Below are 225,541 nucleotides of genomic sequence, written 5' to 3'. Positions count from 1 at the left end.
GGGCGGGACCCGCGTCGCGTGTAGCCATATGTCGGACGTACGGCCAGGTTGGGGGACCTGACAGCTGTGGTGCTCTTCGCCCGGGTTGTACGAGTTACTGCTGGTTGAGCGGTACTTCTGGCGTACGTCAGGCCTCGCTGCGCTGCTGCGGAATGCCCGCGAGCAGTGCGCGGACCTCAGCCTCGCGGTAACGGCGGTGTCCGCCGAGCGTGCGAATCGACGTGAGCTTGCCAGCCTTGGCCCAGCGCGTCACCGTCTTCGGGTCGACGCGGAACATCGTGGCGACCTCAGCCGGGGTCAGCAGCGGCTCGGCATCAGGGGTGCGAGCGGTCATGAGCGGCCTCCTCGGGAGAACCGAACCTTCTCGGTTCATTCCTCTAAATTCTGCACCTTGACCCGCGTTGCCCGAAATGGCGGACGCGAGTCGAGTCGGTTATAGGACGAACGGCTTGTCCTCGGCACTACAACTACACCATCCGTCCAGCCGCGTCGGCCAAACCGATGGAATTGCCCTCCCAGGTGTTCATCACCGACGGAAGCCGATGGACCATGCCATAGCGGACAGTCACGCCACAGTGACGATCAGTCACAGAGCGATCAGGAGTCAACAGACCCCCCATAGAGTGCAATGCTGAGCATTCCGCCCTTACTTGGGCGGAAGGAGCCCTCCCCGGACTCCTTGTCCTATTTTGGCATGAGGGGGGGTGATGGGCGCAAGAGCCCCGAAAGTGCGGTCCATCACGCTTGAGGCAAAGGCCCGTATCGGGACCTACGTCCCGGCCCCGGGGAAGAGCGGCGGGAAATCGCCGCCCTCAGTGCCCTCAGTTCGCGAACTGGAGGTCCCGGACCGCCCGCCACCGCTCCACGAGCCTCGCATACGCCTCGCCGGCCGCCTCGCCGTCACCGTCCCGCAGCGCCTCGATCCCCTCGGCCACGTCCGCCGCCGAGTGGTCCTCGCCGAGCTCGTCGGCCGGCACCGCGTGCACGAGGCCTCCGTAGTCGAGCTCGACCAGGGAGCGCGGATGGAACTCCTCCAGCCAGCGCCCGACGTCCACGAGCCCGTCGACGAGCGGACCCTCGCCGAGCGCCTCCCGCAGCGTCCGCAGGCCGCGGGCGACCCGGCGCCGCGCCTGCACCATCGGGGTGCGGTAGCGCAGCACGGGCGGGTCGGCCTTCGCGTGGCTCCGCTCGTCGTCGGAGACGAGCACGAACCAGTGCAGCGGCACCTGCCACGTCGACGTACGGATCCAGGGGCGCGCGTCAGGGTTGCGGGCCAGCCACCGCTCGTAGTCCGCGGCCGTCTGGCGGCGCAGCACCGGAGGCAGCACCGCGTCGAGGACCGGCGCGGGCAGCTGCCCGGCCAGCTCCCCCATGGCCTGCCAGCCGCGCAGCCGGGTCCGCCACGGGCAGACGCAGAGCACCCCGTCGGCCTCCACCACGAACGCGTCGCCGCTCTCGTGCACCGGCACGGGCACCGGCGGCGTGGGCACCAGGTCGGCGAGCGAGCGGCGGAGCTCGTCCTGGTAGGAGGGAAGGTCCTCGCGGCGGGCGTAGCGCGCCCAGTGGCCGCGCTCCGGTTCCGGGAAGGCGGCCAGCGGCTCGTACACACGCAGATAGGACGCGTACGGGACCGTCACCGATGACACCTTGGGCACGGCTGCTCTCTCCCCCACGGGTGAACTCGAAAACGTGATCCTCGACTCCGGGCGGTCAAGGTGGGTGGACAGCCTTTAGTCTCATGCCCATCGGGCCCCGCCACCCGTACGGAGCCCGCCCAACCGCGCCACTTGACCGGGAGTCACCACAGTGACCGAAGCAGACAACGGCGTCCTGCACACCCTGTTCCACTCGGATCAGGGAGGCCACGAGCAAGTAGTGCTCTGCCAGGACCGTGCCAGCGGCCTCAAGGCCGTGATCGCCATCCACAGCACCGCCCTGGGCCCCGCCCTCGGCGGCACCCGCTTCTATCCGTACGCGACCGAGGAAGAGGCCGTCGCCGACGTCCTGAACCTGTCGCGCGGGATGTCGTACAAGAACGCCATGGCCGGGCTCGACCACGGCGGCGGCAAGGCCGTGATCATTGGTGACCCCGAGCAGATCAAGAGCGAGGAGCTGCTCCTCGCCTTCGGCCGTTTCGTCGCCTCCCTCGGCGGCCGCTACGTGACGGCCTGCGACGTCGGTACGTACGTCTCGGACATGGACGTCGTCGCGCGCGAGTGCCGCTGGACCACCGGGCGCTCCCCGGAGAACGGCGGCGCGGGCGACTCCTCCGTGCTCACCGCCTTCGGTGTCTTCCAGGGCATGCGTGCCAGCGCCGAGCACCTGTGGGGCGACCCGTCGCTGCGCGGCCGCAAGGTGGGCGTCGCGGGCGTCGGCAAGGTGGGCCACCACCTCGTCGAGCACCTCCTTGAGGACGGCGCCGACGTCGTGATCACGGATGTGCGCGAGGAGTCGGTGAACCGGATCCTCCACAAGCACCCGTCGGTGACGGCGGTGGCGGACACCGAGGCGCTCATCCGGACCGAGGGCCTCGACATCTACGCGCCCTGCGCGCTCGGCGGTGCGCTGAACGACGACTCCGTGCCGGTCCTGACCGCGAAGGTGGTGTGTGGTGCCGCCAACAACCAGCTGGCGCACCCGGGGGTCGAGAAGGACCTCGCCGACCGCTCGATCCTCTACGCGCCGGACTACGTGGTGAACGCCGGCGGCGTCATCCAGGTCGCCGACGAGCTCCGCGGCTTCGACTTCGACCGGTGCAAGGCGAAGGCGTCGAAGATCTTCGACACCACGCTCGCCATATTCGCTCGCGCAAAGGAGGACGGCATTCCGCCGGCCGCCGCGGCCGACAGGATCGCCGAACAGCGGATGTCCGACGCGCGCTGAAGGGCATATCGAGGCGCATGACAGGGCCCCCGCCGGCGTACCGGGAGAGACAAGACTCACCCCCGTCGGCGGGTCGCCCGGCAAGAAGAGGTTAAAATCGCAGTTGACCAGCGAGGACGGGGCTCCTCGAGGGTTGTGCGCCGAGGCGCGTCCTGCGGGCGACGTACCGTATGGCCGCAGGAGCAGGTACCGTGGAAGCCCTACGGACCGGTCTCTCCACGGAGAGTCCGTTCCAGATCATGAACGCGTGTCAAGACTCTGGGGCCGTCGAGCCCCGTATCCGAGGGGGTCGAGCCATGGGGCGCGGCCGGGCAAAGGCCAAGCAGACGAAGGTCGCCCGCCAGCTGAAGTACAGCAGCGGCGGGACTGACCTGTCGCGTCTGGCCAATGAGCTGGGCGCTTCGACTTCGCAACAGCCGCCGAATGGCGAGCCGTTCGAAGACGACGACGAGGAAGACGACCCGTACGCCCAGTACGCGGATCTGTATAACGACGACGAGGACGACGACTCTGCCGAAGAGTCCGGCCCCTCGTCTCAGCGCCGCGGCGCTTGACCTCGTTGCTTAAGCACCATTTATTGCCTGTGCAGTATTCGCAGTTCTCATAGCAACTGCACTTCACCCGGTCCGGGGGCACCACCCCGGGCCGGGTTTTGTGCTGCTTCCGTTTCCTACTTCGCGTAGTCGCCGATGAGCTCGGCGCCCGTCGCGTGGTCGCCGCGGTCGGTGATCTCTCCGGCGACCCAGGCCTCCACGCCGCGGTCGGCGAGGGTGGTGAGTGCCGCGTCCGCCGACTCCTCGGGGACGATCGCGATCATGCCGACGCCCATGTTCAGCGTCTTCTCCAGCTCCAGGCGCTCGACCTGACCGGCTGTGCCGACCACGTCGAAGACCGCGCCCGGCGTCCACGTCCCGCGGTCGACGACCGCGTGCAGAGCGTCGGGGATCACCCGGGCGAGGTTCGCCGCGAGGCCGCCGCCGGTGATGTGGCTGAAGGCGTGGACGTCGGTGGTGCGGGTGAGCGCCAGGCAGTCCAGGGAGTAGATCTTGGTGGGCTCCAGGAGCTCCTCGCCGAGCGTCCGGCCGAACTCCTCGACCTGACGGTCCAGGGTCCAGCCCGCGCGGTCGAAGACCACATGCCGGACGAGCGAGTACCCGTTCGAGTGAAGACCCGAGGACGCCATGGCGATGACCGCGTCACCCTTACGGATGCGATCCGGGCCGAGCAGGCGGTCGGCCTCGACCGCGCCCGTGCCGGCGCCCGCGACGTCGAAGTCGTCCGGGCCGAGCAGGCCCGGGTGCTCCGCCGTCTCGCCGCCGACGAGCGAGCAGCCCGCGAGGACGCAGCCCTCGGCGATGCCCTTCACGATGGCGGCGACCCGCTCGGGGTGGACCTTGCCGACGCAGATGTAGTCGGTCATGAAGAGCGGCTCGGCGCCGCAGACGACGATGTCGTCCATGACCATGGCGACGAGGTCGTGGCCGATGGTGTCGTACACGCCCAGCTGGCGGGCGATGTCGACCTTCGTACCGACGCCGTCGGTCGCGGAGGCGAGCAGGGGGCGCTCGAAGCGCTTGAGCGCGGAGGCGTCGAAGAGTCCGGCGAAGCCGCCGAGGCCGCCGAGGCCCGCGACCTCGGGGCGCTGGGTCTTCTTGACCCACTCCTTCATCAGCTCGACGGCGCGGTCGCCCGCCTCGATGTCGACGCCCGCGCTTGCGTAGCTGGCACCAGTGGTCTCAGACATGACGGTGAGAACTTTCGTGTCGTACTGCGTGGGGTCTTACGGGCGACGGATCGCGTCGGCGGCGGCGGTGGACGCCGGGCCCGCGGCCAGCTCCGTCTCCAGGAGCTGCTTGCCGAGCAGTTCGGGATCGGGCAGCTCCATCGGGTACTCGCCGTCGAAGCAGGCGCGGCAGAGGTTCGGCTTGTCGATGGTCGTGGCCTCGATCATGCCGTCGATGGAGATGTACGAGAGGGAGTCGGCGCCGAGCGACGTGCCGATCTCCTCGATGGTCATGCCGTTGGCGATGAGCTCGGCGCGCGTCGCGAAGTCGATGCCGAAGAAGCACGGCCACTTCACGGGCGGGGACGAGATCCGGATGTGGACCTCGGCGGCGCCGGCCTCGCGGAGCATCTTGACCAGGGCGCGCTGGGTGTTGCCGCGGACGATCGAGTCGTCGACGACCACCAGGCGCTTGCCCTTGATGACTTCCTTGAGGGGGTTCAGCTTGAGCCGGATGCCGAGCTGGCGGATCGTCTGCGAGGGCTGGATGAAGGTGCGGCCGACGTAGGCGTTCTTGACGAGGCCCGCGCCGAAGGGGATGCCGGAGGCTTCCGCGTACCCGATCGCGGCGGGGGTGCCGGATTCGGGGGTCGCTATGACGAGGTCGGCCTCGACGGGAGCTTCCGCGGCGAGTTTCCGGCCCATCTCGACGCGCGAGAGGTAGACGTTCCGGCCCGCGATGTCCGTGTCGGGGCGCGCGAGGTAGACGTACTCGAAGACACAGCCCTTGGGCTTTGCTTCCGCGAAGCGAGTGGTTCGCAGTCCGTTCTCGTCGATCGCGACGAACTCGCCGGGCTCGATCTCGCGGACGTAACTGGCGCCGCAGATGTCGAGCGCCGCGGACTCCGACGCGACGACCCAGCCGCGCTCCAGGCGGCCGAGGACCAGCGGGCGGATGCCCTGCGGGTCACGGGCCGCGTACAGCGTGCCCTCGTCCATGAAGATGAGGGAGAAGGCGCCCTGGACCTGCGGGAGGATCTTCATGGCGGCGTCTTCGATGGTCAGCGGCTTGCCGTCGTCGTCCACCTGGCCCGCGAGGAGAGCCGTCACCAGGTCGGTGTCGTTGGTCGCGGCGACCTGGGTCGCGCGGCCGTTCTCCTTCGGCAGTTCGGCGACCAGCTCGGCGAGCCGGGCCGTGTTGACGAGGTTGCCGTTGTGCCCGAGCGCGATGGAGCCGTGCGCGGTGGCACGGAACGTCGGCTGGGCGTTCTCCCAGACGGAGGCACCGGTGGTCGAGTAGCGGGCGTGACCGACCGCGATGTGACCCTGGAGCGAGCCGAGAGAGGTTTCGTCGAAGACCTGGGAGACGAGGCCCATGTCCTTGAAGACGAGGATCTGGGAGCCGTTGCTGACCGCGATTCCCGCGGATTCCTGGCCCCGATGCTGGAGGGCGTAGAGCCCGAAGTACGTGAGCTTTGCGACCTCTTCGCCCGGAGCCCAGACACCGAAGACGCCGCAAGCGTCCTGGGGGCCCTTCTCGCCGGGAAGCAGATCGTGATTGAGTCGACCGTCACCACGTGGCACGCCATCGAGTGTAGGCGAGATCGACCACTGGTCCGAATTGGGGATACGGGCCCTGCACGGAGGGTGAGCGCGCCCCGTCGCGAGGGCCGTCGCGGCCCGTTCGCCACGCGAGTGCTTCAGGCGTACGACAACGCTGTGAACTGCGACGACAGCTCTGTGAACAGCGGCGGTCACGCGTTGACGCCCGTTCCGGAACGCGGCGAGGCTCCTGATCCATGCAGCCTCATGGATCACGGTCTTCCCGGTTGTCCCGGCGCTCCTTCACCGGCGGTGTGGCGGGCGCCGCCGTCGGCGTGGGCGCCGCGGGCGCCGCCACGCGGGCCGACGCCGCGCCCGGCGCCCCCGCCACATCCACAACTCCCGGCGAACGCCCCTTCGCCGCCGCGCACGGGCGGTACTCCCGGCGGCCCAACATCCTCTTCATCCTCGGCGACGACCTCGGCTGGGCCGATCTCTCCTCGTACGGATCGCCGCACATAAGAACCCCCCACCTGGACCGCCTCGCCCGCCAGGGCGTGCGGTTCACGGACGCCTACGCCGGCTCCGCGACCTGCTCGCCGACCCGCTTCAGCCTGTACACGGGGCGCTACCCCGGGCGTACGAAGGGCGGGCTCGCGGAGCCGATCGCCGACAGGTCGGTGGGACTCGACCCGACCCACCCCACGCTCGCCTCACTGCTGCGCGACGCCGGGTACGCGACCGCGCTGATCGGCAAGTGGCACTGCGGCTACCTGCCGGACCACTCCCCCACCAAGTCCGGCTGGGACGAGTTCTTCGGGAACTTCGGCGGGGCCCTGGAGTACTACTCGAAGCTCGGGCTCGGCGGGGAGTACGACCTCTATGAGGGCGCTGTCCGGGAAGGCGACGCCGAGTACAAGGACCTGCGGTACTACACGCGCGTCCTGACCGAGCGTGCCGGGGAATACGTCCGGCGGGACCACGGCGAGAAGCCCTGGCTGCTCAACCTCAACTTCACCACCCCGCACTGGCCGTGGATCGCGGACGGGGACGAGGCGGCGAGCGCGGAGATCGTGCGGAGGATCAAGGCGGGCGAGAAGGGCGCGCTGTGGCACCAGGACGGCGGCTCCCTGGAGAAGTACGCGGAGATGGTCGAGGACTTGGACCGCTCGGTGGGCGAAGTCCTGCGCGCGCTGCGGAAGTCCGGGCAGGAGCGGGACACGCTGGTGTTCTTCGCCTCGGACAACGGCGGTGAGCGCTTCTCGTACAACTGGCCGCTGTCCGGCAACAAGGGCTCGCTGAAGGAGGGCGGCATCCGGGTGCCGACCATCGTGCGGTGGCCTGCGCGGATCGACGGCGGGCAGCTCAGCGGTGAGCCCGTGTACACGCCGGACTGGACGGCGACGCTCCTGGAGGTGGCGGGGGCCCGGCCGCACCCGGCGTACCCGCTGGACGGGACGAGCCTCGCGCCCTACCTCCTGAAGGGGCGGGCCGTCGGCGAGCGCGAGCTGTTCTGGCGGGTGCGCGGGGAGCGGGCGCTGCGCCGCGGGAAGTGGAAGTACTACCGCGGCAAGGGCGGCGCGGACCAGCTCTTCGACCTCGCTGCCGACCCGCGTGAGCAGGCCGACCGGGCCGCGGCCGAGCCGGAGCTCCTGGCCGAGTTGCGGGTGGCGTGGGAGCGGACGGACGGGGAGCTGCTGCCGTACGGCTGAGGCACCGGGGTCGTGCGGTTACTTCGCCGGCTTCCCGGTGTCGTCCGTCCGGTCCGCGTTCGCCCTGATGACGGTGCCGTCGGCGGCGGTGAGCTTCAGGGTGCCCCGCTCCACCTCGTAGCGCGCCGTGCCGTCGAAGAGCTTCAGGAGCTTGCGTTCCGTGGTCATCGCCGCGCCCGGACACAGCTTCCGGGTGGTGGTCGGGGCGCCGAAGGTGATGCGGCCGTCCTCCGCCTCGGCCTTGGCGGTGACGGAGTTGCAGCCGAGGTTGCCGCGGACCTTGCCGTCCTCGCCGAAGGTCAGGTGGACCTTGTCCGCCACGTCCTTCGGCAGGGACGCGGTGGCCCGGGCGTCGCCGACGGCGTCGATCCGCCACTTGGTGCCGGTGAGCGGGGCGTCGGGCCCGGCGGGCTGCGAGGTGAAGGCCACGCGGTCTCCCTTGGCGGTGGTGAGGGTCATGCGGTCGCCGGCGACCTTGGCGGTGAACTTCTCCTTGCCGAGGGCGCGCAGGGCGTTCTTCTCGAACGCCATGCGGCCGTCGTCCGCGCAGGCCCGCTTCGTCGTGAGCGGCTGCCCGAACTCCACGGTCCCGCCCTTGATCGTCACGTCGGCGCCGACCGTGTTGCAGCCGAAGCTGCCGCCGGCCCGCCCGTCCTCGCCGATCCTGAGGTAGGCGTCCCCCGGCGCGTCGTGCTTCTTGCCGCCCAGGGTGAGGCTCTCGACGTTCCAGCGGACGCCGGTGAGGGCCGCCTCGCTCGCCACGGAGCTCCCCGCGGAACGGCCGCCGGAGCCGCCTTCGGAGCCGGTCCCCGACTCGGTGCCGCATGCGGTGAGCAGCAGCCCGGCGGAGGCCAGCACGGTCAGGGTGAGAGTCAGTCGCTGCGTGTGCATGCCGATCTGACGGGACAAGTGGGGGAGTCGGTTCCCTTCTCGCCCCGGCCGGGTCAGCTCATGATCGGCAGCAGCCCCGACAGGTCCGCGCGCTCGCCGCTCGCGCTGACCTGTGCCGTGTCGAGGGCCGTCGCCCAGTCGGTGCGGCCGGTCGCGAGACGGATCCAGGTGAGCGGGTCGGTCTCGACGACGTTGGGCGGGGTGCCGCGGGTGTGCCGGGGGCCCTCCACGCACTGCACGACCGCGTACGGCGGAATCCGCACCTCGGTCGAGGCGCCCGGCGCCTTCACCGCGAGGGCGTCGGCGAGCACCCGGGCGCAGGTGGCCAGGGCCTGGCGGTCGTGCGGCACGTCGAGGCCGGGCACCGCGTCGTTCAAGTCGTCCGTGTGGACGGTGAGTTCGATGACGCGGGTGACCAGGAACTCGCCGAGGGGCATGGCACCCATGCGGGACGGCACCAGGCGCTCGTCGGACACGGTCGCCCAGGACTTCAATGCCTCCTCGACCTCGGTGAGCGTGCGGGTGAGCAGCTCGTCGAGGCCGGCGCCGACGCTCTTCGCGCCGGCGCGGGTGGCCTCATCGACCACGGCGGCGGCGCCGGACGTCACGAACGGCCAGTCGGCCAGCGACATTTCGGGCTTCTCCGGCTCCGGGAGACCGAGGTACTCGTGGACGGTGGAGAGGCCCATCGCCATGTGGACCGCGAGGTCGTGCACGGTCCAGACGCCGAGCCGGGTCGGCCCGGCGAGCTGCTCGGGCGTGAGCGTGCGGACCGCCTCGCGCACATGGCCGAACTGGGCGACGACGGCGGCGCTGGTCTTGGCGGAGTCGTATGAACGCATGCGCTTCTTGGCCGGTGGCATGGGGCCGAGCCTAAGTGTTTTCGGGGTACCCCTGAAGACCCTTTTCCACTTGGCCGAAAACACGCTCCGCGGCCTCGGCGCACTCCTTCGCGATCTCGTCGACGGGATCGCCGGCGAGGGTGCGCTCGTGGTTCTGCATGATGAGCGCGTTCCGCGCGCCGATCAGCTGGGCGGCGGCGACCCGCGCGAGGAGCATGTCGCCGGTCTCCGCGGCGAGCTCGTCGGCGAGGAGCTGGACGCTGCGCATGTGGAAGATGACCACGCGGTGCGCGAGCGTCGGTGTCTCCTTGATGAGCTGGCGCACCTTGTGGGCGCGCGGGTCGCCGCTGAGGCCGATCGACGGGTCGTGTCCGGGGATCTGTGCCAGGAACTGGCGGCGCACCGCGGCGACCGCGGATTCGCCCGGCCGGCGCTCGCGCACGGCGCGGGCCGGGTCCTGCGCGTGCTCCTCCATCGGGCCGACGATCACGTCTTCTTTGGTGCCGAAGTAGTTGAAGACGGTCATCTTCGACACCTCGGCGGCCTCGGCGATCTCCGCCACGGAGACGTGGTCGAAGCCGCGCTCGGAGCAGAGGTCCACGGCGACCTGCCAGATCCGCGCGGCGGTCTGCCGCTTCTTGCGCGCGCGCAGCCCCAGCTCCTCAGTCATGCAGGTCACGGTACCGGGGCGGTCTCTTCCCGCACGGTGAACGTCTCGCGGTTGCGGGGCACGCCGACCCCCCGCCACCTGAACGGCACGCCTCGCGCGGTCTCCGGGTCGGGCCCGTCCATGAGCTGGAAGTGGACGTGCGGCTCGGTGGAGTTGCCGGAGTTGCCGCAGCCGCCGATGCGCTGCCCGACGGACACCTTGTCGCCGGTCCGGACCGCGAGGGAGCCCTGCTGGACGTGCGCGTACAGGGCGTACGTCCCCTCGCCGAGGTCCAGGACGACGTGGTTGCCGATGATGCGGCGGCTCCCGCCGAGCGTCCTGCCGACGCCTTCGACCAGCCAGAAGTACAGCACCCCGAGGAGGGAGCTGCGGCTCAGGTGGTCGCGCTGGGCGTCCTCGGCGTGCACGACGGTCGCGTCGGCCACCGCGTACAGCGGCGCACCGAAGGCGGGGTAGGCGCGGCCGTGCCGGGCGAGGGGCCAGAACCAGACGGGGGCGGGGCGTGCGGGGCCGTCCTCCGGCTCGGCGGTGATGTCGATGGCGTACGTCTGTGCCAGCTGATGCGTGCCGTGGCTCGGCACCTTGTCGGCGGGGCTGTTGAGCGCGGACCAGCGGCCCGTGACCGGGGGCGCGACCTCGACGGGGGCCGGGGGATCCGCCTCGATCCGCCGGCGCGCGGAGCGGGAGAGCGTGGTGCTGACGGCGATCGCGGCGAGCGCGGGCAGCCAGCTCAGCCAGTAGTCGTACGGCAGCTCCGTGAACCGCTGGACGACGAATTGGGCGAAGAACACGATCCACAGCAGCCGGTGGACCACAGCGGCACTTTTGCGCAGGCCTACGGACATCACTTCCCCCTCGTACGGTCGTAAAGCCACAAGGTCGTACAGATTCGGTCAGGTCACCGGCTTGGCCGCCGTGAGCACCACGAGCAGCGGCACCACCCGCCCCGCCGGGACCTCGTACCGGCCGCGCTCCGTGGTGTGGAGCCAGCCCGCGCCGGTCAGCTGGCGCAGGTGGTGGTAGATCTGGCCGGTCGTGCCGACGTCGTCGAGCGCGGCCAGCTCGGCGGCGGTGCGCAGGCCGCCGAGGATCTCCCGCAGCAGCCGCAGCCGCACGGGGTTGCCGAGGGCGGCGAACGACTCGGCGGCCTCGGTCCAGTCGCCCTCGAACACCGTCTCCGTCAGCAGGCCGTACTGCCAGTCGTACCGATGCCCCGTCGGCACCCGCACCGACCCGGTGAACAGGACGGCGCCGTCCGCGTCCTCCGTCACCGGATGCCGCGCCTTCAGTGCGTCCAGGGCCCAGAAGTCGCCCTCTCCCACGGGGGGCGCGGCCGGGCCCGCGCTCTCCAGCTCCGCCATGCGCCGTTCGAGCTCGGCGACGCGCTCTTCGAGGCTCATGGGTACGAGATTACGTAGGTACGTAATTCCTGGCAACCCCCATGGGCCCCGTAAGGGGCGCGGTGAACTGCGCGGGCAAACACGGAAAAGCCGCAGACGCGTCTGCCGAATGCTGGGCAGATGCGTCTGCGGCTTTCCTTGGGCTGAGCGCGCAGTTCACCGCGCCCCTTACGGGGCGATCCGTCAGGCGAACAGCTCCGGCAGCGTCCGCTCGTGGGCCTCGCGCAGCTCGCTCAGCGGCAGCGTGAACTCGCCCTGCACGTCGACCGCGTCACCGTCGACCACACCGATGCGGCGGACGGGCAGACCCCGCGCCCCGCACATGTCGGTGAAGCGCAGCTCCTCGCTCCGCGGCACCGAGACGACCGCGCGTCCCGCCGACTCGGAGAAGAGGAACGTGAACGCGTCCAGGCCGTCGGGGACGACGAGCCGCGCGCCCTTGCCGCCGCGCAGGCACGACTCGGTGACGGCCTGCACGAGACCGCCGTCCGACAGGTCGTGCGCGGCGTCGATCATGCCGTCGCGCGAGGCCGAGATCAGGATCTCGGCGAGCAGCTTCTCGCGCGCCAGGTCGACCTTGGGCGGAAGCCCGCCGAGGTGTCCGTGGATCACCTGCGACCAGGCCGAACCGCCGAACTCCTCGTGCGTCTCGCCGAGCAGGTAGAGGAGCTGGCCCTCTTCCTTGAACGCCATCGGCGTGCGCCGCGCGACGTCGTCGATCACACCGAGGACGGCGACGACGGGCGTCGGGTGGATCGCCGCCTCACCGGTCTGGTTGTAGAGCGAGACGTTGCCGCCGGTGACCGGGGTGCCCAGCTCCAGGCAGCCGTCCGCGAGGCCGCGGATGGCCTCGGCGAACTGCCACATGACGTCCGGGTCCTCGGGCGAGCCGAAGTTCAGGCAGTCCGAGATCGCGAGGGGCTTGGCGCCGGACGCGGCGACGTTGCGGTACGACTCGGCGAGCGCGAGCTGCGCGCCCGTGTACGGGTCGAGCTTCGCGAACCGGCCGTTGCCGTCGGTGGCGATGGCGACGCCGAGACCCGTCTCCTCGTTGATCCGGATCATCCCGGAGTCCTCGGGCTGGGCGAGCACGGTGTTGCCCTGCACGAAGCGGTCGTACTGGTCGGTGACCCAGGACTTCGCGGCCTGGTTCGGCGCGGCGACCAGCTTCAGGACTTGCTCGCGCAGCTCCTCGCCGTTCGCCGGGCGGGCCAGCTTGTTCGCGTCGTCGGCCTGGAGGGCGTCCTGCCAGGACGGGCGGGCGTACGGACGCTCGTAGACCGGGCCGTCGTGCGCGACCGTGCGCGGGTCGACGTCGACGATCTTCTCGCCGTGCCAGAAGATCTCCAGGCGGTCGCCGTCGGTCACCTCACCGACGACGGTGGCGATGACGTCCCACTTCTCGCAGATCTCCAGGAAGCGCGCGACCTTGTCGGGCTCGACCACGGCACACATGCGCTCCTGCGACTCACTCATGAGGATTTCCTCTGGGGTGAGCGTGGAGTCGCGCAGCGGCACGTCGTCGAGCTCGACGCGCATGCCGCCCGAGCCGTTGGACGCCAATTCGCTGGTGGCGCAGGAGAGTCCGGCGGCACCGAGGTCCTGGATGCCGACGACGAGCTTCTCGGCGAAGGCCTCCAGGGTGCACTCGATGAGGAGCTTCTCCTGGAAGGGGTCGCCGACCTGGACCGCCGGGCGCTTGCTCGGCTTCGTGTCGTCGAAGGTCTCGCTCGCCAGGATCGAGGCGCCGCCGATGCCGTCGCCGCCCGTGCGGGCGCCGTACAGGATGACCTTGTTGCCGGGGCCCGACGCCTTCGCGAGGTGGATGTCCTCGTGCCGCATCACGCCGATGGCACCGGCGTTGACCAGCGGGTTGCCCTGGTAGCAGGCGTCGAAGACGAGTTCGCCGCCGATGTTGGGCAGGCCCAGGCAGTTGCCGTAGCCGCCGATGCCCGCGACGACGCCGGGGAGCACGCGCTTGGTGTCGGGGTGCTGGGCATCGCCCATGCGCAGCGGGTCCACGACGGCGACCGGGCGGGCGCCCATCGCGATGATGTCGCGGACGATGCCGCCGACGCCGGTGGCCGCGCCCTGGTAGGGCTCGACGTACGACGGGTGGTTGTGGGACTCGACCTTGAAGGTGACCGCGTAGCCCTGGCCGACGTCGACGACACCGGCGTTCTCACCGATGCCGACGAGCATGGCGTCGTTCTCCGGCACCTTCTCGCCGAACTGCTTCAGGTGGACCTTGCTGCTCTTGTACGAGCAGTGCTCGGACCACATGACGGAGTACATGGCGAGCTCGGCGCCGGTCGGGCGGCGGCCGAGGATCTCGCGGACGCGCTCGTACTCGTCCTCCTTCAGGCCCAGCTCGGCCCAGGGCAGCTTGACGTCGGGCGTCTCGGCCGCGTGCTTGACGGTGTCCAGAGTCATGCGTTGACCAGCTTCTTCAGGATCGAGGTGAAGAATCCGAGGCCGTCGGTGCGGCCGGTCCCGACCAGCGGCTCCACGGCGTGCTCGGGGTGCGGCATGAGGCCGACGACGTTGCCCGCCTCGTTGGTGATGCCGGCGATGTCGCGGAGCGAGCCGTTGGGGTTGCCGTCCAGGTACCGGAAGGCGACGCGGCCCTCGGCCTCCAGCATGTCCAGCGTCCGCTCGTCGGCGGTGTACTGCCCGTCGATGTTCTTCAGCGGGATGCGGATCTCCTGCCCCGCCGTGTAGTCGGCGGTCCAGGCGGTCTCCGCGTTCTCCACGCGCAGCTTCTGCTCGCGGCAGATGAAGTGCAGGTGGTTGTTGCGCAGCATCGCGCCGGGCAGGAGGTGCGTCTCGGTGAGCACCTGGAAGCCGTTGCAGATGCCGAGGACCGGCATGCCGGCCTTCGCCTGCGCGATGACGGACTCCATCACCGGCGAGAAACGGGAGATGGCGCCGGCCCGCAGATAGTCGCCGTAGGAGAAGCCGCCGGGCAGCACCACGGCGTCGACCTGCTTGAGGTCCTTGTCCTTGTGCCACAGCGGCACGGCTTCGGCGCCCGCCACGCGGACGGCACGCTGGGTGTCGCGGTCGTCGAGGGTTCCCGGGAAAGTGACGACTCCAATTCGAGCAGTCACTTCGCGGCCTCCTCGGCCTTCTGCGCCTCGGCCTCTTCGACCTTTACGACGAAGTCCTCGATCACGGTGTTGGCGAGGAAGGTTTCCGCCAACTCGTGGATACGGGCGAGGGCCGCGGCATCCACGGGCCCGTCCACCTCGAGTTCGAAGCGCTTTCCCTGACGTACGTCGGAGATGCCCTGGAAACCGAGGCGCGGCAGTGCACGCTGCACCGCCTGGCCCTGGGGGTCGAGGATCTCCGGCTTGAGCATGACGTCGACTACGACGCGTGCCACTGGCACTCCCGGTGTGTGGTGCTGGCGTGTGCTGCTTGCTGGGTGCTGAGCAGGTTCCTTCAGACTACCGGCACAAAATTTCTACTCGCGTAGATTCGTAGCAACCTACGAGATGACGGTCACGTTCCGGGGCGCAGACAGGTATCGAACCGAGAACCTTCACGATGAATCCATGAAAGATCTAGCCGCGCAATGCGGCAATACAATGCCGGGCACTGTACAAAGGAATTGGCAATAGCCGATACTTTGCCCAAAACATCCGTGCAGTCGGCATCACCGCATGTCAAGGCGGTAGAGCCGCGCGAAGGGACCGATATTCGTGGCGCAACGTGTCGTGGTCACTCTCTTTGACGACATCGACGGCGGGGAAGCGGCGGAAACGGTCGCGTTCGGTCTTGACGGCAAGTCGTACGAGATCGACCTCAATCAAACCAATGCCAAGAAACTGCGCACGGCTCTGGCGCCGTACCTGGAGGCAGCCCGCAAGCAGTCGAAGTCCGGAGCCGTCTTCCGGCACACGGCGGTCTCGCCCGATCCGTCGGCGGTCCGCGCCTGGGCGCGCTCGCACCAGATGGACGTCCCGCCCCGCGGCCGCATCCCCAAGAAGGTCTACGAGGCCTTCGAAGCGGCCAACTGAGCACGCGCCGCACGCCGTCCGGAGCCCCTCGCCGGCACCGACTTGCGCTGCACCCCTCCTGGTCGGCTAAAGTCTGGAGCACGCCGAGGGGCGAGGCCGAAAGGCCGGACCTCACGGAGTCTTGCGGGTGTAGTTCAGTAGTAGAACATCCCCCTTCCAGGGGGAAGGCGCAGTGTGCAATTCCTGTCACCCGCTCTGCATCGCTCACCGACCGGTCCACCGGTTGCGGTAAGCTGGTGCCCGCGCCGGTCGGTGAAAGCCGATCGGAGGCAATGCGAACGTAGCTCAGTTGGTAGAGCGCAACCTTGCCAAGGTTGAGGTCGCGAGTTCGAACCTCGTCGTTCGCTCCATGTGAGAAGGCCCTGGTCATCGACCGGGGCCTTCTTCGTATCCCCTGCCATCCGTCCCCCGGACGCTTCTGACATTTGTCATGCGGGCCGGTGACAGCGCGCACTGCCGACGGCTCCCCGGCGGGGAGACGCTCGACACATGACTGACCAAGTGATCGACGTGAGCGAGTTGCGGCGCGTGTACGGGGGAGATTTCGAGGCGGTACGGGGAGTCTCCTTCGCCGTGGGACGCGGCGAGCTGTTCGCGCTGCTCGGCACCAACGGCGCCGGCAAGACGTCCACCGTCGAACTCCTCGAAGGGCTCGCGGCACCGGCCTCCGGACGGGTGCGGGTGCTCGGGCACGACCCGTACACCGAGCGGAGCGCGGTGCGCCCGCGGATCGGCGTCATGCTCCAGGAGGGCGGCTTCCCGGCGGAGTTGACCGTCGCGGAGACCGCACGGATGTGGGCGGGCTGCACCAGCGGAGCCCGGCCCGTCGGCGAGGCCCTGGAGCTCGTCGGGCTCGCCAAGCGCACCCGGGTCCGCGTGAAACAGCTCTCCGGCGGCGAGAAGCGGCGCCTGGACCTCGCCATGGCACTCCTCGGCCGGCCCGAGGTGCTCTTCCTCGACGAGCCCACCACCGGACTCGACGCGGAAGGCCGGCGCGAGACCTGGCAGCTGGTCAGGGAGTTGCGCGACAACGGCACGACGGTGCTGCTCACCACGCACTACCTCGAAGAGGCCGAGAGCCTCGCCGACCGGCTCGCGATCCTGCACGAGGGCCGCATCGCCGCCGAGGGAAGCGTCGCCGACGTGGTGGCCGAGCAGCCCTCCCACATCTCCTTCGAACTGCCCGCCGGGTACTTCGTGGGCGACCTGCCGCCGCTCGCGGAACTCGGCGTGACCGGGCACGAGACGGACGGCCGCCGTGTCCGGCTGCGCACCGAAGAGCTGCAACGGGCCGCCACCGGACTGCTGTTGTGGGCCCGCGACGCACGCGTCGAGCTGACCGCGCTCGACGTGCGCGCGGCCACGCTGGAGGAGGCGTTCCTGCGGATCGCGCGGGACGCGCAGAGCGGGACGGGCGAGACCGCCGAGCGGCGCCCCGCCGGCAAGGAGATGGCGGCATGAGCACGGTGACCACGACGACCCCGGCACGCCGGATGCGGGCGCTGGCGCGCGCCGAGATGACGCTGTTCGGACGGAACAAGGCGATGCTGTTCGCGGCGCTGTTCGTGCCGCTGGTGATCCCGTTCAGCATGCGGCAGGCGGCCGAGGGCATGGACCTGAAGGGCACCGGGCTCGACGTCGGTACCGTCGTCCTGCCGAGCGCCCTCGGCTTCTCCCTGCTGTTCGCCGTGTACTCCGCGCTGACCGCCGTCTACGCCGCCCGCCGCGAGGAGCTCGTCCTCAAGCGGCTGCGCACCGGCGAGCTCCGGGACCCCGAGATCCTCGCGGGCGCCGCGCTGCCGTCGGTCCTCATCGGGGTCGTGCAGTGCCTCGTGCTCTCCGTGGGCTGCGCGGTGCTCCTCGACGCCGGGGCGCCGAGCGCGCCGCACCTCGTCGTGCTCGGCGTCGCCGCGGGGCTCGTGATGTTCACCGCGCTGGCCGCCGTCACCGGCAGCATCAGCAGGACCACCGAGTCCGCACAGGTCATGAGCATGCCGCTGATCTTCGTGTCGATGATCGGCTCCGGGCTCTTCATCCCGCTGGAGGTCATGCCCGACAAGCTCGCGTCGGTCTGCGAGCTGCTCCCGCTCTCGCCCGTCATCGAGCTGATCCGCGGCGGCTGGGCCGGGAACCTCTCCGCCTGGGACGCCCTGGGCGCCGCCACCACCGCGGTGGCCTGGACCGTACTCGCGGTGTTTGCTGTACGGCGATGGTTCCCCTGGGAACCCCGGCACTGAGGGAGGAGCCGCCGTGATCGACCGCATGCGGGCCTGGCAGCGCGACTGGCACGGGCGCAGCAAGATCGAGAGGGTCGAGCTCCAGAGCCTCGCCATGTGGCACGCCATGCCGTGGATCTTCTTCCTCAGCTGGCTCTCCGTACCGCTCGGCCTGAGCCTGCGCACGGAGCTCACCGCGCAGCTGTTGGGCTGGTCGCTGATCGTCCTTGCCGCCGCGCAGTGCGTGCACGTCAACCGCACCCTGCGCCGGTCGATCGACCACTACCTCCGGCGGGCGCCCCTGCCGCGCCGCGACCTCGCCGTAGCCGCCGTCCTCATGGGCGGCACCCTAGGACTCGCCGTCGGCCTCCGGGCCGTGGACGGCGTGGACGACGGAATGCTGGGCCTCACCACCCTGTACGTGACGATGCCGTTCGCCCAGGCGCTTGCCTTCTCCGTGCCCGTCCGGGGCTTCCTGGCCCGGATGGCGCTGGTCGACGCCGTGGCCGTGGCCGGCTTCGCGGCCGGCGGGGCCCGCGGCGGGCAGCTCGCCGTGGTCGGCGGCCTCATCGCCTTCGCGGGCGTCCTGGCGCTGGTCTCCACGCGCTGCGGCGCCTGGACGCTCTCCGTGATGTGGGAGGGCGACCGGGCCCGCGAGGTCGAGGCGCGGCTCGCGGTCGCCGAGGAGCGGCTGCGGTTCGGCAGGGACCTGCACGACGTGATGGGGCGCAATCTCGCGGTCATCGCGCTCAAGAGCGAGCTCGCGGTGCAGCTCGCACGCCGGGGGCGGCCCGAGGCGGTGGACCAGATGGTCGAGGTGCAGCGGATCGCGCAGGAGTCGCAGCGGGAGGTGCGCGAGGTCGTACGGGGGTACCGCGAGGTCGACCTCGCGGTGGAACTCGCGGGGGCCCAGGGCGTGTTGGAGGCGGCCGGGATCGTGTGCCGGGTGACGGGGTCCGCGGCGGCGCTGCCCGCGTCGGTGCAGTCGGCCCTCGGGTGGGTCGTGCGGGAGGCGGCGACGAACGTGCTGCGGCACGGCGACGCGGGGCGCTGCGACATCACGCTGGCGGTGGACGAGGGGCGGGCGACGCTGGTGGTGGAGAACGACGGGGCGCCGGAGGCCGCAGCGGAAGGGCGGGGCTCCGGTCTCGCGGGGCTGCGGGAGCGCTTGGCCGCGGTGGACGGGGTGCTGGACTTCGCATCCGGCGCGGGTCTGTTCCGGCTCGCCGTGGAGATCCCCCTGCCACCGCCCGCGGCACACGACCCGGCACCGGAGCGGGAGCGGGAGCGGGGCCGCGGCGAGGGGGTGGCCGCGTGAGCCTGCGCGTCCTGCTCGCCGACGACGAGCACCTCATCCGCGGCGCGCTCGCCGCGCTGCTCGCCCTGGAGGACGACCTCGTCGTGGTCGCCGAGGCCGCGTCCGGGCCCGAGGCGCTCGCCATGGCGCGGGCCCACCGGCCCGATGTCGCCGTGCTCGATCTCCAGATGCCGGGCGCCGACGGTGTGAGCGTGGCCACATCGCTGCGGGACGAACTCCCCCGGTGCCGCACCATGATCGTGACGAGTCACGGCAGACCCGGGCATCTCAAGCGGGCCCTCGCGGTGGGGGTGCGCGGCTTCGTGCCGAAGACCGTGAGCGCCCAGCGGCTCGCCGAGATCATCCGTACCGTGCACTCCGGAAACCGTTACGTGGACCCGGAGTTGGCGGCCGACGCGATCTCCGCCGGGGACTCGCCGCTGACCGCCCGCGAGGCCGAGGTGCTCGAACTCGCCGCCGACGGGGCGCCCGTCGCGGAGATCGCCGAGCGCGCCGCGCTCTCCCAGGGAACCGTCCGCAACTACCTCTCGTCGGCGGTCACCAAGATCGGTGCGGAGAATCGGCATGCCGCGGTGCGTCTCGCACGCGAGCGAGGTTGGGTATAGTTGGTCTCGCGCTTCGGCGCAACGCGGACGTAGCTCAGTTGGTAGAGCGCAACCTTGCCAAGGTTGAGGTCGCCAGTTCGAACCTGGTCGTCCGCTCCAGCTGGAAGGCCCCGGTCATCTCGACCGGGGCCTTTCTCGTGCGCTACCAGGACGTGCCTGTCAGCCGCTCGTACGCCTCGATGTACTTGCCACGTGTGGCGTCCACCACATCCTGCGGGAGCGCCGGCGGCGGCTGCTCCCCGTGGCGGTCCCAGCCCGAGGCCGGCGAGGTCAGCCAGTCCCGCACGAACTGCTTGTCGTACGACGGCTGGGCGTGGCCCGGCTCCCACTGGTCCGCGGGCCAGAAACGCGAGGAGTCCGGCGTCAGGACCTCGTCGCCGAGGATGAGCGCCTCCCCGTCGAAGCCGAACTCGAACTTCGTGTCGGCGAGGATCAGGCCGCGCTCGCGCGCTACGTCCCGCGCCCGGCTGTAGACGGCGAGGGTCGACTGGCGCAGCCGTGCCGCGGTGTCCGCGCCGACCTGGCGGGCCACGTCCTCGTACGACACGTTCTCGTCGTGCTCGCCGACGGCGGCCTTCGCCGCGGGCGTGAAGATCGGCGCGGGCAGCTCCGAGCCGTCGACCAGGCCCTCGGGGAGGGCGAGGCCGCAGACGGTACGGGTGGCGTTGTACTCCAGGAGGCCCGAGCCCGTCAGATAGCCGCGGGCGACGCACTCGACCGGGACCATCTGGAGGGACTTGCAGACGAGGGTGCGGCCCTCCCAGTCGGCGGGCGCGCCGCGCGGCACGTCCGTGGAGATGACGTGGTTCGGGACGAGGTCCGCGAGCTGGTCGAACCACCACAGGGAGAGCTGGGTGAGGACGCGGCCCTTGTCGGGGATCTCCGAGGGCAGCACCCAGTCATAGGCGGAGAGGCGGTCGCTGGCGACCATGACGAGCTCGCCCGCCTCGTTCTGGTACAGCTCGCGCACCTTGCCGGTGTGGAGGTGGACCAGGCCCGGCACCTCAAGGGGCTCGGGCTTTTCTACGAATCCGGACACGGTTCCCTCCCGTGGTTCTGGCCAAGTGAGGTCGATTCTCCCGTATGGGAGGCGTGGTTTTGGCCATGGGTCGAGCGGGGCTGTGCGGTGGCGCGTACTCCGGTGTCCTGCCCGCCGCGCGGCGGACGGGGTCGGTCGCGCGGCGGACAGGGTCAGTCGCGCTTGCAGATGCGGTCCAGGAGGTTGGCGGTGGCGCGCTGGATGCGCGCGTCCACATGGCCGGGGCGGTCCAGCGCCGGGGACCAGGCGAAGGTGCCGGACGCGAAGACCAGGGCGCCGGACGGGGCGCGGTAGAGCGACGACTCCTGGTGGCGGGTGACGCCCTCGGTGTCCTCGTACGGCGAGTGGGCGAGCAGGATGCGGCCCTGGTGCTGGGGGAGCGTGGTGCGCGGGAAGTAGCGGTCGGCCTCGCCGGCGACCAGGCCCGCGATCTCGTCGTTCTCGTGCGCCCCGGTGGCCTCCCACAGCCAGTGGTCGGCGTTGCGGACGACGAGGGGGCGCGGCTCGGGGACGCGCCCCGCGTACTGGATGCCGAGCAGCTGCTGCTCCGCCTTGTCCTGCTCGCGCCAGAGGGCGGGGCGTCCTGGGCCGCGGCGCTTGCGGCAGGTAAGGAGGCGGTCCTCGACGCCGGACGCGGACGGGCCCAGCTCCACCTGCCAGTACATGGTGTTGGCGGAGAGGAAGACCAGGGAGGTGCCGTGCTCGCGGGCCAGCTCCGCGGTGCGGCGCATGCTCGGCGACCAGTACTCGTCGTGGCCGGGGAAGACCAGGCCTCGGTACCGGGTGGGGTCGATGCGGCCCGCGTGCAGGTCGCGGGCGTCGGCGTACGCCAGGTCGTAGCCGTACCGCTCGGCCCAGCGGATGAAGTCGTAGGCGTGGCCGACGTGCAGGGGCAGGCCCGCACCCGCGTACGGCCGGTCGAAGGAGACCGTGACGGCGGCCTCGCTCTCGCCGAGGAGACCGCCCTGCTCGTCCCAGGCGTGGTAGAGGCTGGCGCCCGTGCGGCCGTCCTCCGGATAGAGGTTGTACGCCTGCCAGGTGATGTCCGGCAGGAGCAGCAGGAGGTCGGCGGGGTGGCTGTCGCGGACCGTGAAGGGGACGTGCGAGCGGTACCCGTCGGCGGTGGTGAGGACCGCCACGTACGCCCCGATGCTCCAGTAGCTCGGGATCTGTAGCCGCCAGGAGAGCCACCAGTGGTGGCAGGAGACCGTGCGGTCCGCGGTCAGCGGGGCGGGCTGGACGATGCCGGAGAGGCGCGGGCTGGTGGTGATCTTCGAGGCGCCGTCGCCCCCGTAGTGCCCGATGCGGTAGATGTCGACGCTGAACTGCTGGGGCGGGTCCACGGTGACGTGGAAGTCGATCGCCTCGCCCGGGGCGGCGGCGCCGGTGGAGGTGAAGCCCTTGATCTGGCGGTGCACGTCGTCGGCGGTGCGCGGGCCGCCGGTGCGCGGCTCCGGGATGTTCGCCGCGCCGGGGGCCGGGGCATGATCGACGTACCAGGGCACGACCCGGCCCGTGTCGTCGAAGTAGTGCTCGGATCCGCGCAGCCAGGGCAGCGGGCCCTGGCCGAAAGGATCCGACACGGCGTGCGCCAGCGCGCCCGATTCCCAGCGGCGGATCGGCTCCGACTTCATTTGTGCCCCTCCCTCGCTCCCCCGAGCCTGCGGCGCCTCCTGGTGCGTACGGTCCGGCGGCCGCTCCCAGCACATCACATTACGCACGCGCCCCGTTACCGTTCGTCGCGAATTGGTGTGAACGGAGCGTGATGCTCCGCGTGGGTCGACGGGCGGGGTGGCGCTCGGGGTGGCGTTGGGGTGGCGCGTCGCGGTGGCGGGTGCGGTGGTGGGTGGGTGAGCGGGGGTCGGCCGTGCCGGATCGCGGGTTCGGGGGTGGAGGGCCGTGGCGGGGAGCGTGGGGCGCACGGAGGGGCGTGCGGGGTGGCGGGCGCCGGGGGTGCAGGGTTGCGGGAATGCGGGGTTACGCGTGTGCGCGCCCGGGGTCAGACGAGGCGGACCGGTTTTTCGGGGCGGATGCCCAGGCGGGTGAGCCAGTCCCGCAGCGGGGACGGGTCGCCGTCCTCGACGAGGCTCAGGACGCGCGGCGTGAGGTCCGCCGCGCGCTCGCCGTCGACCAGCAGGGCGGGCCCGTCGAGCCAGTCGAGACCGGGGGCGGCACCGGCGGTGTCCACCGCCGCACAGCACACCATCGCCGTCACGTGGTCGGCGAGGAGCTCGCGGCCCGTGCGCGGCGGCTGGAGCGGGAAGAGCGGCAGCGCGCCGTCGTCCCAGAGGGCCTCGTCGGGGCCCTGGCCGGTGGGGGCCGGGCGGGGCGGGGCCGCGGCCTCCTCACGGGCGAGCTCGGCGGTGAGGCCGGCGGCGATCCTGCCTCCGAGGCTCTGCTCGTCGGCGTCGTCGGTTCCGTCGATGCCGTCGGTGTCATCGATGCGGTCGATGCGGTCGATGCGGTCGATACCGCCGGTGGCGCCGTTGCCGCCGGTGGCGCCGTTGCCGCCGGTGGCGCCGTTGCCGCCGGTGGCGCCGTCCGCCGGGAAGAGGGACGCGGCGTGCTCGGGGGCGCCCCGGGTGAGCCGGTGCCGCGGGGTCGTCGGCGCCGGGTCGTCACTCTGCGTACTGCCCGGGCCAGGCGTCGTGAGGTGTTCGAGGACGCGGCCGAGCGTCGGCCCGTCCGGGGCCGGGGCCGTCGGGTCGGCGGAGTGGCCGACCCCGAGGGAGTCCAGGACGCGGTGCAGCCGGGCGGCGTCCATGCGCCATTTCCGGTCGACGACCTCGTCCGGATACTCCTGCCACGCCACCGGCGCCCAGTCCGGCCCCGCCTCCGCCGGGCCGCCGTGGAAGAGCCTGGCGGCGAGCAGCGACGCCGCCTCGTCCACCGAGCCGGGCTCCTCCAGCAGGTCGCAGGCGGGACGCTCGCCCAGGCGCGAGGCGAAACCCTCCGCGAGGCGGTCCCTGCGGGACAGCTCGGTGAGCGCGGAGACCACGCCCGCGTCGAGCCGGGAGGGCCAGCGGCCCATGCGCCAGGCGGGCAGCGCGACCCGGGTGAGGAGGCGGTCCCAGCCCGCGTACGCCAGACCGACCTGTTCCTGGGCGACGATCCGCACCCCATAGTCCACGGCCTGGGCGCGCTCGGCGGCGGCCGCCGCGACGCCGCGTTCCATCTCGGCGGCGTGCACCCGGCAGTGGCGCAGCAGGAGCCGGGCGATCCGGCCGATCCCGGCGAGCACCAGACGCGAGACGGGGTCGCGGCCCGGGGCCGTGGCGACGGCGACCGCCGCGTCGAGCCCGCGCACGAAGCGGCGGGCGGCGGCTATGTCGGGGTGCGCCGAGGGTCCTGTCCCCGCCACGACGGGGGCGAGCACCGCGCGCAGCTCGCCGACCCGCATCCACCACAGGAACGGGGAGCCGATGACGAGCACGGGGGCGACGGACGACGGGCGCTGCGCGGCGTGCGGCCGCCGCTCCCCGCGGTCGCGCGCGGGCGCGCCGCCGTGCGCGGGGTGGGCGCGGTCCTCCAGCCAGCTGTCGCAGTCCGGGGTGAGCGCTATCGCCGAGGGCGCGGGGACGTCCAGGCGGTCGGCGAGGTCCCGCACCAGGCGGTACAGGTCGGGGGCGGCCTCCTCGGTGATCGGCACCGTCGGGCTCAGGGCCGGCCTGGCCCGGGCGACGACCAGGCCGACACCGGCCGCGACGAGCAGCACGAGCACGGCCACTCCGGTCACGATCCAGCGGACGGTGTCCCAACGCCCGCCGCCCGCATGGCCCATGGCCCCGGCCGCGAGCAGCACGACGGCGACGGCCGCGGGCAGCAGGGCGACGGCCAGTGCCCGGCTGCGCAGCCGCAGCACGGCGAGGGCCCGGGAGCGCGCGGCCTGCGCGCCCACCTCCACACCCGTACCTGACACGACCGATGGCACCCCCTGCTGCCTATTGCTCGGCCGTCGGCCGGGGCCGACGGCACACATCAACGGCGTTCGTGTAGCTCACTCCCCCACTGTGGCACCCGCCACCGACATCGCAATGCCGGTGGTCTGTTTGGCTCTGGGCGCCTTGAACGCTTTCGCCGCACCCTAGTTGGGGCGCCCGCCATCGTCAGCCGGATGGGCCACCGGTCACTCGATGGAATGGCTTTGGCTAAAGCTGGCTGCTGAGAAGGCCCCGGATCCAGTGTCAGATCCGGGGCCTTGGGTCGGCGGGAGTGGCCGAAAGCCACGCGTGGGAGTAGGGGGGCGTTTCGGCAGCACGCTCGGGAGCGGGGGCGCTCGGGAGCGGGTGTCACTGGGGGCGGGTCACGCCTCCGCGGCCGCCTTCGCCGCGATGTCCGTGCGGTGCTGGGAGCCGTCGAGGCGGATGCGGGACAGCGCCGCGTACGCGCGCTCCCGCGCCTCGGTGAGGTCGGTGCCCGTCGCCGTCACGGACAGCACGCGGCCGCCCGCGCTGACGACCGCGCCGCCGTCGTGCTTCGTCCCCGCGTGCAGGACGTACGCGTCCGGGGCGTCTTCTGCCGCGACCTCGTCCAGGCCCTCGATGGGGTCGCCCGTGCGCGGCGTGCCGGGGTAGTTGTGGGAGGCGACGACCACGGTGACCGCGGCGTCGTCGCTCCAGCGCAGCGGGGGCAGGTCGGCGAGGTTGCCGGTCGCGGCGGCCATCAGGAGACCGGCGAGCGGAGTCCTGAGGCGGGCGAGGACGACCTGCGTCTCGGGGTCGCCGAAACGGGCGTTGAACTCGATGACGCGCACGCCGCGGCTCGTGATCGCCAGGCCCGCGTACAGCAGCCCCGAGAACGGGGTGCCGCGGCGCCGCAGCTCGTCCACGGTCGGCTGGAGCACGCTGCTCATGACCTCGTCGACCAGCTTCGGGTCGGCCCACGGCAGGGGCGAGTACGCGCCCATGCCGCCGGTGTTCGGGCCCTCGTCGCCGTCGAGCGCCCGCTTGAAGTCCTGGGCGGGCTGGAGCGGGACGACGGTCTCGCCGTCGGTGACCGCGAAGAGGGAGACCTCGGGGCCGTCCAGGAACTCCTCGATGACGACGCGGTCGCAGGCGAGGGCGTGCGCGCGGGCCGCCTCGACGTCGTCCGTGACGACGACGCCCTTGCCGGCGGCGAGTCCGTCGTCCTTGACGACGTACGGGGCTCCGAAGGCCGCGAGGGCCTCGTCGACCTCCGCCGGGGTCGTGCAGACGTACGACCGGGCGGTCGGGACGCTTGCGCCCGCCATCACGTCCTTGGCGAACGCCTTGGAGCCCTCCAGGCGCGCGGCCTCCTTGGAGGGCCCGAAGCAGGGGATGCCCGCCGCGCGCACGGCGTCGGCGACGCCCGCGACGAGGGGGGCCTCCGGGCCGACGACGACGAGCGCCGCGTCCAGCTCCTGGGCGAGGGACGCCACGGCGGCGCCGTCGAGGGCGTCGACCCGGTGCAGCTCGGCCACGTCTGCGATGCCGGCGTTGCCGGGGGCGCAGTGCAGCTCGGAGACGGCGGGGTCGAGGGACAGAGAGCGGCACAGGGCGTGTTCGCGGGCACCACTGCCGATGACGAGGACCTTCACGGTGGTCAGCCTAGCTGGGTGGGTGGGGCGGCCTTGTACGGGCCGCCCATTGGGGGCCGCGGGGGCTTTTGTACGTTTCTCTAGCCCGGGGAGCGGTGAGGTGCCGTTGGCCGGGGTGCCGCCTGTTCGGGTGCGGGTTCGTTCCGGACTGGCCCGCCGCTTCGCGGCGGATGCCTCCCGCCCACCCACCCGTTTGCCCTACGCCGTCCGGCGGGGGTAGGGGCCCTCGCGTCTCCCGCGTCCCTCGCGCTACTCGTTCGGGTACTCGTCCACCACCGTCGCGCCCAGTTCCCGGACGATCAGGTCGTGGCCCGAGAGGGCCGACTCCACCAGGTCCGGGTCGTCGTCCTCGGGGATGTCGTCCTCGGGGGAGACGTGTTCCGGGGCGGGGGCGGATGCGCGGGGGGGCGGGGTCGGCTCCGGGGCGGGCGGGGGCGGTGCCTGGGGTGCCGCGGCCGGGGCCGCGGGGGGCGGGGACGGCTGCTGCGGGGGCGCGGCGGGGCGGGAGGCCATCGGGGCGCCGCCGAAGTTCCCCGCGGCGGGCGGGGGTGCGGAGCCGCCGGACGGGTCGACGATCGCCTCGACCTTCCACTCCACGCCGAACTGCTCGGACAGCGCCTGCCGCAGCACGTCCTCGCTGCCGCTGCTCGCGAAGTTGTCGCGCGCGCCCGCGTTGACGAAGCCGATCTGGAGGGTCGTCCCGTCGAACCCCGCAACCTGCGCGTTCTGGCTGAGCAGGATCCAGGTGAAGCGGCGGCGGTTCTTCACCGCCTCCAGGATGTTCGGCCACAGGGTGCGGGGGTCGGGTCCGCCGGCGGGGGGTGCGGCCGCCATGGGGGCCGGTGAGTGGGGGGCGGCGGGGGTGCTGGTTCCCGCAGGGGCCGCGGAGACCGCGGGGGTCGCGGGAGCCGCGGTCGGCCAGCCGCCCGGCCGGGATGCCGGTGCCTGGGCGGGAGCTGCGGCCGCCGGGCCGCTGCCGGGTGCCGATGCCGTCGGCCAGCCCCCGGGACGCCGCTCGGTGGCGGCGGGGGCGGGGGCGGCAGGGGTCGGCGGGGCCGGAGGAGCGGACGCCTGTGGCGGCGCGGGGGCGGCGTGGGAGGGCTGGGGGGCCTGGGGCGGCTGCGCGGGCTGGGCACCCGCGTCGGGAGCCGAAACGGAACCGCCGCCCTGACCCTGAGGTGCCGCTCCCGCTCCACGCACCGCCGCGCGCGCGGCTGCCGGGCCACCGCCCGGAGGAACGGGCGGCCCCGGCGGGACGGGCGCGGGTCCGCCCACGGGCATGGCCACCCCGGGCTGCTGCACGCCCGCGTGAGCCTCGGGCCCGGGGACGTAACCCATGGCGGGGCCGGGGCCCTGGCCGCCCGCGACGAAGTTCCCGCCGCGCTCCAGGCGCTCCAGGCGGGCCATCATCGAGCGCTCGTCGTCATAGGCAGCGGGGAGCAGCACGCGGGCGCAGATCAGTTCCAGCTGGAGCCGCGGCGAGGTGGCGCCGCGCATCTCCGTGAGGCCTTCGTTGACGATGTCGGCGGCGCGGCTGAGCTCGGCGCCGCCGAAGACGCCGGCCTGCGCCTGCATGCGCTCGACGACGTCGGCCGGTGCGTCGATCAGCCCCTTCTCGGCGGCGTCCGGCACGGCGGCGAGGATCACGAGGTCCCGCAGCCGCTCCAGGAGGTCGGCGACGAAGCGCCGCGGGTCGTTGCCGCCCTCGATGACGCGGTCGACGACCTCGAAGGCCGCCGCACCGTCCCCGGAGGCGAAGGCCTCGACGACGGAGTCGAGCAGCGAGCCGTCCGTGTAGCCGAGGAGGGAGGTCGCCATGGCGTATGTCACACCGTCGTCGGCGGCGCTGGCGAGGAGCTGGTCCATGACGGACATGGAGTCGCGCACGGAGCCGGCGCCGGCCCGCACGACCAGCGGGAAGACACCGTCCTCGACGGTCATCTCCTCGCGCCCGCAGACCTCGGCGAGATAGTCCCGGAGCGTGCCGGGGGGCACGAGACGGAACGGGTAGTGGTGGGTGCGCGACCGGATGGTGCCGATGACCTTCTCGGGCTCCGTCGTCGCGAAGATGAACTTGAGGTGCTCCGGGGGCTCCTCGACCACCTTCAGGAGGGCGTTGAAACCCGCCGAGGTGACCATGTGGGCCTCGTCGATGATGTAGATCTTGTACCGGCTGGACGCGGGGCCGAAGAAGGCCTTCTCGCGCAGGTCACGGGCGTCGTCCACGCCTCCGTGGGACGCGGCGTCGATCTCGATGACGTCGATCGATCCCGGGCCGTTCCTCGCCAGGTCGCGGCAGGACTGGCACTCGCCGCAGGGCGTGGGAGTGGGACCTTGCTCACAGTTCAGGCAGCGGGCCAGGATGCGCGCGCTCGTCGTCTTGCCGCAGCCGCGCGGGCCACTGAACAGGTACGCGTGATTGACCCGGTTGTTCCGCAGCGCCTGCTGCAGCGGGTCTGTCACATGCTCCTGCCCGATGACCTCGGCGAAAGACTCCGGGCGATAACGGCGGTACAACGCGAGAGACGACACGCATACGAGGTTATAGGCGACCACTGACAACCCGGACCGCCCCAACGCAAAGCGCCCCTCACGCACCCGCCAGAGCCGACCTACCCTTGCTGCCTTCCGGCCCTGGGGGAGTTCAGTCAGATAGCGCCACGTGAGGGGCTGACGCCCACCCTAGCGGATCCGGGGCCGCGGAGGCGACGCCGGGAGCCACCCTTCCGACCTCGGGAAGCCGCCGAGTGGATCGTGTTCGCGAGCACTGCCCAACGTCTTGTATTGTTTGCGGCGGAGGATTCGCCTAGTGGCCTAGGGCGCACGCTTGGAAAGCGTGTTGGGGGCAACCCCTCACGAGTTCGAATCTCGTATCCTCCGCCAGTGCCTCACCGGGCACGATGTCGAAGGGCCCCCTGGAAACAGGGGGCCCTTCGACGTTGTCCTCAGCCCTCGTTGTCCTGGTTTTTGTCCACAGCGGGTGTCTCCGGGGTTCCCCAGATGGCTTCAGCGATCTTCCGGGCGACGTCCTTCAGCATGGCGTCCGGCACATGCAGGTACCGCGCCCGCATGCTCGCGGAGGTGCCCGGCTTCCACCCCATGATCTGGTCGATGACGCGGGCCGGGACGCCGAGCAGCATAAGGACCGTGGCGGCCGTGTGCCGGGCATCGTGCAGCCGGGCGTTCCGGACCCCCGCGTCTTCCAGCAGCCGCTTCCAGTCGTGGTGGTCCGTGTTCGGGCTCAGGGGGCCACCGAGCGGCTTGGTGAACACGTAGTCCGACTCGGTCCACAGGTCGCCGACCGCCTTGCGTTCCCGCTTCTGCGTCTCGCGGTGTGCACGGAACATGGCGACCAGCGGGCCCGGCAGGGGCACGGCGCGGCGGCCCGCCCGCGACTTGGTGTTCTTGGTCTCACGTCGTACCTGCACCTTGGCCGGGCAGTACCCAGCCTTACGGCCGCACGGCGAGGCTTCCGGGCACCCGTGCTCGTACCGGGGGCGCAGACGGTTGCGGCGCAGCTTCAGGTACTCGTTGACCAGGTCGACATCAGACCAGCGCAGACCGAGGGTCTCACCCTGCCGCAGTCCGAGCGCGAGAGCGAGCATCCAGCGAGCGCTGTTCCGGCGCTTGTTGGCTTCAAGCAACAGGCACTGAACCTCTTCCACGGAGTAGGGCTCTACCTCGGATTCGTCCTCCTCCATCCGTGGCGGCTTCGCCAGTGCGGCAGCATTCTTCGCTGCGTAGCCACGCCGTACCGCCTCCCCCAGCGTGGTTCGGGCGGTGCGGTGGGCCTGGCGAGCGGTACCAGCCTTGCGCTCCCCGTTCGCCTGCATACGGCGGTACAGGCTTTCCAGGTGCTCGGGCTGCAAGCGGTCAAGGCGGTGCTTGCCGACACCGGGCACCAGGTGCACGCGAACGGCCACCTCGTAACCGTCGTACGTCCGGCCGGTGGATGGCGTAGAGCGCACGTCGAGCGAGTCGACGGCCGTCGAGTGGCTGACTCCCGAAGAAGTCGAGAAGTGGATGGGCGAGGTCTACGCCGTGGGCGTGCTGGACGCCCTGGACTCCACGATCAGGCCCCACGTACGCGCCCACGACGGTCACCGTCTGCTCGCATCCACCTGAGCAAGGGGCTGACGGCGGCGTGGTTGCAACGCCCTAGCTATCGAGCAGGACGTGTGAATGGCGTTAATGCACCTATGAACGGGCATGCACGCAGGGCATCACCAGCCGACCTGACAGACCACCCCAGGAAGCGAAGCTTCTCTGGATCAATCACGCAGGTACGACGTCGCTGCGCTTTGACTGCAATCGCTGCCACGCCACTGCAATGTGCCGATCCGTGAAGATCTCTGCTTTACGTCGACTCCACTGCTGCAGAGAGGCGATGACCTCACCCTGTGGCGCATCTACGCCGAGTTCCTGCATGACCCAATGTGTCGTGGAAAGCAGTTCAAGGCCATACGGAGAGGCAAAGCCGTCGATTAGTTCGAGAACCTTGTTGACCGCCTCTCGAAGATCGGCGTCGCTATTCTCTTGCAACCAAGATTCCGCAGCACCCTGCGCCTCAGCCGTAAGTTTGATCGGCTGGAAGTCAAGTACACGCTGAGTGCGGTCGCCGTACCCCCGAACTAGGTGACCCTCCATGCGCTGAAGTTGATGATTAAGATTCTCGGCGTAGGGGCCGTACCGCGCCTTCTCATAGTTGAGGCGCATCGGCATTCCCGCTGCATTCTGAAGTAGGTACATCAGTTTTTGCAGTTCGAGGAGCGAGGCTCCATCTGACGCTTCAATACGTTCAGACTTCGCCTGCTCGACATAGCCGTTCAGCAAGGAAACCACTGCCGCCCGGCCTCGCGTCATATTCGGTGCACTTGTATGTACCGGCATCGAAGCTGGCGCTGGAGCGCCCGCCGGAGGGAACAGCAACACCTTAACAGAAGGAAGGGGCTCAAAGGCTGCGTAGATCAGCGGGCGCACTTCGTCCCAGTCGAGTCCACCATTCCCACACCCCAACGCTGGCACAGCAACGGATTCGATATTGTGCTTTTTCACTACGTCAACCAAAGCAGTGAGGCCAGCCTGGATATCCTCGATGCGGGACTTTCCTCGCCAGTGACGCTTCGTAGGAAAATTGAGTACGTAGCGGCGGAGACCGAGATGATGTGCGTCATAAACGAAGATCTCGCCGACCTTCACTTCGCCTAGATCGCAGGCTCGCTTGTACTGCTTGAAGTTCTCAGGGAAGGCCTGCTTGATCTGCAGGGCAATCCCTTTCCCCATTACGCCAACAGTATTCACGGTGTTGACGATGGCTTCCACGTCTGCCTCAAGCAAATTGCCTTGCGATTCCTGGATCACCGTCTTCACCCCTCCACTTCCTAGTAGTACCACTGAGGATACACCATTATTGGAATAGACGCACCATTTTCGGCGAGAATAACTTGAACTTCAGATGCACGACGCTCGTTTTGTGTAACGATCAACGATATGAGGCCTACTGGAAAGAACCCATGCACCAAGTATTCAGCTTGCCGTCGACTCGCCCGGTTGGGGTCTTCTGGGATGTCGTTCCACCACTTCTGTGTCATCAGTGGCCAGTCGATCAGCTTTTCACAAAGCTCGGCATCGTCTGCGTGGAAGTCCACAAATGTGGCACCGGCGTTTCCCTCACTGAATACAGCGGGAAGCCCTGCATTCCTTACCGCCACCAAGCTAGACGTCAAATAGATAACCGGCTCTTACCCCTCGCGATAAGTCGGAACATTCCCGACGTGGATCGATCGAAGCATCGGGGAACGGCAACCGAAATAGAAAGGCACATAGTCCGCCGGCGTGCCGCCGGGCCCACAGTTGACGGCCGTGGTACGACGGCGCTGCTTGATTCCCGCCATCCCGATATCGGTGTCAGTGATTCCACCCACGACGGCTGCATTGTCACTAAACAATCCACCGCGTTGAATGATGCCGCGTAGATTTCGGATGTGCGTGATGTGATAGATCGGCCTATTTGGTACCGGGTTCTGCACTGCCGCGACTCCTTTGGCCCAACTGACCGCCATGGGGTGCATGCAGTCTACTACGCGCAGTGCGCCTTGAGTCACAATCTGCGACAAGGTCCCTGAGCGGGAGCACCGGATGCGCTCTGAACTGCAGCGGGGCCGATAACCGCAACCACGGTACCTGGCGTCTGTACCCTAAGCCCGGTTCATTCAAAGGAGGAGGGATGTGTGTCTGAGGCAACCCCGGAGGGGTTCACGTTCGATGGGGAAACGCATGAATGGAAGATGGGGAGGATGCCTGTAACGGAGGAAGATTGGGTCACAGAATACCGACTGCGAGTGAAGAGCGATGAAAGCTCCTTACGCTTGTGGGGTAGTCAGCGCAACGAAATAGATAGCTTGACGCAGCAAGTAGCAGATCTAACGGCAAAGAATCGGCAGCTCGAAGTCGATCAAAAGCAGCCTGTCTTTCATCTCGGTAAACGCCCCGAGACACCCGACGAGATCGATGCAGAGGTTCGACTTCGGGAGATCGAACGACACTGTGAAGTAGAGCTCGCAGACAGGAAGCACCGGGCAGATCTCGCCTTCGATCAATCCGGACTTATTCGGCGCGCAGAGAACGTTCGCGGATGGGCGCTAGTCGCCGTGGTCTTTGCGATCATCGCCTCCCCCTGGGTTGCCATGATCGCTGGAGTCGCAGCGAAGGACTTCAGTCTTTACGTCACTCCAGTCACGGGGATTGCTGGAGCCATCATCGGTTACTGGTTCGGTCAAGGACAGCAGAACGAACTGCGTCCTCCGACTATCGTCAATTCTCCGACTCTTCCACCCCGCTCAGGCACACAGTAGCAAGGCGGCCAGGGGCCCTTGACTCGCGTAGCGAGCTGGTGCGCGATCGTGCCAGCACCGCTCGTTGTCCTGGTATTTGTCCAGCGCGCCGACGGCCGCCACCGTTCACTGCCGTACGCGCACCCCGTCCTACCTGCGCCGTGAACCCCTACGGACGGCCCCGTACGGCCACGCGGACAGTTGGAAAGCGTTTGGGGGCAACCCCTCACGAGTTCGAATCTCGTATCCTCCGCACTCGCCCGCAAGGGCAGACGAAGGCCCCGACCGGTTCACCGGTCGGGGCCTTCGTCGTTGTGTCACCCCAGTTCTGGCCTCCGTCGCGCAAGGCACGCATCAGGACGGCTCGGGCCTCACGCAGCGGCGGATCCCGTCCACCCGTAGGCGAAAGAAGGCGCCATCAGCAGGTACGCCCGGTACGTCTCAGCCACAGCCCGACCCGCTCTCACCGTCACCAGTCGGTCACGGATAGCGTTGCTTCGCTCGAGTTGACCCTCACCTCACCGGAGACAACACTGAACCGCTCGACCCGGCGTGTGGCGGCCGCGCTCACAGCCTCCGCCGCCCTGCTGCTGACCGCCTGCGGCGGATCGGACGACAGCAAGGACAACGACAGGATCGCCGGCGCTGACGCGGGCAGCGAGAAGCCGGCATCCCCCTCCGCATCGGCGGATGCCATCGACCGGCCGGAGATCAAACTGCCTTCTGACGTGAAGCTCACCTTCACTCCAGAACGCACGGGGGATCCCGTCAAGGACGCCGTCCTGCGGGACAACGCGGACATGATTCGTGCGCTCAACATGGCCATCGTGGCTGGAGATCCCCAGCTGTCCGCTCTGGAGTTCTACACCGAGGGCGAGGGTGCCGTGGCCGCCCGGGACTGGGCGAAGTCGTTCAAGGACGCAGGCTGGACCGTCACCGGGACGGTGCGCTACTTCGACCGAAATGTGAAGGTCAAGTCCAAGGACAGCGCAGTGATCGGATACTGCGCCGATGAGAGCAAGGGCTTCACCAGAAACATCAAGACGGACGAGATCAAGCGGACGAAGGTGACGAAGAACAGCTACGTCGCCTACAGCGCTCAGCTCAGGAAGAACAAGCAGGGTGTCTGGGAACTCATGAAGGTGGCGTCCACTCGCGGCGCGACGGGCTGCCAGCCGTGAGTCGGTCCCTCCGCACCGCCGCGATCACGGTCGTAGCGGGAGCGACCTGGCTGTGCGCGGCGCCTGCCGCCGTCGCAGACCAGACACCTCCCGGAGGAGGCTCGTTCGGTGGCGGGCCGGGAGGCGACGCCAGCGTCTCCGGCGAAGCCAGCGGTCCCACCCTCTCGGCGTCGGCCAAGGGGATCGTCTACGACTTCTCGAAGAACGGAAAGGGAAGCTCCGCCGGTCCCGTCACATCGTCTTCCGCAACGTGGACTCCTCCGGCCTGCTACTACGCTCCCAAGTACACCCCGAAGTCCCTTGAGGCGTACATGCGGTACCAGTGGATGGGCACATCGACCACCGAAGAGTGGGACAAGAAGACGCAGGGCCGGTACGTCGACAAGAACGGCGACTCCGACAAGGACTTCAACAAGGACAAAGCCGACAAGGGGGCTTGGTGGGGTGCCTTCGTAACCGAAGGGCGAGAGGCCGACCCCGCGGCGCAGGACTGCGACAAGATTCCCTTCTGGGTCGACAAGGGGGACCCGCCTCCCGCTGACGCTCCGCAGGCCGTCACCCCGGAGATCCTCGCGCAGCTCGCCTACTCCCAGATTCGTGTTCCCGGTACGAAGGTTGATTTGAAGCCGCAGAACAAGTCGACGGTAAATCTGCCGACGTGGGCGTGGCTCGAGGGGACGGAGTTCAAGCCAGTGTCAGTCACCGCTTCCGTTCCCGGGTTCGGGATCGAAGCAACGAGCACGGCCGAGCCCGCCGCGCTCAAGATTGAACCGGGGACACCAGACGCTGAAGTGCACCCGGCCTCCGGACAGTGTCCGGTCGAGGATGGCCGCATCGGGGTGCTATCGCAAGGGCAATAGTGGCGACACCCCTCCGTGCGGCGTGACGTACTTGCGGGCGTCCGGCGACGACGCCTATCAGCTCAAGGCCACCGTCACCTGGAAGATACATTGGACGGGGACCGGGGTCGGGGGCGAACAGAGGTTGCCCGATGGCGTGTTCGGCGCTGAACGGGACGTCGTCGTGCAAGAGATCCAGTCCATCAATCGCTGACCGAGACCGTCGGCCGGCCGGCGCACCATGCTCAGAACTATTTCGACCCGCGGGGGCGGACACGTATGTCGGACCTGAAAAAGGACGCGGAATCGCTGCACAAGGCGGCCTCCGCGCTGGCCAAGGCGGAGGACCACACCCGCAAGCCACTGCATGACTTCAAGGCCGCCTCCCACGATCTGTCCGCGTTCGGGGTGCTGGGCGCACTGATGAGCGCCAAGGACGACATCCAGGACGGCATGGACACCATCGCCAAGCTCACCAAGGACCTGCACAAGGAGTGGGAGGCCGAGGCGAAGTTCATGGATGACGTCTCCGACGCCTTCGACCTGCTGGATGTCCTGTTGTCCGCCGCGGCTCGCGCCAAGAAGGGCTGAGCCGTACATGGGCTTCGACATCATCCCCGGCGACGCCGAGTTCGAAATTGACGCCGGGGACCTCAACCCGCTGCACTGGATCAACAAGGCCAACCACGCCTTCGGCAGCACCCTGGCCAGCGGGCTGGAGTTCCTGGGCATCACCGACCCGGCCGTCGACCCCGACGGCATCCGCGAGATAGCCAAGCAGTGGCGGGCCCTGGCAAAGGGCCTGGATGCCGCCGCCCGCGACGCCGAGACGGCGCTCACGGGCCTGGAGTGGGAAGGCAAGGCCGCCAAGGCTTTGCACAAGCGGGCCAAGACCGCCCGCACGCAGGCCACCGAGATGGCCGACTCGCTGCGCAAGGGTGCCAAGGCGCTGGACGACTTCGCCGACGAGGCGCACGACCTGCTGACCGAGATCGGTGTGATCCTCGCCGAGATCGCCGAGTTCGAGATCGCGGGCCTGGCCCTGTCGGTGCTGACCGGTGGCCTGTCCGCGATCGCGGGAAGCCTCGCGGCCGGGGCGCGGGCTGCGAAGGTCGTGGCGTTGATCGCCAGGATCGAGAAGTCCGGGAGCCGTATGGCCCGGGTCATCCGTACCGTGATGGAGGCCATCCGCGGCCTGGAGCGGGCACTGAAGGCCCTCGGGGAGATCAAGACGATCGCCAAGGCCGGCAAACTCGCCGGTGAGGGCATGAAGTTCGCCGCCTTCGACGCGTTGTTGCAGGATCCGGGGACGTTCAAGGATCCGGACAAACTCGCGGAGACCCTGGCCCTGGGAGCCGCTTTCGGAGTCGGTGCGGGCGGTCTGGGCAAGGTCATCGGCAAGGGCCTGGGTAAGCTCAAGCCCGGCGAACTCGCCAAACTCGGCAAGACGTTGGGGCTCGACGGCACGGGGCTGTCCCGGCTCAAGCTGCGACCCTCGGAGTGGGAGAAACTGCCCGCCTCCATCCGGGCCGCGCTCAAGAAGTGCGACCTGGACCCGATCGATGTCGCCACCGGTGACATGCTGCTGCCCCAGACCGACGTGCAGCTACCGGGCGCTCTCTCCCTCGTGCTGGAGCGCACGCACCTGTCGTCGTACCGGTGGGGCGGCTGGTTCGGTCCCACCTGGGCCTCGACCCTCGACCAGCGTCTCCAGGTCGATGAGGACGGGGTCACCTACGCCGCGCCCGACGGCGCCCGTCTGGCCTACCCTCTCCCCACCCTCGACTCCGAAGCCTCAGTCCACCCCGAGGCGGGTCCACGTCTTCCCCTGACCTGGGATACCGAGACAGCCGGGGCCTTGCGCATCACCGACCCGGACTCCGGATACGCGTACATCTTCCACAGCCCGCAGCCCACGGAGGACAGCGACGCGGTCGACCTGCCCCTACAGGCCATCGTGGACCGCAACGACCAGCGGATCACCATCCTTTACGGCGACGACGGCACCCCCACCGCGGTGACTCATTCCGGTGGCTACCGCATCGCCATCGAGCGCCACGCCGACCTGCCCCGAATCTCGGCCCTCCGGCTCGTCGACCCGGGGCAGCCGGGGACGGCCGGGACGCTACTCACCGCTTATGACTACAACGACGACGGGCACCTCTCCGAGGTCACCAATTCGTCAGGGCTGCCTCTGAGGTTTACCTACGACGAGGCGGGGCGCATCACCTCGTGGACCGACCGCAACGGGACTGTCTACCGGTACACCTACGACGACCTGGGCCGGGTCGTCCGCACCGAAGGCAGTGGCGGTTTCCTGTCCGGCACCCTCGCCTACGACGACGAAACGCGCACGACTCTCGTCACCAACGGCCTCGGCCGCACGACCCGCTACCAGCACAACGAGGCGTACCGCCTTGTCCGGCAAACCGACCCACTCGGACATGTCACCCGCCAGGAGTGGGATGCCGACCACCGCCTCATCGCGGTCACGGATCCACTCGGCCGCACGACGCGCTACATCCACGACGAACACGGCCGGGTGGCGACCGCGATACGGCCGGACGGCCGGGAAGCCCGGGCGGAATACAACGCACTCGGCCTGCCGATATCAATCACCGAGCCAGACGGCGGTGTGTGGCAGCAGGCGTACGACGAGCGGGGCAACCGGATCTCCGTCACTGATCCCGCCGGAGCCACGACGCGTTACCGCTACAACGGATCGGGCCACCTCGTCGCGGTCACCGACGCGTTGGACCACACCATCAAGGTTCGCTGCGACGCGGCGGGACTGCCCGTCAAGGTCACCGATCCGCTCGGCGCCGTCACCTCGTACGAGCGCGACAGCTTCGGCAACCCCGTCAGCATCACCGACCCGCTGAAGCACGTAACCCGCCTGGAATGGACGGTGGAGGGCAAGCTCGCCCGTCGGACATACGCGGACGGGTCAAGCGAGTCCTGGGCATACGACGGTGAGGGCAACTGCACTCGTCACACCGACCCGACGGGGTCGGTCAGCCGCTTCGAGTACACGCACTTCGACCAGCTCGCCGCGCGTACCGCACCTGACGGCGTCAGATACGAGTTCACGCACGACGCAGAGTTGCACCTCACCGGTATCACCAACTCCCAGGGTGCTACGTGGTCTTACGCCTTCGACCCGGCGGGCCGCCTGGTCTCCGAGACGGACTTCGACGGTCGAACCGTCACCTATACCCACGACGCTGCTGGTCAGCTCGTCGCCCGTACCACCGCCTCCGGGCAGCGGATCCGCTTCGAACGCGACATTCTCGGCCGCACCGTGACCAAGGACGTCGAGGGCTGCGTCACCACGTACGCCTATGACGACGCGGGTCGTCTGACCAGGGCCGTAAACGGCGACACCGTCCTGAGTCTGCGGCACGACGCCGCCGGACGCCTGCTCTCCGAGACGGTCGACGAGCGCACCACGTCCTACACCTACGACTTGCTGGGACGCCGCACCGGCCGCACCACACCCACCGGCGCGGCCACCACCTACACCTATGACGCAGCCGGGCACCGGACCCAGCTGACCGCCTCCGGCCGCACCCTGACCTTCGACCACGACCGAACGGGCCGTGAACTGTCCCGCCGCGTCGGTGAGACCCTTACCATCACCAGCTCCTTCGATCCCCTCGGCCGCCTTTCGGGCCAGACGGTGACGGGGCCGGTTCCGCGCGGGGTGATCCAGCAGCTGGACTACCGCTACCGCGCCGACGGCAATCTCGTCGCCGTCAACGACCGTCTCAACGGTCTCCGTCGCTTCGATCTGGACGCCGCGGGGAGGGTCACCGCAGTCCGCGCCGACCAGTGGTCCGAGACCTACGCCTACGACGCCGCCGGCAACCAGACCGAGGCTGCCTGGCCTTCTGCTCACTCCGGTCAGGATGCCACCGGCAGCCGCTCATACTCCGGTACCCGCATCACAAGGGCCGGCCAGGTCCGCTACGAACATGACAACGCCGGACGCGTCACCCTGCGCCAGAAGCCCCGTCTGTCCCGCAAGCCGGACAACTGGCACTACACCTGGGACGCCGAGGACCGTCTCACCCAGGTCGTCACACCTGACGGCGCGATCTGGCGCTACCGCTACGACCCGCTCGGCCGACGCATTTCCAAGTCACGGATGGCCCACGACGGCACGACCGTGGCCGAACACACGGACTTCACCTGGGACGGCACCAGCCTGTGTGAACAGACCACTGTCAGTGGGGAGTTGCCCAACCCGCTGACGCTGACCTGGGACCACGACGGGCTTCGTGCCCTCACCCAAACCGAACGCATCACAGCGGCTACCGCACCACAAAGCGAGATCGACTCCCGCTTCTACGCGATCGTCACGGACCTCACTGGCACCCCCACCGAACTCATCGACGAACAGGGCGACATCGCATGGCGTGCCCGCAGCACCCTTTGGGGCACTACAGCCTGGCCGACGGACAGCACCACCTACACACCCCTCCGCTTCCCGGGCCAATACCACGACCCGGAAACCGGTCTCCACTACAACTACTACCGCTACTACGACCCCGAAACCGCCCGATACACCACTTCCGACCCTCTCGGACTCACGCCAGCACCCAACCCCAACACCTACGTCCACAACCCGCACACCTGGACCGACCCGCTCGGTCTTTCACCGTGTCCGAACAACGTTGCACTGGGGATCCGAAAGGAAGGGTTGCGGGAATTCGCGGACAAGAATGGATTCACTCACTACCTCGATGACTGGACGGGCTTCGAAGCGCAAGTCAGGGCCGCAGCCCACAATCCTGCCGTCCGCCTGCACGTATCCATGGACGGTTTCGCCGGGGGAACGCCGGCCGAACGTTTCATGAACGCCTATAAGAGCGGAATGGGGAATAACTGGTTCGCGACCGAGCGCGAGATGTACCACGTGGGGAAGGCGGTACGGGTGGGCGACAGGGACTGGGGTAGCATTTCTTTCTACGAGGGTGGCCGGAAGATCACCGTCCCTGAACCGGCGTCATGGCCCATGCCTGGGAGCTAACTTGCACAATATTGCATCGTGGGACCGAGAGTTCCAAGTCTGGCAGTACTCTGTAAGCCATTCCGTACTGCTGCTCAGAAGCGTTCAGCCTCGCGTTTATGAGACGCGAATCGATGTCGTGTTCCCTGCAGTTGAACTCATGCATATCAGTCCCGACTTCTCGCGCCTGACGATTTCAAGACTCGATGAAGTTGAATGCGCCGACTTCTTGCGTGATCGCCACGCGAAACCTGGGCGTGGCACCCTGTTCCTGTTGAATGGCGGAGAGGGATATGTTCGCGCTGCCGACTGCCAGTGGCATGAGGACGACGGCGACCACCGCGCGCCGTCACGATTCGGGCCAATGCGAGGCACCGAATAGGGCAGGGCCCGGTATGAGCATCGTCAAGAGCTCCTGCAAATGACCGCGCAACGCCCGCCTGCTCCGCACTCGCCCGCAAGGGCAGACGAAGGCCCCGACCGCTGAGCGGTCGGGGCCTTCGTCGTTCTTCGGGCTCCCCGCGTCACCTGCCGCCCGACTGCCAGAGCGTCACCGCCAGGGCCGTGCAGGAGGTGATGGCTGCCAGGGAGGGCAGGGGCCAGCGGCTGCGTTCCAGGGTGTCCAGGCGGTCCTCGTGTTCCGAGAGGGTCTTGTCCGTCTGGTCGGCCCGTTGCAGGAGGAGGGCCAGGTCGCCGCGGGTGGTGGCGAAACCCACGTCTACGGAGCGGCGCAGTCTCTCCAGCTCCAGGGGGACGCTGCCGGTGTCAGTTCCCGTCATCGTTGGCTTCCTCCCTTCGTCCCTGCCTCCGCAGCCACGGAGGCAGCAGCGCCTCCACCGCCGGCACCGCCATCAGGCGGCTCAGGGCCGTGGCGAAGGCCACCAGGGCCGCGAGTGCAGGGACATCGGTGATGCCCGGGTCCGTCGCGAGGAGTGGCAGCGCGGCGAGGAGGGTGAAGAGGGCCTGTACGGCGGTGCGCAGGCCTCTGCGTGTGGTGTCGGTCATGGGCGTCCTCCCGGGACTCAGGGCTCAGGTCTCAGGGGTCAGGGGTCAGGACTCAGGGGTCAGGACTCAGGGGGCAGGGGTCAGGAGCGTGGGACGCGCAGGCGGTCCCAGCTGGCCCTGCCCGGGATGCCGTCCGCGTCCCCGCCCCGGTAGCCGAGCTTGTGCTGCCAGACGGCGTACGAGGCGCGGTCGGCCTCGGTCCAGACCGGGCCGGGACCGACGGCGTACCGTCCGCAGCCCTCCTTGACCAGGCGGCGCCCGACCGCCGTGCAGAGCGGGCTCTGCCGCCCGATCGTGAAGAACGCGGCACCGGGGAACGGTTCGTACGCGGTGTCGTCGTCGCCCGGTGCCTCGGAGCCGAGGCGCGTGGAGACCCGGCCGCGCATTACCGGCATCGAGAAGGTCGGGTCGATCTTCCTGCGGGTCCACTCCTTGTGGCCGATGACGCTCGCGCCCGACCAGCCGTGCGCCCGGCACAGGGCCGCGGACAGGCGCTCCACCGTGTCGAGCTGGGCGGCGGGGAAGGGGTCGCGGCCGTTGCCGAGGTTCTCGATCTCGAAGCCGTAGAAGCGGGCGTTGCCGTCCACGGCGTCGGGGCCCGGCCTGGACGGCAGCACCTTTGACCTGCGTACCGCGTCGAGCACCGCGGTCGAACCGTTGCCGGCGTGGTTGGTGCGGCCGTAGCCGACCAGGTGGAGCGTGCCGTCCTTGGTGATCAGGCCGATGCAGAGCGGGCCCGGCAGGGTGGACATGCCCCTGCGGCAGAGGGCGAGGCTGTCGGTGCCCGCGGTGTGGTGCAGCATGACGCCGTGCACCGGGCCCCAGGCGCCCTTGTGGTTGCGGTTGTGCGTCCTCCAGTTGCCGTGTTCTCTCATGCGGACGCCCTCGCCGCGCAGGGCGCGGACGAGGGCGTCGGGGGTCAGAGGTGTGGCCATGGGCCCTCCTCGGTGCGTCAGTTCATGGGGGTGATCGTGAGGAAGCGGTTGGTGAGGCCCGTCGAGGTCGTGGTGGTGCGGAAGGCGCCCGTGACGGTGTGGGCGGCGCCCGCGGTGAGGCCGGTGACCGGGTACTGGATGCTCGCCGAGACCTGGTTCGTGCCGCCGACGACGGCCGCGCGGGAGTCCGCGGCGGCGGACACGACCCGCGTGCCCTGCTTCACGGAGGCCGAGAAGTAGGACAGGCCGGCCGCGCTGTTGTTGAAGCGGGCGCCGACCGTGATGAGCGCCATGCCGGACGGCGGGGCGATGAACGAGACGGCCAGGGGGTCCGGGGCGCCGGTGAGCGTCTCGACGTACGCGGTGGAGTTCGTCGTACCGGTCAGCGTGCTGAACCAGTGCACCGGGCCGGGGACGAGCGGCGCCCACTGCTTGGCGGCGGTGAAGTGGAAGTAGCGGCCGGGGTTGTTGAGCCAGGCGACCATGCCGGGGATCGGGTCGGTGACCTTCGCGTCGCGGGCCGCGGCGTCGGCGAACCGCAGCACGGTGCGGCCGTCGACGGCCTCGGCGAGGGATTGCAGGTGGACGGGGATGTCGGCGTTGTCGGTGGGCTGCGGGTAGGGCAGGCTGCCGAGCGGGGTGAGAGCGACCATGGGTTCGGTTCCTCCTGGGAGCGGGGGCGGGCTGATCGGCGGGGGGGGTCCGTCGTTCGGGCGTGGATCAGCCGTCGAGGGGCGGCGGCAGCGTCTCGCTCGGGTCCATGCCCTCGTCGTCCGCCGCCACGAGGGGGTCGTCGATCTGGACGGGTCCTGGCGGGGGCACGTACGCGTCGGTGTCCGTCAGGGCCTCGGTGTCCGTCAGGGCCTCGGTGTCCGTCAGGGCCTCGGTGTCCGTCAGGGCCTCGGTGTCCGTCAGTGCCTCGGTGTCCGTCAGGGCCTCGGTGGGGGCCACGTCTCCCATGGGGGTCCCGGGCTCGTTCATTCCGTCGCTCCCTGGGTCGTGAGCAGCGTCCGGTAACTGATCGCCGCCGCGGTGAGCGGGGCGAGCGTCGCGTACTGAGCGGCGAGGCGTTGGTACGTCCGCTGCTTGCCGTGCGCCGGGTCGACCGGGCCGTCGGGGGTGAGGCCGTCGTCGGCGGGGACGCCGTTGTAGGCGGTGCCGCGCAGGGTGAGGGTCTGCTGCGGGGCGCTGCCGGCGGCGTGCGTGGTGCGGATGCCCACCACCCAGGCGAACGTGTCCAGTTCGGCGCCCGCGGAGTCGACGACGCGGACCACGTCGCCGAGCTGGATGCGCGGGTCGTGCAGGACCTCGACCTCGCCGAGGAGCGGCACGGGGTAGCGCCCCGCGTTGAGCATGGCGTTCGAGAGCGCGGAAGCGGCCGTGGAGGCCTGCACCCACTCGGAGGCGGGGGCGGTGTACTGCTGCTTGCCATAGTGCTGCTGGCTGGTGGTGTTCCACCGGGCGTACGAGCGCTGCTTGGGGTCGGCCGAGCGCTTGATCGGCACGATGCGCACGGAGGGCTTGCCGTCCTTGGTCACCGTCCACACGCTGGTCGTACCGCGGTTGGAGAAGCGTACGAAGTACGTCGGGCCCTCCCGCCAGCAGCTCACCGACACCTTGCCCTTGACCGCGGTGCCGCCGGTCTTCACGGTGCCGAAGCGCACCCGGTGGCCGTCGTTGACGACGCTGTCGTCGGTGATCACGAGGGGGCCGATGTCGTTCTCCTCCTCGGCCATGGCGTACTGCACGACGACGGCGGTGTTCGGTTTGATCTCGCGCACCAGGGTGTCGTCCACGTGCTCGCCGTTGGTGGCTCTGATGCCGTTCCAGTCCTGGTAGGGCTGCTCGCAGTGGTTGCGGCAGGCGTCGATCTCCTCGGTGACGGTGAGCGAGGCGATGTCCCTGCGCGTGGTGACCGTGAGGTCGGGATCGGCCGGCACCTTGGTGAACCGTGAGGGTCCGCGCCAGCGGAAGACGCCCTGTTCGTCGAATTCGGCGGTGGACATGCTGGCCCGCGCGATCTCGGTGATCACGTCCCACTGGGAGCCGGACACCTTGGGGATGTCGTAGAGCGGCAGTTCGGGGAGGTCGAGGGTGGCGCCCTTCGTCCACCAGCCGCGTGGCTCCCACGCCTCGCTCGTGAAGCTCTCGACGTCGGGCAGGAACCGGTCGGTGACCTGGAGGCACTCCACGGCCATGTCGGTGGTCAGGTCGATCCGGTTCAGCTCGGAGATCGGCTGGAACGCGGATTCGTTGGTGAAGGTGTACTTGCCGCCGACGCGGAACGAGCCGTCGGGAGCGGTGAGGCGCGGCTGCACGGTCGGGGCGACGGTCGTCCCGGTCGACCTGGTGTCCACCAGGAAACCGAGGTGCCAGATGCCGCGCAGGGAGCCCAGCTTGTCGATGCCCCAGGTGACCTTGGCCGAGCCGGCGTCCTTGGTGCCCGCCTCGATGCCGACGACGCCCGTGGCGATGTCGAAGGAGCCCTTGATGAACCCGCTCTTGGTGCCGCTCTGGTCGAAGACCGTCGAGATCTCCACCAGGTTGCCGCGTGTGTACGCCGTGTTGACCCAGCACTCCACCAGGAAGATCTTGCCGGGCATGACGAACCGCGAGCGCGGCATCCAGGAGGCGGTGAGCCCGGCGGCCTTCGGCATCAGGGCGATCTCGTGGGGCGCGCCGTCCTGGATCCAGTCGTACGTGGTGGGGCTCGGCAGGGTCTCCGGCTGGCCGTACGTCGAGTTGAAGCCGCCGTGCAGCGAGGCGTAGAGCACCGTGAAGGGGTTCTCGTCCGCTGTGTCGTCCTTGTCGACGAGCGGGGCGCGCGGCGGCGGGCAGGTGTGGATGCCGCCCTGGCGCAGGAGTTCGTCCACGCACCAGGTGGCGGTGGCGACCGGGCGTCCGTAGTAGTAGCCGTGGTACGGGCGGGGCAGCGAGGCGGGGCCGCGCAGCCGCTCGGCGCCGTCCAGGGCCTGCACGGTGACGGTGTCGCTGCCGGACGCGGCGGTGCGGGAGCGGACGGTGCCGCGGAAGGCGGGCAGGGTGCGGCCGCCCGCGCCCGCCGTGTGGACGACGGACTGTCCCGGCCGTACGACGTCGCCCGTCGCGCGGTCGGCCCAGGCGGAGTAGAGGCGCGGGGCGGGGATGTTCTCCGTGCCGCCGAGGAGGAGCTCCAGCTGGGCGGAGGCGCTGCCGGAGAAGGCGCGCATCGCTTCGGGCAGGTCGGTCGCGTAGGCCCGCTCGACCTTCCAGGACTGGACCTGGCGTCCCAGCTCCTTGCCGCCGAGGCGGGTGGAGTGGGCCGGGACCCGCTCGGGCGAGGCGAGCGCCTTGTCGAGGGCGTCGTCAGAGGGCTGCACGGCGCACCTCCACGAGATCGACGCTGATGTTGCGGTACGGCAGCGGCCGCGCCGGGACGTCGCTGTACGCGGTGACGGCCATGGCCGGGCAGCCGTCGCCGAGGGCGTGTGCGACGGGGGCGTCACCGAGGGTGAGGCAGGCGCCCGCGAGCCCGAACAGGCCGATGGCGCCGGGGCGTCCGACGGGGGTGGCGAAGGCGGCGTCGGCGGGGGCGGTCGCGGTGACGGCGGTGCCGGTGGCGTGGCTGGTGCTGAGGTACGTGCCGTCCACGGCCTTCCAGTCCAGCTGGGCGGTGGCGGTGGCCGGGTCCCAGCCGGCCGGCAGCAGCCACGAGACCTGCGTGCCCGGCACCACCGGCCACCCCGCCCACGTGCCGTGGACCCAGCCGACGGCGGCGGCCGGGTCCTGGCAGTCGGCGGTGGTGACGGCGTCGGCGTTGCGCGTGAGCGCGATGTCACCGTTCATGGTGAACCAGTGGTCCCAGCCGCCGGAGACGTCCGACTGCCCGGCCGCCTGGTAGGGGTCGAGGAGGTTGACGGAGACCGGGTCGAGCACGACGAGCGGGCCGCGGCCGGTGCCGACGCGGCGGGCGAGCCGGGCGAGGTGCTGGGCGTCGGCGGGCTCCAGCGCGTCGAAGGAGAGCTTGAGGCGGCGGACGGTGCGGGTGGGGGCGAAGGTGGTGACGCGCCCTTCGAGCGCCTTGAACTCGGTGACGTTGAGCTCGGCGGTGCGCTCCCAGCTCTTCGCCGCCTGGTGGATTTCGCGGAGCCGGCCGGGGGCTCCGATCCACAGGTTCCTGGCCATGGAGTCCTCCTGTTCTGTCGTGGGACGCTCTGTCGTGGATCGCTGTGTCGTGGTCGCTCTGTCGTGGTCGCTCTGCCGGTGGCTGGCGGGACGGGAGGCGGCGGCTAGCGGCGGGCGAGGGCGCGCTGTCCGGCGAAGACGGCGCGGGCGATGGTCTGCGAGTCGACGTCGACGTGTACGGGGCGCTCCGCGAGCCGCTCCATGGCCACGGCGAGGCGGCGCAGGGCGGCGCTGTTGCCCCCGCCGCGGCTGAGCATGCGCTCCAGCTTGGAGAGCGGGATAACGGCCTCGGACTCGCCGGCCTCGCCGATGAGGGCGAGGGTGCCGCCGTTGCGGGCCTGGACGACACCGCCCTGGGCGAGGTGCGGGACGGGCACGTGCAGCCGCGGGAAGCCGAAGGACTTCCCACCCCACTTCGGCACCCAGCTGGGGATGGACACCTTGATGTTGCCGAGGACGCCGAACACGCCGTTCAGGGCGGTGGCCAGGCCCTTGATGGGGGTGAGGATGAGGTTCCCGAGCCCCTTCACCAGCGGCTTGATGAAGTCGACGGCGGCGCGGGTGCCGGACTTGATGCCACGCCACGCGGCGTCCATGCCGCGCTTGAGGGCCGCGGTGACCTTGTCCATGTTCACGAACTGGGCGATCAGCGGGGCGGCGAGCGTCATGATCAGCCCGAAGGGGCTGGCCGCCATGGCGAGGTTGAGGCCCCGCTGGGCGGTGCTCGCGCCCTTGAGCCCCTTGCCGAGGCCGTTCATGGACTTCCCGCCCTTGTCGGCGTTCTTGCCGGCCTTGCCGACGGACTTCTCCACGGCGTCGGCCTGGCGCTTCACGTCGCGCAGGGCGTTCTTGGTCCGGTCGGCGGAGCCGCGCAGCTTGTCGAGCGAGCTCTTGAACTTGTCGGACCCTTTCCGGGCCGTGGAGAGGGCGCCGTCGGCGCTGCGGAGGCCGGTGTTCAGTTTCCGTACGGCGCCGTCGCCGTTGCCGGCGGACGTACGGAGCTTGCCGAGGGCGGTGGCGGCGGTACCGGTCGACTTGCCGAGTTTGCCGACGGCGGTGGAGGCGGTGCCGCTCACTTTCCCCAGTTTGCCGACGGGGTTGTCGGCGGAGCCGGTCGACTTGCCCAACTTGCCGACCTGGGCGGCGGCTTGGCCCGCTGCCGTACGCATGCGGCCGAGCTGTGTGGCCGCGTTTCCTATGGACTTGTTCAATGCCATGGGTGACTACTCCTCCGGATGTCTGCCCCTTTGGGTGTCCGCTTTGGGTTTCCGCTCCTTGCGCGCCGGGTCAGAAGCGGGCATTGAGCCGGGCGATCTCGTCTTCCAGCGCCTGAACGGTGACCGTGGCCTGGCGGGCCTCGCGGTTCAGCGCGTTGACCTGACTGCTCCGAAGCCCTTCGAGCTGACTGTCGTGCCGGTCGGCGGTCTGCCGGAGGGCAGAGATGTCGGCCTTGCGGGCGATCTTCCGGTTCAGTTCGGTGGAGAGCTCGGTGATGCGCCGGTCGGCGCGGTCCCTTCCTTCAGTGGCCAGCTGCTTTACGGCTTCGATGCGCTCATCGAGTTGATACGGAAGCTGCCTCGAATTCTTGAGGTCGCGCTTTTCCTTCTCGGCGCGCATGTCGTATTCGAAGTTCCACAGCTTCACGCCGCCCGAGAGGACGGTGGCCTCACCTGAAATACCGGTCAGTGTGGCGGCGGTGCCCGTCGCCGCCCCCGCCGCTCCGACGGTTTCACCTTTGGCCCAACCATGCTCGAACTTTGTCGTAAACTCCTGGACTTGGTTCTCAAGTGCTGTGAGCCTGTCCTTGATCGGCTTCACTTCGCCTTCACTCACGCGGCATTCCTCCTGAAAGGTTCTCGAATGTCCAATGATTCAGCGGCGCACTTCTCCGGACGCGGAAAGGACGAGTTCGACATACCGGCCCCCCTCTCCGGAAGAACCCTGCTCGCCGAGGCGTGGGGCAGGGTTTTTGGGCAGGGGTTCTCCATCCACGGCGACCGCACGGAGGGCGGGATCACCCGTCGGGAACTCGTCGGTGAATCAGGGTGGGGAAACGATAAAGCTCACCTTGTGATACCCGCCGGCTATGACCGGCTCTCCATATCCAAGGGAGTCAGCAAGCCCGGGCGTTGGAACGTGTCACTCGGGCAACTTTCGGACGCACCCAAGCTTGCCACTGAGAATGCGGGATCCACTTCCCGCGTCTACGCCTATCACGGGGAAAAGGTCGAGGCACAGGTCGATTTTGAGGGTCACGGCGCTGTGTATCTCTACGACTTCGCCTGGCAAGAGGAACGGAAGCTGATCGAGCACAGTGCCACATTCCGCGGCACGATCGTGATCCCGGGCCCCGGGCTCGTCGCAGTGAGCGGTGGCCACGGTGGGGCGTCGCGGTGGGGCTCTTTGCCCAAGTGGACGATGCGTCTGCGTCAGGGGTGATCGGCCGGTCCGGGGTCAGTCGGGGACATGGAACCCGTCGCCGGTGCGATGTCCGGGGGAGGTCAGGAGAAGAAAGCCGCCAGCTGTTCCGGGGAGGGCATGGGCTGGTCGGGGGTGGGGGCGGGGGGCTGCTCGGGGTTATGGGGCTCGGTGTCCGGTGGGCGGGGCGTGCCGGGGCGTGGGAGGGGTTTCGGCGGGTCCAGGGGGTCCGCTTCCTCGTCCCGGTTGACCGTCGCGAACATCCAGTTCCCGTCCGCCAGTTGGTCCACCACGTGCGCCAGCAGATAGTCGCCGACCGACCACTCCGCCGCCTCGCCCTCCGTCTCCCTGGCCACCGCCCCCTCCCGCGGAAGGTGGCGGATCAGGACCGCGAGGCGGCGGGAGGAGAGGCTTCCGCGGTGCCAGTCCAGGAGGTCCAGACCGTAGAAGCGGAGCAGATCGGCTTCCAGGGCCTCGGCGTGTTCCTCCACGAACACGCCGAGGCTCAGCCTTCCCCCAGGCCGAGCCCGGTCTCCTTGCCGTACGCCTCCAGGATCGCCGCGATGTCCTGCATCGTGACCTCGTGCCGCTCGAAGCGGGCGTACTGCTGCTCCCCCAGGAGGAGTTCGAGCAGGCCGTCGACGTCGTTGTCGTCGAGGTCACGGAGCTTGCGGGCGGTGGTGCGGGTCAGTTCGGTCGGCAGCTCGAAGCTGTCGGAGTCGAGCTCGAAGGTCCAGGACCGGCCGAGCGCTTCGAGGCGCTGGGCACGGGCGGCGTTGACGTTGAAGCCGGACACGGGTCTCTCCTTCGGCAGGGCGACGCCCGGCCGTGCTGGGGGCACGGGCCGGGCGTCGCTCGGATCCTAGACGGTCGCGCGCAAGCGCAACCGGCGATTTTGCGCAATCAATCAAAGGGCCGGCAAGGCGAGTTCGCCTTGGTGGCTTACGAGTACGACGTGGCCAGTTCCTTGATGCGGAAGCTCGCCAGCGGCGCGTTGTCGTCCTTGGCGAGGGCCGTGAAGGTCACGCCCAGCTTGACCGCGCCGGTGCGGGTCATCGCGATCTCCTCGGTCTCGGTGACCTGCCCGCGCGGGATCACGAAGCGGTACTTGGCCGAGCCGTCCGTGAACTCGATGCCGAGCGCGCGCTCGTCGGGCATCGGGCTGTTGGCCAGGTCGTACGTGAACTCCTTGAGGTCACCGACCGCCGTGCCGACCTTGACGTCGCCGCCGCCCATGAAGAAGGACAGGGTGTCCTTGTTCATCTGAAGGAGCTGGAACTTCACGGTCAGGTCGCGGTCGGAGTAGATGAACCGCGCCGGGCTCACCGACTGCCAGGTGTCGACCGGGTCGATCTTGTCCTTCTTGTTGAACTTGATGCCGTCGGTCGTGGTGTAACCGAGGTCGGTCCACTTGGTGGTGTCCCAGTCGACGGTGGCGCTGGCCGGGGCGTCGGTGCCGGCCGGCGCGATGAGGACGCGTCCGCTGCCGGCGACGCGGATCTGCTTGCCGTTGTTGCCTGCCATGAGTACTCCTCGGGTGGTTGTGGTGCGTGTGGTGGTGGCCGTCGGGGCGGTTCCGTCCCGGGGCCGGGTACGACGAAGGCCCCGCCGTGGTCGGCAGGGCCTGGCTGTGCGCGAGGGAAGCGCGGGGTGCGGCGGCTACGCGGGACGGACGGAGATCCGTACCGTCGACAGGTAGCGGCTGCCCGCCGGGCGGTTGTAGTCGGGCAGCCAGCGCGGCCCGTCCGCCTCGGTGACGTCGGTGACGACGGCCCCGCCGTACGAGGTGCCGGTCAGTTCGAGCACACAGGCACGGGCGGCGAGGGAGATGCCGTGCGCGGTGGACTTGTCCGGACCGTAGACCTCGATGTCGAGCAGCGGCTGGTCGAGATGCTTGTCGTCGATCCACGCACCGCCGACGCGGGAGACGAGGACGGCCTTCTGGGTGCCGTCGAACCCAGCGGGCGGCTTGTTGTCGACGACCGAACCGGCGAGCTCCGCACGGTTCTTGAGGAAGTCGACGACGAGCCGTTCCGCGTCGGGGAAGGTCAGGATGGACACATGGACACTCCCTGTCGTGAGGAGGGGCCGCAGGAGTGGAGCTGCTGCGGGCAACACAAAGCGGCAGGTCCGCCGCCCCCGGTGGGGGGCGCAGCTCTGCCGCTGCTTCAAGTGTGATCCAGGGGTCCGTATCCCGCAACCGGAGTAGTGGCGGGGCGGGTTGGGCCTGGTGGGAGTGGGTCGGACGTACGCGAAGAGGGCCCCGCACCACTCGGTGCGGGGCCCTCTTCTTCGTGCACGACTACCGCTACGGCCGTGTCCCTCGTACCCCTCGGACGAACCGTTCGGCGGCGAACACGTCCTCCAGGCGGTACATCGCCCGCCGCCCCTGCCGGCCCGCGGCCTTCAGGTGGCCGAGCTGGACCCACTTGCGGATGGTGGCGGGCGAGACGTCGGCCTCGGCGGCGGCGAGGTCACCCGAGATCAGCGGTGTGTTCATGCCGTCTCCTCCTCGGTCTCGTCGTCGGTCACGTCGCCGGTCTCGTCGCCGGTCACGTCCTCTTCCAGTTCGTGGCGGCAGGGCGGGTTCACGCACATCGCGACCCCGCGTTCGGGAAACGCGCGCAGCGACACGGAGCCGCAGGCGGGGCAGCGGCCGGGGAGCCGGACCAGCTGCTCGGGGTCCCCGAGGGCGCGGGCGCAGCGCCGGGACATGCGGCGCGTCTCCTCCTCGACGTGGGCCGCCAGGTCGGGCACGTCCCGTACCGCGTCGAGGAGTTCGGCGATCCTGCGCAGGCGGACCGGCACCGGGGCGGTGGCGATGCGGCGCAGGCCGAGCCGGTCCCGTACGGCCTCCTCCAGTTCGACCACGCCGTCGCCGATGTCGCGGAGGGCGTCGGAGACGTAGAGGCGGACCGGGGCGACGGCGGACGCGGCCGGGCCGCCGCCCCGCACCTCGCGGAACGTCCGTCCCGTGCCGGGCGCCAGCTCCTCCAGGAGCAGGGGGTACCGGCGCCGCAGGGAGTCGAGCCAGAGTGCCGCGCGTTCGACAGCGGTGCGCATCACGGCCTCCCTGCGGCGGACTTGCGCGGCTTGACCTCGCGGCCGTTGCGCCAGAGGCGCCCGCCGCTGACCCCGTCGAACCACGTGTGCGACGGATCGACGATGGCCTCGCACTCGCGCCGGATGGGGCACTGATTGCAGGCGCGCAATACCGGCGCCGCCTCGGCGGGGGTACGAGTGAAGACGTACTGCTGTGGGAGATCCACGCAGGCGGCGTTTCGGCGCCAGTCGAGAGCTTCGCCCGAACGTTCCCCGGTGTCCTGTGTGTCGGGAAACGCGCTGTTCAGAGCAGGTGCGAGGAGAACAGTCCGATGAGACATGCGCAGCCCCTCCAGCGGGTATGCGAACATTAGTTCGAAGTCGTGGATGCGTGATCAGAGTTCCACGCTGCGTGCGCATGCGCAACTAAAAACTGGAGGTGCGGGACTGAGAAGGGAGCTGGATGGGGCCCGAGGTGGCTGAAATGGCGCGCCTGCGCGGGATCTTCACAACAACGTGCGAGCGCGCACATATTTCGGTGCGCGCGCGATCGGTACGCTCCCCCTGCGACGAGGGGAGAGCGACGACATGGTGTCCAGCTCACGGGCCAGCGCCCGCAGCGACCAGGTGTACCGACCCGGGCCCGGCCCCGGACCCGGTGCCGGCCACGGCCCGGGACAAGGCCGGGAGAGCAACAGAGAGGGCAGCAGGGAGAGCAGCAGAGAGAGTGGCCGGAACCGAGCGGACGAACTGGAGGAGTTCGCCGAGTGGATCGAGGGCGTGATGCGCGAGCGCGGCTACGACATCGACAGCCCGCGCGGCGGCGGCAAGTCGAAGCTGGCGGACGACGCCGGCGTCCACCGGGCCGCGGTCAGCCGCCTCATCCAGCGGCAGAGCATGCCCGACCTGGAGACGATGCGACGCCTGGCGACGGTGCTCGGGGTGCCCTTGCGGGACATGCTGATCCGCTCCGGCCGGCTGTCCGAGAACGACCTGCCGGTCGCGGCCGCCCGGGGCGGTGACACCGACGCCCCCCGACTGCTCAGCCCCGAGGAAGCAGCCCGGAAAATGGGGGTGCCTCCGGAGCTTCAGGCGGTCTTCGTGCGAGTCACGAAGGCGTTCCTGCCGCAGGTCGAGTAGGCGAACAGCAGAGGACGACTTACGCAGCCCGGGGGCGCAGAGGGAGTGCGAACATGCCGACTGACGAAGCGGAGGGGCCATCCGGAGGCGCGGGTCGTCGCGGAGCGGGACACCACGGTGGGGGGCACCACGGTGCGGGAAGCCATGGTTCCGGACACCACGACATCGCGAGTGAGACGACCGCGGCGGAGGAGCTGGCCTTCCTCGTCGGCGGGCTGCTGATCGAACTCGGTTCGAAGATCCAGGAGGCCGGGATCGACGGCGTACGGATCCTCACCGAGGAGGAGGCGCAGCAGACCCAGTTGCGTTGGTTCCGCGAAGGCTGGGTGGAGCACGCCCGCGCGACGGAGCACGCACGGGCGGCCGATGCCGAGCCCGGCGACACGGCCGGGGCAGGGCCCGGGTGCGGGGCCGGGGAGGCGGCCGGCCACGCCGAGACGGATGCCTGTACCGGTGCGGTGACCGATACGCGTAGCGGTGCGGTGACCAATGCCCGTACCGGTACTGATGTACGTACCGCTACCCGCACCGACGCCGGGACCGACACCGCCACCGATACCCACACCCACGCGAATGCCGACGCCGATGCCAATGCCGGCGCGAGGCCGTCACCCTCCTCCTCCGCCCGGCTCCTCCACTTCCCCGCGGGCCCCCGAGGCCCCCACCCCCTCCCCATCGTGGGCACGGACGAGGCGCGCGGGACGCGGGACCTGATGGCGCACCGGCCGCGCAGGCGCCGCGAGGACGCCTCGAAGCGGCAGCGCCCGGCGCCCGGCCCCGACGACCAGGACTGATCCTTCTCTCACTCCCTCCCCCCTCGTACAACCTCCGCGCCCCCACGAAGGTCTCCTGTGCGCCGAAGCGCCACGCTCAAGGGCCCATCGGCACCCTTTTCGACACCAGGAGTACCGCATGCCCAAGATGTTCCGTACGGTCCTGGCCGGTGCCGCCACGGCCGCCCTGACCGGATCCCTGCTCGCCGTCGCGTCGGCGCCGGCCGGGGCCGCGCCCGCCGACAGGCCGGACGAGGTACGCGCCGACTTCAACGGCGACGGCTACGGAGACCTCGCGATCTCCGCGCCCCTCGGCACCGTCTCGGGCAAGTCCAACGCCGGTTACGTCGCCGTCGTGTACGGCACCGTGAGCGGCCTCGACACCACCAAGCGCACCCTGATCAGCCAGGCCACCACCGGCATACCCGGCACCCCGGAGAGCGGTGACCACTTCGGGGACCGGATGACCACCGGCGACCTCGACAACGACGGTTACACGGACCTGGTCGTCGGCGTGCACGCGGAACGCATCGGCAGCACCGACGAGTTCGGCGCGCTCACCGTGGTCTGGGGCGGTGCGGACGGCCTGAAGACGGGGACCGACATCTCCTCGCCCCTGCCCGACAACCGCAATGAGCTCGGCTGGTCCGTCGCCACCGGCGACTTCGACGGCGACGGCGTGACCGACCTCGCGGCCGCCAACAACTCCATGCCGGAGCTGAACATCTTCAAGGGACCCGTCTCCCGTACCGGCAAGGCGGCGGCGCTCACCGGCATCGACACGTCCGAGCAGACCGGTGTCGACACGGAGTCCATCGTCACCGGCGACGTCAACGGCGACGCCGCCACCGACCTGCTGATCATGGGGATGGAGGCGAGCGGCGACAGTTACCGCACCCGCAGCGCCCTCTACCTGGGCGGTACGACGCCGAAGCCGGCCGGCAAGGTCGCGGGCGGCTACGCCGCGACGATCGCCGACGTGAACAAGGACGGCTACGGCGACATCGTCACCGGCAACTTCATGGAGAAGTCGGCCGACGAGCCGAACGGCGGACCCGGCGGCGCGGTCACCGTGACGTACGGCAGCGCGACCGGTCCGAGCACCCGCACCCCGGTCCGCATCACCCAGGACACGGCGGGCGTCCCCGGCGCCGCGGAGAAGGGCGACGCCTTCGGCCGGAGCCTGGCCGCGGGCGACACCAACGGCGACGGTTACGCGGACATCGCGGTCGGCGTGCCCTCCGAGACGCTGGGCAGCGCGAAGCAGGCCGGTACGGTCGTCGTCCTGCGCGGCTCGGCGAGCGGCCTGACCGGCACGGGCGCGAAGGCGTTCTCGCAGAGCACCGAGGGCGTGCCCGGCACCGCCGAGTCCCAGGACTTCTTCGGCGCTTCGGTGGGCCTCGCGGACGCCGACGGCAACGGCCGCGCCGAGCTCGTGGCGGGCGCGTACGGCGAGAACGACGGCGCCGGTTCGGTCTGGCTCTTCAAGACCACCGCGTCCGGCACCACCGCGACCGGCGCCAAGTCGGTCAGCGGCCCGGGACTCGGCGGCCCGGCGGGCCTCTCGTACTTCGGCGACGTGCTCGAAGGCTGACGGCCCACCGCACCGCTCACTGCGCTGACCACCGCACTGTCCTTGGCTGTCACGTATCCTCCCCATTTTGTTCGGACAACTCTGTTCGGACAACTCTGTTCGGACAACGCAGGACGAAGGGGATGGGGAGCCGGTGTCGCTGGTCTCGCGCCTGGCCGGCCGGTGCGGGGACGCGCTGCTCCGGGAGTGGCGGAACGTCGTCGCGGCGCCGTTCCGCACGCTCCGGGAGCGCGGCCCCCTGGGCGTCTCACTGGCCGTCCTCGCCACCCTCGCCGTGATCGGCCTGCACGAGTTCCAGCAGACCGGCACGGGTGCCGGTGTGGTGCGTGTGGTCAGTGAGGTGCGGGCGGACCAGCCCCTGTGGCTCTCCCTGCTCCGTACGCCCGTCTCCGTGTTCGTGCCCGCGGTGGACCTGCCCGCGTGGGGCGGGCTGCCCCGGCTGTTCCTGGCGTTCGCGCTCGCCGAGCTGGTCTTCGGGCGCGTCCGCACGCTGGCGGTGGCGTACGCCGTCACGCTCGCCGGGACCCTCTCGGCGCGCCTGATGATCGCCCTGGGGCCCGACCGGCTCGGGCTGCCCGCCGACGCCGCGCACACGGTGGACACCGGTGCCTCCGCGGCGATCGTCGGCCTCTTCGCCTACACGGCCGTGGCGCTGCGGGCGCCGGTCCTCTTCCTCGCCGCCGTGGTCCCGACGGTGGCCGGTTCGCTGGCCGAGCCGAACCTCGCGGGCCGCGAACACCTGGTCGCCGTGGCCGCCGCGGTGCTCCTCGCCGCCGTCCTGCACCGCCGGGGAACCAGCCGTTGTCAGTGCCCGCTGACACAATCGACGGCAGTCGATCAGAGGGTCCGACATCACAGGGTCGGGCATCAGAAGGCCAGGCATCAGAAGGCCGGGCATCAGAAGGCCGGGCATCAGAGGGTCGGGCAGGAGGCCGGACATGGGAGTTCTCGACGCGGAGGACCCGCTGGCCGTCGCGGTGACCGGAGCGATCCGTTCCGGTGATGTGAGCGCCCTGCGGCGGCTCCTCGACGCGCATCCAGGTCTCGCCACCGCAGGAATCAGGCAGGAGGGCGAGGCCGCGGGCACCCGCAGCCTGCTGCACCTCGCCACGGACTGGCCGGGGCACTTTCCCGCCGGACCCGAGGTCATCGCTCTCCTGGTCGCGGCGGGCGCCGACCCCGACGCCCGGTTCGTCGGGGCGCACGGCGAGACTCCCCTGCACTGGGCCGCGAGCAACGACGACGTCGCGGCGCTCGACGCCCTCGTCGCGGCGGGCGCGGACATCGAGGCGGCCGGGGCCGTGACCGCGGGCGGCACACCGCTGGCCGACGCGCGCGCGTTCGGGCAGTGGCGCGCGGCCCGGCGGCTCCTGGAGCACGGGGCGCGGACGACCTTGCAGGACGCGGCGACGCTCGGCCTTCTCGACCGCGTGCGGGCCCTCGTCGAAGGCGTCCCCGACGCCGATGCCGATGCCGACGACATCACCAGCGCCTTCTGGGGCGCCTGCCACGGCGGCCGCTTGGCCACCGCACGCTATCTGGCGGAGCGGGGAGCCGACCTCGACTGGATCGGATACGACGGCATGACACCGCTGGACATCGCCACCGAGTCCGCGTCCGGCGCCGGGCCCGAGTCCGGGTCCGGGTCCGAGTCCGGGTCCGAGCCCGATGCCGACGATGTCGTGCGGTGGCTGCGTGCCCAAGGCGCGAGACACCGCAGCGAGTTGCCTACGGCGACGTAGGCCGCGGCTCCGCTTCCGTCGGCGCCGCGTAACAGCGCAGAGTGACCCGCTGCCCCGGACCCCACTCCTGCTCGACCACGGACAGCAGCTGCCACCCCATGCGTTCGTAGAGCACGGTGGCCGACGTGTCGGTGGAGACGACGTCCAGGACCGGATGCAGCCCGCGCGCCCGCGCCTCCCGCGCGGCCCGCCCCATCAGCAGGGCGCCGATGCCGTGCCCGCGCGCGTCCGGCGCGACGAAGAGGCGGCCGACGACCGCCGCCCCGCCGCTTCCCCTGCCCGTGCGCTCGCCCCACAGGCCGGGCGCCTCGTCGCCCTCCCCCGGGCGGGCGAGCCCGACATGCCCGACGACCCGCCCGTCCAACTCGGCCACCCAGGCTCCGAGCGAACCGGTCCCCTCCAGCCAGTCGGCGGGCCGCGCGGGCCAGTTGACCGGGTAGCCGTCCGTCTTGTGCACGCCCGCGAGCACACCGACGCACGCCTCCAGGTCGCGCTGGCCGGCCCGTTCCCGGACCCGGAGCACCGGATGGCCGTCGGCCGCGTCCGCGGCACGGTCTCGCTTCATCGCAGCATCGAACCACAGCGGCCGGTACGGCACGGGCGTCATTTCCAAGTCATGGCCCGCCCGGGGGTGTTGGTCCGCTCAGACCGGCGTGACCAGCTCCATGTAGTCGGGGCTCCACAGGTCCTCGTCGCCGTCCGGCAGCAGCAGCACCCGGTCCGGACGCAGCGCGTCGATCGCGCCCTCGTCGTGCGTGACCATCACGACGGCCCCCGGGTAGGTGCCGACGGCGGCGAGCACCTCGTCCCGCGACGCCGGGTCGAGGTTGTTCGTCGGCTCGTCGAGCAGCAGGACGTTCGCGCCCGAGTGGACGAGCCCGGCCAGCGCGAGCCGCGTCTTCTCACCGCCGGAGAGGACCGCGGCGGGCTTGTCCGCGTCGTCCCCGCCGAACAGGAACGACCCCAGCACGCGCCGCGCCTCCCCGTCCGTCAGCTGCGGCGCCGCGGCCGCGAGGTTCTCCCGTACGGTCCTCGCCCCGTCCAGCGTGTCGTGCTCCTGCGCGAAGTACCCGAGCCGCAGCCCAGGTCCTGCGACGACCCGCCCGGAGTCCGGGAGTTCACGCCCGGCCAGCAGCCGGAGCAGCGTCGTCTTCCCCGCGCCGTTGAGCCCGAGCACGACGAGCCTGCTGCCCCGGTCGACCGCCAGGTCGACCCCCGTGAGGACGCGGTGCGATCCGTACGACTTGGTCAGCGCGACCGCGCCGAGCGGCATCCGGCCGCACGGCGCGGGCTCGGGCAGCCGGATCCGCGCCACCTTCTCGCCCCGCCGTACCGGCTCCGTCCCCGCGAGCAGCCGCGTCGCCCGCCGGTCCATGTTCTTCGCGGCGGTGGCCGTGGCCACGTGGGAGCGCATCTTGTCGGCCTGGGCGCGCAGCGACGCCGCTTTCCGTTCGGCGTTGGCGCGCTCCCTCGTACGCCGCCGCTCGTCCGCCGCGCGCTGCGCGAGATAGGTGTGCCAGCCGGTGTTGTGCACGTCGACGGCCGCGCGCCGCGGGTCCAGGTGGAAGACGCGGTTGACCGTGTCGGCGAGCAGCCCGGTGTCGTGGCTGATGAGAACGAGGCCGCCCGGATACTCCGCGAGGTAGCCGCGCAGCCAGGCCACCGAGTCGGCGTCGAGGTGGTTGGTCGGCTCGTCGAGGAGCAGGGTGTCGTGCCGCGAGAACAGGATCCGCGCGAGTTCTACGCGGCGCCGCTGGCCGCCCGACAGGTCGCCCACGGGCTGGTGCAGGGCGCGCTCGGGCAGCCCGAGTCCGGCGGCGACGCGTGCGGCCTCCGCCTCCGCGGCGTAACCGCCGCGCGCCTGGAACCGGTCGTCGGCGCGGGCGTACGCGGCCATGGCCCGCTCCTGCGCGGCGGGACTGTCGGCCGCCGCCATCGCGGCCTCGGCGGTCCGCAGCGCGGTGACCGCCTCGTCCAGGCCGCGCGCGGACAGGATGCGGTCGGTGACGGTGGTGGCGGGGTCGGCGGCGCCCGGGTCCTGGGCGAGGTGGCCGACGGATCCCGCGCGGGTGACGGTGCCCTTAGCCGGGGCCGCCAGGCCCGCGAGGATCTTCATCAGGGTGGTCTTGCCGGCGCCGTTGCGGCCGACCAGGCCGACGCGGTCGCCGGGGGCGATGTGGAAGGAGACGCCCGACAGCAGCAGGCGGGCACCGGCGCGCACGTCGGCGCCTCGAACGGTGATCATGAGGTAACGCTCCGCAACAGCGAATGGACACACGGGTGACGTGGAGGCGTGTGTCCTGGCTAGGAGATGCGGGGCGTAGACATGCCTGCCACGCTAACGAACCCCCCGAGGCGCCCGCATCCGTATTTCCGCGCGCGCGACCGACCCCGCCCTTTCCGCCGCCCTGCGACGGCTGCGCCCGCGAGGGATCATCGAGCCATGGACGTGACCCTTCACCTCGCACAGGAGCCGGCCGCCGACGAGCTCCTCGGCCGCAGTCCGCTGGCAGCGCTGGTCGGCATGCTCCTGGACCAGCAGGTCCCCATGGAGTGGGCGTTCGCGGGGCCGCACACGATCGCCGTGCGCCTGGGGGCGGACGACCTGGACGCCCATGAGATCGCGGCGTACGACCCCGAGGCCTTCGCCGCGATCCTCTCCACGAAACCGGCCGTGCACCGCTATCCGGGCTCGATGGCCAAGCGGATCCAGCAGCTCTGCCAGTACCTGGTCGACCACTACGACGGCGACCCCACGGCCCTCTGGCAGGACGCCGCCACCGGGGACGAACTCCTGAAGCGCCTGAACGACCTCCCCGGCTTCGGAAAGCAGAAGGCCCAGATCTTCCTCGCCCTCCTCGGCAAGCAGCTGGGCGTACGCCCCGAGGGCTGGCGCGAGGCCGCCGGCGACTACGGCGCCCCCGAGGCGTACCGCTCGGTCGCGGACATCACGGGTCCGGAATCCCTGAAGAAGGTCCGCGCGCACAAACAGGAAATGAAGGCCGCGGCGAAGTCCGCGAAGACTAAGTAGCCCCACGGACGCCTTGAGGTCCGCGGCCGTCGTAGCCCAAGCGAGCGGATCTCGGCGTACGACGGTCCGTGCGCGGCGCGGACGGGGGACATGCCCTGCATGAGCGTTCCGGATCCGCCACGTCTGCGCCCCACGTGGCCCCGCGCACTGCTCGCCCTCCTCGCGCTCCTCCTCGCCGCGCTCGCCACCGCCCCCGCCGCCCAGGCGGCCCCGCCTCCCCCGGCCGCCCTCGCCGCGGAGACCGGCGGCGAGGCCCAGCCGGACGCCACCGAGGCGGCGCTGCGTCTCCCCACCCGGCACGCCACGCGCCTGCCCACCGCGCGCCCCCACGCCCCGGCCCCCGCCGGGCGCGGCACGCCACCCGCCCCGCGCCCCCGCGGCCTCCATCCCCACGTCCCGACCCCGCGCACCGCGGTCCTGCGCTGCTGACAGGAAGGCACACGCCTTCCCACCCCCAACCAGCACCAGCACCGGCGCAAATCGAAGGACGCTCCCATGCCCATGGACCCCTACGCGGCCCTGCAAGCCCTCCTCCGCGCGGAAGCCGCGCGCACCGCACCCCCCGAACCCGCCCACCGCCCCGCACCCGCCGAGCAGGACGAAGACCACCGCGTCCGGCAGGACCCGCAGCAGCACCGGCACTCCAGCGACGCCTGACCGGCCCGGCGACGGCCCGGCCACGGCCCGGCGCAGACGCTCACGGCACCCCGCCGGTCACCGTCTGCGCCGGGCCGTCCCGAACACCGAGCGCGAGATCTCCCGGCCGAGCTGCGCGCGGGGCCGGTGAAGGCGTATCCGGCGGCGATCTCCGAGGCCTCGTCCGGCGGTGCGGCCCCGGCGTCGGCGCTTCCGGCCGCCCCCTCGGAATCTTCGCTTCCGCTCGGCCTTCCCCCGGTCGGCCCAGACTCGTTCGGGCGGTTCGCACGGCCCGGCTTGGACGGAATCGGCTGGCTCTCGCTCACTTCGGCCCCTGTTCCGGCTGACGTGTTTCCGTTTTGAGCCGATTTAAGGCGGCATTTCCCAGGGTCGCACTCGGTCGCCATGGCTGCGCCCGGAGAGCCTTGCCCGGTAGGCTTTCCGTGTGATCTTCAAGCGCATCGGAAACGGCCGGCCGTACCCCGACCACGGCCGGGAAAGCACCCGGCAGTGGGCGGACGTCGCGCCGCGCCCGGTCCGCCTCGATCAGCTCGTCACCACCAAGGGCCAGCTGGATCTGGAGACCCTCCTCGCCGAGGACTCGACCTTCTACGGCGACCTCTTCGCGCACGTCGTGAAGTGGCAGGGCGACCTCTATCTGGAGGACGGGCTGCACCGCGCGGTCCGCGCCGCGCTCCAGCAGCGCCAGGTCCTCCACGCCCGCGTGCTCGAACTGGGCTGACACCCGCACCGGACCGGCACACCCGTACCTCCGTCCGAGCGGCCCCCGGCGCCGCATTGGCCCTTTCGGGTGCCCTGAGCACCGGGCAATGATCATTTAGTAGGCATCGCCGCCCCGCCGCACTACGCTGCGCCCATGAGCATGCTCACTCCCCCCGACATGGGCGGCCCGTACCGCATCACGGGGGACAAGTACCCACGGATGCGCCGCCCGAGCGGTCGCCGCAGGATCGCGGTCGCGGTCGCCGCGGCCACCGTCGTGGTGGGGCTGATCGGCTGGGGCACCTTGCAGCTCATCAATGTCTTCACCGGGGGCGACAAGGCGTCGGCCACCGCCCGCGCGAGCGGCGACTGCGACCGCGCGCCGGCCGGCCCCGCCCGCGCCGCGAAGCCGAAGCCGCTGCCCCGCCCCGGCCAGATCACGGTCAACGTCTTCAACGCCACGCCCCGCGCCGGCCTCGCCAAGAACACCGCCGACGAGCTCAAGAAGCGCGGCTTCACCATCGGCAAGGTCGGCAACGCGACGAAGGAGTACGACAAGAAGGTCAAGGGCACCGGGCTGCTGCTCGGCGCCGCGGCGGCCGCCGATACCGCGTTCCCGGTCCTCGGCACGCAGCTCGCCGACGCCGAGCGCAAGGCCGACGGCCGCAAGGGCGGCGAGGTCGACCTGGTCATCGGCGCCCGGTTCAAGAACCTGGCAAAAAAGGAGGACGCCGACAAGGCCCTGGCCGCACTGGCCAAGCCCGAGCCGACGTCCAAGCCGTCCGGCAGGAAGAACTGCTAGCCGGATACCGGCCGCGGGACCGCGGAGCTACTCCGCCGTCCCGTACATTCGGTCGCCCGCGTCGCCGAGGCCCGGCACGATGTAGCCCTGCTCGTTGAGCCGCTCGTCGACCGAGGCCGTCACGACCGTCACCGGCGTCCCCGCCAGCTCGCGCTCCATGATCTCGACACCCTCGGGGGCGGCGAGGAGCACCACGGCGGTCACGTCGTCGGCGCCGCGCTTGATGAGCTCCCGGATCGCCGCGACGAGCGTGCCGCCCGTGGCGAGCATCGGGTCCAGGACGTACACCTGACGCCCGGAGAGGTCCTCCGGCATGCGCGTCGCGTACGTGGAGGCCTCCAGGGTCTCCTCGTTGCGGATCATGCCGAGGAAGCCGACCTCGGCGGTCGGCAGGAGCCGGACCATGCCGTCGAGCATGCCGAGACCGGCACGGAGGATCGGCACCACCAGCGGGCGCGGGTGCGACAGCTTGACGCCCGTCGTCCGCGTCACGGGGGTGTCGATGTCGACCTGCTCGGTGCGCACGTCCCGGGTGGCCTCGTACGCGAGCAGGGTGACCAGCTCGTCGGCGAGGCGCCGGAAGGTCGGGGAGTCGGTGCGCTTGTCGCGCAGCGTGGTGAGTTTGTGCGCCACCAGCGGGTGGTCGACGACGTGGATCCGCATGGCATCAACAGTAACCGGGCGCGGAGCCGCTCCCTCCTCGCCCGCACCTCACCGGCACCTCACGGGCATCAATGCGGCCGACGGAGGGAAGGTGGGGACGTACGGACTGAGGTGGTGTGGCCCATGGTGGAGCGCAAGCCGGACGACGAGACCGACGCCGAGCGGCGCAGACGCCGCGCCCAGTTCCTGCGCGAACGCGCCGAGGCCATCGAGCTCCGCGACCGGGTGAAGCCGCGCCGCGCCCGGGCGGCACGCATGCGACAGCAGATGCGCATGCGTACGTTCCGCTGGTAGCCGCCCGCCCGGCGACGGGCCCGTGGGAGCCGGGGAAGAACGCGACGCGGAACACAGCGGCCGGAAGACCTCTCCTGACGGCGCCGTTTCTGCCACGATTCCGAATGGGCGGGGCTTGGCACCAGCACTCCCCGCTCCCCGACCTCGCCGGGGGGACCCCAAACCGCCAACCGGCACTGCCTATGACCAGTGGGAGAGTCACGGTGTACTTCGCCGCACTGCTCGCGCGCACCGAAGACGGGTGGGAAGCGAGCGACACGGAGCTCGACGATGTGGAGACCCTGTCGGATCTGGCCGACCTGGCCCGTGAAGCCACAGCCGATTACGACGACGACACAGTGCTCGTCTTCATCGAACAGGAAGACGCGTGGTTCGGCGTCGTCCGCGTGGACGGGGAGGAAGACCCCCGTATCTACGTCTCGGACGCGGCCGCGGCCGCCCGCAGCTCGTACGGGGAGATCCTGCTCACCGCCGAGATGCTCGGCCGCGACCCCGACGACGAGGGGGCCGTCGACCTGGACGCCCTCGACCTCGACGGCACGGAGGACGGCGAACCGGAGGCGTCCGACGCCGAGCCGGACGCCGACGACGACGCACCCGGCACCTCGGGAGTGCCGTCCGGGCCGCTCGGGGACACGGAGATCCTCGCCGACCTCGGTGTGCCGGAGAAGGATCTGCTCGGTCTGGAGGCCGGCGACGCGCTCAACGACATCGCCGACGTCCTCGGCGCGGCGGAGGTGCTCGAGACCGTCCGCTAGGTTCCCCGTGTGACCGACCCGACCGACCAGACCACCGACCACACCACCGAGACCGATCCCGTACGCGACCGCTGGCGGGCGCCCATGCGGCTCGCTCTGGCCGAGGCCGAGCTCGCCGCCGAGGGCGGTGACGTCCCCGTCGGCGCCGTCGTGCTGTCCCCGGACGGCACGACGGTGCTCGCCGTGGGGCACAACGAACGCGAGGCGGCCGGCGACCCCACCGCGCACGCGGAGGTGCTCGCCCTGCGCAGGGCCGCCGCCGCGACCGGCGAGTGGCGGCTGACCGGCTGCACGCTCGTCGTGACGCTGGAGCCGTGCACGATGTGCGCGGGCGCGCTCGTGCAGTCCCGCGTCGACCGGGTCGTCTACGGCGCGCGTGACGAGAAGGCCGGAGCGGCGGGCTCCCTCTGGGACGTGGTGCGCGACAGGAGGCTCAACCACCGCCCCGAGGTCATCCACGGTGTCCTCGCGGACGAGTGCGCCACTCAGCTGACGGACTTCTTCCGCAAGCGCTGATCCGGGGCCTCGCGGGATCCGACGGGGAACGGATTTCTGTCCGCGGCCCACTTTGGGCTAGAGTTCCTCTCGGTAGCGTGTCCGAGCGGCCGAAGGAGCTCGCCTCGAAAGCGAGTGAAGGGTAACCCCCTTCCGTGGGTTCAAATCCCACCGCTACCGCTCTTCAACACGAAGGGCCCGACCAGCCGAGCTGGTCGGGCCCTTCGTCGTTTCGCGGCTCCCCTCAGTTTTGGGCGGGGGAAGCGGCATCGGGGGGACAGCCGCTTCCCCCGACGAGAACCGGGCCCTCAAGTCGACGCCGCCGTCGGGGGGAAGCGGACGGCGCGGACCCCGCAGTGGGGCCGGTTCCTCGCCCCGCGGACTCCTGCCAGATCCGCCGGGCTCACCACCCATCCTGCGTCGCGCGCCACCCGGGGAGCGCGGGCAAAGGGCCTCTGCTGCCGGGCCGTTGGTCCCTAAAAGCCCCGTCAGGAGCGTCCGGGTTAGACTCGCCGCCGTCACAGGGGTCACACGGGGCGCGGCAAGGGGAGGCCAGATCGTGGCAGTGCAGTGGAAGAAGCTCGGCCTCTTCGCGGTGGTCGTCTTCGTGCTCTACGTGATCATCACCGACCCCGCCAAGGCCGCCGACTACGTGCAGATAGGGTTCGAAGGCATTTCGAGCGCCGCTCAGAGCATCGGTGACTTCATGACGTGGGTCGCCAACGGAGGCAAGGACTGAGCGGCCGCCCGGCCCCAGCCCTCTCCAAGGAGCGCCCGTGATCCGCCATCTGGTCCTCTTCAAGCTCAACGACGGCGTCCGGCGCGACGAGCCGCGCGTGATCGAGGGCGTCAAGGCCTTCCGTGCCCTCGGCGAGCAGATCCCGGAGCTCACGTTCTGGGAGTGCGACTGGAACATCACCGACCGTCCCATCGCGTACGACTTCGCCATCAACTCGGCGGTCGAGGACACCGATGCGCTGAAGCGGTACATCGAGCACCCGGCCCACCAGGCGGGCGTCGCGCTGTGGCGCGAGTTCGCCACGTGGGTGATCGCGGACTACGAGTTCTGAGCCACCCGCCCCGCCGCCCCGCCCGCCGAACGGCCCCGCACCGCCATGGTGCGGGGCCGTTCCGCGTCGTACGCCCCAACTTGCCGCCAACACGGAGTTATCAGGTGCTTGCACACAGTGCACATGTCTTGTGATGCTATGACCGCTTTTGACGGATGAGTTGACCGAGGTCGACCGCGCGTCGACCGAGCTTGACTGTGCCTGACCGACAGTGCCTGTCTGAGAAGGGGTGGCGTTGACCGTGCCGGCCAGTACTGCGCCCGAAGCGCCGCCCGCGAGGACCGCACAGAGCTCCACGAGCACCCGGGGCGCCGACACCCGCGCCCTGACCCAGGTGCTCTTCGGCCAGCTCAAGGAGCTGGAGCCGGGCAGCCCCGAGCACGGCCGGGTGCGCGGCGCCCTCATCGAGGCCAACCTGCCGCTCGTGCGGTACGCGGCCGCGCGCTTCCGCAGCCGCAACGAGCCGATGGAGGACGTCGTCCAGGTCGGCACCATCGGGCTCATCAACGCCATCGACCGGTTCGACCCGGAGCGCGGGGTGCAGTTCCCGACCTTCGCGATGCCGACCGTGGTCGGCGAGATCAAGCGGTACTTCCGCGACAACGTCCGCACGGTTCACGTGCCGCGGCGGCTGCACGAGCTGTGGGTGCAGGTGACGGGGGCCACCGAGGACCTCACCACCGCCTTCGGGCGCTCGCCGACGACCGCGGAGATCGCCGAGCGGCTGCGCATCACCGAGGAAGAGGTGCTCGCCTGCATCGAGGCGGGCCGCTCGTACCACGCGACGTCGCTGGAGGCGGCCCAGGAGGGCGACGGACTGCCCGGCCTGCTCGACCGGCTCGGCTACGAGGACCCCGCGCTCGACGGCGTCGAACACCGCGACCTCGTACGCCACCTCCTGGTGCAACTGCCCGAGCGCGAACAGCGGATCCTGCTCCTGCGCTACTACAGCAATCTGACGCAGTCACAGATCAGCGCCGAATTGGGCGTTTCCCAGATGCATGTGTCGAGACTGCTCGCCCGAAGCTTCGCGCGCCTTCGGTCCGCAAATCGGATCGAGGCGTAACCGTATCGGGTGGAGTCCTGTCGGAGCTCTTCCCGACGGCCCTCTTTGCCGAAATGGCGCAGACCCCCTCTTTCCTGCACGGATGTCACTCTTGTTTGTCGACAAGTAACTACAGCGCGTTGCCGACATGTGACATTCTGCTGGAACCGCGTTTGCCGTAGCCCCACCTCCGGTATTCAGGTGGAGGCTGCGTTCCTCCGACGGGAGCGCCCGCCGCGACCGTCCGCGACCTCAAGGGGGTGGCATGTCCGCAGACCAGGGCAGCTCGAAGGTGCTCACGCTCACGCTCACCAAGAGCCCGAGCGAGTCCGCGCCCGACGCGCTTCACAGCTCACCGGCTTCGGAAGCCATCGACACCCGGACCCTGTCCCGCTCCCTCTTCCTGCGGCTCGCCACGCTCGCCCAGGACAGCCCGGAGCGCGTCTATGTACGGGACACGCTCATCGAGCTGAACCTCCCACTCGTGCGGTACGCCGCAGCCCGCTTCCGCAGCCGCAACGAACCGATGGAGGACATCGTCCAGGTCGGCACCATCGGCCTGATCAAGGCGATCGACCGTTTCGACTGCGAACGCGGCGTGGAATTCCCGACGTTCGCGATGCCGACGGTCGTCGGTGAGATCAAGCGCTTCTTCCGGGACACCAGTTGGTCGGTGCGCGTGCCGCGCCGCCTCCAGGAGCTGCGGCTCGCGCTCACGAAGACCAGCGACGAGCTCGCCCAGCGGCTCGACCGCTCGCCGACCGTGCCCGAACTCGCCCTCGCGCTCGGCGTATCGGAGGAGGACGTCGTCGACGGCCTCGCCGTCGGCAACGCGTACACGGCCTCCTCCCTCGACTCACCCACCCCCGAGGACGACGGCGGCGAGGGCTCCCTCGCGGACCGCCTCGGGTACGAGGACACAGCCCTGGAGGGCGTGGAGTACCGCGAGTCCCTCAAGCCGCTGCTCGCCAAACTCCCCCCGCGCGAGCGCCGCATCATCATGCTGCGCTTCTTCGCCAACATGACGCAGTCGCAGATCGGCGAGGAGGTCGGCATCTCGCAGATGCATGTGTCCCGGCTCCTGACCCGGACGCTCGCGCAGCTCCGCGAGGGCCTCATCTCGGACTGAGGCGCCAATGCGGTGCGCAGTGGCTCGTGTTGCTGACGGGGTTCCGAATTGACGGGCCGTCAGCCACACTGGCGCGATGCGACGTGGCGTACGGAACGTGCTCGGAGCGGGTGCCGCCGTGCTCTGCCTCGGCGGGCTCCTTTCCGCCTGCGGCGACGGCGGCGGCGAGGGTTACGTGGCGACCGGGGCGGCGGGCTCCTCCCCGGGAGGCGACCGGGCCCCCGACGAGCCGGTGGGTCCGACGGCCGACGTCCGGCTGATCCCTCTTGAGGGAGCGGAGGGGGCCACGCGGGGCCCTCGGACTCCTCAGACCCCTCGGTCCCCTGGCTCGGGTGACGGAGTGAAGGGTGGCCGCGGCGATGACTCGGAGGGGAAGTCATCGGGCGGTGATTCGAGGTCGAGGGGTACGGGTGGGGAGTCGGCGGCGCCGCCGACAGGGTCCTCGGGGGTTCCTGGTGGGGAGTCCCGGGAGGGGACGGGTGCGCCCGGTACGCCGGGATCCGGCAGCCCGGGTACCCCGGGTACCCCGGATAACCCGGATAGCCCTGACAAGCCGCCGAGCGGGCCCGCGAAGCTCAGCTTTGGTGATCCCGAGCGCGAGCCCGGGGACAAACGCTGGTGCGACAAGGTGACCGTCGTCTTCCGCAACACCGGTGGCTCACCGGTCCGCGCCGGAACGGTCACCCTCGGTACGCACATCATCGGCGCGCTCGGCGTCGACTGGGCCACGATCGAGTCGACCGTGCAGCTGCCGGCGCCGATCGGTCCCGGGCAGAAGATGGAGAAAACCTGGCCGGTTTGCGTCGACGCGTGGCGGGTTCCGCTCGGTATGCATGTGGAGACGCGGGACGTGGCTGTGCGGTGGCGCTAGCGCGCCGGGGGCCGTATGCGTCCCGGGGGGCGTCTGCGGGTGCGTGGGGGCTGGTCGCGCAGTTCCCCGCGCCCCTAGGTGGTCCGCAGCGGCCCCAGCCGTCAGGTGACCCGAGCGAGGTTCTGGTCAGGGGCGCGGGGAACTGCGCGAGCAACCACGACATACCCGCACCCGAAGACGAGACCTGAACCCGCCCGGACGCCGTCAGGCCAGCGCCAGCCAGGCCACCCCCGCCACGACGGCAATCGCGAGGATCACGCCGACGATCAGACCCACACGCGGGCCGGAAGAGGAAGTCGCCGCCTCCCGGCGGCCACCACGCGGCGCCTCATCGACGAACGCGCGGAACATCTGCGTGCTGCCTGCGGGATCGGGGTTGCCCTGGTTGCCCTGGGGGTTGTGTGCCATGGAGCAGGACCCTAGCGAATCCACCGCCATCGGCCCAACCCTCTCTGGCCAGGGACTTTACGAGCGGGGCCCCAACGCTTTGCCGACTCTTTAGTCCGATGGGCCCTTTTTAGTTTGCCTTCAGCAACCAACTGCTCTTATCGTTGCCCTAAGCAACAAATATTCAGGAGGTGCCGTGGCCGCGCAGCGACAGTACGAGGAGCTGGCCCGACAGCTCAGCGCCATCGGTGCCGTGAAGCGCGGCCTCGGCCGGGGTCTCCCCCACGACTGCCCGGCCGGATCCGCCGCCGTACTCATCCTGCTCGACCGCCACGGCGCGATGCGGATGAGCAGGCTCGCGGAGCTGCTCGCCGTCGACATGTCGGTGACCAGCCGGCACGTCGCCCACGTCGCGGAGAAGGAGTGGATCGTCCGCGATCCCGACCCCGCCGACAAGCGGTCCCGGATCCTGCGGCTCACCACCGGAGGCAAGGCCAAGGTGGACGAGCTCTCCGAGCTCTCCATCCGGACGCTCACCCACTATCTGCACGACTGGACCGACGACGAGGTCGTCCAGCTCAGCACGCTGCTCGCGCGCCTGCGTGACAGCTTCGGGGACTGCCGCGCGGCTTCGGCCCGGCTCTCCCCTTCCCCCCACGACGTACAGACCACGTCGGAGACCACCCGTACACCCGCGTAAGAAAAGGAATTCCATGGCAACAACCACACCAGCCGGTGTGCGGGGCAGCCATGCCAAGCACGGAGCTCACCACGGTCACCCCGGTGAGAACGCTCCGATGACGCACCGGCAGATCATGGAAGCGCTGTCCGGGCTGCTGCTCGGCATGTTCGTGGCGATCCTCTCGTCGACGATCGTCTCCAACGCCCTGCCCGAAATCATCGGCGACCTCGGCGGCGGCCAGTCCGCCTACACCTGGGTCGTCACCGCGTCGCTGCTCGCGATGACCGCGACGACGCCCCTGTGGGGCAAGCTGTCCGACCTCTTCAGCAAGAAGGCGCTCGTACAGATAGCCCTGATCATCTACGTCGGCGGCTCGGTCGTCGCCGGTCTCTCGCAGAGCGCAGGGATGCTGATCGCCTGCCGCGTTGTGCAGGGCATCGGCGTGGGTGGCCTCTCCGCCCTCGCACAGATCGTGATGGCCGCGATGATCTCCCCGCGCGAGCGCGGCCGGTACTCCGGCTACCTCGGCGCGACCTTCGCCGTCGCCACCGTCGGCGGTCCGCTGCTCGGCGGTGTCATCACCGACACCTCGTGGCTCGGCTGGCGCTGGTGCTTCTACGTCGGCGTGCCCTTCGCGATCATCGCGCTGATCGTCCTCCAGAAGACCCTGAAGCTCCCCGTCGTCAAGCGCGACGTCAAGGTCGACTGGGCCGGCGCCTTCTTCATCAGCGCCGCCGTCTGCCTGCTCCTCGTCTGGGTCACCTTCGCCGGTGACAAGTACGACTGGATGTCGTGGCAGACCGCTGCCATGGTCGGCGGCTCGGTGCTGCTCGGGCTGATCTTCGTCTTCGTCGAGTCGAAGGCGAGCGAGCCGATCATTCCGCTGCGGCTCTTCCGCAACCGCACCATCACCCTCGCCTCGCTCGCCTCGCTCTTCGTGGGTGTCGCGATGTTCGCGGGCACGGTGTTCTTCAGCCAGTACTTCCAGCTGGCCCGGGGCGAGTCCCCGACGATGTCCGGCGTGATGACGATCCCGATGATCGGTGGTCTGTTCGTCTCCTCCACCGTCTCCGGCCAGGTCATCACCAAGACCGGCAAGTGGAAGGCGTGGCTGGTCAGCGGTGGCGTGCTGGTGACGGCGGGCCTCGGTCTGCTCGGCACCATCCGGTACGACACCGAGTACTGGCACATCGCGATCTTCATGGCCCTGATGGGTCTCGGCATCGGCATGATGATGCAGAACCTGGTCCTCTGCACGCAGAACCAGGTCGCCCCCGAGGACCTCGGCTCCGCCAGCTCCACGGTCACCTTCTTCCGCTCCCTGGGCGGTGCGATGGGTGTCTCGGCGCTCGGCGCCATCATGTCCACGCGCATCACCGACTACGTCAAGGACGGCATCGCCGACCTCGGCCCGAAGGCCGCGGCGCAGTTCGGCCACGGCGGCACGGGCGGCGGCGGCATCCCGGACCTGGACAAGATCCCGGAGCCGTTCCGCACGGTCATGGAGAGCGCGTACGGGCACGGCATTGCCGATGTCTTCCTGATCGCCGCGCCGATGGCGCTGATCGCCTTCCTGATCACGCTGTTCATCAAGGAGGTTCCGCTGCGCACCTCCGGCGGGCTCGCCCAGGCCGCCGGTGAGACGGCGGACGCCACGGCTCCGGCCGCCTCCCCGGCCACCGCTCCGGCGGCTACCGCCGAGCAGCCGGTGCTCGCCTCCGTCGCCTCCAGCACCTCGGACACCGAGGCCGGCCCCGACGGCACGCAGCGGCTCGCCGCCGTGGCATCGGCCGCGGAAGCGGGTTCCGGTTCCGGTCTGCCGCCGGTCACGAACGGCATCCCGGTGCACGGCTTCGTGCGCGGCGCCGAGAGCGCGCCCGTGCCGCGGGCCGCCGTCACGCTGATCTCCCTCGGGGGACGGCAGCTCGGCCGCTCGGTCGCCCAGGGCGACGGCGCCTACACCGTCGACGCCCCGGGCGCGGGATCGTACGTGCTGATCGCCTCCGCCGACGGCTTCCAACCGCAGGCCTCGACCGTGGTCGTGGGCGAGGACGCGCTGTCGTACGACATCCTCCTCAGCGGCACCAGCGGGCTCAGCGGCCTCGTGCGCGACGCCGACAGCAAGCTGCCCGTCAGCGGCGCCATGGTCATCGTGACCGACGTGCGCGGTGACGTCCTCGCCACCGGACTCTCCGGCGAACAGGGCGAGTTCACCTTCGCCGAGCTGGTCCCCGGCACCGTCACCATCGCGGTGAACGCCGCGGGACACCGCCCGCTGGCGCTGCCCGTCGAGGTCGGCGGCACCGGGGTCACCCGGGTCGAGGTCGAGCTCAACTCCGGCGCGCGGGTGCTCGGCACGGTGCGCGCGGGCGGCGGCCCGCTGAACGACGCGCGGGTCACGCTCGTCGACGCCGCGGGCAACGTCGTCGCCACCGCCACCACCGGTGCGGACGGGGCGTACGCCTTCACCGACCTGGACAGCGGGGAGTACACGGTCATCGCGACCGGGTACCCGCCGGTGGCCACGGGCCTGACGGTGGCCGGCAGCGGCGTCGAGGGCCACGACATCGAGCTCGCCCACCCGGGCGAGTGACCTGACCCCGGCCCGTGGCCGCGGACGTGCTTCGAGCGGAGGCGCGGCGGCGGCCCCGGGCCGGTCGTGGGGAGGGCCCCCGGGCCGGCGGTGGCATTCATGGCAGGGGACGGCCAGCCACCGCCGCCGGGGGCCGCCCGCGTTCCGCGGAGCCCGCGCGGCCTGCACCAAGCGTGAACGAACGTGAGCTGGGACTGACTGTGAGGCTTCCGACCGGATCGGAAGCCCGGCAAGGAGTAAAACGGGATGGGACTCAACGCTCGGATCCGTACGCGTGACGGGTGGGCCGTGCCCCACGCCGTCGTCACGGTGACCGACATGACCGGGGCACAGGTGCTGCGGGCGGACGCGGACGCGGAGGGCGTCGTGCGGGACGGGACGGCGCTCGCGGCCGGTCCGTACACCGTCATCGTCACCGCCGTCGGCTACGCGCCGGTCGCCTCCACCGCGCTCGTCACCGCCAGCGGGCGGGCCGAGGTCGGCAACGTCGTCCTCGCCCGGCAGGGCGGCACGGAGCTGCCCCCGCCCGGTGCGTGGACCGTCGACCCCGCGCACTCGACCGTGGGCGCCGTCGCCCAGCACCTCGGGATCACCAGCGTGCACGGGCGGTTCCTGGAGTTCGGCGGGCGCGTCGAGATCGCCGAGGACGTCGAGAAGTCGCGGGTCGAGGCGGTCATCCGGGCGGCCTCGATCGACACCGGCAACGGCATGCGGGACGGCCACCTGAAGTCGGCCGACTTCCTGGACGTCGAGCAGTACCCGGAGATCACGTACCGATCGAGCGGGCTGAGCCCCGTGGGCCACGACCGGTGGACGGTCCACGGCGAGCTGGGCATGCACGGGGTCGTGCGCCCCGTCGACCTGGACCTCAGCTACCTCGGCATCGGGGCGGACCCGTGGGGCGGCACACGCGCCGCCTTCCGCGCCACGGCGGAACTGCGCCGCGAGGACTTCGCCATGAACTACAACCAGGTGGTCCAGGCGGGCATCTCGGCGATCGGCACGACGCTGCGGGTGGAGCTGGACATCCAGGCGGTGCAGGGCGAGAGCCTGCCGCAGGCGGGCTGAGGACAGACGGGCTGAGGGCGGGCGGCGGGCGGTGGGCGGTGGGCGGTGAAGGCTCCTCTTCTTCGTCCCCGCCCGGGTCACACGTTCCTGGTCACGCGTTCCTGGCCAGGAGGGACTCGATGCCCGCGATCATCAGGTCGAGGGCGATCGTGAAGTCCCGGCCCCACATCTCCTCGACCGTGTCCCCCTCCCGCGCCGCCATGAGCTCGTCCGCGCTCTCCAGCAGCCCGTGCGAGGCCAGCTCGTCGCGGACCGTACCGACCGCCTCCCGGTAGTACTCCTCCTGCGTCATCCCCGCCTCCGCGCACCGCGCGATGTAGTGGCCCTCGATGGTGCCGAAGCCGTAGACGAACTGGAAGACCGCCGAGATCGCCCCGTTCTGCGTGTAGGCGGGCAGCCCCGTGTTGCGCACCGCGTTCTGGATGGCGAGGGCGAAAGCGAGCCAGTTGGGGCCGATGTTGAGGAAGCGGCCGACCAGCGGTGACACCCAGGGGTGCCGGATCAGCGTCGCCCGGTACTCGTCGGCCAGCGCGCGGAGCTGTTCGCGCCAGCTGTCGGGCGACGTCTCCGTGTCGGGGAGCCGCATCTCGCCGCACACCGAGTCGAGGGCGAGCTCCAGGAGGTCGTCCTTGGTGTCGACGTACCAATAGACGGACATCGCCGTGACGTTCAGCTCCCCGGCGAGTCTGCGCATGGAGAACTTGTCGAGCCCCTCCGCGTCCAGGAGGCGGACCGTGGCCCGGGTGATGCGTTCCCGGTCGAGGCCGTTCGGCTGGTCGCCCTTGCGGCCGCCGCCGCGAACCGTCCTGGCCTGGAGCCAGACACTCGCCCGCGCCGTGTTCTTCGTGCGGCCGGCTGCCTTCGCCATGGCGCACCTTCCTCGTTGGTCCTCGGGCCCGGAGCCGTTGTCTCCGGGTGGGGGCGGCGTGGAGAGGGCGGACCGTCCGGAACCGGCTGGTCCGCCCTTCCCCGATGCTATGCCGCTGTCTTACCCACGGAGTCTGCCCTCTCCGCCCTGCGCAGCAACGCCGCCGCCAGCATGCCGCCGACGAGCACCGCCGCCGCGCCCACCAGCTGGCTCGTCTCAAGGCCCGAGGAGAACGCGTCGGCGATCCGCTCGCGCTCGCCCGTCGACTTCGCCGCGGCCATGGCCGCCGGGAACGACGCGGCGGAGACCGCGACGAGCGATGCGAAACGGGAGTTGAGGACCGCGCCGAGCACGGCGACGCCCAGACCGTTGCCGAACTCCGCGAGCGTGCCGTTGATGCCCGCGCCCACGCCCGCCTTCTCCGGCGGGATGGCGCTCATGATGGCGTTGGCCATGGCCGGCATGGCGAGCGCGATGCCCGCGCCCATCACGATCAGGCCGAACAGCAGGCCGTTGTAGTTGTCGCCGCCGAGCACCGCTATGGCCGCGAGACCCGCGGAGAGGAGGGTCATGCCGGACATGATGGTGACGGGTGTGCCGAGCTTGGCGTGCAGCTTCGCGCCGAGGCCCGCCAGGTTCAGGGCCACGATGGTCACCGCGAGCGGCGCCGTGCGCAGCCCCGCCTCCAACGGCTCGTACCCGAGCACGAACTGAAGGTGCTGGGTGAGGAGGAAGAGCGAGCCGCTGAGGCCGAAGGCGACGAGGATGGCGCCCGCCACGGCCCCGATGAAGCGCTGGTTGCGGAAGAAGTGCATGTCCAGCATCGGGTACGGGGTGCGCAGCTCCCAGAGCGCGAACGCGCCGAGCACCAGCAGGCCGACCGTGGCGGAGAGCAGGACCTGCGCCGAGGTCCAGCCGTGCTCGGGGCCGGAGATGATCGCGTAGACCACCGCGGCCATGCCGATCGTCGAGAGCAGCGCGCCGAGCAGGTCGGGGCGGTCGCCCTGGGGGTTCTTGGACTCGGGGACCAGCTTCAGGACCGCGGCGAGGCCGAGCAGCGCCACGGGGATGTTGATCAGGAAGATGGAACCCCACCAGAAGTGGTCGAGCATGAAGCCGCCGAGCAGCGGTCCGGCCGCGAACCCGAGGGAGTTGATGGTGGCCCAGAGGCCGATCGCCTTGACGCGCTCCGTGTCGTCGAAGATCTGCACGACGACCGCGAGGGTGGTGGTCATCAGGAGCGCGCCGCCGATGCCCATGCCCGCGCGGGCGGCGATGAGCTGACCGGAGCTCTGGGCGAGGCCGGCCGCCAGCGAGCCGATGCCGAACAGGGCGAGGCCCGCGGCCAGCATCTTCTTGCGGCCGTAGCGGTCGGCGGCGCTGCCCGCGGTGAGCAGCAGGCCGGACTGGACCAGTGAGTACGCGTTGATCATCCACTGGATGTCGGACGTGGACGCGTCCAGCTCCCGGGTGAGGGAGGGGATCGCGACGCTGAGGACGGTGTTGTCGAGCAGCACGGTGAGCTGCGCCAGGCAGATGACGCCGAGGATCAGCCAGCGCTGCGGGTGCCTCTGCGAGGCGGTGGGGGTCGCGGCGGTCGTCGCCGTCATCTGCCCTCCCTTTCCGGGATTGCCGTTCTACGGTGTACGGGGTGGTGCGACTTACACCGTAGAACGACTCCCGTACGGCGTACAAGGCAATTACGTCGAGGGGGTCGTCAGGTCGTAGAAGGTGATGCTGCCGGCGCTGCCCACGGTGACCTTCTTGTACGTCGACTCGACCCAGGAGGTGATCGCGGTGGCAGTCCCTTGGGCGCCGCCCGGGCCGCCCGTGCCGCTCGCGATGAAGTAGTGGATGTCGCCGTCCGCCACGTACTTCTTGAACTGCGCGAGGGCCGGTGCCGGATCGCTGCCGTTGAAGCCGCCGATCGCCATCACGGGCTCGCCGGTGGCCAGTTGGTAGCTGGCCGCGTTCTGGGAGCCGATGGCCGCGGCGGCCCACGTGTGGTCCTCCGCGTCCGCCGCCAGCAGCTGCTTCGCCTTGGTGGAGACCTGCGCGCCGTTCAACAGCCCGCCCATGCCGCCACCACCGCCCGCGCGCCGCTCACCCGGCCCGCCCCGGGGCATACCGCCACCCGGCGCGGGCACGCCCTGCGGCACGCCGTTCCCGCGCTGGCCGGTGGCCGCGCCCGGTCCACCCGGCCCACCCGGTCGCCGCGGACCGCCGCCCATGCCACCCGCCGAAGCCGGTCCCGCCGTCACGATCGACCCCGTGTGCGCGCTGTCCACGGTCGACAGGGTGTACGCCACCGGACCCGCCAGGGACGCGAGCAGGCTGACGCCGAGCGCGGCGAGGGCCGGTCCGCGGCCGAGGCGGCCCGCCACCAGCAGGCCCACCGTCCCCGCGACCCCCGCCGCGAGCACCGCCCACCGCAGCCACGGCAGGTGGTCCGGGACCCGGCCGAGCAGGACGTACGCCCAGACCACCGTGGACACGACCGCCGCCCCGAGCACCGCCCGCGCCCACCGCGCGGCCCGCTCCTCCCACAGGACCGTGGCGCCCATGCCGACGAGCGCGGCGATGTAGGGAGCGAGGGCCACCGTGTAGTACTGGTGGAAGATCCCCGCCATGAAGCTGAAGACCGCGGCGGTCATCAGGAGCGCACCGCCCCACGCCACGAACGCCGCGCGGGCCGTGTCCGCGCGGTGCGCCTTGCGGGTGAGGACGAGGCCCGCCACGAGCAGGATCAGCGCGGCCGGCAGCAGCCAGGAGATCTGGGCGCCGACCTCGGAGCCGAACATCCGGCCGATGCCGGTCTCACCCCACTGACCACCTCCCCCGCCGGGGCCGCCGCCCCCGCCCACGCTGCCGGTCTCCTCGCCGTTGATGCGGCCGAGGCCGTTGTAGCCGAACGTCAGCTCAAGGAAGGAGTTGTGCTGCGAGCCGCCGATGTACGGCCGTGAGGACGCCGGCCACAGTTCGACGACCGCCACCCACCAGCCTCCCGATACCGCCATCACACATGCCGACAGGGCGAGTTGGGCGAACCGCCTGCGCGGGCGCCCCGGCGCGCACACCGCGTAGAGCACCGCGAGCGGCGGCAGGATCAGGAACGCCTGCAACGTCTTGGTGAGGAAGGCGAGGCCCACGGCGGCGCCCGCCCACACCAGCCACTTGGTGCGGCCGTCCTCCAGGGCGCGCAGGACGCAGTAAACCGTGACGGTCATCAGGAGGGTGAGCAGCGCGTCCGGGTTGTTGAAGCGGAACATCAGCGCGGCGACGGGCGTGAGCGCGAGGACCGTGCCCGCGAGCAGTCCGGCGGCGGCACTGAAACGGCGCCGCACCGCCGCGTACAGCACGCCGACCGTCGCGACCCCCATCAGGACCTGCGGGACAAGGACGGCCCAGGAGCCGAGGCCGAAGAGGCGCACGGAGAGCGCCATCGGCCACAGCGACGCCGGGGGCTTGTCGACGGTGATGGCGTTGCCCGCGTCGAGGGAGCCGAAGAAGAAGGCCTTCCAGCTCCGGCTGCCGGCCTGGGCGGCGGCGGAGTAGAAGGAGTTGGCGTAGCCGGACGCGCTGAGGTTCCAGAGGTAGAGGAGCGCGGTGGCGAGCAGCAGCCCGAAGAGGGCGGGGCGCGCCCAGCGGGGGTCGTCGGCCCTGCCGCGCCACAGCCGGCCGGGCAGCGCACCGCCCGGCAGCCGGTGCGCGGACCCCGCGGCGGCGGTTGTCGCGGTCATCGTGCGCTCCTCGGTCCGTCTGAGTCTGAGGGGGTGCTGTGGGAGGAGGCTTCGTGGGAGGGGGTGTCATGGAAGGCGGGGGTGTCCGGGAACACCCACGCCCGCAGCAGCAGGAAGCGCAGCACCGTCGCCGCGAGATTCGCCGCGATCAGGACCGCGAGCTCCGTGGAGTGCGCGGGCTCGCCGGATGCCGCGCCGAGGGCCGCGAGGGAGCCGCTGGTCAGGGCGAGGCCGATGGCGAAGACGAGGAGGCCCTGCGCCTGGTGGCGGACCGCGCGGTGCCTGCCACGTACCCCGAAGGTGAGCCTCCGGTTCGCCGCGGTGTTGGCCACCGCCGACACGAGGAGGGCGAGCGCGTTGGCCGCCTGCGACCCCGTGAACGTACGGAAGCCGCTGTAGAGGAGGAGGTAGCAGACGGTCGACAGCGCGCCGACCGCGCAGAAGCCGACGAGCTGGCGGGGGAGGCCACCGGGGACGCCGGTGAGCTGTCCGTCCCGCGGATCGTCGCCGAAGGGCCGGGCGAGACGGTCGAGCGGCAGCGCGCCGACCGCGAGCGCCCGCCCCACCCGCCACACGCCCTTGAGGTCGTCCGCGGCCGTCCGCACGATGTGGACCGTCGAGTCCGGGTCGTCGACCCAGTCGACCGGCACCTCGTGGATGCGCAGCCCGGCGCGCTCGGCGAGGACCAGCATCTCGGTGTCGAAGAACCACCCCGTGTCCTCCACCAGCGGCAGCAGCACCCGCGCCACATCGCCGCGGATCGCCTTGAACCCGCACTGGGCGTCGGAGAAGCGGGCGTGCAGCGAGCCGCGCAGGATGAGGTTGTACGCGCGGGAGATCAGCTCGCGCTTGGGCCCGCGCACCACCCGTGAGCCGCCCGCGAGGCGCGAGCCGATCGCCAGGTCCGAGTGGCCCGAGATCAGCGGGGCGACGAGCGGCAGCAGCGCGTTGAGGTCGGTGGACAGGTCGACGTCCATGTACGCGAGGACCGGCGCGTCGGACGCGGACCAGACGGCGCGCAGGGCCCGACCGCGGCCCTTCCGGTCGAGGCGCACGTGCCGCACCTCCCGTACGGAGGCGGCGAGTTCGGCGGCGATCCGCGGAGTGCGGTCCGTGGAGGCGTTGTCGGCGACCGTGATGCGGAAGGGGTAGGGGAAGGTGCGGGCGAGGTGGTCGCGCAGCCGCAGGACGCACGGCCCGAGGTCCTTCTCCTCGTTGTGGACCGGGATCACGACGTCCAGGACCGGCGCGTCGCGCCCTGTGGCGGGGAGGTGGTCCCGCGACGGCAGGGCCCCCGGCGGAGTGTCGGTTCGCATGCGGCCGACACTCGCCAAGCGGGCTGTCAGGGCTGTGTGGTGAGGCTGTGGTCCGGCTGTGAGGGGTCGGCGTCGGCGTTGGTGTCCCCTTCGGGGGATGTGCTGCGCACCGCCGGGAGCGTGACGGCGAACACCGTACGCCCCGGCACGCTCTCGACGGTCACCGTGCCGTCGTGCGCCGTCACGATGGCCCGTACGAGAGCGAGGCCGAGCCCTGTGGACCCCGCCCGGCGCGAACGGGACGCGTCGCCGCGGGCGAACCGCTCGAAGACCGAGGGCAGGAGCGCGGGCGGTATGCCGGGCCCGTCGTCCTGGACCTCCAGGCGCACGCGTGGCCCGGCCGCGTACACCCGGGCCGTGACCGTCGTGCCGGGCGGGGTGTGCGTGCGGGCGTTGGAGAGGAGGTTGACGACGACCTGGTGCAGGCGCGCGGTGTCGGCGCGCACCAGGGCCGACTCGGCGGGCTCGGCGGGCAGTTCGAGGCGCCAGACGTGGTCGCGCCCGGCGGCCCGCGCGTCGCTGACGGCATCGGCCACGAGCGGTGCGAGATCACTGCTCCGGTACGAGAGCGGCTGCTCCGCGTCGAGTCGCGCGAGCAGCAGCAGGTCCTCGACGAGCCCGGTCATCCGCTCGGCCTCGGACTCGATCCGGCCGAGCGCGTGCCGCGTGTCGGGCCCGGTCGTCTCCCGGCCGCGGCGCGTCAGCTCGGCGTACCCGCGGATCGAGGCGAGCGGCGTCCGCAGCTCGTGGCTGGCGTCCGCGACGAACTGACGTACCCGCGTCTCGCTGCGCTGGCGCGCGTCGAGCGCCGAGTGGACGTGGTCGAGCATGCGGTTGAGCGCGGCGCCCACCTGCCCGACCTCCGTGCGCGGGTCGGCGTCGGGCGCGCGCTCGTGCAGGGCGACTTCGCCGCTGTGCAGGGGCAGTTCCGCGACGCGGGTGGCGGTCGTCGCGATGCGGCGCAGCGGGCGCAGCGCGACGCCGACCATGGCGGCACCGGCCAGCGACGCGGCGACAAGGCCCGCCGCGGTGACGCAGACCTCGACGACGACCAGCGTGTTGAGGGTGTTCCGCACCTTGGCGGTCGGCAGCCCGACGAGGAAGTCGCCCTTGTGCCCGGTCGCGTACGTCACGCGGTACTCGCCGAGCCGGGGCACGTCCACGTTGTGCGGCTGGCCGTCCCTCGGCACGCCGGCGACCGCCGCGACCTGCGCGGCGTCCAGCCGCGTCGCGTCCGGCACCGTGCCGCCGCCCTCATCCTCAGTGCTGACGAGGGCACGTCCTACCGAGTCGGCGTGCACCTCGGCGCCGAGCGCCCCGATCTCCTGCGGGCCCCGGGTGACGAAGTCCAGCGGGTCGTCGTCCGTGCCCGGGCCTTCGCCGGGTGCGGGCGGCAGCTTGGCGCCGCCGGGCGCGGCGGTGGGCCCCGCCGCCCGCTGCGCGACCCCGCCGAGCGCGCCGTCCAACTGCTCGTACAGATGTGACTTGAGGGCGATGGTGGTGACGATCCCGATGACCGCGCACACCACGGCGATCAGTGCGACGGCGGAGAGGACGAGCCGCGTCCGCAGGGTTCCCCGGCCGGGACCTCTCACGCGGAGACGGGCACGGCGGCCTTGATCAGATAGCCCGCCCCGCGCCGCGTGTGGATCATCGGCTCACGGCCCGCGTCGATCTTCCTGCGCAGATACGAGATGTAGAGCTCGACGACGTTGGCCTGGCCCCCGAAGTCGTAGTTCCACACCCGGTCGAGGATCTGCGCCTTGCTGAGCACGCGCCGCGGATTGCGCATGAGGTAGCGCAGCAGCTCGAACTCGGTGGCGGTGAGGTGGATGCTGTCGCCGCCCCGCGTCACCTCGTGGCTGTCCTCGTCGAGGGTCAGGTCCCCCACGACCAGCGTCGACTCGCTGCGCCGGTCGGCGGCACCGGCCCGCCGGATGAGGCCGCGCAGCCGCGCCACGACCTCCTCCAGGCTGAAGGGCTTGGTCACGTAGTCGTCGCCGCCGGCCGTGAGCCCGGCGATGCGGTCCTCCACCGCGTCCTTCGCGGTGAGGAACAGCACGGGCACGCTCGGCATCTCGCGGCGCAGTCTGCCGAGCAGGGAGAGCCCGTCCATGTCGGGCAGCATCATGTCGAGCACCACGGCGTCGGGGCGGAACGCGCGCGCGGCCCGCACCGCGCCCGCGCCGTCGGCCGCGCTGCGGATCTGCCAGCCCTCGTAACGCAGGGCCATGGACAGCAGCTCGGTGAGCGACACCTCGTCGTCCACGACGAGCACGCGGACGGGGCTCCCGTCCGGCCTGAGCAGTTCGGTACGCGCCTGAGGCGTGGTCGTGGTCATGTCCCACACCCTGCGGCGCGCCCCTGAGAGCACTCTTGCGCGAACCTGTGAATTCCCTGAGAAACGGCGCGGGGGGCCCAGATCCGCCAGGCGCGCCGACGAGCCGGGCGACCGGCTCGGGCCCGGTGTGCTTGCCGGGCTCCGGGCCGGAGCCGCAGTGCATGACCACCGGCACCCCGGCCTCGGCGAGCAGGCCCCACACCGGGTCGAGCAGCGCGTCGTTCGGGTCGTACCCGCCCACCTGCACATGCGCCTTGAAGACCCGCGCACCCGCCTCGACGGCCTCCCTGACATACCGGTCCACGCCCGGCTCCGGGAAGAACGTCGCGGTGTGCAGACAACCGGGCGTACGCCGCGCGAAGTCGGCGGCCCAGCCGTTGAGCCACTCCGCCATGCCCGCCTTGTGCGGGTACACCATCGAGGTGAAGGCCCGCACCCCGAACTCCCCGAGCCGCTCCCACACCCCCCGCACGGCGAGCCCACCAACTTCCGCCCCGCCTACCGCCCCGCCTTCCGCACCCCCTCGCCCTCGCCTCTACTCCCGCACAAAGCCGTGACTCCTCTCGACCTTCGCGACGTGCAGGACGTACTTCTCGTACCAGTCCTCGCGCCCGCGGCGCTGCGCCGCGCGGTGCTCCATGTTGCTCCGCCAGGCCTTGATGGACTCCTCGTCGCGGAAGTACGAGACGGTGATGCCGAGCCCGCCGGGCGTACGGGCCGACTCTGTACCGAGGAAGCCCGGTACGTCCGCGACGAGTTCGTCCATCCGGTCGGCGGTCTCGCCGTAGCCGTTGTCGCCCTCGGTACGCACGGAGGAGAAGACGACGGAGTAGTAGGGAGGTTCGAAGGGCCCGACAGGACCGGTGCTGTGATCACTCATGCCGCCACACTCGGCCCCACACCACACCCACGTCCACCCTTTCGCCCCGCCCTTGCCCAACGGTCGACCGGACTTGACCATTCGGTCAGCAAGCCGGCCGGGCGACGGCGGCAAACCGGCCGTACGACCGGTCAGAGGGCCGGCCGGTCAGAAGAGCCCGTCCTGTCCGGCGCCACCACCCCCGGCACCGCCACCTCCCCCGCCCGCGGCCTCCACAGCCCGCACCGGCACAGAGACCTCCGCCCCCGCGTCCGCCGCCACCAGCTCCCACCCCACGAGCACCCGCGTGTCGACCACCAGCGCGCCGCCGCCCGCGGTCTCCAGGTGGAGGTCGGGCCCGGCCGCGGCGACGAGCCGCCCCGTGACCGCCCCACCGTCGACCATCTCCCGCACGACCCCACCCCCTGACGCGAGCGCGCCGAGCCCGAACACCTCAGCGTGGTCAACGGCCTCGAAGGCCACCCGTTCCAACGCCTCGGCCCACCCGTCGAGCGCCACGGCCGCGCGGTACAGCTCGGCCAGCTCACGCGTGCGCTCCGGCCGGGCGGGGAGCGCCGCCCGCACCGCGCGCTTGCGGGCGTACGGCACCCGGTCCGGCACCCCGAGCGCCGCCCGCAGCAGCTCCTCCGTACGCCGCGCCGCCATCAGCGGCCCACGCCCCAGCCAGCAGAACGCCACCGCACCCTGTTCCAGGAGCCGCACGGCACCCCGCTCCTCCGCGGTGATCCCGACCTTCACCAGCCCGGCCCCGAACCACGCGAGGTACACCCGGTACGTACGCGGATCGTCGGGCACACCGTCCGCCGCCACCGAGAACATCCGGTCGAGCCGCGCGCACTCCGCGCAGCGCGCCTGCGTGGCCGTGCCCGGCACGACGGCCCGCAGCGGACACGGATTCCCCCGCGCCCCCACGCACCGCCGCTCACCCACGGCCCGGAACCCGATCTCCGTCCCGTACGCGAGGGCGCTGCGCCGGCCGCCTTCCCACCGCAGCACAGGCTCCCCGCCCGGCCACTCCATCCCCGCGACTCCCTCTCCGAACCCCTTCGAGCCCGTCCGAACCCGTGCCGACCTGGAAGAAGACGATCTGGCCCTGTTAGTCGCGTCTACACGGGCTGCGGCAGTACCACCGCGGGCAGCTGTCCCTGTTCGACTGCGTCCCGGTCGATCCGGATGCCGCTCAGGCTGCCGACGGCCCGGTACACGGCCGGCGCCCAGTCCGACAGGCCCATCTCCGACCACGGACGGGCCGGAGGAGCGAGCCGGGCATGGACGGCACCGTGAGCAGCGAGCCTGTCGTCAAGAACGGACAGGCGAGCCGCGGTGTCTTCGGGAAGCGCGGAGTATCCGTCCCGGAACGCCGTGCCGAAATCGGCCGACCATGCCATCCGGTCATCGGCCGGAGAGGAGTAGAGGATCACGGCAGGCGCATCGTGGCGGTTGAGCGTCACGCACACCATCTCCTCTCCTTCACGGGACAGAACGTCATCGTTGTCGAACCGGGAGAGGAACACCGTGGCCGCGTCCCCGTCCTCCAGGACAAAGGACCAGTCACCACTGGTTCCGACCATGGCGACCGACCCTTCGACGTCGTCCGGGATGGTGTAGTCCCGGTACGCGACCGGCGTACCGGTCGTGACAGCGCCCAGGCGGTCGAGCCACGAGGACGTGCCGATGCCGCGTATCGCGGTCAACGAGATCCCGTCACGCATACCCGGTGTGTCGCGAGACGGCACGTCGGCGCAGGCGTGCTCACCGATCCAGGAGAGGTCGTGGTGGTCGTTGTGCACACCCCGACGGTATCCGTCAGTCACTGCCGTCAAGACAAAAGCCAGAGGCCCTGTGGATCACTCCACAGGGCCTCTGGTCTGCTGTGCACTCGGCAGGATTCGAACCTGCAACCTTCTGATCCGTAGTCAGATGCTCTATCCGTTAAGCTACGAGTGCTTGTTTTTTCTTTTGTTTTCGTCTCCGCTCCCCGGCCTTTCGGCCCGCTCGCGGCGACAGGAAGAACATTACATGACTGCCGCCGTCATGTGAAATCCGTTCGCCCGACCCCTTGTGAGCTGCGAAAACACCGCGGAAACACCCCTCAGCGCGGCGGGCGGCCACTACGCGCCGAAGCCCCGGTCCAGACGGACCGGGGCTTCGGATCATGCTGCGGAGGCGGAGGGATTTGAACCCTCGATGGGCTTTAAGGCCCAAACCGCATTAGCAGTGCGGCGCCATAGACCGGACTAGGCGACGCCTCCAGCTTGCACACCTGCGCGAGCGCGGGGGGTGCGTGCAGATGATGACACAGCCGAGCGGTCTGTCACCAATCGCGGACTCCACGGTACTAGCCGCGCGGCCCGCAGGGCAAAGCGTTTCGCCGCACCGCAACATCGCGCGGCGTACGGCGTTAGTCCCGTAGAGCCAACCGTCCCGCCGACTCGTGGAGCCAGCAATGCTGCGTCGTCTCGTCCTCACCGCCGCCGCCTCCGTCACCGCCCTGTCCGCCCTCTCGGCCCTGTCAGCCTCTCCCGCCACCGCGCACGCCACCGCCCCGGGCACCCCGGGCGCGCACCTGCCCGCCCCCGCCGACCGCCTCACCGTGACGGTCTCCGGCGCGGGCGGCGCCCACGACGGGACGTACAAGCTGAACTGCCACCCGACGGGCGGCACCCACCCGGACGCGGCGGGGGCGTGCGAGCGGCTCCGGGAAGTCACCGTCTGGGGGACCGACCCGTTCGCGCCCGTGCCCAAGGACGCGATGTGCACGATGCAGTACGGCGGGCCCGCCACCGCCCGCATCACGGGCACCTGGCAGGGCCGGCCCGTCAACGCCACGTACGACCGGAGCAACGGCTGCGAGATCGGCCGGTGGAACGCTCTCGTGCCGGTGCTGCCCGCGACCTCCGCGTGACCAGGCAGTACCGAAAACTCACATCTTCTGCGTGCGACCTCCCTCTCATCCGGCGTCGCGCGCACAACCACTCCCCGTAGACTCCCTCCCGTGACACGCCACGGGCCGAGGGGCAAAATGGCCCGAGCGAGTCGGCAAGCAGCGGTAACCAGGGAGGAAGCGTCGTCGTGAGCAGCAGGCCATCCCGAGGCGCTGCTCGCCTCGCAGCCATACTCGACGCGCTCCCTGACGCGCTCGTCCTCGTCAACGCCAACGGCACCGTCGTCAACGCCAACGCCATCGCGCTGGAGGCGTTCGAGACCCCCGGCACCGCGCTCGTCGGGCGCGGGCTGCTCGATCTGCTGCCGCAGTTCGACTCCCGGCTCATCCCCGGCTCCATGCGGCGTCCGGACACCATCGACGAGCGCGGGCGCACCAAGCCGACGCGGATGATCGCCCGGCGCACGGACGGCAGCGAGTTCCCCGTCGAGGTCACCAGCTCCCCGCTGGAGGACGGCAGGGACGCCTACGACCAGTACGGGTACACCGGCGACGAGCTGCTGATGCTCGTCGTGCGGGACCTGTCGGGCACCGTGGATACCGAGGCCGAGCTGGCGCGTTCGCAGCGGCAGACCGAGATGATCCTGCGGGCCGCGGCCGAGGGCGTCGTCGGCACGGACACCGACGGACGCGTCGTGCTCGTCAACCCGGCCGCCGCCCAGATACTGGGCTTCCGCGCGAGCGACCTCGGCGGGCGCGAACTGCACCCGCTGGTCCTGCACTCACGCGCCGACGGCGAGCCGTTCCCGTACGAGGAGTCCCCGCTCGCCGACACCCTGCGCTCCGGCCGCAAGCACCGGGTGCGCGGGCAGGTCCTGTGGTCCAAGAGCGGCGCCAAGGTGCCCGTCGACCTCACGACGTCACCGGTACGCGACGGCGACCAACTGGTCGGCGCGGTGATGACGTTCACCGACCGCAGGCCCTACGACGAGCTCAACGAGAAGTACGAGGCGGCTCTCGCCCGGCACGAGAAGGAGCTCGCCGCCGCGGCCGCGGAGCGCGCCGCCGAGATCAAGGCCGCCGAGGAGCAGCGGGCCGAGGAGCTCGCCGCCGAACAGGAGCGGTACGCGGCGCTCGCCGAGCGCGAGAAGGACCGCTTCGAAGAGCTGGCCGAACGCGAGAAGGCGCGGTACGACGCGCTGTCCGCGCGCCACGAACAGCTGCTCGCCGTGCTCGACTCGTCCCTGCGCGGGCCGCTGGACGAGCTGCGCCGCGAGCTGAACGCGCTCGCGTCGGACGACGCGGGACAGCTGTGGCCCGAGGCCAACCAGGTCCTGCACCATCTGTCCGCCGGGTACGCCCGGATGACCACCCTCGTCGACAACGTCCTCGGCTTCCAGCGGCTCGACGCGGGCACCGAACAGCTCTCCCCCGCGCCGGTCCTGCTCGACGCGGTCGTCGCCGCCGGTGTGGAGGGCGCGGTCGAACTGATCGGTCCCGGGCGCGCCCAGTTCGCCGTGCACGCGCCGCCGATCGAGCTCGTCGCCGACGCGGAACGGCTCGCCACGGCGGTCGCCCACCTCGTCGCGGACGTCGTGGGAATCGACGCGACCGGCAACTCGCGCGCGGGTGGCTACGCGGGCGGTTACGTGGACTCGACCGTCGTCGTCGCCGCGGCCCAGCGCGGCGAGGTCGTCCGCATCGAGGTGCGGGGCCCGTACAGCGGGGGAGACCCGGTGCACGAGCCGATCGTGCGCGGCATCGTGCGGGCCCACGGAGGCGTCCTCCAGACGCATGAGGTGCCGGGCATGGGCGGCAGTGCTTATGTCCTTGAGGTGCCGATCGGGGCGGGGGCCGGGTCTACGTCATCGTCTACGTCGGCTTCTGCCTCTGCTTCTGCTTCTGCTTCTACGTCTACGTCTACGTCTACGTCTACGTCTACGGAGGGTGCTGGTTCCGGGGCCGGGTCTTCGGAGAGCGCGGCCTCGGGGTCTGCGGGTTCGGCGTCTTCCGGGGGTGCTGCTCCTGCCCCGGGCAGTGCGGTCGTGGTGCCCGAGCAGGCGTCGGCCGCTTCCGGTGGCGGGCGCCGACGGGCACGGCGTCCCTCGGTGGACTCCTTCCTGGACAGTGCGAGTTCGCGTACGGAAGCCGACACGGACGGCTCCGGGGTCGCCGGTGCGCCGAGCGGCGGTACGGGGCGGCGCAGGGGACGGCGTGCGGCGGAGGCCGCTTCTCCGGAGACGCTCGGTGGGGCGGTCGCCGCGGAACCGGCGAGCGGCCCCGGCGTGGGAACGCAGGCTACGGAGACGGCGGCCGGTGGCGGTACGGGGCGGCGACGCGGTCGGCCGAGTGCCGCGGAGAGCACCGAAGGTGCCGAGGGTGCCGTGATGACGGCGGCCGAGCACGCGGCCGGGTCCGCCGCGCTGGGTGAGACGGTGCCGCCGCAGGGCGTACCCGTTCCCGACGGGCCGACGGGGCGCCGCGCCCGGCGCGCCGGCGAGCAGCACGCGCTGCCCGCGCTGGCCTCGGGGCCCGCTGAGACGTCCGGGGCCGTCCCGGGTACCGAGCTCGCGGCGGTGGAGGCCGGACACGGTGACGCCGCGCGGCCCACGGGTCGGCGGGCGCGGCGTGCGCTGGCCGCCGCCAGGGAGCGTGCCGCCGCCGAGGAGGCGAACAACGGCCGCGTCTTCGCGCTGCCGCCCGCCGCGGCCGACCGCGCGCCGGACCCGGACGAGGAGTCCGCGGCGGTCCAGGGTGTTCCGGGTGTCCAGGGCGACACCGGGCACCATGCCGCGGCCGTACCCGGCGGCGATGACCACACTCCGCCGCAGCCGCACCCGACGCAGGCCCCGACGGGGCGCCGCGCCCGGCAGGCGGCGCAGGGTGGGCCGGGGGTTCCGGCGACTCCTGCGGCTCCGGCGGCTCCGTCGGCTGCTGGGATTCCGGCGGCTCCAGGCGTTCCGGGCGTCGGGCCGGTTCCCGGTGCCGTTCCTGGCGGGACGGTGCCTGCTCAAGGGGTGCCTGCTACTCCGGGGACGCCTGCCCAGGGAACTCCTGCGCAGGGAACGCCCACTCACGGAACGCCCGCCCAGGGAACGCCTCCTCAAGGGGTGCCCTCTCAGGGTGGCGTTCAGGGGCCGAGGCGGCCGCAGCAGGGCGGTCGGGGCGTCGCCGCCGACCCGGGCCCGCTGCCCGCACCGCAGCCGTGGCCGGACGGCACCACTCCGGCGCAGGGCGTTCCGACGCCGCCCCACGGTGCCGCGCTGCCGCCCGAGCGTGGCGCGCAGACCCGGGCCGCCCAGCCGCTGCCCGCCGAGGCCGCGCCCGGCGACCCCAACTCGACGCAGGGACGTGCGATCAGCGTCCGTACGCTCGGACAGGGCGTGCCGTTCGGCCAGCAGATCGTGGAGCAGCAGCGCGGTCCGCAGGCCGCACCACAAGGCGGACCGCAAGGCGTCCCGCACGGTGCCGGCCCGTCTGTGCCCGGCCAGGGCCAGCAGCCCCCGCTGCCGCCCCAGGCGCCGCTGCCCGGTCAGCCCGCGGCTGCACCGGCGAAAGCACCCGGCGCGGGCCCGATGCCCGCACCCCAGGGCCAGGGGGCCCAGGGCCAGGCGAACTCGCCCGCCGCCCCGCAGCAGGCCAGGACGCCGGGCACACCGGGGCAGCCCCAGGCCGGGCAGGCGCCTGCTCAGCCCCAGGCTGCCGCCGCGCAGTCGCACACGCTCGGCGGCTCCGGACGCAGGCGCAGGCTGGCCACGCCACCCGAGCCGGCGGCCGACGGGCGCCCCGAGACCTCGGCGCGCCCGCACCCCCTGCCCCAGCCACAGCCACAGTCCCAGTCCCAGTCCCGTATCGGATCCACCACCGAAGGGGCCGGTCGTTCCTACGCGATCGGCGCCCCGGACGAGGACGCCGACGAGGGGCCGGAGCCGCTGGACGGGCCCGGCGGTGCCGTCGAGGTCGCGAACCGGCCCCAACCGCAGCCGATGGACGACGAGCTGCCGCCGGAGCCGCTGGACAACCCGCGCCGTCTCCTGGTGTGGCCCGCGCCCGACGCCACCACCCAGCAGGCGCTCAGCGACCGCGGCTACCGCCCGGTGATCGTGCATTCGCGCGAGGAGGTCGACGCGCAGATCGCGGCGTTCCCCGCGGCTCTCTTCGTGGATCCGCTGACCGGCCCGATCACGCGCACGGCGTTGCAGTCGCTGCGTCAGGCCGCCGTGGCCGCCGAGGTGCCCGTGCTCGTGACGGCGGGCCTCGGTCAGGCGACGCGCGAGGCGGCGTACGGCGCCGACCCCGCCGTACTCCTGAAGGCCCTCGCCCCGCGCGACAGCGAACAGCACCCGTCACGCGTCCTGCTCATCGAGGAGCACGAGGAGATCGCGCTCGCCCTGACGGCCACGCTGGAGCGGCGCGGCATGCAGGTCGCGCGGGCCGAGAGCGACGCGGACGCGGTGACGCTCGCGGCGCAGATGCGGCCGAACCTCGTGGTGATGGACCTGTTGCAGGTACGTCGCCGCAGGGCCGGAATCGTCGACTGGCTGCGCGCGAACGGCCAGTTGAACCGCACTCCGCTGGTCGTCTACACCGCCGCCGTCGACGAGACGGAGCTGCCGAAGCTCGCGGCGGGCGAGTCCGTGCTGTTCCTGGCGGAGCGCTCCACCAGCACCGAGGTGCAGAGCCGGATCGTGGACCTGCTGGCGAAGATCGGCACGAACTAGCGAAACGGCCGGGACCCGTACCGGGGCCCGGCCGAGACCGCGGTACGGGGCCGGGGCCGGGGCCGCCGTCCCGCCGCGTCCGCGTGACCCGCCTGCGTCACAGCCGCGTGACGTCCAGCTCCCCGTCCGCGTACTGCCTGCGCAGCACCTTCTTGTCGAACTTGCCGACGCTCGTCTTCGGGACCGCGGGGATGACCGCCCAGCGCTCCGGCAGCTGCCACTTGGCGACGTGCTCCGCGAGGAAGTCGCGGAGGGCGGCATAGTCGGCGGTCGCCTGTTCCTTCAAGACGACGGTGGCGAGCGGGCGTTCCCCCCACTTCTCGTCGGGGACGGCCACGACCGCGGCCTCGGCGACTTCCGGGTGGGACATGAGGGCGTTCTCCAGCTCGACCGACGAGATCCACTCGCCGCCCGACTTGATGACGTCCTTGGCGCGGTCGGTGAGGGTGAGGAAGCCGTCCGCGGTGATCACGCCGACATCGCCGGTCTTCAGCCAGCCGTCCGCGCTGAACTTGTCCTCGGGCCGGATCACCCCGCCGCCCGCGCCGCCGTAGTAGGCGCCCGCGATCCAGGGGCCGCGCACCTCCAGCTCACCGGCGGACTCGCCGTCCCACGGCAGGTGTTCGCCGTCGGGGCCGACCAGCCGGCCCTCGACGCCGGCGGGGAAGCGGCCCTGCGTGAGCCGGTAGCCGAACTCCTCGTCGGTGCCGATGGCGTGGGCCGGCGGGCGGGCGACCGTGCCGAGCGGGGATGTCTCCGTCATGCCCCAGGCGTGGCAGACCCGCATGCCGAACCGGTCGAAGGCCTCCATCAGGGCGGGCGGGCAGGCCGAGCCGCCGATGGTGACCTGGCCCAGCGAGCTGACGTCACGCGGCTTCGCGGTGAGCTCGGCGAGGAGGCCCTGCCAGATGGTGGGGACGGCGGCCGCGTGCGTGGGCCGCTCCGACTCGATCATCTCGGCGAGCGGGGCGGGTTGCAGGAAGCGGTCCGGCATCAGCATGTTCACGCCGGTCATGAGGGTGGCGTGCGGCAGCCCCCACGCGTTCACGTGAAATTGCGGGACGACGACCAGCGACGTGTCCGCGTCGGTCAGCCCCATCGACTGCGCCATGTTGACCTGCATCGAGTGCAGGTAGATGGAGCGGTGGGAGTAGACGACGCCCTTGGGGTCGCCGGTGGTGCCGGAGGTGTAGCACATGGCGGCGGCGGCACGCTCGTCGAGCTCGGGCCAGTCGTAGGCGGTGGGCTTGCCCGCGATCAGTTCCTCGTACTCGTGGACCTGCGCGTGCGAACCCGCGAGCACCGAGCGGTCACCCGGGCCCGACACCACCAGGTGCTCGACGCTCGTCAGCTGCGGCAGGAGCGGCGCGAGCAGGCCGAGGAGGGAGCCGTTGACGATGATGACGCGGTCGGCGGCGTGGTTGACGATCCACACCAGCTGGTCGGCGGGCAGCCGCAGGTTGAGGGTGTGCAGGACGGCGCCCATGCAGGGCGCCGCGAAGTAGGCCTCGACGTGCTCCGCGTTGTTCCACATGAACGTTCCCACAACACTTCCCTCGGTTACTCCGAGGTCATCGCGCAGGGCGTGGGCGAGCTGAGCCGTGCGCTCGCCGATCTCGCGGTAGCTGCGGCGCTGCGGGTCGCCCTCGCCGGTCCAGGTCGTGACCTGTGATGTCCCGTGCACGGTCATGCCGTGCCGGAGGATGCGGGTGACAGTCAGCGGTACGTCCTGCATCGTGCTCAGCACGGCGTCCTCCTGGGGCGACATCGCCTGCGCGGCGGCAAGGGCTCCGCGCGGCCGTAGGGGTTGGCGCTGATTCTGCGCGCATACCACTTGGTATGTCACTACTCCAGGGGATGATCGATCATCCGCCCCGGGCTGCTCCGCTCAGCGGACCGGTGTGAGCTCCGGGTCCTCGCGGAGCTTGCCGAGCGCGCGGGACACCGCGCTCTTGACGGTGCCGACGGACACCCCGAGCACCTCGGCGGTCTGCACCTCGCTCAGGTCCTCGTAGTACCTGAGTACGACCATCGCCCGCTGCCGCGCGGGCAGCTTCATGATCGCGCGCCACATCGCGTCGCGGAGCACCTGCTGCTCGGCCGGGTCCCCGCCCGGCGTCACGTCCGGCTCCGGCAGCTCGTCGCACGCGAACTCGTCGACCTTCCGCTTGCGCCACTGCGACGTGCGCGTGTTCAGCAGGGCCCGGCGCACATACCCGTCGAGCGCGCGGTGGTCCTCGATCCGGTCCCACGCCACATACGTCTTGGTCAGCGCGGTCTGGAGCAGGTCCTCGGCATCGCTCGGATTCGCGGTCAGCGAGCGGGCGGTGCGCAGCAGTACGGGCTGGCGGGCCCGTACGTAGGACGCGAACGACGGGTACGTGCCGGGCCCGGTGGCCCGCGTCGGACCCGTGCCCCGCGTCGCGGCCGTGGAAGCGCTGGTGCACACGGACACCATGGATGCGGTCATGGCTCCACGCTAGAAGCGCCCCCTACTTCAGCGGATCGGCCGGAGGTCCCGAAGCCGTGTCCGCCTCAGGTTGTACGAGGGGTGTTGTCTACACCTCCTACAGGTGGAGGAGGTGGAGCACGTCCCTGAGGGTTCGCCCCTGAGAGACGTGCTCCGGTGGGCTGTCCGCCCGGGCGGCCGGCCGGCTAGCCGATGCGCGCCACGGGAGCGTGCACGAGGTTGCGGTCGATCACCATCGTGCGCCCGCCGTGCCGCTCCTTCACGTTCCCCGCGTACTGGTGGATGCGCCGCGCCGGGCGCCACGCGTTGGTGCTCAGCGAGGGCTCCCGGTACAGGTTCGGCTTGGTGCGCCAGCGCGCGAACCACATCACCGACGGCAGGTCGCGCACGCCCGCCCGCCGTGCCAACTCCATGTGCCGCACGCCGGAGTCGGCACTGCTGTAGAAGCCGGGGACGTAGCCCTGTCTGCGTACTTCGCGGTCCCAGGAGCGGACGAAGGAGAGCGTGGTGTTCGCGCAGCTCTTCTGGCGGTAGGCATACGCTTCCATGTCCAGGTAGAGCGGGCTGTCCTGCCGGATGCCGACGGCCTGCGCCGCGCGTACCGCGTCACGCCCCTCCTGCTTCCCCTGGGCCCAGGGGTACCGCCCGATGCGTACGTTCTTCTTGTTCCTCGCGACGACACACGGCGACTGCGACCCGACGTACAGCGGGAGGACCCGCCAGCCCATCCGCTTCACCGAGCGCATCCAGGCGTGGTTGAGGTGCGGCTGCCGCTTGCAGGCCCGGCCGCGGCCTCCGAAGTAGACACCGACGGCGCCGTACTTGGACTGGCGCCAGCGCCGCATGGTGTCCGTGGACCGGGTGAGGCAGGTGTCGAAGGCCCAGCCCCGGAAGGTCGACACCTTCGCGGCCGCCCTCCGGACAGGCCGGTCGGATGCGGCGCCCGGTGGCGGGGCGGTCAGGTCCACGGCCAGGGCCGACAGGACGAGGACGAATCCAATGATCATCGTTCGAAGACGCATACGCCGAGTGAAAGGGTCCGGGACCGATCCACGGCCGGGACACGCGCCGCGTTCAGCCGTCCGACCGCAGAATCAACCCCGATGTGGGAACGCCCGTGCCCGCCGTGACCAGAGTGCGCGCGGCGCCCGCCACCTGGTTCACGGAGGTGCCGCGCACCTGCCGGACAGCCTCCGCGATGCCGTTCATGCCGTGGAGATACGCCTCTCCCAGCTGCCCACCGTGCGTGTTCAGGGGCAGCCGCTCCTCTGCGACGAAGCCCGCGGCCTCGCCGGGCGGGCAGAAGCCGAACTCCTCCAGCTGCATCAGCACGAACGGTGTGAAGTGGTCGTAGAGCACCCCGACGTCGATGTCCCCCGGCGCCAGTCCCGAGGTGCGCCACAGTTGCTGCGCCACCACGCCCATCTCGGGCAGCCCTGTCAGGTCGTCGCGGTAGAAGCTGGTCATCTGCTCCTGTGCCCGGCCCGCGCCCTGGGCCGCCGCCGCGATCACCGCCGGTGGACGCCGGAGGTCGCGGGCCCGCTCCGCACTCGTGACGACGAGCGCCTGGCCGCCGTCCGTCTCCTGGCAGCAGTCCAGCAGACGCAGGGGCTCGACGATCCAGCGCGACGCCGCGTGGTCCGCGAGCGTGATCGGCTTCCCGTGGAAGTACGCCGCGGGGTTGGTGGCCGCGTACTTCCGGTCCATGACGGCCACATGCCCGAAGGCCTCCGGCGTCAGACCGTACGCATGGAGATAGCGCCGGGCCGCCATCGCCACCCAGGAGGCGGGCGTCAGCAGTCCGAACGGCAGGGCCCAGCCGAGCGCCGCGCCCTCGGCGGACGGCTCGCGCCGCTGCACCCCGGAACCGAATCTGCGCCCCGACCGTTCATTGAACGCGCGGTAGCAGACGACGACCTCCGCCACCCCGGACGCCACCGCGAGGGCCGCCTGCTGGACGGTGGCGCAGGCCGCCCCGCCGCCGTAGTGGACGCGGGAGAAGAAGGACAGCTCCCCGATTCCGGCCGCCTGGGCGACCGTGATCTCCGGGCTGGTGTCCATGGTGAAGGTGACCATGCCGTCGACGTCGGCCGGGGTGAGCCCGGCGTCGTCGAGCGCGGCGCCCACCGCCTCCACGGCCAGCTTGAGCTCGCTGCGCCCGGAGTCCTTGGAGAACTCCGTCGCCCCGATGCCGACGATCGCGGCCTTTCCGCCGAGGCTGTCGCGCGTACGGAGACTCATGCGGTGCCTCCCGCGGGGACGGTGACCGAGGCCGGTACGGTGACCGTAGCCGGGACGGTGACCGTGACCGTGCCGGTCACGTGGTTGCCGATGCCATTGGCCCCGACGACCGAGACGACAGCCGTGTCGCCGTCGGGCGCGGTCCGGACCTCCTCGACGGTCCCGGTCAGCACCATGGTGTCACCCGGGTAGTTGGGCGCCCCGAGGCGTATCGCCACTTTGCGCAGTACGGCGGTGGGGCCGAAGTGGTCGGTGATGTACCGCCCGACCAGGCCGTTGGTCGTGAGGATGTTCATGAAGACGTCGGGGGAGCCCTTCGCCCGGGCGAGCTCCGCGTCGTGGTGCACGTCCTGGTAGTCGCGGGACGCGATGGCCCCGGCGACGATGAGCGTCCGGGTGATCGGAATCTCCAGCGGCGGCAGTTCCTCTCCCTTCGTCACACCGGTCTCCCTCTTCACGTCGGCTCCCCCTTCGCGATCAAGTCACCCAGTTCCTGGAGCACTTCGCTCCCGCACCCCAGATACGCGTCCAGCTGCCAGCCCCACAGGAAGTGCCGGTGCACGGGGTGGTCGAGGTCGGCGCCCGTGCCGCCGTGCAGATGCTGGCCCGCGTGCACGACGCGCTTGCCCGCCTCCGAGGCCCACCAGGCGGCGGTGAGGGCATGCGTGTCGTACGACAGGCCGGTGTCGCGGCGCCAGGCCGCCTCGTAGGCCGTGACCCTGATCGCCTCGGTGTCCATGTGGGCGTCGGCGGCGCGGAGTTGGACGCCCTGCTTCGCGGCGAGGGGGCGGCCGAACTGTTCCCGCTCGTTCGTATGGGCCACCGCACGGGCCAGCGATCCCGCGCACACTCCGGCCTGTAGCCCGGCGAAGGCCGTCCGCGCGCACGCCCGCACGTCGTCGTACGCGGCGGGGCCGCCCAGCCGCTCCCCCGGTGTCCGGTCGAGGACGAGCCGGCCCGCCGCCCAGGGCGCGGTCAGCTCGACCGGCTCCACGCGCGCGTCGGCGACCCGCGCCAGCCACAGGCTCCGGTCGGCCGCCGCCACCAGGACCCGCGTCGCGTCCCGCAGCCACGGCACCCACGTCACCGTGCCGCTCAGCGACCCGTCCGCGGACGCCGCCACACCGCCGCGGGCGGGGAACGCTCCCGTGACGACCGCGCTCCCCTGCCTGAGCTCCGGCAGCAGCCGGCCTCGCTGCTCGGCCGTGCCGTGTGCGGCCACCGCGAGCAGGCCGTAGACACAGCTCGCCGCGAAGGGCACCTGTGCCGTCACCCGCCCCTGCTCCTCCAGGAGCAGCACCAGGCCGAGCAGCCCGATGTCCTCCACGGCGCCCGGCAGCCCCGCCGCGCACAGGGCCTTCCAGAGCTCGGTGTCGGAGCCCGTCCCCGCCGCCGCCAGCCGCTCCGGCGTGGCCAGGTCGGCGAAGATCTCCCGGGCCAGGTCACGCGCGGCCGCCTGCTCCTCCGTGGGCGTGAAGTGCATGTCAGCCACCGCTTTCCGGCGCGCCCCCGGAGGCCGCCGCGCCCTCGACGGCCCGGAACACCGGCAGCTCAAGCTCCGCGTCCACCCGCTGGAACGCGAGCCGCACCGGCATGCCGATCCGCACCTCGTCGTACGGCACCCCGGTCACGTTGCTCACGATGCGCACGCCCTCCGCCAGCTCGACGAGCGCCACGGCGTAGGGCGGGTCGAAGGCGGGGAAGGGCGGGTGGTGCATGACGACGTACGAGTAGACGGTGCCGTCGCCGCTCGCCTCGACCGTGGACCACTCGGGCGAGCCGCAGGCGTTGCAGCCGGGGAGCCAGGGGAAGCGGAGCGTGCCGCAACCGTCGCAGCGCTGGATCAGCAGACGGTGGGCGGCGACGCCCTCCCAGAAGCCGGCGTTGTCCCGGTTCACGACCGGGCGGGGGCGCTTGTCCTTCGGCTTCCGCTGCGCCGGGGCGTACTTGAGGATGCGGAAGCGGTGGGTGCCCGCGAGCCGGCCGCCCGCGCGGACGTCCATCCGCGTCGTGACGAAGTGCCCCGTGCCCAGCTTGGTCGTCTTGCGCTCCGACACCGACTCGATCACCGCGTCGAAGGTGATCTCGTCGCCGGGCCGCAGCGCCCGCAGATACTCCTGCTCGCAGTCGGTGGCGACCACCGAGGTGTAACCGGCGCCGTCGAGCAGGGCGAACAACGCGTCGTACGCCTCCGAACGGCCGTCGTGGCCGGAGAGTCCGCCCATCGTCCAGACCTGGAGCATCGTCGGGGGCGCCACCGGGTCCGCGCCCCGGTACGCGGGGTGCGTGTCGCCCATCGCCTCGCACCAGTGCCTGATCATGGGTGCGTTGACCGGGTCCTTGCCGAGGCCCGCCTCCGCCGCCGGCCTGCCCTCGAACGCCTTCAACTCCTCGTACGCGATGTCCTTCACCGCCGCCCCCGCCCTCGCTTCCGCCGTCACCGCCGCCCCCTCCGCATGCCGAGCCGCATCGTCGCGACGATCTCCCGCTGCACCTCGCTCACCCCGCCCCCGAACGTATTGATCTGCGCGGCCCTGTTCATCCGCTCCAGCTCGCCGCCGTCCCCGAGGCCGCCCGGTGAACCGGCGCGCACGAGCCCCGCTTCGCCCGCGATCTCCTGACACATCCGGTACACCTCCACGGCCGACTCGGTGCCCGCGAACTTCACGCCGCTCGCGTCGCCCGGGGCGGGGCCGCCCGCCCCCACATCGCCCACCAACCGCCAGCTGAGCAGGCGTGTCGCCGCGAGCCGGGCATGCACTTCGGCCAGCCTCGACCGCACCCACGGGGCGTCAATGCGACGCTCGCCGGTCACCGGATCGGGTGTGCGTGCGCGGTCCAGCGCCGCCGCGTAGAACTCCTCGGCCTGCATGCCGAGCGCCGCGAGCGCCACCCGCTCGTGGTTGAGCTGGCCGGTGATGAGCGTCCAGCCGCCGTTCTCCTCGCCGACGAGGTTCGCGGCGGGCACCCGGACTCCGTCGTAGTACGTCGCCGTCGTCGTCAGCCCGCCCACTGTCTCGATCGGCGTCCAGGAGAAGCCGGGGTCGTCGGTCGGCACGAGGATGATCGAGATGCCCCGGTGCTTGGGGGCTTCGGGGTCGGTGCGGCAGGCCAGCCAGATCCAGTCGGCGTTCTGCGCGTTCGAGGTGAAGATCTTCTGCCCGTCGATCAGCCAGCCGTCGCCGTCGCGCACGGCCCGCGTCCGCAGCGCCGCCAGGTCCGTCCCGGCCGAGGGCTCGCTGTAGCCGATCGCGAAGACGATGTCGCCGCTGAGGATGCGCGGCAGGAAGGTGGCCTTCTGCTGCTCGGTGCCGTACTTCATGAGGGTCGGCCCCACGGTGTTCAGGGTGACCATCGAGACCGGGGCGCCCGCGCGGTGGGCCTCGTCGAAGAAGACGAACTGCTCGTCGGGACCACGCCCCTGACCGCCGTACTCGACGGGCCAGCCGAGGCCCAGCATGCCGTTGGCGCCGATGCGGCGCAGCAGGCGCCGCCGCCCGGCCGCGTCCGTGCCGTCGGGCGGCCCGTCGGGCATCACCTCGCGGAAATACGCGCGCAGTTCGGCACGGAGTCGGAGCTGGCGTTCGGTGGGGGCGAGGTGCACGGCGGCTCCCTCTTCCGTCTCGTACCGGCAAGGGTTTCTGACTGTCCGTCAGCTCCGGTCGAGTGTCAAGGGATCACCCCGGACACGCCTGTGCGGCGGCGCCGAAGCACCGCCGCACAAGAGCGTCACACCCCACAGCTCGCGCCCCCTGGAGCCGTCCCGAGCGGCTCCGGGGGCCGCCGGCTCACCAGAGCTGGGCGAAGTTGACCGCGACGTTCTCGTTCGACTGGTCGAGCGCCGTGAAGCCGGAGCCGTTCACCTGGGCGGTGTTGTTCTGGTTGGCGGCGCCGTTGCCGATGGCCTGCTGCTGCGTCGTGGTCGAGTTGCCGCCGTTGTCGTCACCCACGCCACTGCCGTTCACGGTCGCCACACCCGCGTTGGATCCGTTGTTCGCGAAGGACCCGTTGTCTGCCGTCGCGACGCCCGAGAAGAGCGCGGCGGCCAGCGGCAGGGCCGCGGCGGCGGCGATGATGCGGGCGCTACGGATACTTGCCATGTCTGTTCCTCCAGAGCAGGAGGTACGCGCCGGCCGAGGCCTGGCGTACCCGGAAGTACGGCGTTTCCCGGGGCAGTTGGCCGACCGCCCCGGAGTGTGCTGCACGACGTCGCGGGTCCAGAGTTGCCCACCGAATCCCCGGCGAACCACCCCGGAAGCCGCGATTCCCCCGCAAGCGTGAGGACATATCGATAAACACTCCTCGCGCCCCACCCGTCTGCTCCGAGGCCCGCGGAGCCCCTGCCGGACGGTGGCCCGGACCGGGCATCGCACGAGGTGAAGCGTTACGGCAGCCCTCCCGCCGAAGGCGGCGCAGGGGGGCGGCGCCCCCTCCCCGATGACCTCGTCCGGCCCAATCCCGGCCCGTTCCCTCTTCCCTTCTTCGAACATGCGTACGAACATAAGGGCATGGCCACCACCGACCGCCATGCCACCACCCTCGCGCTCGCCCACGCTCTGTCGGCCGCCGAACGCGGCCTCGCGGTGCTCCCGCTGTCCCGCACCAAGCTCCCCGCCCTGCGCTCCCCCCACCACGACGATCCCCGGCCCACCCCCTGCCACGGCGAGTGCGGCCGCCTCGGACACGGCGTGTACGACGCGACGACCGAACCCCGGCGCATCCGCGAACTCTTCGCCGCCGCCCCCTGGGCCACCGGCTACGGCATCGCCTGCGGGCTGCCGCCGCACCACCTGATCGGCATCGACCTGGACACCAAGTCCGGTACGGACGCCTCGGCGGCCCTGCGCGAACTGGCGCTGCGTCACCTCTTCACGATCCCCGACACCGTCGTCGTGATCACGCCGAGCGGCGGCCGCCACATCTGGCTGACCGGACCGCCCGACACCGTGGTCCCCAACTCGGCGGGGCGGCTCGCCCCCGGCATCGACGTCCGGGGCGCCGGCGGTTACCTCGTCGGCCCCGGCTCCCGCACCGAGCACGGCCTCTACAGCACCGCGCCCGGCACCGCCCACCTGCCCCCCGCGCACTGCCCTCCAGCACTGCTGCGCCTGCTCACGCCCCCGCCCCGCACCCACCAGCACACACCCCGGCCGACCGACAGCCCACCGGCCGGACACCCCGACGGCGACCCCCAACGCGGGCAGGGCCTGGTGCAGTTCGTCCTCGCGGCGCACGAGGGCCAGCGCAACACCCGCCTCTTCTGGGCCGCCTGCCGCGCCTACGAGAACGGCATCGGCGAGACCCTGGCCCCCCAGCTCGCCGACGCCGCACTCCACGTCGGCCTCACCGAACGCGAGGCCCTCTCGACGATCGCCTCGGCGGCCCGCCTCACGGGCCGCACGTGACCGTAAAGACGACCTGCGCCAGAGCATGAGTAAGGGGCGCCCTCAAGGGAGGACGCCCCTTACCTGCATCATGCGGTGGGTGTGGGATTTGAACCCACGGTGGCGTGAACCACGACGGTTTTCAAGACCGTTCCCTTAGGCCGCTCGGGCAACCCACCCCGCGCCGTCCGCCGGAATCCGGGAACCGGAGACGGGATCAGGACCGCGCGGGGACAAGACTAGCGGGTCAGCTGTCTCCCTTGCGCTGGCCCAGGGTCACGTCGACCGTGTGCTCCTTGCCGTCGCGCTCGTACGTGAGCTTGACGGTGTCGCCCGGCTTGTGGGTCCAGATCTGGCCGATCAGGGTCGGGCCGCTGTCGATCACCGTGTCGTCCAGCTTCGTGATGACGTCACCGGGCTTGAGGCCCGCCTTGTCCGCCGGGCCGTTCGGGGTGATGGGCTCCGCACCGCCCGTGGCCTCCTCGGAGATCGTCGCGCCGTTCGTACCCTCCTGCTGGAGGGAGACCGACGCCCCGATCACGGGGTAGACGGGCTGGCCGGTCTTGATCAGCTGCTGGGCGACCTGCTTCGCCTGGTTGACCGGGATCGCGAAGCCCAGACCGATGGAGCCGGACTGGCCCGACCCGCCGAGGCCGCCGCTGTCGGCCGGCTTGATCGCGGAGTTGATACCGATGACCGCGCCGCGCGAGTCGAGCAGCGGGCCGCCGGAGTTGCCCGGGTTGATGGAGGCGTCGGTCTGGAGGGCGCTCATGTACGAGCTCTTGCCGCTCTGTCCGCCGTCGCTGGACGTCACCGGGCGGTTCTTGGCGCTGATGATGCCGGTGGTGACGGTGTTCGACAGGCCGAAGGGGGCGCCGATCGCGATGGTCGAGTCGCCGACGGCCACGCGGTCCGAGTTGCCGAGCTTGAGCGGCCGCAGACCGTCAGGGGCGCTCTTCAGCTTGATAACCGCCACGTCGTAGCCCTCGGCGCGGCCGACGACCTCGGCGGCGTACTTCTTGCCGTCCGAGAACGTCACCTGGAGCTTGCCGCCCTCGGCCGCCGACGCCACCACGTGGTTGTTGGTGAGGATGTGGCCCTGCGTGTCGTAGACGAAGCCGGTGCCCGTGCCGCCCTCGCCGCCGCCGCTCTGCGCCTCGATGGTGACGACGCTCGGCAGTGCCTTGTTCGCGATGTCGGCGACCGAGCCGGGCTCGCGCTTGAGGTCGGCCGGGGTGTCGGGGGCGGAGACCGTGGTCGAGCTGGTGTCGCTGTCGCTCCGCTCGGCCGCCCAGTAGCCCACGCCGCCGCCGATGCCGCCCGCGATCAGGGCGGCCGCGAGCACCGCGGCGACCAGGCCGCCGCGCCGGCCGCCGGGCTTGGGCTCCTGCGGGTGGTACGAGGCGCCCCAGCCGGACCCGGAGCCACCGCCCGTGGCATACGCCGGCGTGGCGGGCGGCTGCGGGGGCGGCCAGTTCCCGGCGCCGGAAGCGCTCTGCGGGGCACCGTGACCGTGCGCAGCCGCCTGCGGGGCGCCGTGCGGGGTCTCCTGCGGCGCGCCGTGCGGGGTCTCCTGCGGCGCGCCGTGCGGGGTCTCCTGCGGCGCGCCGTGCGGGGTCTCCTGCGGCGCACCGGTCACCCCGCCACCGCCCGTGACAGCGCCACCGGAACCGCCGGGACCGCCGGGACCGCCGGAACCGGCCGCATTGGAGTCGGCGGGAACAGCGGGAGCGTCCACCGGCGCGGGGGGCGCGGACGGGGCCTGGGGTACCTCGTTGCCCTCGTTCTCGGTGCTCACAGCTCTTCTCCTCGGTCCACGCTGTCGTTATGTTCGTGCTCGGTCACGGCCAGGGAATGCCGACTGTGCAGTTGTCAGCTTTTCCCATGGGCCGTCAGGGCACCATAAGCCGATCCTGTGTGTTCGGCGTCCCGGCGGGGTGTCGTCCGGCGAGCCGACGGGTACCCCGTGATGGCACCATGACGCGGTGACCCTCGCACGACAGCACCAGATTCAGGTCATTGCCCACCGCGGAGCCTCCGAGGATGCCCCCGAGCACACGCTGGCGGCCTACAAGAAGGCGGTCGAGGACGGTGCCGACGCCCTCGAATGCGATGTCCGGCTGACCGCCGACGGCCATCTCGTGTGCGTCCACGACCGCCGAGTGAACCGCACGTCGAACGGGCGCGGGGCCGTCTCCGCCCTCGAACTCGCCGACCTCGCCGCCCTCGACTTCGGCTCCTGGAAGAGCTGGAAGAGACAGCACGGCGAGGCCGAGGAGGACCCGGACTGGGAGGGGCCCGCGGGCGAGGACACCTCCGTGCTGACCCTGGAGCGGCTCCTGGAGCTGGTGGCCGAAAGTAATGCCTCGGGACGACAGGTGCGGCTGGCCATCGAGACCAAACACCCCACCCGCTGGGCGGGCCAGGTGGAGGAGCGCCTGCTGCTCCTGCTCAAGCGCTTCGGCCTGGACGCGCCGCCCGCCGAGGGTCCTTCACCGGTACGGGTCATGAGCTTCTCGGCGCGTTCGCTGCACCGCGTCCGGGCCGCTTCGCCGACGCTCCCGACCGTCTACCTGATGCAGTTCGTCTCGCCGCGCCACCGCGACGGCCGCCTCCCCCAGGGCGTGCGCATCGCCGGTCCTGCCATGCGGATCGTGCGCAACCACCCGTCGTACGTGGCGAAGCTGAAACGCGCGGGACACGAGGTGCACGTGTGGACCGTGAACGAGCCGGCGGATGTCGAACTCTGTGCCGAACTGGGCGTCGACGCGATCATCACCAACCGCCCCAAACAAGTTCTGTCCCAACTGGATCGACTGGGACTCCGGTAACTCCGGTTACAGGGAGTGCACCGGCGCGTTCGGTGCGTATTCGATCGTCACGAGTGCGTCACCGGGCCGGGATTGGCCGGTTTCCGGTCCAGTCCAATGGGGCATTCACACCGTGGCGTGGGGCGAAGGAGGTCTCGGGGGTGGCGTTGGTGGTGGCACGGGAGGTGCCCACGTCGTCGAGCATGGCCGTACCCCATGGCCCTGCGGGCGTGGGGGAAGCAAGACACCGTATGCGCGATCAGCTGCGCATGAGCGGGGTCTCGGAGTCGGTCGTCGACGATGCCGTACTCATCTTGTCGGAGTTGCTCAGCAATGCCTGCCGGCACGGCAGGCCGCTGGGCCGCGGGATGGTCGGTGACGGGGATGTGCGGGCGGCCTGGCACGTCGACAAGGCGGGCCGGTTGACGGTCGAGGTGACGGACGGCGGCGGGCCGACCCGCCCGGCCCCGGCCACCCCGTCGGTCACGGCGCACGGCGGCCGCGGGCTCAACATCATCACGGCGCTCGCCGACGCCTGGGGAGTCCGTGACGACGTGCACGGCGAGGTCACCGTGTGGGCCGTCGTCCAATCCGCACACCACCGCGAGGATTTCGCTACGCGCGTCGCCGCCCCGTCGGCCACCGCGATATCCGAGCTCGCCTTCGCGGACCCTTTCGACGAGCTGGACTGAGCCCGGGTGCGACGCCCCGGACCGACTCCGCGAACGGCCTTCGACGGGCTGGACCCGATCCGCGAACGGCTAGGCTCGCGCCCGTACGCAAGAGAGCCGTAGCCGGGAGACACCCAAGATGGCCAAGAAGCGCCCCCAGCCCAAGGGCAAGCAGCAGCCGCAGCTCAAGGGCGGCCCCGGAGGCGGGGAGATCCCCGTCGTCGGCGCCCGTGAACCCTGCCCCTGCGGTTCGGGCCGCCGCTACAAGGCCTGTCACGGCCGGGCCGCCGCGCACGCGGTGACCGAGCTGGTGCAGCGCCCCTTCGAAGGCCTGCCCGGCGAGTGCGACTGGGTCGCCCTGCGTGAGCTGGTCCCCGCCGCCACGGTCGAGCTGACGCTCAAGGGCGGCCTTCCCGAAGGCGTCCCCTCGGTCTCCCTCGCCACCGTGCTGCCGATGGCCTGGCCCGCGCTGCGCCGCGACGACGGCTCGGTCCTGCTCGGCCTCCAGAACGACACCGCGTCCGGTGACATCAGCCGCGACCTCGCCGACACCCTCCAGCGCGCCCTGGAGGCCGAGCCGGGCACGCCGGTGAAGGGCCGCCGCGCTCCGGCCGACGGCCCCCGGCTACAGGATCTGCTCGACCCGGAGGGCGCGTTCGAGCCGGTCGTGCACCCCGGCTTCGAGTTCTGGGTGCCGGACGCGGACAACGCCACGCCGGAGGTGACCGCCTCCCTGGAGCGGGCGAACGACGCCGCCATCCCGACGGCGAAGCTGACCGGTGTCGACGCCGCGTACTGGTGCGAGACCCCGGAGAAGAACCACCTCCGCTGGGTCATGCCGCACCCCGAGGAGAAGCTGCTCGACGCGCTGGCCCGGCTGCACGCGGCCGGCACGTCGAGCCTCGGCGAGGGCACGCGCCTGGTCGGCTCCTTCCGGGCGCACGGCCTGACCGTGCCGGTGTGGGACCTGCCGACCGGGGTCTCGGCCGCGGACGTCGAGAAGCCCGCCGCCGAGTTCGCTGAGCGGCTGGCGGCGGCGCTCGCCTCGGACGCCCCGCTGACCGCGGACGAGCGCCGGGCGCGCGGCGGTCTCACCAACCGCCAGGTGACGCTCAGCTGACGCAGCTGCCCGCCTGACCGTGCCGTACCGACTGACCCACCAGTCAGTCGGTACGGCACGAAGTGGAATGCGTGGCTCCTGTCACGGCTTCCCGGAGTCACGGATAAACGCCTGTCCGGATAACTGGGATCGAATTTGCCATGCGCCGATCTCTTGTTACCGTTCAGGTAGCCCGGTTGCTGGTGCATCCCCCGTCGCCAGCAACCGGGCCCTTTTGTGCCCGGAGACCGGTTCAGCACTCAACTGTCCTGCGGCGATGCCGAGTTGCTTCCCGCCCGCAGCAGCAGCCGTTCCGCCTCGCCCGCCGCGTACTCCGCCACCGCCGAGTACGCCGTCGCGTCGCCCGCCGTCCGCTCGCGCGGGGTCTCGCACGCTGCCGGTTCGTCCCCCGCCGCCACCTCGCAGTACAGCTGCACGGTGTGCGCGTCCGGGCCCATCAGGGTCAGGACCGCGGTCAGCTCCTCGCCGGTGGCATTGCGGTAATAGGTACGTGCCCAGGTGTCGCGGTCCCGCGTGAGCACACAGGTCTGCGCTTCCAGGCCGTCGGGCGAGGAGAGTTCGGGGCCGCACCGGGCGGCGGTGGTCGCTCCGAGGCCCGCGAGCAGCGAGGGTTCCGGGCCCGTCTCCGGCGCGCGACGCTGCCCCGAAGAGGCGTTCGAGGGAGTGGGTGAGGGGGAGGGGAGGGGCGACTTCGCGTCACCGTCGCCGACCGGTCCCGCGGACGCGCCCGCGAGCGGCAGGAGGGCCGTGACGGCCATGGCGCCCAGGAGCACGATCAGGCGGGGCTGCATGAGCCGAAGATAACGACAGTGGGCGCACGGCCTGCTCGCCGCGCGCCCATTTCCCCTACAACTCGGGGGCGCTCACACCCGTACGAGTGAGCGCGTCCACCACGGCGTCCACCACCGCTTCGACGTCCGGCACCCAGGGGGCGGCGGATCCGGGCAGCGGGGCGCGCTCCCAGCGGACCGGACCCTGGCCGGTCACGGAGGGCGGCAGCGCGATGTAACCCCCCTCGCCGTGGAAGCGGAGGGAGCCCGGGACGCAGTCCTTGGCGTACAGCAGCTCGCCCAACTGCGCCATGGAGTACGGCGCGACGAGGATGTGGAGTCTGGCGTCGGTGGCGACCACCGGGCCGAGCCTGATGCCGGCCTCGTCGAGCGCGGCGAGGGCGCGCGCGCCGGCTTCCGCGGGGAGGCTCACGGCGCACGGGGCGCGGCCGCCGGTGGCGAGCACGACGGGGGCGCCGGGTCGATTGGTCCACCACCAGCGGACCATCCGCTCGTCGGTGGTGGCGGCGAGGAGGCCGGGGTCGAGGGGGTGCGCGCCCGGTACCGCGCAGTCGGGGTCGGGGCAGGCGCACCGGCTGCCGTCGCGCCGGTCGAGACCGACTCCCGGCAGTACGGGCCACCGCCATGCGGTCGCGAAGGTCAGAGCCGCGCCGAGCTGTCCGGCACTCCGGCCGGGCTTCCTTACGATTCGCCAGGACAGGAGCCTGCGTCGCCTTCCGAGGATCTCGCGCATGAGCGCTCGTTCCTTTCCGTTGCACGCCGGCGTTAGCCGGGGAGACTGCGGGCCACATCACACCATGTGTGGATCACTTCGCTGTACGTACGAGCTGGCACATCCGACCCCAGCCTGCGGCATGGGGAACCACTCTGAACCGAGCGTTGACGTGGCGTGGGGTGGCGGCGCCTGGCGTTTGCCGTCCCGCGATATTGCTTGCCGCCTCCGCCACGGGAGGATGGGGCACGGTCGTCGTGAATGAGGACGTCCGGGTCCTTGGTCAGGTTCCGGACGGACCCCAACTGCCCCTGGCCATCACTGAGTACGTACCCAGCGCGACCACTGCAACGCTCTACCGAACAACGTCAGTCGACCCTAATATGCCCTAACCCGGCGCTGTTTTCAGCCAACTTCACAAGATCTTTTTCCGCTCCCGTAAATACCTCGGACACCAGGAATCCCAGCAGGACAATGCTGGACATCCCCTCACCAGGGCGTGTACATCTGGAGACATTGCTAGCGGCGCATAATGACATGGGGGTTTGCGATGCTATCGAGCATTACGCACCGGCCGGAAAGCCGTCAGCCATGAACGCCCCGCACCTCCCGAAAGTGGCCGGAATCGATTCAACAGTTCCGCCACCGGCCCACACTGTCGCGCCCGGCGCGCACGCCACGCCCGCCGCGGCGGTCACGGCGGCCACTCCCCTGCCGAGCGCCCCCTGCGCCGTGCTCCAGGACCGGCTCGCCGGCTGGGTCTCCGATCTGACCACGCTCCACGAACTGACCGAGCGGCTCGTCCGCACGGGCACCCTCGACGAGGCGTTGCGCGAGCTCCTGCGCGCCGGCGCCGCCCTCGTGGGCGCGCGCCGCGGACTCGCCGTGGTCGAACCCGCCGACGGCCTCGGGCCCGACACCACCGTCGGCCTCGGCCTGGCCCGCGCCGACCTCGGGCACATCGAGACGGTGCCGCGCGCCGCCACCTCGTACGGCAGGATCCTGGACGCCCCCGAGGACCGGCCGGGAGCCGTGCCCGAGGAGATCGCGCAGCCCGACCTGTTCGCCGAGGAAGGCCTCGACCCGCTCCACCGCGAGGTCGCCCACCGCCTCGGCTACGCCGCCAGTTACGCACTCCCCCTCGCCACCGGGACGGCGGGCCGGATCGGCGCCGCCGCCTGGCTGTACGACGAGCCCGCCGAGCCGGACGAGCGCAGACGCCACCTCGTCGGGCTCTACGCCCGGCAGGCCGCCGAGCACGTGGCGCGGCTGCTCGAACTGGAGCGCGCCCGCACGACCGACGCCACCCTGCGCGAGGAGCTCATGCCCTCGCGGCTGCCCCGGGTCGCCGGGGTGCAGCTCGCCGCCCGGCACCGCACGGGACCGCGCGGCGGCGGCGACTGGCACGACGCGCTGCCGCTGCCCGACGCGGCGCTCGGCCTCGCGGTGGGCTCGGTGACCGGGTCGGGGCCGAGCGCGGTGGCCGCGATGGGGCGGCTGCGGGCCTCCCTGCGGGCGTACGCCGTGATGGAGGGCGAGGACCCCGTCGCCGTCCTCTCCGACCTGGAGCTGCTGCTGCGGCTGACCGAGCCCGCGCGATCGGCGACCGCCCTCTTCGCGTACTGCGAGCCCGCGCTGCGCAAGGTGGTGCTCGCCGGGGCCGGACACAGTCCGCCGCTGATCATCGGGGAGCGCCGCACGGAGTTCGTGGAGACTTCGCTCTCCGCGCCGCTCGGCATGCTCGCCTGCTGGGAGGCCCCGAGCGTGGAGATCGGCCCCGAGCCCGGTGAAACGGTGCTGCTGTACACCGACGGGCTCCTGCACCGCACGGGCGACCCGATGGACCGGGCCTTCGCGCGGCTGCACGCGGCCGCGGCGAGCGTGCCGAGGGGCATCAGGGACGACCCCGGCGCGATCGCCGACCACGTGCTGCACGCCGTCCTGCCCGACGGGCTCGACGCCGTGGACAGCGAGGAGGATGTGGTGCTGCTCGCGGCCCGTTTCGAGTGAAGCGGCGAGCGATTCCCCGAGGACCGAGCGTGAGCCGCGGGCACTCTGTGTAAGTGGCCTTCCGGCCCTGGGACCCCTTCCGTACGCCCGTACGATGGAGAACGGTCCAGTGTCGTACATAGGAGGCAGATCGTGTCGGAGGCGCTCAACCCGGCTGAGCCCATTGCTGCTACCGCAGCGGGCCCGGACGAGACCGAAGAAGAGCCGATCAAGCAGCGCAAGAACGGCCTGTACCCGGGCGTTTCCGATGAGCTCGCCGCGAACATGAAGTCCGGCTGGGCCGACACCGAGCTGCACGACCTGCGGCCGATCCCGCAGGCCGAGCAGACCGCCGCCCGCCGTGCCGCGCTCTCCGCGCGCTTCCCGGGCGAGCGCCTGGTGATCCCCGCGGGCAACTTGAAGACCCGTTCGAACGACACCGAGTACGCCTTCCGCGCCTCCGTCGAGTACGCGTACCTGTCGGGCAACCAGACCGAGGACGGCGTCCTCGTCCTGGAGCCGAAGGACGGCGGCCACGACGCGACCATCTACCTCCTGCCGCGCTCCGACCGCGAGAACGGCGAGTTCTGGCTGGACGGCCAGGGCGAGCTCTGGGTCGGCCGCAGGCACTCCCTCACCGAGGCCGAGAAGCTGTACGGCATCCCCGCCTCCGACGTGCGCGAGCTGGCCGGCAAGCTGCGCGAGGCGACCGGTCCCGTCCGCGTCGTGCGCGGTTACGACGCCGGCATCGAGGCGGCCCTGACCGACAAGGTCACCGCCGAGCGCGACGAGGAGCTGCGCGTCTTCCTCTCCGAGGCCCGGCTGGTCAAGGACGAGTTCGAGATCGGCGAGCTTCAGAAGGCCTGCGACTCGACCGCCCGCGGCTTCGAGGACGTCGTGAAGGTCCTCGACAAGGCCGAGGCCACCAGCGAGCGCTACATCGAGGGCACGTTCTTCCTGCGCGCCCGCGTCGAGGGCAACGACATCGGCTACGGCTCCATTTGCGCCGCGGGCCCGCACGCCACCACCCTGCACTGGGTCCGCAACGACGGCCCCGTGCGCTCGGGCGACCTGCTCCTGCTCGACGCGGGCGTGGAGACGCACACGTACTACACCGCCGACATCACGCGGACGCTGCCGATCAACGGCCGGTACAGCGAACTGCAGAAGAAGATCTACGACGCGGTGTACGAGGCCCAGGAGGCCGGCATCGCGGCGGTGAAGCCGGGCGCCAAGTACCGCGACTTCCACGACGCGGCGCAGCGCGTGCTCGCCGAGAAGCTCGTCGAGTGGGGCCTCGTCGAGGGCCCGGTCGAGCGCGTCCTGGAGCTGGGCCTCCAGCGCCGCTGGACGCTGCACGGCACCGGCCACATGCTCGGCATGGACGTCCACGACTGTGCCGCCGCGCGCACCGAGACGTACGTGGACGGCACGCTGGAGCCCGGCATGTGCCTGACGGTCGAGCCCGGTCTGTACTTCCAGGCGGACGACCTGACCGTGCCGGAGGAGTACCGCGGCATCGGTGTCCGGATCGAGGACGACATCCTCGTCACGGAGGACGGCAACAAGAACCTGTCGGCCGCTCTGCCGCGCACGTCCGACGAGGTCGAGGCGTGGATGGCGCGCCTCAAGGGCTGACTCGCGCTCGCGTGACGAAGGGCCGGTTCCCCCCGGGGGGCCGGCCCTTCGGCGTTCCTCAGTGGGCCGCCCGCTCGTCCTCACCCGCCACCTTGGCGGTGCTCAGGGCGATGCGGTTCCAGGTGTTGATGGTGAAGATCAGGGCGAGGACGCGGGCCAGTTCGGACTCGTCGAAGTGCCGAGTGGCCTCTACGTAGACATCGTCCGGGACCCCGCCCTGGGAGACGAGGGTGACCGACTCGGTCAGGGCGAGGGCCGCCTGCTCCTTCGCGGTGAAGAAGTTACGGGCCTCGCGCCACACGCCGATCATGTGCAGCCGTGCCTCGTCCTCGCCGGCCTTGCGGGCGTCGGAGGTGTGCATGTGGAGGCAGTAGGCGCAGCCGTTGAGGAGCGAGGCGCGGATCTGGATCAGTTCGACCAGGGCCGGGTCGAGGCCGTCGCGGGCGGCGGCGTCGAAGCCGATGAGGGCCTTGAAGGCCTTGGGGGCCGCCTGGGCGAAGTTGAGGCGGGGGGTGTGTTCGTGGCCCTGCGCAAGGGTGGGGGCGGTGGCCTGCGGGGTGTTCGCGGTGTTCGTCATGACCATGAATCTACGGGCGGGAAAGACCTCGCGTAGGGTGCATTCCCATGCCGGAATCATGGGTCAATTTGGCGGAGCGCATCGGCAGTGACCTGCACGTGGACCTCTCCGGTCCGGGCAGCCGCCGCGCCGTTCTCATCCGTGCGCTGCGCGACGCCGTGCGCGAGGGACGGCTCCCGCCGGGCACCCGGCTGCCGCCCTACCGCTCGCTCGCCGCCGACCTCGGCCTGGCCCGCAATACGGTCGCCGACGCCTATGCCGAACTGGTCGCCGAGGGCTGGCTCACGGCGCGACAGGGGTCGGGGACGCGGGTGGCCGAGCGGGCCGCGCCGCCCAAGCGCCCGCGCAAGCCGAAGCCCGCTCCGCCGCGCCCCGCGGCGCCCGCGTACAACCTGCGCCAGGGCACGCCGGACGCCGCCTCCTTCCCGCGCACGGCCTGGCTCGCGGCCGCCCGGCGCGCCCTCGGCGCCGCACCCAACGAAGCCTTCGGGCCCGGCGACCCGCGCGGCCGCGTCGAACTGCGCCGGGCGCTCGCCGACTATCTGACGCGGGCCCGGGGCGTGCGCGCCGACCCCGAACGGATCGTGGTCTGCTCCGGGTTCGCGCACGCCCTTCGGCTGCTGTTCGCGGGGGCGCGCGGGGCGGGCGGCGGGGTGCTGCGGGGGCCCTTCGCCATGGAGTCGTACGGGCTCGGGTTCCACCGGGACATCCTGGCGGGCGCGGGCGTGCGGACCGTGCCGCTGGGCCTGGACGAACAGGGCGCCGTGGTGGCGGAGTTGACCGGGGGCCCGCGGGTGCGCGGTGTACTCCTCACGCCCGCACACCAGTTCCCGACCGGCGGTCCGCTGCACCCCGCCCGGCGCGCCGCGGTCGTCGACTGGGCCCGTAGCAGCGGCGGTCTCATCCTGGAGGATGACTACGACGGCGAGTTCCGCTACGACCGTGAGCCGATCGGCGCCGTACAGGGTTTGGATTCCGAACGGGTCGTCTATCTCGGCTCGGTCAGCAAGAGCCTCTCCCCCGCGGTGCGCATCGGCTGGATGGTGCTGCCCGAGCACCTCGTCGATGGGGTGGTCGCCGCCAAGGGGGAGCGGGAGGCGTGGGTGAGCGTCCTCGATCAGCTCACGCTCGCCGAGTTCATCGCCTCCGGTCAGTACGACCGGCACATCCGCCGGATGCGGCAGCGCTACCGGCACCGGCGCGACCGGCTCGTCACCGCCCTCGCCGAGCGCGCCCCGCACATCACGGCCACGGGCATCGCGGCGGGCCTGCACGCGGTGCTGCGGCTGCCGCCGGGGACGGAGGCGTCCGCGGTCAAGGCGGCGGCCTGGCAGGGGATCGCGCTGGACGGCCTCGCGGCGTTCCGGCACCCGGGGGCGACGATGCCGGCCGGGGACGGTCTCGTCGTCGGGTACTCGACGCCTGCGGAGCACGCGTACGGGGCGGCGGTGGAGGCGCTGCTGCGGGCGCTGCCGCCGGCCGACGGCTGACGGCCGTCTGCGGTCGGGGGAATGGCGTCTTCCGGTGGGGGCCCTCACGCCGTCATCAACGGCGCGCCCTCCCGCCACTTGAGGATCTTGTCGAAGCTGATCACCGCACCGCTCCTGCCCGGCTTGTTGCCGAGGTGGACGTGGTCGGCGAGCTCTCTGATCAGGCACAGGCCCCGGCCGTGCTCGTCCGTCTCGGCGGCGGGCGGCCGGGGCGCCGGACAGCCGCGCGCCGTGCCGGGAAAGCCGGGCCCGGAGTCGTCCACCTCGATGCGGCACTTCTCGCCGTCCAGGTAGGCCGTGACGCGGTAGCCGCCCGGCGCGGCCCCCGGCGCGCACGCGCCGCCGTGCTCGACGGCGTTGGCGCACGCTTCGCTGAGGGCGACCGACAGGTCGTAGGAGACGTCGGGATCCACGCCCGCCGTCTCCATCGTGCCGATCAGCAGCCGGCGTGCGAGCGGGACGCTCGCGGCCTCGCGCCGCAAATGGAGAGACCACCAGATGCTCATGCTCCAGCCTCCTGGCCGCGGCTCGACATACCGATACGTATTGCCGCGCGCGCCCCCGAATAAGCGCCCGAAGGACGTGAGACCGCCCATACGGCGGACGCGCGCCCCCCGCCAGCCGGTGTAGGACGGCGGGACGGAACGCGGCGCTCGCACCGCCCCAGGCCCACCAGAGCCACACCCATCACCTGGAACAGGACCTTCCGGACCTGCCGTACGCATGGGGCGGGCCCAGTGCGATGATGGCCCGGCCATGACTGCCCCCCACCAGCGCAAGACGCGCGACGGAGCCGACCTCCGGCTGCTGAGGGCCGCGACGTTCGCCGCGGTCTGCGTCGTGCTGTCCGCCGGGGGCCATGTGCTCGCTTCCTGCGTCGCCGTCCCGCTGTGGACGCTGGGCGCGGGCTTCCTCGTCGTCCTCGCGGTCGCGCTGCCGCTCGCCGGGCGGGCCCGTTCGCTGCCCGGCATCGCCGCGCTGCTCGCGACGGGACAGCTCGCTCTGCACGCCCTGTTCGGCCTCGGCCAGCACGGCACGGCCGCGGCGGCCACCGTGCACGGTGACGCGACCCTGGTGGAGCGGGCCGCACGCCTGGTCTGCGGTGCGGGCGCCGCGACGATCACGCCCGCGCAGGCCCACCGGATCCTCACCACCGCCGGGCTCGGCCCCGGCGGCGCCGGCGCTTCCGGAGCGTCCGCCGGGCATGAGCACGGCCGGTCCGCCGCCGCGGCCGCCGACACGGCGCTGGACTCGGTCGCGACCGGCGGCTCGCACACCGGTGGCATGGGGTCCATGGGCGCGATGGCACTCGTGCCGTCCCTGCCCATGCTCGTCGCGCACCTCCTCGCGGCCCTCGCCGCCGGCTGGCTGCTCCGCAGCGGCGACCTCGCGCTGCTCCGCCTCGTCCGCCTCGCCAACGGCGCACACGGTGTCGCGGAAGGGGCGCTCGTCCGCTCCCTGCGCTCGGCCCTGACTCTCGTACGCGCCCTGCGGGCAGGTCTGCCCGGCGCGCCCGAGACGACCGGACCGCGGCCGCCGCGCACCGCGCTGCTCGTGCCGCCGAAGCCGCGCACGGTCGCGCTCAAGGACGCGGTGATCAGGCGTGGACCCCCGGCCGGGGCCCACGACGTCGAACTCGCCGCCTGACGCGACACACTCCACACCGCTGTACGGAGAGCACTCCACAGCGCAGTACGGAGGGGTCGCTCGGCGCGCACGCGCGCGTGCCCGACGCGGCCGCGCCCAACCCTCGTACTGATCACCGCTGATCATCACTGATCACCACTGACGAAAGTGGAGTGTTCCTGTCATGAAGCTGTCCCGTATCGCCGCTGCCGGCACCGTCGCCGCCTCCGCCGTCCTCGTCCTCTCGGCGCCCGCGTTCGCGCACGTCAGCGTCTCCCCCGAGGGCCAGGCCGCCAAGGGCGGGTACGCCACGGTCAACTTCAAGGTGCCGAACGAAATGGACGACGCCTCGACCAACAAGCTGGAGGTCTCCTTCCCGGCCGACCACCCGCTCGCCTCCGTCATGACGCAGCCCGTCCCCGGCTGGACCGCGAAGGTCACCAAGAGCAAGCTCGACAAGCCGCTGGAGATCCACGGCGAGAAGATCGACGAGGCCGTCACCAAGGTCACCTGGACCGCCGACGGCAAGGGCATCCAGCCCGGCACCTTCCAGAAGTTCCCGGTCTCCATGGGCCAGCTGCCCGAGGACGCCGACGAACTCGTCTTCAAGGCCGTCCAGACGTACGACAACAAGGAAGTCGTCCGCTGGATCGAGCCGCAGCAGAAGGGCCAGGACGAGCCGGAGCACCCCGCGCCCGCCCTCCCGCTGACCGCCGCCTCCGACGGCCACGGCGGTGGCGCCGACGCCGCGAAGTCGGACGACAAGTCGCACGACACCGAGAGCGCGTCGTCCGACTCCGACAGCAGCGACACCACCGCCCGCGTCCTCGGCATCGTCGGCATCGTCATCGGTGCCGCGGGCGTCGCGTTCGGTGTGCTCGCGGGCCGCCGTCGCGTCACCGGCTGAGCCGCAGGACGAGCCACCCGCGGGGCGCACCGGCGCGGCGTACAGCCGCCCCGGTGCGCCCCGGCCCCCTCACATCTGGGACATTTTCGTATGCGCACCAAGAGCTCGAAGAGCTACGCGAAGAGCACCGACAAGAAGCTCGCCGCCGCTGCCCTGCTGGCCGTGGCCGCCCTCACCCTGACTGCCTGCGGCAGTGGTGACGACAGCAAGAAGCCGGTCGCCGAGGTCTCCATGGAGACCGACTCGGGCAAGGCCGCCACGGTTCTGGACAAGCCGTACCAGAAGCCGGACCTCGTCCTCACCGACACGCACGGCAAGAAGTACGACCTGCGCGAGGAGACCAAGGGCAGGCCGACGCTCATCTACTTCGGCTACACGCACTGCCCCGACGTCTGCCCGCTGACGATGAACAACATCGCGGTCGCCAAGAAGGCCCTGCCCAAGGCCGACCAGGACAAGCTCAAGGTCGTCTTCGTGACCACCGACCCCGAGCGTGACACCCCCGCCGAGCTCGGCAAGTGGCTCAAGGGCGTGGACTCCGACTTCATCGGCCTGACGGGCGACTTCGACACCATCCAGGCCGGGGCCCGCCGGCTCGCCATCAACATCGAGCCGTCCAAGAAGGACAAGAAGGGCAAGATCGTCTCGATGCACGGCACGCAGGTCTTCGCCTTCTCCCCGAAGAACGACGCGGGATACGTCCTGTACAGCGACAAGGCCACCGCAGGCGACTACACCAAGGACCTGCCCAAGATCGTCAAGGGGCAGACCCCGTGAACCACCGCACCACCAAGCACCGCGCGCTCGCCACGGGGGCCATGGCACTGACCGCCGCGCTGGCCCTCGCGGGCTGCGGCGACGACTCGGGCTCCGCCTCCGGGGAGACCGCGAAGAAGCCCGAGCTGAAGGTCAGCGGGGCCTATGTCCCCGAGCCCACCATGGACGACATGGCGGCGGGCTTCTTCACGCTGACGAACAAGGGCAGCGCCGACCGGCTCACCTCCGCCACCAGCGACATCGCGGGCGCCGTCACCCTGCACAGCACCAAGGGCGGCGCGATGAAGGAGGAGAAGTCCTTCGCCGTGCCCGCCAACGGCGAGCTCGACTTCGCGAGCGGCGGCAACCACCTGATGCTCGAAAAGCTCAAGCGCAAGCCCAAGCAGGGCGAGAAGATCGCCATGACCCTGCACTTCCAGAAGTCGGACCCGATCACCGTCGAGGTTCCGGTCAAGGAAGCGACGTACAGCCCCAAGCAGCACAAGTCGCACTGAGGGACGGATCGTTGATGCAGACCATCGCTCCCCGCTCCAGGGTCGTTTCCCGGACCGGTAGGGATTCCGGCGCAGCTCCCCGCCTCTGGCGGCTCCTTCTGGTGCTCCTCGCCGCGACCGGCGTCTTCCTCGCCGGTGCCGGGCCCACGTCCGCGCACGCCGCGCTGACCAGCAGCGACCCGAAGCAGGGAGCGGTGGTCGACAAGGCCCCCGACCAGGTGAAGCTCACCTTCTCGGAGAAGGTCGCCATGTCGGACGGCTCGGTGCGGGTGCTCGACCCGTCCGGCAAGCGGGCCGACACCAAGAAGACGACGGACCTGGGCGCCAACACGTACGGCGTGAAGCTGCGTCCGGGCCTGCCCGACGGCACCTTCACCGTCGCCTACCAAGTGGTCTCCGCCGACAGCCACCCCGTCGCCGGTGCCTTCACCTTCTCCATCGGCGCGCCCTCCGACACCAAGGTCGCACTGCCCGACCAGGAGGTCGGCGGCGGCCTGGTCGGCCTGCTCTACGACATCGTGCGCTACTTCTCGTACGCCGGGTTCATCCTGCTCGTCGGCGGCGCCGCCTTCGTCCTCGGCTGCTGGCCGCGGGGCGCGGGGGTGCGGCCCGTGCAGCGCATCGTGACGTCCGGCTGGGTCGCGCTCACCGCCTCCACGCTCGTCCTGCTGCTCCTGCGCGCCCCCTACACCGGCTCAGGGAAGCTCGCCGACGCCTTCGACATGGGCAAGCTCGGCGACGTCCTCAACACCAAGACGGGCGCCGCCCTGGTCTCCCGGCTGCTGCTGCTCGCCGCCGCCGCGCTGTTCATCGCGGTGCTCTTCGGCGCGTACGAGAAGCGGGAAGACCCGAAGGAGAAGAAGGACCTCACCTTCGGGCTCGCCATCGGCGGCACCGTCGTCGCCATCGGCATCGCGGCGACGTGGGCGATGGCCGAGCACGCCTCGACCGGCATCCAGGCAGGCATCGCGATGCCCGTCGACGTGCTGCACCTGCTGGCCGTCTCCGCCTGGCTCGGCGGACTCGCGTCGCTGCTCGTCGCGCTCTTCCGCACGACCGCGGTGGACGCGTCGGCCGTGCAGCGGTTCTCGACGGTGGCGTTCACCAGCGTCGTGGTGCTGGCGGCGACCGGCACCTACCAGTCGTGGCGGCAGGTCGGCTCGTGGTCGGCGCTGACGGGCACGTCGTACGGACAGCTGCTCCTCGTCAAGATCGGCCTGGTCGTCGTCCTGGTGGGCGTCGCCTCCATCTCGCGGCGGTGGACGGGGCGGATCGCCGCCGAGGTGGGCGGCATGGCTCCGGAGAGCGCGGCCGCCGTCGTCGTCGAGCAGCGCGCCAGGCAGGCGGCGAAGCAGGCGGCGAAGACGGCTCAGAAGAAGCCGGTCACGGTGCCGGCCTCCTCCGGGGACGCGGGCGACGACCCCAAGCGCTCCGCCCAGCTGGCGCGCCAGCAGGCCGCCATGGACAGCGCCCGTGAGAAGCGCGTCCGCGACGCCGACCCGCACCGCTCGGGCCTGCGCCGCTCGGTGCTCACCGAGGCCGGCATAGCCGTCGTCCTGCTGGCCGTGACGACCATCCTCACCGCGACCGAGCCCGGCCGCACCGAGGAGGAGGCCGCCAACGCCACCGCCGCGGCGGCGGCGCAGCGCTCGGGACCGCTCAAGCTCAAGGTGCCCTTCGACACGGGCGGCACCGACGGCAAGGGCGCCGTGCAGCTGGACCTCGACCCCGGCCGTAGCGGCAGCAACACCCTGCACCTGTATGTGAAGCGTCCCAACGGCAGCGCCTTCGACGTCCCCGAGGTGAAGGTCTCCTTCACCCTCGAGTCGAAGGACGTCGGGCCGCTGCCCGTCGCCCCGGACCGCATCGCCACCGGACACTGGACCGCGAACGGCGTGCAGATCCCGATGGCAGGCAAGTGGAAGATCGCGGTGACGGTGCGGACCTCCGACATCGATCAGGTCACCGTGAAGAAGAACGCGCAGATCGGCTGAACGGAACAACCACCATGGCGGAGAACGGGATTTCCAGGCGGCGGCTGCTCGGCACCGCCGGCGCGACGGGCCTCGCGCTCGGCGCGGCGGGCGGCGCCGTCGGCTACGCGGCGGCCCCGGACACCTCGGCGGACTCCGCCGATGTGTCGCGGACGGAGCTGGCCTCCCTGGGCGCCGAACAGGTGATGTTTCACGGGAAACATCAGCCCGGCATCACCACGCCCCTCCAGGCCCGCGGGCATCTGATCGCCTTCGACCTCGCGGCGGGCGCGGGCCGCAAGGAGGCGGCGGCCCTGCTGCGCCGCTGGTCGGCAACGGCCGAGCGGCTGATGGCGGGCGAGCCGGCCGGCGGGGCGGACACGGCGGTCGCCCGGGACGCGGGCCCGTCCTCGCTCTCCGTCACGTTCGGCTTCGGTGCCTCCTTCTTCTCCCGTACGGGCCTGGAGAAGCGGCGCCCGGCCGCCCTGGCCCCGCTGCCCGACTTCTCCTCGGACCACCTCGACAAGGCGCGCAGCAACGGCGACCTGTGGGTGCAGATCGGCGCCAACGACTCGCTCGTCGCCTTCCACGCGCTGCGTGCGATCCAGCGCGAGGCGGCCGGGACCGCGCGCGTGCGCTGGCAGATGAACGGCTTCAACCGCTCGCCGGGCGCCACCGCGCGGCCGATGACGACCCGCAACCTGATGGGTCAGGTCGACGGCACGAACAACCCCAAGCCGTCGGAGAAGGACTTCGACGAGCGGATCTTCGTGCCGGGCGACGGCGACCCCTCCTGGATGGCGGGCGGCTCCTACGTGGTCGTACGCCGTATCCGGATGCTCCTCGACGACTGGGAGAAGCTGGACCTGAAGGCGCAGGAAGCGGTGATAGGGCGGCACAAGTCGGACGGCTCACCGCTCACGGGCGGTACGGAGACGACCGAGCCGAAGCTCGACAAGACCGGCCCGGACGGCAAGGTCGTCATCCCGCTCGACGCGCACGCCCGCATCACACGGCCCGACCAGAACGGCGGCGCCGCGATGCTGCGCCGCCCGTTCTCCTACCACGACGGCTTCGACGCCAAGGGCGAGCCCGACGCGGGGCTCCTCTTCGTCTGCTGGCAGGCGGACCCGATGCGGGGCTTCGTCCCGGTGCAGCGCAAGCTCGACCGGGGCGACGCCCTGTCGGAGTTCATCCGGCACGAGGCGAGCGGTCTCTTCGCGGTGCCGGGCGGGGCGGCGAAGGGCGAGTACGTGGGGCAGCGGTTGCTGGAGGGGTAGGGCGCCGCTCCGTGAGACGCGTGAGCCGCGCCACGCCGGGCCCACTAGGGTGACGGTATGTCGGCGACGCGCTATACGTACCTGGGCCCCGAAGGCACCTTCACCGAGGCGGCTCTCCGCACCCTGCCCGAGGCGGCCACCCGGGAGCTCGTCCCGATGGTCTCCGTCCCTGCCGCGCTGGACGCGGTCCGCGGCGGCGAGGCGGCGGCGGCTCTGGTGCCGATCGAGAACTCGGTCGAGGGCGGCGTCACCACCACCGTCGACGAACTCGCCAAGGGCGACCCGCTGATGATCTACCGCGAGGTCGTGCTGCCGATCGCCTTCGCGCTGCTCGTCCGCCCGGGCACGAAGCTCAAGGACATCAAGACGGTGACGGGCCACCCCGTCGCCCAGCCGCAGGTCCGCAACTGGCTGGCCGCGCACCTGCCCGACGCCCAGTGGGAGTCGGCGGCGTCGAACGCGGACGGCGCCCGGCTGGTCCAGGAGGGCCGCTTCGACGCGGCCTTCGCGGGGGAGTTCGCGGCGACGACGTACGGCCTCGAAGCGCTGGTCAGCGAGATCCACGACGCGGCGAACGCCGAGACCCGCTTCGTGCTGGTCGGCCGTCCGGCCCGCCCCGCCGCGCCGACGGGCGCCGACAAGACCTCCGTCGTCATCTGGCTGGGCGACGACCACCCCGGTGCCCTGCTCGAACTCCTCCAGGAGTTCGCCGTGCGGGGCGTCAACCTGATGCGCATCGAGTCCCGGCCGACGGGCCAGGGCATCGGCAACTACTGCTTCTCGGTGGACGCCGAGGGGCACATCACGGACCGCCGGGTCGGCGAGGCCCTGATGGGGCTCAAGCGGATCTGCCCGCAGGTGCGCTTCCTCGGCTCCTATCCGCGGGCGGGCGTGTCGACGGAGGACGTCAGGGCGCCGCGGCCCGGCACGACGGACAGCGAGTTCATCGCGGCGTCGGACTGGTTGGCGCACTGCCAGGACGGCCGTTTCTAGCCAGCACCGCGTCACCGCCCGGGGCTCCTCGGCGCCCATTCCTGCGGTCCTACCTGCAGATTTACGTTGTCCACAGAAGTTATCCACAGGCGCGCGTCTCGACCTGGGGACAAGTCGACAACGAAGCGCGACATGGTCGACAAATCGGCCTACAGCCCCCAACTCCGTCCACAGGGGCGCACGTCACCCCTCGTCCACTCTTTTCTATTGATCAACTCTTTAGAGCGAGGCATTTCCACTCGAAAGAGGGTGTGCGAGTGGTTTGGGAAGTGATTCCCCAGACGCGTGAGGCCCTTTGGAAACGGCCCCTTCCGGCATCCACAGATTTTTCGCACACCCTGTGGATAACCGTCCGGAGGCGCTGGTTCCTGTGGACAACCACAGTGGAGGGGCGGCCCAAATCCCGTCTCCCACAAGGGGATCCGGTCAAGGCGGCGGGCACGCTCTGCCCCCTTTCGGGGAATAGTGCCCTTTTTATTGACCGGGGGCCGGACGGCTCGGGACGGAGCTTTTCCGGCCGCCCCGAACCCGGAATTCATATTCCGGCAAACCGGGCATAACGTACACAATGGAATATGGAGTCGTTGGCCGGAAGCGCGCAACGGTAGCCTTGTGGGGTGATTGACCTTCGCCTGCTCCGTGAGGACCCCGACCGTGTTCGCGCCTCCCAGCGCGCCCGTGGAGAGGACGTCGCGCTCGTCGACGCCCTGCTCTCCGCCGACGAGCGGCGCAGGTCGTCCGGCGTCCGCTTCGACGAGCTCCGCTCCGAGCAGAAGGCGCTCGGCAAGCTGATCCCCAAGGCCGCGCCCGAGGAGAAGCAGGAGCTCCTGAAGAAGGCGGGCGAGCTCTCCGCCGCCGTCAAGGCCGCCGACGCCGCACAGGACGAGGCCGACGAGGAGACCAAGCGCCTCCTCCAGCAGCTGGGCAATCTCGTCCACCCGGACGTCCCGGTCGGCGGCGAGGAGGACTTCGTCGTCCTCGACACGATCGGCACCCCCCGCGACTTCGCGGCCGAGGGCTTCGAGCCGAAGGACCACCTGGAGCTCGGCGAGGCGCTCGGCGCCATCGACGTCGAGCGCGGCGCGAAGGTCTCCGGCTCGCGCTTCTACTACCTCACCGGTGTCGGCGCCCTCCTGGAGCTCGCCCTGGTGAACGCCGCGATCGCGCAGGCCACCGAGGCCGGGTTCATCCCGATGCTGACGCCCGCCCTGGTCCGCCCGCGCGCCATGGAGGGCACGGGCTTCCTCGGCCAGGCCGCGGAGAACGTGTACCACCTGGAGAAGGACGACTACTACCTGGTCGGCACCTCCGAGGTCGCGCTCGCCGGCTACCACATGGACGAGATCATCGACGCCGACAAGCTGCCCCTGCGGTACGCGGGCTTCTCGCCCTGCTTCCGCCGCGAGGCCGGCACGTACGGCAAGGACACCCGCGGCATCTTCCGCGTCCACCAGTTCGACAAGGTCGAGATGTTCTCGTACGTCGACCCGGACGACGCGGAGAACGAGCACAAGCGCCTCCTGGAGTGGGAGAAGCAGTGGCTGACCGGCCTCGGCCTGCCCTTCCAGGTGATCGACGTGGCGACGGGCGACCTCGGCGCCTCGGCCTCCCGCAAGTTCGACTGCGAGGCCTGGATCCCCACCCAGGGCAAGTACCGCGAGCTCACCTCGGCCTCCAACTGCGACGGCTTCCAGGCCCGCCGCCTCTCCGTGCGCATGCGTGACGGCAAGAAGATCCAGCCGCTCGCCACGCTGAACGGCACGCTGTGCGCCGTCCCGCGCACCATCGTGGCCCTCCTGGAGAACCACCAGCAGGCCGACGGCTCCGTGGTGGTGCCCGAGATGCTCCGCCCATACCTCGGGGGACGCGAGATCCTGGAGCCCGTCGCCAAGTGAGCCACCCTGCTCCGGTCACGCCCGCCTTCCCGTACAAGCTGGTCGCGACCGACCTCGACGGGACGCTGCTGCGCCCCGACGACACGGTTTCGGAACGTACGCGCCAGGCGCTCACCGCGGCCACCGCGGCGGGCGCGGCGCACATCATCGTCACCGGCCGTGCGGTGCCCTGGACCCGCCACATCCTCGACGACCTCGGCTACGACGGTCTCGCGGTGTGCGGCCAGGGCGCGCAGGTCTACCACGCGGGAGAGCACCGCCTGCTCACCTCGGTGACGCTCGACCGGCAGCTGGCGGGTCTTGCGCTCGCCAAGATCGAGGCGGAGATCGGGCCGCTCGCCCTCGCGGCGAGCCGCGACGGCCTCGAGGGCGAGGTCATCGTCGGCCCGGGATACGCGGTCCAGGACGGCCCGCTCCCGGCCATCCCCTTCACGGACGTCGCCGACCTGTGGGCGGCCCCGCTGAACAAGGTCTACATCCAGCACCCCGGCCTGAGCGACGACGCGCTCACCGAGGTGGCGCGCAAGGTCGCGGGCGACCTGGTCGGCGTGACCATGGCGGGCGAGGGCATAGTCGAGCTCCTGCCCCTCGGCCTCTCCAAGGCCACGGGCCTCTCCCTGGCGGCGCGCCGACTGGGCGCGAAGGCCGTGGACACGATCGCCTTCGGCGACATGCCGAACGACATTCCGATGTTCGCCTGGTCCGCCCACGGCGTCGCCATGGCCAACGCCCATGACGAGCTCAAGGCCGTGGCGGACGAGGTGACGACGTCGAACGAGGCGGACGGCATCGCGGTGGTGCTGGAGCGCCTCCTCGGCTGACGCCGAGGCGCGTGTGGCCCCCCGGGTGACCCGGGGGGTGCTGGCGGATGCTTACTCCTCCCCGGCCAGCGTCAGCGACCTGAGCTTCTGTCCCGCGTACCAGGTGGCGAGCGCGGTGACCGCGACCAGCAGGACCGTCGCGGCCGGCAGGCCGACGTCCGAGGTGATCAGGTCTCCCTCGCCGACCTTCTGGGCCACGGCGAGGGACCACTGCTGCACGCTGAGCGTGCGTGCCCCGGAGACCAGCGACCCGAAGAGGGCCTCCCACACCAGGGCGTAGACGAGCCCGAAGACCACCGCGTGCCGGGTGACCGTGCCGAGCAGCAGGAAGATCGCCGCGTACGTGATGGAGGCGACCAGCGCCGCGACGGTGTAGGCGATGGCGATCTGCTGGCCGTTGCCGTTCAGGATCATCCCCGAGACGAAGGTGGGGATCGCGGAGAACGCCATGGTCACGGCGATGGCGACGATCAGCTTGGTGAAGATGATCGTGGGGCGCCCGACCGGCTTGGAGAGCAGGTAGACGACCGACCCGTCGTCGATCTCCGGGCCGATGGCGCCCGTGCCCGCGATGACCCCGATGATCGGCACCATGGTGGCGAGCGCGAAGCCGCCGAGCACGTCGACGGCCACTTGGTCGTCGGCGCCGCTGAAGCCGCGTACGGCGGCGGAGATGGCGATCAGCAGGACGGGCAGGGCGAAGAGGATGAGTGCCCGGCGGCGGCCGAGCAGGGCCCGGTAGGTGAGCCGGGCGACTGTGGGGTTGTACACGATGGCTCCCTTTCAGGCCGCGACGAGGTAGGAGAAGACCGATTCGAGGGACTCGTCCGACGGCGAGACCGTCAGGAGCCTGATGCCGTGCTCGCGGGCGACCCGGGGCAGCAGCGTCGTGAACCGGCCGAAGTCGACCGCCTGGACGCGCAACACGTCCTCCTTGAGGTCGACTTCGATGCCGGCCGTCGAGGGGTCGGCGATCAGCGCGGCGGCCAGCGCACGGTCGTCGCTGGAGCGGATCAGATAGCGGTGGGGCCGGTCGGTCATCAGGCGGCGGATTTTGCGGAAGTCGCCGCTCGCCGCGTGCCGTCCGGCGACGATCACCTCGATGTGCGAGGCCAGCTGTTCGACCTCTTCGAGGATGTGCGAGGAGAACAGGACCGTGCGGCCCTGGTCCCCCATGGTCCGCAGGAGCTCCATCAGCTGCATGCGCTGGCGCGGGTCCATGCCGTTGAAGGGCTCGTCGAGCAGCAGTACGGCCGGGTCGTGGACGAGGGCGGAGGCCATCTTCACGCGCTGCCGCATGCCCTTGGAGTACGTGGAGATCTTCCGGTCCTGCGCGTACTCCATCTCGACCGTGGCCAGCGCCCTCTTCGCGGCCCGCTCGTCGAGGCCGTGCAGTTCGGCGTTGGCGACGACGAATTCGCGGCCCGTGAGGAAGTCGTACATGGCCTCCCGCTCGGGGACGATGCCGATGTGCTCGTAGATCTGCTCGTTCCGCCAGATCGGCCGGCCGTCGAGGGTGACGCTGCCCGTGGAGGGGGCCAGGAAGCCGCCCATCATGTTGATGAGGGTCGACTTGCCCGCGCCGTTCGGACCGAGGAGCCCCGTGACTCCCGGGCCGATGTTCATGGTGATGTCGTTGACCGCCACCACGTTCCCGAACCAGCGGGAGGTGTGGTCGATGTTGATCGTGCTCACAGCCCGACCTTTCGGTAGCGGCGCATCATCGCGCCGTAGCAGCCGGCGATGAGGCCGAGGACGACGACTACGTAGACAACGCCCACGCCCGACGAGGGGCCTTCCCCTCCGGGGAAGGCGGAGGTGGCGCCGAGGAAGGCGGTCTGCACGCCGTCGATGAGCGTGATCGGCGAGAAGAGTCCGAGCCAGGCGATGGCGTCGTGGCTGCCCTGTTCGTAGGCGATGGCCTGGACGGTGGACACCGCTCCGTAGGTGATGGTCAGGACGGCGATGACGGCGGCGATGCCAAAGCCGCGGCGGGGAGTGACCGCCGCGATGACGAGGGCGATGCCGGAGAAGAGCAGGGAGAGCAGCGCCACGGAGACGAGTCCCTGGGCGAACCCCGTGCTCTGGTCGGCGAAGTCGAGCTTGGCGAGGAGCGCCCCTACGTAGAGCACGAGGAGGGGGGCCGCGGTGAGGACGAAGAGGGCCGAGGTCATCGCGGCGAACTTGGCCACTACGTAGTCACCGCGCTCGATGGGCCGTGAGAAGTAGAGCGGCACGGTCTTGAAGCGCAGGTCCCGGGAGACGGTCTGCGGGGCCTGGGCGGCCAGGAAGAGGCTGATGAGGGCCTGCATCACGATCGCGTAGCGCGTGTAGTCCAGGGGGAGGTCCTTGGCCTTGGTGGCCACGGCGACCGCCACCATGATCGCCGCGGGCAGGCACATCACCGCGAAGAGGATCATCGGCAGGACCTTGGACTTGGCGGAGCGTCCGAGGCCGTACGCGCCGCGCAGGCTCTGGGAGAAGAGCGAGCGGCGGGCGTAGGAGCGGCCGAGGCGCGGGCCGTCGTAGTCCCGGTAGCCGATGTTGTGGATCCGGGTGGACTCGGGGGTCCGGGTGGACTCCGGGGTCCGGGTGGACTCGGGGCTCATCGCGCCGGCCTCCTGTCTGCTGTGCGGCTCTGCTGTGCGGCCGCGGTGACGGGCTCCGGCCGGGACGCGTCCTGGTCCTTGAAGACCTCCGCGATGTGGTGCCTGCGCTGTTCCATCCGGACCAGGCCGAGGCCGAGGTCGGCGACGAGGTCGCGCACGATGTCGTACGTCTCGTCGCCCTCCGCGGTGAGCAGGATCGTGTGTCCGGCGCCGGGCAGTTCGCCGCCGCTCTCCGTGGCTATGTCGCGCGCCCGCAGCGCCTCGCGCAACGCCCGGGTGCCGTCGGGGTGTTCGTCGCTGTCCGTGACCTCGACGGCGAGCGTCGTGGTGGTCCGGGTGAAGTCGGTGGTGGAGCTGGACCGCAGGAGCTTGCCGCCGTCGATGACGACGACGTGGTCGCAGGTGCGCTCCAACTCGCCGAGCAGGTGCGAGGTCACCAGGACCGAGATGCCGAAGTCGGTGTGGACGCGGCGGATCAGGCCGAGCATCTCGTCGCGGCCGACCGGGTCGAGGCCGTTCGTCGGCTCGTCCAGGAAGACGAGGCGGGGGTCGTGGACGAGGGCCTGGGCGAGCTTCACCCGCTGCTTCATGCCGGTCGAGTAGCCGCCCATGGGGCGGTACCGCTCTTCGTAGAGCCCGACGTGGCGCAGGGTGTCCGCGGTGCGCTCGCGGGCCGCGGCGGGCGGGAGGCCCGACATACGCGCCATGTGGACGACGAACTCGGTGGCCGAGACGTCGGGCGGCAGGCAGTCGTGCTCCGGCATGTACCCGACGCGCTCGCGGATCTCGCCGCCGCGGGTGGCGACGTCGAGGCCGAGCACGGCGGCCCGGCCCTCCGTGGCAGGGGAGAGACCCAGCAGGATCTTGATCAGTGTGGACTTGCCGGCTCCGTTGGCTCCGACGAGTCCGGTCACACCGGGCCCGATATCCATGGAGAGCCGGTCAAGCGCGGTCACCCTCGGGAACCGCTTGCTCAGGCTTTCGGTCGCGATCACAGTCACGTTTCGACGGTAGTGGCGCAGACCACACCACCGCGTCAGACCATGGGCCTGCCCTGCCCTCACTCTGGAGTATTACGGGCCCGTAGGGGTCGTCCGAAGGTCGCCCCCTGGGGGATCTCCCGGACCTGTCCCGCGGGGTGGGACGGAACTATTGACGTAGCCGCCAGGCATTGTCACATTCGTCAGTGTCAAGTTACGACCGCGTACGGCGATGGACCGGACACGGTGGACCGGACTCGGGACGGACGGTGGCATGACCTCAGCGGTGGCAGGTGAACTCTCCGCGGAGCTGCGGGGGTTCAGGGAAGTGCAGACCCTTGCGTACGCGTGCGCGGAAGCGGTCGCGGCACAGCTCAAGCCGGGTGTGACGGAGCGCGAGGCCGCGCGGATGCAGCGCGAGTGGCTGCGCGAGCGGGGCGTGCGGGACTGGTTCCACCTGCCGTTCGCCTGGTTCGGGGACCGCACGGCGTTCGTGAACTTCCGTATACCGCTGCACTTCTTCCCGACCAACCGCAGGCTGGAGCCGGGGATGCCCTTCATCCTCGACATGGCCCCGGTGTACAAGGGGTTCACGGCCGACATCGGGTACTCCGGCTGCCTCGGGCTCAACCCCGTGCACGACAAGCTCCTCGCCGATCTGGAGGCGCACCGCGAGCTGATCCTGCGCGAGGTGCGCGAGCGCCGCCCCCTGCGGGAGATCTACGAGGACGTGGACCGGCTCATGGTCCGCCAGGGCTATGCCAACCGCCACCGCGCCTATCCCTTCGGCGTCATCGCGCACAAGGTGGACCGGGTCAAGGAGCGCCGACTGACCCCGCACCTCTTCGGGTTCGGCACCCAGTCGCTGAAGGGGCTGGCGAGCGACGCCCTGCGCGGCCACCGGGACGGCTGGTCCCCGCTGTGGTCGCCGTACAAATTCTCCGACCACCCGCCCCGCGAGGGGCTCTGGGCGGTCGAACCGCACCTCGGTTTCAGGGGTACGGGCGCGAAGTTCGAGGAGATCCTGGTCGTCACCGACTCCAAGGACCCCGAGCAGAGCGCGTTCTGGCTGGACGACGACCTGCCGCATGTGCGGCGCTGGGCTGAGGAGAGGGCCGCCGCATGACGACCGGAGACATCGCCAAGGGCACCGGCAAGGGCCTGCGGGACGCGCGCGAGCGCTGGGTGCGCACGGGCGGGGTGGAGCTGTGCGTCGCCGAGCTCGGCGACCCCGACCGGCCCACGGTCCTGCTGGTGCACGGCTATCCGGACTCCAAAGAGGTGTGGTCGGAGGTGGCCGAGCGCCTCGCGGACCGCTTCCACGTCGTGCTGTACGACGTCCGCGGCCACGGCAGGTCGACCGCGCCGCGGCCGCTGCGCGGCGGCTTCACCCTGGAGAAGCTGACCGACGACTTCGTGGCGGTCATCGACGCGGTCAGCCCGGACAAGCCGGTGCACGTGGTCGGGCACGACTGGGGCTCGGTGCAGTCCTGGGAGTTCGTCACGGTCAAGCGGACGGAGGGCCGCATCGCGTCGTTCACGTCGATGTCGGGCCCGTCGCTCGACCACTTCGGCCACTGGATCAAGAACCGCATGACCAGGCCCACGCCCCGCAAGGTCGGCCAACTGCTCGGCCAGGGCGCCAAGTCCTGGTACGTGTACATGCTGCACACCCCCGCCCTCCCCGAGCTCGCCTGGCGCGGTCCGCTCGGCAAGCGGTGGCCGAAGATCCTCGAGCGCGTCGAGAAGGTCCCCGCGGGCGACTATCCGACACCGTCGCTGCCCCAGGACGCCGCGCACGGCGCCTGGCTCTACCGCGACAACATCCGCGCGAGGCTGCGCAGGCCCCGCTCCGACGCGTACGCGCACGCGCCCGTGCAACTCATCACGCCCACCGGGGACGCCTTCCTCTCCGAGCGGCTCTACGACGACTTGGAGCAGTGGGCCCCGCAGCTGGTCCGCCGCACCCTGTCGGCCAAGCACTGGGTGCCCCGCACCCGACCCGACCAACTGTCGGCGTGGATCGGCGACTTCGTCACGGCGAACGAGGACGGCCTGCCCACCAAGGACAGCCCGGCCACCGGGAAGTACGCCGACCGGTTCGCGGGCCGGCTCGTCCTGGTCACCGGGGCGGGCAGCGGCATCGGGCGGGCCACCGCCTTCGCGTTCGCCGAGGCGGGCGCGCGCGTGGTGGCCGTCGACCGGGACGCGGAGAGCGCTGCCCGCACGGCGGAGATGGCCCGCCTGATAGGTGCCCCGGACGCCTGGGGAGAGACGGTCGACGTCTCCGACGAGCAGGCCATGGAGAAGCTCGCCGAGCGCGTCGCCACGGAGTACGGCGTGGTGGACGTCCTGGTGAACAACGCCGGTATAGGTCTCGCAGGTCCCTTCCTCGACACCACCGCCGAGGACTGGAAGAAGGTCCTCGACGTCAATCTGTGGGGGGTGATCCACGGCTGCCGGCTCTTCGGCAAGCAGATGGCCGAGCGCGGCCAGGGCGGCCACATCGTCAACACCGCGTCGGCGGCGGCGTACCAGCCCTCCAAGAGCCTGCCCGCCTACAGCACGTCCAAGGCGGCGGTCCTGATGCTCAGCGAGTGCCTGCGCGCGGAGCTCGCGGACCAGGACATCGGTGTCTCCGCGATCTGCCCGGGCTTCGTGAACACGAACATCACGACGACATCCCGTTTCGTCGGCGTCGGGGCCGAGGAGGAGAAGCGCCGCCAGAAGAGGTCCGCCCGGCTGTACGGCCTGCGGAACTACCCGCCGGAGAAGGTCGCCGACGCGGTCCTGCACGCCGTCGTCAAGAACCAGGCGGTGGTGCCTGTCACCCCCGAGGCCCGTGGTGCCCGCTTCATGTCCCGCCTCAGCCCCAAGGCCCTGCGTGCGATCGCCCGGTTGGAGCCGCCGTTGTGAGCACGGAGAAGGAGCCCGGCACACGCACCGAGGACCACTACACGATCGTTCCGCGCCGGGTCTCGTTCGACTGGGACGGGACACCGCTGCACTGGATACCGGACGAGCCGACGGCCACCCACGTCATCAACGTCCTGCATCTGCTCCTCCCGGCGGGAGAGCGGTGGTTCGTGAAGGTCTTCAAGGAAGGCCTGCCACTGATCACCGACCCGGTGCTGCGGGGAGACGTCAAGGGGTTCATGGGTCAGGAGGCCACGCACAGCGTGCAGCACGCGCATGTGCTCGACCACCTGGCGGCGCAGCACCTCGACACCGCCGACTTCACCCGGTACGTCGACTTCCTCTTCGAGAAACTCCTGGGTGAGAAGCCGCCGTTGGGTGCCCCGATATCGACGCGCGAGTGGCTGCGCTTCCGGCTGTCGATCATCGCGGCGATCGAACAGTTCACGGCGGTCCTGGGGAACTGGGTGCTGCACGCGGAGGGCCTCGACCGCGCCGGGTCCGACGAGGTGATGCTCGACCTGCTGCGGTGGCACGGTGCGGAGGAGGTGGAGCACCGCGCGGTCGCCTTCGACATGTTCCAGCACTGCGGCGGGCAGGGCCTGCCCCGGTATGCCCGCCGGGTCGCGGGCATGACGGTCACGGCGCCCGTGATGCTGTACCTGTGGTTCTGGGGCACGGCCTATCTGCTCCGCCACGACCCCCGGCTCGCCGGGCGCCTGCGCTACTCGCTGGGCGAGCACAACAGGGCGGTCCGCAAGGGGCTGCTGCCCACCTGGCGCGAGCTCGGCACGGCCATACCCCGCTATCTGCGGCGGTCGTACCATCCCTCGCAGGAAGGCTCGTTGCGCAAGGCCGTCGAGTATCTGGCACAGTCGCCCGCGGCACGGGCGGCCGCGGGCGCGATCGGCCGGTCGGTCACTGCCTAGCGGCCCCGGCACGGGCGCCGGCGCGGGCTCCGGCACGAGTCGGTGCGGGCCCAGGCGAGAGTCATCACGGAGGACGGGCAGCGTGGAGTACCGCATCGAGGACCTGGCGCACCACAGTGGCGCGACGGTCCGCACGATCCGCGCCTATCAGGACCGGGGGCTGCTGCCCCGCCCGGAGCGGCGCGGCCGGTCCAATGTGTACGGGGACGCGCACCTGGCACGGCTGCGGCAGATCGCGGACCTGCTCGACCGCGGGTACACCCTGGCCTCCATCAAGGAGCTCCTGGAGGCCTGGGACGCGGGCAGGGGCCTCGGCGGGGTCCTCGGCCTCGCCGCGGAGGTCGACGGCCCGTGGACGGACGAGAAGGCTGACCGGATCACCCGTGCGGAGCTCGACGCGGCCTTCGGCGGCACTTCGGACGAGGCGGCGGTGGCCGACGCGGTCGCTCTCGGCGTGCTCGAACCGATGCCGGGACGCGAGGACGAATTCCTGGTACCGAGCCCCCAAGAGCTCGCCGTGGCCGTCGAGTTGCACGCCGCGGGCGTTCCGTTGTCGGCGATATCGGGCCATTTGCGGGAGTTGAGGGGGCAGGTCGAGCACATAGCGTCCCGTTTCCTGGAGTTCACGACGGAGCACGTCTTCGCCCGCTATCTCGGAGCTCACCCGCCGTCCGAGGCGGACGCGGCCGAGGCTGCCGAGCTCGTGCGCAGGCTCAGGCCGCTCGCCCAGCAGTCGGTCGACGCCGAACTCGCGCGTGCCATGCGCCTGTTCGCCACCCGGCACCTCCGGCAGCACCTTGCCCCCGGCGAGCCGGCCCCACAGGCGGATGAGCCCCAGATGGTGGCGGTGCCCGGCTCCACAATGCGAGCCGTACAGGCCCTGGTTGGCGAGGAGAACGCGGCGGCGTTCATCGCGGCGGCCGCCGAAAGGGAGGTCCAGACAAGGACGTTGGACGCCCTTGCCGCAACCACCGGGCGACCGGGGCAAGTTGGGCAAACGCCGCCTGTCGCCTAGGAGTTGTCCACAGATTTATCAACTGGCCTGTGGATAACTTGACTTGGCTGTGGATCAAACCTTCGGGCCCCAATTCGCCGATGAAAAGCTGATGGCCGGAGGTCGAGCACGCGGGAAACCGATCGCCGTGGCTGTCAGCCGAGCTGCCGGACAGCCTCCGTGGCGATCTGTTCGAACACGGACTGCTCCGCCGCGAAGTCGGAGCCGGGGATCGGCCAGTGGATCGCGAGCTCCGTGAAGCCGAGCTCCTGGTGGCGTCCGGCGAAGTCCACGAAGGCGTCGAGGGACTCCAGCGGGCGGTTGCGGTCGGGCGTGAAGCCGGTCAGCAGGATCTTGTCCAGCTCGACCACGTCCCGGCCGATGTCCGCACAGGCCTTGCCGAGCTTGTCGACCTGGTTCCGGAGCGCCTCTCGGGACTGCTCGGGAGTGCCGGCCTCGAAGAGCTTCGGGTCCCCCGTGGTCACCCACGCCTGCCCGTGCCGGGCCGCGAGCCTCAGACCGCGCGGGCCGGTGGCCGCGACGGCGAAGGGCAGCCTCGGCCGCTGCACGCAGCCCGGGATGTTGCGGGCCTCCAACGCCGAGTAGAAAGTGCCCTCGTACGTCACCGAGTCCTCGGTCAGCAGCCGGTCGAGCAGCGGCACGAACTCGCCGAACCTGTCGGCGCGCTCGCGCGGCGTCCAGGGCTCCTCGCCGCTCTTCAGCAGCGTCGTGGCGTCGAACCCGTTGCCACCGGCGCCGATGCCGAGAGTGATCCGGCCGCCGGAGATGTCGTCGAGCGAGATGAGTTCCTTGGCGAGCGTCACCGGATGCCGGAAGTTCGGCGACGTGACGAGCGTCCCCAGACGCAGCCGCTCGGTGGCCGCCGCGGCGGCGGTCAGCGTGGGCACCGCACCGAACCACGGGCCGTCGCGGAAGGTGCGCCAGGCCAGGTGGTCGTACGTGTACGCCGTATGGAAGCCGAGCTCCTCGGCCCGCAGCCACTGGTCGCGGCCGCCCTCCTGCCAGCGTCGTACGGGAAGGATCACGGTGCTCAGGCGCAAACTCATGGTTCAGAGCTTACGGCGGGGCCGACGGGCGGGTTCATGGCCTGAGCCGCACGCCGGGCAGCACCCCGAGCTGTATGCCGGGCAGGCCGGGCAGTACGCCGGGCAGGCCGGGCGGCACCCCATCCGCACGCCGGGCAGTACCCGAGCACTCAAATGTGCGCCCCACCGCACGGCCGTGCGCGCATATGCGGGACAATCGACGGCGTGACCTCAGCTACCCCAGGGCCCCAGAACCCGGCCACCACCGCACCGGCGGCCGGCGGCCCGGCCGCGCCGCGCCCACGGCCCCGGCTGATCGCGACGGACCTGGACGGCACCCTGCTGCGCGACGACAAGACGGTCTCGGACCGTACGGTCGCCGCGCTCGCGGCCGCCGAGGAGGCGGGCATCGAGGTCTTCTTCGTGACCGGCCGCCCGGCCCGCTGGATGGACGTCGTCAGCGCCCACGTCCACGGTCACGGCCTCGCCATCTGCGGCAACGGCGCCGCGGTGGTCGACCTGCACGGCGGCCCCGGCACCCACAGCTTCGTCAAGATCCGCGAGCTGGCACGGGAGTGCGCCCTCGACGTCGTCCGCAGGCTGCGCGCCGCGGCGCCGGGCACGTCCTTCGCGATCGAGCGGACCGGAGGGCTCCACCACGAGGAGACGTATCCGCCGCTGCACATGGAGCCGGGGGAAAGCGTCGCGCCCGCCGAGAAGCTGCTGGCCGAGACCCTGGCGGACTCCGCTGTAGCCGTGCAGCCCGTCCTGAAGGTCCTCGCCTTCCACCCCGGCCTCGCCCCCGACGAGTTCCTGGTGCTCGCCCGCGCGGCCATCGGCGACCGGGCCACGGTCACCCGCTCCAGCCCGAGCGCCCTCCTGGAGATCAGCGGCCCCGGCGTCTCCAAGGCCAGCACCCTGGAGCTGTGCTGTGCCGAGCGCGGCATCACACCGGCGGAAGTCGTCGCCTTCGGAGACATGCCCAACGACATCGAGATGCTCGCCTGGGCGGGTACGTCGTACGCGATGGGCAACGCCCACCCGGACGTCATCGCCGCGGCCTCCGGACGCACGGTCGCCAACAACGACGACGGCGTCGCGGTCGTGATCGAACAGATCCTGGTGGACCGCTGAAGCCGCCCCTGGGGCCCGACCGGCGGACCGCTAGAGCCTGACGCCCCGCCGCGCCAGCCACTTCCGCGGGTCGACCCCCGAGCCCAGGTGCGGCGTGAGCCGGGTCTCGAAGTGCAGGTGCGGCCCGGTCGAGTTGCCGGTCGTGCCGGCCTGGCCGACCCACTGGCCGGTGCGCACGCGGTCCCCCTGGTCGACGGTGACGGCCGCGAGGTGCGCGTACTGCGTGAAGTACCCGCCCTTGTGCCGCACCACGACCTCGATGCCGAAGGCGCCGCCGCACGACACGCGCTCCACGCGGCCCGCGCCCACCGACCGCACGGGCTCCCCGATGTCGACCGCGAAGTCCTGTCCGGTGTGCCGCCCGGACCAGCGGCCGCCGACGCTGTCGAATCCCGCGGAGAGTTCGTACGTCTCCACGGGCGCTACCCACGCGCGCGTGCCGGGCTTTCTCCGTTGGTGCGGACGTTGGTGCAGACGTACGGCGCCGCGGCACTTCCCCGCCGCGACCGACCGGTCGGCCTCGCCCTGGAGGTTCCACTGCGCCGTCTCCAGCTTCCGCTCGATGCCGCGCTTCAGCTTCGCCAGGCGGGCGGTGCGCCGGACCAGCGAGCGCCTGGCACGGTCCGCCCTGACCTTGGCGGCGGTGAGGTCGGCCACCGCCCGCCGGGTCTTGGTGACGGCGCTGTTGACGGCCAGATCGGCGTGCCACAGGGCGCGCCTGCCGCGCATCACGGCGTCGGGGCTGTCGGCGAGGAGCAGCTGCGCGGTGTAGGGGAGGCCGCCGCCGGTGCGGTACTGGGCGCTGGCCATCCTGCCGAGGTCGTCATGGAGCACCGCCACGTGGCGGCGCTCCACGGCGAGGCGTCGGTCCAGTTTCCGAACCTTCGCCTTCTCTCTGCGCGCTGCCCGATGGCCCTCTTCGTAGCGGGCGGTCGCGGCGGAGGCCTCTTCGTAGAGCCGTGCCACGTCGGCGCTCGCGCCCGGCCCTTCGGAGGCCGCGGCGGGCGGCTCGGGCCCGAGCAGCGCGATCAGCAGCACCGGCAGGCAGAGCACCGGGACGCGGAGGAGCGGGTGCGGACGGTGACGGTGACGGCGACGGCGGCTCGAACACATGTCACGGATCGTTGCCCGCCGCGATGGCGCGGATCCTGCGCGACTCGGGCACTCGGGGGGCGCGATGCCCCGTACGGATCAGCCGTGTACCGCCGAACAGGCCCCCTCCACCACCGGCTGTACCACCGAACAGACAGGCCTCCTCCACCCGATCAGTACGGTGCCTCCCACACCACCGTCGTACCGCCGCCGTCCTCACCGATCCCGGGCCCGTACCAGCTGTCGCCGCCGAGCGACTCCGCGCGCCGCTTGAGGTTCTTCAGGCCGCTGCGCCGGCCGCCCTCCGCGATGCCCACGCCGTCGTCGGCGACGGTCAGGCGTACGCCCTGCTGCCCGTCCGGGAGGAGCACCGTCGAGTCGACCACGACGTCGATGCGGGCCGCGTGGGCGTGCCGGAACGCGTTGGACAGCGCCTCCCGCAGCGCGGCGATGAGGTTCTTTCCCGTCAGTTCGCCGACCACCGTGTCGACCGGCCCCACGAAGTGGTGCGAGGGCTTGAAGCCGAGCGGTACGGCGGCCATGTTGATCTCGCGCAGGACGCGGGTGCGCAGCCCCGACGGAGCTTCTGCGGGCCCTTGCTGGAGCGCGAAGATCGCCGTGCGGATCTCCTGGATCGTCACGTCCAGTTCGTCGACCGCCCTGCCGACACCGATCTGCACCTCCGGGACGACCGACCTGCGCTGGGCGCTCTCCAGCATCATCCCGGTGGCGAACAGGCGCTGGATGACGAGGTCGTGCAGGTCCCTGGCGATCCGGTCGCGGTCCTCGTAGACCGCGAGCCGCTCCCGGTCCCGCTGGGCCTCGGCCATCATCAGCGCGAGCGCGGCCTGCGAGGCGAACTGGGTGGCGAGGGTCCGCTCGGCCTCGCTGAAAGGACGTGCCCCGCGCGCGCGGGGCGTCACGAGCGTCCCGAGGACCCGGCCGTCGCTCTGCAGCGGCAGCATCATCACGGGGCCGTAGGCGCGGGCGAGCTCGGTCATGACGCGCGGGTCGCTCGCCACGTCGTCGATGAACACGGACTTTCCTTCGAGGAGGTCGGCGACGATGCGGCTCTCCGGAGGGACGGTCATGCCGAGCGCCCCGGTCGGTTCGTCCGAGGAGACCGCGACGATCTCCATGCCGCCCTCCTCGTCGGGCAGCAGCACGATGCCCGCGGCGGAGTCCGCGAGATGCCTGGCCTGCTCCGCGACGACCGCGAGCGCCTCCTCCGCGTCGCTGCCCGCCAGCAGGGCGGTGGTGACCGCCACGGAGCCGTCGATCCAGCGTTCGCGCTGCTTGGCGGCTTCGTAGAGGCGTGCGTTCCCGATGGCGATGCCGGCCTCCGTCGCGAGTACGCGGACCATGTGCACGTCGTAGTCGTTGAACTCGGCCCCGTCCCGCTTCTCCGTCAGGTAGAGGTTGCCGAAGATCTCGCCCTGTACGCGGATGGGGACGCCGAGGAAGGTCCGCATCGGCGGGTGGTGGCGCGGGAAGCCGCAGGAGCGCGGGTCCGCGGAGAGGTCGGGCAGGCGCAGCGTCCTCGGCTGGTGGATGAGCGTGCCAAGCAACCCTTTGTGCCCGTCGGGCAGGTGCCCGATCCGCTCGGCGGTCTCCTCGTCGATGCCGTGGTAGACGAAGTCGGAGAGGCCTTTGCCGTCCTCGGCGACGACACCGATCGCGGCGTAGCGGGCGTCCGCGAGCTCGGCGGCGGTCTCGCAGATGCGGTCCAGCGTGGCGTGCAGTTCGAGTCCGGTGCCGACCGACCGCATGGCTTCCAGCAGTTGCGGCACCCGGGACGTCAGCTCGGGCGAGAGCCCTTGGAGGGTGCGGGTCGCCCGCGCCGCCGCCCGCACCGAGCCCGGTGTGCCGTCGGGGAGCGGGGAGTCGGCGGAGGCCGAGGGGGCTGACATGCCTTTGAGCCTAGTAAGTCCTATTTGCAGGGGAAAGTCGAGGTCACCGTCACCCCACGAACCGGCCACTCTCACCCCGCACCCGGCCACTCTCACCCCGCCACCAGCTCCCCCTCACCCCACCAACAGATCCGCCGCCCGCTCCACCTCCAGCATCCGCCGCAGCGGCCCCTCCGCCGCCGCGAGCTCCGCGTACGTGCTGCGCTGCGCCACCCGCCCGCCGTCGAGCACGAGCACCTCGTCCACGGCGTCGAGTCCGGCCAGCCGGTGCGTGATGAGCAGCGTCGTGCGCCCCTCGGTCGCGGCCAGCAGGTCGGCGGTCAGGGCGTCGGCGGTCGGCAGGTCGAGGTGTTCGGCGGGCTCGTCCAGGACGAGGACGGGGAAGTCGGCGAGCAGCGCGCGGGCCAGCGCGAGACGCTGCCGCTGTCCCCCGGAGAGGCGGGCCCCGTGCTCACCGACGAGCGTGTCGAGCCCGTCGGGCAGGGAGTCGGCCCAGCCGTCGAGCCGCGCACGCTCCAGGGCGTCCCGCAGTTCGGCGTCGGTGGCGTCCTTCTTGGCGAGCAGCAGGTTCTCGCGCACCGAGCTGTCGAAGATGTGGGCGTCCTGGGCGCACAGCCCGACCATGCCGCGCACCGTGTCGCCGTCCAGCGCGGCCGCGTCCGTGCCGCCGAGCGTGTACGTCCCTTCGTACGCCCCGAGGAACCGCAGCAGCACCTGTGCGAGCGTCGTCTTGCCGGACCCGGAGGGACCGACCACGGCGATTCGCCGCCCCCGCTCCAGCGTCAGGTCGACGCCCGCGAGCGCGGGCGCGTCGGTGGACTGTCCTTCGTAGCGGGCGCACAGCCCTTCGACGCGCAGCGGGAAAGGCGTACGAGGGGCCTCTGCGGGCACGGCGGGCTCGGGGACCGGCACGGGTGCGTCGAGGACTTCGTAGACCCGCTCGGCGCTCTTCCTGACCCGCTGGCGGTACTGCACGGCGAGCGGCAGCCCCATCACCGCCTCGAAGGCGGCGAGCGGCGTCAGGATGACGGCGGCGAGGGCCACGCCGCTGAGCCTCCCGTCGTGGACCGCCTGCACGCCGACGAGCGCGGCGGCTGCCACGGTGAGCCCGGTGACGAGGGCCCCGAGGCCGTCGCCGAGCGCGGTGGCCGTGGCGCCCCGCGAGGCGATCCGGGTCAGCTCCGCGTCGGCCTCCGCGGCCTTGGCCGTACGAGGCTTCAGCGCACCGGCGACGGTCAACTCGGCGGTCCCGGTGAGGAGGTCCGCCACGCGGGTGGCGAGCGCCCCGCGCGCGGGTGCCAGCTTCCGCTCCGCGCGCCGGGCCACGGCACCGCTCACGAGCGGCACACCGACCCCCGCCGAGAGGAGCCCCGCGGCGAGCACGGCGCCCGCCTCCGGCAGCAGCCACGCGGTGAAGCCGACGGCTCCGGCGCCGACGACGGCCGCGGCGGACGCGGGGAGCAGCCAGCGCAGCCAGTAGTCCTGCAAGGCGTCGACGTCGGCGACCAGACGGGAGAGGAGGTCACCGCGGCGGGCCCCGCGCAGCCCGGCGGGGGAGAGCCGCTCCAGGCGCCGGTAGACGGCGACCCGGGTGTCGGCGAGCATCCGCAGCACGGCGTCGTGCGAGACGAGGCGCTCGGCATACCGGAAGACGGCGCGGCCGATGCCGAAGGCACGGGTCGCCGTCACGGCGATCATCAGGTACATCACCGGGGGCTGCTCCGAGGCCCGGGATATCAGCCACCCGGACGTGGCCATCAGCCCTACGGCGCTCGCGAGGGCCAGGCTGCCGAGCAGCAGCGCCAACGCCAGCTGGCCGCGCCGCGCCCGCGCCGCGTGCCGCACCCGGGCCAGCACCCTGCCCTGCGGACGGACGGCCTCGGCACCGACATCGGCACCGGCCTCACCAACGGCGGACCGGGCCACCACCTGGTCGCCGTGCTGGTCTCCCGTACTGCCGCCGGACCCCGCGGACCGGCGCGCCCCCGGAATCACGGAAGCCGCGGAAGCGGCAGAAACAGGGGATGTTGCGACCGCGACACCCAACCGTACGACGCGATCAGCGACAGCCAGCAGCGCCGGCCGGTGCACGACGAGCAGCACGGTCCGCCCGACGGCCAGCCGCCGCACCGCCTCGACGACCTCCGCCTCGGTGCCGCCGTCCAGGGCCGCCGTCGGCTCGTCGAGCAGCACCACGGGCCGGTCGGCGAGGAACGCCCGCGCCAGGGCGAGGCGCTGCCGCTGCCCGGCCGAGAGCCCCGCACCGTCCTCCCCCAGCTCGGTCCGCGTTCCGGCGGGCAGCGCGTCCACGAACTCCAGGGCACCCGCCTCGCGCAGGGCCTCCCGCAGCTGTGCGTCGTCCGCCTCCGGCCGCGCGAGCCGTACGTTCTCCGCGATGGTCCCGGCGAAGAGGTGCGGCCGCTGCGGCACCCACGCGATCCGCTCGCGCCAGCGCTCGGGCGAGACCTCCGCCAGGTCGACGCCCCCGACCCGCACCCGTCCCTCGGTGGGCGGGACGAACCCGAGCACCACGTTCAGCAGCGTCGTCTTGCCGGCCCCGCTCGGCCCGACCAGCGCCACGGTCTCCCCGGGCGCCACCTCGAAGGACGCCCCGGAGACGGCGTCCGACGCCCGCCCCGGGTACCGGACCGTCACACCCTCCACGCTCAGCACGCCCGAAGGCGCCGCCCCCGTCCCGGCGGCCGGCGCCGGCGTCTCCAGTACCTCGAAGATCTCCTCGGCGGCCGAGAGCCCCTCCGCCGCCGCGTGGTACTGCGCGCCGACCTGCCGCAGCGGAAGGTAGGCCTCGGGGGCGAGGACGAGGACGACGAGACCGTCGTACAGCTCCATCTCGCCGTGGACGAGCCGCATGCCGATGGTCACCGCGACCAGCGCGACCGAGATCGTCGCGAGCAGTTCCAGGGCGAACGACGACAGGAAGGCGATGCGCAGCGTCCGCATCGTGGCCTGCCGGTACTCGTCGGTGATCTTGCGTATCGACTCGGCCTGCGCCTTGGCACGGCCGAAGACCTTCAGCGTCGGCAGGCCCGCCACCACGTCGAGGAAGTGGCCCGAGAGGCGCGAGAGGAGGCGCCATTGGCGGTCCATGCGGTTCTGGGTGGCCCAGCCGATCAGGATCATGAAGATGGGGATCAGGGGCAGCGTCACGACGATGATCGCCGCGGAGACCCAGTCCTCGGTGACGATGCGGGCCAGCACCGCCACCGGCACCACCACCGCGAGCCCCAACTGCGGCAGATACCGCGAGAAGTAGTCGTCGAGCGCGTCCACGCCACGGGTCGCGAGCGAGACGAGCGAGCCGGTCCGCTGGCCGGTCAGCCACCCCGGCCCGAGCTCGCCGGCGCGCTCCAGGAGCCGCCCCCGCAGCTCCGACTTGACCGCCGCACTGGCCCGGTGCGCGGCGAGCTCCGTCAGCCAGGAGACCAGCCCCCGCCCCACCGCGACCACCGCGAGCAGCACCAGGGGAGTGCTCAGGTCACCTACGGACCGCCCGTCCTGGAAGGCGCCCACCACGATCTCGGCGATGAGCATCGCCTGCCCGACGACCAGGCCCGCCCCGGCCAGCCCCAGGACCACGACCGCGACCAGGAAGAAGCGAGTGGCGCGGGCGTACCGGAGCAGGCGCGGGTCGATCGGTTTCACGTGAAACACACCCTCCAACAGAAACGGTGAACGGTCTCAGTGCGCGGCGTCCGCGATGTGCTGCGTCCCGATCCGCTTGCGGAATACCCAGTACGTCCAGGACTGGTAGAGCAGCACGACAGGCGTCGCGATGCCCGCGCACCACGTCATGATCTTCAGGGTGTACGGACTCGACGAGGCGTTGGTGACCGTGAGGCTCCACTCGTCGTTCAGCGACGACGGCATGACGTTCGGGAAGAGCGTCAGGAAGAGCATCGCGACGGCCGCCGCGATCGTGATCCCGGACAGCGCGAACGACCAGCCCTCTCGCCCGATCTTGATGGCGACGATGGCGCCGACCAGGGCGACCACGGCCACGACCATCGCGACCAGGCTCTTGCCGTCGCCCTTGTCGGCCTGCGTCCAGAGCAGGAACCCGAGCGCGAGCACCGCCGTGACGAGTCCCAGGCCCAGCGCCGCCCTCCGCGCCCGCACCCGGATGTCGCCCACCGTCTTGAGCGAGGCGAACACCGCGCCGTGGAAGGTGAACAGCGTCAGGGTGACCAGTCCGCCGAGGAGCGCGTACGGGTTGAGCAGGTCCAGGAAGCCGCCCACGTACTCCTTGTGGGCGTCGATCTTCACGCCGCGCACGATGTTGCCGAAGGCGACGCCCCACAGCAGTGCCGGGATCAGCGAGGTCCAGAAGATCGCGTGCTCCCAGTTGGTCTGCCAGCGCTCCTCGGGCCGCTTGGCGCGGTACTCGAAGGCGACACCGCGGACGATCAGGCAGATCAGGATGATCAGCAGCGGCAGGTAGAAGCCGGAGAAGAGTGTCGCGTACCACTCGGGGAAGGCGGCGAAGGTCGCGCCGCCCGCCGTGAGCAGCCACACCTCGTTGCCGTCCCAGACGGGACCGATGGTGTTGATGAGGACCCGCTTCTCGACCCGGTCGCGGGCGAGCAGCTTGGTCAGGATGCCTATCCCGAAGTCGAAGCCCTCCAGGAAGAAGTAGCCGATCCACAGGACCGCGATCAGTACGAACCAGACGTCGTGAAGTTCCATGTCCTCGTCGCTCCTTCCTTCCGCTTCAGTAAGAGAAGGCCATGGGCCGGTCGGCGTCGGAATCGGAATCGGAGTCCTTGCCCGATCCGGGTCCACTGATCCTGGTCGGCGGGTTGAGATCCGCCTCGGTCAGCTCGGGCGGACCCGACCTGACGTACTTGAGCAGCAGCTTCACCTCGATCACGGCGAGGATCGCGTAGATGAGCGTGAACCCGATCAGCGAGGTGAGCACCTCGCCCTGGGAGACCCCGGGCGAGACCGCGTCCTTCGTGCGGAGGACTCCGTAGACCACCCAGGGCTGCCGCCCCGTCTCGGTGAAGACCCAGCCCCAGGCGGTGCCGATCAGGGGGAAGATCAGGGTCCACTGCGAGAGCCGCCACCACCAGTTGCCGAGCTTCGGCGCGAGCTCCTTGTTCTTGGTGAGCATCAGCTTGGGTATCTCGTCCGCGCCGGTGCGGTGCTCCGGTGCGAGCCAGAACTTCTTCCGTGTCAGCCAGAGGCCCGCGGTGCACAGCGCCATCGAGACACCGCCGAAGCCGATCATCCAGCGGTACGACCAGTAGGCGGTGGGGATGTTGGGCCGGTAGTCACCGGGCCCGTACTTCTCCTGCGCCTCCTTGTTGAGGTCGTTGATGCCGGGGATCTCGGCGCTGAAGTTGTTCTTGGCGAGGAAGGACAGGACGCCTGGGACCTCGATGGCGACCTTGTTGTGGCCCTCGGCGACGTCGCCGTACGCGAAGAGCGAGAACGGTGCCGGCTTCTCGGTCTCCCACAGCGCCTCGGCCGCCGACATCTTCATCGGCTGCTGCTCGTACATGACCTTGCCGAGGGTGTCGGCGCTGACGACGGTGAGCAGCGTGCCGACGAACGCGGTGACCAGGCCGAGCCGCATCGACATCCGCATGGTGCGGATGTGCTGCTTCTTGCGCAGGTGGAAGATGGCGATGCCGGTCATGAAGGCGCCGCCGACCAGGATGGCCGCCGAGATGACGTGGAAGAAGTTGACGAGCGTCGTCTCCTGGAAGAGCACCTTCGAGAAGTCGGTGAGCTCCGCGCGCTTGGTGCCGTCGCGCTCCACGATCTTGTAGCCGACCGGGTGCTGCATAAAGGCGTTGGCGGCGATGATGAAGTACGCCGACAGGATGGTGCCGATCGAGACGATCCAGATCGTCGCGCAGTGCAGCTTCTTCGGCAGCTTGTCCCAGCCGAAGATCCACAGGCCGATGAAGGTCGACTCGAAGAAGAAGGCGATCAGCGCTTCGAAGGCGAGCGGCGCCCCGAAGACGTCACCGACGAAGCGGGAGTAGTCGGACCAGTTCATGCCGAACTGGAACTCCTGCACGATGCCGGTGACGACACCCATCGCGATGTTGATCAGGAACAGCTTTCCCCAGAACTTGGTCGCTCTGAGGTAGTGCTCCTTGCCCGTCCGGACCCATGCCGTCTCGAGGATCGCCGTGAGGGCGGCGAGGGAGATCGTCAGGGGGACGAACAGGAAGTGGTAGACGGTCGTGATGCCGAACTGCCATCGCGCCAGGGTTTCCGGCGCCAGAGCCAGGTCCACTGCGTCTCTCCTTACTCACCGTGCCCACAGCGACCGGTCGCCCCTTTTGCCCCACTGATCTCGGGACGAACCGGGGCACGCTTGTGAACGCGTTCACATTCACAAGCATTATGTCGTACTGGTGGTCGGAACCCCAAAGGGGGGTCCCTCTTACCGAGGGAAACGGCACGGAGGCACGGAAAAAGGCCCCGGGCGCCACCGACCGAGACCTCCCGAAGCCTCCCAAGGCCCTTCAGGGCCTTCCCAAGAACTTCAACATATTGTTGAATCCGCGCCATGCACATACGGATCTCGTGGCCCGCCGGCCACCTCACCGCGACCCTCGACGAGACACCGACCAGCCAGGCTCTCGGCAAGGTCCTGCCGCTCTCCACCACGGCCCACACCTGGGGCGAGGAGGTCTACTTCGACACGGGCGTCAGCGTTCCGCGCGAGGCCGACGCGCGGCAGGTCGTCGAACCCGGCACGGTCGCCTTCTGGACCGACGGCGACGCCCTGGCGCTCCCCTACGGGCCGACGCCGATCTCGCGAGGCGACGAGTGCCGCCTCGCGAGCCCGTGCAACCTCCTGGGCCGCCTCGACGGCGACCCGCGCCTGCTGGCCACCGTCCGCTCCGGAGACCCCATCCGCGTCGAACTCGCGACCGGCTGACCGACGGCGGCCGCGCACACCCGCGGACGCCCGCGACGGCCTCAGAGCTCCTTGCGGAAAGCCTCCGCCGCCTGAAGGAAGATGTCGTTGGCCTCGGTCTCGCCGATCGTGGCCCGCATCCCCTCGCCCGCGAACGGCCGCACGACGACGCCGGCCTTCTCGCACGCCGCCGCGAAGTCCGCCGTACGGTCACCGAGCCGCAGCCACACGAAGTTCGCCTGCGTCTCGGGCACCGTCCACCCCTGGCCCCGCAGCGCCTCGACCACGCGCGTGCGCTCCGCGACCAGCGACCCGACCCGGCCCATCAGCTCGTCCTCGGCGCGCAGCGACGCCACCGCCGCGTCCTGCGCGAGCTGGCTCACCCCGAAGGGCACCGCCGTCTTGCGCAGCGCGGCGGCCACCGGCTCGTGGGCGACCGCGAAACCGACACGCAGGCCCGCGAGGCCGTACGCCTTGGAGAACGTACGCAGCACGCAGACGTTCGGCCGGTCACGGTAGATCTCGATGCCGTCCGGCACCTCGGGGTCACGGATGAACTCGCGGTACGCCTCGTCGAGCACGACCAGGACGTCGCCCGGCACCCGGTCGAGGAACCGCTCCAGCTCGGCCCTGCGGACGACGGTGCCCGTGGGGTTGTTGGGGTTGCAGACAAAGATGAGGCGAGTGCGGTCGGTGATGGCGTCGGCCATCGCGTCGAGGTCGTGGACCTCGCCGTCCGTCAGCGGCACCCGCACCGACGTCGCACCGCTGACCTGCGTGATGATCGGGTACGCCTCGAAGGACCGCCACGCGTAGATGACCTCGTCGCCCGGTCCCGAGGTGGCCTGGAGCAGCTGCTGGGCGACGCCGACGGAACCGGTGCCGGTGGCGATGTGCGACGTCGGCACCCCGAAGCGCTCGGCCAGCTCGCTCATCAGGGCCGTGCACGCCATGTCGGGGTAGCGGTTGAAGGACCCGGCGGCGGCGAGCGCGCTCTCCATGACGCCGGGGAGCGGCGGGTAGGGGTTCTCGTTCGAGGACAGCTTGTAGGCCGCGGGACCGTCGGCCGCCGCCGCGGGCTTGCCCGGCTTGTAGGTGGGGATCCCCTCCAGCTCGGCGCGCAGCCTCGGGTTCGTCTCGCTCACCGCAGTCCTCCTCTTAGCCAGTCACACCAGTTCGAATGCTGCTTACCTTATGAGGATTCGGCGCCGCTGCGAATGGCCTTCCGGCATCGGTCCACGGACGGCCCCGCACCGCCCCGCGCAGGCGCGCGCAGCGGGGGGAGCGCCCCCCGCCCTGCCTCGCGCCGGTGGCTCGCTCCGTGGCGCGCATCCCCCGTGAAGGTGAGTTGAGACCTCTTCGAGACCTGACTCATTCAGCAGGCCCGCACGCGACGATCAGGTGCAGGCACCCGTGGATCTCGTCAACTACCTTTATTTCCAAGGTCATTGGCGGCGTGGCGCCATGCAGAAACGTGCCTGTCAACGCGTGCATATGCGCCCCTGCTACCCACCCCCATGAGCCCTACTATCGGCTCGCCATGACAGCAGCAGGGAAGCACCAGGTGAGCCGAGCGGAGACCGCACGCCGGGGCAACCGGCAGAGTCGAGCGGGGATCAGAGACGTCGCCGCCGCCGCCGGTGTCTCCATCACGACTGTCTCCGACGCCCTCAACGGCAAGGGTCGGCTCCCCGACGCCACCCGACGCCACGTCCGCGAGGTCGCAGAGCGGTTGGGCTACCGGCCCTCCGCGGCGGCCCGCACCCTCCGTACCGGCAAGTCGGGCCTCATCGGCCTGACCGTGACGACATACGGGGATGAACCTTTCACCTTCACCGAATTCGCCTACTTCGCCGAGATGGCCAGAGCCGCCACATCGGCCGCGCTCGCCCGGGGATACGCCCTGGTGATCCTGCCCGCCACCTCGCGCCGCAGCCCCGTCGACGTGTGGTCGAACGTCGCACTCGACGGCACCGTCGTCGTCGACCCCTCCGACCACGACCCGGTGGTCAGCGAGCTGGTCCGCCAGGGCCTGCCGGTCGTCTCCGACGGGCGCCCGGCAGGATCGCTCCCCGTCACGGCCTGGGTCGACAACGACCACGAGGCCGCGGTCCTGGAGATCCTCGACCACCTCGCGGCCGCCGGCGCCCGCCGGATCGGGCTCCTCACCGGCACCACCACGGACACCTACACCCACCTGTCCACCACCGCGTACCTCCGCTGGTGCGAGCGCGTCGGGCAGGACCCGGTCTACGAGTCCTATCCCGCCCACGACCCGTGCGCGGGCGCCGTCGCCGCCGACCGGCTGCTCGCCCGGCCCGACCGGCCCGACGCCGTGTACGGCCTCTTCGACCCCAACGGCACCGACCTGCTCGCCGCCGCCCGGCGGTACGGCCTGCGCGTCCCCGACGACCTGCTGCTCGTCTGTTGCAGCGAGTCCACGGTGTACGCCACCACGGAACCGCCCATCACCACGCTCTCCCTCAAACCGCGCCGCATCGGCACGGCCGTCGTACAGCTCCTCATCGACGCCATCGAGGGCCTCGACACGGGCCGGCCCGTCGAGCAGGTGATACCGACCGAACTGATCGTGCGCACCTCGTCCGAGCGACGTCCGCCCCGCACGACGGTCAGTCCACCACGCTCGTCCGGCTCCGGCTGATCGCTCCCGCTCTCGTACGCGGACCTGGGCAGAGGCCGGTTTCCTCCCCGCCACCAGCGGGGAAACCTCTGCCCAATTCGGGAGAAATCCGCAATGAACCAGGGTCCGGCACCGATTCACCACCCCTGGTGCACCACACAGCGGGAGCCGCATTCCTATGATGGGCGGACGACACCGCGGGCCGCAGCGACCAAGCAGTCCGATCTCGGTGCAGATGCGGCGCAATGGTGGTGGAGGGGTCGATGACTCAGGGGGCCGGTCAGGGACCCGATGTGCGGACGGCGACGCTGCGCGACTTCCGCGTACCCGCGTACATCCATGAGACGACCGGCCCCGCCGCGGGAGGTCCCGGCTCGCCCGGCGAGGCGCCGGACGAGGGGTACACCCCCACCCAGCGCGACCTGCCGGTCATCAACCGCGGTGACACCGTCCAGGTGCAGGTCATGCCGGAGCCCCCGCAGCCGCGGCCGAGCGACGAGCACGGCCCGCTGTTCGTCGTCGGCGATGTGCACGGCTATCTGGACGAGCTCGTCGCGGCCCTCCAGGAGCAGGGCCTCATCGACGCGGAGGGCAGCTGGGCCGCGGGCAACGCGCGCCTGTGGTTCCTCGGCGACTTCACCGACCGCGGGCCCGACGGCATCGGCGTCATCGACCTCGTGATGCGCCTGTCCGCCGAGGCCGCCGCCGCCGGCGGCTACTGCAAGGCGCTCATGGGCAACCACGAGCTGCTCCTGCTCGGCGCCAAGCGCTTCGGCGACACCCCCGTCAACTCCGGCGCGGGCACCGCCACCTTCCAGGCCGCCTGGTTGCTGAACGGCGGCCAGAAGACCGACATGGAGCGCCTGGAGGACCACCACCTCCAGTGGATGGCCCGCCTCGACGCGATGGAGGAAGCCGACGGCCACCTCCTCGTGCACTCCGACACGACCGCCTATCTGGATTACGGCGACTCGATCGAGGCAGTGAACGACACCATCCGGGAGACCCTCACGCGCAACGACGCGGACGAATGCTGGGACCTCTTCCGCAAGTTCACCAAGCGCTTCGCCTTCCGCGACGAGTCGGGCCCCTCGGCCGTACGGGAACTTCTCGACATGTACGGCGGCACACGCATCGTCCACGGCCACAGCCCCATCCCCTACCTCCTGGGTGACGTCGGCTCCGAGGACGAGTCGGACGGCGGCGGTCCGGTCATCGAGGGCCCGCATGTTTATGCCGACGGCCTCGCCATCGCCATGGACGGCGGCGTGACCATGGCCGGAAAGCTGCTGGTCCAGCAACTCCCCCTGGGTATCTGAGCGTTAACCGGGCAGGCGCTCCTCTACACGATCACGCTGGCCAGGGGGGCAATTTCCGGAAACCCCCTGTCACCGCGTGCCGTCACGGCTCTACCATCGGCTTATCCGTAGCAGGCTCCCCTCCGTTTCTGCCCAACGGCTCGTAGCCATGCGAGCCTCAGCCCTACGGAGCATCGGGGGATGCACATGAACAGCGCTCCACACCTGCTCAATGAGGACCGCCCGGCATACGAGCGGATCCTCGATGAGGCGCTGCGCACCGCACCTGACCGTCCCGAACTCGCCGCAGTGGGCCAGCGGCTCAACACCGAACAACTGCGCACCATGGCCCTGAACGCGACAGCACTGATCACGGCCGCAGCCGCGGCCGAGTACGCGCACTACGTGAAGGTTCGCGAGGAGTTGCGCGAACCTCGACCGTCGTCCACGTCGATCCGCGAAGGGAATGGACAGAGCGCCGCGGAGTCGGGCTCCGGCGGCGTCAGCCTCGCCACCACGATGGGCGAGGTCGCCGAACCAGCGGCAGCGGGAGCCGGGGCGATCGCCGTCGTCGCGGTCCTCGCACCCGTCCTCGCGGGGGCGGCCGCCGCGATATTCCTGCTCGTCGGCTACATCCTGAAGATGCTCACCCCCGAGCCCGCCTTCGCGGACACCCTGCTCACCGCGGGATGGCTGTTCGGCGCGCTCACGGCGGGGGGCATCCTGGTCGCAGCGGTCGGTCTCCTGCTGACCGCCCTGCGCAACGGCTCCACCTCGCTCCAGGCAGGACTGCACGGCGAGCGGAACGAGGAGTTGGTCCGAGCCAGGGAGAACTGGAGCCGGGCGCTCCTGGAGCGGGGCGTCGTGCCGTTCCTGCGGGAGGCCCTGACGGAACCGGGCGGGCCCTCCGCGGCCCGCACGCCGTCGGCGAACTCAGGGGTCTCCGGGGCGAACGGCCGCATGCCCCAACTCGGCTACCACCGACCGGGGTTCAGCAGCCCGGAAGGCGGCCCGACCGCAGGGCCGCGTCCGAGCTTCTCGAGCCCCGACTTCACCAGCCCCGACTTCGGCGGGCCCGACCACAAGCCGGAGTAACGGGGCCGGGGGACCGGGCCGGGCCGGGGCCAGGCCATGGGGCTCGACACCGCCTCGGCGCGCCGCTGTCGGCGAGCGGCGGCGCAAGCCGGAGGCGTACTGACAGGTGGGTGGGACCAACACGTCCGCGACTGCCCCGTCCGCACGGACGGGGCCGCCCACGACGTCACGCGACAACCGATAAACGGCACGAGTGCGCACGCGGGAGCAGGGCCGTGACCGGCGCGGCCGAAGTCGGCACACGGCCTTGCTCAAGCGGTTCAGTCGGCGATCGGCAGATAGACCCGGTTGCCCGCCGCCGCGAACTCCTTGGACTTCTGCTCCATGCCCGCCGCGATGTCGTCCGAGTCCAGATCACCGCCGTGCTGGCGACGGATGTCCTGGGAGATCTTCATCGAGCAGAACTTCGGCCCGCACATCGAGCAGAAGTGTGCCGTCTTCGCGGGCTCGGCCGGCAGCGTCTCGTCGTGGAACTCCCGTGCCGTGACCGGGTCGAGCGCCAGATTGAACTGGTCCTCCCAACGGAACTCGAAGCGCGCGTCCGAGAGCGCGTCGTCCCAGTCTTGGGCGCCGGGGTGCCCCTTGGCCAGGTCCGCCGCGTGCGCCGCGATCTTGTACGTGATGACACCGGTCTTCACGTCGTCGCGGTTGGGCAGGCCCAGGTGCTCCTTGGGTGTGACGTAGCAGAGCATGGCCGTGCCCCACCAGCCGATCATCGCGGCGCCGATGCCGGAGGTGATGTGGTCGTAGGCGGGCGCGATGTCGGTGGTCAGCGGGCCGAGCGTGTAGAACGGCGCCTCCTCGCAGATTTCCTGCTGGAGGTCGATGTTCTCCTTGATCTTGTGCATCGGGACGTGACCGGGGCCCTCGATCATCGTCTGTACGTTGTGACGCTTGGCGATCGTGTTGAGTTCCCCGAGGGTGCGCAACTCGGCGAACTGCGCCTCGTCGTTGGCGTCCGCGATCGAGCCGGGCCGCAGGCCGTCGCCGAGCGAATACGTCACGTCGTACGCCGCGAGGATCTCGCAGAGCTCCTCGAAGTGCTCGTAGAGGAAGCTCTCCTTGTGGTGAGCGAGACACCAGGCGGCCATGATCGAACCGCCGCGCGAGACGATGCCGGTCTTGCGGCGCGCGGTGAGCGGAACGTACGGAAGCCGTACGCCCGCGTGCACCGTCATGTAGTCCACGCCCTGCTCGGCCTGCTCGATGACCGTGTCCTTGTAGATCTCCCAGGTCAACTCCTCGGCCTTGCCGTCGACCTTCTCCAGGGCCTGGTAGAGCGGCACGGTGCCGATCGGCACGGGGGAGTTGCGCAGGACCCACTCGCGGGTGGTGTGGATGTTGCGGCCGGTGGAGAGGTCCATGACCGTGTCGGCGCCCCACTGGGTCGCCCAGGTCATCTTGTCCACCTCCTCCTCGATGGAGGAGGTGACCGCGGAGTTGCCGATGTTGGCGTTCACCTTCACCAGGAACTTCTTGCCGATGATCATCGGCTCGATCTCCGGGTGGTTGACGTTGGCGGGGATCACCGCGCGGCCGGCGGCGACCTCCTCCCGGACGATCTCCGGGTCCATGTTCTCGCGGATCCCGATGAACTCCATCTCGGGCGTGATCTCGCCGCGGCGCGCGTACGCCAGCTGCGTCACCGCCTGCCCCTGGCGGCCCCGGCGCGGCTGGCGGGGGCGGCCGGGGAAGACCGCGTCGAGGTTCTTCAGTCCGCCGCGGGGCGAGGTGTGCTTGATGCCGTCGTCCTCGGGGCGGGGCGGGCGGCCCACGTACTCCTCGGTGTCGCCGCGGGCGATGATCCAGTTCTCCCGCAGCGGCGGCAGGCCGCGGCGGACGTCGGTCTCGGCCGACGGGTCGGTGTACGGGCCCGAAGTGTCGTACAGGGTCACGGCCTTGCCGTTGGTGAGGTGCACCTGGCGGACCGGCACGCGCAGGTCGGGGCGCGAACCCTCGACATACGCCTTGTGCCAGCCGATGGACTTCCCGGCCTCGCCGCCCTCGACCTGGTTTTTCTGGTCGTTCTGGTCGTTCTGGGCGTAGTTGTTCTGATTGTTCTGCGTCGAGGCAGGCGTGCGTGCGTCCGATGTGGTCATGAGACCTACTCCCTACGCCGGCATTACCCGGTAACAGGTTCGGCGGTCGACGCAGCGAATCCCGTACGTTTCGTGCACTCTTCGTGCCGTTTCGTACGGAGGTCAGCGCCCTCTCAGCCCGGTGCTCCGAGCTCCCGCGATTGCAAAGGTGGCTCCACGCTAGCGTCATGTCGGCCGCGCTGAACAGAGGGCCCCCTCCGTTCTTGCGATGATCGGTCAGTGACCACCACACAGCCGCCGCCTCCGCCGCCCCCACAACCGCCCTCCTCCGGGATGCCTCCGGAGGGGCACGGACATGGGTCCGGGCACGGGCATGGGTCCGGGCACGGACACGGGCATTCCCACAGTCACGGCCCTGCCGCGCCCGTCTCGAAACACCTGCGCAAGGTCATCGCCGCGGTCCTGATCCCCTTCGCCACCGCGGTCCTCGTGGGGCTCGTGGTGCTCTGGCCCGGCGGCACGCCCTCGCATGAGCGGACCGGCGTCGGTTTCGACCGGCAGACGCAGTCGGCGAAGGTGACGAAGGTGCAGGAGCTGCCCTGCAAGGAGCTCAGCCCCTCACAGCCCCCGCCGACCGGCGACACCTCCACCCCGGAGGGCCAGTCCGCGCAGAGCCGGGCCAAGGGCACCTGCAAGAAGGCGACGATCGAGGTGAGCAGCGGCAAGGACAAGGGCCGCACCTTCACCGAGATCATCCAGCCGGACTCGCCCCGGCAACTGCGCCAGGGCCAGGAGGTGGTGGTCGCCTACGAGCCCAAGGCACCCGAAGGACTCCAGTACTCCGTCACCGACGTGAACCGCAAGATCCCGATGGCGCTGCTCGCCGGCATCTTCGCGCTCGCCGTCGTCGTGGTGGGACGGCTGCGCGGCGTGATGGCCCTGGTCGCGCTCGCCATCAGCTTCATGGTGCTCACGTTCTTCATCCTGCCGGCGATCCTCCAGGGCTCGAATCCGCTGGTGGTGGCGGTGATCGGGGCGAGCGCCATCATGCTGATCGCGCTCTATCTCTGCCACGGCCTCACGGCCCGCACATCCGTCGCGGTACTCGGCACGCTCATCTCCCTCCTGCTGATCGGGCTGCTCGGCTCGCTCTTCATCGGCTGGGCCGCTCTCACCGGCAACACGGACGACAACACCGGCCTCATTCACGGCCTGTACCCGTCCATCGACATGAGCGGTCTCCTGCTCGCGGGCGTCATCATCGGCTCGCTCGGCGTACTCGACGACGTCACGGTCACCCAGACCTCCGCGGTCTGGGAACTGCACCAGGCCAACCCGACGATGGGCTGGCGCGGCCTGTACCGCGCGGGCATCCGCATCGGCCGCGACCACATCGCCTCCGTCGTCAACACCCTCGTCCTCGCCTACGCGGGCGCCGCGCTGCCCCTGCTGCTGCTCTTCTCGATCGCCCAGTCCAGCGTGGGCACGGTGGCCAACAGCGAGTTGGTCGCCGAGGAGATCGTGCGCACCCTGATCGGCTCGATCGGCTTGGTCGCCTCGGTACCGGTGACGACCGCGCTGGCCGCCCTGGTCGTCTCGGCGGACCGCACGCCCGGGGGCGGGCGGGGTGCTGCTGGTGGTGGTACTGGTGGCGTTGTCGGTGGTGGTGTCGGTGGTGCTATTACTGCCGGCGTCGGGGGCGCGGGCCGTGGGAGCGGGGCTCGGCCTTCCCGCGGCGGGAAGGGGCGCCGCCGCAAGCGGTGACGGGGAGGCCGGTCGGTGGCCTCGGCTGCGGTCGAAGTCGAGGAGGTCGGGGAGGTCAGGGAGGTCGGGGAGGTCGGGAAGGTCGGGGAGGCCATGGAGGCTGTCGATGCCGTGAAATGCACCAAAGTGCCTGCGGGCCTTCGCTTCTTGACGAACCCGGATCAGCCCGCGTTCTGCTCCTCCGCGAGGATCCGGTCGAGTGCCTCGTCTAGATGCGTCTCGAAGTCGGCGAGCGCCCGCTCCTGCCCGACCGGCACCAACTTGGCCGTGCGGTCGAGGAAGGCGAGCAGCGGTGGAATGCCCACCCGGAACAGCGCCCGGTCCTCCCCGACCTGAAGCCTGATCAGGGCCTCGGCGAGGACATCGGAATCGGTCGGCTCCACCCGCACGTCCCCGTCCCCGCACGGCTTCCCCACCCCGACGATCAGCAGCTCCCGCCCGAAGGCCCAGGTCACCGGTGTGTCCCCCGGCAGGTGGAACGTCAGCCGCACGGCATAGGGATCGTCGATCTCGTAGCGCAGCTCCACCGGGATACGGAACGACAGCTCCTCGGAAACGAGGAAGCTCATCATGACCTCTGCCTGTACCGCTTCGCCCATCGCGCGCTACCCCGTCGCTTCTCCATCAACTCGCCAGGGACCAACTCCCTGACATCACCGGCATCTTGCTCAACGTGTGCATCACATCACAAGGAGTGAGTTTTCAGATGCTGATAGAGAAGGCGAGTGTCCCTAGTAGCTTTCCGACCTCCCGTTGCAACTTCTGGGCTGCGGGCAGCAGCCGGTCGGATTGGCTGGATGGAACAGAAATGGCCATGGTCGCCGCGGTGTCACCCGCTGTGATCGGGATCGCCGCGCAGACCGTTCCGAGGGCGTACTCCTGGCGCTCCACGACGGGCCGCATCCGCTCCCTCGACTCGAGCCGTCGCTTGAACGTGCGGTCGTCCCGGACCGAGTAGCGCGTGATCGACCGCACCGGATAGCGGTCGAGGTGGTCCTGCCGCGCCTCGTCGTCGAGCTGGCCGAGGAGGCACTGACCGATCGCGTGGGCATGTCCTGTCTCCCGGAAGTCCGCCCACTCCTCCACAGCGGGATTGCTCGGGGTGTCGGCGACGGCCACGACATCGATCTCGCCCTCCCGGTAGACGGCGAAGTACACGGGGACGCCGATGGTGTCGCGCCAGTGCGCCAGGGAGTCGTCGATCCTTCCGCGCCGGTTCTGCTGCGCTCCGCTGCCGCTCAGCCGCTCGGCTGCCTCGCCCAGTACGAACAGCCCCTTCTCCCGGCACAGATAGCCCTCGTGGGTCAGGGTGCGCAACAGGTGGTACGCGGTGGGAAGCGCGAGCCCGGCCTCACGTGCCAACTGTTTGGCGGGGGCACCGCTTTGGTGGGAGGCGGCGGCTTCCAGCAGTCGCATCGCCCGCTGCACGGAGCCGATGAGGGTCGGCCCGACGGCTCCGGGGGCCGTCTCTGCGGTGTCAGCGGTGTCAGCGGTGTCAGCGGACTCTTTGGCTTCTGTGGTGTCTGTGGAGTCGTCAACCGGTGAAGGGGTGGGGTCGACCGCGGCCAAGGTTCGCTCCCTAAGCGTGCGCCTGTTCAGCGTGCGCCCGTTCCGCGGAGGTCGAGCCCCGCGGCGGATTCCGGACTCTAATCCTCGGCCATCGCCCTATGCCGTCCGACCGGGAAACTTCCCCCGGTCGGGGGAACCGTTGCGTGAATTCACCAGTCGGTGCGCGATGACGAGGAGCCGGATATGAACTTCCGTACGACATAGATGAGCCCACCGACCAGCGCCACGAAGAGCAGCGCCTTGAAGAGCAGCCCGACCACGAATCCGACAACGGTCGCTATCACGCTGCCGAACACGACGAGTGCGATGACCGGCACGGCCACCCACTTCACCCACCACGGCATTCCCGCAAAGATCTCCTTCGCCGCCATCGTCCTTACCTCTCTCCGCTCTGTCCGCACTTCCGCGCTCTTCGCATCGGTGCGGTACCTGAAAAAACTCCGCAGGTTCCTGGCTTCTCGCATTCGATGCTAGGGCGCCGAAGGCCTCCGCGGAGGCCTCGGACCCCTTGTCCTCCCCTGATCCGACCCTGAGAGAACCCCGAGGTCGCAGCCCTGAAGAGGTCAGCCTGCGGTGGGAGTCAGCCGTCCCCGGTGGGAGTCAGGCCTCCGGAGGAGAGAAGACGACGAGCACACGCAGGTCCTCGCTGATGTGGTGGAACTTGTGGGCGACACCGGCCGGCACATAGACGACACTGCCCCGCGCCACCTGCGTGGTCTCCATGCCGACGGTGATCGAGGCCCGGCCGCTGACGACCATGTACACCTCGTCCTGCCCGTGCGGCTGCTGCGGGTCGGCCTCCCCGGCATTGAGCGCGTACAGCCCGACCGACATGTTCCGCTCACGCAGGAACTGCAGGTAAGCGCCGTCATTGGCGGCGCGCTCCGCCTCCAGCTCGTCCAGTCGGAATGCCTTCATCGCCCTCGTACACCCCTCGCTTGTGAGCCGACCTTTCCCGGCCCATGTCTGCCACGATCAGACACATGAAGAATTTCGTAGTCAAGACGATCGCCAACGCCGCGGCCTTGGCCGTCGCCGTGTGGGTGCTCGACAAGATCACCCTGACCGGCGACAGCACGGGCAAGAAGGTGGGCACGCTCATCGTCGTCGCCCTGCTCTTCGGTCTGGTGAACTTCCTGGTCAAGCCGGTGGTGAAGGTCCTCACCCTCCCGCTGTTCATCCTGACGCTCGGCCTGATCACCCTCGTGGTCAACGCCCTGATGCTGCTGCTCACCTCGTGGCTGGCCGACAAACTCGACGTCAGCTTCCACGTGGAGGGCTTCTGGACCGCCGTTCTGGGCGGCCTGATCATCTCGATCGTCTCCTGGGCCCTGAACGTCGTGCTCCCCGACGACAAGGACTGACCGACAGCTTCCGGGTGTGGCCGAGAATGGTGGAGGCGGCGGGCCCAGGCCTGCTCGGCCCTGTAGGTGCAGCAGTGGAAAGGCGGGCGGCATGACGGAACCAGGACCTATAGGCAGGCCTGTGGGCGACGGCTCGGAGGGCGTCCGGGGCGCCTCGTCGGGCATCGGCGACGGTACGCGCGCGGTCCGGGTCGGGCTCCCCGAGCCGGTGAAGCACGAGCCGACGCTGCCCGGCCCGGTCTTCGCCGCGCACTTCCACCTGCCGGGCGACCCGACGGGCGGTTACGCCTACGGCCGCGACGAGAACCCCACCTGGACGCACCTGGAGCGCGCGATCGGCGAGCTCGAAGCCCCGGACTCCGGCGCGGACGTCGAAACGCTGGTCTTCGCCTCCGGCATGGCCGCGATCTCGGCGGTGCTGTTCTCGCAGCTGCGTGCCGGTGACGCGGTCGTCCTGCCTGATGACGGCTACCAAGTCCTCCCCCTCGTCCGTGAACAGCTCACGGCGTACGGCATCGAGGTGCGCACCGCTCCGACCGGCGAGGACGCCCAGCTCGACGTCCTGGACGGCGCGAAGCTGCTGTGGATCGAGACGCCGTCCAACCCCGGGCTCGACGTGTGCGACGTCCGGCGGCTCGCCGACGCGGCCCACGCGCGTGGCGTGCTGGTGGCGGTCGACAACACCCTGGCGACGCCGCTCGGCCAGCGCCCCCTCGAACTGGGCGCCGACTTCACGGTGGCCAGCGGCACCAAGATGCTCACGGGCCACGGTGACATCCTCCTCGGGTACGTGGCCGGCCTCGACGCGGAGCTGATCGCTTCCGTACGGCGCTGGCGCAAGATCGTCGGTGCGATCCCGGGGCCGATGGAGGCCTGGCTCGCACACCGCTCGCTGGCCACACTGCAACTGCGCGCCGACCGGCAGAACACGAACGCCCTGGCCCTCGCCGAGGCGCTGCGAGGCCGCTCCGAGGTGTCGGGGCTGCGCTATCCCGGGCTGCCCGACGACCCGTCGTACATGGTCGCCTCGCGGCAGATGCGGCGCTTCGGGTGCGTGGTCTCCTTCACGCTGCCCACACGCGCGCGTGCCGAGCGTTTCCTCGAAGCCCTGCACCTGGTCGACGACGCGACGAGCTTCGGCGGCGTGCGGTCCACTGCCGAGCGCCGCGGGCGATGGGGCGGGGACGCCGTTGCGGAAGGTTTCATCCGCTTCTCCGCGGGCGCCGAGGACACCGACGACCTCGTGGCGGATGTGCTGCGTGCGCTGGACGAGTCGGCCGGCTCGACGGGCTGACCTCGCCCGACACGAGCCCCGCAGCACGCCTCCCGTGCGACAAGGCTGCACTCCGGCTACGTACAACGAACGGTCCGAGCCTCCCCCCTCTTGGCTCGGACCGTTCCGGTCCCGCGCGCTGGGAACCGCGCCAACAAGGCTAGTTGACTCTGTGTCAGTGTCCAATCACAGTAGCGACAGATTCCTATCGACATATTTATAGTTGGCCGGGCCCTGGGGGCACGAAGGGGAGGGACGTCGCCATGGACCTGGCCCTGCTGCGCACCTTCGTGACGGTGCACCGGGCCGGTTCCTTCACGCGTGCGGCGGCGTTGCTCGGGCTGTCGCAGCCCGCTGTCACCTCACAGATCCGATCGCTGGAACGGCAGTTGGGGCGGCCGCTCTTCCTGCGCCAGGCACGTGGCGTGACCCCCACGACCATGGGCGATGAGCTCGCCCACAAGGCCGCACCCCATCTGGACGCCCTCATGGAGATCGCTGAGGCCGGACTGGACGAGGACTCGTCGGTACGCACTCTGCACCTCGCCGGCCCACCCGAGTTCACCGCGGAACGCGCTCTGCCCGCACTCACCGCGCTGAGCGGCCAGGAGGGCCGCAGTCATGCACTGCGCGTCTCCTTCGGCACCGCCGAGGAGGTGCTGGAGGGGCTCGCCGCCGGGCACCACGACCTGGCCATCACCACGGCCCGGCCGCGCGGACCGCTGCTCACCTCGACGGCGCTCTGCGACGAGGAGCACGTCCTGGTGGCGGGGGAGCGCTGGGCGGCCCGTCTCGCCCCCGGCAGGCCGTGCCGCCGGGCGTCGCTGCCACTGGAAGACCTTCCGGTGGTCGAGGTTCATGAGTCGCTGCCGTTCGTCTCGCGCTACTGGGCCGCTGTCTTTGACGACCGCCCCGTGGCGTCGGGTGCCGTCATCGTGCCGGACCTGCGCGCCGTCCTCTCCTGCGTGGTCTCGGGCGCGGGCCTCGCCGTACTGCCCCGCTATTTGTGCGCTGAGGCCCTGGACCGCGGCGACGTCGTGGCGCTCCTCGACCCTGCGGTGCCTCCTCTGCGCACGTACTTCTTGGCGGTGCGCACCGGGACACTCGCCATGCCGCACATCGCGCGGGCACACGAGTGGCTGTTGCGCGCCGCCACCGGCTGGGCTTGATGGGGGGCGCGGCAGCTTCACGATGTTTCACGTGGAACAGTCCGGGCCACATTTCCCCCATGACCGTCCGACCCGTGGTCAAGCGCACCGCACGCGCCGTCCTGCTGGACGGCGACGACCTGATCCTGATCAAGCGCACCAAACCCGGTGTCGATCCGTACTGGGTCACCCCTGGCGGTGGCGTGGAGGCGGAGGACGCCTCCGTCGTCGACGCGCTGCACCGTGAGGTCCATGAGGAGCTTGGCGCCAAGATCACCGATGTCGTGCCCTGTTTCGTCGACACCCTGGAACACATCGCCGAGGACGGCTCGACCGGCGTGAAGGTGCAGCACTTCTTCGTCTGCCGACTGGAGTCCATGGACCCCGGTCTGCGGCACGGCCCCGAAATCGAGGAGCCGTGCGGCGAGTACGAGATCGTGCACGTGCCCTTCACCCGGGTCGGCATCGCCTCGGTCCATCTCGTACCGCTGTCGCTCCGGCATTATCTGGACGGCAACATCGAGGGTGTACGCGCGATGCACGCACCCGATCTGGGCTAGGGACCGCCTAGTCCGACCCCACCAGTTCCTCGACGGAGTCGTGGCGGATCCGGCCCTCCGGGATGCCGACGTCCCGCAGGGCGTCCACTCCGTTGCGGATCATGCCGGGCGGGCCCGAGAGATACGCGTCGTACTCGTTCCACGGACCGTACTCGCGCACGGCGTCCGGCAGTTGTGCCCGCTGGTCCACGATGGGGCGGACGGACAGCCAGGCGTGGGACTGCTGCAGCCGCAGCATCGTGTCGATGTCGTACAGGTCGTTATCGGTGCGTGCGCCGTAGAAGACCTCGACGGGGCGCCGCCTGCCGTGCTCGGCGACGTCCTCGACGAGCGCCTTGATGGGTGCGATGCCCGTGCCGCCGCCCAGACAGAGCAGACCGCTGTCGGTGGTGTGGTCGACGGTCATCGAGCCGGTGGGCGGGCCGAGCCGCAGGATGTCACCGGGGCGGGCGTGGTGCACGAGGGCGTTGGACACCCAGCCGGCCGGGACGGCCTTGACGTGGAAGGACAGCAGCCCGTCGGAGCGGGGGGCCGATGCGAAGGAGTAGTGCCGCCAGACCCGCGGCCACCAGGGCGTCTCCAGGCTGGTGTACTGCCCGGCGAGGAAGGGGTACGGCTGGTCGGGCCGGACGGTGACGACCGCGATGTCCGGGGTTCTCAGGTCGTGCGATACGACCTCACCGAACCACCAGGCGGGGGCGCGCAGTTCGTCCTCCGCGGCGGCGTCGATCATGACCTGGGAGATCGTCGTGTACGTCCGGACCCAGGCGGCCTCGGTCTCGTCGTCCCAGCCGGTGCCCGCGTACCGACTCAGCGCGCCGATCAGGCACTCGCCGACGGCCGGATAGTGCTCGGGCCGGGTGCCGTACTTGCGGTGTCCGCGTCCGAGATTCTTCAGATACGAGACGAGGACGTCGGTGTGGTCGATGTGCTCGGCCGCGGTCAGCAGTGCCTTGAGGATCCGGTCCCGCTGGACGTCCATCGCCGCGGGGAAGAGAGCGCGGAGGTCCGGGTGCCGGGTGAAGAGGAGCGCGTAGAAGTACGAGGTGACCTGGTCGGCGACGGGGCCTATTTCGGCCATCGTGCGCTGCACCAGGACGGCGTCGGGGGACGCGGCCTGCGGAGGCTTCGTCTTCTGGGCGGAGATCGGGGGCGCGGTGTTCTGGGCCTGAGGGGCTGAGGTCTCCGTAGTCGCGGCCTGGGGTGCCTGCTTCTCCGGGGTCGAGGCCTGGGTTGCCGGGATCTCCGGGGCGGGAACCTCCGGGATCACCGCTTGGGGAGCCGGGGCTTCGGATATTCGCTCGTCCGGCCGCTTCGACGGCCTGCGCGGGGTGAACCAGCCCCCCTCGCCGTCGGAAGTACCGTCATCCGCCGACGCGGTGGTCGGAGCGTCCATGCTGTGCCTCGCCTCGAACATCTCTCGGTCGGTCTGCGCACTTCCTGCCGGAAGCTGCCTGTGTTCCCCGCTCTGCCTCGATGGCCGATACGGCCACATTGAACCCCGTACACCCGGACCCTACGGACAAGTAGGTTGAGAATGTGACATTGCCCGCAGCCGCCTCACCGCAGCCGCAGCATCCCATTCGCCGTCACCGCGCCGACCGCATAACAAGAAGTACGGGCTCTCGATCTCTCTGCCCCGTTAGGCTTCATTTACCTGCGCGCGTACCCCCCGAGTGCGCAGAGACGCACCGGCACGGACCTTGATCGACCATACCGGCAGCGGCCGGACGCACAAGCCCCTCTCCCCTGGGCCCGGAATTCATCGGCTCTGCCTGCCAATTGCCTCAGTTACCGGCGTGCCGGACCAATTCGTACGCCTTACGCAGATCCCGCCCGACATAGGAGTGGGTGGCGAGGCTCACCAGCCGTTGATCCGCGTTGATCGCCACAGAAACAGGCACTGCGCCGAACAACTCCAGGTCGGAAAGCGAGTCGCCGTACGCTACGCAATCGCTCCGCCCTACCCCGAACTCTTCACAGAGCCGGTCCGCGATCTTCACCTTGGCCGCCGCGTTGAGAATGCCCGTCGGATCGACGGGCTGGGTGAACGGAACGGCGGGAAACCGCGAACCATGTGCGGCATGTGCGCCCCACCCGATGAGCCGCTCCACGAAGAACGACGGCGAGAGGGACACCACCGCGCAGTAGTCACCGCCCTCCCGGATCTCGGCCCAGGTCTCCTGGATACCGGAGAGCCAGGGCGCCCCGTCGAAGGCCGCCGACACCTGCGCCTCGGTGAGCTCCGCCCACAACGCGTGCACGCGCACCGCGTACTCCGGGGAGCCGATGTGCCCTGCCACGAACTCCCGCTCCAGCTCGGCGATCTCGGCGTCCAGGCCGAGCTGTCGCGATATCTCCACAGGGGCCGCCGTGCCGTGCAGCAGCGTCCCGTCCAGGTCGAAGAGGTGTAGGCGTGCCATGGGGGCCGAGGCTAGTACCCATGGCTGGTCCAGCCCTCGGGTACCCCTCGATGCTCTGCGCGGCACCGTGTTTCACGTGAAACGTGGTCGTCCTTCCTGCCGCTTTCTCCGGGGCCTACCCACCTCAGTCGGCGACGAGGTGTCCAAAAGGAACGTGCTTCTGCCCACAAACGGGTGGACGCCGAGGTTGTACGTCAGACAGCCTGACCCGCGTGTCGACACCTTCCCTCTCCGCACTGCCCATCCGCCGACTGACCCCCCGCGACCTCAAGGCCTGCGCCGATCTGTCCGAGGACCGGGGCTGGCCTCGTGAAGAACACAAGTGGGGTCTGCTGCTGTCGGCCGGAACGGGTTACGGCATCGACGACCCCGACGGCGACAGCCTCATCGCTGTCTATGTAGTGACCCAGTACGGCCCTCTCCAGCGCCCCGCCCTCGCGGCGATCGGCATGGTCCTCGTCGCCGAGCGGTACGCCCGCCGGGGCATCGGCCGCCGACTGATGCAGTACGCCATCGAGCAGGCGGCCACCACCCCGCTGACCCTCCACGCGACACCCACGGGTCGCCCGCTCTACGAGCAGCTCGGCTTCAAGGTGATCGGCCGGGCCGAGATGGTCAAGGGGCGCTTCACCGCGGGGGGACCCGTGCCCGACATCGCCACCAGGCCGGCCACCGCGGAGGACCTCAGCACCATCCTCCGGCTCGACACCGAGGTGTTCGGCCATGACCGCATGCATGTGATCACCCGGCTCCCCGCCTTCACCGACCAGCTGCGGGTCGCGGAGGCCGACGGCGAGATCATCGGCTACGCGGGAGCCTGGCCCAACATGGAGACCCACGTCGTGGGCCCGCTCGTCGCACGGGACACCGAGACCGCGAAGGCCCTCATCGCCTCGCTCGGCGCCGGTAGCGACCGCCCGCTGCGCACCGACATCGACGTACGGCACACCGGACTCCTGGCGTGGGTGAAGGAGAACGGCCTCGAGTCCATCGCCTTCAACGCCGTGATGGCGTACGGCACACCGGAACTGCCCGGCGACTGGACTCGCCGCTTCGCACCGCTGACGGTCGCGGCGGGCTGATACGGCCGACGAGCGAAGGCCCGCCCCGGGTCACCCGGGGCGGGCCTTTCCGTACGCATCTTGCATGTGCGTGCGTTACGCGCCTTACGCCTGGGTGAGGGCCTCGACGGCTGCCGTGGCGAAGCCGTGGTCCTGCTGCGGGGCGCCGCCGCCCACGCCGATGGCGCCGATCAGGCGGCCGTCGCGGTGGACCGGCACACCGCCCGCGATGAAGAGCAGCGGACGGTCGAGGGCGGTGGGCAGGGTGTGGAAGAGCCCACCGGGCTGGACCGCGTCGACGAGGTCGGCGGTCGGGGCGTTCAGCTGGAGGGCCGTGTACGCCTTGCGGGTGCTGGTCTCCCCGGAGATCAGCACGGCCCGGTCGTCGCGCCGGAAGGCGAGGAGGTGGCCTCCCGCGTCGAGGACGGTGACGCTGACGGTGACGCCGGCCTCCTCGGCCGCACGGCGGGCCGTGGTGACGAGGGCCTCGGCGTCCTCGATGGTGAGCGGGGCGACAGCGGTGGGGGTCTGGGTGGTGCTCATGAGGTTTTCTCCTTGCGGGTGGTGCTGGGGGTGAAGAGGAGTGGCTGGGTGTGAGGAGCGACCCGGGAGGGGAGCCGGGGGCCCTCAGTGGTGGACGGGCGTGCGCTGCTCCACCGGTGCCGCGCCTGTCACGACCAGGCTCGGGCCTCCGGAGCGGCGCTCCAGGGCGGCCGAGACGAGGGCCAGGACGAGGGCGGAAGCGGCGAGCACCGCACCGACCCAGTTCGGGGCGGTGTAGCCGAGGCCTGCGGAGATGACGAGGCCACCGAGCCAGGCCGACAGCGCGTTGCCCAGGTTGAAGGCGCCGATGTTGACCGCGGAGGCGAGCGTCGGGGCGCCGGATGCGTAGTCCAGGACCCGCTTCTGGAGGGGCGGCACGGTCGCGAAGCCCAGCGCGCCGATCAGCAGGACGGTCACGGCGGCCGCGATCTTGTTGTGCGCGGTGAGCGTGAACAGGCCGAGCACAAGGGCGAGGGCGCCCAGTGCCACGTACAGCATGGGCATCAGCGCACGGTCCGCGAACCGTCCCCCGACGAGGTTGCCGCCGACCATGCCGAGCCCGAAGAGGACGAGCAGCCAGGTGACGGAGGAGTCCGCGTAACCGGCGACGTCCGTCATCATCGGCGTGATGTAGGTGATGGCCGCGAAGACACCGCCGAAGCCCAGGACCGTCATCGCCATGGCGAGCAGCACCTGTACGTTGCGGAAGGCACCCACCTCGTCGCGCAGCCGCACGCCTTCGGGCTTGGGCAGGTCAGGCACGAGCTTGGCGATGCCGAAGAGGCCGAGGACGCCGAGGGCAGCGACGATCACGAAGGTGATGCGCCAGCCGATGGCCTGGCCGACGAGTGTGCCGAGCGGAACACCGACCACGTTGGCCACGGTGAGGCCCGAGAACATCATGGCGATCGCGCCCGCCTTCTTCTCGGGAGCGACCAGTTCGGCCGCGACGACCGAGCCGATGCCGAAGAAGGCGCCGTGGGCGAGTGAGGCGACGACGCGGCCGGCCAGCATCACGCCGAAGACCGGCGCCACGGCGGACAGCAGGTTGCCGACGACGAAGAGGCCCATCAGCAGCATCAGCATTCGCTTGCGCGGGATGCGGGTGCCGAGGGCGGTCATCAAGGGAGCGCCGAGCACGACGCCGAGGGCGTAGCCGGTCACGAGGAAGCCGGCGGTGGGAATGGAGACACCGAAGTCACCCGCGACCTCGGGAAGCAGCCCCATGATCACGAACTCGGTGGTCCCGATTCCGAAGGCCCCGATCGCGAGGGCCAGAAGCGCGAGAGGCATGGATCTACCTTCCAAACGGTTGCAGGTGCGCTTAACGTGCGTCCACAATAGTTGCAGACGCTGGATACTTGCAACCGCTGGATATTGCACCTGTGGATTACCCTGGGTGCAGCCGCTCCGGGACGGAGGAACAAGAGCCATGACCGCGACCGACCCCGCACTCACCGCGCTCGCCCAAAGCTGGTGCGCCCTCTCCTTGCTCCACGGGAAGATCGAGGCTCACGTCGAGCGCGCCCTCCAGACCAAGCACGACCTCAGCGTGCGGGAGTACAGCCTTCTCGACGTCCTCAACCGCCAGCACGACGGCGAAGGGGGCCATCTACAGATGAAGCAGGTCGCCGACGCCGTGGTGCTCAGCCAGAGCGCGACCACCCGCCTGGTGACCCGGCTCGAGGAGCGCGGCCTGCTGTCCCGCTACCTGTGCCCCACCGACCGCCGCGGCATCTACACAGACGTCAGCGAGGCCGGCGCCGCGCTGCTCGCCGAGGCACGTCCCACCAACGACGCCGCCCTCCGGGAGGCGCTCGACGAGGCCGCCCGGAATCCCGAGCTCGCTCCGCTGGTCAAGGCCGTCGAGACACTGCGCGTACCGGCCTGAGGCCGCGGGCCGTGGCCTACGCATGGTCTCTGCACGGCCTCCACAAGAGTTGATCCCATAGAAATCGGCGGCGGCGATGGGCATAGGGTGCGGCCATGGGAGATCTTGAGATACGCCCTGCTGTCGCCGCGGATTTGCCCGCCATCGTGGGCATGCTCGCCGATGACCCCCTGGGCGCCACGCGTGAGTCGCCGGACGACCTCGCCCCGTACGTGACGGCGTTCGAGCGGCTGGCCGACGATCCGAACCAGCACCTGGTCGTCGCCGAGCGCCAAGGACGCGTCGTCGGCACACTCCAGCTCACGATCATTCCGGGACTCTCCCGGAAGGGCGCCACCCGGTCGATCATCGAGGGAGTGCGTGTCCACGCCGACGAGCGCGGCAGCGGCCTCGGTACACGGTTCATCGAGTGGGCCGTCGACGAATCCCGGCGCCAGGGCTGCCAGTTGGTGCAGCTGACCTCCGACGCCACCCGCACCGACGCCCACCGCTTCTACGAGCGGCTCGGCTTCTCGGCCTCGCACGTGGGCTTCAAGCTGCAACTCTGAGTGGAATTCACGCTGCGGCTCTGAGGCCGTTCTTGCTGGGTGATGCAGAGGCCTGTTTCACGTGAAACGCTCGCTGTCTGGCGTGAAACCCTCGCTGTTTCACGTGAAACAGGCCCTCGTACCGCCAAGAACTAGAAGCCGCGCCACCCCTGCGGGTCCACCCCACCCGGCACCGGCGTTCCCTCGTCGTACGGCTTGCGTGTGAAGACGAATGAGCCCAGGTCGAGGTGGCTCACCGAGCCGTCCGGCCGCCGTACCGCCTGCAACAGCTCACCGGCGTAGTACCCGTTGAGCCCCGTCCACGTGCCGTCGCCGTTGGGCCGGAAGCGGGCCTGGCGCCCCCACCCGGACAGCGGTCCGATCTCCACCCCGCCGTCGGCCGTCAGGCGGAGCACCAGCACCTGAGTCCCCCAGTACCAGGGACCCGCCAACTCCAGTACCTTCTCATCGACTTCGGGGAGCGGCCGCCACGGCTCCGGGATGCGCGGCTCCGCGTCGGCCACGATCTTCAGCAGGTCCACGGCCAGCGCCGCCACCGGGGGCCCCGACGTGCAGTTGGCGAGCGCGACCGCGGCGATACCGTCCGCCTCGCTCACCCACAGGGCAGCGAGGAAGCCGGGCAGCGACCCTCCGTGCCCGGCCAGGCCGCCCCTCTCCCACCGCAGCAGATCCACACCCAGGCCGTACGCCCTGTCCCATTCCCCCGTGGGCAGCGGAGCTGACGGCGTCCGCATCTCGCGGACGGAATCCACGCCGAGAACCCGGTCGTCGCCCTTCACCAGGAAGGATCCGAAGCGCACCAGATCCGCCGTCGTGGACCACAGCTGACCGGCCGGAGCCATCAGCCCCAGGTCCTCGACGGGCTCCGGCATCATCACGTCCGCCCAGGGATGCACGGCCCAACCACCGGCGTGCGGGTCCTGCGGCTGAGTACTCGTGCGACTCAACCCCAGCGGCTCCAGCACTTCGCGGTGGAGCACTTCCTCCCACGGAGCGCCCCGCAGGGTCTCGACCAGCGAACCGAGCAGCGTATAGCCGGGGTTGGAGTAGTGGAAGCGTCGGCCGACGGGGTGCTTGAAGGGCTCGTCCCCGAGGACGTCGGTGAGCTCCGGGCGGGTCGATCCTGGTGTGCGCTCCCACCATTCGCCGGGGGTCTCGGCCGCCAGCCCGCCGGTGTGCGCGAGGAGTTCGGCGATCGTGGCCTCCCCCGCGCCGGTGCCCGGCAGGTGCTTCTCCAGCGGGTCGCCGAGGTCCAGCACACCCTCATCGCGCAACCGCATGACCAGGACGGCGGTGAAGGTCTTGGTGATCGATCCGATGCGGTACTGCACGTTCTCGTCCGGCTCGTGCCCGTCCACCATGCTGCGGCCGCCGCTCCACACCAACTCACCGTCCCGGGCCACCGCGGCGACCAGTGACGGGGTCCGGCCCTCCGCCTGCGCGGTGGCGACGCGGTGCAGCAGGGCTCGGCGGGTGGAAGGGAGCAGCTCTTCATGGGGTGTCGTCATGGGACCAGTTCACCTGGGAGAAGCGCGTGCGTCGAGCCAATTCGACGGTGCCTGCCCGTCAGGACTCCCAGGGCTCTGCCCCTGCGACCCGTCGCGTCATGATGTTGATCCGGTTGAACATGTTGGCCGCTCCGATGGCGAGGACGAGCGCCGCAAGTTCCCGCTCGGTGAAGTACTTCGCGGCCTCGTCCCAGACCGCCGCCGGCACCGGGTCGGGCCGGTCGGCGAGGCGGGTCGCGGCCTCCGCGAGGGCGAGGGCGGAGCGTTCGGCATCGGTGAAGCAGGGAGTGTGCCGCCAGGCGGCCACCGCTGAGCGCTGCTCCATGGTGGCACCCGCCGCTGCGGCACTGCGTGCGTTGCCCGCCACGCAGACGCTGCTTCCGTTGATCTGGCTCACGCGCAGCTGCACCAGCTCGACGGTCGCCTGGGGCAGACCTTGCTTCCTGACGACCTTCGACAGGACCAGCAAGGCCTTCATGGCCTCAGGGATGAGCATGGCGGGGTGCTGCATACGAGCCTGCATTGAGTTTTCTCCTCAAGCGTCTGCCCGGCGCCGCTGTCTGCCGCAGTGGCGTCGTGGTGGTCCGTCACTGCACCGACGAATCGCGACGCGGGAGTGTGAGCGGCGAGGGCGACCAGAGCCCGGCGGCCATCCCGTCACGCGGGTGCTGCTCGTAGGCAGGAGCCAGTCCACATCCACCCGTACCCGGCCCCTGTCCCATCGGACCCGCACTTCCGCAGCGCCACATCCCCCCGCGAGGAGTGGCAGTCCGGCTTTGGAACCTGTCTTGCGAACTCACCGGACTCAGCGCCTTCTGATCAGCCAGGACCTCACAGCAGAGCCCTCCATGATCCCCGCCCCAGGGTCGATGCCCACACTCTTCTGCTGACGGAAGATATCGGCCCGCCCGCACCTCGACGATCACTACAGTCCGGTCCCATGACAACGGCCTCAACGGTTATAACGCGCACGGTCGAATACCCGGCCGACGGCCTGACGATGGTCGGGCACCTCGCCCTCCCCGCCGGAGACGACCGCCGGCCCGCAGTCCTGATCGGTCCCGAAGGGACGGGTCTGAACGACTTCCAGCACCGCCGGGCCGACGCCCTCGCCGAGCTGGGGTACGTGGCACTGGCCTTCGACATCAACGGCGGCCGCTGGTTCACCGACCCGGAAGAGATGCTGGCGCACGCGCTGCCCCTGCTCGCCGACCCCGACCGGATGCGGGAGATCGGCCATGCGGCACTCGATGTGCTGTGTGCCGAGCCCCGGACCGACCCCACCCGGATCGCCGCCATCGGTTACGGCACCGGGGGCGCAATCGCCCTGGAACTTGGTCGGGACGGCGTCGACCTGCGCGTGATCGGGACGGTCAACGCACTGACCACGGGCCGCCCGGGCGAGGCTGCGCACATCCGTTGCCCGGTTTGGGCGGGGGTCGGTTCGGAGGATCCGATCATGCCCGCCGAGCAACGGGACGCCTTCGCCGCCGAAATGCAGGCCGCAGGCGTCGACTGGCGCCTCATGGTCTACGGCGGAGCCCTGCACGCCTTCCACCACCCACCGGTCGACCAGGCCGTACGCCCCGGCGTCGGTTACCACCCGCAACACGCGCAACGGGCCTGGCACGACATCGTCGGCCTGCTCGACGAGTGCCTTCCCCTGACGGAATGAGTCAGGGTCGGGCGAAGGTGTGGAGGGCCTTCCGCAGGCACTCGGCGAACTCGGCCGGGTGCGTGGTCAGACCGGTGTGCCCACCCGGGAAGAGCTGAAGTTCGGTGCCGAAACGCTCGGCCAGCAGTGCGGCCGGGCGGTACGGTAGCTCGCCGCGCGAGTCCTGACCGCAGGCGAGCACCACGCGGTCCGACAGCGCCTCGAGCCGGTGGAGGTCCGGGGCGTAGGACATGAAGCTCGGCACGATGCGTCCGACGAAGTACGGCAGGTTGGCCATCGTCTGCTCGGCCCGCGCCGCTGCTTGCGGCGGAAGTTCCACCTCGGCCTCCCTCTCGGCCTTCGGCTCACCGGCGTCGTCGTCCTTCTTCAGCCCCGCAGCGAACACGGCCATCGCCGGCATGAGCCCTTGCGTACGGAACGTCTCCCGCACACGTGCGATGAGCGCGCGGTGTTCGGCAGCGTCCGGCAGGACCTCCACCATCGGCGGCTCGTGCGCCACGACCCGTTCGACGCGTTCGGGGTGAGCCGTGACCAGGTGGAGGGCGACGATCGCGCCCGAGCTGACGCCGAGCACGCGAGCGGGTTCAGCGGGCGACAGCAGCTCCAGCATGCGGAACGCGTCATCGGCGTGGTCGGCCACGCGCTGTTCGGCCTCGGGGTCGTCCAGCGTGCTGCGGGACATGCCGCGCGGGTCGTAGGTCGCGACGGTGTACTCCGTGGCCAGGTCATCGACGATGCCGTCGAAGGAGGCCGCGCCGCCCGTCCCACCGGGAATCAGCAGCAGGAGTGGGCCTTGGCCGCGCACTTCGTAGTGGAGGGTCGCGCCCGTCACACGCAGGCTGCCGGTGGTCGGCGCGGTCATGAGGAGTCTCCTTCTCCGGAGGCAGGTTCTTGGGACGGAGGCCAGTGCTCCAGGAGGGTGTGCAGGGCGTCGAGCGCGCGGACCCAGGACTGCTGCGGCGCACGCGCGTGCGCGAATCCGCCCGCCGCCTCCAAGGCGACGAACCCGTGGAACGTGCTGCGCAGCAACCGGACCGCGTCGGTCAGGTCGGGTTCGGCCAGGCCGTAACCGCGCAGCATGCCGTACGTCAGCTCGACCGCGCGTCGCGGCCCGGGCGCTTTCGCGGCCAGCTCGGGGTCGATCTGGATCGAGGTCTGCGTCGCCGCGTAGCGGCCCGGATGTGCACGGGCGTACTCCCGCCAGGCGTCGGCGTACGCAATTAGCGCGTCCCTGCCCGCCAGCCCGGCGGTCGCCTCGGCGATGCGAATGGTCTTCTCGTCCGCCGCGAGCAGCGCGATCCGGCCGCGCAGATCCTCCAGGCTCCGGACGTGCGTGTAGAGGCTCGCGTCCTTCACGCCCAGCCGCCGCGCCACCTGCGACATGGTCACCCGGTCGAGCCCCACGTCGTCCGCCAGCTCCGCGCCCGCGATCGTCACCCGCTCCGCCGTCAGCCCGGCCCGCGCCATGGACGACCTCCCTCATTCCTTGAGCCTCTAGTTCTATCCTAGGAGCCCTAGGAAAACCAGACGGGCAGGAGGGAGTGCGGGATCAGGTCTGTGCCATGTCCACGAAGCGGGAGTAGTGACCCTGGAAGGCGACGGTGATCGTCGCCGTGGGGCCGTTACGGTGCTTTCCGACGATGATGTCCGCCTCGCCCGCGCGAGGCGACTCCTTCTCGTACGCGTCTTCACGGTGCAGCAGGATCACCATGTCCGCGTCCTGCTCGATCGAGCCAGATTCACGCAGGTCGGAGACCATGGGCTTCTTGTCGGTGCGCTGCTCGGGGCCACGGTTCAACTGCGAGAGCGCGATCACCGGCAGCTCCAGCTCCTTGGCCAGGAGCTTGAGGTTTCGCGACATGTCCGAGACTTCCTGCTGGCGGCTCTCGGCCCGCTTGGAACCGCCGGACTGCATCAGCTGGAGATAGTCGATGACGACGAGCTTCAGGTCATTGCGCTGCTTGAGGCGTCGGCACTTGGCACGGATCTCCATCATCGACAGGTTCGGGGAGTCGTCGATGTAGAGGGGGGCGGCCGAGACGTCCGGCATGCGCCGGGCGAGACGCGTCCAGTCCTCGTCCGTCATGGTGCCGGAGCGCATGTGATGCAGGGCCACACGGGCCTCGGCGGACAGCAGACGCATCGCGATCTCGTTGCGCCCCATTTCGAGCGAGAAGATCACGCTCGGCATGTTGTGCTTGATCGAACAGGCGCGCGCGAAGTCCAGGGCCAGGGTCGACTTACCCATGGCGGGCCGGGCCGCGATGATGATCATCTGGCCCGGGTGCAGGCCGTTGGTGAGCTGGTCGAGGTCGGTGAAACCGGTGGGCACGCCGGTCATCTCCCCCGAGCGCGAGCCGATCGCCTCGATCTCGTCGAGAGCGCCCTCCATGATGTCGCCGAGCGGCAGATAGTCCTCGGTGGTGCGCTGCTCGGTGACCGCGTAGATCTCGGCCTGGGCGCTGTTGACGATCTCGTCGACGTCGCCGTCGGCCGCGTATCCCATCTGGGTGATGCGTGTGCCGGCCTCGACGAGCCGGCGCAGGACGGCGCGCTCGTGGACGATCTCCGCGTAGTACTCGGCGTTCGCCGCCGTCGGGACCGTCTGGACCAGGGTGTGCAGATACGATGCGCCGCCGACCTTGGTGATCTCACCGCGCTTGGTGAGCTCGGCCGCCACGGTGATCGGGTCGGCCGGCTCGCCCTTCGCGTAGAGGTCGAGGATCGAGGCGTAGATCGTCTCGTGCGCGGGGCGGTAGAAGTCGTGGCCCTTGAGGACCTCGACGACGTCGGCGATGGCGTCCTTGGAGAGCAGCATGCCACCGAGCACCGACTGCTCCGCGTCGAGATCCTGCGGGGGCACGCGCTCGAACGACGAACCTCCGCCGTCCCAGCCGCCCTCACGGCCGCGCTCGTGCTGCTCGTCGCGGCCCCGGCCTCCGTCGCGGCGCTGGCGGGAGACGGGCAGACGGTCACTGGGACCGCTGTCGGCCCAGGGGTCGTCCAAAGGCTCGGAGATACTCACCGGGCCACCTCCTCCCGTCCGCCGCGCGGACCTCGCCGTGCCCCTCTTTCCTAAGGCACGACACTGACAAATAAGGGGGCCCAACTCCGGTTCTGACGCGTCGGTTTTACGGGCTTTCCGAGGTCGTACGACGAGGCGGGCGCCGGACCACGGTAGGCCTGTGGGCACCGTCAGCCAATCTGGTTATCCACAGGCGGTGTGGATGACGGGCCCGATGCTGTGGAGAACTCCGCCAAACCTGTGCACGGCCCGGTGGACAGCCCTGTGAACAAGCCCTCAGCCTCTCCGACAAAGCACCTCTGACCTGCGACTTTCCCATCCACCGGCTGTGCAGAAGAAAAACTTTCCCACTCGGACCAAGATCGTCGCAAAACGCGTCCGACGAGGCGTGGGACCACAGCTCAGGTAAGGGTTGCTAGAACGTTGCATCTCTTACCTGTGGAAGATTACATTGGTGCCCATGACACAGGCTCCCGCGGCGCCCAAGGCCGCTCGGCGACGGCATGACCGAGAGATCATCGCGCTCGCCGTACCCGCCTTCGGCGCGCTCGTCGCCGAGCCCCTCTTCGTCCTCGCCGACAGCGCCATCGTCGGGCATCTCGGCACCGCCCAGCTCGCCGGTCTCGGCGTCGCCTCGGCGCTCCTCACCACAGCGGTGAGCATCTTCGTCTTCCTCGCGTACGCCACTACGGGCGCCGTCGCCCGCAGGGTCGGCGCAGGCGACCTCCAGGCCGCCATCCGGCAGGGCATGGACGGCATCTGGCTCGCCCTGATCCTCGGAGCCGCGGTCATCGCCGTGGTCCTGCCCACCGCGCCCGCCCTGGTGGAGCTGTTCGGCGCGTCCGACACCGCGGCCCCCTACGCCATCACCTATCTGCGGATCTCCTCGCTCGGCATCCCGGCCATGCTCGTCGTGCTCGCCGCCACCGGTGTGCTCCGCGGCCTCCAGGACACCAGGACCCCGCTGTACGTCGCGATCGGCGGCTTCGTCGCCAACGCCGTCCTCAATGTCGGTCTGGTCTACGGCGCCGATCTCGGCATCGCCGGCTCCGCCTGGGGCACCGTCATCGCCCAGTGCGGCATGGCCGCCGTCTACCTCTACGTCGTCGTCCGCGGCGCCAAGCAGCACGGCGCCTCGCTGCGGCCCGACGCCGCCGGAATACGGGCCTGCGCCCAGGCCGGAGCGCCGCTCCTGGTCCGGACGCTCTCGCTGCGGGCCATCCTGATGATCGCGACCGCGGTGGCGGCCCGCCTCGGTGACGCCGACATCGCCGCCCACCAGATCGTTCTGTCCCTGTGGAGTTTGCTGGCCTTCGCGCTCGACGCCATCGCCATCGCCGGCCAGGCGATCATCGGCCGCTATCTGGGCGCCGACGATCCGGACGGCGCACGCGCCGTCTGCCGCCGCATGGTGCAGTGGGGCATCGCCTCGGGAGTCGTCCTCGGCGTGCTGGTCGTGCTCGCGCGGCCCGTGTTCATCCCGCTCTTCACCGGTGACGGCGACGTCCAGGACGCGGCCCTGCCCGCCCTCGTCGTCATCGCGCTCGCCCAGCCCATCTGCGGCATCGTCTTCGTTCTGGACGGCGTCCTGATGGGGGCGGGCGACGGCCCGTATCTCGCCTGGGCGATGATCGTCACGTTGGCCGTCTTTACGCCCGTCGCCCTGCTCGTACCGACCTTCGGCGGTGGCCTGACCGCGCTCTGGGGAGCGATGACGCTGATGATGGCGGTCCGGATGCTGACGCTGTGGCTGCGCTCCCGCTCCGGCCGCTGGCTCGTCACGGGCGCCACACGCTGAACCCTGCCGCTGTTTCACGTGAAACACGTTGGGCCGCACCCCAGGGGGTGCGGCCCAACGATTGCTTCAGCTCTGCCAAGCGCAGTGCTTAGGCGGAGACGACCTCGACGTTGACCTTCGCGGCAACCTCGGGGTGCAGACGCACGGACGTCGCGTGGGCGCCCAGGGTCTTGATCGGCGCGCCCAGCTCGACACGGCGCTTGTCGACCTTCGGGCCACCGGCAGCCTCGATCGCCGAAGCGATGTCAGCCGGGGTGACGGAACCGAAGAGACGACCGGCGTCGCCGGAGCGGACGGCCAGGCGGACCTTGACGCCCTCGAGCTGGGCCTTGATCTCGTTGGCCTGCTCGATGGTCGCGATCTCGTGGATCTTGCGAGCACGACGGATCTGCTCGACGTCCTTCTCGCCACCCTTGGTCCAGCGGATCGCGAAGTTCCGCGGGATCAGGTAGTTGCGGGCGTAGCCGTCCTTGACGTCTACGACCTCGCCGGCGGCGCCGAGGCCGGAGACCTCGTGGGTGAGGATGATCTTCATTAGTCGGTCACCCTTCCCTTATCGCGCGGTGGACGTGTAGGGCAGCAGCGCCATCTCACGGCTGTTCTTCACGGCCGTGGCGACGTCACGCTGGTGCTGCGTGCAGTTGCCGGTCACGCGGCGGGCACGGATCTTGCCGCGGTCGGAAATGAACTTCCGCAGCATGTTCGTGTCCTTGTAGTCCACGTACGTGACCTTGTCCTTGCAGAAAGCGCAGACCTTCTTCTTAGGCTTGCGCACAGGCGGCTTCGCCATGGTGTTTCTCCTGTGTGATCAAGAAGTGGGGTTACGGCCCACCCTCGGCCCGGAGACCTGAAAGCCCGAAGGCTCAGGCGCTGGGGCTTAGAAGGGGGGCTCGTCCGAGTAGCCGCCACCGGAGCCGCCGGAGCTTCCGCCCCAGCCGCCACCGCCGCCGCCCTGCTGCTGGCCGCCGCCGGCCGGCGCACCGGTCGCCCAGGGGTCGTCGGCGGGAGCACCGCCGCCACCCTGCTGCTGACCGCCGCCGGAGCCACCGCCCCAGCCGCCGCCCTGCTGGCCGCCGCCACCGCCGCCGTAACCGCCCTGGCCGCCTCGACCGGTGGTCTTGGTGACCTTGGCCGTGGCGTTCTTCAGGCTGGCGCCGACTTCCTCGACGTCCAGCTCGTAGACCGTGCGCTTGATGCCCTCACGGTCCTCGTAGGACCGCTGCTTCAGCCGGCCCTGCACGATGACGCGCATGCCTCGCTGGAGCGACTCCGCGACGTTCTCCGCCGCCTGACGCCAGACCGAGCAGGTGAGGAAGAGGCTCTCGCCGTCCTTCCACTCGTTCGTCTGGCGGTCGAAGGTGCGGGGGGTGGACGCGACACGGAACTTCGCGACCGCCGCACCGGAGGGGGTGAAGCGCAGCTCGGGGTCGTCGACAAGATTGCCGACGACCGTGATGACGGTCTCGCCTGCCATGGGGGAACCTCTCGGCGGGATTGCTGCTGGCTGCTTGTTGCTGCTACTCGATTCCCGGGTGCCGCTGAGCTAGAAAGCTCAGTGCATCTCGGGACGGAGGACCTTGGTCCGGAGGACCGACTCGTTCAGGTTCATCTGTCGGTCGAGCTCCTTGACGACCGCAGGCTCGGCCTGCAGGTCGATGACCGAGTAGATGCCCTCGGGCTTCTTCTTGATCTCGTAGGACAGACGACGACGGCCCCAGGTGTCGACCTTCTCGACCTTTCCGTTGCCCTCACGGACGACGGAGAGGAAGTTCTCGATCAGCGGGGAGACAGCGCGCTCCTCGAGATCGGGGTCGAGGATGACCATCACTTCGTAGTGACGCATGTGGAACCCACCTCCTTTGGACTCAGCGGCCACGGTCGTTCCGTGGCAGGAGGGTCGTGATGCGTACGCAACGGTATCGGCCGCCACTGACAATCGGCTCCCGCGAGCGGGGGCTCATGCCGTGGCCAGGGCAGACACCGGTGCAGACGGTACAGAGTACCCGCACCGAGGCTTCCGGTTGAAATCCGGCGGGGGACGGGCAGAATCTGTACACATCGGGTGTGTATGGCGCTACGATGCGCCGCTTCCGCAGGAGGTGCCTCACATGGCACAGGTAATGCGACCGAACACCGCCACTTCCCTCTTCGCCACGGACGGCAAATCCCATCCGCTCCAGGACGCGCTGCTCGGCGTGACCCTGGTGCTCGGGGCGATCGCCTTCGTGACGGCGATGTTCCACAACCTCCATCTGATCAGCTCGTGGGCCGGCCTCATCGGCATCGCCACGGGTGCGTACGGCCAGCTCATCTCGGCGACGACCCGTGAACGCTTCGGTCTGATCCTGGGCCTCGGCGCTTCGGCGATCGGCTTCTTCCTGGGCATGGCGCACGGCGGACTCTTCGGCGGAATCGTCGGCTGACGGCCTCGCGGGTCCCCGGCCGCACGCGCGGGCCGGGGGCCCGAGTTCCGTACGCCCAGACGGGGCGCTCGCGGGGCGCAGTAGGCTTCGGCGCGAGAGCCGGAGCCCCTGTACCCATGGGGACACACCAGCCCGAGGAGCGCCCCGAATGAGTCTGACCCTGAGGACCATCAGTCGCGAGCAGCATCTGGCGTATATCCAGACACTGCCGTCGGCGAGTCATTGCCAGGTCCCCGCATGGGCTGACGTGAAGAGCGAATGGCGCTCGGAGAACCTGGGCTGGTTCGACGACAGGACCGGCCAGCTCGTCGGTGCCGGCCTGGTGCTCTACCGACAGCTGCCCAAGCTGAAGCGTTACCTCGCGTACCTGCCCGAGGGCCCGGTGATCAACTGGTACGCCCCGAATCTCGACGAGTGGCTCCAGCCGATGCTGGCGCATCTGAAGCAGCAGGGCGCCTTCTCCGTGAAGATGGGTCCGCCGGTCGTGATCCGCCGCTGGGACGCTCCGGCGATCAAGGCCGGAATCCAGAACCCGGACGTGAAGCGGCTGCGGGACGTCGAGGCGACGTACATCGAGCCGCGGGCCTTCGAGGTCTCCGACCGGCTCCGCCGGATGGGGTGGCAGCAGGGTGAGGACGGCGGCGCCGGCTTCGGTGACGTGCAGCCCCGCTTCGTCTTCCAGGTGCCGCTGGCCAACCGCTCCCTGGACGAGGTCCAGAAGGGCTTCAACCAGCTGTGGCGGCGCAACATCAAGAAGGCCGAGAAGGCCGGTGTCGAGGTCGTCCAGGGTGGCTACTACGACCTCCCCGAGTGGCAGCGGCTCTATGAGATCACCGCGGTGCGCGACAAGTTCCGTCCGCGGCCCCTCGGCTACTTCCAGCAGATGTGGCAGGCCCTCAACTCCGAGGACCCCAACCGCATGCGGCTGTACTTCGCGCGCCACAACGGCGTGAACCTGTCGGCCGCGACGATGCTGGTCGTCGGCGGGCACGTCTGGTACTCCTACGGCGCCTCGGACAACATCGGGCGTGAGGTCAGGCCCTCGAACGCGATGCAGTGGCGGATGCTCCGCGACGCGTACGCCATGGGTGCCACCGTCTACGACCTGCGCGGCATCTCGGACTCGCTGGACGAGACCGACCACCTCTTCGGTCTGATCCAGTTCAAGGTCGGCACCGGCGGTGAGGCCGCCGAGTACATCGGCGAGTGGGACTTCCCGCTCAACAAGCTGCTGCACAAGGCGCTCGACATCTACATGTCGCGTCGCTGATCCCGCACAATTCCTTCCATCACTCCGATACACCGCAGGCACGAGAAAGGTTCCGGGATCCAGCCATGGCGCTCACGCTCTATGTCGACACCGCGCGCTGGCGGGCACACCAGAAGCACCTGCTGGAGCAGTTCCCGGGCATCGTCCCGGTCTGCAAGGGCAACGGCTATGGCTTCGGTCATGAGCGCCTCGCCGAGGAAGCGACGCGCTTCAGCTCCGACATCCTCGCCGTGGGCACCACCTACGAGGCCGCCCGGATCAAGGACTGGTTCAGCGGCGATCTCCTGGTCCTGACGCCCTTCAGGCGGGGCGAGGAGCCGGTGCCGCTGCCCGACCGCGTCATCCGGTCCGTGTCGTCGCTCGACGGCGTGCACGGCCTCGTGGGCGCCCGCGTCGTCATCGAGGTCATGTCCTCGATGAAGCGCCACGGCGTCAGCGAGCAGGAGCTTCCGCAGCTGCACGCCGCCATCGAGGACGTACGCCTCGAAGGTTTCGCGATCCACCTGCCGCTGGACCGCACCGACGGCTCGGACGCCGTCGAGGAGGTCATCGGCTGGATGGACCGCCTGCGCGCGGCCCGGCTACCGCTGCACACGATGTTCGTCAGCCACCTCAAGGCTCACGAACTCGCCCGGCTCCAGCAGCAGTTCCCGCAGACCCGCTTCCGCGCCCGTATCGGCACGAACCTCTGGCTGGGCGACCACGAGGCCACCGAGTACCGCGGCGCCGTCCTCGATGTCACCGCTGTCGCGAAGGGGGACCGCTTCGGGTACCGCCAGCAGAAGGTCGCGTCCGACGGCTGGCTGGTCGTGGTCGCCGGCGGCACCTCGCACGGTGTCGGCCTGGAGGCCCCGAAGGCGCTGCACGGCATGATGCCGCGCGCCAAGGGTGTGGCCCGCGCGGGACTCGCGACGGTCAACCGCAACCTGTCGCCGTTCGTCTGGGCGGGCAAGCAGCGCTGGTTCGCGGAGCCGCCGCACATGCAGGTCTCGATCCTCTTCGTCCCCTCCGACGCGCCGGAGCCGAAGGTCGGCGAGGAACTGGTGGCCCACCTGCGGCACACCACCACGCAGTTCGACCGGATGGTCGACCGCTGAGACGGACCGCAGACCGCTGAGACGGACTGATCCAGCACGCGGAAGGGCCGGTACGACGACGAGTCGTACCGGCCCTTTCACATGCCGAGTCCGCGTACAGTCCGCACACAGCCCGCTCCTGTTCGCTCAGAGCGAACGAGGCGCCCGGTCCTCGGCCCCCAGGACGAAGACGTCCCGCGCGCCGTCCAGAGCACCCCCCGAGGGGTCGTCGTCACCGGCCTGCCGCACCACGTCCCGCTCCGGCAGCAGGATGTCGCGTACGACCACGGCGCACAGGTACAGCGTCCCCAACAGGTGCACGGCGATGGCCAGTTGGTAGCCCTCGGCCGGCAGGCCCTTGTGGGCGTCTCCGCTCGTCGTGTACGCCAAGTACATCCAGATCCCCAGGAAGTACACGACCTCGCACGCCTGCCAGACCAGGAAGTCGCGCCAGCGCGGCCGGGCGAGGGCGGCGAGGGGGATGAGCCACAGGACGTACTGCGGCGAGTAGACCTTGTTGGTGAGGATGAAGGCCGCGACCACCAGGAAGGCGAGCTGCGCGAAGCGGGGACGCCGCGGTGCCATGAGGCCGAGCGCGCCGACGCCCAGGCAGGCGAGGAGCATCATCGCTGTCGCCAGGGTGTTGACCGTGTCGGTCGTCAGCGGAGAGTCCATGCGCTGGGAGAGGATCAGCCAGAAGGACCCGAAGTCGACGCCACGCTCCTGGCTGAACGTGTAGAACTTCGACCAGCCGTCGCTCGCGAGCAGCATCACCGGCAGGTTGACGAGCAGCCAGGCGCCCGCCGTGCCAAGGAGCGCGGTCCCGAACTCCCGCCATTTGCCCGCGCGCCAGCACAGGATCAACAGCGGCCCGAGGATGAGCACGGGATAGAGCTTGGCAGCCGTCGCGAGCCCGAGGAGCACACCGAAAGCCAGCGGACGCGCGCGTGACCACATCAGCATCGCGGCGGCCGTGAGAGCCACGGCGAGGAGGTCCCAGTTGATGGTGGCCGTCAGCGCGAAGGCGGGGGCGAGAGCGACGAGCAGAGCGTCCCAGGGACGGCGCCGGTGGGTCCGCGCGACGCAGACGGCGATGACCGCGGTGCAGGCCATCAGTATCCCGGCGTTGACCATCCAGTAGATCTTTTCCTGGTGCTGCATGGAGCCGCTGCCGGGAGTGACCCAGGAGGCCACCTCCATGAACACCCCGGTGAGGACCGGGTACTCGAGGTACTCCATGTCGCCGGGCAGCTTGTCGAAGTACGGCACGAGACCGTCGGCGAAGCCGCGTCCCTGGTAGAGGTGCGGGATGTCGGAGTAGCACGCGTGCGTGTACTGCGAGCTCGCTCCGAAGAACCACGCGCCGTTGTAGCACGGCATCTTCTGGATCATTCCGAGTGCGAACATCCCGAGCGCGACGAGTACGACGACGCGGACGGGAGTCCACCACGTCGCCGCGAACAGCACTCTCCGGCCGACCGGGCCCCCGATCAGCTCGCTGCCGGCCCGGGCGACCTCGTCCTCCTTCGTGGGCCGTACCGGCTCCGGCTCCTGGCTCACAGGCTCGTACACGCTCGTGTGCGGCGTCTCTGCGCTGGGGTCTGCACTGGGCATGCCCGCCATCCTGCCGTACGCGACTGAGAACACGGAGAGGGCCGTCGCACCCATCGGTGCGACGGCCCTCGTTTCACGTGAAACATCCGCGGGGATGCCTCGGCGGCCCGCCGGATCGCCCCGGCGGGACCGGCTCAGCCCCTGGGGCCGGAGATGAAGCCGCCGCCGCCCCCGTTCTCGTTGCCGTTGTTCCCCGCGCCACCGGCCGGATCCTGTGTCGGTGGCGGTGACTCCCCGCCGGGTCCGCCGTCGACGCCGCCGTCGGCGGCACCGCCGTTCTCCTGGCCACCGTCGTGGTTGCAGTCCCAGTCCAGCGGCTCGCAGGACTCGCCGGGGTCGGGCGTCTCCGTCGGAGGCTTCGAGGACTCGGTCTCCGTGGGCGTCGGTGACATGGTCTTCTCCGGCTCCTCCTCGGTCTCCGTCGGGGACGGCGGCGGGGGCGGAGTCTCACCGACCACCTTGCCGATCGGCCCGGGCACCGGGAAGTTCATCACGCGCGTCCCCTTGAGCGCCTGCTCCATGTAGTCCTGCCAGATCTGCGCGGGGAACGAGGCGCCGTGAATCTTCTTCTCGCCGCCCGTGCCGAACATCTCCAGGAACTTGCGCTGCTTGTTGCTCTCGTCGTCGTCGAGCCGGTACATGCTCACCGCCGTCGACAGCTGCGGGGTGTAGCCGACGAACCAGGCCGACTTGTTGCCGTCGGTCGTACCGGTCTTGCCCGCTACCGGACGGCCGGAGAGCTGGGCCGAGGTACCCGTGCCCTTGTCCACGACGGTCCGCAGTACGTCGGTGACGTTGTCGGCGACCTCCGCGTCGAAGGCCTGCTTGGTCTCCTTCTCGTGCCGGTAGACCGTGTCGCCCTCGTGCTCGACCTCCGTGACCGAGTACGGCTCGTTCTGCTTGCCGCTCGCCGCGAAGGTGGAGTAGGCCCCGGCCATCCGGATGGCGCTCGGCGACGAGGTGCCGAGCGAGAAGGACGGGTAGGTGGCACCGGCCATGGAGCTGTCGTCCTTGAGGCCTGCGTCCATGGCGGCCTCCTTCACCTTGTCCAGGCCGACGTCCATGCCGAGCTGCACATAGGCCGAGTTGACCGACTCCCTCATCGCCTCACGGAGATCGATCTGGTAGCTGGGAGGGTTGTACGACTGGTCTCCGTCGTTCTTCTGGTTCCACTGGTTGCCGTCGCGGTCCGTCCAGACCTGCCCGTTGTACTTCTGGATCTTGAGCTCGTTCTTGCCGCTGTACAGGCTCTTCGGGTTGACGATGGTGCGCTCGACCGCGGTCTGCTGTTCCGGGCCGTCCGGGTTACGCACGCCGTATTTGAACGCGGCGGCCAGCACGAACGGCTTGTACGTCGAACCGACCTGCGCACCGGTCTGGTCCGCGTTGTTGGTGAAGTGCTTGGTCGCGTCCTCACCGCCGTAGATGGCCTTGATCGCGCCGTCCTTCGGGTCCACGGAGGCGCCGCCGAACTGGACGTGCGTGTCCTTGTCCGGACGCAGCTTCGGCTTGATCTTCTCCTTGCGGACCTTGTTCACCGCCTGCTCGAGCTCCTTGACCTTCTTCCTGTCGAAGGTCGTGTGGATCTCGTAGCCACCCTGCTGGAGCTGCTCGGCGGTGATGTTGGTGTTCCTGATGACGTACGCCTTGGCCAGGTCCACGAGGTAACCGGTCTGGCCGGCCAGGTCCACGTTCGAGCGCGGGTTCTGCAGCTTGGGGAACTCCGTGTACTTGGCCCGCCGCTCCTCGGTCAGGTGGCCGTCCTTGACCTCCTCGTCGAGGATCCACTTCCAGCGCTTCTGGGCGCGGGCGGTGTTGTCGTCCTTGTTGGCGGCGGGGTCGATCTCGGGGTAGCCGGCGGGGTCGTAGTACGTGGCGCCCTTGAGCACCGTGGCGAGGAGAGCGCACTGGCTGGGGTCCAGCTCGCTGGCTTCCTTGCCGAAGTACGCCCGCGCGGCGGCCTGGATGCCGTAGGCACCGCGCCCGTAATAGGCGGTGTTGAGGTACCCCGCCATGATGTCTTCCTTGGAGACCTGGCGGCCGACCTTTATGGAGATGAAGAGCTCTTTGAACTTCCTGCTGAACGTCTGCGACTGATCGCCGAGGCGCGCGTTCTTCACGTACTGCTGGGTGATCGTGGAGCCACCCTGGGTCTGCCCGCCCTTGGCCATGTTGACCAGGGCACGCGCGATGCCCATCGGGTCGACGCCCTTGTCCTTCTCGAACGTCTTGTTCTCCGCCGACATCACGGCGTAACGCATCTCCGCGGGGATGTCGTCGTAGTCGATGATCTGGCGGTTGCGCTCACCACCGGTCGCGACCATCTGCTTGCCGTCGGCCCAGTAGTAGACGTTGTTCTGGGCCTTGGCCGCCTTGTCGACCTCCGGCACCTCCACCAGTGCGTACGCGATGCCGGCGACGGCCATCAAGCTGCCGAGGAAGCCGATGAACATGCCGGTGACCAGACGCCACGACGGGACCCAGCGGCGGGCGCCGCTCTTGCCCGCGCGCGGGTAGTCGATGAACCGCTTCTTACCCGGCGGCTCGGCGCCACGGCCCCTGCCGCGTCCTGCGCCGCCCGGGCCGCCTGCCCCGCCACCGCCGCCGCCACGACGGCCACCACCTGCACCGCGCCCACCCCCGTCGGGCGCCCTGCGGCGGCTGCCGCCCGTGCCGACGGAACCGCTGCGCTGCGCGGCGCGCCGGGCCTCGGCGCGGCCACCATAGGGGCGGCCCCCTTCGTCATGGGCTCCGGAACCGGACGTCCCATAAGAAGGACCGGGCGCCCCATAGGAAGAAGAGGGCGATCCTGTGTCGCTTCGCGGGGCCGCGCGGCGGCCCGATGGCGCTCCTGGGGCGCTGCGCCTGGCCGCGGCGCGTCCGCCGCCCTGCGGCTGCGGCGGTTTGCGACGGTGCTCGCTCATCGAACGATTACTCCTCGGGCAGGCGCAGCTGTCCACGCCTGGAAACGGCGGCTGGTTTCCGGTCCCCCCGAAATGCGGATGTGTCCGTTCCGGAACCCACCCGCACTACACCAGGGACGACGACGCTCTCATGCGTCACTTGGTTCCCGGCGGCATGCATGGCGCACAGACTACGCACCGTCAAAACCCTCGTAGAGCCGAAGTTCACCCCAAAACAGGCAAGTTACTTCCTACGAATCGGTGATGTGACGCCGTTCACCGTGCCCCCTCTTGTCTCAACCGGATCGCCGTTCTATCGTCTCGATGTATCGAGTCGATACATCAGCTCGGCATAAAGGCCGTACTGAGGGACCGTGGCAGACGGGAGGCGACGATGAGCAGGCGCTCCGGCATCCTGGAATTCGCCGTGCTCGGGCTGCTCAGAGAGTCCCCGATGCACGGCTATGAGCTGCGTAAACGCCTCAATACATCGCTGGGAGTGTTCCGCGCCTTCAGTTACGGGACGCTTTACCCCTGCCTCAAGACGCTGGTCGCCAACGGCTGGTTGATCGAGGAGTCGGGCGGCAGCCCCGACGACGCCCTCGCGGCTCCGCTCGCGGGGCGTCGCGCCAAGATCGTCTATCGGTTGACGGCGGAAGGTAAGGAGCACTTCGAGGACCTGCTCTCGCAGACCGGCCCCGACGCGTACGAGGACGAGCACTTCGCCGCCCGCTTCGCCTTCTTCGGGCAGACCTCGCGAGACGTGCGGATGCGGGTGCTCGAGGGCCGCCGCAGCCGCCTCGAAGAGCGCTTGGAGAAGATGCGCGCCTCCCTGGCCCGTACCCGGGAGCGCCTGGACGACTACACGCTCGAACTTCAGCGGCACGGCATGGAGTCCGTGGAGCGCGAAGTGCGCTGGCTGAACGAGCTCATCGAGAGCGAGCGGGCGGGGCGGGACCAGCAACGGTCCGCCCCCGGCAGCTCCGCTCAGCAGAACAGCACATCTGGGGAGTCGGCGGGCCTGCCCCGGCGGCGGGAGAACGACCCGCCGCCGGATCCGTCCGATGACCCCAATAAGTGAGACCCAGCGTTCCGCGGGGTTTCATCCCGAATACCGAGATCACACAGGGAGCAACCGGAATGGGTTCGGTTCGCGTAGCCATCGTCGGCGTGGGCAACTGCGCCGCCTCGCTGGTCCAGGGCGTCGAGTACTACAAGGACGCCGACCCGGACACGAAGGTCCCGGGCCTGATGCACGTCCAGTTCGGCGAGTACCACGTCGGTGACGTCGAGTTCGTCGCCGCCTTCGACGTCGACGCGAAGAAGGTCGGCCTCGACCTCTCGGACGCCATCGGTGCCAGCGAGAACAACACCATCAAGATCTGCGACGTGCCGAACAAGGGCGTCACGGTTCAGCGCGGCCACACCCTCGACGGCCTGGGCAAGTACTACCGCCAGACCATCGAGGAGTCCGACGAGGCCCCGGTCGACGTCGTCCAGGTCCTCAAGGACCGCGAGGTCGACGTCCTCGTCTGCTACCTGCCCGTCGGTTCCGAGGACGCCGCGAAGTTCTACGCGCAGTGCGCCATCGACGCCAAGGTCGCGTTCGTCAACGCCCTGCCGGTCTTCATCGCCGGCACCAAGGAGTGGGCGGACAAGTTCACCGAGGCCGGTGTCCCGATCGTCGGCGACGACATCAAGTCGCAGGTCGGCGCCACCATCACGCACCGTGTGATGGCGAAGCTGTTCGAGGACCGCGGTGTCCGTCTCGAGCGCACCATGCAGCTGAACGTCGGCGGCAACATGGACTTCAAGAACATGCTGGAGCGCGACCGCCTCGAGTCGAAGAAGATCTCGAAGACGCAGGCCGTCACCTCGCAGATCCCCGACCGCGAGCTGGGCGAGAAGAACGTCCACATCGGCCCGTCGGACTACGTCGCGTGGCTCGACGACCGCAAGTGGGCGTACGTCCGCCTCGAGGGCCGCGCCTTCGGTGACGTCCCGCTGAACCTGGAGTACAAGCTCGAGGTCTGGGACTCCCCGAACTCCGCGGGTGTCATCATCGACGCTCTCCGCGCCGCGAAGATCGCCAAGGACCGCGGTGTCGGCGGCCCGATCCTCTCCGCGTCGTCGTACTTCATGAAGTCCCCGCCGGTGCAGTACTTCGACGACGAGGCCTACGACAACGTCGAGAAGTTCATCAAGGGCGAGGTCGAGCGCTAAACAGCTCTCTCCTTTGTGCTTGTCGAGGGTCCTCGGGCATTCCGCCCGGGGGCCCTCCTCGTATGTGAGGCTTGGCCCCATGGCTGTCGTCGGTGACCTGCGGATACTGCTGCGACTGCGGGACTTCCGGAGGCTCCTCGCCCTACGGCTGATCTCCCAGGGAGCCGACGGCGTCTATCAGGTCGCGCTCGCCACCTACGTCGTCTTCTCCCCGGAGAAACAGGCCTCGCCCGGAGCGATCGCCTCCGCCATGGCGGTGCTGCTCCTTCCCTACTCGCTGATCGGCCCGTTCGCAGGCGTCCTCCTCGACCGCTGGCAGCGCCGCCAGGTCTTCCTGTACGGCAATCTCCTGCGGGCCGCCCTGGCCTCCGTGACCGCCGTGCTGATGCTGAGCGTCGTCGCCGACTGGCTCTTCTACGTCTCCGCCCTCTGCGTCACCGCCGTCAACCGCTTCGTCCTGGCCGGCCTCTCGGCCGCGCTGCCCCGGGTGGTCGACGCCGACCGCCTGGTCATCGCGAACTCCCTCTCGCCGACCGCGGGCACGCTCGCCGCGACCCTGGGCGGCGGACTCGCCTTCGTCGTACGCCTGGTGGGGCCGGACTCGGACGCGGCGGTGGTGCTTGTCGGGGCGGTCCTGTACCTCTGCGCGGCCCTCGCCTCGCTGCGCATGGCCCGTGCACTGCTCGGCCCCGACCCCGACCTGGTGCAGCCTCGGCTCGCGGCCGCCCTCGCGGGCACGGCGCGCGAGCTGCGGGCGGGGGTCCGGCACCTGCTACAGCGTCCCGCGGCCGCCCGCGCGCTGGCCGCGATGACGGTGATGCGGTTCTGCTACGGCGCGCTGACGGTCATGGTCCTGATGCTCTGCCGGTACGCCTGGTCGTCGACGGAGTCCGACGGGCTCGCGCTGCTCGGCCTGGCCGTGGGGTTCTCCGGCGCGGGATTCTTCGTGGCGGCCCTGGTGACGCCCTCGGCGGTGGGACGGCTGGGGGCGGGCGGCTGGATGGTGGCCTGCGCAGGAGCGGCGGCGGTCCTCGAACCTGCACTCGGGCTCACCTTCGCGCCCGTCCCCCTCCTCATCGCCGCCTTCGTCCTCGGTCTGACGACCCAGGGCGCGAAGATCGCCACGGACACGGTGGTGCAGTCGGCGGTGGCCGACGGCTTCCGAGGCCGGGTCTTCTCCCTCTACGACGTCCTCTTCAACGTCGCGTTCGTGGGTGCGGCGGGGGTCGCCGCGCTGGTGCTGCCGCCGGACGGACGGTCGGTTCCGCTGGTCATCGGGGTGGCCCTGCTCTACGCGGCGATTGCTGGGGCTATGGCACGTTTTGACGCGCAATAAGTGTCACATCAATGCCACAGAGTCCCTCTGGGCTACAGAGATTCCGTCCCACCCGGATAACTTACGGGCGTCGTATTCGCGCCATCGCGCTCTCGTTCGAGGGGGACCCCCAAAAGTGACCACTCCGCCGCCCCAGGGCCAGACTCCGTACCCGCCCCAGGGCCAGAACCCCTATGGCCAGCCCCAGGGCGGCGTTCAGCAGGCCCCGACGGCCCCGTACCCGGCTCCGCAGGGCCAGCCGGGCGCACCGCAGCCGTACCCGCCCTTCAACCAGGGTGGACCCGTTCCCCCGGCGCCGGCCGCTCCCCGTGGGCGTGGCAAGAAACTGCTCCTGCGTATCGGCGGCTTCATTCTGGTCGCGATCCTCATAGCCGTCGGCAAGTGGTACCTCGGCAAGAGCGACGCGGAATCCACCTCGGTCGGCAGCTGCATGCACAACGAGGGCACGCAGATCTCGCCGGACCTCAAGGAAGTCGACTGCTCTTCGAGCGAGGCCGAGTTCAAGGTCGTCGAGAAGTTCGACGGCACCAGCGACAGCAGCAAGTGCGAGGCCGTCAAGAGCTCCGAGGTCGCCTACTTCCAGCAGGGCAAGGGCCACGACGTCGTGCTCTGCTTGAAGAAGGCTTAGTACTTGAACAGGGCTTAGCAGTAGACCGCCGAGGGGCGTTGTTTCACGGTTTCACGTGAAACAACGCCCCTCGGCGTATTCGGGATGGCGGGGTAGCGGATGTTTCACGTGAAACCGTGAGGCACCCGCTGTCCCTACTCAGTCCTGCGCGGCCCACCACTCCTTGAGCGCCGCGGCCGCCGCGTCCCGCTCCATCGGCCCGTTCTCCAGGCGCAGCTCCAGCAGGAACTTGTAGGCCTTGCCGATCACCGGGCCCGGGCCCACGTCCAGGATCTCCATGATGGCGTTGCCGTCGAGGTCGGGGCGGATCGAGTCCAGCTCCTCCTGCTCCTGGAGGCGTGCGATGCGCTCCTCCAGGCCGTCGTACGCGCGCGACAGGGCGTTCGCCTTGCGCTTGTTGCGCGTCGTGCAGTCCGAGCGGGTCAGCTTGTGCAGACGCTCCAGGAGCGGGCCCGCGTCGCGTACGTAGCGGCGTACGGCCGAGTCCGTCCATTCCCCCGTGCCGTAGCCGTGGAAGCGCAGGTGGAGCTCGACCAGGCGTGAGACGTCCTTCACCAGCTCGTTGGAGTACTTGAGCGCCGTCATCCGCTTCTTGACCATCTTGGCGCCGACCACCTCGTGGTGGTGGAAGGAGACGCGGCCGTCGCTCTCGAAGCGCCGTGTCCGCGGCTTGCCGATGTCGTGGAGCAGCGCGGCGAGCCGCAGCGTCAGGTCGGGGCCGTCCGTCTCCAGCGCCATCGCCTGTTCCAGGACGATCAGCGAGTGGTCGTACACGTCCTTGTGGCGGTGGTGCTCGTCCCGCTCCAGACGGAGCGCGGGCAGCTCGGGCAGGATGCGCTCGGCGAGGCCCGTCTCCACGAGGAGGGCGAGGCCCTTGCGCGGGTGTGCGGAGAGGAGCAGCTTGTTCAATTCGTCCCGGACCCGCTCCGCGGAGACGATGTCGATGCGCTCGGCCATCGCCTTCATCGCCGCGACGACGTCCGGCGCCACCTCGAAGTCCAGCTGCGCGGCGAAGCGCGCGGCCCGCAGCATGCGCAGCGGGTCGTCGGAGAAGGAGCCCTCAGGGGTGCCGGGGGTGCGCAGGACACGCTCCGCCAGGTCCTCAAGACCACCGTGCGGGTCGATGAACTCCTTCTCGGGGAGCGCCACGGCCATCGCGTTCACCGTGAAGTCACGGCGCACGAGGTCTTCCTCGATGGAGTCGCCGTAGGACACCTCGGGCTTGCGCGAGGTCCTGTCATACGCCTCCGAGCGGTACGTCGTCACCTCGACCTGGAAGCTCAGGTCTTCGTCTCCGACGCGGGCGTCCTTCTGGCTGCCGACCGTGCCGAAAGCGATCCCGACCTCCCACACCGCGTCGGCCCACGGCCGGACGATCTTCAGTACGTCCTCGGGGCGGGCGTCGGTCGTGAAGTCCAGGTCGTTGCCGAGCCGGCCCAGAAGGGCGTCCCTGACCGAACCGCCGACCAGGGCGAGGGAGAACCCGGCCTCCTGGAAACGGCGGGCGAGGTCGTCCGCGACAGGGGACACACGGAGCAGTTCGCTGACCGCGCGGCGCTGCACCTGGCTCAGTGCGCTGGGGTTCTCTTCATTGGCGTTCGGCACAACAGAAAAGGGTACGTGCCCCGGCCGCCCGGGGCCGACCCGATTCCCGCCGGGCCCCACAGGGCTCGTGCCGCCGCTCGGGCCCGCCTTCTGATCCAGTGGAGCGTCGGCTCATGATCACGTGGCGCGTCAGCTCTTGAACCCGTGGAACGTCCGCTTCTGATCACGTGGAGCAGTCCGCGGCACTTCGCCACAGCGCGCATCGTTACCATGCGTGGACGCACAACCGACGACCACTGACGACGAGGGACGGGCGAACGCGTGGCCGAGGCGGCAGACTTCCCGGGGACGAGCCCCTCACCTGCCCGCCGGTGGCTGCGGCGCACCGCAGCACTGCTGGTGGGTACCCCCTTGCTGGCCGGCCTCCTGCAGGCCCCGGCAGGGCCCGTGGCGCAGGCCGCCGCGCCGAGCACCCAGGCCGGGACGGCCGTGTCGGGCGCGAAGGCCGACGCCACCGGCTCTCGCACCGTCGACGTGTCTCTGGACTCGCTCACCCCCACCGCTCCCGGTGAGGGCGACACACTCACCGTTTCGGGCACGGTCACCAACAACGGCAAGCAGACGGTGACCGACGCCCAAGTCGGACTGCGCGTCGGCGCGCCTCTCACCAGCCGCAGCGCCATCGACAGCGCGGCGAAGCGCACGGGCTTCCAGCCGGGGGCCGAGGGCAGGGAGATCGGCGGGAAGTACGTCGAGAAGATCTCCAGGCTCGCACCGGGCGTGCGGCAGGACTTCAGCATCTCCGTACCGGTGAAGGCGCTGTCCCTCGGCACCGACGGCGTCTACCAGCTGGGGGTCGCCCTCACCGGGCAGAGCGCCGCCCAGCCCTACCCCCAGGTGCTCGGCATCGAGCGGACCTTCCTGCCGTGGCAGCCCGACGCCGCCGGCACGAAGACGAAGACCACGTATCTGTGGCCGCTCACCACCTCCACCCACCTCACGGCGAAGACCGGCTCCGACGACCAGCAGACACCCGTCTTCAAGAACGACGACCTGGCCGACGAGCTCGCCCCGGGCGGACGCCTGGAGCAGCTCCTCTCCCTCGGCAGCCGCCATGACGTCACGTGGGTCATCGATCCGGATCTGCTCGCCTCGGTCGAGGCCATGACGAAGAGCTACCGGATCGAGAACCCGGACGGGAAGACGAGCAGGGCGGGCAGGCACCAGTCCGTCGCCAATCAGTGGCTCAACGACCTCCAGGCCGCCGTCAAGGGCAAGAAGGTCGTCGCGCTGCCCTTCGCCGACCCCGACCTCGCGTCGCTCGCGCACACCGGCAAGGCGGTCGGCGGCTCTCTCGGGCACCTCAAGGAAGCCACCGAAGTAGGCGCCAAAACGGTGTTGACGATCCTGCAGGCGAAGCCGACCACGGACTTCGCGTGGCCCGCCGACGGGGCGGTCGACCCGTCGATCGTCGACGTCGCCACCTCCGCGGGCGCCCATACGGTGATCGCCCGCAGCGACAGCCTCCGTGAGACCGGCGGCCTGTCGTACTCGCCGACCGCGGCCCGGCCCATCGGCGGCGGCACCACCGCCGTGGTGGCCGACGCCCGCCTCTCCACGGCTTTCCAGGGCGACATGACGGACGCCGGGAACTCCACGCTCGCCGTCCAGGAGTTCCTCGCCCAGAGCCTCATGATCAACCTGCAGGATCCGGACAACCAGCGGAGCATCGTCGTCGCGCCGCAGCGCATGCCCTCCGTCAGCCAGGCCCAGGCCATGGAGAAGGCGCTGAGCGCCCTCTCCGACGGAAAGTGGTCGCAGTCCGAGAGCCTGACCGCCGCCGCCAAGGCCAAGCCGGATCCGCGGGCGACCACCCAGGTCCCGTCGGCCGGGACGTACCCCGCCTCGCTGCGCAAGCAGGAGCTGCCGCGGAAGTCCTTCGTGACCATCCAGGCCACCCAGGACCAGCTGGAGAGCTTCCAGGTGATCCTCACGGAGCAGGACCGCGTGGTCACCCCCTTCGGGCGGGCCATAGACCGGGGGATGTCGACGTCCTGGCGCGGTCGCACGGTGGAAGCGACGGCCTACCAGGACAGCGTCAAGAACTATCTGCGGAATCTCACCAAGCAGGTGGCCCTGATCCAGAGGTCCGACGCGAAGCTGTCCGGTCGCAGCGCCACCATCCCCGTGTCGGTGCAGAACAACCTCGTGCAGGGCGTCGACCATCTCGTCCTGCGGCTGTACTCGCAGAACCCCACGCGCCTGAAGATCGGCGACGGGCAGTTCGAAGAGAAGCCGATCAAAATCGCGGGCGGCCACTCCCAGTCCGTGAAGTTCACGACCACCGCCAACGCCAACGGCCCCGTGCCGGTGTACGCGCGGCTCTACACGGAGGACGGCAAGCCCTACGGGGACGTCGTGCGCTTCGACGTCAACGTCACCGAGGTCACCCTCACCGTGATGCTCGTCATCGCGGGCGGTCTCCTGCTGCTCGTGCTCGCCGGGTTCCGGATGTACACCCAGCGCAAGCGGGCGGCCCGCAAACTGGCCGAGGAGGGCCCGGGCCAGGACCCGGAGGAGGGCTCGGGCGACGGCCCGGAGACGGGCCCCGACGGCGAGTCCGGCAGCGGATCCGGGACGGACGACCCCGAGCAGCCGAGTGACCCGACCCCGGACACCGCTCCCGAAAGCACCGACCCATCGGACACGGGTGAGAGAGTGGACCGTTGAGCGATGTCGTGGCCGGTGGGCCCGGGGACGATGAGGTGGGGTAACCATGAACGCGCCGTACGACGGTGACCGTGGCCAGGGCGCGGGCGGTTCGGCCTCGTCCGAAGGCCCGCCGCCCGGCTCCCCCGAGCACGGGCAGGTGCCGCCGCAACCGGCGCCGGACGTGTATCTCCAGGACGCCTATGACCAGGACCCCTACCGGGCGCAGGACCTCTCTGCCCAGGACCCGGTGACCGAGGCGCTCTACGACCGCGCGGCGCACCCCCCGCCGCCGCCCGGCACCTATCAGCAGCAGCCGCTCTACGCCCAGCCGCCCACCCCCGAGCACGCCCCCGACCCTCGCGTGTGGGCCCAGCCCCCGGCCCCCGAGCCGGAGGGGCCGACCCGGCATCTCCCCTACGGCGACGACGCCCGTACGACGCAGTTCGTGGGCGTCGACGACCTGGTCACCCAGGCCGGCGAGGAGTACCACGAGCGGGACGCCTTCGCCCATCTCTTCCGCGACCAGCATGCCAGTGGCTACCACGGTCAGCAGGGCGCCTACCAGCAGGACGAGTACCAGCAGGGCGGCTATCAACAGGGTGGCCACCAACAAGGCCAGTACCCGCAGGGCCAGTACCCGCAGGGTGAGTACCAGCAAGGCGGTTATCCCCAGGGGACCGGCTATCCCCAAGGCGCCGGCTACCCCCAGGGGGGCGCCTACCAGCAGGGCCACGGCTATCAGCAGGGGGACGACCACCAGCAGAGCCACGGTTATCAGCAGCCCACCGACGGCGGCTACCCGCCCGCCGTCGAGCAGCCGCTCGTGCCGGGCCCGGCGGCCGCCCCCGTGCCCGCTCCCGCTCAGGCACCCGCGGCCGCGCCCGCGCCCGCCGCCAAGTCCGGCGGCCGCGCGGCGAGCCTGCTGAAGTCCAGCGCCCTCATGGCCGCGGGCACACTGGTCTCGCGGCTCACCGGCTTCATCCGTTCCGCCCTGATCGTCTCGGCGCTCGGCGTCGGTCTGCTCGGCGACACCTTCCAGGTCGTCTACCAGATCCCCACGATGATCTACATCCTCACCGTGGGCGGCGGCCTCAACTCGGTGTTCGTACCGCAGCTGGTGCGCTCCATGAAGGAGGACGAGGACGGCGGCGAGGCGTACGCCAACCGCTTGCTGACGCTCGTCACGGTGGCGCTCGCCGCACTCACCGTCCTCGGCATCGTGCTGGCCCCGCAACTCGTGCGGGTGATGTCCGTCCCCGTCGCCAACGACGCGGCGGCGACCGACGTCGGCACCACCCTGCTGCGCTACTTCCTGCCCTCGATCTTCTTCATGGGCATCCACGTGGTGATGGGCCAGATCCTCAACGTCCGCGGCAAGTTCGGCGCGATGATGTGGACGCCGGTCCTCAACAACATCGTCATCATCGCCACGCTCGGCATGTTCATCTGGGTCTACGGGACGGCGGAGACGTCCGGCATGAACGTGCGGAGCATCCCGCCGGAGGCCGAGCGCCTCCTCGGCGTCGGTGTCCTGCTCGGTCTCGTCGTGCAGGCCCTGGCGATGATCCCGTACCTGCGCGAGACCGGTTTCAAGCTGCGTCCGCGCTTCGACTGGAAGGGCCAGGGCCTGGGCAAGGCCGCCAAGCTCGCCAAGTGGACGATCCTGTTCGTCCTGGCGAACCAGGCGGGTGCCCTCGTCGTCACCCAGCTCGCCACCGCCGCCACGGTCGACCAGCCGGAGACGGGCGGCATCGGTTTCGCCGCCTACGCCAACGCCCAGCTCATCTGGGGGCTCCCGCAGGCCATCATCACGGTCTCCCTGATGGCGGCGCTGCTGCCGAGGCTGTCCCGCTCCGCGAACGACGGGGACACCGGCTCCGTCCGGGACGACATCTCCCAGGGCCTGCGCACGACGGCTGTCGCGATCGTGCCGATCGCCTTCGGGTTCGTCGCACTCGGCATCCCGATGTGCACCCTGATCTTCGGTTCCTCGGGCAGCCCGCAGGCCACGAACATGGGCTTCATGCTGATGGCCTTCGGCCTCGGCCTGATCCCCTACTCCGTGCAGTACGTCGTGCTGCGTGCCTTCTACGCCTACGAGGACACGCGGACGCCGTTCTACAACACGGTCATCGTCGCCGCCGTGAACGCCGCCGCCTCCGCGGCCTGCTACTTCGTCCTGCCGACCCGCTGGGCCGTCACCGGCATGGCAGCCGTCTACGGCCTCGCGTACGCCATCGGCGTGGGTGTCGCCTGGCGACGGCTGCGGAAGCGGCTCGGCGGCGACCTGGACGGCTCTCGCGTCCTGCGTACGTATGCCAGGCTCGGTATCGCCTCGCTGCCCGCGGCGCTCCTCGGTGGCGGCGCCGCGTACGCGGTCACGCAAGCGCTCGGACAGGGCGTTGTCGGATCGCTGGCCGCACTTGTCGCGGGCGGTGCCGTGCTGCTCGGTGTCTACTTCATCGCCGCGAAGCGCATGCGCATCGAGGAGCTCAACTCCATGGTCGGAATGGTCCGCGGCCGTCTCGGTCGGTGAGATCAGCGAGTTCGCACAACCATCGTCGGCCACCGTGTGTCGTGCATAGCGCCGGACTGTGGGCACAATTGGCTTTGGCGTCTGACGAAGCGCAATGGATGGGGAGGCAGGAACGACGGTGGCGGAACGGAGCACGGCTGCCGTCGACGTGGCAGACAACAGCGGTGATGAGCCGCTGACCGCCAAGGCGGAGCAGCCCACGGCCGACGGGGAGGCCCAGACCCGGGAGCGGGACACGGCAGCAGACGAAGAGGCGGCGGAGACAGACAGGTCCACGAGGCCCGGGGCGTCCTCACCCCCAGAACTGCACAGCGGTCACAAGCTCGCCAGACGCTATCGGCTTGAAGAGTGCGTCACCCGTCTGGACGGTTTCAGCAGTTGGCGTGCGGTCGACGAGAAGCTGCGCCGGGCTGTCGGCGTGCACCTCCTGCCCGCCGACCATCCGCGGGCCCGCTCGGTCCTCGCGGCGGCCCGTTCGTCGGCGCTGCTCGGCGACCCGCGCTTCGTACAGGTACTGGACGCCGTCGAGGAGAACGAACTCGTCTACGTCGTCCACGAGTGGCTTCCGGACGCCACGGAGCTCACCGCTGTCCTCGCCGCGGGCCCGCTCGAGGCACACGACGCCTACCAGCTCGTCAGCCAGGTCTCCCAGGCCATGGCCGCCGCGCACCGTGAGGGCCTCGCACACCTGCGGCTCACCCCGAGCGCCGTACTGCGCACCTCCACGGGCCAGTACCGCATCCGCGGCCTCGCCGTGAACGCCGCGCTGCGCGGGATCAGCTCCGAGACCCCGCAGCGCACGGACACGGAGGCGATCGGCGCTCTCCTGTACGCCGCCCTGACCCAGCGCTGGCCGTACGAGGACGACGCGTACGGCCTCTCCGGGCTGCCCAAGGGCGTCGGGCTCATCGCCCCCGACCAGGTGCGCGCAGGCGTCCACCGGGGCCTTTCGGAGCTCGCCATGCGCGCGCTCGTCAACGACGGGGCGACCGCTTCACGCCAGGAACCTCCGTGCACGACGCCGGAGGAGCTGGTGAAGGCCATCGGCGAGATGCCCCGCATCCGTCCGCCGGAGCCCGCTTTCACCGCGCCGCCCGAGTACCAGCGCACCACGTACCAGCAGGGCACGTACGGCCGCCCCGCGGCCCACCCCGGGATCACTCAGCCCGTGCCCGCCCCGCCGCCCCCGCTGCAGAGCCGAACCGGCAGGGTCCTCAAGTGGGGCGTCTCCGCGCTGCTCATCGCCGCCCTCGGCCTCGGCAGCTGGCAGCTGGCGGACGCCCTGATGGACCGCGAGAACTCCAGTGACCCGGGCAAGACGCACACCACGACGGGTGGTGACAAGGGACAGCCCAAGCCGAAGAAGCGGGTCAGCATCAAGAACGGCCAGGAGCTCGTCCTGGAGGGCAAGGCCCAGGACCCGGAGAACGTCCCTCACACCTTCGACAAGGACCGCACATCCCTCTGGCGCACGAAGACCTTCGAGGAGGGGCCTCGGCTCGCCCCGTACAAGCCCGGCGTCGGTATCGTCTACGACCTCGGCTCGGAACAAGAGGTCTCCGAGGCGTCGGTGTCCCTTCTGTACGGGGGCGACCACACCACGGTCTCGCTGTACGCCACGGATGCGCTGTCCCCCTCGACGGGCATCGAGTCCATGAAGAAGATCGGCACGGCCACCACGACCAGCACCACCGTGAAGATCAAGGCCAAGAAGGCCGTGAAGTCGCAGTACGTGCTCCTCTGGGTGACCGACGTCCCGAACTCCGGCATCGACGGGTACTACGGAGCCGGGTACAAGCAAGCCATCAAGGACGTGCAGCTCAAGGGCTGAGGAATCGGCCCGCCACAGCTCACCGGGGGAGGGGGTTCGACGGTGGACAGCGCCGCGCACGGCGACCTGAGCGATCAGGACCTCCTCGCCGCTCATGTCGCCGGCGACAAGGACGCCTTCGGCGAGCTGGTGCGGCGCCACCGCGACCGGCTGTGGGCCGTCGCGCTGCGCACCCTGGGGGACCGCGAGGAGGCCGCTGACGCGGTGCAGGACGCCCTGGTCTCCGCCTACCGCGCGGCGCACACGTTCCGTGGGCAGTCCGCGGTGACGACGTGGCTGCACCGCATCACCGTCAACGCCTGCCTCGACCGAGCGCGCAAGGCGGCCTCCCGCAAGACCTCGCCGATCGATGACACCGAGCGCCTCGAGCAGCTCCTGGAGCCGGAGGAGTCGGCTGCGGCTCCGGTCGAGCGGGGCGACCTCCACCGGGAGCTCCTGGAGGCCCTCGGCACCCTTCCCCACGACCAGCGCGCCGCTCTCGTGCTGGTCGACATGCAGGGCTACCCGGTGGCCGAGGCGGCCCGCGTCCTCGACATCCCCACGGGCACGGTCAAGAGCCGCTGCGCGCGCGGCAGAGCCAGACTGCTGCCGCTGCTCACTCATCTGCGTACGGGGCCGCCTCCGCGCGACGAGGACCGCGGTGCCGAAGAGGGGAGCAAGAAGTCCGGCCCGGGAAGGAACCGGGCGCAGGGGGCATCCGTCCCACCGGCAGCAGGGCCACGGGACACAGGACCAAGCGATTCAGCTGCCGTGAAGGGCGGAGGTGGGCGAGCGTGACAACCGCGACCGACTCGGCGGGCGGGCACCCGGACGTCGCCGAGATCTCCGATCTGACCGAAGGCCTGCTCCCCCCTTCCCGCACGAGCGACGTGCGGCGGCACCTGGACAGCTGTGAGCTCTGTGCCGACGTCTACGCCTCTCTGGAGGAGATCCGGAGCATGCTCGGTACGCTGCCGGGTTCTCCACGCATGCCGGACGACGTCGCCGGACGCATCGACGCGGCGCTCGCCGCCGAAGCGCTGCTGGATTCCACCAGCCCCGAAGACCTTCCCTCCGAGGACCCTGTGTCCGAGGCCGTGGCGGTCGCGGCTTCGTCGTCCACTTCCCGCCCGGCGTCCGCCGCCGCGCGTGTTTCACGTGAAACAACGTCCACCTCCACTCCGTCAGGGACGACGGACCGCCCTGCGGGCCATTCCCGTGCGGCCACCGGCCCAGGGCGCGGCAGCCGCCTGCGTCGCACGCGCCGACGCACCGCGGCGCTCGGCGCCGTCTTCACCGCGGCCGCCATCGGCCTCGGCACTCTGCTGATCCAGACCATGGGCGGCGACTCCGGCGGGACGGCCGGCACGCCTCCGGACCGGCGGGACACCGCGAACTCCTTCTCCGAAGAGAAGCTCGGGGGCCGCGTCGCGGATCTCCTCAAGAAGAACTCCGGCAACGGGACCGGCGAGATCGACACCCGCTCCAGTCCGCTGTCGCCCAAGGACACGTCCCCGATGCGCACGGTCCAGGTGCCGGACTGCATCCAGCGCGGCGTCGGGACCAAGACACCACTCGCCGCCGAACAGGGCTCGTACGAGGGCAAGCGCGCCTACCTCGTCGTGGTGCCCCATGACTCGGACAGCACCAAGGTGTCCGCGTACATCGTCGACGCCGCCTGCGTGGGCAAGTCCTCACCCACTGCGGGCAAGGTCCTCGCGACGCACGCCTACCCGCAGAGCTGACGCCACGACCGACGGTCCTGTGGCCCATGGCACTCCTCGTCCTGACGCACTTCCGTGCGCGCGGACACGTCCGGGAATGCAAGCGCCGTAGGATCCGTTGGGTGGGGTGAGAGCCCTGAGACAGGCACCCGCCAGCAGTACGCAGCAGTCCCCAGAGACGAGGAATCAAGCCGTGACCGACGTCCGTAACGTGATCATCATCGGCTCCGGGCCCGCCGGCTACACGGCGGCGCTCTACACCGCGCGCGCGTCGCTGAAGCCGCTGGTGTTCGAGGGCGCCGTCACCGCCGGCGGTGCGCTGATGAACACCACCGAGGTGGAGAACTTCCCGGGCTTCCAGGACGGTGTCATGGGCCCCGAGCTCATGGACAACATGCGCGCCCAGGCCGAGCGCTTCGGCGCCGAGCTCGTGCCCGACGACGTCGTCGCCGTCGACCTCACCGGTGAGATCAAGACCGTGACGGACACCGCCGGCACCGTGCACCACGCGAAGACCGTCATCGTCACCACCGGCTCCCAGCACCGCAAGCTCGGCCTGCCGAATGAAGACGCCCTCTCCGGACGCGGCGTCTCCTGGTGCGCCACCTGCGACGGGTTCTTCTTCAAGGACCAGGACATCGCCGTGATCGGCGGCGGCGACACCGCGATGGAGGAGGCCACCTTCCTCTCGCGCTTCGCCAAGTCCGTGACGATCGTGCACCGCCGCGACACTCTGCGTGCCTCCAAGGCGATGCAGGAGCGCGCCTTCGCCGACCCGAAGATCAAGTTCGTCTGGGACAGCGAGGTCGCCGAGATCAAGGGCGAGCAGAAGCTTTCCGGTCTGACGCTGCGCAACCTGAAGACCGGCGAGACGTCCGAGCTGCCCGTGACGGGTCTGTTCATCGCGATCGGTCACGACCCGCGCACGGAGCTCTTCAAGGGCCAGCTGCAGCTGGACGACGAGGGCTACCTGAAGGTGGACGCGCCCTCCACCCGGACGAACCTGACCGGTGTCTTCGGCGCCGGTGACGTGGTCGACCACACCTACCGTCAGGCGATCACGGCGGCGGGCACCGGCTGCTCCGCCGCTCTCGACGCCGAGCGCTTCCTGGCAGCGCTGTCCGACGCCGAGGCCCCCGAGCCCGAGAAGACGCCGACCGCCAGCGTCTGAGCCTTACCCCGCCCCCACACCACCCCGAGAAATGAGGAGCCGCAGTGGCCGGCAACCTGCAGAACGTAACGGACGACACCTTTGAGGAGATCGTCCTCAAGAGCGACAAGCCCGTACTGGTGGACTTCTGGGCTGCCTGGTGCGGCCCGTGCCGCCAGATCGCGCCCTCCCTGGAGGCGATCGCGTCCGAGCACGGCGACAAGATCGAGGTCGTCAAGCTCAACATCGACGAGAACCCCGGCACGGCCGCCAAGTACGGCGTCATGTCGATCCCGACCCTGAACGTCTACCAGGGCGGCGAGGTCGCCAAGACCATCGTCGGCGCCAAGCCGAAGGCGGCCATCGAGAGGGACCTGGCGGACTTCATCGCCGAGTAGTCGGTGGCGATGTTTCACGTGAAACACGAATGGACCAGTCCCCATGGGGCTGGTCCATTCGCCTTTCAGCGGCCGCGTCCTCGGCGCTGACGCGTGAAGCGACGGCTGTCCCCTCAAGCTCGACCAACTGGCCCGGGATCGCCAGCCGCGTCACCCCGAGCATCGTGGTGGCCGGTGCCACCGCAGCCGCGCCCAGCCGCCCTGCCAGCACGCCGTAGTGCTGGAAAAGCAGGTCGACGTCGGTCGTGTAGACGTTGAGCCGGACGACGTTCGCGAGAGTCATGTCGGCCTCGCTGAGCACCGCCTCCAAGTTGTCGAGGCTCAGCGCCAACTGCGCCCCCATGTCGCCCTCGTGCTGAGGCTTGCCCTCGCCACTCATCGCGGTCTGCCCCGAGATGAACAGCGTCCGAGTGTGCCCGGAGACGACTTCTCCCTGGTTGAACCCCATCTCGACCGACCACGTCACCGGGTTGATCGCCGTGCGTTCCATTGCCACGTCAGCTCCATTCGCATCAAGGGAGTACGGACGCCATCGGCTCGTCAGCCGTCGGCTTCGACGTCGTGCTACAGAGCCTCGCAACAATTCACGACATCCTTGGTCACGTATTTCGATAACGTTCCCGCATGCGCGCCGACCGGTTGGTCTCGCTGGTACTGCTACTGCGTCAGCGAGGTCGGCTGACCGCGGACACCCTCGCCCGCGAGCTGGAGGTATCCACCCGCACCGTGCTGCGCGACATCGAGGCGCTGTCGACGGCCGGGGTCCCGGTCTACGCCGAACGCGGTCGGCACGGTGGCTTCGCGTTGGCGCCCGGCTTCCGGACCGAGCTCACCGGCCTCAACCATGACGAGGCCCTGGCCTTGCTGACCGCCGGTTCACAGCGCGGCGAGCAGGTGTTCGGCCTCAGCTCGGCACTCGCCTCGGCCATGCGGAAGGTGCTCGACGCACTGCCCGAAAGCCATCGGGCCACCGCGAGTGACGCGGCGCAACGATTCCTCGTGGACCCGGAGACCGATCTGCTCTCCCGTCGACTGGTCTCCGAAGAGGTGGCCGACAGCACGATGATCGAGGTCCGGCGTGCGGTGCTCGCCGGGCGCAAGTTGCGCATCCACTACGCGGCGACCACGGACCAGGCACCACAGTGGCGCACGGTCGACCCGATCGGCCTGGTCACCGTTCGCGACCGGGCCTACCTGCTGGCCACGAGATCCGGCGCGGACCGCACCTACCGCCTGTCACGGGTGCTGGCCGCCGAAGCCCTCCCCGAGACGGCACAGCGACCGAACCAGGTCGACCTGGACCGGATCTGGCGGGAACGCTCCACGCAGTTCCTCTCGGACAGCGACCACATCACCGTGCTGGTACGGGTGGACCCGGCGCGGCGCGAGGAGCTGCTGGCCACCGCGCTGGCCGTCCGCGCGGAGGAACCCGACGCGGATGGTCAGCTGCGGTTACAGGTGACCTACCAGGACTCACGACACGCTGAATGGGCGCTGTGGCAACTCGGCCCGGACGCGGAAGCGCTGGCCCCTGAGTCCTTGCGCACGTCCCTGCGTCATCGCGCAGCCGCGATGGCCGCCCACTACGGGAACTCGTCCTGAGGACTGGGGTCTCGGCTCACAGCGGCCGGAGCGCCGGCTCTTTCTGTACTGCTCCCAGCAGCCGGTCGAGCGCCAGCTCGACGTCTTCCTTCCAGGACAACGTCGTACGCAGTTCGAGCCGCAGCCGTGGATAGGCGGGGTGGGGGCGAACCGTCTTGAAGCCCACCGCAAGAAGGTGCTCCGCGGGCAGCACGCATGCCGGCTTCTCCCACCGAGCGTCCCCGAAGGCCTCGATCGCCTTGAACCCTCTGCGCAACAGATCCTTCGCGACGGTCTGCACGATCACCCGCCCGAGCCCCTGCCCTTGGTAGCCGGGCATGATCCACGCTGTCATCAGCTGAACGGCATCCGGCGAGACGGGGCTCGTGGGGAACGCCGTGGAGCGGGGAACGTATGCCGGGGGTGCGTAGAGCACGAATCCCACCGGTACGTCGTCCACGTAGACGACCCGGCCGCAGGAGCCCCACTCCAGGAGGACGGCGGAGATCCACGCCTCCTTCTCCAGGTCCGGAGTTCCTGCCTTTACCGCCGCTTCGCCACTGACCGGGTCCAGCTCCCAGAAGACGCAGGTGCGGCAACGCTTGGGAAGGTCCGGGAGGTTGTCCAGTGTGAGCGGTACGAGCCGACGCCCCATGAAGGCGGTTCCTCACTTCCATCGGCCGCCGCACTACGGGCGGCTGTCAGCGCGCTGCGTTCCTTGAGCAGGCTGCCGACGAAGCCGCCGACCGCTCCCAGCCCGAGGCCCGCTGTCATCAGTCCGGTGCGGCTCATCGATCGCATGGCCCCCGCCTCCCCAATGAGGTGCCGTCAGGTGGATGCGCCATACCTGAACGCATCGTATCCACGATGAGATTGCATCGAAACCGCCAGAAAGCAAAGAGCGGGCCGTGTTCCGGTACAGACCGGACACGACCCGCTCTCGCGGTGCTGTTGTCTCTGTAGGTCAGGCCTTGTCGCCCTCGGAGGCCTCGTCCGAATCGTCTTCGGCCAGCCCGTTCTTCAGGACCGGGCCCTCGCCCGGAGCCAGCGTGCTGAGGATGCGCTCCAGGTCCTCAAGAGAGGCGAAGTCAACGACGATCTTCCCCTTCTTCTGGCCCAGGTCCACCCGCACTCGGGTCTCGAACCGGTCGGAGAGCCGGGTGGCGAGGGTGCTCAGCGCCGGCGACAGCCGGGCACCGGCGCGCGGCCCCTTCGCCTTCGGAGCGCGCTGCGGCCGCGAACCCATGAGGGTCACGATCTCCTCGACGGCACGCACCGAGAGTCCTTCGGCCACGATCCGGTGGGCGAGCCGGTCCTGCTCCTCCGAGTCCTCCACGGAGAGCAGCGCCCTCGCGTGCCCCGCCGAGAGGATCCCGGCGGCGACCCGGTTCTGGACCGTCGGCGAGAGCTTCAGCAGGCGCAGGGTGTTGGAGACCTGCGGACGGGACCGGCCGATGCGGTCCGCCAACTGGTCGTGTGTGCAGTTGAAGTCCTTGAGCAGCTGGTCGTAGGCGGCGGCCTCTTCCAGCGGGTTCAGCTGGGCACGGTGCAGGTTCTCCAGCAGCGCGTCCAGCAGGAGCTTCTCGTCGTCCGTGGCCCGCACGATCGCGGGGATGCGCTCCAGGCCCGCCTCCCGGCAGGCCCGCCAGCGCCGCTCGCCCATGATGAGCTCATAGCGTGCGGGACCCAGCTGCCGTACGACGACCGGCTGGAGAAGGCCGACTTCCTTGATGGAGGTCACCAGCTCCGCGAGAGCGTCCTCGTCGAAGACCACTCGCGGCTGCTGCGGGTTGGGGGAGATGGCGTCGAGCGGCAACTCGGCGAAGTACGCGCCGGCCACCGACTGGCTCTCCGGCGTCTCCGCAGCCTGCTGCGGCGGCTCCGCTGTTTCACGTGAAACAGGACTTTGCGGGAGTGCCGTCACCTTCGCGGCCGCCACGCCTCGCTCAGCGGTCAGCACCGGCACCGCCGAAGGAGACGTGGAGGCTCCGCTCGCGCTCTGCGGGGGCTGCTTCTCCGTCGGGGCTGCAGGGATCAAGGCACCGAGGCCTCGCCCCAGTCCTCTGCGTCGCTCACTCACTGCATCCCCTCCGTCATGCTGTGCTGGTCGTTCTGAGCGCCCATGTGGGCGTGCTGGACGTCGTAGCGCACTCCGACTCCGCGCAGCGCGATCTCGCGTGCTGCTTCGAAGTACGAGAGGGCGCCGCTCGATCCTGGATCGTAGGTGAGCACCGTCTGGCCGTAACTCGGGGCCTCGGAGATACGGACCGACCGCGGGATGCTCGTCCGCAGGACCTCGTCGCCGAAGTGGTTGCGCACTTCGTCCGCCACCTGGGAGGCGAGCCGGGTCCTGCCGTCGTACATGGTGAGCAGGATCGTCGACACATGCAGGTTCGGGTTGAGGTGCCCCCGCACCAGGTCGACGTTGCGGAGGAGCTGGCCGAGTCCCTCCAGTGCGTAGTACTCGCACTGAATGGGGATCAGCACCTCCGCGCCGGCCACCATGGCGTTGACCGTCAGCAGGCCGAGCGACGGCGGGCAGTCGATGAGGATGTAGTCCAGCGGCTGCTCGTACGCCTGGATGGCTCGCTGGAGTCGGCTCTCCCGTGCCACCAGCGACACGAGCTCGATCTCCGCACCGGCGAGATCGATAGTGGCCGGGGCGCAGAAGAGACCCTCGACGTCGGGGACCGGCTGGACGACTCCGGCGAGCGGCTTGCTCTCGACCAGGACGTCGTAGATGGACGGCACCTCGGCGTGGTGGTCGATACCGAGAGCTGTAGAGGCGTTGCCCTGCGGGTCGAGGTCGATCACCAGGACGCGTGCGCCGTGCAGGGCGAGCGAGGCGGCGAGATTGACGGTCGTCGTCGTCTTGCCCACACCGCCCTTCTGGTTGGCGACCACCATGACGCGGGTCTGCTCGGGACGGGGCAGGCCCTCGCCTGCGCGGCCGAGGGCCTCCACCGCCAGTTGGGCAGCACGACCGATGGGTGTGTCGTCCATCGGGGTCGGTGTTTCACGTGAAACATCCTCCCCCTCCGATTCGGTACGGGGACCGGGGACCGGATCGGTCATCGGTCCCGCGATGTTGGCGTCGGACCGCAAGGATTCACTCTCCTCGACATCAGGCTCGCAATGAACAGAGCCTCCCATGCTTTCAGGGTCGTGAACCAGCGAGGCCCGGTCTTCTGTGGATGAATCCACCTCTGTGGACAACTCCGTGCCCTTATCGAGGGAACCGAGTGGTCGACGGTCGCGAGGTTCCGCAGCGCGGCCGCGGTTGATGATGCCATGCAGCAGTGAGCGACGTTTCACGTGAAACACGATGCACGGAAGCCGGGGTGCCGCTGGTGCGACACCCCGGTATGCGTACGTTTGGCAGCTTTTGTGGAGTACGACTCGTCGTCAGGACGGATCAACGGCGACGGCGCGTGCGTCCGGTGCGGGCGGCCTTGGCCCGCTTGGCCGCGAAGCGCACACCGCCGGGGCTCTCCCCGACCTCGACCCGTACGACGGTGGACAGCGGGTCCACCACTCCCTCGCCGACGTGCAGTACAGAGGTGTCGACGGCGCCGAGCTTGCTCAGGGCGGCACCTGCCGTCTTGACCTCTTCCTCGGCGGTGTCTCCCTTGAGGAGCAGCATCTCCCCGTACGGGCGCAGCAGCGGGACACCCCAGGCCGCCAGGCGGTCCAGCGGAGCAACGGCACGCGCGGTCACCACGTGGACGGGAGGGAGCTTGCCGAGCACTTCCTCGGCCCGGCCACGCACGACCGTCACATGGTCGAGACCGAGCAGCTCGACGACTTCGGTGAGGAAGTTCGTGCGCCGCAGCAGCGGCTCAAGGAGCGTGATCTTCAGGTCCGGCCGGACAAGGGCCAGCGGGATGCCCGGCAGTCCGGCACCGGAGCCGACATCGCACACCGTGACGCCCTCGGGCACGACCTCGGACAGCACGGCGCAGTTCAGCAGGTGCCGCTCCCACAGCCGCGGCACTTCGCGAGGACCGATCAGGCCGCGCTGGACTCCCGCGTCGGCCAGCAGTTCCGCGTAGCGGACCGCGTCCGAGAAGCGATCACCGAATACCGTCCGGGCTTCTTCCGGCGCCGGGGGGAGCTCCGCTGCCTCCGTCACGGGGACCGTCCTTCCGTACCGCACTGGGCTGGCTGTCTGTCGGTGGCTGTTTATCAGGCTGACAAAGACCGGCCCCGCCTGCGAACAGACGGGGCCGGAAAACGCTGGGGCGCGATCAGGCGGGGAGTACGACGACGAAGCGCTGCGGCTCCTCGCCCTCGGACTCGCTGCGCAGGCCGGCGGCCTTGACCGCGTCGTGCACGACCTTGCGCTCGAACGGCGTCATCGGCTCGAGCCTGGCCGGTTCACCGCTGCTCTTCACGTCGGCCGCGGCCTTGGCGCCCAGCTCCGAGAGCTCCTCGCGCTTCTTGGCGCGGTAACCACCGATGTCCAGCATCAGGCGGCTGCGGTCACCGGTTTCCCGGTGCACGGCGAGACGCGTGAGCTCCTGGAGGGCCTCCAGAACCTCACCGTCGCGGCCGACCAGCTTCTGCAGGTCACGGCTGCCGCTGTCGCTGATGATCGACACAGCGGCACGGTCGGCCTCGACATCCATGTCGATGTCACCGTCGAGGTCGGCGATGTCCAGCAGACCCTCGAGGTAGTCCGCCGCGATCTCCCCCTCCTGCTCAAGGCGGGTGAGGGTGTCGCCGGCCTCAGCTGCGGCGGAGGTGGTGGTGCCTTCCGTCACGGGATGGGCTCCTTCTACTTCTTGGAGGACGGGTGCTTGGGCCGCTGCTGGCCCTTGCGCTGCTGTCCCGACTTGGCACGGCTGCGCTGACCGGAGCCGGGCTTGTTGCCCTGCTTGTTGTTGCCACCGGCCTGCTTGGTCTGGGGGGAGGCGCCGGAGTCGCTCGCGGGCTCGGCCGCGGTCTTCTCCAGCGACGTCTTCGCGTCGGCGGGCTCCGCCTTGGTGGCACCGCCCGCGGCCTGCGTGGGGGCTGCCTGGCGCTTGGACTTGCTCTGGCGCTTGGGCTGCTGCCGCTTCGGGGCGCCGCCGGCGGGAGTGCCGTCCTCGGTCTCGGTGACGACGGAGGCGTCGCTCTGGACCACGGTGCCGTCGGCCTGAGCCGCGAGACCCGCCTTGGTGAGACCGTTGATGAACTTCCGCTCGAACTCGTTGCGGTCCCGGCCCTTGGCGACGATCGCCTTGATCACGTTCGTGTTGCCGCGTCCGCGCACCTTCTTGTTGTGCGTGACCTGCTTCTGCAGGCGCTCCAGGAAGGCGGCCTGGGCCTTGGAGCCCGGGGTGGGGTTCCTGCGGATCACGAACATCTGCTGGCCCATGGTCCACACGTTGGTGGTCAGCCAGTAGACGAGGACACCGACGGGGAAGTTGATGCCGAAGATGGCGAACATGATCGGGAAGACGTACATGAGCATCTTCTGCTGCTGCATGAACGGCGTCTTGACCGTGGTGTCGACGTTCTTCGTCATCAGCTGGCGCTGGGTGAAGAACTGCGAGGCCGACATCAGGACGATCATGAGGGCGGTGACCACGCGGACGTCGGTCAGCGTGGCGCCGAGCGAGGCGACCTTGTCGGCGCTGTCCATGAACTTCGCGGCCAGCGGGGCACCGAAGATGTGCGCCTTACGCGCGCTCTCCAGGAGATCGCCGTCGATGACGCCGATCTCCTTGCCCGTCGCGATGCCGTTGAGCACGTGGTACAGGGCGAAGAAGAACGGCGACTGCGCCAGGATGGGAAGGCACGAGGAGAGCGGGTTCGTACCCGACTCCTTGTACAGCTTCATCATCTCTTCGGACTGGCGCTGCTTGTCGCTCTTGTAGCGCTCCTGGATCTTCTTCATCTCGGGCTGCAGCGTCTGCATGGCCCGAGTGGCCTTGATCTGCTTCACGAAGAGCGGGATCAGGCAGATCCGGATCAGGATCACCAGGGACACGATGGACAGACCCCAGGCCCAGCCCGTGTCGGGACCGAAGATCTTCCCGTACACCGAGTGGAACTGGACGATGATCCACGAAACTGGTGTCGTGATAAAGCTGAAGAGACTGGCAATCGTGTCCACTAATCAGGCTCCTTGAGCATGGGACGGGGTCTCGGTCTCGGCGGCCGTGCCCAGGGGAAGGTCCCCGCTCGGCTCGCTTGCGGCGGAGGTCCCGCCCTTGCGTTCGCGCCAGGAAGCGCGCAGCATCTCGTGCCACCGCGGACGCTTGCGCGGCGGAACATGGTCGACACCACCGAGCGACCACGGATTGCACCGCAGGATGCGCCAGGCCGTGAGCGCTGTTCCCTTGATCGCACCGTGCCGGTCGATGGCCAGGTAGCCGTAGCGGGAACACGACGGGTAGTACTTGCACACCGGGCCCAGGAGCGGACTGATCGTCCACTGGTACAGCTTGATCAGGGCCAGCAGCGGGTACTTCATCGCGCGCCCCCTCCCAGCAGCCGCTGCAGGGCGGCATCCAGGTCTCGGGCCAGCTGTGCATGGTCGGCGTCGCCCGCTCCGGGCAGCGCTCGTACTACTACCAGGCTACCGGGGGGCACCAGGGCCAGCCGGTCGCGCATGAGGTGACGGAGTCTGCGCTTCACGGTGTTGCGTACGACTGCTCCACCCACGGCCTTGCTCACGACGAAACCCGCACGGGCCGGGGGAAGGTTCTCCCCTGGCACGTGCGGGTCCGTTGCACCGCTACGTAGATGGACGACGAGAAGCGGGCGTCCGGCCCGGCGTCCTCGGCGTACCGCGGTCGCGAAGTCTTCGCGCCGCCTCAGCCGATGCTCGGTAGGCAGCACGACGTCATGACCTGATCAGGATCAGGCGGACAGGCGGGCGCGACCCTTGCCACGGCGGGACGCGAGAATCGCGCGGCCGGCACGGGTGCGCATGCGCAGCCGGAAGCCGTGGGTCTTGGCGCGACGACGGTTGTTCGGCTGGAAGGTGCGCTTGCTCACTCGGGGGCTCCAGAAATGATTCGTTGGTGGCGGGACATCGCCTGGCTGTCACCGTGCGCCCACGAGAAGCTCGCGAATACGCACCGAGTGCACCGCTTCACAATCACAGATCGTGATCTTTGCCCATCGGAGGCAGGCGGCAGCAGCCATCGACAACTCGACCTGGTCACGGTACGCGGGGCTACGCCATCCGGTCAAACCGGCCATGGAGGGGAGACACTGTGCACAGCCTGTGGACAACAACTTGAACCGCAGCCGTCGCCCTGACTACCGTGACGGAACTCCGATTCGTTCCCTTCCCCCTCCCCATCCCGATTTCCGTCCCGCGAACCACACGTTCGTGGGACCCCGTGAGAGAGCGTGCCCTGTGGCTGACGTACCTGCCGATCTTGCCGCAGTGTGGCCACGAGTTCTGGAACATCTGCTGGGTGAAGGCCGCGGGCAGGGAGTCGAGGCGAAGGACGAGCGGTGGCTCCGGAGCTGCCAGCCCCTGGCGCTCGTCGCCGACACCGCCCTGCTCGCCGTTCCGAACGAATTCGCCAAGGGCGTACTGGAGGGCCGCCTGGCCCCGGTGGTCAGCGAGACGTTGAGCCGCGAATGCGGGCGCCCGATCCGCATCGCCATCACCGTCGACGACTCCGTGGGGGAACCCGCGGGCCCGCCGGCGCCGCCCATGCAGCACCAGCACACACAGCAGCAACAGCACAACCACCAGCAGCAGCGGTACGAAGAGCCCGAGCTGCCGCCCGCCTCCGGTCAGGGGCGTGAGGCGTACGAGAATTACGGACGGCGCCCCGCGGACGAGCACCAGGGCGACTCCCGGTCCGACCAGCTGCCCACCGCGCGCCCGGCCTACCCGGAGTACCAGCGCCCGGGCCCCGGCGCCTGGCCGCAGCCCCAGGACGACTACGGCTGGCAGCAGCCGCGGCTCGCCTACCCCGACCGTGATCCGTACGCGAACCCGGTCCAGCAGCCGCAGCACGACTACCGCTCGCAGCCTCCGCAGGACCGTTCGCCGTACGAGCAGCGGCGCCCCGAGCCGCAGGACCGGCGCGAGCGTCACGACATGTCCGAGCCGCCCGGAGGGCCGCGCGGCGGCGGCGTCCACCGGGGCGGCCCGGTCGGCCCCACCTCGTCGAGCGGCGCCCCCGGGCCGCTGGCCGCGCAGCCGGCGCCCGCGACGGGCCCCGGTGAGCCGACCGCCCGCCTCAATCCGAAGTACCTCTTCGACACCTTCGTCATCGGTGCGTCGAACCGTTTCGCGCACGCGGCCGCGGTCGCCGTCGCGGAGGCGCCCGCGAAGGCGTACAACCCCCTCTTCATCTACGGGGAGTCGGGTCTCGGCAAAACGCACCTGCTGCACGCGATCGGGCACTACGCCCGCAGCCTCTACCCCGGCACGCGCGTGCGGTATGTGAGCTCGGAGGAATTCACCAACGAGTTCATCAACTCCATCCGCGACGGCAAGGGCGACAGCTTCCGCAAGCGCTACCGCGAGATGGACATCCTGTTGGTCGACGACATCCAGTTCCTCGCGGACAAGGAGTCGACGCAGGAGGAGTTCTTCCACACCTTCAACACGCTCCACAACGCGAACAAGCAGATCGTGCTCTCCAGTGACCGGCCGCCCAAGCAGCTGGTGACCCTCGAGGACAGGCTGCGCAACCGCTTCGAGTGGGGCCTGATCACCGATGTCCAGCCGCCGGAGCTGGAGACGCGCATCGCGATCCTCCGTAAGAAGGCGGTGCAGGAGCAGCTCAACGCCCCTCCGGAGGTCCTGGAGTTCATCGCGTCGCGCATCTCGCGGAACATCCGTGAGCTGGAGGGCGCGCTGATCCGGGTCACCGCGTTCGCGTCGCTCAATCGGCAGCCCGTGGACCTGGGTCTCACCGAGATCGTCCTCAAGGACCTCATCCCGGGCGGTGAGGACGCGGCTCCGGAGATCACCGCGCCGGCCATCATGGCGGCGACGGCCGACTACTTCGGGCTGACGGTGGACGACCTGTGCGGATCCTCGCGCAGCCGCGTGCTGGTGACGGCGCGCCAGATCGCCATGTACCTGTGCCGTGAGCTGACCGACCTCTCCTTGCCGAAGATCGGCGCACAGTTCGGCGGCCGCGACCACACGACGGTCATGCACGCGGACCGCAAGATCCGCGCGCTGATGGCTGAGCGGCGCTCCATCTACAACCAGGTCACCGAGCTCACCAACCGCATCAAGAACGGCTGACAGCCTCCGTAGAACGTCGCTGAGGGCGCTCCAGGACTTCTCCTGGGGCGCCTTTTTGGCGTGCCGTGAGGCACGTCTGGGCGTCTAGGGGGCCCGCCGCGGGCGGAACGGCGCGGTCGCCACGCGTGCGTGCGGGTCGCCGCTGTTCGATTTCCCCTGCTCAGGTGGCTGTTCTCCACAGATCTGCGGACTTTTTCCCTTCCACACCCTGGGGAGGGGGAAGTTGTCCAGACACTGTCCACAGGGGACGCTGCTGAGAGATCATCAGGCCAGGTCAGGTGTCTGTGGATTCGTGGACGGAGACTGTCCACAGGCTGTGGAGGAATATCTCGTCCACAGGGTGTGCATGGAGTTGTCCACCGGCGGCCCACAGGCTCGCGCTCGTTGTCCCCAGCTTTCCCCAGCTTCTCCACACGCCTGTCCACTGTTCGGCAACGTGACGCGCCTCCTCACCGAGTCGAGTGAAAGGCGTCACACCAAGGTGGTGGGTTGGCCTGTGGGGAAGCTGGGTAAAGCTGGGGACAGCGCTGGGGAGAAGTGGCCCCTGCCTGTGCACCGGGTGTGCAGAACTTCCGCCCGTCCACAGAAACACCTGGTTGTCCACGGGTGCCGCCCACAGGGACAGTGGATAAAAAACCGGGCCTGACCAGCGCTTTCGCGGTTATCCACGGTTTCCACAGCCCCTACTACTACTCCCAACTAGAGAGACCGGGGAAATGGTTTCGAAGCTGGGGCTGTGCACAACTCTCGCTCCGGAGCTCCGACACCGCTCGGCACGACTTGACCCCGACAGGCACCGACTGTCAGTGCAGTGCGTCAGACTGGTCCCCGGTGTCCTTCCCACGGCATGGCTGAGAGACACCGAGTCAGACGACGAGGGCCACAGGCCCAGCGGGCGAGAGCAGCCAGCAACAGCAGGAGGGCGGCTTAGGTGAAGATCCGGGTTGAACGCGACGTACTCGCGGAGGCGGTGGCCTGGGCGGCGCGCAGCCTCCCGGCCCGGCCGCCTGCGCCCGTCCTCGCGGGCCTGCTGCTGAAGGCCGAGGAAGGCGCACTGAGCCTGTCGAGCTTCGACTACGAGGTCTCGGCGCGCGTCTCGGTGGACGCCGAGATCGACGAGGAAGGCACCGTCCTCGTGTCGGGCCGACTCCTCGCGGACATCTGCCGCGCCCTCCCCAACCGCCCGGTGGAGATCTCCACAGACGGTGTACGGGCGACGGTCGTCTGCGGCTCCTCGCGATTCACACTCCACACACTTCCTGTGGAGGAGTACCCGGCGCTGCCGCAGATGCCGACCGCCACGGGCACCGTCCCCGGTGAGGTCTTCGCCTCCGCCGCCTCCCAGGTGGCCATCGCCGCGGGCCGCGACGACACGCTGCCGGTGCTGACCGGTGTGCGCATCGAGATCGAGGGTGACACGGTCACCCTGGCCTCCACCGACCGCTACCGCTTCGCGGTCCGCGAGTTCCTGTGGAAGCCGGAGAACCCCGAGGCGTCCGCGGTGGCCCTGGTGCCCGCCAAGACGCTCCTGGACACCGCCAAGGCCCTCACGAGCGGCGACACGGTCACCCTGGCCCTGTCCGGCTCGGGTGCCGGCGAGGGCCTCATCGGCTTCGAGGGCGCCGGCCGGCGTACGACCACGCGTCTCCTCGAGGGCGACCTGCCGAAGTACCGCACGCTGTTCCCCACCGAGTTCAACTCGGTCGCGGTGATCGAAACGGCCCCCTTCGTAGAGGCCGTCAAGCGTGTGGCCCTGGTGGCCGAGCGCAACACTCCGGTGCGGCTCAGCTTCGAGCAGGGCGTGCTGATCCTGGAGGCGGGCTCCAGCGACGACGCACAGGCTGTGGAAAGGGTCGACGCCCAGCTGGACGGCGACGACATCTCCATCGCCTTCAACCCGACGTTCCTGCTCGACGGCCTCAGTGCCATCGACTCGCCGGTCGCCCAGCTCTCTTTCACCACGTCGACGAAGCCCGCGCTGCTGAGCGGCAAGCCGGCCGTGGACGCCGAGGCGGACGAGGCCTACAAGTACCTGATCATGCCTGTACGTCTGAGCGGCTGAGCCCACAGGTGTGTGCGTGCGTCCGGGCGTAGGCTCGGACGCAGGTACGAAAGTGCCGTAACGCCACCTCGCTAGTGAAGGAACCTCTGATGGAGCTCGGTCTCGTCGGCCTCGGCAAGATGGGCGGCAACATGCGCGAGCGCATCCGCCGCGCAGGTCACACCGTCATCGGATACGACCGCAACCCGGACCTCGCGGATGTCCCCAGCCTCGAAGAGCTTGTGGGCAAACTCAAGGGCCCGCGGGTGGTGTGGGTGATGGTCCCGGCAGGGGCCGCGACCCAGTCCACCATCGACGAACTCTCCGAGCTGCTGCAGCCCGGCGACGTCGTCGTGGACGGCGGGAACTCCCGCTGGACCGACGACGAGAAGCACGCCGAGGAGCTGAAGGCCAAGGGCATCGGCTTCGTCGACTGCGGCGTCTCCGGCGGCGTCTGGGGCCTCCAGAACGGCTACGCGCTGATGTACGGCGGCGACAAGGACGACGTCGCCAAGGTGCAGCCCATCTTCGACGCCCTGAAGCCGGAGGGTGACTTCGGCTCGGTGCACGCGGGCAAGGTCGGCGCGGGCCACTTCGCGAAGATGGTCCACAACGGCATCGAGTACGCCATGATGCAGGCCTACGCCGAGGGCTGGGAGCTCCTGGAGAAGGTCGACTCGGTCACGGACGTCCGTGAGGTCTTCCGCTCCTGGCAGGAGGGCACGGTCATCCGTTCCTGGCTGCTCGACCTCGCGGTCAACGCCCTGGACGACGACGAGCACCTGGAGAAGCTGCGCGGCTTCGCGCAGGACTCCGGAGAGGGCCGGTGGACGGTGGAGGCCGCCATCGACAACGCCGTGCCGCTGCCCGCGATCACGGCCTCGCTCTTCGCCCGGTTCGCCTCGCGCCAGGACGACTCGCCGCAGATGAAGATGATCGCCGCGCTGCGCAACCAGTTCGGCGGCCACGCGGTGGAGTCCAAGAGCGAAAACTGATCCACAGCCTGTGCGCAACCGCAGCCGTTGCGCACAGGCCTCTCAGCAAGTGAAGTAGGCCGGGGGAGGTCGGCGCACACCATGCACGTCACGCATCTCTCGCTGGCCGACTTCCGCTCGTACGCCCGGGTCGAGGTCCCTCTCGACCCGGGCGTCACCGCGTTCGTGGGCCCGAACGGGCAGGGCAAGACCAACCTCGTCGAGGCCGTCGGCTATCTCGCCACACTCGGCAGCCACCGGGTCTCCTCGGACGCCCCACTGGTGCGGATGGGCGCCGAGCGCGCCGTCATCAGGGCGCAGGTCCGCCAGGGCGAGCGCCAGCAGCTGGTCGAGCTCGAACTCAACCCCGGCAAGGCCAACCGCGCCCGCATCAACAGGTCCTCGCAGGTCAGACCACGCGACGTACTGGGCATCGTCCGCACGGTGCTGTTCGCGCCCGAAGACCTCGCGCTGATCAAGGGTGACCCCGGAGAGCGCCGGCGCTTCCTCGACGAGCTGATCACCGCGCGCTCCCCGCGCATGGCCGGGGTCCGCTCCGACTACGACCGGGTCCTGAAGCAGCGCAACACCCTCCTGAAGTCCGCCGCACTCGCCCGCCGACACGGCGGCCGCTCCATGGACCTGTCCACGCTCGACGTCTGGGACCAGCACCTCGCGCGCGCGGGAGCCGAGCTGCTCGCCCAGCGGCTCGACCTGATCTCGGCGCTGCAACCGCTGGCCGACAAGGCGTACGAACAGCTGGCACCCGGCGGCGGCCCCGTCTCTCTGGAGTACAAGCCGTCGGCACCCGGCGACGCACACACCCGCGAGGCGCTCTACGAGCAGCTGATCGCCGCCCTCGAAGAGGCACGCAAGCAGGAGATCGAGCGGGGCGTCACCCTGGTCGGCCCGCACCGCGACGACCTGCTGCTCAAGCTGGGCCAGCTCCCCGCGAAGGGGTACGCGAGCCACGGCGAGTCCTGGTCGTACGCCCTGGCGCTGCGCCTCGCCTCGTACGACCTGCTCAGGGCCGAGGGCAATGAGCCGGTGCTCGTCCTCGACGACGTCTTCGCGGAGCTGGACGCCCGCCGCAGGGAGCGGCTCGCGGAGCTGGTGGCCCCCGGCGAGCAGGTTCTCGTCACCGCCGCCGTGGACGACGACGTGCCGGGCGTGCTCACCGGTACGCGGTTCCAGGTGTCGGACGGCGCGGTGGAGCGCGTATGAGCTCCGGAGAGCCTGCCGAGGGTGCCCCCAAGGAGACCGCCGCGGGGACCCCGAAGACACCCGAGCCCTCCGGCGTCGACCTCGCCAGGGTGGCCCTGCGTGCCGCCAAGGAACAGGCACGCGCGCGTGGGGACGCCGCACAGCAGAAGAAGCAGGCCCGGCGCGGCGGGCTGCGGTCCGGCGCGCGCGCGGACGGGCGCGATCCGCTGCCGCTCGGCTCCGCGATCAACCGTCTGATCACCGAGCGCGGCTGGGAGACGCCCGCCGCGGTGGGCGGCGTGATGGGCCGCTGGCCGCAGATCGTCGGCGACGATCTGGCCAACCACTGCGTACCCCAGCGGTACGACGAGGACGAGCGGGTCCTGACCGTGCAGTGCGACTCCACGGCGTGGGCCACCCAGCTGCGTCTCATGGCTCCCCAGCTGGTCGCACGCCTCAACGAGGACCTGGGCCACGGCACCGTGCGCCTCATCAAGGTCCTCGGTCCCGGAGGCCCCCCGCGCCGCTTCGGACCCTTGCGCGCACCCGGTAGCACGGGCCCCGGCGACACCTACGGCTGAGACCGTCGGTGACCGTTGCTGGCGGTTGACGGCTCGAAGCGCTGAGTGCCGCTGTGAGCGTTCTGGAGCCCTGGGCCGCATATGGGGAGTCGGCCGAGGCCGGTTCAGGGCGGCACATGAGGACTCAGGTACCGGCAAACCCCCATCACTGTCAGCGCTACCGGTAGACTGGAAGCTAATCCCGCCCCACTTGTGGGACGCACCGAGCAACGCTGACTATCGCTGAACGACGCAGCCGCTCCGGCCACCGCCGGGAGCTTGGCTTGTGCTGTGCCAGAAAGGGCGCTTCGTGGCCGATTCCGGCAACCCCAACGAGAACATCCCGTCCACCGCCGTCGGCGAGAACGGCGAGGTCACCGCCTCGTACGACGCCAGCGCCATCACCGTCCTCGAGGGTCTGGACGCGGTCCGCAAGCGACCGGGCATGTACATCGGCTCGACCGGCGAGCGCGGCCTGCACCACATGGTGCAGGAGGTCGTGGACAACTCCGTCGACGAGGCGCTGGCCGGCCACGCGGACACGATCGACGTCACGATCCTCGCCGACGGCGGCGTGCGCGTGATCGACAACGGCCGTGGCATTCCGGTGGGCATCCACCCCGTCGAGAAGAAGCCGGCCGTCGAGGTCGTGCTCACCGTGCTGCACGCGGGCGGCAAGTTCGGCGGCGGCGGTTACGCCGTCTCCGGTGGTCTGCACGGCGTCGGTGTGTCCGTGGTGAACGCTCTCTCCACGAAGCTCTCCGTCGAGATCAAGACCGACGGCTACCGCTGGACGCAGGACTACAAGGGCGGCGCCCCGACCGCGCCCCTGGAGCGGCACGAGGCCACCCAGGAGACCGGCACCACCGTCACCTTCTGGGCCGACGGGGACATCTTCGAGACGACCGAGTACTCCTTCGAGACGCTGTCGCGGCGCTTCCAGGAGATGGCGTTCCTCAACAAGGGTTTGACGATCAAACTCACTGATGAGCGCGAGTCGGCGAAGGCCACGGCGGGTGCGGACTCGGCCGAGGCGACCGACGACGAGGCCGCCGAGGCCCGCACGGTGACGTACCACTACGAAGGCGGCATCGTCGACTTCGTGAAGTACCTCAACTCCCGCAAGGGCGAGGTCGTCCACCCGACCGTCATCGACGTCGAGGCCGAGGACAAGGACCGCCTCCTCTCGGCCGAGATCGCGATGCAGTGGAACTCGCAGTACACCGAGGGCGTGTACTCCTTCGCGAACACGATCCACACGCACGAGGGCGGTACGCACGAAGAGGGCTTCAGGGCCGCGCTGACGGGCCTGGTGAACCGCTACGCGCGCGAGAAGAAGCTGCTCCGCGAGAAGGACGACAACCTCACGGGTGAGGACATCCGCGAGGGTCTGACCGCGATCATCTCGGTCAAGCTCGGCGAGCCCCAGTTCGAGGGCCAGACGAAGACCAAGCTGGGCAACACGGAGGCGAAGACCTTCGTCCAGAAGGTCGTCCACGAGCACCTCACGGACTGGTTCGACCGCAACCCCAACGAGGCCGCGGACATCATCCGCAAGGGCATCCAGGCCGCCACCGCGCGCGTGGCCGCCCGCAAGGCGCGCGACCTGACCCGCCGCAAGGGCCTCCTGGAGACGGCGTCCCTGCCGGGCAAGCTCTCCGACTGCCAGTCGAACGACCCCACCAAGTGCGAGATCTTCATCGTCGAGGGTGACTCCGCCGGTGGTTCGGCGAAGTCCGGCCGCAACCCGATGTACCAGGCGATCCTGCCCATCCGAGGCAAGATCCTGAACGTCGAGAAGGCCCGCGTCGACAAGATCCTGCACAACCAGGAAGTCCAGGCGCTCATCTCCGCCTTCGGCACCGGTGTGCACGAGGACTTCGACATCGAGAAGCTCCGCTATCACAAGATCATCCTGATGGCGGACGCCGACGTCGACGGTCAGCACATCAACACGCTGCTCCTGACGTTCCTCTTCCGCTTCATGCGGCCGCTGGTCGAGGCCGGGCACATCTACCTGTCCCGCCCGCCGCTCTACAAGATCAAGTGGTCGCGGGACGACTTCCAGTACGCGTACTCGGACCGCGAGCGCGACGCCCTGGTGGAGCTCGGCCGCCAGGCCGGCAAGCGCATCAAGGACGACTCGGTCCAGCGCTTCAAGGGCCTCGGCGAGATGAACGCCGAGGAGCTGCGCATCACGACGATGGACCAGGAACACCGCGTGCTCGGACAGGTCACCCTGGACGACGCGGCGCAGGCCGACGACCTCTTCTCGGTGCTGATGGGAGAGGACGTCGAGGCACGGCGCTCGTTCATTCAGCGCAATGCCAAGGACGTTCGTTTCCTCGACATCTGAGTCGGCCCGTACAAGCCGCACCTCGAAAGGACTTTGACCAGCAATGGCCGACGAGAACACCCCTGTGACGCCCGAAGAGGAACCCGTCGTTCCCGGCGTGGGCATGCGTGTCGAGCCCGTCGGGCTCGAGACGGAGATGCAGCGCTCGTACCTGGACTACGCGATGTCCGTCATCGTGTCCCGCGCGCTGCCCGACGTACGCGACGGTCTGAAGCCCGTCCACCGCCGCGTCCTGTACGCGATGTACGACGGCGGCTACCGCCCCGAGAAGGGCTTCTACAAGTGCGCCCGCGTCGTCGGCGACGTCATGGGCACGTACCACCCGCACGGCGACTCCTCCATCTACGACGCCCTGGTGCGCCTCGCCCAGCCGTGGTCGATGCGGATGCCGCTGGTGGACTCCAACGGCAACTTCGGCTCCCCGGGCAACGACCCGGCGGCCGCCATGCGGTACACCGAGTGCAAGATGGCGCCGCTGGCCATGGAGATGGTCCGTGACATCGACGAGGAGACCGTCGACTTCACGGACAACTACGACGGCCGCAACCAGGAGCCGACGGTCCTGCCGGCGCGCTTCCCGAACCTGCTGATCAACGGCTCCGCGGGCATCGCGGTCGGCATGGCCACCAACATCCCGCCGCACAACCTCCGCGAGGTCGCGGCGGGCGCGCAGTGGGCCCTGGAGCACCCCGACGCCTCGCACGAGGAGCTGCTCGACGCCCTCATCGAGCGCATCAAGGGCCCCGACTTCCCGACCGGTGCCCTGGTGGTGGGCCGCAAGGGCATCGAGGAGGCGTACCGCACGGGCCGTGGCTCCATCACGATGCGCGCGGTCGTCGCGGTCGAGGAGATCCAGAACCGCCAGTGCCTGGTCGTCACCGAGCTGCCGTACCAGACCAATCCGGACAACCTCGCGCAGAAGATCGCCGACCTGGTCAAGGACGGCAAGGTCGGCGGCATCGCCGACGTCCGCGACGAGTCGTCCTCGCGCACCGGCCAGCGCCTCGTCATCGTCCTGAAGCGCGACGCGGTCGCCAAGGTCGTCCTGAACAACCTCTACAAGCACACCGACCTCCAGTCGAACTTCAGCGCCAACATGCTGGCGCTGGTCGACGGTGTGCCGCGCACCCTCTCGCTGGACGCGTTCATCCGCCACTGGGTGACGCACCAGATCGAGGTCATCGTCCGGCGCACGAAGTTCCGGCTGCGCAAGGCCGAGGAGCGCGCACACATCCTGCGTGGCCTCCTGAAGGCCCTGGACGCCATCGACGAGGTCATCGCGCTCATCCGCGGCAGCCAGACCGTCGACATCGCGCGGGAGGGCCTGATGGGCCTCCTGGCGATCGACGAGATCCAGGCGAACGCCATCCTCGAGATGCAGCTGCGCCGCCTCGCCGCCCTGGAGCGCCAGAAGATCGTCGCCGAGCACGACGAGCTCCAGGCGAAGATCAACGAGTACAACTCGATCCTGGCCTCCCCCGAGAAGCAGCGTCAGATCATCAGCGAGGAGCTCGCGGCGATCGTCGACAAGTTCGGCGAGGACCGTCGCTCCGCCCTGGTGCCCTTCGACGGCGACATGTCCATCGAGGACCTGATCGCCGAAGAGGACATCGTCGTCACCATCACGCGCGGCGGCTACATCAAGCGCACCAAGACCGAGGACTACCGCTCGCAGAAGCGCGGCGGCAAGGGCGTGCGTGGCACGAAGCTGAAGCAGGACGACATCGTCGACCACTTCTTCGTGTCGACGACACACCACTGGCTGCTGTTCTTCACGAACAAGGGCCGCGTCTACCGCGCGAAGGCGTACGAACTGCCCGACGCCGGCCGCGAGGCCCGCGGCCAGCACGTCGCCAACCTCCTCGCCTTCCAGCCGGACGAGCAGATCGCCGAGATCCTCGCGATCCGCGACTACGAAGCGGTGCCCTACCTGGTGCTCGCCACCAAGGGCGGCCTGGTCAAGAAGACCCCCCTCAAGGACTACGACTCGCCTCGCTCCGGTGGTGTCATCGCCATCAACCTCCGTGAGACGGACGACGGTTCGGACGACGAGCTGATCGGCGCCGAGCTCGTCTCGGCCGAGGACGATCTGCTGCTCATCAGCAAGAAGGCCCAGTCGATCCGGTTCACCGCAACGGACGACGCGCTGCGCCCGATGGGCCGCGCCACTTCGGGCGTCAAGGGAATGAGTTTCCGCGACGGCGACGAACTGCTCTCGATGAATGTCGTTCGTCCAGGTACGTTCGTGTTCACCGCCACCGACGGTGGGTACGCGAAGCGGACCAACGTCGACGAGTACCGCGTCCAGGGTCGCGGTGGCCTCGGCATCAAGGCCGCCAAGATCGTGGAGGACCGCGGGTCGCTCGTCGGCGCCCTGGTGGTCGAGGAGACCGACGAGATCCTCGCCATCACGCTGTCCGGCGGTGTGATTCGTACGCGAGTCAACGAGATCAGGGAGACGGGCCGTGACACCATGGGCGTCCAACTGATCAACCTGGGCAAGCGCGATGCCGTGGTCGGCATCGCTCGTAACGCCGAGGCCGGGCGCGAGGCCGAAGAAGTCGACGGGGACATCGTCGTCGACGAATCGAACGGTGCCGAGCCGGCCGCCGGTACGGACGAGGGCACGGACTCCTCGGCCGAGTAGCGCGAGGAGTGAGTCATCGTGAGTGGAGCCACGGGCGCCGGGGCGAACCGGACCGGCACTACCGGCACGGAAGGTGCCCGTGGCTCCGCCACTGATGCACACGACTCCGACGAGTCTCATGGATCCCAGGGGGGGACTGTGACGGACACCCGAGGGCCGGAGACCACTGGTCAGACCGCCGACCAGTACGACGCCTCGTACGCGGCAGGCGCGGGCAAGGCCAAGGGCAAGGGCAAGAACAAGAAGGCGGCCGGAACGGGCGGGGCCGCTGGAGCGGGTGGGGCCGCCGGAACGGGCGGGGTCAGTGCGGCGGGCGCGGCCAGTGGAGCGCTGCCGGGGGAGCGACAGCCTCAGCAGCAGTCGTCCCAGCCGTACCACCCGCCGCAGGCGTATCAGCAGGGCGCGCAGGCCGGCGGTGCGCGTTGGCCGCGCACCGGGGCGCGCACCACGCCGCGCACGCGCAAGGCGCGGCTCCGGGTGGCCAAGGCCGACCCCTGGTCGGTGATGAAGGTCAGCTTCCTGCTCTCCATCGCGCTCGGCATCTGCACGATCGTCGCGGCGGCCGTCCTGTGGATGGTCATGGACGCGATGGGCGTCTTCTCGACGGTCGGCGGCACGATCTCCGAAGCGACGGGCTCGAACGAGTCCAACGGCTTCGACCTGCAATCCTTCCTGTCGCTGCCGCGCGTCCTGCTGTTCACGTCGATCATCGCGGTCATCGACGTCGTCCTGGCGACGGCCCTGGCGACGCTGGGCGCCTTCATCTACAACCTCTCCGCGGGCTTCGTGGGCGGCGTCGAGCTGACCCTGGCCGAGGACGAGTAGTCCTCTCCGCAGCCGTGCCGCCCCGCGCGTGGGTATCGATTTTGGGACTGGCGCCCAGGTGCGCTAATCTTCAGAGGTCAGCGCGCGGGACACACACCGCAGCGCGGCGGGGCTATAGCTCAGTTGGTTAGAGCGCATCCCTGATAAGGATGAGGCCACAGGTTCAAATCCTGTTAGCCCCACCAGCACAAAGACCCCCAGCCGATCATGGTTGGGGGTCTTTGACATCTACGGGTGACATCAGCCGATCAATGGATCTTCCAGTAGCTCGGCCAGGAGGTCAGTAGCCTCACGCTGCTCGTCGCCCACCAGGTGGGTGTACACGTCCATGGTCATGCTGATCTGACTATGCCGAAGGATCACCTGCGCGACCTTCGGGTGCACCTTGAGGTAGGCGAGCAGGCTGCCACAGGTGTGTCGGGCGAGCCGGACCGTGATCCGCCTCACTCCGGAGCGCTTCACCAGGGCGCCGAAGGTACGGGAGAAGCCGCGGGGCTCGATCATCCCGCCGTGCCGCTCCGAGAAGATCAGGTCTGCATCCGGCGCCTGTTCCCAGTGGTCACCGGCAATCTGCCGTTCCAGGTCTTGCAGATAGCGGCGCTCCTCCAGGACCCGAGCGCAGAACCCAGGCAGCGGCAGAGCAGCATGGGAGGACTCTGTCTTGAGATCCTTGAGGACCAGCTCCCCACGCACCCGCTGAACCTGCTTGACCGGTGTGAACTGGCGGTACTCGAAATCGACGTCCTGCCAGCGCAGCCCCAGCACCTCACTTCGCCGCAGACCCAAGACCAGCACCAGGACGAACGCGGCGAACAGCCGATGGGCCCGAGAGGACCGCAGGAAGGTGACCGCTTCCTGGGGATTCCACGGCTTGGCCCTCTCCTTTCCGACCTTCGGCATGTCCACCAGCAGCGCCACATTGCGAGTCAGGATCTCTTCCTTGATCGCGCGGTTCAGCGCGTTCCGCAACGTGCGCAGCACCTCGAACCGTGTCGCGGCAGGGATCTCGTCGGCTGCGAGCGCCGCCATGAAGACCCTCACCTGCGCGGCCGAAAGGCGGGTGAGCGGTTTTTTCCCCAGGTGTGGACAGAGGTAGAGCCGGACCTTGGACTCGTACTTGGAGTAGGTGTTGAACTCCAGGTTCGGTTCAACGATGTGCTTGATCCAGTACGCGAGCCATTCGCCGACCGTCCACGCACGTGAGGGCACCGGAATGCCGTTGCGCTCCTGTTCCTGGAGCTTGCCGAGCTTTTCGTTGGTCTCGTCCCAGGTCCGGCCATAGACGTACTTGCGGACCCGGTGGCCGTCCGTGTTGGTCACGTAGGCGGCACCCTGATAGCGCCCGTCCGACCGCTTGGTGATCGTGCCGCCGCCGTTGGGCCGACGCTTCGCCATCAGGCAGCCTCCTCATACTCAAGCCGCGAAGCGAGGTACGACCGGACCCCGTCCACCGGGATACGACGACTGCGGCCGATCGTCAGGGAGGGCAGGCGATGAGTACGGATCAAGTCGTAGACCGTGGTGCGGCCGACTTTGAGCCAGGCCATGACCTCTGGAACAGTCAGCAGCTCGTCAGTCATCCCAAGCCCCCAGCTCATCGAGATCAGACAGATCAGCTAGCGCGTCACGTGCGGTTTCGCGGTTCAGGTGGAGATCCCGGGCGATGGAGGCGGCGAGCCAGGATTCGCCGGGGGTGTGGCCGTGTCCGGCGTAGGTCCAGTGGGCCATGACCAGCGTGGAGCCCTCCGCATCGTCGACTTCGGGCAGGCCCCGTTCGCGGCGTTCTTGCCGGGCGCGGTAGTCGGCGCGGACCTGTCGGCGTGCGCTGAGGGTGGTGGAGTAGGCGCGGGATTTGGTCATGAAGTGCCCGCGGAAGCCGAGCATGTGGGACCAGTGCGCCAGTAGCCGGTCCGGGTAGTCGGCGTCCAGGGCCCAGCAGGCTTCGATGAGGCGTCGTGCGTGGGCGGGCAGGCCGGGCAGCTTGTCGAGTTCGGACAGCTCGCCGATGCGGCGGTCTACGGTGCCGGTGGTTTCGGCGGCTTTGGTGGCGTACTTGGCGACGTAGGAGGCCACGGCCGAGTCGTCGAGTTCGACGCCGTCCAGGCCGCCGATGGACTGCACATCGACCTGGCTTCCCCAGCGCAGCATCCGGGCGGGGTGGGTGCCGGCCGAGGGCACGGAGACCGCGACGCGCGCGGCAGCAGCCCGGATCGCTTCCCCGAGCAGGGCGACGCTGGCCCAGGCAGGGGGCGGGGAGTCCGGTCCGTCGGGTCCGTCCAGGCGCACCACGGCATGGAAGTGGATGGCGCCGCGTTTTTGGAATTCGGCGACCTTGCCGAAGGAGATCCGGCAGTGCTCGGGAAGTGCGCGTTGGGACAGGCCCGCACGGGCGGCGACCTCACGGCGCAGATAGATGGTGAAGCGCTGCCAGAGCTGCCCGGCATGGTTGTTCCACAGCACCGCCCCTGCATAGTCGTACGTGGCCGGATCAAGGGCAGTACCCAACACATCGTCATCGGCTGCATGGTTGCGGCCACAGCGGCAACGGTGTCCCTTTTGCGCAAAAGACAGCTGACCGCGATTTTCAATACGGTTGTGGACCGGGCCGAAGGAGGGTGCGGTGAGGGTGGCGAAGACGCCGGGGTGCTGGCGGATTCGGCCGGGGATGTTCATGCGGGGATCCCCGGTGATCCCGGCACGGATCAGGTGGTAGACGTCCCCCGCGTAGGTCCAGGCGCAGGAGGGGCAGCGGGAGGCGCGGCGGTTGCCGCAGGCGATCCGCAGGCGTCCACCCGGCTCCTCAGCGGTGGAGTAGGAATACAGGACATCACCAGTCTGGCGGTCGCGGGTGGTGGTCTGACCCATCAGGTGGATGGGGTCGGAACAGCCGCCCGTGCGCTTGATCTGTTCTTGCCACCGGTCGAAGCCGGGCGCGTTGGCCACGCGCAGCAGGTCGGCCAGGGCCAGTGGGTCGGTGCCCAGCGAGGCCGCGACACCGGCCACGGCCTCGGGGGCAACGGGGTAGCCCGTCACGCGACCACCGCCCGCAGCGGCACCACGGGGGAGGGCAGGTACGGTTCGGCGCTCATCATCAGGTGATCCAGGCTGGCCAGGTAGCCACCGGCCAGCGGAGCCGGACCCAGACGCCGCAGATGCAGGACCGGCGCCAGAGAGGGGATCAGCCCGTCCACCGGGGTGGACACCAGCAGATCATTGTCGGCGCGCAGCACGTCGGAGACGAGCCCGGCATGAGCAGCGAGCTGAACGCCGGGCAACTCGGCCACCATCGCGAGTCCGTCGGCGATCTGCGCGGCACGGCCGGTCACCGTCTCGGGGATTACCACACGGACGCGGACACCGGCCGCCGCTTTCTGCTCGATCAATCCGGGCAGATCACCGACCGCATGGGCGACGAAGGCCAGGTTCGCCAGCACGAGATCCAGCGACGAGGTAGCGGAGGCCAGGACGGTACGCCACAGCTCCATCGGCACGGTGGCACGGGTCGCGTACGCGGCGACGACCTCATCCTGCGGGACCGGGCGGGAACGCTGGCGCTCGCCCAGGACCGGCCACAGGTGGCACGGATCAGCCTGCAGGAGCCGGGCGGCCGCGTGGGCGTGCCGAGCGTGCGGAGTGCGGTCGGTGGTCAGCCACCGTTCCACGCTCTTGGGGTCGATGCCGACACGAGCGGCCAGAACCTCGATGGTCACGTTCGCGGCGACCATCGCACCACGCAGCCGCTCATTCCCGGTGATCGTTGCGGTGCTCATGCCGCCACCGCCTCAGCGTCGAGGGCGAGCAGGTGACGACGGACCCCGGCGAGCTGGGCGCGGGTGAGCGTGCAATGGATGAGCCGGTAGTGATCGAAGCGCTGCCGGTAGTCGGCCCAGATCTCGCAGGTAGCGGTGTCCGTCTCGCAGTGCTGCCAGAAGCCCACCAAGTGGCACATCTGGTCGAGCAGTTCGGCCAGGCCCAGCCGGTGCACACCGTCGATGACAAACGCGGCGAGCTTTGCCGTGTCGGGGCGCGACTCGTGCACCCAGTCCGAGGCGTATAAGGCCAGCAGCAGGGACACGGGCGGCAGTTCCGCGATCACGGCCGGAGTGATGGCCACAGTTCGCGAAGCACTCAGCGTCGCAGGCATGATGGAACTTCCCTTCATGGGGAACTAGGGGCGACGCATCTGCTTGGCGGTAGGGCGTCGCCCCGCTTCATGTCTTCTATGAGGAGGTCTCCTTAAGGAGGTCTCCCTGTGACACGAGTCTCAGCCTCCTTAAGGAGGTCGTCAAGCGGTTCGACAAAACTTCCCTATGGTGACCTCCCTAAGGAGGCATAGAGTGGGCTGTAGACCCGAAGGAGGCCCACGAAATGACCACCGGTAAGCGACTCCCCCGCAGTCGCGAAGTCGCCGACGAACTCCGCAGGGCGATCGAGTCGGGTGACCTTGCCCCCGGCACTGTGCTGCCTTCCGAGCGCGAGTTGGTGGAGCGCTACGCGATCTCTAGCGGCACAGCCAGCAAGGTCGTCGGCTTGCTGAAATCCACGGGTCTGGTTGAAAGCCAGGTCGGGCGCGGAGTGTTCGTGAAGAGGCGCGCCCAACTCATCCGGCACGCTCACGATCGGTACGCGAGGCGTTGGCGCGAGGCCGGCAAAGCACCCTTCCGCACCGAAGTGGAGGCGCAGGGACGGACACCCTCCGTCGAAGTCACCGCGATCAACCGAATCGACCCGCCTCGCTGGGTAGCGGAACGACTTGCACTTCCAGCAGGCGCCAAAGTCGTACGGCGAGAAAACACATATCGGGTCGATGGGCGAGCCGTGCAGCTCGTGAACACGTACATCCCGCTGTCCATCGCGGGCGACACCTCACTTGAGGAAGCCGTCCCAGGTCCCGGAGGGATCTACGCAGCCTTCGAAGACCTTGGGCACAGGCTGTGCCGGATGCTCGAAGAGGTGCAGGCTCGAATGCCCCGGTACGAGGAAGCGCAACAGCTCGGTGCCGAGCCGGGCACACCCGTCCTTGATGTTGTCCACATCAGCTATGACCAAGACGAGACCGCCATGGATCTCAGTCACTTCGTGCTCCGAGCCGAAGAGAACGTCTTGACATACGAGCTGCCTACTGACTGAGGGGAGCCAAGCCCATGCCCACTGATGGGGCATCAGGACAAACCTGCACAGTACGCCTACGTCGTGAAGATGACGTAGGCGCAGCCGCAACAGTCCTACGAGCAGTCCACGCCACAGACGGTTACCCCGTCGAGGGAGTGGATCAGCCGGAAGCCTGGCTCAGGACTCCCGAACTGATACAGGCATGGGTCGGCGTGATGGATGGACACATCGTCGGACACATAGGAGTCAGCCAGCCCGACGACGACGCAGCAGCACTTTGGATGGAGAAAAGTGGCGAGACCCCGTCCAAGGTCATCGTCGCTACACGGCTCTTCGTAGCTCCGGAGGCTCGGGGGACGGGGATAGGGAAAGACCTCACCCGAGCTGTCATGAAGTATGCCCAGCAAGAAGGCGTTCGCCTCGTCTTTGAAGTGATGGTCAAGGACACGGCAGCGATACGACTGTACGAGAAGTTGGGGTGCCGAAAGTTCGGACACCTCATCCACCACTACAACCGCGATCAACAGGCCGACGCCGTTTGCTATGTCTGGCCCGCCGACTGATCACCCGCGGGGTCGTTACAGGTTTCTCTACCTCATCAAGACCACAGACCCGAGCCGTCCCAAAGGGATCAGTCCGAAGGACCGAGGGCCCCACAACGGGGCGGCGCCGGTCGGCCGCCGCCCCGCCGCCTCCATGTCTCCGCCACCGGCCGCGGGGCACCGACCGCCCGTCGCCCCCAAGGGGCCAAGAACCCAGCACCGGTCCACAGGGCACAGGGGAGAGCCGCACAGCAGGTCACAGAAGCTTTGGGTTACCGAAGAGGCCGGATCGCGGCGGCGGCACACAGCGGGCTAACCCACTACCCGTGGCCACGGCCCCAAGCCGGGATGGTCGACCCCCACCAAGGCAGTGGCCGGCACCCTGCCGCACGCCTCGAAGGCAGCAGGAAGACCCCCGGCCTGCACCCGAGCAGGGACCGCACCGCCAGCCGATACCGCGGGAGCTCCCAGCCCACCGATGCCGGACGGCCCTGCCGACCGTGAACCACCACTCGCCGCAGTGAGTAGGAGGCGGGGGGCGAGGAGAAGGTGGGGTGGGGTGGGGAAGGTGGGGGCTGGGGCGGTCGGCTCCACGGCTTTAGGCAGCCACTTTGGGGCGAGCCTCTAAGATCATGGCCCCGATTCGGACCT

Annotated in this window: 204 protein-coding genes, 9 tRNA genes, 1 other RNA gene and 5 pseudogenes; 104 read left to right on the top strand and 115 right to left on the bottom strand. The window is 70.2% G+C overall.

Annotated elements, in window-relative coordinates; translation table 11 throughout:
- Positions 1-127 precede the first annotated feature (127 nt).
- Together bldC and ACZ4Z4_RS32730 are read right to left on the bottom strand one after the other, a co-directional pair.
- On the bottom strand, positions 128-334 hold the full coding sequence (gene bldC / locus ACZ4Z4_RS32735) for a developmental transcriptional regulator BldC (RefSeq protein ID WP_003949541.1): 207 nt from the start codon (positions 332-334) through the stop codon (positions 128-130).
- A gap of 487 nt (positions 335-821) precedes the next feature.
- Positions 822-1,655 (bottom strand): DUF8083 family protein, encoded by an 834-nt coding sequence (locus tag ACZ4Z4_RS32730; protein ID WP_468335475.1) that lies wholly within the window; start codon positions 1,653-1,655, stop codon positions 822-824.
- A gap of 151 nt (positions 1,656-1,806) precedes the next feature.
- Here ACZ4Z4_RS32730 and ACZ4Z4_RS32725 point away from each other — a divergent pair, with 151 nt between their 5' ends.
- Both ACZ4Z4_RS32725 and ACZ4Z4_RS32720 read left to right on the top strand, forming a co-directional pair.
- Positions 1,807-2,883, top strand: a complete 1,077-nt coding sequence (locus ACZ4Z4_RS32725) for a Leu/Phe/Val dehydrogenase (RefSeq protein ID WP_468335472.1) — start codon at positions 1,807-1,809, stop codon at positions 2,881-2,883.
- 296 nt (positions 2,884-3,179) lie between these two features.
- The gene (locus ACZ4Z4_RS32720) at positions 3,180-3,437 is read left to right on the top strand and encodes a DUF3073 domain-containing protein (protein WP_344522176.1); all 258 of its coding nucleotides are present in this window, start codon (positions 3,180-3,182) and stop codon (positions 3,435-3,437) included.
- A gap of 116 nt (positions 3,438-3,553) precedes the next feature.
- Here ACZ4Z4_RS32720 and purM read toward each other — a convergent pair whose 3' ends face one another.
- Together purM and purF are read right to left on the bottom strand one after the other, a co-directional pair.
- Positions 3,554-4,627 carry a phosphoribosylformylglycinamidine cyclo-ligase gene (gene purM / locus ACZ4Z4_RS32715; RefSeq protein WP_468335470.1) on the bottom strand — a complete coding sequence of 358 codons (1,074 nt, stop codon included), beginning with the start codon at positions 4,625-4,627 and terminating at the stop codon, positions 3,554-3,556.
- 36 nt (positions 4,628-4,663) lie between these two features.
- The gene (gene purF / locus ACZ4Z4_RS32710; RefSeq protein ID WP_468335468.1) at positions 4,664-6,190 is read right to left on the bottom strand and encodes an amidophosphoribosyltransferase; all 1,527 of its coding nucleotides are present in this window, start codon (positions 6,188-6,190) and stop codon (positions 4,664-4,666) included.
- A 215-nt stretch (positions 6,191-6,405) separates the two neighbouring features.
- Here purF and ACZ4Z4_RS32705 point away from each other — a divergent pair, with 215 nt between their 5' ends.
- Positions 6,406-7,860, top strand: a complete 1,455-nt coding sequence (locus ACZ4Z4_RS32705) for a sulfatase family protein (protein ID WP_468335465.1) — start codon at positions 6,406-6,408, stop codon at positions 7,858-7,860.
- A gap of 18 nt (positions 7,861-7,878) precedes the next feature.
- On the opposite strand, the gene ACZ4Z4_RS32700 is transcribed toward ACZ4Z4_RS32705, so the two are convergent.
- The 8 genes from ACZ4Z4_RS32700 to purS form a co-directional block, all read right to left on the bottom strand.
- A complete protein-coding gene (locus ACZ4Z4_RS32700) occupies positions 7,879-8,769 on the bottom strand; it encodes an META domain-containing protein (protein ID WP_468335462.1) in 891 nt (296 codons plus the stop codon).
- 35 nt (positions 8,770-8,804) lie between these two features.
- Complete coding sequence (locus tag ACZ4Z4_RS32695) at positions 8,805-9,614, bottom strand: maleylpyruvate isomerase family mycothiol-dependent enzyme (protein ID WP_468335460.1); 810 nt, start codon at positions 9,612-9,614, stop codon at positions 8,805-8,807.
- Positions 9,615-9,624: 10 nt separating this feature from the next.
- On the bottom strand, positions 9,625-10,263 hold the full coding sequence (locus ACZ4Z4_RS32690; protein ID WP_468335456.1) for a TetR/AcrR family transcriptional regulator: 639 nt from the start codon (positions 10,261-10,263) through the stop codon (positions 9,625-9,627).
- Between the two features lie 5 nt (positions 10,264-10,268).
- Complete coding sequence (locus tag ACZ4Z4_RS32685) at positions 10,269-11,108, bottom strand: M23 family metallopeptidase (protein WP_468335453.1); 840 nt, start codon at positions 11,106-11,108, stop codon at positions 10,269-10,271.
- A gap of 48 nt (positions 11,109-11,156) precedes the next feature.
- A complete protein-coding gene (locus tag ACZ4Z4_RS32680; RefSeq protein WP_468335450.1) occupies positions 11,157-11,663 on the bottom strand; it encodes an ArsR/SmtB family transcription factor in 507 nt (168 codons plus the stop codon).
- A gap of 183 nt (positions 11,664-11,846) precedes the next feature.
- Positions 11,847-14,096: a phosphoribosylformylglycinamidine synthase subunit PurL gene (gene purL / locus ACZ4Z4_RS32675; protein ID WP_468335447.1), complete on the bottom strand. Its 2,250-nt coding sequence runs from the start codon at positions 14,094-14,096 to the stop codon at positions 11,847-11,849.
- Positions 14,093-14,773, bottom strand: a complete 681-nt coding sequence (gene purQ, locus ACZ4Z4_RS32670) for a phosphoribosylformylglycinamidine synthase subunit PurQ (protein ID WP_468335444.1) — start codon at positions 14,771-14,773, stop codon at positions 14,093-14,095. The genes purL and purQ overlap by 4 nt, the downstream gene beginning before the upstream one ends.
- Positions 14,770-15,048 carry a phosphoribosylformylglycinamidine synthase subunit PurS gene (gene purS, locus ACZ4Z4_RS32665; protein WP_468335441.1) on the bottom strand — a complete coding sequence of 93 codons (279 nt, stop codon included), beginning with the start codon at positions 15,046-15,048 and terminating at the stop codon, positions 14,770-14,772. Before purS ends, purQ begins: the two co-directional genes overlap by 4 nt.
- A 319-nt stretch (positions 15,049-15,367) precedes the next feature.
- On the opposite strand from purS, the gene ACZ4Z4_RS32660 reads away from it, so the two are divergent.
- The 8 genes from ACZ4Z4_RS32660 (at position 15,368) to ACZ4Z4_RS32625 (ending at position 19,923) form a co-directional block, all read left to right on the top strand.
- Entirely contained in the window at positions 15,368-15,685 is a 318-nt protein-coding gene (locus ACZ4Z4_RS32660) for an Lsr2 family protein (protein WP_398301551.1), read from the top strand.
- A 123-nt stretch (positions 15,686-15,808) separates the two neighbouring features.
- A tRNA-Gly gene (locus ACZ4Z4_RS32655) sits at positions 15,809-15,880 on the top strand.
- 79 nt (positions 15,881-15,959) lie between these two features.
- Positions 15,960-16,035 (top strand) — tRNA-Gly (locus ACZ4Z4_RS32650).
- 139 nt (positions 16,036-16,174) lie between these two features.
- Positions 16,175-17,146, top strand: coding sequence for an ABC transporter ATP-binding protein (locus tag ACZ4Z4_RS32645; protein WP_468335438.1), 972 nt, complete (start codon positions 16,175-16,177; stop codon positions 17,144-17,146).
- Positions 17,143-17,922, top strand: a complete 780-nt coding sequence (locus ACZ4Z4_RS32640; protein WP_468335435.1) for an ABC transporter permease — start codon at positions 17,143-17,145, stop codon at positions 17,920-17,922. Before ACZ4Z4_RS32645 ends, ACZ4Z4_RS32640 begins: the two co-directional genes overlap by 4 nt.
- Positions 17,923-17,935: 13 nt before the next feature.
- Positions 17,936-19,219 (top strand): sensor histidine kinase, encoded by a 1,284-nt coding sequence (locus ACZ4Z4_RS32635; protein WP_468335432.1) that lies wholly within the window; start codon positions 17,936-17,938, stop codon positions 19,217-19,219.
- Positions 19,216-19,824 (top strand): response regulator, encoded by a 609-nt coding sequence (locus ACZ4Z4_RS32630; RefSeq protein WP_468335430.1) that lies wholly within the window; start codon positions 19,216-19,218, stop codon positions 19,822-19,824. The genes ACZ4Z4_RS32635 and ACZ4Z4_RS32630 overlap by 4 nt, the downstream gene beginning before the upstream one ends.
- 23 nt (positions 19,825-19,847) lie before the next feature.
- A tRNA-Gly gene (locus ACZ4Z4_RS32625) sits at positions 19,848-19,923 on the top strand.
- A 43-nt stretch (positions 19,924-19,966) separates the two neighbouring features.
- Here ACZ4Z4_RS32625 and ACZ4Z4_RS32620 read toward each other — a convergent pair.
- The 6 genes from ACZ4Z4_RS32620 to ffs form a co-directional block, all read right to left on the bottom strand.
- Entirely contained in the window at positions 19,967-20,863 is an 897-nt protein-coding gene (locus tag ACZ4Z4_RS32620) for a phosphoribosylaminoimidazolesuccinocarboxamide synthase (RefSeq protein WP_468335426.1), read from the bottom strand.
- A 152-nt stretch (positions 20,864-21,015) separates the two neighbouring features.
- Positions 21,016-22,497 (bottom strand): N,N-dimethylformamidase beta subunit family domain-containing protein, encoded by a 1,482-nt coding sequence (locus ACZ4Z4_RS32615; RefSeq protein WP_468335423.1) that lies wholly within the window; start codon positions 22,495-22,497, stop codon positions 21,016-21,018.
- Between the two features lie 365 nt (positions 22,498-22,862).
- Entirely contained in the window at positions 22,863-24,782 is a 1,920-nt protein-coding gene (locus ACZ4Z4_RS32610) for a M48 family metalloprotease (RefSeq protein WP_468335419.1), read from the bottom strand.
- A 384-nt stretch (positions 24,783-25,166) separates the two neighbouring features.
- Positions 25,167-26,420 carry a phosphoribosylamine--glycine ligase gene (gene purD, locus ACZ4Z4_RS32605; RefSeq protein WP_468335417.1) on the bottom strand — a complete coding sequence of 418 codons (1,254 nt, stop codon included), beginning with the start codon at positions 26,418-26,420 and terminating at the stop codon, positions 25,167-25,169.
- A 249-nt stretch (positions 26,421-26,669) separates the two neighbouring features.
- Positions 26,670-28,952: a DNA polymerase III subunit gamma and tau gene (locus tag ACZ4Z4_RS32600; RefSeq protein ID WP_468335414.1), complete on the bottom strand. Its 2,283-nt coding sequence runs from the start codon at positions 28,950-28,952 to the stop codon at positions 26,670-26,672.
- Positions 28,953-28,996: 44 nt separating this feature from the next.
- An RNA gene (ffs, locus tag ACZ4Z4_RS32595) (signal recognition particle sRNA small type) lies at positions 28,997-29,095 on the bottom strand.
- A gap of 120 nt (positions 29,096-29,215) precedes the next feature.
- Here ffs and ACZ4Z4_RS32590 point away from each other — a divergent pair.
- Positions 29,216-29,303: transfer RNA gene (locus tag ACZ4Z4_RS32590), tRNA-Ser, on the top strand.
- 62 nt (positions 29,304-29,365) lie between these two features.
- On the opposite strand, the pseudogene ACZ4Z4_RS32585 reads toward ACZ4Z4_RS32590, so the two are convergent.
- Positions 29,366-30,361: pseudogene (locus tag ACZ4Z4_RS32585) on the bottom strand (tyrosine-type recombinase/integrase); the annotation flags it as partial.
- 7 nt (positions 30,362-30,368) lie between these two features.
- Here ACZ4Z4_RS32585 and ACZ4Z4_RS32580 point away from each other — a divergent pair.
- Positions 30,369-30,545, top strand: a complete 177-nt coding sequence (locus ACZ4Z4_RS32580; RefSeq protein WP_468335411.1) for a hypothetical protein — start codon at positions 30,369-30,371, stop codon at positions 30,543-30,545.
- 150 nt (positions 30,546-30,695) lie between these two features.
- On the opposite strand, the gene darG is transcribed toward ACZ4Z4_RS32580, so the two are convergent.
- Entirely contained in the window at positions 30,696-31,790 is a 1,095-nt protein-coding gene (gene darG / locus ACZ4Z4_RS32575; protein ID WP_468335409.1) for a type II toxin-antitoxin system antitoxin DNA ADP-ribosyl glycohydrolase DarG, read from the bottom strand.
- Positions 31,791-31,801: 11 nt separating this feature from the next.
- Positions 31,802-32,482, bottom strand: a pseudogene (gene darT, locus ACZ4Z4_RS32570) (type II toxin-antitoxin system toxin DNA ADP-ribosyl transferase DarT).
- Between the two features lie 168 nt (positions 32,483-32,650).
- Between darT and ACZ4Z4_RS32565 the strand changes: the two are divergent.
- The 5 genes and pseudogenes from ACZ4Z4_RS32565 to ACZ4Z4_RS32545 all read left to right on the top strand — a co-directional run bounded on the left by ACZ4Z4_RS32565 (position 32,651) and on the right by ACZ4Z4_RS32545 (position 40,305).
- A complete protein-coding gene (locus tag ACZ4Z4_RS32565) occupies positions 32,651-33,274 on the top strand; it encodes a hypothetical protein (RefSeq protein WP_468335406.1) in 624 nt (207 codons plus the stop codon).
- Positions 33,275-33,807: 533 nt separating this feature from the next.
- Positions 33,808-34,434, top strand: a complete 627-nt coding sequence (locus tag ACZ4Z4_RS32560) for a hypothetical protein (RefSeq protein ID WP_468335403.1) — start codon at positions 33,808-33,810, stop codon at positions 34,432-34,434.
- Positions 34,422-35,487, top strand: a pseudogene (locus ACZ4Z4_RS32555) (hypothetical protein). The gene ACZ4Z4_RS32560 and the pseudogene ACZ4Z4_RS32555 overlap by 13 nt, the downstream one beginning before the upstream one ends.
- 65 nt (positions 35,488-35,552) lie before the next feature.
- Positions 35,553-35,864: a hypothetical protein gene (locus ACZ4Z4_RS32550; RefSeq protein WP_468335400.1), complete on the top strand. Its 312-nt coding sequence runs from the start codon at positions 35,553-35,555 to the stop codon at positions 35,862-35,864.
- Between the two features lie 7 nt (positions 35,865-35,871).
- Positions 35,872-40,305: a DUF6531 domain-containing protein gene (locus ACZ4Z4_RS32545; protein ID WP_468335397.1), complete on the top strand. Its 4,434-nt coding sequence runs from the start codon at positions 35,872-35,874 to the stop codon at positions 40,303-40,305.
- 503 nt (positions 40,306-40,808) lie between these two features.
- Here ACZ4Z4_RS32545 and ACZ4Z4_RS32540 read toward each other — a convergent pair.
- The 9 genes from ACZ4Z4_RS32540 to ACZ4Z4_RS32500 all read right to left on the bottom strand — a co-directional run bounded on the left by ACZ4Z4_RS32540 (position 40,809) and on the right by ACZ4Z4_RS32500 (position 48,221).
- Positions 40,809-41,063: a hypothetical protein gene (locus tag ACZ4Z4_RS32540; protein ID WP_468335394.1), complete on the bottom strand. Its 255-nt coding sequence runs from the start codon at positions 41,061-41,063 to the stop codon at positions 40,809-40,811.
- Entirely contained in the window at positions 41,050-41,289 is a 240-nt protein-coding gene (locus tag ACZ4Z4_RS32535; RefSeq protein WP_468335391.1) for a hypothetical protein, read from the bottom strand. The genes ACZ4Z4_RS32540 and ACZ4Z4_RS32535 overlap by 14 nt, the downstream gene beginning before the upstream one ends.
- Positions 41,290-41,369: 80 nt before the next feature.
- Positions 41,370-42,224 carry a peptidoglycan-binding protein gene (locus ACZ4Z4_RS32530; RefSeq protein WP_468335388.1) on the bottom strand — a complete coding sequence of 285 codons (855 nt, stop codon included), beginning with the start codon at positions 42,222-42,224 and terminating at the stop codon, positions 41,370-41,372.
- Positions 42,225-42,241: 17 nt separating this feature from the next.
- On the bottom strand, positions 42,242-42,877 hold the full coding sequence (locus tag ACZ4Z4_RS32525; protein WP_468335385.1) for a hypothetical protein: 636 nt from the start codon (positions 42,875-42,877) through the stop codon (positions 42,242-42,244).
- 67 nt (positions 42,878-42,944) lie between these two features.
- Complete coding sequence (locus ACZ4Z4_RS32520) at positions 42,945-43,205, bottom strand: hypothetical protein (protein ID WP_468335382.1); 261 nt, start codon at positions 43,203-43,205, stop codon at positions 42,945-42,947.
- On the bottom strand, positions 43,202-45,583 hold the full coding sequence (locus tag ACZ4Z4_RS32515; protein WP_468335379.1) for a hypothetical protein: 2,382 nt from the start codon (positions 45,581-45,583) through the stop codon (positions 43,202-43,204). Before ACZ4Z4_RS32515 ends, ACZ4Z4_RS32520 begins: the two co-directional genes overlap by 4 nt.
- On the bottom strand, positions 45,570-46,388 hold the full coding sequence (locus tag ACZ4Z4_RS32510; protein ID WP_468335377.1) for a hypothetical protein: 819 nt from the start codon (positions 46,386-46,388) through the stop codon (positions 45,570-45,572). The genes ACZ4Z4_RS32515 and ACZ4Z4_RS32510 overlap by 14 nt, the downstream gene beginning before the upstream one ends.
- A gap of 104 nt (positions 46,389-46,492) precedes the next feature.
- Positions 46,493-47,605, bottom strand: a complete 1,113-nt coding sequence (locus tag ACZ4Z4_RS32505; protein WP_468335374.1) for a hypothetical protein — start codon at positions 47,603-47,605, stop codon at positions 46,493-46,495.
- A 70-nt stretch (positions 47,606-47,675) separates the two neighbouring features.
- A complete protein-coding gene (locus tag ACZ4Z4_RS32500; RefSeq protein ID WP_468335371.1) occupies positions 47,676-48,221 on the bottom strand; it encodes a hypothetical protein in 546 nt (181 codons plus the stop codon).
- A 27-nt stretch (positions 48,222-48,248) separates the two neighbouring features.
- Between ACZ4Z4_RS32500 and ACZ4Z4_RS32495 the strand changes: the two genes are divergently transcribed.
- Entirely contained in the window at positions 48,249-48,827 is a 579-nt protein-coding gene (locus ACZ4Z4_RS32495) for a hypothetical protein (protein WP_468335368.1), read from the top strand.
- 62 nt (positions 48,828-48,889) lie between these two features.
- Here ACZ4Z4_RS32495 and ACZ4Z4_RS32490 read toward each other — a convergent pair whose 3' ends face one another.
- From ACZ4Z4_RS32490 to ACZ4Z4_RS32460, 7 genes are all read right to left on the bottom strand, one after another.
- Complete coding sequence (locus ACZ4Z4_RS32490; protein ID WP_468335570.1) at positions 48,890-49,246, bottom strand: hypothetical protein; 357 nt, start codon at positions 49,244-49,246, stop codon at positions 48,890-48,892.
- A 65-nt stretch (positions 49,247-49,311) separates the two neighbouring features.
- Complete coding sequence (locus tag ACZ4Z4_RS32485) at positions 49,312-49,602, bottom strand: hypothetical protein (protein ID WP_468335366.1); 291 nt, start codon at positions 49,600-49,602, stop codon at positions 49,312-49,314.
- Positions 49,603-49,748: 146 nt separating this feature from the next.
- Positions 49,749-50,330, bottom strand: a complete 582-nt coding sequence (locus ACZ4Z4_RS32480; protein WP_468335363.1) for a phage tail tube protein — start codon at positions 50,328-50,330, stop codon at positions 49,749-49,751.
- Between the two features lie 135 nt (positions 50,331-50,465).
- Complete coding sequence (locus tag ACZ4Z4_RS32475; RefSeq protein WP_362992010.1) at positions 50,466-50,867, bottom strand: hypothetical protein; 402 nt, start codon at positions 50,865-50,867, stop codon at positions 50,466-50,468.
- 247 nt (positions 50,868-51,114) lie between these two features.
- Positions 51,115-51,306, bottom strand: coding sequence for a helix-turn-helix domain-containing protein (locus ACZ4Z4_RS32470; protein WP_468335360.1), 192 nt, complete (start codon positions 51,304-51,306; stop codon positions 51,115-51,117).
- Positions 51,303-51,869: a hypothetical protein gene (locus ACZ4Z4_RS32465; RefSeq protein WP_468335357.1), complete on the bottom strand. Its 567-nt coding sequence runs from the start codon at positions 51,867-51,869 to the stop codon at positions 51,303-51,305. The genes ACZ4Z4_RS32470 and ACZ4Z4_RS32465 overlap by 4 nt, the downstream gene beginning before the upstream one ends.
- Positions 51,869-52,156 (bottom strand): WhiB family transcriptional regulator, encoded by a 288-nt coding sequence (locus ACZ4Z4_RS32460; RefSeq protein ID WP_468335567.1) that lies wholly within the window; start codon positions 52,154-52,156, stop codon positions 51,869-51,871. The genes ACZ4Z4_RS32465 and ACZ4Z4_RS32460 overlap by 1 nt, the downstream gene beginning before the upstream one ends.
- A gap of 475 nt (positions 52,157-52,631) precedes the next feature.
- Between ACZ4Z4_RS32460 and ACZ4Z4_RS32455 the strand changes: the two genes are divergently transcribed.
- From ACZ4Z4_RS32455 to ACZ4Z4_RS32435, 5 genes are all read left to right on the top strand, one after another.
- Positions 52,632-52,988, top strand: coding sequence for a helix-turn-helix domain-containing protein (locus ACZ4Z4_RS32455; RefSeq protein WP_468335564.1), 357 nt, complete (start codon positions 52,632-52,634; stop codon positions 52,986-52,988).
- A gap of 53 nt (positions 52,989-53,041) precedes the next feature.
- Entirely contained in the window at positions 53,042-53,782 is a 741-nt protein-coding gene (locus ACZ4Z4_RS32450) for a hypothetical protein (protein WP_468335354.1), read from the top strand.
- Positions 53,783-53,900: 118 nt separating this feature from the next.
- On the top strand, positions 53,901-55,355 hold the full coding sequence (locus tag ACZ4Z4_RS32445) for an FG-GAP-like repeat-containing protein (RefSeq protein ID WP_468335351.1): 1,455 nt from the start codon (positions 53,901-53,903) through the stop codon (positions 55,353-55,355).
- 133 nt (positions 55,356-55,488) lie between these two features.
- Positions 55,489-56,358: a hypothetical protein gene (locus ACZ4Z4_RS32440; RefSeq protein WP_468335348.1), complete on the top strand. Its 870-nt coding sequence runs from the start codon at positions 55,489-55,491 to the stop codon at positions 56,356-56,358.
- Positions 56,294-57,097, top strand: a complete 804-nt coding sequence (locus ACZ4Z4_RS32435) for an ankyrin repeat domain-containing protein (protein ID WP_468335345.1) — start codon at positions 56,294-56,296, stop codon at positions 57,095-57,097. The genes ACZ4Z4_RS32440 and ACZ4Z4_RS32435 overlap by 65 nt, the downstream gene beginning before the upstream one ends.
- On the opposite strand, the gene ACZ4Z4_RS32430 is transcribed toward ACZ4Z4_RS32435, so the two are convergent.
- Both ACZ4Z4_RS32430 and ACZ4Z4_RS32425 read right to left on the bottom strand, forming a co-directional pair.
- Positions 57,084-57,662, bottom strand: a complete 579-nt coding sequence (locus ACZ4Z4_RS32430) for a GNAT family N-acetyltransferase (protein WP_468335342.1) — start codon at positions 57,660-57,662, stop codon at positions 57,084-57,086. The two genes, ACZ4Z4_RS32435 and ACZ4Z4_RS32430, sit on opposite strands and share 14 nt — an antisense overlap.
- Positions 57,663-57,740: 78 nt before the next feature.
- Positions 57,741-59,342: an ABC-F family ATP-binding cassette domain-containing protein gene (locus ACZ4Z4_RS32425; protein WP_468335339.1), complete on the bottom strand. Its 1,602-nt coding sequence runs from the start codon at positions 59,340-59,342 to the stop codon at positions 57,741-57,743.
- A gap of 198 nt (positions 59,343-59,540) precedes the next feature.
- Here ACZ4Z4_RS32425 and ACZ4Z4_RS32420 point away from each other — a divergent pair, with 198 nt between their 5' ends.
- The 5 genes from ACZ4Z4_RS32420 to ACZ4Z4_RS32400 all read left to right on the top strand — a co-directional run bounded on the left by ACZ4Z4_RS32420 (position 59,541) and on the right by ACZ4Z4_RS32400 (position 62,289).
- Entirely contained in the window at positions 59,541-60,128 is a 588-nt protein-coding gene (locus ACZ4Z4_RS32420; protein ID WP_468335336.1) for an HhH-GPD-type base excision DNA repair protein, read from the top strand.
- A gap of 99 nt (positions 60,129-60,227) precedes the next feature.
- A complete protein-coding gene (locus tag ACZ4Z4_RS32415; RefSeq protein ID WP_468335333.1) occupies positions 60,228-60,557 on the top strand; it encodes a hypothetical protein in 330 nt (109 codons plus the stop codon).
- Between the two features lie 66 nt (positions 60,558-60,623).
- Positions 60,624-60,785 (top strand): hypothetical protein, encoded by a 162-nt coding sequence (locus ACZ4Z4_RS32410; protein WP_468335330.1) that lies wholly within the window; start codon positions 60,624-60,626, stop codon positions 60,783-60,785.
- 424 nt (positions 60,786-61,209) lie between these two features.
- Positions 61,210-61,506 (top strand): type II toxin-antitoxin system VapB family antitoxin, encoded by a 297-nt coding sequence (locus ACZ4Z4_RS32405; RefSeq protein ID WP_003955420.1) that lies wholly within the window; start codon positions 61,210-61,212, stop codon positions 61,504-61,506.
- A 135-nt stretch (positions 61,507-61,641) separates the two neighbouring features.
- Positions 61,642-62,289, top strand: coding sequence for a LytR C-terminal domain-containing protein (locus tag ACZ4Z4_RS32400; RefSeq protein ID WP_468335327.1), 648 nt, complete (start codon positions 61,642-61,644; stop codon positions 62,287-62,289).
- Between the two features lie 27 nt (positions 62,290-62,316).
- Here ACZ4Z4_RS32400 and upp read toward each other — a convergent pair whose 3' ends face one another.
- Positions 62,317-62,952, bottom strand: coding sequence for a uracil phosphoribosyltransferase (gene upp, locus ACZ4Z4_RS32395; protein ID WP_468335324.1), 636 nt, complete (start codon positions 62,950-62,952; stop codon positions 62,317-62,319).
- Between the two features lie 111 nt (positions 62,953-63,063).
- Here upp and ACZ4Z4_RS32390 point away from each other — a divergent pair, with 111 nt between their 5' ends.
- From ACZ4Z4_RS32390 to ACZ4Z4_RS32350, 9 genes are all read left to right on the top strand, one after another.
- Entirely contained in the window at positions 63,064-63,246 is a 183-nt protein-coding gene (locus ACZ4Z4_RS32390; protein ID WP_468335321.1) for a hypothetical protein, read from the top strand.
- A gap of 203 nt (positions 63,247-63,449) precedes the next feature.
- Positions 63,450-64,004: a tRNA adenosine deaminase-associated protein gene (locus ACZ4Z4_RS32385; protein ID WP_468335318.1), complete on the top strand. Its 555-nt coding sequence runs from the start codon at positions 63,450-63,452 to the stop codon at positions 64,002-64,004.
- A gap of 84 nt (positions 64,005-64,088) precedes the next feature.
- Entirely contained in the window at positions 64,089-64,520 is a 432-nt protein-coding gene (tadA, locus tag ACZ4Z4_RS32380) for a tRNA adenosine(34) deaminase TadA (RefSeq protein WP_468335561.1), read from the top strand.
- A 71-nt stretch (positions 64,521-64,591) separates the two neighbouring features.
- Positions 64,592-64,679 (top strand) — tRNA-Ser (locus ACZ4Z4_RS32375).
- A 379-nt stretch (positions 64,680-65,058) separates the two neighbouring features.
- Positions 65,059-65,238 (top strand): hypothetical protein, encoded by a 180-nt coding sequence (locus tag ACZ4Z4_RS32370; protein WP_150169725.1) that lies wholly within the window; start codon positions 65,059-65,061, stop codon positions 65,236-65,238.
- Between the two features lie 37 nt (positions 65,239-65,275).
- Positions 65,276-65,569, top strand: a complete 294-nt coding sequence (locus tag ACZ4Z4_RS32365) for a Dabb family protein (protein WP_125513835.1) — start codon at positions 65,276-65,278, stop codon at positions 65,567-65,569.
- Positions 65,570-65,810: 241 nt separating this feature from the next.
- Entirely contained in the window at positions 65,811-66,635 is an 825-nt protein-coding gene (locus ACZ4Z4_RS32360) for an RNA polymerase sigma factor SigF (protein WP_468335315.1), read from the top strand.
- Between the two features lie 244 nt (positions 66,636-66,879).
- Positions 66,880-67,743 carry an RNA polymerase sigma factor SigF gene (locus tag ACZ4Z4_RS32355; protein ID WP_468335312.1) on the top strand — a complete coding sequence of 288 codons (864 nt, stop codon included), beginning with the start codon at positions 66,880-66,882 and terminating at the stop codon, positions 67,741-67,743.
- A gap of 628 nt (positions 67,744-68,371) precedes the next feature.
- Positions 68,372-68,614 carry a hypothetical protein gene (locus ACZ4Z4_RS32350; protein ID WP_468335309.1) on the top strand — a complete coding sequence of 81 codons (243 nt, stop codon included), beginning with the start codon at positions 68,372-68,374 and terminating at the stop codon, positions 68,612-68,614.
- Between the two features lie 204 nt (positions 68,615-68,818).
- Here ACZ4Z4_RS32350 and ACZ4Z4_RS32345 read toward each other — a convergent pair whose 3' ends face one another.
- Positions 68,819-69,022: a hypothetical protein gene (locus ACZ4Z4_RS32345; RefSeq protein WP_468335306.1), complete on the bottom strand. Its 204-nt coding sequence runs from the start codon at positions 69,020-69,022 to the stop codon at positions 68,819-68,821.
- Positions 69,023-69,197: 175 nt separating this feature from the next.
- On the opposite strand from ACZ4Z4_RS32345, the gene ACZ4Z4_RS32340 reads away from it, so the two are divergent.
- The 3 genes from ACZ4Z4_RS32340 to ACZ4Z4_RS32330 all read left to right on the top strand — a co-directional run bounded on the left by ACZ4Z4_RS32340 (position 69,198) and on the right by ACZ4Z4_RS32330 (position 73,344).
- A complete protein-coding gene (locus ACZ4Z4_RS32340; protein WP_468091561.1) occupies positions 69,198-69,701 on the top strand; it encodes a MarR family winged helix-turn-helix transcriptional regulator in 504 nt (167 codons plus the stop codon).
- A gap of 97 nt (positions 69,702-69,798) precedes the next feature.
- Entirely contained in the window at positions 69,799-72,276 is a 2,478-nt protein-coding gene (locus ACZ4Z4_RS32335) for an MFS transporter (protein ID WP_468335303.1), read from the top strand.
- Positions 72,277-72,522: 246 nt separating this feature from the next.
- The gene (locus ACZ4Z4_RS32330; protein WP_468335300.1) at positions 72,523-73,344 is read left to right on the top strand and encodes a YceI family protein; all 822 of its coding nucleotides are present in this window, start codon (positions 72,523-72,525) and stop codon (positions 73,342-73,344) included.
- A gap of 91 nt (positions 73,345-73,435) precedes the next feature.
- On the opposite strand, the gene ACZ4Z4_RS32325 is transcribed toward ACZ4Z4_RS32330, so the two are convergent.
- The 12 genes and pseudogenes from ACZ4Z4_RS32325 to ACZ4Z4_RS32270 form a co-directional block, all read right to left on the bottom strand.
- Positions 73,436-74,212, bottom strand: coding sequence for a TetR/AcrR family transcriptional regulator (locus ACZ4Z4_RS32325; RefSeq protein WP_468335297.1), 777 nt, complete (start codon positions 74,210-74,212; stop codon positions 73,436-73,438).
- Between the two features lie 107 nt (positions 74,213-74,319).
- Positions 74,320-75,822, bottom strand: coding sequence for an MFS transporter (locus ACZ4Z4_RS32320; RefSeq protein WP_468335294.1), 1,503 nt, complete (start codon positions 75,820-75,822; stop codon positions 74,320-74,322).
- Between the two features lie 90 nt (positions 75,823-75,912).
- A complete protein-coding gene (locus tag ACZ4Z4_RS32315; protein ID WP_468335291.1) occupies positions 75,913-77,952 on the bottom strand; it encodes an ArnT family glycosyltransferase in 2,040 nt (679 codons plus the stop codon).
- The gene (locus ACZ4Z4_RS32310; protein WP_468335288.1) at positions 77,949-79,268 is read right to left on the bottom strand and encodes a bifunctional glycosyltransferase family 2/GtrA family protein; all 1,320 of its coding nucleotides are present in this window, start codon (positions 79,266-79,268) and stop codon (positions 77,949-77,951) included. The genes ACZ4Z4_RS32315 and ACZ4Z4_RS32310 overlap by 4 nt, the downstream gene beginning before the upstream one ends.
- A 26-nt stretch (positions 79,269-79,294) precedes the next feature.
- Entirely contained in the window at positions 79,295-80,863 is a 1,569-nt protein-coding gene (locus tag ACZ4Z4_RS32305) for a sensor histidine kinase (RefSeq protein WP_468335285.1), read from the bottom strand.
- Complete coding sequence (locus ACZ4Z4_RS32300) at positions 80,860-81,609, bottom strand: response regulator transcription factor (RefSeq protein WP_398301659.1); 750 nt, start codon at positions 81,607-81,609, stop codon at positions 80,860-80,862. The genes ACZ4Z4_RS32305 and ACZ4Z4_RS32300 overlap by 4 nt, the downstream gene beginning before the upstream one ends.
- A 97-nt stretch (positions 81,610-81,706) precedes the next feature.
- Positions 81,707-82,060: pseudogene (locus tag ACZ4Z4_RS32295) on the bottom strand (amidohydrolase family protein); the annotation flags it as partial.
- A gap of 84 nt (positions 82,061-82,144) precedes the next feature.
- On the bottom strand, positions 82,145-82,489 hold the full coding sequence (locus ACZ4Z4_RS32290) for an antibiotic biosynthesis monooxygenase family protein (RefSeq protein ID WP_468335282.1): 345 nt from the start codon (positions 82,487-82,489) through the stop codon (positions 82,145-82,147).
- 147 nt (positions 82,490-82,636) lie between these two features.
- Positions 82,637-83,509 carry a DUF2797 domain-containing protein gene (locus tag ACZ4Z4_RS32285; protein ID WP_468335280.1) on the bottom strand — a complete coding sequence of 291 codons (873 nt, stop codon included), beginning with the start codon at positions 83,507-83,509 and terminating at the stop codon, positions 82,637-82,639.
- Positions 83,510-83,595: 86 nt separating this feature from the next.
- Positions 83,596-84,279: a hypothetical protein gene (locus ACZ4Z4_RS32280; protein WP_468335277.1), complete on the bottom strand. Its 684-nt coding sequence runs from the start codon at positions 84,277-84,279 to the stop codon at positions 83,596-83,598.
- Between the two features lie 84 nt (positions 84,280-84,363).
- Positions 84,364-84,436: transfer RNA gene (locus ACZ4Z4_RS32275), tRNA-Arg, on the bottom strand.
- Between the two features lie 214 nt (positions 84,437-84,650).
- Positions 84,651-84,741, bottom strand: a tRNA-Ser gene (locus tag ACZ4Z4_RS32270).
- Between the two features lie 194 nt (positions 84,742-84,935).
- Here ACZ4Z4_RS32270 and ACZ4Z4_RS32265 point away from each other — a divergent pair.
- Positions 84,936-85,394, top strand: a complete 459-nt coding sequence (locus ACZ4Z4_RS32265; RefSeq protein ID WP_468335274.1) for an SSI family serine proteinase inhibitor — start codon at positions 84,936-84,938, stop codon at positions 85,392-85,394.
- 167 nt (positions 85,395-85,561) lie between these two features.
- The gene (locus ACZ4Z4_RS32260; RefSeq protein ID WP_468335271.1) at positions 85,562-90,094 is read left to right on the top strand and encodes a PAS domain-containing protein; all 4,533 of its coding nucleotides are present in this window, start codon (positions 85,562-85,564) and stop codon (positions 90,092-90,094) included.
- 97 nt (positions 90,095-90,191) lie between these two features.
- On the opposite strand, the gene ACZ4Z4_RS32255 is transcribed toward ACZ4Z4_RS32260, so the two are convergent.
- The 9 genes from ACZ4Z4_RS32255 to ACZ4Z4_RS32215 all read right to left on the bottom strand — a co-directional run bounded on the left by ACZ4Z4_RS32255 (position 90,192) and on the right by ACZ4Z4_RS32215 (position 98,905).
- A complete protein-coding gene (locus tag ACZ4Z4_RS32255; protein ID WP_468335268.1) occupies positions 90,192-91,862 on the bottom strand; it encodes a long-chain fatty acid--CoA ligase in 1,671 nt (556 codons plus the stop codon).
- 120 nt (positions 91,863-91,982) lie between these two features.
- A complete protein-coding gene (locus ACZ4Z4_RS32250; protein WP_468335266.1) occupies positions 91,983-92,564 on the bottom strand; it encodes a SigE family RNA polymerase sigma factor in 582 nt (193 codons plus the stop codon).
- Between the two features lie 185 nt (positions 92,565-92,749).
- Positions 92,750-93,586 carry a glycoside hydrolase domain-containing protein gene (locus ACZ4Z4_RS32245; RefSeq protein WP_468335263.1) on the bottom strand — a complete coding sequence of 279 codons (837 nt, stop codon included), beginning with the start codon at positions 93,584-93,586 and terminating at the stop codon, positions 92,750-92,752.
- A 52-nt stretch (positions 93,587-93,638) separates the two neighbouring features.
- The gene (locus ACZ4Z4_RS32240) at positions 93,639-94,805 is read right to left on the bottom strand and encodes a lipid-transfer protein (protein ID WP_468335260.1); all 1,167 of its coding nucleotides are present in this window, start codon (positions 94,803-94,805) and stop codon (positions 93,639-93,641) included.
- Complete coding sequence (locus tag ACZ4Z4_RS32235; RefSeq protein ID WP_468335257.1) at positions 94,802-95,245, bottom strand: MaoC family dehydratase; 444 nt, start codon at positions 95,243-95,245, stop codon at positions 94,802-94,804. The genes ACZ4Z4_RS32240 and ACZ4Z4_RS32235 overlap by 4 nt, the downstream gene beginning before the upstream one ends.
- Positions 95,246-95,259: 14 nt before the next feature.
- Positions 95,260-96,288 carry an acyl-CoA dehydrogenase family protein gene (locus ACZ4Z4_RS32230; RefSeq protein WP_468335254.1) on the bottom strand — a complete coding sequence of 343 codons (1,029 nt, stop codon included), beginning with the start codon at positions 96,286-96,288 and terminating at the stop codon, positions 95,260-95,262.
- A 1-nt stretch (position 96,289) separates the two neighbouring features.
- Positions 96,290-97,246: a bifunctional MaoC family dehydratase N-terminal/OB-fold nucleic acid binding domain-containing protein gene (locus ACZ4Z4_RS32225; protein ID WP_468335251.1), complete on the bottom strand. Its 957-nt coding sequence runs from the start codon at positions 97,244-97,246 to the stop codon at positions 96,290-96,292.
- Entirely contained in the window at positions 97,243-98,409 is a 1,167-nt protein-coding gene (locus ACZ4Z4_RS32220; protein ID WP_468335248.1) for an acyl-CoA dehydrogenase family protein, read from the bottom strand. Before ACZ4Z4_RS32220 ends, ACZ4Z4_RS32225 begins: the two co-directional genes overlap by 4 nt.
- 184 nt (positions 98,410-98,593) lie before the next feature.
- Positions 98,594-98,905, bottom strand: a complete 312-nt coding sequence (locus tag ACZ4Z4_RS32215) for a hypothetical protein (protein ID WP_468335245.1) — start codon at positions 98,903-98,905, stop codon at positions 98,594-98,596.
- 408 nt (positions 98,906-99,313) lie between these two features.
- Here ACZ4Z4_RS32215 and ACZ4Z4_RS32210 point away from each other — a divergent pair, with 408 nt between their 5' ends.
- Positions 99,314-100,210: a bifunctional DNA primase/polymerase gene (locus ACZ4Z4_RS32210; protein WP_468335242.1), complete on the top strand. Its 897-nt coding sequence runs from the start codon at positions 99,314-99,316 to the stop codon at positions 100,208-100,210.
- 73 nt (positions 100,211-100,283) lie between these two features.
- Here ACZ4Z4_RS32210 and ACZ4Z4_RS32205 read toward each other — a convergent pair.
- Both ACZ4Z4_RS32205 and ACZ4Z4_RS32200 read right to left on the bottom strand, forming a co-directional pair.
- Positions 100,284-100,368 (bottom strand) — tRNA-Ser (locus ACZ4Z4_RS32205).
- Between the two features lie 68 nt (positions 100,369-100,436).
- Entirely contained in the window at positions 100,437-101,987 is a 1,551-nt protein-coding gene (locus ACZ4Z4_RS32200) for a S1C family serine protease (RefSeq protein WP_468335239.1), read from the bottom strand.
- Positions 101,988-102,174: 187 nt separating this feature from the next.
- Between ACZ4Z4_RS32200 and ACZ4Z4_RS32195 the strand changes: the two genes are divergently transcribed.
- From ACZ4Z4_RS32195 to ACZ4Z4_RS32185, 3 genes are all read left to right on the top strand, one after another.
- Positions 102,175-103,020, top strand: a complete 846-nt coding sequence (locus ACZ4Z4_RS32195; RefSeq protein WP_468335236.1) for a glycerophosphodiester phosphodiesterase — start codon at positions 102,175-102,177, stop codon at positions 103,018-103,020.
- Positions 103,021-103,073: 53 nt separating this feature from the next.
- Complete coding sequence (locus ACZ4Z4_RS32190) at positions 103,074-103,691, top strand: ATP-binding protein (RefSeq protein ID WP_468335233.1); 618 nt, start codon at positions 103,074-103,076, stop codon at positions 103,689-103,691.
- A 118-nt stretch (positions 103,692-103,809) separates the two neighbouring features.
- A complete protein-coding gene (locus ACZ4Z4_RS32185) occupies positions 103,810-104,790 on the top strand; it encodes a DUF5926 family protein (protein ID WP_468335230.1) in 981 nt (326 codons plus the stop codon).
- 239 nt (positions 104,791-105,029) lie between these two features.
- Here ACZ4Z4_RS32185 and ACZ4Z4_RS32180 read toward each other — a convergent pair whose 3' ends face one another.
- Together ACZ4Z4_RS32180 and ACZ4Z4_RS32175 are read right to left on the bottom strand one after the other, a co-directional pair.
- The gene (locus ACZ4Z4_RS32180; RefSeq protein ID WP_468335227.1) at positions 105,030-105,581 is read right to left on the bottom strand and encodes a hypothetical protein; all 552 of its coding nucleotides are present in this window, start codon (positions 105,579-105,581) and stop codon (positions 105,030-105,032) included.
- 55 nt (positions 105,582-105,636) lie between these two features.
- Positions 105,637-106,314, bottom strand: coding sequence for a bifunctional DNA primase/polymerase (locus ACZ4Z4_RS32175; protein ID WP_468335224.1), 678 nt, complete (start codon positions 106,312-106,314; stop codon positions 105,637-105,639).
- Between the two features lie 453 nt (positions 106,315-106,767).
- On the opposite strand from ACZ4Z4_RS32175, the gene ACZ4Z4_RS32170 reads away from it, so the two are divergent.
- Positions 106,768-108,303: a PP2C family protein-serine/threonine phosphatase gene (locus ACZ4Z4_RS32170; RefSeq protein ID WP_468335221.1), complete on the top strand. Its 1,536-nt coding sequence runs from the start codon at positions 106,768-106,770 to the stop codon at positions 108,301-108,303.
- 132 nt (positions 108,304-108,435) lie between these two features.
- A complete protein-coding gene (locus tag ACZ4Z4_RS32165; protein ID WP_468335218.1) occupies positions 108,436-109,920 on the top strand; it encodes an aminopeptidase P family protein in 1,485 nt (494 codons plus the stop codon).
- Between the two features lie 58 nt (positions 109,921-109,978).
- Here ACZ4Z4_RS32165 and ACZ4Z4_RS32160 read toward each other — a convergent pair whose 3' ends face one another.
- Positions 109,979-110,503, bottom strand: a complete 525-nt coding sequence (locus tag ACZ4Z4_RS32160; protein WP_468335215.1) for a carboxymuconolactone decarboxylase family protein — start codon at positions 110,501-110,503, stop codon at positions 109,979-109,981.
- 41 nt (positions 110,504-110,544) lie between these two features.
- Between ACZ4Z4_RS32160 and pdxR the strand changes: the two genes are divergently transcribed.
- Positions 110,545-111,987: a MocR-like pyridoxine biosynthesis transcription factor PdxR gene (gene pdxR, locus ACZ4Z4_RS32155; RefSeq protein WP_468335212.1), complete on the top strand. Its 1,443-nt coding sequence runs from the start codon at positions 110,545-110,547 to the stop codon at positions 111,985-111,987.
- Positions 111,988-112,031: 44 nt separating this feature from the next.
- Here the strand turns inward: pdxR and ACZ4Z4_RS32150 are convergent, their stop codons facing one another.
- The gene (locus ACZ4Z4_RS32150; RefSeq protein ID WP_468335209.1) at positions 112,032-112,493 is read right to left on the bottom strand and encodes an ATP-binding protein; all 462 of its coding nucleotides are present in this window, start codon (positions 112,491-112,493) and stop codon (positions 112,032-112,034) included.
- A gap of 250 nt (positions 112,494-112,743) precedes the next feature.
- On the opposite strand from ACZ4Z4_RS32150, the gene ACZ4Z4_RS32145 reads away from it, so the two are divergent.
- The 9 genes from ACZ4Z4_RS32145 to ACZ4Z4_RS32105 all read left to right on the top strand — a co-directional run bounded on the left by ACZ4Z4_RS32145 (position 112,744) and on the right by ACZ4Z4_RS32105 (position 122,753).
- The gene (locus ACZ4Z4_RS32145) at positions 112,744-113,634 is read left to right on the top strand and encodes a hypothetical protein (RefSeq protein ID WP_468335206.1); all 891 of its coding nucleotides are present in this window, start codon (positions 112,744-112,746) and stop codon (positions 113,632-113,634) included.
- A gap of 163 nt (positions 113,635-113,797) precedes the next feature.
- The gene (locus ACZ4Z4_RS32140; protein WP_468335203.1) at positions 113,798-114,520 is read left to right on the top strand and encodes a YcnI family copper-binding membrane protein; all 723 of its coding nucleotides are present in this window, start codon (positions 113,798-113,800) and stop codon (positions 114,518-114,520) included.
- Positions 114,521-114,610: 90 nt separating this feature from the next.
- Positions 114,611-115,297, top strand: a complete 687-nt coding sequence (locus ACZ4Z4_RS32135; protein WP_468335200.1) for an SCO family protein — start codon at positions 114,611-114,613, stop codon at positions 115,295-115,297.
- A gap of 41 nt (positions 115,298-115,338) precedes the next feature.
- Positions 115,339-115,791, top strand: coding sequence for a copper chaperone PCu(A)C (locus ACZ4Z4_RS32130; protein ID WP_468335558.1), 453 nt, complete (start codon positions 115,339-115,341; stop codon positions 115,789-115,791).
- A gap of 14 nt (positions 115,792-115,805) precedes the next feature.
- The gene (locus ACZ4Z4_RS32125) at positions 115,806-117,785 is read left to right on the top strand and encodes a copper resistance CopC/CopD family protein (RefSeq protein WP_468335197.1); all 1,980 of its coding nucleotides are present in this window, start codon (positions 115,806-115,808) and stop codon (positions 117,783-117,785) included.
- A 14-nt stretch (positions 117,786-117,799) separates the two neighbouring features.
- A complete protein-coding gene (gene efeB / locus ACZ4Z4_RS32120; protein WP_468335194.1) occupies positions 117,800-119,044 on the top strand; it encodes an iron uptake transporter deferrochelatase/peroxidase subunit in 1,245 nt (414 codons plus the stop codon).
- A gap of 57 nt (positions 119,045-119,101) precedes the next feature.
- Positions 119,102-120,037 carry a prephenate dehydratase gene (gene pheA, locus ACZ4Z4_RS32115; RefSeq protein WP_468335191.1) on the top strand — a complete coding sequence of 312 codons (936 nt, stop codon included), beginning with the start codon at positions 119,102-119,104 and terminating at the stop codon, positions 120,035-120,037.
- A 617-nt stretch (positions 120,038-120,654) separates the two neighbouring features.
- On the top strand, positions 120,655-121,932 hold the full coding sequence (serS, locus tag ACZ4Z4_RS32110; RefSeq protein ID WP_468335188.1) for a serine--tRNA ligase: 1,278 nt from the start codon (positions 120,655-120,657) through the stop codon (positions 121,930-121,932).
- Positions 121,929-122,753: an HAD family hydrolase gene (locus tag ACZ4Z4_RS32105; RefSeq protein WP_468335185.1), complete on the top strand. Its 825-nt coding sequence runs from the start codon at positions 121,929-121,931 to the stop codon at positions 122,751-122,753. Before serS ends, ACZ4Z4_RS32105 begins: the two co-directional genes overlap by 4 nt.
- A gap of 51 nt (positions 122,754-122,804) precedes the next feature.
- Here the strand turns inward: ACZ4Z4_RS32105 and ACZ4Z4_RS32100 are convergent, their stop codons facing one another.
- Genes ACZ4Z4_RS32100 through ACZ4Z4_RS32085 form a run of 4 tightly spaced genes read right to left on the bottom strand, consistent with a single transcriptional unit; the run spans position 122,805 to position 126,357 of the window.
- On the bottom strand, positions 122,805-123,524 hold the full coding sequence (locus ACZ4Z4_RS32100; protein WP_468335182.1) for an ABC transporter permease: 720 nt from the start codon (positions 123,522-123,524) through the stop codon (positions 122,805-122,807).
- Between the two features lie 12 nt (positions 123,525-123,536).
- Entirely contained in the window at positions 123,537-124,448 is a 912-nt protein-coding gene (locus ACZ4Z4_RS32095) for an ABC transporter ATP-binding protein (protein WP_468335177.1), read from the bottom strand.
- A complete protein-coding gene (locus ACZ4Z4_RS32090; RefSeq protein WP_468335175.1) occupies positions 124,445-125,362 on the bottom strand; it encodes an ABC transporter permease in 918 nt (305 codons plus the stop codon). Before ACZ4Z4_RS32090 ends, ACZ4Z4_RS32095 begins: the two co-directional genes overlap by 4 nt.
- Complete coding sequence (locus ACZ4Z4_RS32085; protein WP_468335554.1) at positions 125,359-126,357, bottom strand: ABC transporter ATP-binding protein; 999 nt, start codon at positions 126,355-126,357, stop codon at positions 125,359-125,361. Before ACZ4Z4_RS32085 ends, ACZ4Z4_RS32090 begins: the two co-directional genes overlap by 4 nt.
- A 259-nt stretch (positions 126,358-126,616) precedes the next feature.
- Here ACZ4Z4_RS32085 and ACZ4Z4_RS32080 point away from each other — a divergent pair, with 259 nt between their 5' ends.
- From ACZ4Z4_RS32080 to ACZ4Z4_RS32065, 4 genes are all read left to right on the top strand, one after another.
- Positions 126,617-127,468 (top strand): M24 family metallopeptidase, encoded by an 852-nt coding sequence (locus ACZ4Z4_RS32080; RefSeq protein ID WP_468335172.1) that lies wholly within the window; start codon positions 126,617-126,619, stop codon positions 127,466-127,468.
- The gene (locus ACZ4Z4_RS32075) at positions 127,465-129,258 is read left to right on the top strand and encodes an SDR family oxidoreductase (RefSeq protein ID WP_468335169.1); all 1,794 of its coding nucleotides are present in this window, start codon (positions 127,465-127,467) and stop codon (positions 129,256-129,258) included. The genes ACZ4Z4_RS32080 and ACZ4Z4_RS32075 overlap by 4 nt, the downstream gene beginning before the upstream one ends.
- Entirely contained in the window at positions 129,255-130,187 is a 933-nt protein-coding gene (locus tag ACZ4Z4_RS32070; protein WP_468335166.1) for a metal-dependent hydrolase, read from the top strand. Before ACZ4Z4_RS32075 ends, ACZ4Z4_RS32070 begins: the two co-directional genes overlap by 4 nt.
- An 82-nt stretch (positions 130,188-130,269) precedes the next feature.
- Complete coding sequence (locus ACZ4Z4_RS32065; protein WP_468335163.1) at positions 130,270-131,202, top strand: MerR family transcriptional regulator; 933 nt, start codon at positions 130,270-130,272, stop codon at positions 131,200-131,202.
- A 134-nt stretch (positions 131,203-131,336) separates the two neighbouring features.
- On the opposite strand, the gene ACZ4Z4_RS32060 is transcribed toward ACZ4Z4_RS32065, so the two are convergent.
- Complete coding sequence (locus tag ACZ4Z4_RS32060; RefSeq protein ID WP_468335160.1) at positions 131,337-132,248, bottom strand: LLM class flavin-dependent oxidoreductase; 912 nt, start codon at positions 132,246-132,248, stop codon at positions 131,337-131,339.
- Positions 132,249-132,452: 204 nt separating this feature from the next.
- Here ACZ4Z4_RS32060 and ACZ4Z4_RS32055 point away from each other — a divergent pair, with 204 nt between their 5' ends.
- Positions 132,453-133,361, top strand: a complete 909-nt coding sequence (locus tag ACZ4Z4_RS32055; protein ID WP_468335157.1) for a Cof-type HAD-IIB family hydrolase — start codon at positions 132,453-132,455, stop codon at positions 133,359-133,361.
- A gap of 30 nt (positions 133,362-133,391) precedes the next feature.
- Here the strand turns inward: ACZ4Z4_RS32055 and ACZ4Z4_RS32050 are convergent, their stop codons facing one another.
- The 5 genes from ACZ4Z4_RS32050 to ACZ4Z4_RS32030 all read right to left on the bottom strand — a co-directional run bounded on the left by ACZ4Z4_RS32050 (position 133,392) and on the right by ACZ4Z4_RS32030 (position 142,631).
- On the bottom strand, positions 133,392-134,474 hold the full coding sequence (locus tag ACZ4Z4_RS32050) for a murein hydrolase activator EnvC family protein (protein ID WP_468335154.1): 1,083 nt from the start codon (positions 134,472-134,474) through the stop codon (positions 133,392-133,394).
- Between the two features lie 152 nt (positions 134,475-134,626).
- On the bottom strand, positions 134,627-136,363 hold the full coding sequence (locus tag ACZ4Z4_RS32045; protein WP_468335151.1) for a sensor histidine kinase: 1,737 nt from the start codon (positions 136,361-136,363) through the stop codon (positions 134,627-134,629).
- Positions 136,364-136,477: 114 nt separating this feature from the next.
- Positions 136,478-140,026 carry a thiol reductant ABC exporter subunit CydD gene (cydD, locus tag ACZ4Z4_RS32040; protein ID WP_468335148.1) on the bottom strand — a complete coding sequence of 1,183 codons (3,549 nt, stop codon included), beginning with the start codon at positions 140,024-140,026 and terminating at the stop codon, positions 136,478-136,480.
- 36 nt (positions 140,027-140,062) lie between these two features.
- Entirely contained in the window at positions 140,063-141,067 is a 1,005-nt protein-coding gene (cydB, locus tag ACZ4Z4_RS32035; RefSeq protein WP_468335146.1) for a cytochrome d ubiquinol oxidase subunit II, read from the bottom strand.
- 25 nt (positions 141,068-141,092) lie between these two features.
- Positions 141,093-142,631 (bottom strand): cytochrome ubiquinol oxidase subunit I, encoded by a 1,539-nt coding sequence (locus ACZ4Z4_RS32030; RefSeq protein ID WP_468335143.1) that lies wholly within the window; start codon positions 142,629-142,631, stop codon positions 141,093-141,095.
- A gap of 276 nt (positions 142,632-142,907) precedes the next feature.
- Between ACZ4Z4_RS32030 and ACZ4Z4_RS32025 the strand changes: the two genes are divergently transcribed.
- Positions 142,908-143,282, top strand: a complete 375-nt coding sequence (locus ACZ4Z4_RS32025; protein WP_468335141.1) for a cyclophilin-like fold protein — start codon at positions 142,908-142,910, stop codon at positions 143,280-143,282.
- Positions 143,283-143,323: 41 nt separating this feature from the next.
- Here ACZ4Z4_RS32025 and hisC read toward each other — a convergent pair whose 3' ends face one another.
- Positions 143,324-144,406, bottom strand: coding sequence for a histidinol-phosphate transaminase (hisC, locus tag ACZ4Z4_RS32020; protein ID WP_468335138.1), 1,083 nt, complete (start codon positions 144,404-144,406; stop codon positions 143,324-143,326).
- Positions 144,407-144,801: 395 nt separating this feature from the next.
- Here hisC and ACZ4Z4_RS32015 point away from each other — a divergent pair, with 395 nt between their 5' ends.
- The 3 genes from ACZ4Z4_RS32015 (at position 144,802) to ACZ4Z4_RS32005 (ending at position 148,295) form a co-directional block, all read left to right on the top strand.
- Positions 144,802-145,923, top strand: a complete 1,122-nt coding sequence (locus ACZ4Z4_RS32015) for a LacI family DNA-binding transcriptional regulator (protein WP_362992161.1) — start codon at positions 144,802-144,804, stop codon at positions 145,921-145,923.
- 242 nt (positions 145,924-146,165) lie between these two features.
- Entirely contained in the window at positions 146,166-147,221 is a 1,056-nt protein-coding gene (locus ACZ4Z4_RS32010; protein WP_468335135.1) for a metallophosphoesterase, read from the top strand.
- A 180-nt stretch (positions 147,222-147,401) separates the two neighbouring features.
- Positions 147,402-148,295, top strand: a complete 894-nt coding sequence (locus ACZ4Z4_RS32005) for a hypothetical protein (protein ID WP_468335132.1) — start codon at positions 147,402-147,404, stop codon at positions 148,293-148,295.
- A gap of 260 nt (positions 148,296-148,555) precedes the next feature.
- On the opposite strand, the gene thiC is transcribed toward ACZ4Z4_RS32005, so the two are convergent.
- A complete protein-coding gene (thiC, locus tag ACZ4Z4_RS32000; RefSeq protein ID WP_468335129.1) occupies positions 148,556-150,394 on the bottom strand; it encodes a phosphomethylpyrimidine synthase ThiC in 1,839 nt (612 codons plus the stop codon).
- Between the two features lie 219 nt (positions 150,395-150,613).
- Between thiC and ACZ4Z4_RS31995 the strand changes: the two genes are divergently transcribed.
- Complete coding sequence (locus ACZ4Z4_RS31995) at positions 150,614-152,098, top strand: YibE/F family protein (RefSeq protein WP_468335126.1); 1,485 nt, start codon at positions 150,614-150,616, stop codon at positions 152,096-152,098.
- A gap of 161 nt (positions 152,099-152,259) precedes the next feature.
- Here the strand turns inward: ACZ4Z4_RS31995 and ACZ4Z4_RS31990 are convergent, their stop codons facing one another.
- From ACZ4Z4_RS31990 to ACZ4Z4_RS31975, 4 genes are all read right to left on the bottom strand, one after another.
- Positions 152,260-152,697, bottom strand: coding sequence for an SsgA family sporulation/cell division regulator (locus ACZ4Z4_RS31990; RefSeq protein WP_468335123.1), 438 nt, complete (start codon positions 152,695-152,697; stop codon positions 152,260-152,262).
- 103 nt (positions 152,698-152,800) lie between these two features.
- Positions 152,801-153,514 carry an IclR family transcriptional regulator gene (locus tag ACZ4Z4_RS31985; RefSeq protein WP_468335551.1) on the bottom strand — a complete coding sequence of 238 codons (714 nt, stop codon included), beginning with the start codon at positions 153,512-153,514 and terminating at the stop codon, positions 152,801-152,803.
- 302 nt (positions 153,515-153,816) lie between these two features.
- On the bottom strand, positions 153,817-154,038 hold the full coding sequence (locus ACZ4Z4_RS31980; protein ID WP_361719010.1) for a DUF5326 family protein: 222 nt from the start codon (positions 154,036-154,038) through the stop codon (positions 153,817-153,819).
- A gap of 229 nt (positions 154,039-154,267) precedes the next feature.
- The gene (locus ACZ4Z4_RS31975) at positions 154,268-154,585 is read right to left on the bottom strand and encodes a cupin domain-containing protein (protein WP_362338708.1); all 318 of its coding nucleotides are present in this window, start codon (positions 154,583-154,585) and stop codon (positions 154,268-154,270) included.
- Between the two features lie 65 nt (positions 154,586-154,650).
- On the opposite strand from ACZ4Z4_RS31975, the gene ACZ4Z4_RS31970 reads away from it, so the two are divergent.
- The 4 genes from ACZ4Z4_RS31970 (at position 154,651) to ACZ4Z4_RS31955 (ending at position 158,012) form a co-directional block, all read left to right on the top strand.
- Positions 154,651-155,031 carry a phage holin family protein gene (locus ACZ4Z4_RS31970; RefSeq protein WP_468335120.1) on the top strand — a complete coding sequence of 127 codons (381 nt, stop codon included), beginning with the start codon at positions 154,651-154,653 and terminating at the stop codon, positions 155,029-155,031.
- 91 nt (positions 155,032-155,122) lie between these two features.
- The gene (locus ACZ4Z4_RS31965) at positions 155,123-156,325 is read left to right on the top strand and encodes a cystathionine gamma-lyase (protein ID WP_468335117.1); all 1,203 of its coding nucleotides are present in this window, start codon (positions 155,123-155,125) and stop codon (positions 156,323-156,325) included.
- Between the two features lie 242 nt (positions 156,326-156,567).
- Complete coding sequence (locus ACZ4Z4_RS31960) at positions 156,568-157,473, top strand: LysR family transcriptional regulator (protein WP_468335114.1); 906 nt, start codon at positions 156,568-156,570, stop codon at positions 157,471-157,473.
- 59 nt (positions 157,474-157,532) lie between these two features.
- Positions 157,533-158,012 (top strand): NUDIX domain-containing protein, encoded by a 480-nt coding sequence (locus ACZ4Z4_RS31955; RefSeq protein ID WP_468335112.1) that lies wholly within the window; start codon positions 157,533-157,535, stop codon positions 158,010-158,012.
- Between the two features lie 7 nt (positions 158,013-158,019).
- On the opposite strand, the gene ACZ4Z4_RS31950 is transcribed toward ACZ4Z4_RS31955, so the two are convergent.
- Positions 158,020-159,429 (bottom strand): globin domain-containing protein, encoded by a 1,410-nt coding sequence (locus ACZ4Z4_RS31950; protein WP_468335109.1) that lies wholly within the window; start codon positions 159,427-159,429, stop codon positions 158,020-158,022.
- Between the two features lie 370 nt (positions 159,430-159,799).
- Positions 159,800-160,435: an HAD family hydrolase gene (locus ACZ4Z4_RS31945; protein WP_468335106.1), complete on the bottom strand. Its 636-nt coding sequence runs from the start codon at positions 160,433-160,435 to the stop codon at positions 159,800-159,802.
- Positions 160,436-160,647: 212 nt separating this feature from the next.
- Between ACZ4Z4_RS31945 and ACZ4Z4_RS31940 the strand changes: the two genes are divergently transcribed.
- Positions 160,648-161,517 (top strand): GNAT family N-acetyltransferase, encoded by an 870-nt coding sequence (locus tag ACZ4Z4_RS31940; protein WP_468335103.1) that lies wholly within the window; start codon positions 160,648-160,650, stop codon positions 161,515-161,517.
- Positions 161,518-161,601: 84 nt separating this feature from the next.
- Here the strand turns inward: ACZ4Z4_RS31940 and ACZ4Z4_RS31935 are convergent, their stop codons facing one another.
- Both ACZ4Z4_RS31935 and ACZ4Z4_RS31930 read right to left on the bottom strand, forming a co-directional pair.
- Positions 161,602-162,039, bottom strand: a complete 438-nt coding sequence (locus ACZ4Z4_RS31935; protein WP_468335099.1) for a GlcG/HbpS family heme-binding protein — start codon at positions 162,037-162,039, stop codon at positions 161,602-161,604.
- Positions 162,040-162,123: 84 nt separating this feature from the next.
- A complete protein-coding gene (locus tag ACZ4Z4_RS31930; protein WP_468335096.1) occupies positions 162,124-163,332 on the bottom strand; it encodes an MFS transporter in 1,209 nt (402 codons plus the stop codon).
- A gap of 139 nt (positions 163,333-163,471) precedes the next feature.
- Here ACZ4Z4_RS31930 and ACZ4Z4_RS31925 point away from each other — a divergent pair, with 139 nt between their 5' ends.
- Together ACZ4Z4_RS31925 and ACZ4Z4_RS31920 are read left to right on the top strand one after the other, a co-directional pair.
- Positions 163,472-163,930, top strand: coding sequence for a MarR family winged helix-turn-helix transcriptional regulator (locus ACZ4Z4_RS31925; RefSeq protein WP_468335092.1), 459 nt, complete (start codon positions 163,472-163,474; stop codon positions 163,928-163,930).
- 95 nt (positions 163,931-164,025) lie between these two features.
- The gene (locus ACZ4Z4_RS31920) at positions 164,026-164,478 is read left to right on the top strand and encodes a GNAT family N-acetyltransferase (RefSeq protein ID WP_468335089.1); all 453 of its coding nucleotides are present in this window, start codon (positions 164,026-164,028) and stop codon (positions 164,476-164,478) included.
- A 131-nt stretch (positions 164,479-164,609) separates the two neighbouring features.
- Here the strand turns inward: ACZ4Z4_RS31920 and ACZ4Z4_RS31915 are convergent, their stop codons facing one another.
- Positions 164,610-165,986: a serine hydrolase domain-containing protein gene (locus ACZ4Z4_RS31915; protein ID WP_468335086.1), complete on the bottom strand. Its 1,377-nt coding sequence runs from the start codon at positions 165,984-165,986 to the stop codon at positions 164,610-164,612.
- 58 nt (positions 165,987-166,044) lie between these two features.
- Entirely contained in the window at positions 166,045-166,509 is a 465-nt protein-coding gene (locus ACZ4Z4_RS31910) for a carboxymuconolactone decarboxylase family protein (protein ID WP_468335083.1), read from the bottom strand.
- A gap of 417 nt (positions 166,510-166,926) precedes the next feature.
- Here ACZ4Z4_RS31910 and ACZ4Z4_RS31905 point away from each other — a divergent pair, with 417 nt between their 5' ends.
- Positions 166,927-167,661 carry a dienelactone hydrolase family protein gene (locus ACZ4Z4_RS31905; RefSeq protein WP_468335080.1) on the top strand — a complete coding sequence of 245 codons (735 nt, stop codon included), beginning with the start codon at positions 166,927-166,929 and terminating at the stop codon, positions 167,659-167,661.
- 1 nt (position 167,662) lies between these two features.
- Here the strand turns inward: ACZ4Z4_RS31905 and ACZ4Z4_RS31900 are convergent, their stop codons facing one another.
- The 3 genes from ACZ4Z4_RS31900 to dnaB form a co-directional block, all read right to left on the bottom strand.
- Positions 167,663-168,523 carry an alpha/beta fold hydrolase gene (locus ACZ4Z4_RS31900; RefSeq protein ID WP_468335078.1) on the bottom strand — a complete coding sequence of 287 codons (861 nt, stop codon included), beginning with the start codon at positions 168,521-168,523 and terminating at the stop codon, positions 167,663-167,665.
- Entirely contained in the window at positions 168,520-169,128 is a 609-nt protein-coding gene (locus ACZ4Z4_RS31895; protein ID WP_468335075.1) for a TetR/AcrR family transcriptional regulator, read from the bottom strand. Before ACZ4Z4_RS31895 ends, ACZ4Z4_RS31900 begins: the two co-directional genes overlap by 4 nt.
- Before the next feature lie 82 nt (positions 169,129-169,210).
- The gene (gene dnaB, locus ACZ4Z4_RS31890) at positions 169,211-170,686 is read right to left on the bottom strand and encodes a replicative DNA helicase (protein WP_030780096.1); all 1,476 of its coding nucleotides are present in this window, start codon (positions 170,684-170,686) and stop codon (positions 169,211-169,213) included.
- A 460-nt stretch (positions 170,687-171,146) separates the two neighbouring features.
- Here dnaB and ACZ4Z4_RS31885 point away from each other — a divergent pair, with 460 nt between their 5' ends.
- Positions 171,147-172,484: an MATE family efflux transporter gene (locus ACZ4Z4_RS31885; RefSeq protein ID WP_468335072.1), complete on the top strand. Its 1,338-nt coding sequence runs from the start codon at positions 171,147-171,149 to the stop codon at positions 172,482-172,484.
- Between the two features lie 88 nt (positions 172,485-172,572).
- Here the strand turns inward: ACZ4Z4_RS31885 and rplI are convergent, their stop codons facing one another.
- The 4 genes from rplI to rpsF all read right to left on the bottom strand — a co-directional run bounded on the left by rplI (position 172,573) and on the right by rpsF (position 174,327).
- On the bottom strand, positions 172,573-173,019 hold the full coding sequence (gene rplI / locus ACZ4Z4_RS31880; protein WP_150185080.1) for a 50S ribosomal protein L9: 447 nt from the start codon (positions 173,017-173,019) through the stop codon (positions 172,573-172,575).
- A gap of 18 nt (positions 173,020-173,037) precedes the next feature.
- Positions 173,038-173,274, bottom strand: a complete 237-nt coding sequence (gene rpsR, locus ACZ4Z4_RS31875; protein WP_003949403.1) for a 30S ribosomal protein S18 — start codon at positions 173,272-173,274, stop codon at positions 173,038-173,040.
- Between the two features lie 87 nt (positions 173,275-173,361).
- Positions 173,362-173,958, bottom strand: coding sequence for a single-stranded DNA-binding protein (locus ACZ4Z4_RS31870; protein ID WP_150169892.1), 597 nt, complete (start codon positions 173,956-173,958; stop codon positions 173,362-173,364).
- A 78-nt stretch (positions 173,959-174,036) separates the two neighbouring features.
- Positions 174,037-174,327, bottom strand: a complete 291-nt coding sequence (gene rpsF, locus ACZ4Z4_RS31865) for a 30S ribosomal protein S6 (RefSeq protein ID WP_016644628.1) — start codon at positions 174,325-174,327, stop codon at positions 174,037-174,039.
- A 265-nt stretch (positions 174,328-174,592) separates the two neighbouring features.
- Between rpsF and ACZ4Z4_RS31860 the strand changes: the two genes are divergently transcribed.
- From ACZ4Z4_RS31860 to ACZ4Z4_RS31850, 3 genes are all read left to right on the top strand, one after another.
- Entirely contained in the window at positions 174,593-174,907 is a 315-nt protein-coding gene (locus ACZ4Z4_RS31860) for a hypothetical protein (protein WP_468335069.1), read from the top strand.
- Between the two features lie 148 nt (positions 174,908-175,055).
- Positions 175,056-176,177, top strand: a complete 1,122-nt coding sequence (locus tag ACZ4Z4_RS31855; RefSeq protein WP_362988283.1) for a lipid II:glycine glycyltransferase FemX — start codon at positions 175,056-175,058, stop codon at positions 176,175-176,177.
- Between the two features lie 65 nt (positions 176,178-176,242).
- Positions 176,243-177,274, top strand: coding sequence for an alanine racemase (locus ACZ4Z4_RS31850; RefSeq protein WP_468335066.1), 1,032 nt, complete (start codon positions 176,243-176,245; stop codon positions 177,272-177,274).
- 126 nt (positions 177,275-177,400) lie between these two features.
- On the opposite strand, the gene ACZ4Z4_RS31845 is transcribed toward ACZ4Z4_RS31850, so the two are convergent.
- Positions 177,401-178,867 carry a glycosyltransferase family 87 protein gene (locus ACZ4Z4_RS31845; RefSeq protein WP_468335063.1) on the bottom strand — a complete coding sequence of 489 codons (1,467 nt, stop codon included), beginning with the start codon at positions 178,865-178,867 and terminating at the stop codon, positions 177,401-177,403.
- A 134-nt stretch (positions 178,868-179,001) separates the two neighbouring features.
- Positions 179,002-181,791 (bottom strand): transglycosylase domain-containing protein, encoded by a 2,790-nt coding sequence (locus ACZ4Z4_RS31840; protein WP_468335060.1) that lies wholly within the window; start codon positions 181,789-181,791, stop codon positions 179,002-179,004.
- 373 nt (positions 181,792-182,164) lie between these two features.
- On the opposite strand from ACZ4Z4_RS31840, the gene ACZ4Z4_RS31835 reads away from it, so the two are divergent.
- From ACZ4Z4_RS31835 to ACZ4Z4_RS31820, 4 genes are all read left to right on the top strand, one after another.
- Positions 182,165-182,851 (top strand): PadR family transcriptional regulator, encoded by a 687-nt coding sequence (locus ACZ4Z4_RS31835; protein ID WP_468335057.1) that lies wholly within the window; start codon positions 182,165-182,167, stop codon positions 182,849-182,851.
- A gap of 59 nt (positions 182,852-182,910) precedes the next feature.
- Entirely contained in the window at positions 182,911-183,993 is a 1,083-nt protein-coding gene (locus ACZ4Z4_RS31830; protein ID WP_468335054.1) for an inositol-3-phosphate synthase, read from the top strand.
- Positions 183,994-184,072: 79 nt separating this feature from the next.
- Positions 184,073-185,329, top strand: coding sequence for an MFS transporter (locus ACZ4Z4_RS31825; protein ID WP_468335051.1), 1,257 nt, complete (start codon positions 184,073-184,075; stop codon positions 185,327-185,329).
- Between the two features lie 115 nt (positions 185,330-185,444).
- Positions 185,445-185,957, top strand: coding sequence for an LppU/SCO3897 family protein (locus ACZ4Z4_RS31820; RefSeq protein ID WP_468335049.1), 513 nt, complete (start codon positions 185,445-185,447; stop codon positions 185,955-185,957).
- Positions 185,958-186,095: 138 nt separating this feature from the next.
- Here the strand turns inward: ACZ4Z4_RS31820 and ACZ4Z4_RS31815 are convergent, their stop codons facing one another.
- Positions 186,096-187,562 carry a CCA tRNA nucleotidyltransferase gene (locus ACZ4Z4_RS31815; RefSeq protein ID WP_468335047.1) on the bottom strand — a complete coding sequence of 489 codons (1,467 nt, stop codon included), beginning with the start codon at positions 187,560-187,562 and terminating at the stop codon, positions 186,096-186,098.
- Positions 187,563-187,823: 261 nt separating this feature from the next.
- Here ACZ4Z4_RS31815 and ACZ4Z4_RS31810 point away from each other — a divergent pair, with 261 nt between their 5' ends.
- The 7 genes from ACZ4Z4_RS31810 to trxA all read left to right on the top strand — a co-directional run bounded on the left by ACZ4Z4_RS31810 (position 187,824) and on the right by trxA (position 197,832).
- A complete protein-coding gene (locus ACZ4Z4_RS31810; protein ID WP_468335044.1) occupies positions 187,824-190,232 on the top strand; it encodes a DUF6049 family protein in 2,409 nt (802 codons plus the stop codon).
- Positions 190,233-190,278: 46 nt separating this feature from the next.
- Positions 190,279-192,750: a murein biosynthesis integral membrane protein MurJ gene (gene murJ, locus ACZ4Z4_RS31805; protein WP_468335041.1), complete on the top strand. Its 2,472-nt coding sequence runs from the start codon at positions 190,279-190,281 to the stop codon at positions 192,748-192,750.
- Between the two features lie 118 nt (positions 192,751-192,868).
- Positions 192,869-194,581: a protein kinase family protein gene (locus tag ACZ4Z4_RS31800; RefSeq protein ID WP_468335038.1), complete on the top strand. Its 1,713-nt coding sequence runs from the start codon at positions 192,869-192,871 to the stop codon at positions 194,579-194,581.
- Between the two features lie 42 nt (positions 194,582-194,623).
- Positions 194,624-195,358 (top strand): RNA polymerase sigma factor SigM, encoded by a 735-nt coding sequence (sigM, locus tag ACZ4Z4_RS31795; protein ID WP_468335035.1) that lies wholly within the window; start codon positions 194,624-194,626, stop codon positions 195,356-195,358.
- Positions 195,355-196,305: an anti-sigma factor family protein gene (locus tag ACZ4Z4_RS31790; RefSeq protein WP_468335032.1), complete on the top strand. Its 951-nt coding sequence runs from the start codon at positions 195,355-195,357 to the stop codon at positions 196,303-196,305. Before sigM ends, ACZ4Z4_RS31790 begins: the two co-directional genes overlap by 4 nt.
- A 172-nt stretch (positions 196,306-196,477) precedes the next feature.
- On the top strand, positions 196,478-197,455 hold the full coding sequence (gene trxB / locus ACZ4Z4_RS31785; protein WP_468335029.1) for a thioredoxin-disulfide reductase: 978 nt from the start codon (positions 196,478-196,480) through the stop codon (positions 197,453-197,455).
- Between the two features lie 44 nt (positions 197,456-197,499).
- On the top strand, positions 197,500-197,832 hold the full coding sequence (trxA, locus tag ACZ4Z4_RS31780; protein ID WP_468335026.1) for a thioredoxin: 333 nt from the start codon (positions 197,500-197,502) through the stop codon (positions 197,830-197,832).
- Positions 197,833-197,929: 97 nt separating this feature from the next.
- On the opposite strand, the pseudogene ACZ4Z4_RS31775 reads toward trxA, so the two are convergent.
- Positions 197,930-198,322, bottom strand: a pseudogene (locus tag ACZ4Z4_RS31775) (RidA family protein); the annotation flags it as partial.
- Between the two features lie 134 nt (positions 198,323-198,456).
- On the opposite strand from ACZ4Z4_RS31775, the gene ACZ4Z4_RS31770 reads away from it, so the two are divergent.
- Complete coding sequence (locus ACZ4Z4_RS31770) at positions 198,457-199,434, top strand: helix-turn-helix transcriptional regulator (protein WP_468335023.1); 978 nt, start codon at positions 198,457-198,459, stop codon at positions 199,432-199,434.
- A 16-nt stretch (positions 199,435-199,450) separates the two neighbouring features.
- Here ACZ4Z4_RS31770 and ACZ4Z4_RS31765 read toward each other — a convergent pair whose 3' ends face one another.
- The 9 genes from ACZ4Z4_RS31765 to rpmH form a co-directional block, all read right to left on the bottom strand.
- Positions 199,451-200,068 (bottom strand): GNAT family N-acetyltransferase, encoded by a 618-nt coding sequence (locus tag ACZ4Z4_RS31765; RefSeq protein WP_468335020.1) that lies wholly within the window; start codon positions 200,066-200,068, stop codon positions 199,451-199,453.
- A gap of 309 nt (positions 200,069-200,377) precedes the next feature.
- Positions 200,378-201,493, bottom strand: coding sequence for a ParB/RepB/Spo0J family partition protein (locus ACZ4Z4_RS31760; RefSeq protein WP_468335017.1), 1,116 nt, complete (start codon positions 201,491-201,493; stop codon positions 200,378-200,380).
- Positions 201,490-202,566, bottom strand: a complete 1,077-nt coding sequence (locus ACZ4Z4_RS31755) for a ParA family protein (RefSeq protein ID WP_468335014.1) — start codon at positions 202,564-202,566, stop codon at positions 201,490-201,492. Before ACZ4Z4_RS31755 ends, ACZ4Z4_RS31760 begins: the two co-directional genes overlap by 4 nt.
- 262 nt (positions 202,567-202,828) lie before the next feature.
- A complete protein-coding gene (gene rsmG, locus ACZ4Z4_RS31750; RefSeq protein WP_468335012.1) occupies positions 202,829-203,545 on the bottom strand; it encodes a 16S rRNA (guanine(527)-N(7))-methyltransferase RsmG in 717 nt (238 codons plus the stop codon).
- A 115-nt stretch (positions 203,546-203,660) separates the two neighbouring features.
- The gene (locus ACZ4Z4_RS31745) at positions 203,661-204,176 is read right to left on the bottom strand and encodes a Jag family protein (RefSeq protein WP_468335008.1); all 516 of its coding nucleotides are present in this window, start codon (positions 204,174-204,176) and stop codon (positions 203,661-203,663) included.
- Between the two features lie 14 nt (positions 204,177-204,190).
- Complete coding sequence (gene yidC, locus ACZ4Z4_RS31740; RefSeq protein WP_468335006.1) at positions 204,191-205,513, bottom strand: membrane protein insertase YidC; 1,323 nt, start codon at positions 205,511-205,513, stop codon at positions 204,191-204,193.
- A 3-nt stretch (positions 205,514-205,516) separates the two neighbouring features.
- The gene (yidD, locus tag ACZ4Z4_RS31735) at positions 205,517-205,873 is read right to left on the bottom strand and encodes a membrane protein insertion efficiency factor YidD (RefSeq protein ID WP_468335003.1); all 357 of its coding nucleotides are present in this window, start codon (positions 205,871-205,873) and stop codon (positions 205,517-205,519) included.
- Positions 205,870-206,241, bottom strand: a complete 372-nt coding sequence (gene rnpA, locus ACZ4Z4_RS31730; protein ID WP_468335000.1) for a ribonuclease P protein component — start codon at positions 206,239-206,241, stop codon at positions 205,870-205,872. The genes yidD and rnpA overlap by 4 nt, the downstream gene beginning before the upstream one ends.
- A gap of 21 nt (positions 206,242-206,262) precedes the next feature.
- The gene (rpmH, locus tag ACZ4Z4_RS31725; RefSeq protein WP_003949374.1) at positions 206,263-206,400 is read right to left on the bottom strand and encodes a 50S ribosomal protein L34; all 138 of its coding nucleotides are present in this window, start codon (positions 206,398-206,400) and stop codon (positions 206,263-206,265) included.
- Positions 206,401-206,767: 367 nt separating this feature from the next.
- On the opposite strand from rpmH, the gene dnaA reads away from it, so the two are divergent.
- From dnaA to ACZ4Z4_RS31680, 9 genes are all read left to right on the top strand, one after another.
- Positions 206,768-208,630, top strand: a complete 1,863-nt coding sequence (dnaA, locus tag ACZ4Z4_RS31720; RefSeq protein ID WP_468334998.1) for a chromosomal replication initiator protein DnaA — start codon at positions 206,768-206,770, stop codon at positions 208,628-208,630.
- A gap of 931 nt (positions 208,631-209,561) precedes the next feature.
- Positions 209,562-210,692, top strand: coding sequence for a DNA polymerase III subunit beta (gene dnaN, locus ACZ4Z4_RS31715; RefSeq protein WP_150169944.1), 1,131 nt, complete (start codon positions 209,562-209,564; stop codon positions 210,690-210,692).
- Positions 210,693-210,781: 89 nt separating this feature from the next.
- Entirely contained in the window at positions 210,782-211,666 is an 885-nt protein-coding gene (gnd, locus tag ACZ4Z4_RS31710; protein ID WP_468334996.1) for a phosphogluconate dehydrogenase (NAD(+)-dependent, decarboxylating), read from the top strand.
- A gap of 81 nt (positions 211,667-211,747) precedes the next feature.
- A complete protein-coding gene (recF, locus tag ACZ4Z4_RS31705; protein WP_468334992.1) occupies positions 211,748-212,869 on the top strand; it encodes a DNA replication/repair protein RecF in 1,122 nt (373 codons plus the stop codon).
- Positions 212,866-213,429: a DciA family protein gene (locus ACZ4Z4_RS31700; protein WP_468334989.1), complete on the top strand. Its 564-nt coding sequence runs from the start codon at positions 212,866-212,868 to the stop codon at positions 213,427-213,429. Before recF ends, ACZ4Z4_RS31700 begins: the two co-directional genes overlap by 4 nt.
- A 265-nt stretch (positions 213,430-213,694) precedes the next feature.
- Entirely contained in the window at positions 213,695-215,764 is a 2,070-nt protein-coding gene (gene gyrB / locus ACZ4Z4_RS31695) for a DNA topoisomerase (ATP-hydrolyzing) subunit B (RefSeq protein ID WP_468334986.1), read from the top strand.
- A 43-nt stretch (positions 215,765-215,807) separates the two neighbouring features.
- A complete protein-coding gene (gyrA, locus tag ACZ4Z4_RS31690) occupies positions 215,808-218,411 on the top strand; it encodes a DNA gyrase subunit A (RefSeq protein WP_468334983.1) in 2,604 nt (867 codons plus the stop codon).
- An 18-nt stretch (positions 218,412-218,429) separates the two neighbouring features.
- Positions 218,430-219,236 carry a DUF3566 domain-containing protein gene (locus ACZ4Z4_RS31685; RefSeq protein WP_468334980.1) on the top strand — a complete coding sequence of 269 codons (807 nt, stop codon included), beginning with the start codon at positions 218,430-218,432 and terminating at the stop codon, positions 219,234-219,236.
- Between the two features lie 108 nt (positions 219,237-219,344).
- A tRNA-Ile gene (locus ACZ4Z4_RS31680) sits at positions 219,345-219,421 on the top strand.
- A 55-nt stretch (positions 219,422-219,476) separates the two neighbouring features.
- On the opposite strand, the gene ACZ4Z4_RS31675 is transcribed toward ACZ4Z4_RS31680, so the two are convergent.
- The 5 genes from ACZ4Z4_RS31675 to ACZ4Z4_RS31655 are packed head-to-tail and all read right to left on the bottom strand — an operon-like array spanning position 219,477 to position 223,380.
- Positions 219,477-220,631, bottom strand: coding sequence for a site-specific integrase (locus ACZ4Z4_RS31675; protein WP_468334977.1), 1,155 nt, complete (start codon positions 220,629-220,631; stop codon positions 219,477-219,479).
- Positions 220,631-220,816, bottom strand: a complete 186-nt coding sequence (locus ACZ4Z4_RS31670) for a helix-turn-helix domain-containing protein (protein ID WP_468334974.1) — start codon at positions 220,814-220,816, stop codon at positions 220,631-220,633. Before ACZ4Z4_RS31670 ends, ACZ4Z4_RS31675 begins: the two co-directional genes overlap by 1 nt.
- Complete coding sequence (gene repSA, locus ACZ4Z4_RS31665) at positions 220,809-222,239, bottom strand: replication initiator protein RepSA (RefSeq protein ID WP_468335547.1); 1,431 nt, start codon at positions 222,237-222,239, stop codon at positions 220,809-220,811. Before repSA ends, ACZ4Z4_RS31670 begins: the two co-directional genes overlap by 8 nt.
- A gap of 26 nt (positions 222,240-222,265) precedes the next feature.
- Entirely contained in the window at positions 222,266-223,006 is a 741-nt protein-coding gene (locus ACZ4Z4_RS31660; RefSeq protein WP_468334972.1) for a hypothetical protein, read from the bottom strand.
- A complete protein-coding gene (locus ACZ4Z4_RS31655) occupies positions 223,003-223,380 on the bottom strand; it encodes a hypothetical protein (RefSeq protein WP_468334969.1) in 378 nt (125 codons plus the stop codon). The genes ACZ4Z4_RS31660 and ACZ4Z4_RS31655 overlap by 4 nt, the downstream gene beginning before the upstream one ends.
- 224 nt (positions 223,381-223,604) lie before the next feature.
- Here ACZ4Z4_RS31655 and ACZ4Z4_RS31650 point away from each other — a divergent pair, with 224 nt between their 5' ends.
- Together ACZ4Z4_RS31650 and ACZ4Z4_RS31645 are read left to right on the top strand one after the other, a co-directional pair.
- On the top strand, positions 223,605-224,366 hold the full coding sequence (locus ACZ4Z4_RS31650) for a GntR family transcriptional regulator (RefSeq protein WP_468334966.1): 762 nt from the start codon (positions 223,605-223,607) through the stop codon (positions 224,364-224,366).
- A gap of 14 nt (positions 224,367-224,380) precedes the next feature.
- A complete protein-coding gene (locus ACZ4Z4_RS31645; protein ID WP_468334963.1) occupies positions 224,381-224,911 on the top strand; it encodes a GNAT family N-acetyltransferase in 531 nt (176 codons plus the stop codon).
- Positions 224,912-225,541: the final 630 nt, after the last annotated feature.

Source organism: Streptomyces sp. NPDC030245 (assembly GCF_055572995.1).
The sequence above is the reverse complement of the archived record's forward strand: the minus strand, read 5'-3'. Positions and strand labels throughout refer to the sequence as shown.

What these genes read in the sequence shown, in the direction of transcription:
- ACZ4Z4_RS31850 (WP_468335066.1), top strand. Translation starts at nt 176,243, where the DNA reads ATGGCGCTCACGCTCTATGTCGACACCGCGCGCTGGCGGGCACACCAG.
- rplI (WP_150185080.1), bottom strand. Translation starts at nt 173,019, where the DNA reads ATGAAGATCATCCTCACCCACGAGGTCTCCGGCCTCGGCGCCGCCGGC.
- ACZ4Z4_RS32045 (WP_468335151.1), bottom strand. Translation starts at nt 136,363, where the DNA reads ATGTCAGCCCCCTCGGCCTCCGCCGACTCCCCGCTCCCCGACGGCACA.
- pdxR (WP_468335212.1), top strand. Translation starts at nt 110,545, where the DNA reads ATGCCGGAATCATGGGTCAATTTGGCGGAGCGCATCGGCAGTGACCTG.
- ACZ4Z4_RS31660 (WP_468334972.1), bottom strand. Translation starts at nt 223,006, where the DNA reads ATGAGCACCGCAACGATCACCGGGAATGAGCGGCTGCGTGGTGCGATG.
- ACZ4Z4_RS32720 (WP_344522176.1), top strand. Translation starts at nt 3,180, where the DNA reads ATGGGGCGCGGCCGGGCAAAGGCCAAGCAGACGAAGGTCGCCCGCCAG.
- gyrA (WP_468334983.1), top strand. Translation starts at nt 215,808, where the DNA reads ATGGCCGACGAGAACACCCCTGTGACGCCCGAAGAGGAACCCGTCGTT.
- ACZ4Z4_RS32550 (WP_468335400.1), top strand. Translation starts at nt 35,553, where the DNA reads ATGTCGGACCTGAAAAAGGACGCGGAATCGCTGCACAAGGCGGCCTCC.
- ACZ4Z4_RS32520 (WP_468335382.1), bottom strand. Translation starts at nt 43,205, where the DNA reads ATGAACGAGCCCGGGACCCCCATGGGAGACGTGGCCCCCACCGAGGCC.
- ACZ4Z4_RS31975 (WP_362338708.1), bottom strand. Translation starts at nt 154,585, where the DNA reads ATGAAGGCATTCCGACTGGACGAGCTGGAGGCGGAGCGCGCCGCCAAT.
- ACZ4Z4_RS32690 (WP_468335456.1), bottom strand. Translation starts at nt 10,263, where the DNA reads ATGACTGAGGAGCTGGGGCTGCGCGCGCGCAAGAAGCGGCAGACCGCC.
- ACZ4Z4_RS32240 (WP_468335260.1), bottom strand. Translation starts at nt 94,805, where the DNA reads ATGAGTCTCCGTACGCGCGACAGCCTCGGCGGAAAGGCCGCGATCGTC.
- ACZ4Z4_RS31970 (WP_468335120.1), top strand. Translation starts at nt 154,651, where the DNA reads ATGAAGAATTTCGTAGTCAAGACGATCGCCAACGCCGCGGCCTTGGCC.
- ACZ4Z4_RS31955 (WP_468335112.1), top strand. Translation starts at nt 157,533, where the DNA reads ATGACCGTCCGACCCGTGGTCAAGCGCACCGCACGCGCCGTCCTGCTG.
- ACZ4Z4_RS31855 (WP_362988283.1), top strand. Translation starts at nt 175,056, where the DNA reads ATGAGTCTGACCCTGAGGACCATCAGTCGCGAGCAGCATCTGGCGTAT.
- ACZ4Z4_RS31905 (WP_468335080.1), top strand. Translation starts at nt 166,927, where the DNA reads ATGACAACGGCCTCAACGGTTATAACGCGCACGGTCGAATACCCGGCC.
- ACZ4Z4_RS32645 (WP_468335438.1), top strand. Translation starts at nt 16,175, where the DNA reads ATGACTGACCAAGTGATCGACGTGAGCGAGTTGCGGCGCGTGTACGGG.
- ACZ4Z4_RS32450 (WP_468335354.1), top strand. Translation starts at nt 53,042, where the DNA reads ATGCCGACTGACGAAGCGGAGGGGCCATCCGGAGGCGCGGGTCGTCGC.
- ACZ4Z4_RS32510 (WP_468335377.1), bottom strand. Translation starts at nt 46,388, where the DNA reads ATGGCCAGGAACCTGTGGATCGGAGCCCCCGGCCGGCTCCGCGAAATC.
- ACZ4Z4_RS32325 (WP_468335297.1), bottom strand. Translation starts at nt 74,212, where the DNA reads ATGGCGAAGGCAGCCGGCCGCACGAAGAACACGGCGCGGGCGAGTGTC.
- ACZ4Z4_RS32480 (WP_468335363.1), bottom strand. Translation starts at nt 50,330, where the DNA reads ATGGCAGGCAACAACGGCAAGCAGATCCGCGTCGCCGGCAGCGGACGC.
- ACZ4Z4_RS32075 (WP_468335169.1), top strand. Translation starts at nt 127,465, where the DNA reads ATGACGACCGGAGACATCGCCAAGGGCACCGGCAAGGGCCTGCGGGAC.
- ACZ4Z4_RS32685 (WP_468335453.1), bottom strand. Translation starts at nt 11,108, where the DNA reads ATGTCCGTAGGCCTGCGCAAAAGTGCCGCTGTGGTCCACCGGCTGCTG.
- pheA (WP_468335191.1), top strand. Translation starts at nt 119,102, where the DNA reads ATGTCGGCGACGCGCTATACGTACCTGGGCCCCGAAGGCACCTTCACC.
- ACZ4Z4_RS31920 (WP_468335089.1), top strand. Translation starts at nt 164,026, where the DNA reads ATGGGAGATCTTGAGATACGCCCTGCTGTCGCCGCGGATTTGCCCGCC.
- ACZ4Z4_RS32535 (WP_468335391.1), bottom strand. Translation starts at nt 41,289, where the DNA reads ATGACCGACACCACACGCAGAGGCCTGCGCACCGCCGTACAGGCCCTC.
- ACZ4Z4_RS32415 (WP_468335333.1), top strand. Translation starts at nt 60,228, where the DNA reads ATGAGCGTTCCGGATCCGCCACGTCTGCGCCCCACGTGGCCCCGCGCA.
- efeB (WP_468335194.1), top strand. Translation starts at nt 117,800, where the DNA reads ATGGCGGAGAACGGGATTTCCAGGCGGCGGCTGCTCGGCACCGCCGGC.
- ACZ4Z4_RS32255 (WP_468335268.1), bottom strand. Translation starts at nt 91,862, where the DNA reads ATGTCGCCCCAGGAGGACGCCGTGCTGAGCACGATGCAGGACGTACCG.
- ACZ4Z4_RS31935 (WP_468335099.1), bottom strand. Translation starts at nt 162,039, where the DNA reads ATGAGCACCACCCAGACCCCCACCGCTGTCGCCCCGCTCACCATCGAG.
- ACZ4Z4_RS32080 (WP_468335172.1), top strand. Translation starts at nt 126,617, where the DNA reads ATGACCTCAGCGGTGGCAGGTGAACTCTCCGCGGAGCTGCGGGGGTTC.
- ACZ4Z4_RS31755 (WP_468335014.1), bottom strand. Translation starts at nt 202,566, where the DNA reads ATGGGAGGCTCTGTTCATTGCGAGCCTGATGTCGAGGAGAGTGAATCC.
- yidD (WP_468335003.1), bottom strand. Translation starts at nt 205,873, where the DNA reads ATGAAGTACCCGCTGCTGGCCCTGATCAAGCTGTACCAGTGGACGATC.
- ACZ4Z4_RS32135 (WP_468335200.1), top strand. Translation starts at nt 114,611, where the DNA reads ATGCGCACCAAGAGCTCGAAGAGCTACGCGAAGAGCACCGACAAGAAG.
- ACZ4Z4_RS32640 (WP_468335435.1), top strand. Translation starts at nt 17,143, where the DNA reads ATGAGCACGGTGACCACGACGACCCCGGCACGCCGGATGCGGGCGCTG.
- ACZ4Z4_RS32525 (WP_468335385.1), bottom strand. Translation starts at nt 42,877, where the DNA reads ATGGTCGCTCTCACCCCGCTCGGCAGCCTGCCCTACCCGCAGCCCACC.
- ACZ4Z4_RS32430 (WP_468335342.1), bottom strand. Translation starts at nt 57,662, where the DNA reads ATGAAGCGAGACCGTGCCGCGGACGCGGCCGACGGCCATCCGGTGCTC.
- ACZ4Z4_RS31765 (WP_468335020.1), bottom strand. Translation starts at nt 200,068, where the DNA reads ATGGGGCGTCGGCTCGTACCGCTCACACTGGACAACCTCCCGGACCTT.
- ACZ4Z4_RS32410 (WP_468335330.1), top strand. Translation starts at nt 60,624, where the DNA reads ATGCCCATGGACCCCTACGCGGCCCTGCAAGCCCTCCTCCGCGCGGAA.
- ACZ4Z4_RS32345 (WP_468335306.1), bottom strand. Translation starts at nt 69,022, where the DNA reads ATGGCACACAACCCCCAGGGCAACCAGGGCAACCCCGATCCCGCAGGC.
- ACZ4Z4_RS32090 (WP_468335175.1), bottom strand. Translation starts at nt 125,362, where the DNA reads ATGAGCCCCGAGTCCACCCGGACCCCGGAGTCCACCCGGACCCCCGAG.
- tadA (WP_468335561.1), top strand. Translation starts at nt 64,089, where the DNA reads ATGCGGCTCGCTCTGGCCGAGGCCGAGCTCGCCGCCGAGGGCGGTGAC.
- ACZ4Z4_RS31915 (WP_468335086.1), bottom strand. Translation starts at nt 165,986, where the DNA reads ATGACGACACCCCATGAAGAGCTGCTCCCTTCCACCCGCCGAGCCCTG.
- ACZ4Z4_RS31675 (WP_468334977.1), bottom strand. Translation starts at nt 220,631, where the DNA reads ATGGCGAAGCGTCGGCCCAACGGCGGCGGCACGATCACCAAGCGGTCG.
- ACZ4Z4_RS32335 (WP_468335303.1), top strand. Translation starts at nt 69,799, where the DNA reads ATGACGCACCGGCAGATCATGGAAGCGCTGTCCGGGCTGCTGCTCGGC.
- ACZ4Z4_RS32285 (WP_468335280.1), bottom strand. Translation starts at nt 83,509, where the DNA reads ATGGAGTGGCCGGGCGGGGAGCCTGTGCTGCGGTGGGAAGGCGGCCGG.
- ACZ4Z4_RS31670 (WP_468334974.1), bottom strand. Translation starts at nt 220,816, where the DNA reads ATGACTGACGAGCTGCTGACTGTTCCAGAGGTCATGGCCTGGCTCAAA.
- ACZ4Z4_RS32215 (WP_468335245.1), bottom strand. Translation starts at nt 98,905, where the DNA reads ATGGCAAGTATCCGTAGCGCCCGCATCATCGCCGCCGCCGCGGCCCTG.
- ACZ4Z4_RS31950 (WP_468335109.1), bottom strand. Translation starts at nt 159,429, where the DNA reads ATGTTCGAGGCGAGGCACAGCATGGACGCTCCGACCACCGCGTCGGCG.
- murJ (WP_468335041.1), top strand. Translation starts at nt 190,279, where the DNA reads ATGAACGCGCCGTACGACGGTGACCGTGGCCAGGGCGCGGGCGGTTCG.
- ACZ4Z4_RS32680 (WP_468335450.1), bottom strand. Translation starts at nt 11,663, where the DNA reads ATGAGCCTCGAAGAGCGCGTCGCCGAGCTCGAACGGCGCATGGCGGAG.
- ACZ4Z4_RS31830 (WP_468335054.1), top strand. Translation starts at nt 182,911, where the DNA reads ATGGGTTCGGTTCGCGTAGCCATCGTCGGCGTGGGCAACTGCGCCGCC.
- ACZ4Z4_RS31985 (WP_468335551.1), bottom strand. Translation starts at nt 153,514, where the DNA reads ATGCGACTGCTGGAAGCCGCCGCCTCCCACCAAAGCGGTGCCCCCGCC.
- ACZ4Z4_RS31845 (WP_468335063.1), bottom strand. Translation starts at nt 178,867, where the DNA reads ATGCCCAGTGCAGACCCCAGCGCAGAGACGCCGCACACGAGCGTGTAC.
- ACZ4Z4_RS31835 (WP_468335057.1), top strand. Translation starts at nt 182,165, where the DNA reads ATGAGCAGGCGCTCCGGCATCCTGGAATTCGCCGTGCTCGGGCTGCTC.
- purL (WP_468335447.1), bottom strand. Translation starts at nt 14,096, where the DNA reads ATGACTCTGGACACCGTCAAGCACGCGGCCGAGACGCCCGACGTCAAG.
- ACZ4Z4_RS32445 (WP_468335351.1), top strand. Translation starts at nt 53,901, where the DNA reads ATGCCCAAGATGTTCCGTACGGTCCTGGCCGGTGCCGCCACGGCCGCC.
- ACZ4Z4_RS32050 (WP_468335154.1), bottom strand. Translation starts at nt 134,474, where the DNA reads ATGTGTTCGAGCCGCCGTCGCCGTCACCGTCACCGTCCGCACCCGCTC.
- ACZ4Z4_RS32245 (WP_468335263.1), bottom strand. Translation starts at nt 93,586, where the DNA reads ATGCGTCTTCGAACGATGATCATTGGATTCGTCCTCGTCCTGTCGGCC.
- ACZ4Z4_RS32400 (WP_468335327.1), top strand. Translation starts at nt 61,642, where the DNA reads ATGAGCATGCTCACTCCCCCCGACATGGGCGGCCCGTACCGCATCACG.
- thiC (WP_468335129.1), bottom strand. Translation starts at nt 150,394, where the DNA reads ATGACCACATCGGACGCACGCACGCCTGCCTCGACGCAGAACAATCAG.
- ACZ4Z4_RS31960 (WP_468335114.1), top strand. Translation starts at nt 156,568, where the DNA reads ATGGACCTGGCCCTGCTGCGCACCTTCGTGACGGTGCACCGGGCCGGT.
- ACZ4Z4_RS32250 (WP_468335266.1), bottom strand. Translation starts at nt 92,564, where the DNA reads ATGACCGCATCCATGGTGTCCGTGTGCACCAGCGCTTCCACGGCCGCG.
- ACZ4Z4_RS32025 (WP_468335141.1), top strand. Translation starts at nt 142,908, where the DNA reads ATGCACATACGGATCTCGTGGCCCGCCGGCCACCTCACCGCGACCCTC.
- ACZ4Z4_RS31700 (WP_468334989.1), top strand. Translation starts at nt 212,866, where the DNA reads ATGAGCTCCGGAGAGCCTGCCGAGGGTGCCCCCAAGGAGACCGCCGCG.
- ACZ4Z4_RS32230 (WP_468335254.1), bottom strand. Translation starts at nt 96,288, where the DNA reads ATGCACTTCACGCCCACGGAGGAGCAGGCGGCCGCGCGTGACCTGGCC.
- ACZ4Z4_RS31840 (WP_468335060.1), bottom strand. Translation starts at nt 181,791, where the DNA reads ATGAGCGAGCACCGTCGCAAACCGCCGCAGCCGCAGGGCGGCGGACGC.
- ACZ4Z4_RS31945 (WP_468335106.1), bottom strand. Translation starts at nt 160,435, where the DNA reads ATGGCACGCCTACACCTCTTCGACCTGGACGGGACGCTGCTGCACGGC.
- ACZ4Z4_RS32495 (WP_468335368.1), top strand. Translation starts at nt 48,249, where the DNA reads ATGTCCAATGATTCAGCGGCGCACTTCTCCGGACGCGGAAAGGACGAG.
- ACZ4Z4_RS32425 (WP_468335339.1), bottom strand. Translation starts at nt 59,342, where the DNA reads ATGATCACCGTTCGAGGCGCCGACGTGCGCGCCGGTGCCCGCCTGCTG.
- ACZ4Z4_RS31895 (WP_468335075.1), bottom strand. Translation starts at nt 169,128, where the DNA reads ATGGCGCGGGCCGGGCTGACGGCGGAGCGGGTGACGATCGCGGGCGCG.
- ACZ4Z4_RS32125 (WP_468335197.1), top strand. Translation starts at nt 115,806, where the DNA reads ATGCAGACCATCGCTCCCCGCTCCAGGGTCGTTTCCCGGACCGGTAGG.
- ACZ4Z4_RS31930 (WP_468335096.1), bottom strand. Translation starts at nt 163,332, where the DNA reads ATGCCTCTCGCGCTTCTGGCCCTCGCGATCGGGGCCTTCGGAATCGGG.
- ACZ4Z4_RS32315 (WP_468335291.1), bottom strand. Translation starts at nt 77,952, where the DNA reads ATGACCGCGACAACCGCCGCCGCGGGGTCCGCGCACCGGCTGCCGGGC.
- ACZ4Z4_RS32185 (WP_468335230.1), top strand. Translation starts at nt 103,810, where the DNA reads ATGGCCAAGAAGCGCCCCCAGCCCAAGGGCAAGCAGCAGCCGCAGCTC.
- ACZ4Z4_RS32005 (WP_468335132.1), top strand. Translation starts at nt 147,402, where the DNA reads ATGCACATGAACAGCGCTCCACACCTGCTCAATGAGGACCGCCCGGCA.
- ACZ4Z4_RS31860 (WP_468335069.1), top strand. Translation starts at nt 174,593, where the DNA reads ATGGCACAGGTAATGCGACCGAACACCGCCACTTCCCTCTTCGCCACG.
- ACZ4Z4_RS32290 (WP_468335282.1), bottom strand. Translation starts at nt 82,489, where the DNA reads ATGAGTGATCACAGCACCGGTCCTGTCGGGCCCTTCGAACCTCCCTAC.
- ACZ4Z4_RS31965 (WP_468335117.1), top strand. Translation starts at nt 155,123, where the DNA reads ATGACGGAACCAGGACCTATAGGCAGGCCTGTGGGCGACGGCTCGGAG.
- ACZ4Z4_RS31655 (WP_468334969.1), bottom strand. Translation starts at nt 223,380, where the DNA reads ATGCCTGCGACGCTGAGTGCTTCGCGAACTGTGGCCATCACTCCGGCC.
- rpsR (WP_003949403.1), bottom strand. Translation starts at nt 173,274, where the DNA reads ATGGCGAAGCCGCCTGTGCGCAAGCCTAAGAAGAAGGTCTGCGCTTTC.
- ACZ4Z4_RS31825 (WP_468335051.1), top strand. Translation starts at nt 184,073, where the DNA reads ATGGCTGTCGTCGGTGACCTGCGGATACTGCTGCGACTGCGGGACTTC.
- gnd (WP_468334996.1), top strand. Translation starts at nt 210,782, where the DNA reads ATGGAGCTCGGTCTCGTCGGCCTCGGCAAGATGGGCGGCAACATGCGC.
- ACZ4Z4_RS32695 (WP_468335460.1), bottom strand. Translation starts at nt 9,614, where the DNA reads ATGCCACCGGCCAAGAAGCGCATGCGTTCATACGACTCCGCCAAGACC.
- ACZ4Z4_RS32140 (WP_468335203.1), top strand. Translation starts at nt 113,798, where the DNA reads ATGAAGCTGTCCCGTATCGCCGCTGCCGGCACCGTCGCCGCCTCCGCC.
- rpsF (WP_016644628.1), bottom strand. Translation starts at nt 174,327, where the DNA reads ATGCGTCACTACGAAGTGATGGTCATCCTCGACCCCGATCTCGAGGAG.
- ACZ4Z4_RS32150 (WP_468335209.1), bottom strand. Translation starts at nt 112,493, where the DNA reads ATGAGCATCTGGTGGTCTCTCCATTTGCGGCGCGAGGCCGCGAGCGTC.
- ACZ4Z4_RS32130 (WP_468335558.1), top strand. Translation starts at nt 115,339, where the DNA reads ATGGCACTGACCGCCGCGCTGGCCCTCGCGGGCTGCGGCGACGACTCG.
- ACZ4Z4_RS32060 (WP_468335160.1), bottom strand. Translation starts at nt 132,248, where the DNA reads ATGAGTTTGCGCCTGAGCACCGTGATCCTTCCCGTACGACGCTGGCAG.
- ACZ4Z4_RS32310 (WP_468335288.1), bottom strand. Translation starts at nt 79,268, where the DNA reads ATGCGAACCGACACTCCGCCGGGGGCCCTGCCGTCGCGGGACCACCTC.
- ACZ4Z4_RS31650 (WP_468334966.1), top strand. Translation starts at nt 223,605, where the DNA reads ATGACCACCGGTAAGCGACTCCCCCGCAGTCGCGAAGTCGCCGACGAA.
- ACZ4Z4_RS31885 (WP_468335072.1), top strand. Translation starts at nt 171,147, where the DNA reads ATGACACAGGCTCCCGCGGCGCCCAAGGCCGCTCGGCGACGGCATGAC.
- ACZ4Z4_RS32505 (WP_468335374.1), bottom strand. Translation starts at nt 47,605, where the DNA reads ATGGCATTGAACAAGTCCATAGGAAACGCGGCCACACAGCTCGGCCGC.
- ACZ4Z4_RS32145 (WP_468335206.1), top strand. Translation starts at nt 112,744, where the DNA reads ATGACTGCCCCCCACCAGCGCAAGACGCGCGACGGAGCCGACCTCCGG.
- ACZ4Z4_RS32330 (WP_468335300.1), top strand. Translation starts at nt 72,523, where the DNA reads ATGGGACTCAACGCTCGGATCCGTACGCGTGACGGGTGGGCCGTGCCC.
- ACZ4Z4_RS32470 (WP_468335360.1), bottom strand. Translation starts at nt 51,306, where the DNA reads ATGAACACACCGCTGATCTCGGGTGACCTCGCCGCCGCCGAGGCCGAC.
- ACZ4Z4_RS31990 (WP_468335123.1), bottom strand. Translation starts at nt 152,697, where the DNA reads ATGGGCGAAGCGGTACAGGCAGAGGTCATGATGAGCTTCCTCGTTTCC.
- ACZ4Z4_RS32705 (WP_468335465.1), top strand. Translation starts at nt 6,406, where the DNA reads ATGCAGCCTCATGGATCACGGTCTTCCCGGTTGTCCCGGCGCTCCTTC.
- ACZ4Z4_RS32540 (WP_468335394.1), bottom strand. Translation starts at nt 41,063, where the DNA reads ATGACGGGAACTGACACCGGCAGCGTCCCCCTGGAGCTGGAGAGACTG.
- ACZ4Z4_RS32545 (WP_468335397.1), top strand. Translation starts at nt 35,872, where the DNA reads ATGGGCTTCGACATCATCCCCGGCGACGCCGAGTTCGAAATTGACGCC.
- ACZ4Z4_RS32320 (WP_468335294.1), bottom strand. Translation starts at nt 75,822, where the DNA reads ATGACGGCGACGACCGCCGCGACCCCCACCGCCTCGCAGAGGCACCCG.
- ACZ4Z4_RS32015 (WP_362992161.1), top strand. Translation starts at nt 144,802, where the DNA reads ATGACAGCAGCAGGGAAGCACCAGGTGAGCCGAGCGGAGACCGCACGC.
- ACZ4Z4_RS32465 (WP_468335357.1), bottom strand. Translation starts at nt 51,869, where the DNA reads ATGCGCACCGCTGTCGAACGCGCGGCACTCTGGCTCGACTCCCTGCGG.
- ACZ4Z4_RS32420 (WP_468335336.1), top strand. Translation starts at nt 59,541, where the DNA reads ATGGACGTGACCCTTCACCTCGCACAGGAGCCGGCCGCCGACGAGCTC.
- ACZ4Z4_RS31925 (WP_468335092.1), top strand. Translation starts at nt 163,472, where the DNA reads ATGACCGCGACCGACCCCGCACTCACCGCGCTCGCCCAAAGCTGGTGC.
- ACZ4Z4_RS32265 (WP_468335274.1), top strand. Translation starts at nt 84,936, where the DNA reads ATGCTGCGTCGTCTCGTCCTCACCGCCGCCGCCTCCGTCACCGCCCTG.
- ACZ4Z4_RS31910 (WP_468335083.1), bottom strand. Translation starts at nt 166,509, where the DNA reads ATGCAGGCTCGTATGCAGCACCCCGCCATGCTCATCCCTGAGGCCATG.
- ACZ4Z4_RS31980 (WP_361719010.1), bottom strand. Translation starts at nt 154,038, where the DNA reads ATGGCGGCGAAGGAGATCTTTGCGGGAATGCCGTGGTGGGTGAAGTGG.
- ACZ4Z4_RS32355 (WP_468335312.1), top strand. Translation starts at nt 66,880, where the DNA reads ATGTCCGCAGACCAGGGCAGCTCGAAGGTGCTCACGCTCACGCTCACC.
- ACZ4Z4_RS32010 (WP_468335135.1), top strand. Translation starts at nt 146,166, where the DNA reads ATGACTCAGGGGGCCGGTCAGGGACCCGATGTGCGGACGGCGACGCTG.
- ACZ4Z4_RS32160 (WP_468335215.1), bottom strand. Translation starts at nt 110,503, where the DNA reads ATGGTCATGACGAACACCGCGAACACCCCGCAGGCCACCGCCCCCACC.
- ACZ4Z4_RS31870 (WP_150169892.1), bottom strand. Translation starts at nt 173,958, where the DNA reads ATGGCAGGCGAGACCGTCATCACGGTCGTCGGCAATCTTGTCGACGAC.
- ACZ4Z4_RS32530 (WP_468335388.1), bottom strand. Translation starts at nt 42,224, where the DNA reads ATGGCCACACCTCTGACCCCCGACGCCCTCGTCCGCGCCCTGCGCGGC.
- ACZ4Z4_RS32455 (WP_468335564.1), top strand. Translation starts at nt 52,632, where the DNA reads ATGCGCGAGCGCGGCTACGACATCGACAGCCCGCGCGGCGGCGGCAAG.
- ACZ4Z4_RS31900 (WP_468335078.1), bottom strand. Translation starts at nt 168,523, where the DNA reads ATGACCGCGCCGACCACCGGCAGCCTGCGTGTGACGGGCGCGACCCTC.
- ACZ4Z4_RS32300 (WP_398301659.1), bottom strand. Translation starts at nt 81,609, where the DNA reads ATGACCACGACCACGCCTCAGGCGCGTACCGAACTGCTCAGGCCGGAC.
- ACZ4Z4_RS32175 (WP_468335224.1), bottom strand. Translation starts at nt 106,314, where the DNA reads ATGCGCGAGATCCTCGGAAGGCGACGCAGGCTCCTGTCCTGGCGAATC.
- bldC (WP_003949541.1), bottom strand. Translation starts at nt 334, where the DNA reads ATGACCGCTCGCACCCCTGATGCCGAGCCGCTGCTGACCCCGGCTGAG.
- upp (WP_468335324.1), bottom strand. Translation starts at nt 62,952, where the DNA reads ATGCGGATCCACGTCGTCGACCACCCGCTGGTGGCGCACAAACTCACC.
- ACZ4Z4_RS32170 (WP_468335221.1), top strand. Translation starts at nt 106,768, where the DNA reads ATGCTGGACATCCCCTCACCAGGGCGTGTACATCTGGAGACATTGCTA.
- ACZ4Z4_RS32435 (WP_468335345.1), top strand. Translation starts at nt 56,294, where the DNA reads ATGGGAGTTCTCGACGCGGAGGACCCGCTGGCCGTCGCGGTGACCGGA.
- ACZ4Z4_RS31770 (WP_468335023.1), top strand. Translation starts at nt 198,457, where the DNA reads ATGCGCGCCGACCGGTTGGTCTCGCTGGTACTGCTACTGCGTCAGCGA.
- cydB (WP_468335146.1), bottom strand. Translation starts at nt 141,067, where the DNA reads ATGGAACTTCACGACGTCTGGTTCGTACTGATCGCGGTCCTGTGGATC.
- purM (WP_468335470.1), bottom strand. Translation starts at nt 4,627, where the DNA reads ATGTCTGAGACCACTGGTGCCAGCTACGCAAGCGCGGGCGTCGACATC.
- ACZ4Z4_RS32210 (WP_468335242.1), top strand. Translation starts at nt 99,314, where the DNA reads ATGGCCACCACCGACCGCCATGCCACCACCCTCGCGCTCGCCCACGCT.
- ACZ4Z4_RS32180 (WP_468335227.1), bottom strand. Translation starts at nt 105,581, where the DNA reads ATGCAGCCCCGCCTGATCGTGCTCCTGGGCGCCATGGCCGTCACGGCC.
- ACZ4Z4_RS31645 (WP_468334963.1), top strand. Translation starts at nt 224,381, where the DNA reads ATGCCCACTGATGGGGCATCAGGACAAACCTGCACAGTACGCCTACGT.
- ACZ4Z4_RS32615 (WP_468335423.1), bottom strand. Translation starts at nt 22,497, where the DNA reads ATGAAGTCGGAGCCGATCCGCCGCTGGGAATCGGGCGCGCTGGCGCAC.
- recF (WP_468334992.1), top strand. Translation starts at nt 211,748, where the DNA reads ATGCACGTCACGCATCTCTCGCTGGCCGACTTCCGCTCGTACGCCCGG.